The organism is Nocardia sp. NPDC056564 (assembly GCF_042793755.1).
Lineage (GTDB): Bacteria > Actinomycetota > Actinomycetes > Mycobacteriales > Mycobacteriaceae > Nocardia.
Genome location: NZ_JBHTUR010000013.1, coordinates 1 through 230,686, shown reverse-complemented (window position 1 = coordinate 230,686; position 230,686 = coordinate 1). Strand labels below are relative to the sequence as shown.

Sequence of the window (230,686 nt, the reverse complement as noted above, 5' to 3'; positions counted from 1 at the left end):
ACGTCCACCGCGGCGTGCGCCAGCGTCTCGTCCATCGGGATGTAGGCGTCACCGAACCGGCGGATGCCGGCCTTGTCCCCCAACGCCTTTCCCAGCGCCTGGCCGAACACGATCGCGGTGTCCTCCACCGTGTGGTGGGCCTCGATCTCGGTGTCGCCCTCGGCCCGCACGGTGAGGTCGAAGCTGGCGTGCGCGCCCAGCGCGGTCAGCATGTGGTCGTAGAACGGTACGCCCGTGGCGATTTCGGTCTTGCCGGAGCCGTCCAGGTCCAGCTCGACCACGATGCTGGACTCCTTGGTGACACGCTCGACCCGCGCGATTCGGTTCATGATTGGTTCCTCCACAGGCGGATTCATCGGGGCGTCACGTCGGTGTGCACCAGAATGCGGCTGACTCTCAGGAGTTCGTCGTTCTCCGCGGCCAGCCCGATGGTGGTGCGCAGGTAGCCGGGGATGCCGACATCGCGGATCAGCACGCCATGATCAAGATACCGCTGCCAGCTCGCGGATGCGTCGGTGAACCGGCCGAACAGCAGGAAGTTCGCGTCGCTCGGGATCACCTCGAAGCCGATCTCGGCCAACGCCGCCGCGACCCGATCCCGTTGCGCGGCAAGCTCCGCGACGCTGCCGAGGGTTTCGTCGGCATGCCGCAACGCCGCGCGCGCGGCCGCCTGGGTGACCACCGACAGGTGATACGGCAACCGCACCAGCAGCATCGCCTCGATCACCGCGGGCGCGGCGACGAGGTAACCGAGGCGCCCACCGGCGAAGGCGAACGCCTTGCTCATGGTCCTGGTCACCACCAGTTTCGCCGGGAACCGGTCGATCAACTCGATGGCGCTCGGCTGCGCGGAGAACTCCCCGTACGCCTCGTCGACCACCACGATGCCCGGCGCCGCCGCGAGGATCCGCGCGAGGTCATCCTGCGGAATGCTGTGCCCGGTCGGGTTGTTCGGGCTGGTCACGAACACCACGTTCGGCGAGCGCTCCGCGATGGCGGCCACCGCGTAGTCGATGTCGAGGGCGAAGTCCGCGTTGCGCTTGGCCTCGACCCACTCGGTGTCGATGCCCTCGGAGATGATCGGGTGCATCGAGTACGACGGCACGAAACCCAGTGCGCTGCGGCCCGGTCCGCCGAACGCCTGCAACAGCTGCTGCAGGATCTCGTTGGAACCGTTTGCCGCCCAGACATTGTCGGCGTCCACCGCGACACCCGTCTGCCTGGTCAGGTATTCGGCCAGGTCGCCGCGCAGCGCCACCGCGTCCCGGTCCGGGTAGCGGTGCAGGTCGGCGGCGGCGATCCGAATGGATTCGGCGACGTCGTCGACCAGCGCCCGGCTCGGCGGGTGCGGGTTCTCGTTGGTGTTCAGCTGCACCGGCACGGTCAATTGCGGTGCGCCGTAAGGCTTCTTGCCGCGCAGGTTGTCCCGCAGCGGTAGGTCGTCCAGGCTGATGTCCGCGCCCGGCACGGTGGCCTGGCGGGTCATGACAGCGCCTCGAAACGCGCCTGCACGGCCTGGCCGTGCGCGGGCAGGTCCTCGGCGTTGGCCAGCGCGACCACGTGCCCGGCGACGTCCTTCAACGCCGCCTCGGTGTAGTCGACGACGTGGATGCCGCGCAGGAACGTCTGCACGCTCAAACCCGAAGAGTGCCGGGCACATCCGGCCGTCGGCAGCACGTGGTTGGAGCCTGCGCAGTAGTCGCCGAGGCTCACCGGGGCGTACGCGCCGACGAAAATCGCACCGGCGCTGCGCACTCGGGCCGCCACCGCGGCGGCCTCGGCGGTCTGGATCTCCAGGTGTTCGGCCGCGTAGGCGTTCACCACCCGCAGGCCCTGCTCGATGTCGTCGACCAGCACCGTCCCGGACTGCTTGCCGTGCAGCGCCTCGGTCACCCGGTCGGCGTGCTTCACCACGGTCAGCTGCCGGGTCAGCGCCGCGTCCACCGCGTCGGCCAGCTCCGGGCTGTCGGTGACCAGCACGCTGGCCGCGAGCACGTCGTGCTCGGCCTGGCTGATCAGGTCCGCGGCGACGTGCACCGGGTCGGCGGTCGCGTCGGCCAGGATCGCGATCTCGGTCGGGCCCGCCTCGGCGTCGATGCCGACCAGCCCGCGGCACAGCCGCTTGGCCGCGGTGACGTAGATGTTGCCCGGCCCGGTGATCAGGTCCACCGGCTCCAGCTGCGCGCCGTCGGTGTCGACGCCGCCGTAGGACAGCAGCGCGACGCCCTGTGCCCCGCCGACCGCCCACACCTCGTCGACGCCGAGCAACTGCGCGGCAGCCAGGATGGTCGGGTGCGGCAGGCCGCCGAACTGCGCCTGCGGCGGCGAGGCCACCACCAGCGAGCCCACGCCCGCGGTCTGCGCGGGCACCACGTTCATCACCACGCTGGAGGGGTAGACGGCGTTGCCGCCGGGCACGTACAGCCCGACCCGCTCCACCGGCACCCACCGCTCGGTCACCGTGCCACCGGGCACCACCTCGGTGGTCTTGTCGGTGCGCCGCTGATCGGCGTGCACCTTCCTGGCCCTGGCGATGGACTCCACCAGCGCCGCGCGCACCGCGGGATCCAGCTCGTCGAGCGCCTTTTCCAGCTCGGCCGCGGGTACCCGCACCGTCGCCGGGCTGATCCCGTCGAACCGCTCGCTGTACTCCTGAGCCGCCGCGACGCCGCGCTCCCGGATCGCCTCGACCACCGGCCGCACATGATGCAGCACCGAGTCGACGTCGACTCCCCCGCGCGGCAGCGCGGCGCGCAGCTCGGCAACGGAGGGAGTGCGACCGCGCAGATCAACGCGGGCGAGCTCGATGCGGGTAGTCATGTGGTGTCGATCCTTGTCCTCAGCCGATTCCGCAACAGGAAAGTTGCAGCTACCAGCCTATCCGCCCACCGCCAACGGTTATCCGCACGGTCCGCCCGGCTGCGCCCCGCGGCTCACCGGCAGCGCACGGCACCGGCGCCGACCAGCTCAGTTACCGCGATAACCGGTGATCAGCGGACGTCGGCGCGCCGGCCGGCTGCCACCGAGATCAGGACAGGTTCGGGAAGCGCGTGTCGCTGTCGATGAGCAGCTTCCCACCGGAGCTGATCACCCGCAGGACCAGCGGCTTGTCCTGGCCGTCGATGATCAGGCTGTCCAGCTTGATATCCAACGATCCGTCCGCGCCGCTGTCGCCGTACTTCTTGATGCTGGTGAAGTTCTCGACCGTGTGCGCGTCCCAGTACTGGCGGAACCCGGTTTCGGTGCCGTAGACCTTCTGCGCCGCCGGCGTCAGGATGGACCACGATCCGGCTGCATCGTCGTAGAACCGCTTCACCAGCGCGGCCGCAGGGCCCTCGGCGACCTTCCCATCACTGGTGGTCTTCCCCGGCGTTCCGGTCGGCGGAGCCGAACTCGGCCCACCGCTGGCCGCACTCGTGGCCGGCGGGCCCGCATTCACCGTCGGCGAATTCGAGTCCTTCTGGCTCAACGCGCCGATCAGGATCGCGGCTACCGCCACAACCGCGCCGATCGCGGCGCCGATGATGATGGCCTTGCTCTTGCCACCGGACTTGCGCGGCACCGGGCGCGGCTGGGCCTGCGTACGTGGATGGGTGGCGGTGTTCGGCTGGGCGGGGCGGCGCGGCGGGTGCTGCGGGCGCGGCGCGGGCTGCTGCTGGCGCGGCTGCCGTTCGGCGGGCTGATGCGCAGGCGCGGAGACCGCCGACGGGCGCAGCGCACGCGTCGCCGATTCCGGTGCGCCGTTGCGGCGGCGCACGAAAGCCTCACTGGCGGGCACGAATCCGGCGGCCACCGGCGCGGGGCCGGAGTCGGCGAACGCGGCCAGGTGGTCGAGGGCGGCCCGCATGGTCGGCCGGTCCTGCGGTTCCGGGCTGAGCAGGTCGAGCAGGAAATCCGTTGCGGGACCGGCGTTTCGCGGCTCGCTGACCTGGCCGTTGGCCGCGGCGTACAGCACCGCGAGCGGGTTGGCGTTCGCGCCGTACGGCGGCTCGCCCTCCAGCGCGTGGAAAAGAGTTGCGCCCAAGGCGAATACGTCCGAGGCCGGCGTCGGGTCCGCGCCGCGCGCCATCTCCGGCGCGAGATAGGCGGCGGTGCCGCAGATCAGCCCGGTCTCGGTGAGCGTGACGTCACCGGCGGCGCGGGAGATGCCGAAGTCGGTGATCTTCACCGTGCCGTGGTCGTCGAGCAGGATGTTGCCCGGCTTCACATCCCGGTGCACGATGCCCGCGTCGTGCGCGGCGATCAGCGCCGAGGCGACCTGTTCGCCGATCCGCGCCACCTGGGTCAGCGGCAGCGGGCCCTGCGCGGACAGCACGCCGGCCAGGCTGTTGGATTTCAGGTACTCCATCACCAGGCAGGGATCACCCTGATGCTCGGTGATGTCGAACACCACGATGGCGTTCGGATGCTGGAAACGAGCGGCGTTGCGGGCCTCGCGAATGGCACGCTGGCGCACCACATCACGCTCGGCCTCGGGGAGGCTCGGCTTGATGTGGATCTGCTTGACGGCCACCGAGCGTTGCAGACGCTCGTCGATGGCACGCCAAACCACGCCTGTGCCGCCGCTACCAATCCGCTCGACCAGGCGGTAATGCTCCGCGATCAACTGACCGGTATCGATGGCGCCTACTCCGAACCTTCTCGAAATCGTGACATCCCGCATATTGCTTACAGACGCGGTCCGGGGACGAGTGTAGCGGGCCGCGCGACTTCGGTCCGCGCCAGCACGGGCATATTCTCCGCCCACATCGGCGCGCCGGAACTAATGCGCCGCTCGCAGCATCCGTCCGGCCGCGTCCACCGCGGGCCCAGAGCTGTTGGCATCGTTGATGAATACGGCAAATGCCAGGTCATCGACGATGCCGACGAACCAGCCGTGCGCGTGCTTGTCGTCGATGAATTCGGCGGTGCCGGTCTTGCCGAGCAAGCCCGGGATGTCGCGCAGCTGCGTGGCGGTTCCGGCGGTGACGGTTTCCCGCATCATGGCCTTGACCTGGTCGGCAACGGTCGCGGGCAGCGGGGCGGGCGTCTTGTCCGGTGTGCCGGGCAGACCCTTGACGATCGTCGGCGCGGGCACCGAGCCGCGCGCGATCGACGCGGCGACCAGCGCCATACCGAACGGCGTCGCGGTCACCTGGCCCTGCCCGATCGCGGATTCCACGCGCAGCGCCGGGGTGTCCGCGGGCGGCACCTTGCCGGTGACGGTGGTCAGCCCGGGTGTGACGTAGTCGATGCCGAGACCGAGTTGCGCGGCCGCGTTCGTCAGCGCGTCGGCGGGCAGTTTCACCCCGAGCTCGCCCATCGTGGTGTTGCACGAACGCGCGAACGCGGTATGTAGCGGGACTTGTCCGAGGTCGAAATTGTTGTCGTTGGGGATCTTGCGGCCCTCGATGTTCGCCACGCCCGGGCAGGGCAGCACCGTGTCCGGGGTGACCGTGCCCGCCTGCAGCGCGGCCGAGACGGTCACCGTCTTGAACGTCGAACCCGGCGGGTAGAGCCCGGTGAGCGCGATCGGGCCCTGCGCGTCGGCGGCGCCGTTCTGCGCGACCGCGACGACATTGCCGGTGGACGGCTGCAACGCGACGATCGCCGCGGGCTGCGGGATCGGCGCCAGCGCCGCCTCGGCCGCCTGTTGCAGGTCGATGTTCAGCGTGGTCGCGATGTCGGCGGTCGGCTTCGGATCCGCGCCGCCCACCCGCTGCGTGCCGTCGCCGGTCTGCGCGCGCACCGCCCAGCCGGCGTTGTCGTCGGCGTTCTTCTGCCACAGCTCGGCCAGCCCGGACAGGGTGGGCGAGGCGAGCGACTTGTCGTTGGTGAGCAGCCTGGTCTGCGGGGCGAGCGTGACGCCGGGCAGGCCGGACAGCTGCGCCTGGATCGGCGCCAGATCGGCGTCGCGCAGGCTGATCGCGGTGACCGGTTTGCCCTGCGCCGCAGCCAGTTCCGACTGCAACGAGGCCGCGGTGATGCCGGGTGAGATCGGGCCGAGCAGACCGGCGAGCGCGACGAGGTCGGCGCCGGGGCTCACGTTGACCAGGGTGACCACCTGCTGGGTCATCAACTCGCCGCCGGTCGAATCGAGGATGCGGGACGGCTGCGGGTAGACCGCGCTGTAACTCAGCGGGCCCGCGGCCAGGCCGGGAGCGACCGTGTCCGGGTTCCACTTGACCTTCCAGCCGTCGCTGTCGTTCGCGGTGCCGGTGGTCGTGTAGGTCCACTCGGCCTTGCCGTCCTTGCCCAGCTTCCAGGTGGCGGCCAGCGTGAAGGTGTTCTTGTCGATCGAGCGGACGTCGAAGCGGACCTCTTTGCCGAGACCGTCGTAGAGCTTGCCGAGGGCGTCGGCGGCCTTCGCCGGATCGTCGGTCAGCGCGGCCGCGGCCGCGACATCGTCGCGGTTCAGCGCGTCGGCGAACTGGCCTGCGACCGTGTCCGGCTGGTCCGGACCGGACGAGCAGGCGGCGAGCACGAGCGCGGGTGCGGCGAACAGGACGAGGTAATTCCGGTGGGTACGCACCCCGCCGACTGTATCTGGCGGTCTCGGCGGGGTGGGCGCGGCTATGCCGGGGCGGCCTGGTTCATGCGGTCCGCCACGAGCCCGTGACCAGGGCCGCGGCGTCGGTTTCGGTGAGGTCGATGGCGAACTCCTCGGACAGGATCTTCGGCAGTTCGCTCGCCTCGATGAGGCGGGTTTCGCCGGTGCCGTCCGGGCGTTCGGTGATCAGCGTGGTGCCGTCGACGGTCAGGTGCACGTCCGGGGCGAAGTGCTGCACGTAAGGGCGGGTGGTGAACGGCGAACGCGGCGAGGTGGAGACGAAGTGGCTGCCGACCGCGAAGTCGATGCGGTACTGCGGGGTGGTCGCGAAGGTGTAGCGGCTGATCCAGCCGTCCTTGCCGAACTGATGCAGCACCCACAGGTCGCTGTCCAGCTCGCCGCGGGTGTACTCGAGCCGGAACTTCCACGCGCCCGCGGTGAATTCGTTTGTCTCCGTAGACAGTTCGAAGGGCTCGAGCGGGCCGGAACCGAAACCGACGTCGCACAGCCATACTCGGTCGTCGTCCTCGGTGGTCACGCGCAGGAGGGCGTGCGTCGCGGGGCGCACGCCCTCGTCCGCGCCCATGGTGACCCGGGCGCTCAGCGCGGTGATGCCGAACCCGAGGCGTTCCAGCGCGGCCGCGAACAGGCCGACATGCTCGTAGCAGTAGCCGCCGCGGCGCTGCCGAATCAGCTTGTTCTGCAACGACTCCAGGTCGAGCAGGATGGGGCGGCCGAGCAGGATCTCCAGGTTCTCGAACGGGATCGAGGTGGTGTGCGCGCGTACCAGCTCGCGCAGCGTCGCCACCGTCGGCGCCCGCTCGCCCGCGAACCCGATGCGCGCGAAGTACCCGTCCAGGTCCAGTTCCGCGCCGTTCCAGTGATACGCCGGGTCCGTCGGCTTGCTCATCTCGTCCTCACTTCGTCGTCGATGTCGTCAACCACAACCGCAGGTGATCGCGATCCTGTTCCCGGCCGGGATCATCGGCGCCCGCCACCCGCTCAAGCGGCGCACTTGGCCTCGGGCGGGGCGGGCGGTGCGGTGGCGATGCCATGGGCGACGTCGACCAGGTAGTCGCGGTCCGGGCCGTCCGCGGGTTCGATGCCGAGCAGCAGCCGCTCCACCACGCAGCCGCCCTCGAAGTAGGCGGGTCCGATGCTGTGATCGCCGGGGACCACGGCGCCGTAGAGATCGCGGCCGGTGACGACGGTGTACATCGAGGTGGGTTTGCCCGCGGCGAGCAGCCCGGCGCGCATCTCCAGCGTGGCCGGATACGGCACCACGGTGTCGCCGGTGCCGTGGATCAGGAACGCCCGCCGCACGCTCATCCGACCGGCGAGCAGCGCGGGCGAGCGCTCGGCATAGTTCTGCGGGCAGACGACGGGCGTGCACCCGCCCGCGTCCCGTTCGATCTGCGCGGGCAGTGCCGGATCGATCGTCGCCGAGAGCGACCACATCGTGAAATCGTCTGCCGGACCGTAATTGTCGACCCAGTAGTCGAACAGCCCGGCGGGTCCGTGCGCCGCCGCCAGCCCGCTCATGATCCCGCCCTGGCTCCAGCCCCACAGCACCGTGCGCGCGATCGAACGATGCTCGCCCCGGTACCACTGGGTCGCCGCGACGATGTCGCGCCAACCGGCCCAGAGATTCCACTCCCCCGTCCGCCACACACTGCTCGCCGACCGCAGATCCATCGACAGCACCGGCGCCCCCGTCCGCCGCGAGATCGACGTCAGATACCCCTCGAAGTCGCTCGACGACCCGTCGTACCCGTGCACCGCGACCACCAGATCCGTCGGCCCGGCCGCACTCGCCCCGCACGGGCTCGGCTCGTACACCCGCCCGGTGGCGTCCTCGCCGTCGACGGTCAACGTCACCGGCCGCACCACCACCCCCGTCCCGCATCCAGGCTCAGCCGAACCCGAAGGCGCGGTCACACCTACCAGCGCAACCAACAGTGCACCCACTGCCACCAGGACATATCCGCGCCTCATCCCCGAATAATGACACGCCACCACCCCCAGCCAACCAACCCATGCCGAACCCAACCCGCAGCCGCACACGCCCCGCGTCATGTGCCGGACGAGCGGCGGATGACCAGCACGCCGCCTGCGGTGGCAGCTGCGCTCACCACGACGGCGAAGGTGGTTGCACCGGCGGTCAGACCGATTGCGTCGCTGAGGAATCCGGCGATCAACGGGAGGACGGCGGCGGGGAGGTAGCCGCCGACGTTCTGGGCGGCGTTGGCCTCGGCGAGGCGGGCGGCGGGGACGGTGGCGCTGATCGCGGTGAGCCCGCCGAATTGGCCGAGGCCCTGGCCGATTCCGGCGAGCACGGCGGCGGTCGCGAAGAGGGTGAGCGAGGAAAGCTGGAGCGACAGGACGAGGGTCGACATGCTCGCCGTGGTCGCGACCGCGCCGCCGAGCAGGATCGTGCGCACCCGTAGGCGGCGCGCGGCGAACTGAATGCCGGTGGCGCCCAGGAACATCGCGAACGCCAGACCGCCCGCGATCACCCGGTTGGTGGCGCCGAGCAGATGCGCGAGCAGCGACGGCCCCAGCGACAGCACGAACGAGGTCGAGGTGATCCCCGGCGCGAATACCGCGATGCCGAGCAGCACCGCCGTCCGCCCACCCGGCGCCACCGCGGGAATCCGAATCCACGGGCCCCGCCCGCCTGCGCCCTTCGGCAGATCCAGCCGGGCGATCACGACGAAAGCCGAGAGGAGCAGCACGATCTCGACCACGAAGATGGTCACCGTCGGACCGGGCACGGTCTCCGACAGCACGCCGGACAACAGCGGCCCGAGCCCGGCCCCCAGCACCATCGCCGACGAAGCGGCCAGCGCCGCCAGCCGTTTGCGCTCCGGCCCACCCACATCGGTCACCGCCGCCATTCCCGCGGACACCGCCGCACCCACCGCGATACCGGTGAGCAACCGCGCAACCGCAAGCACCGCAACCGAACTCGCGGTGGCGAACAGCACGCACGCCAGCACCGCCAGTGCGATCGCGGGCATCAGCACCGGCTTGCGCCCCACCCGATCCGACACCACACCCGCGACCAGCAGCGCACCCAGCAGCCCGACGATGTAACTGGCGAAGATCACCGTCAGCGTGCCCGCGGAGAACCCGAGCTCGCGCTGCCACACCACATAGAGCGGCGTGGCCGCGTTCGACAGCACGAACACCGCCATGACCGGCCATGCCGCCGGCCACACGAGCCCGCTCCGGTTCACCCGGTGCGCAGTGAGCGTCGCCATCCCCACCTCCATTAGTTCGACTTTTCTCGTACCGATACGAACGGAGTCGAACTTAGCATCTAGTACGATAAAACACGTACAGGGCGCCCACACCCTCAGGAGTCCAGCGATGTCATCGACTACCCGAGTCCCCGACACCCGGCTGCCCGAGCCGGACCGGGCCGACCTACGCCTCGATCACGTGCTCGCCGCGCTCAGCGATCCATTGCGGCTCACCATGATTCAGAAGCTGCTCAACGAATCCCCGGATACCGACCGCTCCTGCGGCTGGTTCGACATCGACCGCCCGAAATCGACGCTCACCCATCACTTCCGGGTGCTGCGCGAGGCCGGCGTCACCCGCCAGCAGCGCTACGGTCTGGAGCGTCGCAGCAAGGTCCGCATCGACGATCTCGAGGCCCGCTTCCCCGGCCTGCTCGACCTGGTCCGCGCCTGGGAACCGGGGCACTGACGACGGATCCTGTTGCCGCCGGGAACGATCGGCGCGGGTCTGCTAAATTCCCGCGCATGGCCTTCTTGAACCGCCTGCTGTCCAACGCGAACCTGATCAGCACGCTGGTGGACAACGCGCCGAAATGGCAGGCGCAACTGCTGGCCAAGAAGAACGACCTGCGCGGCGGCTCCTTCCGCGACGCGAGCATGGGCATCTGCGCCCTGGTCGCGGCCGCCGACGGCAGCGTCGACCCGGCCGAACGAATGAAGGTGGCCAACCTGATCGCCGCCGATCAGGTGTTGCGGAACTTCCCCATCGACGACCTGCGCGCCCGGTTCGAGGACAACTGCAACCGCCTGACCAGCGACCCCGCCTTCGGCCGCGCCTACGTGCTCCAGCAGATCGGCAAGGCCGCGGGCAAGCCCACCGAGGCCGACGCGGTGATCCGGATCGGCATCATGATCGGCAACGCGGACGGCGACTTCGACCGGACCGAGATCGCCGCCGTCCGCGAGGCCTGCCAGACCCTCAACCTGAACCCGCAAGACTTCGGCCTCTGAACCGCACCCGCGAACGCTAGGCTTCGCTGATGCGTTCGATTGATGTGGCCGAGCGGCGGGCCCGCCTCGCGGTGCGGCATCGGCTGGCCGCGGCGAACCGGTCCGATCAGGTGACCGAGATCGTCCGGTCGATGGTGGTGCTGCACGCGACCGATCCGGCCACGGTGGTCCTGTCCGTCGGGTCGCGCAGCAACACTCTCATCCCGGCGGACGTCGAGCAGGCGCTCTACGACGACCGGACGCTGCTGCGCATGCTCGCGATGCGGCGGACCATGTTCGTCGCGCCGCTCGACCTGGTCCCGGCCTTGCAGGCGTCGTGCGCGGATGCGTTGGCGCACAAGCAGCGTCGCGCCTACCGCAAGTTCATCGAGCAATCGGGGGCGGTCGAGGGCGACGTCGCGAGCTGGCTGGACGAGGTCGAGACCGAGACCCACGACGCGCTGCTGGCCAGGGGTGCCGCCACCGGCGCGCAGCTGAGCAAGGACGTGCCCCGGCTGCGCACCCAGGTGGATCCCGCTCCGGGGAAGCCGTATTCGCGCCCGACCAACATCACCACCTGGGTGCTGGTGACCCTCGGCTGTGAAGGCCGGATCGTGCGCGGCCGCCCGAACGGCAGCTGGGCCAGCAGCCAATACACCTGGGAGCCCATCGAATCCTGGCTGCCCCAAGGGGTTCCGTCGATGCCGGCCGAGCGGGCGCGTGCCGAACTGCTCCGGCGGTGGTTGCATGCCTTCGGCCCGGCCCCGATCACCGACCTCAAGTGGTGGACCGGCTGGGGTCTCGGCGAAGTGCGCAAGGCGCTCACCGATCTCGACGTGGTCGAGGTCGATCTGGACGGCGGCACCGGCCTGCTGCTCGCCGATGACGTGGAACCCGTTGCCGCACCGGAACCTTGGGCCGCGCTGCTGCCCTGCCTTGATCCGACCCCGATGGGCTGGCAGTCCCGCGAGTGGTACCTCGGCCCGCACGCGCCGGCCCTGTTCGACACCAACGGCAATATCGGACCGACGGTGTGGTGGAACGGCCGCATCGTCGGCGGCTGGGCGCAGCGCGGTGACGGCGAAATCGTCTATCGCCTACTGGAAGACGTGGGCGCCGATGCCGTCGCGTTGATCGAGGCCGAGGCGGCGCGAACCGCCGCGTGGTTCGGCGACGTGCGCGCGATCCCCCGTTTCCGCACCCCGCTGCAACGCGAACTCACCGCCTGATCACGCCGTGCAGGTCGCGCCCGGCGGTGGCGGCGGCGCGGTGTCGACGCCGCCCAGCACGTTGATGACGTAGTCCCGAGCCGACCCGTCCACCGGTTCCAGCCCCTCGGCCACCCGCTCGACGACGCAGATGCCCTGCTGCCAGGTCGCTCCGACGTCGTGCAGGCCGGGTTGGATACCGCCGTCCGGAGTCCGCTCGGTGATCACCGTGTACATCGAGTACGGCTTGCCCGCCGCCGCCAAGGCGTTCTTCAGATCGACCGAATGCTGGTACGGCACATCGACATCGAAGAGCCCGTGGATCAGGAAGGTGCGCTCGGCGTTCAGCTTCGGCGCGATGGCGACCAGTGAACGGTCGGCATAGGCCTGCGGGCACTGCCGCGGTGTGCAGCCGCCCGCGTCGTGCTCGATCTGCGCCCGCTGTGCCGGGAAGAACGCGCTGGTGAGGTTCCAGTAGTCGACGATGTTCGTCGGGGCGAAGGCGTCGACCCAGTAGTCGAACAGCCCGGCGGGTCCGTACGCCGACGCCAATCCGGCCGTCAGCCCGCCTTGGCTCCAACCCCACAAAACGGTCTTGCCGACGGAGGGATGCTCGCCCTTGTACTGCTGCGTGAGCGCCACCGTGTCCTGCCATCCGGCCCACGGGTTGAACTCGCCGGGTTTCCACACACTGCCCTCGGCCCGCTGATCCAGCGTCAGCAGCGCGTCCCCGGTGCGCCGGGCCATTCCGGCCATGACCTCGGGATAGGAAGCCGCCGTCTCGCTGTAACCGTGCACCGCCACGATAAGACCGCGCGGCGCCAGATCACCGGGACTACACCGATACGGCTCATAAACGCGCCCGGTCGCCTGCTCCCCGTCGACCGTCGCCGCGACCGTCCGCACCGCCACGTCCCCGGGACACCCCGGTTCAGCCGACACCGACGGCGCAACGAGCCCCGACGCAACCACCACGGTCACGCTCGCCAACAACCACGCAACCACGCGCCGGCCACCAATCATCGCCGCATGGTACCCAGCAATGGCAAATACTCGGCTAACAGCCAAAGTCCGCAACCCCTACCCGAAGTAGTCCACATCACTCCCCCGGGAATCCGCCCCGACTCGAGCACACCCCCCAACAGCACCTGGTCAAATGATCACAAGGAACTGGTGCAGGCAACGACCGAGAGCCGACCAGCACCGGTTCCCTGTCGATTCGGACAATTCTGGCGACGACCGGTCTACCGCGTAGCGCGGGCGCGGGGGATCGCACGAGGGCGGCACACGCGGAATGGGGTGCGCGCGGAATCAAGCGGCGCAGGTCGCACCTGGTGGCGGGGCGGGGGCGGTGTCCACTCCGGCCAGCACATCGGTGACGTACTCGCGGGCGGGCCCGTCCACCGGCTCGAGCTCGGTAAGCAGCCGCTCGACCACGCAGGCTCCTTGGAACCAGACCGGTCCGATCCAGTGCGTGCCGGGCAGCACGGCTCCGTCCGGACCGCGCCCCGTCACCACCGTGTACATCGAGTACGGCTCCCCCGCCGCCGCGAGCGCGTTCTTCAGGTCGAGCGAATGCTGGTACGGGACAATCGGATCCGCGGTGCCGTGGACCAGGAACACCCGCTGCGCGCGCAGCTTCGCCGCGAGCGCCACGGTGGACCGGTCCGCGTAGGCCTGCGGGCAGACCGCGGGCGTGCAGTCACCGGCGTCGCGCTCGATCTGCGCGACCTGCGGCAGTCCCAGCGTGGTGCCCGCGTTCCAGTAGTCGACGGTGTTCGACGGACCCGCCGTGTCGACCCAGTAGTCGAACAACCCCGCAGGGCCGTACGCCAAGGCCAGCCCGCTCGTCATGCCGCCTTGGCTCCACCCCCACAGCACAGTTCTGCCGACCGTCGGATGCTCGCCCTTGTACCACTGCGCGGTCGCGACCACGTCGTGCCAACCGGCCCAGGGATTCCACTCCCCGGTCTTCCACTCGCTGTCCCCGCCGCGCTGATCGAGCGTCAGCAGCGTCGCACCGCTGCGCCGAGCGATCGCGGACATGACGTCCGGATAGTCGGACGACTTCTCGTTGAACCCGTGTACCGCGAGGATCAGCCGCGCCGGCGGCAGGTCACCGGCAACGCACCGATAGGGCTCGTAGGCCCACCCGTTCGACTGCTCGCCGTCGACCGCGACGGCGATCGGCCGGGCCGCGACACCGCCGCCGCAGTCCGGCTCGGCCGAGGCCGGCGGCGCACCGGCCCACGACACCGTAAGAATTGTCATGATCGACAGCACCGAGGCAAGCAGGCGACACCCGCTGTTCATTACGGCATCGTGGCACGGGCCTACGCGAATGTATTGCGTAACAACGGTAATGCGATCAAGACGAGACAACACACTCGTTGATCGGCACCGGAGATCGTTCCGCTACATGTCCAAGCCCAGGTCCAGCACGCGCACCGAGTGGGTCAACGCGCCGACCGCGAAGTAGTCGACACCGGTGCCCGCGTACTCGGCGGCCACCTCCAGGCTGAGTCCGCCGGAGGATTCCAGTTTCGTCTGTGGCGCCACCGCGTTGCGGCGTTGCACCGCCGATTGGGTCTGCCACAGCGGGAAGTTGTCGAGCAGGACGAGTTCCACGTTTTCCGCGAGCACGGCATCGAGTTGTTCGAGACTGTCCACCTCGACCTCGCAGGCGATGTCCGGGGCCAGCGCGCGGACGGCACGCAGCGCCTCGACCACCGAACCCGCGGCGGCCACATGGTTGTCCTTGATCAGCGCGGCATCGCCGAGACCCATCCGGTGGTTGACCCCACCGCCGACCCGGACCGCGTACTTCTGCAACGCGCGCAGACCGGGCAGCGTCTTGCGGCTGTCCCGGATCTTGCAGTCCGTGCCCGCGACCGCGTCGACCCAGGCTGCGGTGGCGGTGGCGATGCCGGAGAGGTGGCAGACCAGGTTCAGCATGGTGCGTTCGGCGGTGAGCAGGCCGCGGGTGGGGGCGACCACGGTGAGCACGGATTGGCCAGGGGTGACCCGGGTTCCGTCCGCGACGCGGCCGGTGACCTCGTAGTTCCCCGCGCCGATCACCTCGTCCAGCACCAGCAGCCCGACGTCGAGTCCGGCCACCGTGCCCGGCTGCCGCGGGACCACGGACGCCTTCGCCACAGCGTCGGCGGACACCGTCGCGGCGGTCGTGATGTCCGGACCGTAGCGCAGGTCCTCGTCGAGCGCGGTGCGGATGAGGGCAACCACCTCATCCCTGTCCAATTCACTGTCCAGAGCCATCAACCACTCCTCTATCTACTCGTACGTGCGACCGGGTCGAGTGGCACACCGGGGCAGAAGCTTGCCGCCGCCATGTGCCACTCGCCGGGCTATCGGTCGAGCCGGGGACGACCGTCCTCGTCAAGCACGACCGGCATGCTGTGGCGGAGGCGAGCGTCGGGCTCGGGGTGATCGGAACGGGTATGGCAGCCGCGGCTTTCGGTGCGGGCGGAGGCGGCGAGCAACAAGGTGCGTGCCGCCAGGGTGAGCGCCGCATCCTCGATTCCCGCGAGGCGCCTGGCGAACTCGTCCGGAGCCGCCTGCGCGACCGGTGCAGCGGTCGCACCCTCGAACGAGCCGCCCGGGGGCGATCCGGCCAAGTCGCCCGGTGCCGCGTCGCGCAGTGTCTCGCGTTGCGTCACTGCGTCTTCCATGCGCTTGATCGCCTCGTCCAACCCCGCCTGATCCCGCACCACCGAGGCGTGGTCGGTCATCAGTCGCTGCACCACAGCACGATCCGCGCTGTCGACGATCCGGGTAGGCAGGTCGGTGACTCGACCTCGCTCACCGAGCCGTTCGGCAGCGGCCGCGCCGACACGTTCGCCGACGACCAAGCCTTCGAGCAAGCTGTTGGACGCCAGCCGGTTAGCGCCGTGCAGACCGGTGCGCGCGACCTCGCCCGCGGCGTAGAGACCGGGCACCGCGGTGCGACCGTGCGGGTCGGTCATCACTCCGCCGCATTGATAGTGCGCCGCCGGAGCGACCGGAATCAGGTCGGTACCCGGATCGATGCCCACGGCGCGGCACGAGGCGGTGATCGTCGGAAACCGTTGCGGGAAGCCGTCGATCGCGCGTGCGTCGAGGTAGACGTGGTCCGTACCGAGCGCGCGCATCCGAGCCGCGATGGCCCGCGACACCACATCCCGCGGCGCCAGGTCGCCCCGCGGATGCACCCCGGCGGTCACCGAATCTCCTTCGGAATCCACCAGAATCCCGCCCTCGCCGCGCACCGCCTCACTGATCAGCGGACGACGCCCGAGCCCACCCGGCGTGTACAGCACCGTCGGGTGGAACTGCAAGAATTCCAGATCGGCTACTGCCGCCCCGGCCCGCAGCGCCAGCCCCACACCGTCGGCGGTCGCACCCGGCGGGTTGGTGCTGAGCGCGTAGAGCTGCCCGAGCCCACCGGTGGCCAACAGCACCGCAGGCGCGTGCACGACACCGAATCCCCGGTCCGACACCGCGAGAACGCCCTGCACACCGGTGGGGCCGGTGAGGATCTCACCCGCCGCCGCGCCGAACAGCACCGGCAGGCCCGCCGCGTTCAACGCCCGCTGCACCTCCGCGCCGGTGGCGTCGCCGCCCGCGTGGATGATCCGCCGGGTGCTGTGCCCGCCTTCGCGGGTCCGCGAGATCTGCCCGTCCCGGCCGAGATCGAAGACCGCGCCGAGGTCGGTCAGCGCCGCGACCGCGGCCTGCCCGCCCTCGACGATGGAGCGCACGGCGTCCACATCGCACAGGCCCGCGCCGGCCTCGACCGTGTCGTGCACGTGCGATTCGACCGAATCACCGTCCGGCGCGACAACAGCGATCCCGCCCTGGGCGTACTGGGTGGAGGTGTCGGTCGCGCCGCCCTTGCTGAGCGTCAGCACCCGCAACCCGCGCAGCGAGGCGGTGCGCGCCGCGGTGAGTCCCGCGACGCCACCGCCGATCACCACCAGATCGGCCTCGGTCTCCCAGTCGATCGACACCGGAGTCATTCGCCCGTGCCTCTCCGTGCGTTCCGCAACCACCATCCGACCACCGCCGCGCGGGCAGGGGTCGGCGTCATTCACCGCCGCCCGGGGTACCGATCTCGATCATCCGCTGCACCGAATTACGGCCGCGCGCAGCGGTTTCCAGGTCGACATGCACCTCGTCGCGGCCCTCGACCAGGCAGCGCAGCAGGGCGGCGGGGGTGATCATCTTCATGTACTTGCACGAGGCCCGGTCGTTCACGGCCTGGAAGTCGATGCCGGGGGCGGCTTTTCGCAGCTGGTGCAGCATGCCGATCTCGGTGGCGACCAGCACCTGGGTCGCCTGACCGCGCTGCTCGCGCACCTGCTTGGCCGCGTCGATCATGCCGCCGGTGGACAGGATGTGCACCCGCTCGGCCGGGAACGCGCCCTCGCCCGCGAGGTACAACGCCGAAGTGGCGCAACCGCATTCGGGGTGCACGAACAGGTCCGCGTCCGGGTGGGTGCGCGCCTGTTCGGTCAGCTCGTCGCCGTTGATGCCCGCGTGCACGTGGCATTCGCCGGCCCAGATGTGCATGTTCTCCCGGCCGGTGACCCGCTTGACGTGCGCGCCGAGGAACTGGTCCGGCAGGAAGAGCACCTCGCGGTCCGGGTCGATCGAGGCGACCACGTCGACCGCGTTGGACGAGGTGCAGCAGATGTCGGTGAGCGCCTTCACCTCCGCGGTGGTGTTCACATAGGACACCACCACCGCGTTCGGGAATTCGGCCTTCCAGGAACGCAATTCGTCCGCGGTGATGGAATCCGCGAGCGAACAGCCTGCCCGCTGATCCGGGATCAGGACGGTCTTGGCGGGGCTGAGGATCTTCGCGGTCTCGGCCATGAAGTGCACGCCGCAGAACACGATGGTGTCCTCCGGCGCCTCGGCCGCGATCCGGGACAGCGCCAGCGAGTCGCCGACGTGATCGGCCACGTCCTGGATCTCCGGCAACTGATAGTTGTGCGCGAGGATTGTCGCGTTTCGTTCGCGGGCCAGTCGCTTGATCTCCTGCGCCCACTCGGGGGTTGCTTCGACACCACTGAACCCCGACGGCCCGTCGAACACCTGCCCCATCAGCGGAGGCGCCAGTTTCGCACCCATCGTCGCCATGATGGCTCCCTTCGTCGTGCGAGTGGCTACTCCGCCGATTCGCACCAAACCAGGTTTTCGACTTATAATCGAAAACGTGGCCCATAGTAGCACCATCCACGAATCGCTCACCGCGGTGTTCCAGGTTCGCCGGTTCCCCGCGAACATCGCCGCAGGTCCGAGCCCTGCCGATGCCGGAAACGAGGTAATCGGTCGGCGCCCACCCGGGCAGCGGACCGAATTGGCGGTGCTGCTGTGGGAGCGCGCGCTGGACCCGCAGAAGGGCACCTGGTCGCTTCCCGGCGGCCGTTTGCGCGACGACGAGGACCTCGACACCTCGGCCCGCCGCCAGCTCGCGGAGAAGGTCGACGTGCGTGAGCTCGCCCATCTGGAGCAGCTGTCGGTCTTCAGCGCGCCCGACCGCGTTCCCGCCCCGCGCCGCATCGCCTCGGCCTATCTCGGCCTGGTCCCGCTCACGGCAGACCCGCAGCTACCGGACGACACCGCCTGGCATCCGCTGTCCGCGCTGCCGGCCATGTCCTTCGATCACGGCACCGTCGTCGACCACGCCCGCACCCGCCTGGCCGCCAAACTCTCCTACACCAACATCGCGTTCGCGCTCGCCCCCGCCGACTTCACCATGTCCACGCTGCGCGAAATCTACTGTGCCGCACTCGGTTACGATGTGGACACGACGAACCTGCAACGAGTCCTCTCTCGCCGCAAGGTAATCACCCCCACCGGCAAGACTCGGGCTCCCGGCCGCGCCGGCGGCCGTCCCGCCGCCGTCTACCGCTACACCGACTCCGGCATCCGCGTCACCGACGAATTCGCCGCCCTGCGTCCGCCCACCTGAGCCGCGCGGGACTCACGAGTCGACGTTCGCGTTCCGATGCTTACTCCCCCGCCGATACCGCTTCTTGTTCAGCACCGGCTGCGCGGCACTACTGCGCCGCAACGCATCCCGCCGCCGCCAAGCCACCAGATCAGCTCGCTCCCGCACCTGCTCGACCGGCAGATCCGCCGCCGTCCTGTCCCCGTTCATCACCGGACCTCCCTTCCACCAGTCGCCAAGGCCAACCCGAAGAAACTACCCCCACCCCTAACGCCCCCTCCACCCATTTATTCCACGCAATGGCTGATCAGCCTGCGTGCGCAGCGGAAGGTTCGCAATGGTTCGCGCATCGTTCCAGTGCATGGCAAGGGCGGTGAGTTCGGCGGTTTCAGCGCTGACGTCGCCCGCGGTGGAGGGAAGTGTGAGCGTCTCGGCGGAGGCCTCGGCACCCGCGGACTTGGCTACGCAGGCGTGCGCGAGCTGGATCGCGTAGTCGCGGACGGTGTCCGTATCACCCGTCAGGGAAACCGTGCCCGGGATGTATCGAGACAGAATGCGCAGGCAATCGCGGATCTCGATCACGGTGCGGTGCAGAAGAAATCGGCTGCCGAGCTCGGGAGTCGGATCGTGATAGACGATCTCCGGGCAGGCAGCGGTCAGGTCGGACCACAGCGGCAGCAACCGTTTTCGGCTGCGCGACGCACTGTCCAGGCCGAGCGGCGCGGCGAGCCGAAACAGCATCGGCACGGTCATTCCGATCGCGAAGAGCGCGGTCTGATACAGCAGGATGTCCCGATCGGCGGCGGCCAGCATCGCGGTGAAAACGTTGTGCTCACCACGGATCAAGAAGATCGTCGCGACCGGCGCAGAACCGTATCCGACCAGGTGAACCAACGGAAACAGCGTAAACGCCGCGTACGCCAGCACCTCTCGTGGCTCGGACCGCCTGCGCAACTCGGCGACACTGACCTGGATGATCAAGTAGTCAAGGAAACCGACCATCGGCAGCATCGATAGCCAGAAACCCAGTGGCGCCCACCCTGTTTCCTCCTCGATCAGCACGCCGTGAGCTCGCGCTCCGGTGCCGAAATACAGCGCGGACAACGCACCGGCCACCGCTATACCGTGCACGATCACCGGCCGATAGGACCGCCCGGTAACGGTGGCGACGGCCATCACATTGAACCCGAGTGCCGCGCCCATGAGGATCATCGCGAATTGGAACAGGGACGCGCCGGAAACGCGCCCTGCGCACAGTTCGACGATCCACTGCTGCGTGGTGGGTTCACGCATGGTCGACGCGACCGTGAACGAGACGAACACCAGATTCGCGTGCCGATCGAGGAAGGTCGCACGAAAGCTGCTGAGGCGCAATATGACCAAGATCCAGGCGTAACCGATCAGCGGCAACGACCATGTGGTCGGCCAGGACGAGGTCACCATGTGGCGCGGCTCAGTCCAAGAACATGAGCCTGCGCAACGGCGAACTCGCGGTGGCCGTTCGAGACTCGGACATGACCAGCGAGGCGAACAGTTCCGCTTGCCGTTCCGCGACATCGGTATAGTCGCTGCGCTGCAGTACCCGCAGCACACTGTCGGGATCCATGCTGGGAAATAGGTTTTCGATGGTCGCCCGGGTGGTTCTATGGTCCGGAGTGCCGGCGTGATCGAGCAGCAGATGCCCGATCTCGTGCAGCACGATGTGATCGGCGTGATACCCGGAACTGTGTGCGTCGTAGGCGATCACGATGTCGTCGGCGCGTTCGAGCACCAGCCCGCAGGGCAGAGCCGCCGCTGTGTCGTTCGGCAGCGGCATGAGCCGAATTTCCTTGCCGAGCATGGCCGTCACCGGTTCCAGGAAGTCCGCGAGATTCCACGGCTGCGGCACCCGCAGTGTCGATACCCGCCGGCGCACCTGTTCCACCAGTTGATCCCGTCCGCGGCGGCCGATCACGGGCGCTCCAGCGATCCGGGAACCGGTGATACGAACACGCCTGAAACGCTACCTCGAGACCAGATCAGGCGGTCTTCATCTGGGGCTGCGGGGGTGGGGTCATGGTGCGGGTGAACAGACGCGCGATACCCCAGGAGAGCAACTCCACCAACCAGAACAGCACCAGGAATACCTGCACCACGATGGCCGGAATCGCCAGGAACACCACGGAGGGCACCGCGATCAGCACCCAGGTGAACACTGCGCCGGGCGTCGCGCCGCGCAGCCCACTGGTCAAACGTACGGCCGCCCACATCATCCAGCGGCGCGGCACGGTGACGCCCAGTTCCCGCAGGCAGCGCCGGAAGAGGCCGTCCGCGTCCGCGACACCCACGGCGCCCGAGCTACGCAGATAGTCGTGCAGGATGGCCGCGCGGGTATATGCCCCGTAGCGCGGCACCAGCCACACGAAAGCCCGCGGCACCGAGGCGAAGTCGGTCCGGAACCCGGCGGGGATCACGAATTCTTGGGAATCACCTTGATAGACGAGCGGTTCGACCACTCGCCAGAACTTGGCGTCGAGTTCCTCGACCACCAGCCCGCTACCGACGAACGCCACGACTCGTTCCTCTCTGAACGCACAGCGTGTTACCCAATTCTAGGCTGATTTGGTACGCCTGTGCCGTCCCGCGGGCAACGGTTCGGACAACGCGTCAGCGGTGGGGACGAGTCTCCGGCGACGAACCGGAACCGGCCTCCCTGGCCGGTTCGTAATCACCGTAAGGGAGCGGACCGGCGCTCGCCGGGTACGACGCGGCACGGTACGGATCGAACGCGCCTGCCGGATCGTAGCTTCCGGGCTCGACGGCGGTGCCGGTGCCGAGGTCTTCCGCCGAGTTCAGCGCCGCGAAGAACAGCACCAGCAGCGACGCGAGCAGCGGCTGCACGACCAACGCGAGCCAGGTGCCCACCTCGGTCGGCAGCTCCACGATCTGCCCGACCGGCGGATCGTGCGGCCGCGGGTGGTACCACTGGGCGACCTGCTCCCCCAGCCGCGCCATCACCACGGCGCCGATCAGCGAACCGACCAGCAGGCCGATCTGCAACAGCGGCCCGCGCTGACTGCGCCACCGCCACGTGGCGGCCGCGCTCAGCACGCCGACCACCGCGCCGAAGCACACGAACATCGCCACCGCGTCGAACTGGTGCACGCTCTCGCCGGTCAACACGGCGCCCCGCCCCGGCTCGACCACGAACAGCTGCTCGGTCGGCGCCAGCAGCCCCCACCCGATGCCGCCGAGCGCGCTCACCACGATCACCGCGACGGCCACGATCACCGCCGCCCGCAGCGCGCTCCTCGTCGCGCCCACTAGCGCAGTTCCAGACTGGCCGCGTCGATCACGCCGTGCCGCGAGCACTTGGCCCACCAGCCGTCGGGGCTCACCTGCACGATCATCCGGCGGCCGCACTGCGCGCAGAACCGCGGCGGCTCCAGGCCGAGCGCGGCCGCCGCGGGCACGGCATCCTCGAGGCCGGGCACGATCCGTTTGCCGGTGAACGGGTTGTAGCGCTCGTCCATGCCCATGACCTTACTCATGGGTCTGCGCCCGACCGCGCCTCGCCAGCGCTCGGATCCGGCGCGCGCAGGCGCGCTGTGCCTTCGGGTTCATTCGCCGGCGCTCCCTCACAGGGTTTCGTTGAGCGCCTTGATCGGCATCTTCAACTCGCCGAGCAGATCGAGATCCGCCTCGGCCGGCCGACCGAGCGTGGTGAGGTAGTTGCCGACGATGACGGCATTGATCCCGCCGAGGATGCCCTGCTTGGCGCCGAGGTCGCCGAGGGTGATCTCGCGACCGCCGGCGAAGCGAAGGATGGTGCGCGGCAACGCGAGCCGGAACGCGGCGACCGCGCGCAGCGCGTCGGCCGCGGGCAGCACCTCGAGGTCGCCGAACGGGGTGCCAGGACGCGGGTTGAGGAAGTTCAGCGGCACCTCGTCGGGCTCGAGCTCGGCCAGGTTCGCCGCGAATTCCGCACGCTGCTCCAGGGTTTCGCCCATGCCGAGGATGCCGCCGCAGCACACCTCCATGCCCGCCTCGCGGACCATGCGCAGCGTGTCCCAGCGTTCTTCCCAGGTGTGCGTGGTGACCACGTTCGGGAAGTGCGAGCGGGAGGTTTCCAGGTTGTGGTTGTAGCGGTGCACGCCCATCGCGGCGAGCTGGTCGACCTGGTCCTGGGTGAGCATGCCGAGCGAGCAGGCGACCTGGATGTCGACCTCGTTGCGGATCGCCTCGACGCCGGCCGCGACCTGCGCCATCAGTCGCTCGTCCGGGCCGCGCACCGCCGCGACGATGCAGAACTCGGTGGCACCGGTCTTCGCGGTCTGCTTGGCGGCCTCGACCAGGCTGGGAATGTCGAGCCAGGCCGCGCGCACCGGCGACTGGAACAGGCCGGACTGCGAGCAGAAGTGGCAGTCCTCCGGGCAGCCGCCGGTCTTGAGGCTGATGATGCCCTCGACCTCGACCTCGGGGCCGCACCACTTCATCCGCACGTCGTGCGCCAGGGCCAGCAGCTCCTCGAGGTGGTCGTCGCCGAGGCGGAGGACCTCGAGCGTCTGCTCCTGGGTGAGCCCTTCGCCGCGGTCGAGGACTTGCTCGCGGGCGACGGACAGAATGGAGGTGTCGACGGAAGCCTGGGTCACTGCACGAATCCCTTCGGTCGGCCGAGGTGGCCGGGCAACTTGAACGGTGTTCAGGCTAGGGTAGACAGGACAGTGAGTCAAAACACTGGGAGCCGGGTGCGCAGCCGCACATCGGCTCATCGGGGCGTGCGGCGAGCACCGCGGCGTGCGAGCGGCAGCGCCCGAACCGGTAGCCTGCGTAACCACGAAGGCGGCCACCAGCGCCGCCCTCGGACGGGAAGGAATTCGGGTGCAACTGCACAGAGCGGACGTGGTCGACGGCGCCATCGCGATCCTCGACCAGTACGGCCTCGCCGACCTCACCATGCGCAGGCTGGCCGGCTCGCTTCAGGTGCAACCCGGCGCGCTCTACTGGCACTTCCCGAACAAACAGGCCCTGCTCGGCGCGGTCGCGGACAAGATCCTGCTGCCCATGGACGACCCGATCGCCGCCACCGAATGGTCCGGCCAGCTCAGCGAACTGGCCCACCGCCTGCGCGACTGCCTGCTCGCCTACCGCGACGGCGCCGAACTGGTCTCCGCCACCTATGCGTCCAGGTTGACCACCAGCAAGGGCAGGGAGCGCATGTCCAGCGCCGCGATCCGCGCAGGCATGCCCCGCCCCGAAGCCGATCTGACCTCCTTCACGCTGCTGTACTACGTCCTCGGCCAGACCGTCGACGAGCAGTCCAGGATGCAAATGGACTCCGCCGGCGCCCTCCCCGCCGACGAAACCCCCCTCGACGAATCCCCCGACCCCACCGCCCGCTTCGACTTCGGCCTCCAGCTCTTCATAGCCGGCGTCCGCCAACTCCTCGGCTCCCGAGTCCGCTGAACGGCACCCCGCGCCTTCCGCCGCGGCCCACGTTCACCACCCAACACGCCCTTCCGACGCCCCGCGCACCCTCCGGCGCGCCGCACAGTTTCTGGCGTCCCGCACAGTTTCTGGCGTCCCGCACGGCTTCTGGCGTCCCGCACGGTTTCTGATGTGTCACACCTGAAATTGCATGCGATTTCAGGTGCGGGAAATCGGAAACCGTGCGGGAGTTCAGGTTTTCTCGGGTTGTGGAGGGTGGGGGAACCAGCGGTGGATGGCGACCGCTCCGGCGGTTGCCGCTGCGGCGAGGGCGAGGGACGAGATGCTCAGGAGGGCGATGGCGCTCACCGCGCCGGCCAGGATCGGGCCGGCGAACATACCGATGTCGTGGGTCAAGCGCCAGGCGCCCAGGAATTCGGCGCGGCGGCCGTCGGGGGCTACGTCGGCGCCGACGGTCATGATCAGACCGTTGCTCACGCCGTTGGCGAGGCCGAGTAGCACGGCGACCGCACCCATGCCGAGCATCGACGAGGTGAACGGCAGCGCGCCGAATCCGATGGCGAACAACATCATTGCCGGGATGCCGGTGGCTCGGCTGCCGCGCCGGTCCAACCAGAGGCCCGCCGGATAGGACATCAGCACGTCCACCGCGCCAGCGATGCCGAACACCAGGCTCGTGGTCGACGCGCTCAGGCCGATGTGCGCCGCCCACAGCGGGAGCACCGCGACCCTGGACGCGCGCACGGCGCCCATCAGCAACGCCGCAGAGCCAAGAGTGCCTAGCACTCCGATGTTTTCGACGACCACCGACCGCAAGGTGTGTCCGCGCTTACCCGCATCCACACCGTCCGGCGCCGGAATGGCGACCATCGCGGCACCGGAGAGCACCGTGGTGACCAACTGCAACCACAACGCACCACTCGGCCCCATGCCATGCACCAGCGCGGCACCGAGGAAGGGCCCGCAGAAATACCCGAGCCGATGCGCGCCCGCGAGCGTGGACATCGCCCGACCCCGCTCCGCCGCCGGCACGACCGCCACGATGTACGACTGACGAGCCAGCCCCCACACCGCGGCCGCAGCACCGTTGAGCAGCAGACCTACCGCCAGCAACCAAACAGTCGGCGCGGCAACCGCACACAGCACCCCGATCACGCCGAGCACCGAGCCGACCGCGATCGCACCCCGCTCCCCGATCCTGGCCACGATCCGCCCCGCAGGCAGATCCGCCACCACCATGCCGAGCCCGCTCAGCGCGACCAGCAACCCGGCCAACCCGATCGAGGCCCCGAGATCCAGCGCCCGCAACGCGTACATCGGCGACGCGGCCCCAGCTCCGGTGCCGTACAACGCCATCGGCACGAACACGGTCCAGGTGAGCGACCGCAACCGAACCGGCTGCGGGATATCGACTTCCGCGCTCACCGCGCCGCGGCCGGGCGATGAACCACTGCTGGACAGTCTGTTTCGACGTCTCCCCGGCTCACTGGGCCAGGGCCGGGTGGCTGGCGGCTCGGCCTGCGGGGCGGGGGAGGCCGAAGTGGTCGCGGAGGGTGGTGCCGGTGTATTCGGTGCGGAAGAGGTTGCGCTCCTGCAGGATCGGGACGACGGTCTCGGCGAAGACTTCCAGTCCGCCGGGGTAATACGGCGGCATCACGTTGAAACCGTCGGCGGCGCCGTTGCGGAACCACTCCTCGATCGTGTCGGCGACCTGCTCGGGCGTTCCGGCGAATACGCGGTGTCCGCGCGCGCCGGCCAGCTTGTGCAGCAACCCGCGCACCGTCGGCCGCTCCCGCTGCACGATGCCCGCGACAACCTGCAACCGGCTGCGGGCGTTGTCGGTGACATCGCCCGCGTCGTCGAACAGGTCGACCGGAACCGCCTCGTCGAGCGGCAGGTGACGCACACTCTTGCCGACGATGTTCTCCAGTTGGGTCAGACCGTATTCCGGCACGGTGAGTTCGTTGAACTCACGCTCCAGCCGCTTGGCCGCCGCCTCGGTATCGCCGATGAACGGGCTGATCCCGGGCAGGATCTTGACGTGCTCCTGGTTACGCCCGAAACCCGTTGCCTGCGCCTTGATATCGGCATAGAACCGCTGCGCGTCCTCGAGCCGCTGATGCGCGGTGAAGATCGCCTCGGCGTACTTGCCCGCGAACGAGCGCCCTTCGTTCGACGCACCCGCCTGCACGAGCACCGGGTACCCCTGTGGCGTGCGCGGCGCGTTGAACGGTCCACGCACCCGGAGATGTTCGCCGACGAAGTCGATCGGATGGATCTTCTCCGGGTCGGCGTACACCCCGCTCTCCTGGTCCAGCAGGATCGCGTCGTCCTCCCAGCTGTCCCACAGCGCGACCACGGCGTCCACGAATTCCCGTGCCCGCGCATAGCGTTCGGCATGGTCCGGATGCTTGTCGAGACCGAAGTTGGCGGCGGCCAGGTCGGTTCCGGTGGTGACGATGTTCCAGCCTGCCCGCCCGCGCGAGATGTGGTCCAGCGTGGAGAACAACCGGGCCAGGTTGTACGGCTCGTAGTAGGTGGTCGAGGCGGTCGCGATCAGCCCGAGATGCGTTGTCGCCGTGGCGATGGCGGTCAGCAGCGTGATCGGCTCCAATCCGGAGCCCGCGTTGTGCTTGACATTGGTACGCAGCGCCGGCCCGTCGGCGAAGAACACCGCGTCGAGTTTCGCGGCCTCGGCGGTGCGGCCGATCTGCTGGTAGTAGTCGACATCGTAGATGCGCCCCGGCTGGCTGTCGGGATGCCGCCAGGCCGCCTCGTGGTGACCGGACGGGTAGATGAACGCGTTGAGGCTGAGCTGACGCGGAGTACTCATGAGGCTTGCTTCTCTTCTTCCTGGCCCGGCCGGTCGCTGGGACCGACGCCGAGGCTGGCGAGCAACCGGGACCGATGCCGGATGAAGCCCGGATCACTGTGCCTGCGTGGACGTTCCAGATCGATGCGCTGGTCGACGGCGATGCGTCCCTCGTCGAGCACGAGGACGCGATCGGCGAGCAGCACCGCCTCGTCGACGTCGTGGGTGACCAGCAGGACGGCGGGCCGGTGCTTGGCGCACAGGTCCTGTAGCAGCGCGTGCATCTTGATCCGGGTGAGTGCGTCGAGCGCGCCGAACGGCTCGTCGGCCAGCAACAGCTCCGGCTCCCGCACCAGCGAACGCGCCAGCGCGACCCGCTGCTGCTCGCCCCCGGAAAGCTGCCTGGGCCAAGCTTTTTCCCGACCGGCCAGGCCGACCTCGGCCAGCGCGGCCCGACCGCGCTCGGCGGCGCCGCCGCCGTTCAGGCCGAGGATCACGTTGTCGAGCACCCGGGTCCATGGCAGCAGCCGCGGATCCTGGAACACCACGGCACGTTCGGCGGGCACGGTCAGCTCACCCGATCCCGGCACGTCGTAGTCCAGCTCCGCGAGCGCCCGCAGCAACGTGCTCTTACCCGAGCCGCTACGACCGAGCAGGGCAACGAACTCCCCGCGCGCGATGTCGAGATCTATGTCCTGCAACACGACTCGCTCGCCGAACCCGCGACGCAACTCGCGCGTCCGGACGACGTTCAGTCCCCCAATGTCTGTCGCCATGACAGCGCCTTCCTTTCCACCGCGCGCACGGCGAGATCACCGAAAAGTCCGAGCAGGCCGTAGATCACGAGCCCGACCACGATCACGTCGATCTGCCCGTAGGTGCGGGCCTGCGTCATCAGATAGCCGATGCCGCTGGTCGCGTTGACCTGTTCCACCACGACCAGGGCCAGCCAGGCGATGGTGACCGCGAGGCGAAGCCCGGTGAAGAAACCGGGCAGCGAGCCGGGCAGCGCGATCCGGCGGATGAAGCCCCAGCGCGAAAGACCGACGGTCTGCGCGAGTTCCACATACCTGGAGTCGACACTGCGCAGGTAGGCGTGGGTGTTCAGGTAGATCGGGATGGCCACGCTCGTCGTGATGACGAGCAGCTTCATCTCCTCGCCGATGCCGAACCAGACGATGAACAGGGGGATCAGCGCGAGCGTCGGAATCGCGCGCTTGATCTGAATCGGCCCGTCCACCAGCGCTTCACCGATCCGGCTCAGGCCGGCCACGAGCGCGAGCACCAGTCCGGCGAGCACGCCGATGGCCAGGCCGATGCCCGCCCGCTGCACCGAGGTGAGCAGGTTCGATTGCAGCCTGCCGTCGGAGATCAGCTCACCGGCGGTCGAGGCGACCGTCCACGGCGCGGGCAAGGTCTCCGGATCCAGTGTGCCGGAGGCGGATCCGATCACCCAGGCGAGGACCAGCAGCGTCGGTCCGATGGCGGCGCCGAACGGAATCGGCCGTCCCGGTCCGAGCCGCGGCCGGGCCGGCTTGCGCTTGGCCAGCGCCGGTGCGGTGCGGTTGCCGAACCGGTGCCATACCCCGGCATCCACCGTCGCCATCAGCGTGCCTTCGGTGCGAACGCGGCGCCGCTCTGGGTGACCGCCTCGGTGATCGCGGCGTCGTAGCGCAGGTCGAAGCCCTTGGCCGCCTGCACCTTCTTCGGCAGCTCACCGGCCTTGTCGATGGCGTCGATGGTGGCCTGCTGGCGGGCGACGAGATCCTGGTCCAGGTGCGGGAAGGTGAACAGGCCGAGCGAGTCGACGATGCGCTTGGCGTCCTCGGGGCTGACCTTCTGGTTGTCCACGTAGTACTTTCGCGCCCACTCGTCCTGATGGGTGTTGACCCACTGGTTGGCGCGCACGAAAGCGGCGGCGAGGGCCCGGGTCGCGGCCGCCTTGGCCGGATCCTGCGTCACCACGCGCCGCGCGTACAGATAGCCGAGGCCGCCGTAGATGCCTTCGGTCTGCGAATCCGGGATCAGCGAGGTGCCCGGTGTGCGCAGCAGCCGGGTGACATTCGGCTCGATCAGCGGGGCGACGTCGACCTGCGCGGTGCGCACGGCATCGAGGAACTCGGCCAGCTGCAACCGGACCAGTTGCACGTCACCGGTTTTCAGCCCGGCCTTGTCCAGCGCGCGCAGCACCGCGGCCTGCTGGGCGGTGCCCTCGGCGTAGGCGATCTTCTTGCCCTTCAGATCCGCGAGCGTGCTCACCGATTTGCCCGGCGCGACAGCGAGTTTCAGCGCGGCGGGGCTGGTCTGGTAGGCCGCGACGATCGGCACGTCCTGCCCGGCGATCAGCGCGTGGATCGGCGGGACGTCGCCCACCCAGGCCACGTCGGCGGCCTCGGCGCGGAACGCCTCGAGAATGGCCGGGCCGCCGACGAAATTGGCGAACTCGGCCTTGAACGGGAGCTTGTCCAGCTCGCCGGAAATCCGGAGCACCTGTTGCAGGCGCTCGGACTGGTCGGCGAGGACCAAACTGGTTCCAGCTGGAACTTCAACGGGCAGTGGCGTGTCCGCGGCGACGGGACCGGCCGGCTTGTCGCTGTTCGCGCAGCCGGTGAGTCCGAGGGTCGCAACGGCTGCCACGGCGAGCAATGCGGCGGTGGTGCGGCCTGGGCGGCCGAACAGAAACGTGCGTGGTCGGTACATAGACGGATTGAAACAAGACAAAACCGGCCCGAACACCGTTTGTCTCAGCCTGGTTCGAACTGGTCGGCGCGGCGCCCGATGCGGTATCAGCGCGGCGCGGCCGCCACCGCCGAGTCGCGCACCTGCGCCTGATAGCGCTGGATGAACGGCAGGATCTGCTGATCGATGAACGTGTTGTACTCCACCGGCCGCTGCATCGGATTGGCGTGCCCGGTGTTTCGCGCGAGCACCACCGACAGCGTGCCATCCACGCCGCCGGACTCCTCGATCAGCACCCGATGCGAGTACTCGACGTCGACCACCCGATCCCGGTCCGGATCGCGCGGCCGGATGAAAACGATGGCGGGGCGCGGCTTTCCGTCCGTCGGCGCGGCCAGCGCGCGCAGATCACCGGTCGCGCCGCCGGCCACGATCGCGGTGAACTGCGCCTCGATCAGGCCGTTGCTCGCCGCGTTACGAGAGAAGATCTTCTCCCGCAACACCTCCCGGAGAACCTCACCGAGCTCGGCGAAGCGGATGCCGGGCGGTATGCCGCCACCGCCGTGGGCGAGGAAGCGATCCCGGCGCGCATAGGTTTCCACCGCGAGCCGCAGCAGCCGGCTCTCGCGCGCACCGGGCAGCCAGCGCATCCAGCGCACCATGTCCTCGCCCGCGCCGCGGCTTTCCGGCCGGACCGCGTTCAGGTCCACCGGCGTGCAGTCCAGGATCACGCCGACCAGGCGGCGGTCGCTGTCGAGGTGGATGTGTTTGGCGACCTCCAGCGCGATCACGCCGCCCATGCTGTGCCCGACCAGCACCACGTTCTTCAGGCCGGACAGCTCGGCGGCGCGCACGATCAGGTCGGCGATCACCTTGGTGTCGATACCTTCGTTGTCGTAGCGGATCGCCCACACCACGCCCATCCCGCGCAACGCGGGCAGCGCGGCGGCGGTCGAGCTGGCGTCCAGGCCGCCGAGGCCGACCATGTCCACCACCACGGTGTCCCAGTTCTTCGGATCGGCCGGGGCGGCGACGGGCAGGATCGCGGGATCGGTGCGCGCCAGGCGCGCCTGCTCCGGTTCGACATCGAATTTCAGGTACTGGGCGAAAACGACGAGGACGGCAGCGAGAAATACCACCACGCGCAGGACTGCCGACCTGGTCCGGCGCAACGTCTTCCACTCGTGCCACAGGCTGGTGTCCCGTAGCCGGGCTTTGCGTCGCGCGTCGTCCCAGTCCGAGACAGTGGACGGGTGCCGGTCATCGAACGGCGACATCTATCCCACCGTACGTAAGGGTGTGGATGGTCGCCATTCCGCGCACAACCCTGGCGACAGGGTTAACCCGACCGACCGGTAGAGTTTCTCCGTCATCCCTGGCGGGTGCGAGAATCCGGTGCAATCCCGGAACGGTCGCGCCACTGTGATCGCCCTCCCCGGCGAGAGTCAGACCTCCCCCACCAGGACAACTCTGGAGAGGCCGCGACTTGCCTGTGGAGCATTACCGATGAGCCGTGTGCGCGCGGCGTTCATCTTTCCCCTGCTCGGGGCGCTACTGATCGGCGCGATGGTGCTGGCCACCGGGTTCGGCGCGGAGACGCTGCCGGTGTCCTCGGTGCTGGAGGTGCTGCGCCAGCGCGTCACCGGGCAGGCGCCCGCCGATTTCGGGCTCGACACCATCGTGTGGCAGCTGCGCGTGCCGCGGACGGTGCTGGCGGCGATCGTCGGGGCGGGGTTGGCGTTGGCTGGGGCGGCGATGCAGACGCTGGTGCGGAATCCGCTGGCCGATCCTTATCTGCTCGGGGTGTCCTCGGGCGCGGGTGTGGGTGCGGCCGCGGTCATTACCTCGGGGTTGTTCGCCGGTGCCGGGGTGTGGGCGTTGTCCGGCGGGGCGTTGGCCGGGGCGTTCGTCGCGGCGGGGTTGGTGTTCCTGATCGCGGTGGTACAGGGCGGGTTGACGCCGTTGCGGCTGGTGCTCACCGGGACGGTGCTCGGATCCGCGTTCGCGGCGTTGAGCAGCTATCTCATCTTCCGGCGTCCCGATCCGGCCGCGGCGCAGTCGGTGCTGTTCTGGTTGCTCGGCAGTCTCGCCGGGGCGGACTGGACGCGAATCGCGTTGCCGCTCAGCGTGGTCGTGCTCGCCGGGGTTGCGCTGCTCGCGGCGAGCGGGTGGCTCGACGCGCTGACCGTCGGCGCGGATACCGCGGCGTCACTGGGGGTTCCGGTCAAGCAACTGCGGATCGGATTGTTCCTGTTGCTCGCGGTGCTGGTCGGGGTGCTCGTCGCGGTCTCAGGGGGCATCGGCTTCGTCGGCCTGGTCGTCCCGCATGCCGCCCGCCTGCTCGTCGGGCCGCGCCACCGCGCTCTGCTGCCCGCCTGCGCCCTGTGCGGAGCGCTGTTCCTCGTCGTCGCCGACGCCGCCACCCGAATCCTGGTTCGCCCCACCGAAATCCCGGTCGGCGTGCTGACCGGGCTCATCGGCGCGCCCGCGTTCTTGATCCTGATGGGGCGTCGGCGCTATCGGTTCGGTGAATCATGAACCTTCGCAACGATCATCGAGCACGACTCGATCGCAGGTCAGACGCGGGACGCGGCGAGCTCCTCGGCAGTGGAGTCGAAACCCGAAGCGATGCCGGAGTACTGGAGGTGCGCGGACTCGCGTGCGCCGCCGGCCGGCGGACCGTGATCACCGAGGTGACCTTCGCGATTCGGGCCGGCGAGACGATCGGCATCGTCGGGCCGAACGGCACCGGGAAAACCACGCTGCTGCAGACGCTGGCCGGAGTGCGGCGGCCCGCGCGCGGTGAAGTGATCGCGGACGGCCGAGTGCTGCACCGGATGTCGCCGCGCCGTCGAGCCCGCACCGTCGCCATGGTGGCGCAGGACGAACGCCCACCCGCCGACCTGCGCGCGGGCGAGGTTGTCGCACTGGGCCGCACGCCGTACCTGCCCCCGTGGGGCGCGGGTTCCGCACGCGAACAACAGGTCGTCGAGGATGCCTTGGCCGCGGTCGACCTCGCCGGCTTCGCCGAGCGCCCGGTCCACCGCCTCTCCGGCGGCGAACGCCAACGTGTCCTGCTCGCCCGCGCCCTCGTCCAGAACACCCCCATCCTGCTGCTGGACGAACCCACCAACCACCTGGACATCACCCATCGCCTCGAACTCCTCGCCCTGACCCGCACGCTGAACCGCACCGTCGTCATGGCACTGCACGATCTGGCCTTGGCCGACCGTTACTGCGATCGAATCCTGGTGCTGGACAACGGCTCCGCCCGCCCCCTCGCACCCCCCGCGAGCGCGCTGGCCCCGGCGGTGATCGACGAGGTCTTCGGCGTCCGCGCGCTCCGCGTCCCTCACCCGGAAACCGGCGACCCCCACCTACTGATCACCCCCCGCGAGCTGACCCTATGACTCCCACCCCCAGCCGGCCCCACCCCCACCAACCAAGCCCACCCCTGTTCACGAACGAGACACCGCCACAGACCATCTCACGATCCAACACAGCCAAGTCCCAATCAAGATCGGCAGCAGCAGGGGCAGGGGCAGCGGCGACAGCAGGGGCAGCAGCAGCGACAGCAGCGACAGCAGCGACAGCAGCGACAGCAGCGACAGCAGCGACAGCAGCGACAGCAGCGGCAGCGGCAGCGGCAGCGGCAGCGGCAGCGGCAGCGGCAGCGAACGGGACCTCACACCGCCCCCACTCGCAATCCCACGCAACCAAGTCCCGTCCAGCGCGCACCCTGCCCGCGAGCGGGACACCACGGCAGCCATCCCTACGATTCAGCGCAGCCAAGCCCCGCTCGCGATCTGAAGCTTCGTCGAGCGGGACACCGCCGACGGCCTACTCACCACCCCGCCGCATCGACACCCTCCCGGCGCGCATTTCCCGCTCCGACTACTCACGAACAAGCCACCACGGCGGATTACTCGCCATCCCTGGCACCAGATCAAGTCGTCACACATACCCACCGACGCACACCCCACCCCCGAACGGGACACCACGGCCACCCCACCGCCATGTCCCACCCGACGCACACCCCAACGCCGAACGGGACACCATGGCGCTTTCACTCGCGATTCTGCGCGGCCATGTCCCGTTTGGCGCGTGCTCTGCTCGCGAAGGGGGCACTACCGGGGGCGCATTTGTCTGGTGGGGGCGTGTCCTGTTGGCAGGTCAGTATTTGAAACTTGTTGGTTATCTCGAGAGGCGAGTGAATGAAGCACGTGGTGCGAGTGTTGGTGGCGGTTGTGGTGGCTGCGGCGGTGGCCGGGTGTGGTGCGGAGAAGGGGGGCGCTGGGGATCTCACGGTTCGGAATTGCGATGTGGACGTGCGGTTTCCGGCGCCGGCCAAGCGGTTGTTCGTCAATGACGGGAACTTGATCTCGATGGCGCTGGCGCTCGGGGCGCAGGATCAGGTGGTGGCGGTGTCGAGTGTGCAGCGGGACGCGGATACGTTGCGCCGGCACTATGGACCGGTGGTCGATCAGTTGAAATCTGTTGCGCCGGAATATCCTTCGCGGGAGACCGTGTTGGCGCAGGGACCCGACGTGATGGTCGCGGGGTGGAGCTACGGGTATGACGAGGCGAAGAACCTGACGCCGGATTCGTTGAGCAAGGCGGGGATTGCCGCGTACACGCTCACCGAGAGCTGCCGTCAGCACAATGGCGAACGCCCGCGCGGGATCGTCGAGCCGTGGACGGCGCTGCGCGACGACCTGACCAACCTCGGCGCCATCACCGGCCGCTCCGACCGCGCAAAGGAGGTCACCGCCGACCTGGATCGGCGGCTCGCGGCGCTGTCCGGCGCACCGCATGCCGAGCGCAAGCCGACCATCTTCCTGTTCGACAGCGCCACCGACTCGCTCATGTCCAGCGGCAGTTTCGGTGCGCCGCAGGCGATCCTGGATGCCGCGGGCGGGCGCAACGCGCTCAGCGACGTTCCCGACACCTGGACCAGGGTCTCCTGGGAACGGCTCGCCGCCGCCGACCCCGACGCCATCATGTTCGTCGACTACCCGCCGCAGACCTTCGCGCAGAAGGTCGACGCGCTGCGCGCCAAGCCCGGCATCAACCAGCTCCGCGCCGTCACCGAGGGGCGCTTCCTCAACCTCCCCTACGCCATGTGGACCAGCGGCCCGCTCAACATCGACGCCGCCGAACAGATCCGCAAGCAACTCGAACGTTGGAACCTGGTCCCCGCCTCGACAATCGAGCCCAAAGCCGACGACACCATCCGCTGACCAACCGGCTGCGCGCCGAATCGCCTGCAGCGCAGCAACTTCGCTGTGATTCGGCGCGCGCCGAGCGAAATCGGTGCCGGCCCAGCGGGTGCGCGCCACACCCGAACACACTCACGCCGGCGATTTCGCTCGGCGGGCAGCCCGCTCGAGAACGACATCAGCGAATGGAGCCGCCCTCCGCGAGGGCGGCGAGCTTGCTGAGCGAGATACGCCAGCCGAGGTCGTTGTCTTCCGGCGCGACCCCGGCCGGCAGATTCTCGTGCACCGCATCGACATCGGTGCCACCGTCGGCCTCGATGAGCGTGTAGGTGATGGTCTGCTCACCGCGCACCGCCGGATCGTCGGTCTCGAATTCGACGAGCTGGACCACCTGCTGGTCCGGCACCAGCCGCGCGAAATGTCCGTGGAACGTATCGGTCTGCGCGCTGGTCTTGCCGGTGCCGGTCGGCTCGTCATAGCTCAGCGAAATCCGGAACACCCCGCCTTCCCGCGCGTCGAACTCATGCACCTCGCTGGTCATCCCCGTCGGCACCATCCACCGCCGCACCGCCTCCGCGTCCAGCAGCAGCCGATAGACGTTCGCCCGTGGCGCCCGCACATGCCATCGAATCCGAGTCGTGGTCACCCGACAACGATAGATCCCCCGCCGGCCCGGTCAGCCCATCCGCGGCCGGGCATCCAATGCCACTGCCTCAGCTCGATCCACGTTCCGGACCTCAGGCTGCGCACCGATTCATCGGTAATGCATGGGTAAGCGGGCTGTGCGCGACACACCAGGCAACAGCACGTGGGTCGGCCTCAGTTTGCTAGCGACGCGCCCCGGCACCGACGCATCCGCACGCGGTGCCTCACTGCCGCACCGGATTCGGAGTCCTGCGCCGAGTCGGGGCGCACCCAGCGGACGAAGCGAAGCCCTGTCCATTCGTGCCACACCACGGGGCGGCGGACTAAACCCGGACGCCGCCGAGCACGTATTACCGCATCGGCACGCCACACATGAATCAGCGACAAGAACGTCACCCGGACAGCACGGAAACCGAACGCAGAACCCGGCAACCGGCAATAGGCCGGGCGAACGGTGACCGTCCTGGCGCGAACCAGGTGGATGCGGCGGACTTACACCTAGACGCCAGGCCCGTGAGGCCGCAACGCCCGCGCATGAATCGGCGACGCGAACGTCACCCAGACAGCGCGGCGTTGCGGATGCGGTCCGGCAGGAGGTCAGGTGAACGGGGACCAGGTCGGCGCGAACCAGCTCGGTGCTGCTGTCGTGAAGCGGTCGCGGTCCCAGGCGCCGGCGCCGGCGGGGACGGCGCCTACCAGGTCTACCCCGGTGACGCGGGGGAGGTCGACGCGGTTGCATTCGGCGGCCAGGTCGGGTTCGGCGGGCCAGGAGCCGACGACCAGGCCCGCGCACCGTACGCGCGCCGATTGCAGTGCACGGGTGGTCAGTTCGGTGTGGTTCAGGGTGCCGAGACCGGCGGCGGTCACCAGAAGTACGGGTGCGTCGAGTTTTTGGGCGAGGTCGAGGAGGGTGAAGTCACCGAGTCGGACCAGGAGGCCGCCGGCGCCCTCCACCAGGGTGAGGTCCGCGTCGGCGAGTTCGGCTATCCCGGAGAGGGTTTCGGCCAAGGTCAGCTCGGGCAGTCCGGCGCGCCGGGCGGCGGTGTCGGGGGCCAGCGGGTCGGGGAAGCGGGCGAGCTCGACGGTGCGGGCGACGCCGCTGAGGCGCTCGATCTCGGCGAGATCGCCGGGTTCGGTCAGGGAGACCCCCGTTTGACCGGGTTTGCACACCGCCACCGATCTGCCCTCGGCCAGGGCCAGCGCGGCAACGGCCGCCGTGACCACGGTCTTGCCGACCTCCGTGGAAGTTCCGGTCACCAACAGAACGCTCATACCGCCACCTCTTGCACCCTGCGACCTCCTGAGATCGCCCTGTCATCGATAATCACCTGCACCGGAACCACACTCACGAGTCCGCTGCCCTTGCTACGACCGCCGCTCCACCGTCCATATCCTTACGCGCACCGCATCCGCAGGATGCTGCCGCGCCGCGCATTCCACCCTGCTGTCTCGGTATCACCGCCGCTGTTCACGCGCGCACCACTTCCGATTCACGCGCCGCTGCCAGCACCTGACCGAGAACCGTTGCAATGACGTCGAGTTCAGCCGGAGTCAGGTTGGCGCGGGCCGTCAGCCGCAGCCTCGAGGTGCCCTCCGGCACCGACGGCGGTCGGAAGCAACCGACCTCGAGCCCTTCCGCCCGGCATGCCTGGGCCGCGTCGTAAGCGATCTGCGCCTTGCCGAGCACCACGGACACCACCGCCGAATCCGGCACGGGCACAGCGGCGATCCGCGCGATGTCGGCGGCACGTTCCAGCACCCGGCCGGCCAGTTCCGGCTCGCGACGCAACACCCGCAGTGCCGCGCGCGCGGCACCGACGGCGGCAGGCGCGAGCCCGGTATCGAAGATGAAGGTCCGCGCGGAATCGACCAGATGCGCGCGTACCCGCTCGTCGGCCAGCACCACTCCGCCCTGTGCGGCAAGGGATTTGGACAACGTCGCGGTGATCACCAGATCAGGCGCGCCGGCCAGGCCGACCTCGTGCACCAGCCCGCGCCCGCCCGCGCCACGCACCCCGATCCCGTGCGCCTCGTCCACGATCAACACCGCACCCCGCGCCCGGGTAACCCGGTGCAACTCGACCAGCGGCGCGAGATCACCATCGGCACTGAACACCGAATCGGTGAGCACCAGCGCCCGCTCCTCGGTCCGCGCGGCGAGCAGCCGGTCGACCGCCTCGACGTCTCCGTGCGCGGCGACTTCCACCCGAGCCCGAGAAAGCCTGCACGCGTCCACCAGTGACGCGTGGCTGCCCGCGTCGGAGACCACCAACGCCCCGCGCCCGGCCAACGCCGTGACCACGCCGAGGTTGGCGGCGTATCCGGAGGCGAACACGAGACCCGCTTCGGCGCCGACGAATTCGGCCAGCTCGGCCTCCAACCGCGCGTGCTCGGTCGTGGTTCCGGTGACGAGCCGGGACCCGGTCGACCCGGCACCCCACCGTCGCACCGCCTCGATCGCGCCGTCGATCACCTCGGGATGCCGAACCAGCCCGAGGTAGTCATTGGAGGCGAGGTCGATCGACGACGACCGCGCGGCCCGGGGACGCAGTTCCCGGCGCAGCCCGGCGGCCACCCGCGCGGACGCACGTTCGTCCAACCAACTCAATGGATCGGTAGTCACAGCTCCGGAGCATACTTGAACACCGTTCAAGGCGCATACGCCCGGCCCCCGCCGAACCGGTTGGGCACCTGAGCTACACCGCGATTCGAGGCTGCGCGGCGACCGCGGCGCGCATCCCGGCGGTGATCGCCGCGACGTCCTCGGCGGTGCTGATGAACGGCGGCATGGTGTAGACGAGGTTCCGGAACGGCCGCAACCACACCCCGGCGCCGACGGCGGCGTCGGTCGCGGCGCGCATGTCCACCGGCCGGTCGAGTTCGATCACACCGATCGCGCCGAGCACCCGCACCTCGACCACGCCGGGCAGCCCGCGTAACGGCGCGAGCCCCGCTTCGAGCCCGGACTCGATTCGCGCCACATCGCCCCGCCAATCCCCCGCCGTCAGCAGTTCGAGCGAGGCCACCGCGACCGCGCAGGCCAGCGGGTTGCCCATGAAGGTCGGGCCGTGCATCAAACCGCCGTGCCCCGCGCTGATCGTCTCGGCGATCGACGCGGTGCACAGCGTGGCGGCCAGGGTGAGGTAACCACCGGTCAACGCCTTGCCCACACACATCACGTCCGGGCCGACCCCGACCTGATCGGCCGCGAAAAACGTTCCGGTGCGGCCGAATCCGGTCGCGATCTCATCGAAGACGAGCAGCACCCCGTGCTCGTCGCACAGCCTGCGCAGATCGGTCAGGTACCGCGGGTGATGCCAGCGCATCCCGCCCGCACCCTGCACGACCGGTTCCACGATGACCGCGGCGAGGTCGTCGGCATTGGCGCTGATCATGCGCTCCAGCTCGGCCACATATTCGGCCCGATAGTCGCGCGGCGGCATCGGCGCGAACACCTGGTCGACCAGCACATCGGTCCACAGCGAATGCATGCCGCCCGTCGGATCGCACACGCTCATCGGCGTGAACGTGTCGCCGTGATACCCGCCGCGCCAGGTCAGCAGCCGCCGCTTCCCCGGTCGGCCGAGCGCGCGCCAATATTGCAGGCACATCTTCACCGCGACCTCGACCGACACCGAGCCGGAGTCGCACAGGAACACCTTGTCCAGACCACCCGGGGTCAGCTCGACCAGCAGTTCGGCCAGCCGCGCCGCGGGTTCATGGGTGAGTCCGCCGAACATCACGTGGCTCATCCGCTGCGACTGCGCCACCAACGCCGCGTCCAGGACCGGGTGGCGATAGCCGTGAATCGCGGCCCACCACGAACTCATGCCGTCGATCACCTCGCGCCCGTCGGCGAGCGTCAGCCGGGTGCCCGAGGCCCCGGCGACGACCAGCGGCTCGGTCGTCGCGGGAAACCCGCCATAGGGATGCCAGACATGCTTCGCATCAAGGGCGGCGATCTCGTCACGGGTCAGTGCCACAGGAATCCTCGCGGTCGAACAACGGCAGGCTTGAACGCCGTTCAAGTTACCACCGGAGCTGCGCGCGAAAGATCTCCGCGCCGATTTCCGCCGCCCGGCGGCCATCCGAGCTATTCTTTGACTGAGTCAACGATCATCGCACGAATGGAGCCGTCGTGACCACCGTCGCCGCCACGGACATCGCCGCAGTCCGGGAATTCAACCGCCGCTACACCCGGGTCATCGGCGTGCTCAGCGAAGGCCTGCTGGACAGCGAGTATTCGCTCACCGAGGCGCGAATCCTGTTCGAACTGGCCAACTCAGGGACCGTCGAGGTGGTAACCCTGCGCCAGACACTGGATCTCGACGCCGGCTACCTGAGTCGCATCCTGGCCAGCTTCGAGGACGCGGGCCTGGTCCAGCGCAACCGGTCGAGCACCGACGGCCGCCGCCAAGAGGTGCGACTCACCGTCCGCGGCAAGGAGATCGCCGCGGTCCTCGACCGACGCTCCGACGCCGAGATCGGTTACCTGCTCAACGCCAAGCCGCAGGCCGTGCGCACCCGCCTGGTCACCGCCATGCAGACCATCCAGCAGATCCTGGACCACCCGGCCAACGCGGTGGCCGCGCCGCCCTTTCTGCTCAGGGAGCCGAAGGCAGGCGACTACGGCTGGGTGATCGAACGGCACGCCCGGCTCTACACCGACGAATACGGTTGGGACGGAACGTATGAGGAGCTGATCGTGCGCATCGTCGCCGACTACCTCGCGTCCCACGACGACGCGCGCGAGCGCGCCTGGATCGCCGAATCCGGCGGCGAACCGGTGGGCAGCGTCTTCTGCGTCGCCGAGAACGAGACCACCGCGCGCCTGCGCCTGCTGCTGGTCGAGCCCACCGCGCGCGGCCTCGGCATCGGCGCCGCGCTGGTCGAGGAGTGCCTGCGCTTCGCCACCGCCGCGGGCTACCGGGAGATGGTGCTGTGGACCAACGACGTCCTCACCTCGGCGCGGCACATCTACGAGCGCGCCGGATTCGAGCTGGCCGAGGAGAGCCCGCACCACAGCTGGGGCGCCGATCTGATCGGCCAGACGTGGCGCCGCTCACTCGGGCAGCCCGAATAGATCCACCTACCCGCTCCAGGGCGCCGTGCCGGGCGGACCGGCCCGATGGGGCGGCGCGCCGGGCCATCCGAGGCACTGGCTGGACACCTGACCAGGCCCGGTTGACCCGCCTGGTCGCAACCACCCGCTCCGGGTGAGGGGCCGCTGCCGCTAATGTCGTTGCTATGGCTCAGCCCGACGCAGCGTCCGGTGACGCGACACCACTCGGTGTATGGCCCGGCACCGCTTACCCGCTCGGCGCGACATACGACGGGGCTGGCACCAACTTCTCGGTGTTCTCCGAGGTTGCCGACGCCGTCGAGTTGTGCCTCATCGACCGGGACGGCACCGAATCCCGGGTGCCGCTCGACGAGGTCGACGGATACGTGTGGCATGCCTACCTGCCCGCGGTCGGACCCGGTCAGCGCTACGGATTCCGGGTGCACGGTCCCTACGACCCGGACCACGGATTACGTTGCGACCCGAGCAAACTGCTGCTCGATCCGTACGGCAAGGCGTTCGACGGCGAATTCGACAACGACCCGTCGCTGTACACGCACGGCCTGGACTCGCTCGGCCACACCATGGCCGGCGTGGTGATCAACCCCTACTTCGACTGGGGCACCGACCGCGCGCCGAACCGCCCGTACCACGAGACGGTGATCTACGAGGCGCACGTCAAGGGCATGACCGCGACCCACCCCGACGTCCCGGAAGAGTTGCGCGGCACCTATTCCGGCATCGCGCATCCGGCGATCATCGAACACCTGAAAGGCCTTGGCGTCACCGCGATCGAGCTGATGCCGGTGCACCAGTTCCTGCACGACAGCGTGCTGCTCGATCAGGGCCTGCGAAACTACTGGGGCTACAACAGCTTCGGCTACCTCGCCCCGCACAACGAGTACGCCGCGATCAAACGCGCCGACTCCGCGGTGACCGAGTTCAAGGCGATGGTGCGCGCATTGCACGCCGAGGACATCGAGGTGATCCTCGATGTGGTCTACAACCACACCGCCGAGGGCAACCATCTCGGGCCGACCATCGGCTTCCGCGGCATCGACAACGCCGCCTACTACCGCGTGCTCGACGAAGACCCGTCGCGCTACATGGATTACACCGGCACCGGCAACAGCCTGAACGTGCGGCACCCGCACACCCTGCAGCTGATCATGGACTCGCTGCGCTACTGGGTGCTGGACATGCACGTCGACGGCTTCCGCTTCGATCTGGCCGCCACGCTGGCCCGCGAGCTGCACGACGTGGACCGGCTGTCCACGTTCTTCGATCTGGTGCAACAGGATCCGGTGGTCAGCCAGGTCAAGCTGATCGCGGAGCCGTGGGACGTCGGCGAGGGCGGATACCAGGTCGGCAACTTCCCGGGCCTGTGGACCGAGTGGAACGGCAAGTACCGCGACACGGTGCGCGACTACTGGCGCGGCGAGCCGGCCACCCTCGGCGAGTTCGCTTCCCGGCTCACCGGCTCCTCGGACCTGTACGAGGCCACCGGCCGCAGGCCGAGCGCGAGCATCAACTTCATCACCGCGCACGACGGATTCACCCTGCGGGATCTGGTGTCCTACAACGAGAAACACAACGAGGCCAACGGCGAGGACAACCGCGACGGCGAAAGCTGGAACCGGTCCTGGAACTGCGGGGTCGAGGGCGACACCGACGATCCGCACATCCTCGCGCTGCGGGCCAGGCAGAGCCGCAACCTGCTGGCCACGCTGGTGCTCAGCCAGGGCGTGCCGATGCTCGCGCACGGCGACGAGATGGGCCGCACCCAGCACGGCAACAACAACGTCTACTGCCAGGACTCCCCGCTGGCCTGGATGGATTGGTCACTGATGCAGAAGAATTCGGACCTGCTCGAATTCACCCGCAACGTGATCGCGTTGCGCACCGAGCACCCGGTCTTCCGGCGCCGCCGATTCCTCGACGGCAGGCCGGTGCGCTCGAAGGACCGCGCGCGCGACATCGCCTGGCTCACCCCGGAGGGCGCGGAGATGACCACCGCGGACTGGGACAGCGGCTTCGGCAAGTCGCTCACGGTCTTCCTGAACGGCAAGGGCATCCACGAACCGGACCCGCGCGGCCAGCGGATCACCGACGACTCGTTCCTGCTGTGCTTCAACGCGCACGACGAGGCCATGGACTTCACCCTGCCCGACTCCGGCTACGGAACTCGGTGGGAGGTCGCGCTCGACTGCTCGACGCCGACCGGGCTGACCGACGCGAGCTACCCGGCGGCGGCCACCCTGCCGGTCGAATCCCGTTGTCTGCTGGTCCTCCGGCACGCCGGATGACCGGAACGTCCATGCCCACACCGGAACCCACCGAGACGCACGTGACCGATCCCCTCTCGATGCGCCGCATCCCGGCCAGGCCGACCACGGTCCGCAGCACCTACCGGCTCCAGCTGCGACCGGACGCGCTGACCTTCAGCGATGCCAGGACCATCGCGGAATACCTGCAGCAGCTGGGCATTTCGCACCTGTACCTGTCGCCGATCCTCACCGCGGCGCACGGTTCGACGCACGGCTACGACGTCACCGACCCCACCACGGTGTCGGCCGCGCTCGGCGGACCCGCGGGCCTCAAGGCGCTGTCCGACGAAGTGCGCAGCCGCGGCATGGGTTTGATCGTCGACCTGGTGCCCAACCACGTCGGCGTGGCCGATCCGCGGCAGAACGCGTGGTGGTGGGATGTGCTGCGCAACGGCCGCGAGTCCGCGTACGCGCACTACTTCGACATCGACTGGAGCTCGGCCAACGGCGCGGGCGGCCGCCTGGCCCTGCCGGTGTTGCAGAGCGAGAACGACCCGGCCGCGCTGACGGTCGACCGGTCCGGCTCCGAACCGATGCTGGCCCTGCACGATCTGCGCTTCCCCATCGCCCAGGGCACCGACGGCGACAACGCGCTGCGCATCCACGACAAGCAGCACTACCGCCTGGTCAGCTGGAAGGCAGGCGTGTGCACCTACCGCCGGTTCTTCGCCGTGAGCAGCCTCGCCGCGATCCGCCAGGAGGACAAGGAGGTCTTCGAGGCCACCCACCGCGAGCTCGCCGCCTGGTGCGAGCACGACCTGATCGACGGCGTGCGCATCGACCACCCGGACGGATTGTCCTATCCCGCCGCCTATCTCGCGCGGGTGCGCAGGCTGATCGGCCCGAACCGGCTGCTGCTGGTGGAGAAAATCCTGGCCAATCGGGAGCCCCTGGACTCGACCCTGCCGGTCGACGGCACCACCGGCTACGACGCGCTCGCCGACCTCGGCGGCGTGCTCATCGACCCGGACGGCGAACAGGCGCTGACCGAGCTGTCCAAGCAGATCGCCGGGCACGGCAGCGACCGCTCCTGGATCGGCGAGACCGAGCACCGGATCAAGCGCGCCGTCGCGGAAAGCATTCTGGCGCCGGAGGTTCGGCGGCTCGTCGCGGCGATCAAGCGGGACGCCGGTGCCGAGAGTTTCGACACCATGGCGATGACCAACGCCACCATCGAGGTGCTCGCCTTCATGCCGGTGTACCGGGCCGACTACGCGCCGCTGGCCGGCATGGTCGCCGCCGTCATCGCCGAGGTGGAGAAGCGCAACAGCGAGCTCACCGCGCCGCTGGCGGTGCTGGTGGCCGCGCTCGCCACGGACGGCGAGGCGGCGGTGCGGTTCAGCCAGGTCTGCGGCGCGGTCACCGCGAAGGCGGTGGAGGACACCATGTTCTACCAGGCCGCCCGGCTGGTCTCGCTGCAAGAGGTCGGCGGCAATCCGGCCCGGTTCGCCCACTCGCTCAACGAATTCCACCTGTCCAACAGCGAGCGCGCGCAGCGCTGGCCCGCCACCATGACCACGCTGTCCACCCACGACACCAAGCGCGGCGAGGACGTACGCGCCCGCATCGGCGTGCTCTCCCAGGCCGCCGACACCTGGGCGCAGAGCGTCGAGTCGTGGGAGGAGTCGACCCCGGGACCGGACGGCGCGACCACACTGTTCTTGTTGCAGAACATGTTCGGCGTCTGGCCCGCCGACGGCCGCCCGGCCGCCTCGGTGCCCGGCCTGCGCGAGCGGCTGCACAAGTTCGCGGAGAAGTCGATTCGCGAGGCGGGCACCAAATCCTCCTGGGAGGAGCCCGATGCCGAGTTCGAGACCGCCGTGCACACCTGGATCGACGCGGTGATCGACGGCCCGGTCGGCTCCGAACTCGGCGACCTGGTGCACGAGCTGGCCCCGCACGCGTGGTCGGACGCGTTGTCGCAGAAGCTGCTTCAGCTCTGCGGCCCCGGCATCCCGGACATCTACCAGGGCTGCGAGCTGTGGGAGGACTCGCTCGTCGACCCGGACAACCGGCGTCCGGTGGACTTCGCGTTCCGCACCGGCATGCTGCAATCCCTCACCGGCACACCGGCACTGGACACCACCGGGGCGGCGAAGATGTGGATCGTCGCGTACGCGCTGTGGTTGCGCCGGGAGCGCCCCGACTGCTTCGTCGGCGGCACCTACCTGCCGCTGTTCGCCATCGGCGAGCAGGCGAGCAGGCTGGTGTCCTACGCCAGGGGCCGCGTCGGTGCGGCGCCCGAGGTGATCGTCGCGGCCACCAGGCACAGCGTCGAGCTCGCTGAAACCGGGTGGGGCGACACGACTCTCGACCTGCCGCAGGGGACCTGGACGGACCGGTTAACCGGCCACACCTTCCAGGGCCGGGCGCGGCTGGAGAAGCTCTTCGGCCGGCTGCCCGTCGCACTGCTGGTGCGCTGAGACCGGGCTGACCTTCTCCAGCAGCTCCTCCGGGAACATCCCGCCGAACCGGGCGCGCCAGCGGCGCAGGTTCGGCGGGCAGTAGTCGCCGTTCTCGTTGACCACCGAGGCCAGCCGGACGCCCTGCTCGTGCCCGTTGGCCAGGCGCCGCCAGGAGTCGAGGTAGAACCGTGGACTGCGCGGATGCCGCAGGGTGCGTACCACATTCAGGATGCGGTAGCCCAGGCCGAGCGACGGATGCGGCCGCATGTGCCGATCCGCGTCCACGGCCCGGCAGCCCTTGGACAGCTCCTCGAGCCGGTCCCGATCGAAGGCGAGGCCGACCGATTCCGCCTCGCGCACCATCCAGCGCAGCGTGATGTCGGAGAGCCCGCATTCGGCATAGCCGCCGCCGATATCGCTGTGCACACCCTCGAACCACACCTGCTTGACCCGCTGGAATCCCCTGCGGTACTTCACATTCGGCTCGACCGGCACCTCCCAGAGGCACGGCTCGAAGTTGCGCCGCCGCTCGTCGATGGCCAGCGCCTGCCGCGCACAGTGCACGCTCGGGGCGAGCTTGACGTTGTGGAACCGGTAGCGCAGCGAGGTCAACCCCGGCACGCCGAGCGCGCCGACGGTGTCGAAGACGCCGAGGAAGTTGATGATCGGCGCCGTCCGGTGGCAGTTGTTCTTGCGGAAGTCCACCCACTCCTGCGGAGTCGTCCCGTTCTTCGGCGCCACCTGCTGGTGGATCTTCAGCGCCTCCGGGTACTTGCCGTTGATCATGGCCTCGGGGGTCAGGATCCCGATGCGGTCGATCAGGCCGGCGAGGCTGCGCGCGGTGAACGCGCCGCGGCTGAACCCGAAGATGTAGATCTCGTCGCCCGGCTGCCAATTCAGCGCCAGGTGCCAGTACGCGGAGGACAGGTTCGCCTCCAGGCCGAGCCCGAACGCGCCACCGAGCAGCCGATCGGACAGGAAGCCGCGGGCGCCGGGCCCCGATACGTAGGTGACCCACTGCGGGATCGTCTCACCCAGCGGACCCGCCGCGTCGTAGCGGATGGTCTGCGCGATTTTGATGATATTGGAGACCGTGGTGCTCGACTCCGCTTTCCACGTGCCGTCACAACATACGACCAGGCGTTTCATGGACCAAATCCTCCCGCCGGATTCCTGATGAAACCCGCGTACTCGACTACTCGAATCATCGAGCGCGCGGTGAACGGCGTTAATGAACAACGCCTGTTTCAATCAGGTAGGCCGTTTCCGGCCGGGCCGGGCGGGAGAGATTCCGCCGCTCAGAGCCAGGTGGGATCGCCGAAGACCGCCCCGGAATCGTCGACCTCGGGGGATTTGTAATCGACGTAAGCGTATTGCCGGAGAGTAACCGGGCCGGTGCACGAATTCACCTTGATGTGAAAATCGCGGAAGCTGAGCTGGATCAACTTGCCGGGGATCATGTCCTTCTCCGCAATGGCCACCTCGCCGACCTCGCCCGGGGCGAGATTCAGGGTGGCGACCGGGTTCGGATTGACGCTGGGCTGCTGACCGATAACCAGGTCGGGCGTCGCGCCGAGGGTACCCGCGCCGATCGTGACCGCGCAGCCGACGTGGTATCCGATCCGGAGCTTGCCCGCCGAGGCACCCTCGACCCAGCCGTAGCCGATCGAACTGACCAGCGCCTCCCTGGTGGTGCCCATGAAGTTCAACGGCGGGATCCGGTAGATGTACTCCTCCCGGCTGCCGATGACGAACTTCTTCGCGCCGTCCCCCGGCGGGACGAAGGACTTCTCGTGCGGGGGCATGCTGATCACCTCGGCGGTCGCCGTCGGCGCGAGGGCAGCAACGGACGCGCAGGTCACGGCGACGCCCGCCAATGCCTGGACGGTCCTTTTCACATTCGACCCCATAGCCCCAGACCTTAGTAGCCGATCGCTATATCATCCGCGTACGACACGGCATAACCGGCATGCGCTCACCGACCGCTGATCGGCCGTCCAGCTGACCGATACGGTGTGCACATGCTCCAGGGAAGACAAGCCGAACAAGCACACATCGATCGGCTTCTCGCTGCGGCACGCGACGGGCGCAGCAGCGCGCTGGTGCTGCGCGGCGAACCCGGGATCGGCAAGACGGCGCTGCTGGATTACGCGGCCGCCCAGGGCATTCCGACGGTGCGCAGCGCGGGCATCGAATCCGAGGCCGAATTGCCGTTCGCCGGCCTGCATCTGCTGGTTCGTCCGGGCATCGCGCTGCTGGACACCCTGCCCGACCGCCAGCGCGACGCGCTGCGCGGCGCTTTCGGTCTGGCGCAACCGGATCCGGGCGATCGGCTGCTGATCGGCCTGGCCGTGCTGTCCCTGCTGGCCGAGGAGGCGACCGACGGGCCGCTGCTCTGCCTCATCGATGACGCGCACTGGCTCGATCGCGCGACCGCGGAGGCGCTGTTGTTCGCGGCGCGCAGGCTGGACGCGGAGGGGGTCGTGATGCTCTTCGCGACCCGCCAGGGTGTGGACGTCTTCCCCGCGCCGGGCCTGCCCGAGCTGATCGTGACCGGGCTGCCACCGGAGGCGGCCGCCGCCCTGGTGGACAGTCGCGACCCCGACCTCTCGCCGGTGCTGCGTTATCGGCTGCTCAGCGAGGCGGGCGGCAATCCGCTGGCCTTGCGCGAGCTGCCCGCGGTGCTCGCGGCGGAATCGCCTGGGGCGGGGGCGAATCCGCTGCCGTTGACGCAGCGGCTCCAGGTCGCGTTCCACGGTCAGGCGAGCAGGCTGCCCGCGCCGACCCGGCTGCTGTTGCTGATCGCCGCCGCCGCGAGCAATGCCGAACTCGCCACGGTGCTGCGGGCGGGCGCCGCGCTGGGCGCGCGGCTGTCCGACCTGGCGCCGGCCGAGGACGCCGGTCTCGTGCACAGCGACGGCCGGACGCTGACCTTCCGTCATCCGCTGGTGCGTTCGGCGGTCTATCAGGGCGCGCCGCTGACGCAGCGCCTCACCGTCCACCGCGCGCTCGCCGAGGCGCTGACCGCGGACGAGGACGCCGACCTGCGCGCCTGGCATCTGGCCTCGGCGGCGACGGGTCCGGAGGAAACCACGGCCGCCGCGCTGGAGCACACCGCCGATCGCGCGCGCCGACGCAGCGGTCATCACGGTGCGGTCGCCGCCTACGAGCGCGCGGCCGGGCTGAGCACCGACCCTGCGGCCCGGGTGCGCAGGCTGGTGCTCGCCGCCGAGACCGCGGGCGAGACGGGATTGCCCGACCTGGCCGGGCAGCTCGCCGAACGCGCCGCCGCCCAGACGACCGATCAGCTGGTGCTGGCACGCCTGGACCTCGTCCGCGGCGTCGCGGAATTCGGTGCGGGCAAGCCACTTTCGGCGCACCGCCGGCTACTCGACGCGGCCGCGGCGGTGCGCGCGGCCGAGCCGCCGCGGGCCGCGCGCATCCTCGCCCAGGCGCTGCACACGGCGTGGTATCTCGGTGCGCCGGAGCTGGCGGAGGTGGTCGATTCGCTGGCCACGCTCGCCCTGCCGGACGGCGAACCGCTCGCGCCCATCGCGCGCTATCTGGTCGCGGCCGCCGACGGGCGGTTCACCGTAGACCTGCGCGCGGCGGCGACCGCGGCACGGAACGCGGGTGCGGACAGCCCGCGAGACCTGGTGCAGATGTGCGGCATGGGGCTGGTCGTCGGGCAGGACGACCAGGTCGCCGAGCTGGCCGGCCAGCTGATCGCCGAATGCCGCGAGCAGGGCCGGATCGCGCTGCTGCCGACGCTGCTGTTCTTCCGCGCCGAGGCCGAGGCGTTCCTCGGCAGGCCGGGTGAGGGCCGGGTCGCCGCGACCGAGGGGCTACGGATCGCGACCGACCTCGGGCACGGGCAGTGGATCAGTCAGCTGTCGGCCTACCTCGCGTATCTGGCCGCGCTGGAGGGCCGGGCCGACGACTGCCGGGAACTGGTCGGCCGCGCGCTCGCCGAGGAGTTCGGCGGGGAAACCGCGGCCGGCGCGCCGTGGACGCACCTCGCCCTCGGCCTGCTGGAGCTGGGCCTCGGCAAGGTGGACAGCGCGTTGGCCCGGTTGACCGCGCTCACCGTCGAACCCGCACGTCATCACGTGGCCGGGCGGCGTGCGCTCCCCGAGCTGATCGAGGCGGCGGTGCGGCTCGGCGATCCGGCCCGCGCGCACGACGCGCTGGACCGGCTGACCGAATGGGCCGAGGTCTCGCAGCAGGAATGGGTCGTGGCACTGGCCGCCCGCGGCCGAGCACTGATCGATGACGCTAACGCCGACCAGCACTATCGCGCGGCGCTACGCGCCGGCGGCCGACCGTTCGAACAGGCGAGAACCCAACTGCTGTACGGCGAATGGTTACGCCGCAGCCGGCGCAAGGCGGATGCGCGAACTCAGCTGCAGCCCGCGCTGGAAACCTTCGAACGACTCGACGCCGGCCCGTGGGCACACCGAACTCGCACCGAACTCGCGGCACTCGGCGTCGGCACCGCCGCCCGCCCGGCGCAGGGTGTGCTGGCGGCGTTGACCCCGCAGGAACTGCAGATCGTTCGATTGGCCGCGCAGGGCATGTCCAATCGGGACATCGCCGCGCAGTTGTTCCTCAGTCCACGCACGGTCGGCCACCACCTGTACAAGGCGTATCCGAAGCTGGGCGTGCTGTCGCGCGGTGAACTCGCGGATCTCCCGCTCGACCCGGACTAGGCGGCGCGGTCGGCCGAGCGCCGCGCGACGGCCACGCCGACCAGCCAGCGCGCCGCCCCGACAGCCGCGGCGATCAGCACCGCAGCCTGCGGCGATCCGGTGATCAGCGCGAGGATCAGGCAGGTCACCAGCGCGGCGGCCAGCGCCTCGAGCTTGTACAGCGGCCACGCGCTCCCGGCGATCTCAATGGTCGCGGAGCGGGCCGACGGGTGAACAACTGCCATCTAGTAAGGATATACGGACGAGGAAGTTCGGTCTACCGAACTTTGGTGTCGCCGGGAACACAGTCGAATGCCCAGGCGTTGCCTGGTTCATGCCATTGACAGGAGAATACGAACCGAGTACATCCGACTGGGCTCGCAAGCAGGCCGAGACGTACGAGCAGTCCGGCGGCGAGACCGGTACCACGCTGCAGGGAAAGCCGGTCATCCTGCTGACCACCAAGGGCGCGAAGTCGGGCAAGCTGCGCAAGACCCCGCTGATGCGGGTTGAGCACAACGGCGAATACGCGGTGGTCGCCTCGCTGGGCGGCGCACCGAAGCATCCCGTCTGGTACTACAACATCAAGGCCGAACCGCACGTCGAACTGCGCGACGGCACGGTGAACAAGGACTACACCGCCCGCGAGGTCACCGGCGAGGAGCGGCAGCTGTGGTGGGACCGGGCCGCCGAGGTCTGGCCGGATTACAACGAGTACACGAAGAAGACGGACCGGGTCATTCCCGTCTTCGTCCTGACTCCGCAGAACTGAGCCACGCGTCGGATCATCCGACGCACCGACAGCTAATTCTGTGCAGCACCGCCACCCGCCGCAGCGGCCCGACGCGGCGGGTGGCAGCATATTTCGGGTGTCCAATCCGCTTGATGTCCTCGACGCACTGTCCAATTCTCGTCCCGCGCTGAGCGCGGACGAGATCGACGCTGCTGCCAAGCGAATTGCCGAGATTATCGAGCCGACTCCGCTGCAGCGCAGCGAGCGGCTCTCGCGGCTCACCGGAGCGAACGTCTACTTGAAGCGGGAGGACCTGTCCGCGGTCCGCTCGTACAAGCTGCGCGGCGCCTACAACCTGGTGATGCAGCTGACCGCGAGCGAACGCGCCGCCGGCGTGGTCGCGGCCAGCGCGGGCAACCACGCGCAGGGCGTCGCGTTCGCCTGCCACGCGATGGGCATCAAGTGCCGCATCTACGTCCCGACCACCACGCCCAAGCAGAAGCGCGACCGGATCCGGGTGCACGGCGGCGAATACGTGCAGCTGATCGCGGTCGGCGAGACCTACGATGCCGCCGCGGCGGCCGCAGGCGACGACGTCGAACGCACCGGCGCGACCATGGTGCCGCCGTTCGACGACGTGCGCACCGCGGCCGGTCAGGGCACCATCGCGCCGGAGATCCTGGAGCAGCTCGGCACCTCGCCCGACCTGGTCGTGGTGCCGGTGGGCGGCGGCGGCTGCCTGGCCGGCGTCGGCACCTACCTGCGCGACCGGTCGCCGCACACCTCGATCCTCGGCGTGGAACCGGCCGGCGCGGCCTCGATGACCGCGGCACTGGTGGCCGGCGGACCGGTGACCCTGCCGGAGATCGACCCGTTCGTGGACGGTGCCGCGGTGCGCCGGATCGGTGTGGTGCCGTTCGCGGCGATCGCCGGATTCGGCGGCCGGGTGGTCTCGCACGCCTCGCTGCCGTTACTGACCACCACCGAATCCCCCACCGGGACAAGCTCTTTCCGGATGATGCAGGTCGACGAGGGCGCGATCTGCACGACCATGCTCGACCTGTACCAGAACGAGGGCATCATCGCCGAACCCGCGGGCGCGCTGGCGGTGACGGCGCTCAGCGAGCTGGCGGTGGAGCCGGGGTCGACGGTGGTGTGCCTGGTCTCCGGCGGCAACAACGATGTGTCGCGCTACGGCGAGATCATCGAACGCTCGCTGGTGCACCGGGGCCTGAAACACTATTTCCTGGTGGACTTTCCGCAGGAGCCGGGCGCGCTGCGGCGCTTCCTGGACGAGGTGCTCGGGCCGGACGACGACATCACCATGTTCGAGTACGTCAAGCGCAACAACCGCGAAACCGGTTCGGCGCTGGTCGGTATCGAGCTCGGCGCCCCGGATGGGTTGGGCGCGTTGCTGGAACGGATGGCCGAGTCGCCGATCCAGTGCGAACGCCTGGAGCCGGGCTCGCCGGCCTACCGCTATCTGACCTGATCTACGCGGCCGCCTCGCGCGTCTCCGCCATGGGGATGCGCCGGGTGGCGCGCAGGCAGTTCAGCAGCATCGGCAGCATCCAGAACGCCGCGGACATGTCGTAGGACATCTGGCCGACCGAGAGCCGGTTGTGCACGAAGCCGACCGAAAGGCCGAGGCGCGGTTCGGCCCAGCCGAAGGAACCGCCGAGACCGATGTGGCCGAATCCGGCGTGCGCGCCCGGCATCGGCAGCGAGTGGTAGCCGAGCCGCCAGAGCATGGGCGTGTAGAACAGGGCGTGGTCGAGGCGGTAGGTCTGAATCCGCCTGATCGCCTTGATGGTTCGCTGACTGAGATACTGACGGCCGTCGGCCGTGCCGTTATCGGCGAGCGCGCCGTACATGGTGGCGAGCGCGGGCGCGGTGCAGACACCGTTGCCCGCGCCGAGCTCGGTGTTCAGGATCGGTGGCTGCTCGCCGGCCAGGATGGATTCCAGTCCGGGCAGGAACAGGCAGCGGGTGGCCGCGCCCAACGCGCCGGGGATTCGATGGCTGCGGCCCAATATCATTGCGCTGACCGGCTTTCCGATCAGGCTCAGTTGGGAGCCTGCCAGCGGCGCGTAGCTGGTCGGGGCGTCCGGTGGCGGTGCGCCGAGGTGGATGCCGTCGATGCCGAGCGGGTCGGCGACCTCGGAGCGGAACAACTCGCCCATGCCGCGGCCGGTGACCGCGCGGGCCAGACCGGCCATCAGCCAGCCGAAGGTGAGCGCGTGATAGGCCGGAACGCCCAGCAGGCGATCGGGTTTCGCGGCGGCCAGGCGCTGTTCCATCAGCTCGTGGTCGAGCACGTCGTCCAGGCCGGTGGCCAGCGGCGCGAGGGCGGACAGGCCTGCGCTGTGCGTCATCGCTTGGCGCACGGTGATTTTCGCCTTGCCGTTGGCGGCGAACTCCGGCCAGTACTCCGCGACCGGTGCGCTGTAGTCGATCAGCCCGCGGTCGGCGAGGCGATGGATGACGGTGGCGGTGATGCCCTTCGTCGCGGAGAAGATGATCGACCCGGTATCCCGCGTCCACGGGGTGCTGCCGCCGGACCCGGTCCAGATGTCGAGCAGCGGCTCACCGTGCAGGTGCACCGAGAGCGCGCCGCCCGCGCCGCGGCGGTGTCCGAAGGTCCTGGCGAAAGCGCGCACCAGTGGGGCGAATTCGGCGGCGGCGTGGCCACCCATCCCGGTCGGGATCGCCGCTGGATCCCCGGAAGCGTCGTTGCTCATCTTTCTACGGTAATGGCGGCGGTGACACCGGGCAATGGATCTGTCTCGGACAGTATTGTCTCGTGACTTCCCCGCAACCGGGGCGTCCTCAGTGGTCGGCGAGGATCGCGAACGAGTACGCGGGCAGCGTCGTCGCCGACGGCCCCAGGGTCGGCGGCTCCCAGGACAGCAGCGAAATTCCGGTGACCGGCACGGTGACCTGGTCTTCGGACAGGTTGCACACCAGCTTCAGCGCGCCGCGGTGCACGACGATCCAACGCGCGCTCTCGTCGTAGTCGACCGAGATGTGACTCAGCCACGGGTCGGTGAGCTCGGGCCGCTCGCGGCGCAGCGCGAGCAGCTTCCGGTAGCAGGAATGTAGCCGGATGTGGCGGGATTGTTCGAGTTCGGCCCAGTTCAGCTTCGAGCGCAGGAACGTCCGCGGGTCCTGCGGGTTCGGCACCTCGTCGGTGCTCCAGCCGTGTTCGGCGAATTCGGCCTTGCGACCGTCCGCGGTGGCGGCCGCGATCACCGGGTCGGTGTGCGAGGTGAAGAACAGGAACGGCGTGTTCGCGCCCCACTCCTCCCCCATGAACAGCATCGGCGTGTACGGCGAGCACAGCACCAGTGCGGCCTTGATCGCCAGTTGGCCGTCGGTGAGATTGGCACTGGGTCGGTCGCCGATGGCGCGGTTGCCGATCTGATCGTGGTTGCAGGTGTAGGCGAGCAGGGAGCTGGCCGGGAGCACCGCGGTATCGATCGGACGGCCGTGGGTGCGCCCGCGGAAGCTGGAAAACGTTGCGGCGTGGAAGAATCCGTGCGTCAGGGTGTAGGCCAGGCAGCGCAGCGAGCCGAAATCGGCGTAGTAGCCCTGGCGTTCGCCGGAGACCGCGGTGTGGATCGCGTGGTGCACGTCGTCGTTCCACTGACCGGTCAGTCCGTAGCCGCCCGCGGCGCGCGGGGTGATCAACGTCGGGTCGTTGAGGTCGCTCTCCGCGATCAGGGTGAGCGGCCTGCGCACGTGCGCGGCGAGACGCGTTGTCTCGGTGGCGAGTTCGGCGAGTACATGGTTCGCGGTGCGGTCGACCAGCGCGTGCACGGCGTCGATCCGGAGGGCGTCGATGTGGAAATCGCGCAGCCAGCGCAGGGCGTTGCCGATGATGTGCCCGCGCACCTCGTCGGAGTCGGGGCCGTCCAGGTTCAGGCTCTGTCCCCAGGTGTTGCGCCCCTCGGTGAGATAGGGCGCGAAGCGCGGGAGATAGTTGCCGGAGGGGCCGAGGTGGTTGTAGACGACGTCCAACGCGACCGCCAGCCCGCGTGCGTGACAGGCGTCGACGAACCGCTGCAATCCGTCCGGGCCGCCGTACGGTTCGTGCACCGCGTACCAGAGCACCCCGTCGTAACCCCAGTTGTGCGTGCCGTCGAAGGCGTTCACCGGCATCAACTCGACGACGGTGACGCCGAGATCGACCAGATAGTCGAGTCGTTCGATCGCCGAGTCGAATGTCCCGTCCGGGGTGAAGGTGCCGACGTGCAGCTCGTAGAACACCGCGCCGGCCAACGGCCGCCCGGTCCACGCCGAGTCCGTCCACGCCGACCGGTCGAGGCTGTGCACCGCGGACCGCTCGTGGACGCCGTCCGGTTGCCGGGCGGACCGCGGATCCGGCAGCACCTTCGGATCGTCGTCGAGCAGGAACCCGTAGCGCGCCCCGTCGGCGGCGGCCACCTCGGCCTGCCACCACCCGCCCCCGGACCGCCCCATCGGATGGACGACACCGTCCACGTCCACTCGCACCTGCTCCACCCGCGGCGCCCACACCTCGAACAAGGTCACCTCGCCAGCATTCCACGGGTCGGGTCCCGCCGCCCCGCAACCCGTTCCCCCGTCGCCCGCCGAGGTGCCCGACCCGCGCGCGCCTACTTCCCACGGGACCACGCGTACCGCGATGATGTGTGCGACTCGATGTCACGAGGAGGTCTGACGATGCGGTCGGTGACCAGGCAGGCAATGACGGTGTCGCGGGCGGTGCTGGGGCTGTCGCTGGCCGTGGCGCTCAGCGGCTGTGGGGCCGACGGCTCGAACGGGGTCGAGTCGAGCAGCGCCGCGCAGCAGCGCCCGAGTGCCTCGGCGACCGCGACCGGCGGTGCCTCGACCCCGCCGATCACGAGCGCGGAATCGGCGGACCCGACCACGGTCCAGTCCGCCGGTTCCACCTACACGGTCCGGAAGGTGGAGGTGCCCAACGGCGTCGGCACCTCCGACGTCGCGGCGTCGCTGGAATTGTCCGGCGGCGATCCGCGGGTGGCCGAGGTGTTCAATCGCGGGGTGCGGACGTACATCCAGCGACAGCTGGACGCGGTCGGTCACAGCGACGACCCGCGACCTCACTCCGTCCACTCCACGGGCAGGATCTCCGTCACCGACAGCACGATCAGCGAGGTCATCTCCGGTCTGATCAGCTACCAGGGCGAGGCCCATCCGTTCAAGATCCTCGCCACCATCACCACCGACAGCCACGCCGCCGCGCCCGTCCTGCTCGGCGACCTGTTCACCGATCGCCAGGCAGGCATCGCCGAATTGTCCGTGGCCGCAATCGAAGCGACCAAGCAGGTCCATCCTCAGCTAGCCGACAGTCCCACCATCACCACCGCGCTACAGCCGACGGAAAAGAACTTCGCCAACTGGGTCCCCACCCGCACCGGCATTCAGATCTACATCGACACCGGCCTCTACGTCTACGGCTACCCCTGCGTGGAGGTGTCCTGGTCTCGGCTGCGCCCCGCGCTCGGCCCGATCATGCGGACGGTCGCGGAGAAGGCGCCCGACGCACCTCCGGCAGCCTGCGCCGGGCTATAGGGCGCAGTTCCCGATCGCACCGCCCGCCAGTGCGCCGGGCGCGACGAGAGCGGCAACTTCTGTGCCGGTCAGCGAACCGGGGTATCGCGTCGCCGCCGCGGTCGCGCGCATCCTGAATTCACCAGCGCTGGTTGGTAATTCGGCACACAGCGAGGAGGAGACGCGCAATGATCGCAAGCACCCGGACCATCATGGCGGCGACAGGCGGGGGGATGGCCGTACTCGCGGCCGGGGTGTTGTTGGCGCCCACCGCGGCGGCAACCTCGGTCACCACGGTGGAAGTGACCCGCGGAACCGTCGCGGTCGGCTGCCCCGTCACCCTGACCTCACACTCTGTCCCGGCTCCCACCACCGGCTGGGCGACCTACTTCTACGACAATGGCACCGAGATCGGCATCGGCCCCGCCCACGGCCCGGGTGGCGACCGGTCCGTGACGTGGACCCCGGCTACCGCCGGCACCCACGAGATCAAGGCCATCGCCTGGATGAGCCGCATAGACGGCGGAAAGTCGATCGGCACGACAACTGTGAAAGTAACGAACGACCCGTGTCCCGAGAAGGGGGCGCGATAGACCCGGTAGGCGGTGGAGCCGGACCCGTGTGCGGCCGTCCGACCCGGAGGCACCGTTTCGGCGTGCGATCCCGGTCGGCTCGTTCGGGGATGACCGCGCGGTGAGCCGCTGGTCAGCCACGACAGCATCGGACGCGGCCGGCGCAATCGGGCAATCGGGGCGAGGTGCCCGCGCTCGGTGGCGCCGCGCGGTCGGTGCTGGGAGAGTGGCCTGGTGGGCTTCTATGGAGATCGAATCGTGCCGCGGATCGTCGATGTGGCATGTGGGATGCGGTTCAACGAGCCGCTGCGGGAGCGGGTGTGCTCCGGGGTGCGCGGGCGGGTCGTGGAGATCGGTTTCGGGTCCGGGTTGAATGTGCCTTTCTATCCGGAGACGGTGGATTCGGTCAGCGCGGTCGAGCCTGCCGATCTCGGGTGGAGGCTGGCGGGCGAACGCGTGGCCGCGTCGAAGGTGCCGGTCGAGCGGGCCGGGCTGGACGGACAGTCCCTCCCCTTCGCGGACAACACCTTCGACTCCGCGATATCGACCTGGACCCTGTGCACCATCCCGGACGTGACCACCGCGCTTGCCGAGGTCCGCCGAGTGCTCGCCCCTGGCGGAACCCTGCACTTCGTCGAGCACGGCCTCGCCCCCGACCGCAAGGTCCAGGTGTGGCAGAACCGCCTGAACCCGATCCAGAAGACCCTCTGCGGCGGCTGCCACCTGAACCGCGATATTCGCGCCCTGCTGACCACCTCCGGCTTCGAAATCCAAGACATCGACGTCTTCTACGCCGAAGACGCCCCCCGCTTCCTCGCCGCCCAATCTCTCGGCATTGCCGTCTCCCCCTAGCCGCATCACGCGCTGCTGGACCGCGATCACCTCACACGTTGTTCCGCAGCATTGCTGTTCGCGCCACGACACCGACGAACTCCATGCATCGCCCGGAGACCAACACGCAACTAAGGGCATGTGCGCCTTGACATCAGATCACGGAATCGCAAGCGCAAGCTTCAAGGCAGCGTTCATGGCCATCACGGTGCCCGGACTGACCGTCCCCAGCAAAGCGCCGAGGTCGGCGCGATCGACCTGCTCGAGACAATCGGTGACAATGTGGCCGACAAGGGGGTCGGTCGGGGTGAGACCGACCCACGTCGGCAGCATCCCGTGTTTGTCGGTGGTAGTAATTCGCGCTACGAGCACGTCGGACAGCAGCCGATTGCGCCGATTGTTCGATACAACCACCCAGGGCTTCAAACCGTAACCGACGTCGACGCGGTAGATCTGCCCACGGACCGGCGCGGAATTCGTCATTCGCTATCACCACCGTTCGCCCGCCGCGCGTTTCGTCGGCGACGGAATTCACGGGCTTCGTCCTCGTCATGCACCTCGTGCCAGATTTCGGCGACCTGTGCGTAGCCCTGCTCCAGCGCCTCATCGATCAGTACCTGCGCGCCGATCGACATCAGGACTCGGATGACAGTCGCTTCGGAGGCATCGGCAGTCAGGGAGTACCCGAGGTGAGCGGCGAGGGTTTCGAACAGCACCCACTCGGCTCCCGTTCGATCACTGAGCGTCGCCAGGGTGCGTTCCTCCCGCTCAGTGAGGGTTAATGTGGTCCTTCTGGTCATGCATCAGATCTTACATCGATATAGATGCGCTATCAAGCATCAGGTAGTGATGCGGCTGATCGCATCACATTGTTTTGAAACGACCTGTTCAAAACTGTGTTACCGTCTTTCGCATGGCACGACCGAGGCAGTTCGACGAGGAGCGGGCAGTGGACGCCGCGATGCGCGCGTTCTGGGCCGCGGGCTACGAGGCGACCTCGACCCAGGATCTGTGCGATGCCACCGGACTGGGCCGCAGCAGCATCTACAACACCTTCGCCAGCAAGCACGACCTGTTCGAGCGCGCACTGCGCCGGTACATGACCACGAAGAACGCCACCACCTTCGCCCTGCTGGACGGCGACGAATCCGCGCCGGCCAAGATGCGCGCCCTCCTGCAACAGGTCGTCGACGCCCCGGACGACGACCCGCTCGGCTGCCTGGTCGTGAACTCGATCATCGAACTCGCACCCCGCGACCCGGAAGTCGCCGCGACACTGCGTGACGACCAGGAACTGCGACTCGCGGCCCTGACCGAAGTACTCGAAAGCGGCAGGCGCGCAGGCGAAATCGACAAGGCCAAGAATGCCCGCGAGCTGGCGCACTTCATCAACGCCACCATCGGCGGAATGCGCGTGGCCGCCCGCGGCGGCGCAGGCCGCGACGCGCTGCAAGCCATCGCCGCGACCGCACTGAACGCCCTCTGACCGAATCCCCCACGCCCACAGTCCCTCTGCACGCTCCAGTTTTGAACTGAATGATCTAAAACCAGAGAGGTACCCGATGCCGTTCGCCGTCTACATCCTGGGCCTATCCATCTTCGCCCAGGGCACCTCGGAGATGATGCTCTCCGGCCTGCTCACCGAGCTCGCCACCGATCTCGGCGTCACCATTCCCCGAGCCGGACTGCTGATCTCGGCCTTCGCCATCGGCATGCTGATCGGCGCGCCGATCCTCGCCGTCACCACCCTGCGCCTCCCCCGCCGCAGCGCCCTGCTCGCCTTCCTCGCGGTCTTCGTCGGCGCGCACGTCGTCGGCGCGCTGACCTCGGACTACTGGGTGCTGTTCGGGACGAGGGTGGTCGGCGCGTTCGTCTACGCCGGCTTCTGGTCGGTCGCGGCCACCACCGCCATCGGCCTGGTCCCTGCGAACGCGCGCGGCAAGGCGATGAGCATCGTCGCCGGCGGCCTCACCATCGCCACCGTCATCGGCCTGCCCGCGGGCACCGTGATCGGCCAGCACCTCGGCTGGCGCGCCGCGTTCTGGGCCGTCGCGATCATGTCCGTGCTGGCCATGATCGGCGTGCTCGCCAAGATCCCGGCCGACCGCGCGGAAATCCGGCCGGACCTCCGAAAAGAACTGCGCAGCATCGCCGATCCCCGCCTGTGGCTCGCCTACGGCACCACCGCGCTGTCCACCGCCGCGCTGATGGTCACCTTCGCCTACCTCGGCGCCCTGCTGTCGAAAACGACCGGCCTGGCCGACGGCTGGATCCCGATCGTGCTGGTGGTCTACGGGCTCGGCAGCTTCCTCGGCATCGTGGTCGGCGGCCGCACCGCCGACGCCCGCCCGATCCGCACCCTGTACGTCGGCTTCACCGGCGTGATCATCACGTCGATCCTGCTCGCGCTCACCGCCGAACATGCCGCACCGGTCGTCGCGCTCACCTTCCTGCTCGGCGCCTTCGGTTTCGGCACCAACCCCACCCTCAACAGCCGAGTCTTCAACCTGGCCGCCGACGGCCCCACCCTCGCCCCGGCGTTCAACGTCTCCTCGTTCAACATCGGCATCACCCTCGGGCCCTGGCTCGGCGGCCTGGCCATCGGCGCGGGCCTCGGCTACGCGTCGGTCGCCTGGATCGGCGCCGCCATCGGCCTGGCCGCCCTCGGCACGGTCACCTGGGAGCAACTCCTGAACCGCCGCCCCGCCACCACGTCGGAGCTCGGCAAACAGCCCGAACTCGTGCACTGAGCACAATCAGAAAATCTCCGGCGGGGCGACCCCGCCGGAGATTTTCGCGTCGAACGGCCCACCCGCAGGATGTTCCCGGAAGCACCGCCCGCCGGCCCACCGGCTCGCATACTGAAACCGGAAGCGTGCCTTGTGGAAAAGGGGTCAGCGCGAAGCTGGCTGGGCATTGCCCGTGCAGGTTCGAATCCTGTCGCTTCCGCCGACAGCGGACCCGGCGGCGATCAGACCGCCAGGCATCCGGGACCGAGCAGCGCCTTCAGGTCACCCATCAGCGCCGACGACGGCGTAACCCGCAGGCTGTCGTCGAGTTTCAGCAGCGTCGTCTTCTCCCTGGCGCCCACGTGCCGGATGTGCACGTCGGCGGTGCCGGGATGCCGGGACAGGATGCGCTTGAACTCGCCGATCTTGTCGGGCGTGCACATCCGGGTCGACATCACCACCGCGAGCGGCTTGGCCACACCGATGGACGAGAGGTCCGGCACCGCGAGGTCGTTGGCGATCAACGAGATCCGGTCGTCGCGTACCGAGACGCGCGCCTTGACCAGCACCACCGCGTCCTCGACCACGTCCATCCCGTACACCGAGTAGGCCTGCGGGAAGAACAGCACCTCGATGCCACCGGCCAGGTCCTCCAGCTGCGCCGACGCCCAGGCCAGGCCGTTCTTGTTGATCCGCCGGTTCACCGACGCGAGAATGCCGCCGACGGTCACCTGGGTGCCGTCCTTGATGTCGCCTTCGAGGATCGCCGGGATCTGCGTATCCGCCTGCGCCGCAAGCACATGCTCGACGCCGTTGAGCGGATGGCCGGACACGTACAGGCCGAGCATCTCCCGCTCGAGCGCCAGCTTGTGCTTGGACTCCCACTCGTCGTCGGGCACCTTCACGTTGAACACCGACGACACCGACTCGTCCGCGTCCACCCCGCCGAACAGGTCGAACTGCCCGATCGCCTCGGCCTTCTTGGTCGACATCACCGCGTCGATGGCGTCGGAGTGGATCAGCATCAGGCCCTTGCGCGGGTGCCCCAGCGAGTCGAATCCGCCTGCCTTGATGAGGGATTCGGTGACCTTCTTGGTGCAGGCGACCGCGTCGATCTTGTTCAGATAGTCGGAGAAGTCGGTGAACTTCGACTTCTCCTTGCGCGCGGCGATGATCGAGGACACCACGTTCGCGCCGACGTTGCGCACCGCGCCGAGCCCGAACCGGATGTCCTTGCCGACCGAGGCGAAGTTCAGCTCGGACTCGTTGACGTCCGGCGGCAGCACGGTGATGCCGAGGCGGCGGCAGTCCGACAGGTAGACCGCGGCCTTGTCCTTGTCGTCACCGACGGAGGTGAGCAGCCCGGCCATGTATTCGCCCGGGTAGTTGGCCTTGAGGTAGGCGGTCCAGAACGAGACCAGGCCGTAGCCCGCGGCGTGCGACTTGTTGAACGCGTAACCGGCGAACGGAAGGATGGTGTCCCACAGGGCTTTCACCGCGGCCTCGGAGAACCCGTTGGCGGTCATGCCCGCGTGGAAGCCCTTGTACTCGGCCTCCAGCACCTCGAGCTTCTTCTTACCCATGGCCTTGCGCAGCGCGTCGGCCTTACCCATGGAGTAGGAGGCGACCTTCTGCGCGATGAACATGATCTGCTCTTGGTAGACGATCAGGCCGTAGGTCTCCGAGAGGATGTCCTTGAGCGGTTCCTCGAGCTCGGGGTGGATCGGGCTGATCGGCTGCCGGTTGTTCTTGCGGTCGGCGTAGTCGTTGTGCGCGTTCATGCCCATCGGGCCGGGGCGGTACAGCGCGAGCACCGCGACGATGTCGTTGAAGCCGGTCGGCTGCATGCGGCGCAGCAGGTCGCGCATCGGACCACCGTCGAGCTGGAACACGCCGAGCGTGTCACCGCGGGACAGCAATTCGTAGGTGGCCTTGTCGTCCAGCGGCAGCGTGTCCAGGTCGAGATCGATGCCGCGGTTGGCCTTGATGTTCTCCATCGCGTCACCGATGACGGTGAGGTTGCGCAGGCCGAGGAAGTCCATCTTCAGCAGGCCGATGGCCTCGCACGACGGGTAGTCCCAGCCGGTGATGATGGCGCCGTCCTGGGCGCGCTTCCAGACCGGGATGGTGTCGGTGAGCGGCTCGGAGGACATGATCACCGCGCAGGCGTGCACGCCCGCGTTGCGGATCAGGCCCTCGAGGCCGCGGGCGGTCTCGTAGATCTTGGCGACATCGGGGTTGCTGCTGATGAGTTCGCGGACCTCGGCGGCCTCCTTGTACCGCTCGTGGTCCGGGTCGGTGATGCCAGCGACCGAGATGTCCTTGGCCATGATCGGCGGCGGCAGCGCCTTGGAGATCTGGTCGGCGATGGCGAAACCGGGCTGACCGAACAGCACGCGCGCCGAGTCCTTGATCGCGGCCTTGGTCTTGATGGTGCCGAAGGTGATCACCTGGGCGACCCGGTCGCTGCCCCACTTCTCGGTGGCGTAGCGGACCATCTCACCGCGGCGGCGATCGTCGAAGTCGATATCGATATCGGGGGCGGACGGGCGTTCCGGGTTCAGGAACCGCTCGAACAGCAGGCCGTGCGGAATCGGGTCGATGTTGGTGATGCCGAGCGCGTAGGCGACCAGCGAACCGGCCGCCGAACCACGGCCGGGGCCGACCCGGATGCCGACCTCCTTCGCGTGCGACACGAGGTCGCCGACGACGAGGAAGTAGGCCGGGAAGCCCTTCTGCTTGATGACGTCGAGCTCGAAGTAGGCGCGGGTGTAGTACTCCTCCGGCACCCCGTCCGGGAACCGGCGGGCCAGGCCGCGGTCGACCTCCTTGCGCAGGAAGGAGTTCTGGTCGTCGCCCTCGGGCACCGGGAACACCGGCATCCGGTCCTTGAAGGCCCACACGTCGTCGTAGGACTGCACGCGTTCGCCGATGAGCACGGTGTTGTCGCAGGCGCCGGGCACCTCGGCGTCCCAGAGCGCGCGCATCTCCTCGGCGGACTTGAGGTAGTAGCCGTCACCGTCGAACTTGAAGCGGGTCGGGTCGGACAGCGTCTTGCCGGTCTGAATGCACAGCAGCGCTTCGTGATTGGTCGACTGGTCCTTGGTGACGTAATGGCAGTCGTTGGTCGCGATCGGCGGAATGCCGAGCTTCTTGCCGATCTCGAGCAGGCCCTCGCGGACCCGGCGTTCGATGGACAGCCCGTGGTCCATGATCTCCAGGAAGAAGTTGTCCTTCCCGAAGATCTCCTGCCACTTGGCCGCGGCCTCCAGCGCCTCGCGGTCGTGGCCGAGGCGCAATCGCGTCTGCACCTCGCCCGATGGGCAGCCGGTGGTCGCGATGATGCCCTCGGCGTACTGCGCGATGATCTCTTCGTCCATGCGCGCCCATTTGCCGAGCTGGCCCTCCAGCGACGCCAGCGAGGACAGCTTGAACAGGTTGCGCAGCCCGGTCGCGTTCTCCGCGACCATCGTCATGTGGGTGTAGGCGCCGGAGCCGGAGACGTCGTCGCCCTTCTGGCTCGGATCGCCCCACTGCACACGCTTGGTGTCGAACCGGGACGCGGGCGCGATGTAGGCCTCGATGCCGATGATCGGTTTGATGCCGGCCTTCTTCGCCGAGTTGTAGAACTCGGAGGCGCCGTACATGTTGCCGTGGTCGGTCATCCCCACCGCGTCCATCCCCAAGCGTTTCGCCTCGGCGAACAGGGGCGAAATCTTAGCCGCACCGTCGAGCATGGAGTACTCGGTGTGGTTGTGCAGGTGAACGAACGATCCGGACGAGGCGGCCAAGACGGTCCTTCCTCCCAAGGTCTCGACGGGGGTTGGCCTAGCGATTCTAGGCACGTCGGTACGACATTTTTTCCGAGGCGCGCGGCGCGCAACGAGACGTCCCAGGAGGCCCCGGCGTGTCGGTGTCGAAGATCACCGGCGCGTCTGGCGAGTCGCCCTGGAGATGTCTGATTTCCGCGAGTGACGTCGGTCGCGGGACCGGTTGACCCTACTCTGGCGCGCTCGCGCCAGTTACGGCAGTCGGCCGCGACACACACGGCCGAATTTTCTTCCGCCAGACGACGTTCACACCGGGCCGATCGCGCGGGCGGCCTGCGGCGGTGCCCCCGGAATCGAGGGCATCGAATCGGGGACAGCACCGCGCGGAAGGGGCATAGTCGGGGCATACGACAGACCCGAGTACCGAAACCCGCCGAGGTGTTCGATGAATTCGCTCAAGGCACTGTTCGCGATTCCCGCAGTACCCGCCGTCGCCGTGGCCGCCATGGTCGCCACCTCGGCGCCCGCCGCGGCCCAGATCGTGGACCAGTTCGACAGTTTCTATTCACTCACCGATGGACTCTGCGTCGCGCAGGTCAGCTCCGCCGTGACCAGCAACGCCTATCCGGAGCACGCGGCGTTCAGCGTGGCGACCACCATGTTCGGCGTGGGTGGCTGCACCCTGGCACTCACGCTGAACTGGCGCAATATCGAGACCGGCGAGACCGGCGCGTTCACCGTGACCGCGCACGGACCCGGATACTGGGGCAACAGCGGCTATTCCGCGCTGTTCCACCCTGGCATCGGCAAATTCACCGGCACCATGACCGTCGGCGCGGCCCACATCCCCGAGCCGGGCACGGTCGAATTCCGGGTGGACCCCTATCAGGGATGAGCCGGACGCACCCGTGCGGTGCGTGGTGAATCCGCCGGCGATTCGGCCGCCGGCGCGATAATCGGCGGATGAATGCGCTGTCGCCCTACCGGTTTCCGGGACCACGATGACGACGACCGTGGTGGCCATCGTCGTCTCGGCGGCGCTGATCGCCGGTGCGCTGGTCATCTGGCCGCGAACCCGGCGCGTGGTGACCACGCCCGCCGAGCGGGCGGTGCATTCGGCGTTGCATACCGCGTCGCTGGCGGCGATTCCGTTGCGGCGCGGGCTCACCGCGCAGTCGGCGCAGGAGTCGGCCCCGCACCTGCGGGCGCTGACCGGGGCCGAGGCGCTCGGCGTGGCCGATCCGGACGGCGTGCTGCTCGCCTGGGATGGGCCGCACGCCGAACTCGCCGAGCACTTCACCGAGGCGGCCAAGCGGGCCGTCGCCGGCGAGCGGCCGGTGCTCGTGTCCGGACCGGGCAGCGGCGAGCACGCGGGCCGCGCGCTCATCGCGCAGCCGCTGCTGATCGACAGCACCGGGGTGGCCGGGGCGATCGGCGTGGTCACCACCGGTCAACCGGGGCCGGGCTGGCTCGGGGCGGTGGCCGAGGTGGCCAGGTATGCCTGCGGGCAGCTCGAATTGGCCGAGCTGGACGCCTCCAGGGCCAGGCTGGACCGCGCCGAGGTGCGGGCGTTGCGGGCGCAGATCAGCCCGCATTTCATCTACAACGCGCTCAACACGATCGCCTCGTTCGTGCGCACCGACCCCGACCGCGCCCGCGAACTCATCCTCGAATTCGCCGACTTCACCCGCTACTCCTTCCGTGCCGCAGGCGAATTCACCGTGCTGGCCGACGAATTGCGCAATATCGAGCGCTACCTCGCCCTCGAACGCGCCCGCTTCGGCGATGCCCTCGACGTCCGCCTGCAAATCGCACCGGAGGTGCTCGGCGTCGTCCTGCCCTTCCTGGCGCTGCAACCCCTCGTCGAGAACGCGGTCCGGCACGGCCTGGCCGGGGCCACCCGCGGCGGCACCGTCAGCATCACCGCCACCGACGCGGGCACCGACTGCCTGATCAGCGTCGAGGACGACGGCGTCGGCATGGACCCCGAACTGCTCCGCTCCGGCGCCCTCGATGCCGTCGAAACCGGCAGCGGCCGTGCGAGTTCCGGCGAATCGGCACACGTCGGCCTGGCCAACGTCGACGACCGGCTGCGCGCCGCCTTCGGCAACGACTACGGCCTGATCGTGGAGACCGCCCAGGGCGCGGGCACCAAGGTTTCCCTCCGCGTCCCGAAGTTCCGCGCCGGTATCCAGGCCTGAACCGTGGCTCGGCCCGGCACACCGCTCGCCCTGCGCCGCGAGCCGGATCTGGGCGCAGTGGCGAAAGGTCTCGCGGTGATGCGCCACCCGGTGGGATCCGGGGTCGGGCGGCCGGGCCGATTGCTTACGATGGAGCGGTTGTGACGCGGACCACCGATAGTGCGGGCGGCACCCTGCGGGTGCTGGCTGTCGACGATGAAAAGCCTGCTCTGGACGAGCTGGTGTATCTGTTGCGCGCACAGCCCGGGGTCGGCGAGATACACGACGCGGCCGATGCCACCACCGCCTTGCGGGTGCTGCGCGCGCATTCCATCGATGCGGTATTCCTGGATATCAACATGCCGGGGCTGGACGGGATGGAACTGGCGGGCATCCTGTCGGAGTTCGCGAACCCGCCCGCCGTGGTGTTCGTGACGGCACACGATGATCGCGCGGTGGCCGCCTACGATCTGGGCGCGGTCGACTATCTGCTCAAGCCGCTGCGCGAGGCCCGGCTGGCCGAGGCGGTGCGCCGGATCGCCTCGACCCGAGGCACGCCCGCCCCGGTGGTCGACGAACCGCGGGCTGATCCGAGCGAGGTCATTCCGGTCGAGCTCGGGGGCGTCACCACGCTGGTGCCCCGGTCGAGCGTCAGCTGGGTGGAGGCGGATGGCGACTACGCGCGCCTGCACACCAGCGACGGATCCCACCTGGTGCGGATTCCGTTGTCCGCGTTGGAGTCCCGCTGGCAGGATGCGGGATTCCTGCGCGTGCATCGTTCTTACCTGGTCGCGCTGCGACTGGTGACCGGGCTGCGCACGGTCGGCACCGGAACGGTGGTGTGCCTGCGCGCCGACGGCAATACCGCGGCGGTGGAACTGCCGGTCAGCCGCAGGCAGGTGCGCGAGCTGAAACAGCGTCTGGTGCACGGCCCGCGGCAGCAGTGGACCGGCCAGTGACCGGACCGCAGCATCGCCCGGCCAGACAGCGCGTCGTGCTGTCGGAACGGCGCGGCGCGCGCCGCGTCCGCACCCGCATGGAAGTGGCCGAGCAGACCGAGATCGGCGAGGCCCTGATCGGCGGCCTGATCCGCGCCCAGCTAGGTCTCGCGCTGCGCCTCGGCTCGATCATCGTCGTCGTATTGTGCTCGCTGCCGGTGCTTTTCGGCATCGGCACCGTCGGCTCGACGGTCGTCTTCGGCCTCCGCCTGCCGTGGCTCCTGCTGGGCGTCGCCGTCTACCCGCTCCTCTACCTGGTCGGACGCCTGTACGTCCGCCTGGCCGAGCACAACGAGCAGGACTTCCTCGACCTGGCCGAGGACTGACGTGAACCGCCGCGCCACAACCGATCCGACCACCATTCGCCGCATACCGTTCGGCCCGCCGCGCACGAAACTCCCGGCGGTCTCGCGCGCGGCACACCGAAACGGTGGCGGCACAAACGGATCCGTGCCCCAGCGTCCGCGACGGGGGTTGGCCATCAGCGGAAGGCGGCACGGTGCCCGATGCGCGGTCGCGCGCAGCGGGTCGACGGCGCGCCGAGGAGGAGTGCGATGACCGCGGGGTCGGTGCCGCTGCTGACCGTGTTCGCGCTGTTGTCCGCCGCGCTCGCGACCGTCGCGATCGGCGCCTACGGAGTTCGGTTGGCGCGCACCACCTCCGACTTCCTGGTGGCCTCGCGCAGTGTCCGGTCCGGATGGAACGCGGCCGCTATCTCCGGTGAGTACCTCTCGGCGGCTTCGTTTTTGGGCGTCGCGGGGTTGATCGCGAAGTACGGCGCGGACGCGCTGTGGTATCCGGTGGGGTTCACCGCCGGGTACCTGTCGCTGCTGCTGTTCGTCGCCGCGCCGCTGCGCCGATCCGGGGCCTACACAGTGCCGGACTTCGCCGAATTCCGGTTGGGCTCCGTGCGATTGCGCCGACTGGCGGCGACGGTGGTCGTGCTGGTGTGCGCGGTGTATTTGATTCCGCAGTTTCAAGGCGCGGGGCTGACGTTGCACACGCTGCTCGGCGTGCCCGACTGGGTGGGGGCGGCCGCGGTGGGCGCGATCGTGATCGCGAACGTGGCCGGCGGCGGAATGCGGTCGATCACGCTGGTGCAGGCGTTCCAATACTGGTTGAAGCTGACCGCGGTGACGATCCCGGCGTTGGTGCTGCTCGGGCACTTTCTGGCCGAGGATCAGCAGCTCGGCGCGCCGGCTCCGCCGGTGGTCACCGAGCGCACGGTGGTGGACGTGCGCACCGCGGTGGTGGTGCAGGTCGCTGCGGCGCAACAGGTTTCGATCAACGGAACGCTCGACGGCAGTCCGGTGGGCGGGCACGTGCTGCTGCCCCCGGGCAAGCACGAGCTGTCGCCGGGCACCGAGCTGGTGCTGGAGGCGGGTGCCACGGTGCCGGTGGTGGCCGGCGCACCCGCGAACGGCGCCGAATGGCTGGAGCCGGGCGTCGGCTTCGGCGGCGCGCACCCGACCTATCAGGTGTATTCGCTGATCATCGCGACCTTCCTGGGCACCATGGGGCTGCCGCACGTGCTGGTGCGCTTCTACACGAATCCGGACGGCCGGGCCGCGCGCGCGACGGCGGCGGCGGTCATCGGCCTCGTCGGGGTGTTCTACCTGTTCCCCATACTGCTGGGGGTTTTCGCGCGGCTCTACGTGCCGCAACTGTTGATCACCGGAACCTCCGACGCGGCGGTCGTGCTGCTGCCCGCCTCGGTGGTCCTCGGCCTGCCGGGCCAATTGCTGGCCGCCCTCGTCGCGGCGGGCGCGATCGCCGCGTTCCTGTCCACCTCGTCCGGCCTGCTGGTCAGCATCGCGGGCGTGCTCAGTACCGACATGCTGCGCGGGCGGATTCGCGACTTCCGGGCGGCGGCGGTGGTGGCAGGCGCGGTGCCGCTTACCCTTTCGCTCACGGTGGCCTCGCTCGACCTGTCCCGCACGGTCGGCCTCGCGTTCTCGGTGGCCGCCTCCACCCTGTGCCCGCTGCTCGTGCTCGGCATCTGGTGGCGCGGACTCACCGCGGCGGGGGCGGGCGCCGGGCTGATCGCCGGCGGGCTCGCGGCCGGCGGGGCGACCGTGGTGTCGGTGACCGGCGGGCTGTCCGGCGAGGTAGCCGACGGGTGGCCCGCCGCGCTGATCGGCTATCCGGCGGCAATCAGCGTCCCGCTGGCGTTCGCGGCAATGGTGCTGGTCAGCAAGGTGACTCAGGGCCCGGGCACCCGGCGGGTCGGCCGCATCTTCGTCCGCATGCACGCCCCCGAACGGCTCGGCATGGGCGCCGATCGCGAGGGCAGTCTGCGCTCGAACTGAGCCGTCCGGCCGCCGTCGACGCTCAACCGTTCGTCGCGTCACACCGACCGTTCACCGCACAATCGGCGTCCTTCCCGGAGTGACCCACGCCACATCATCGTTTCCTCATGCGGGGCTGGCTACGGTGCTGAACAAGTAAGCCATGTCACAAGCTAGGACGACCATGACCAGTACAGAACTCGACGGCACCGCCCCACGGCGCACGCCGAGTGCAGACGAATTCATCGAGGTACAGGGCAGCCCGGACTTCCGCGAGTTACGAACCAGGTTGCGCCGCTTCGTATTTCCGATGACCGCCCTGTTCCTGCTCTGGTACCTCAGCTACGTGCTGCTCGGCGCCTACGCGCACGACTTCATGGCGCACAAGGTCTTCGGCAACATCAACGTCGGATTGCTGCTCGGCCTCGGGCAATTCGTCTCCACCTTCGCCATCACCGCGCTCTACGTCCGGTTCGCCAACCGTGAACTGGATCCGCGCGCGGCGGCCATCCGCAACCAGCTCGAGGGAGGCCACGCGTGAGCGTCAGCACCTATGCCGCCGCCGCGACGGTCGGCAACCCGACGGCCAACATCGCCATCTTCGCGGTGTTCGTGGCGATCACCATGGTCGTGGTCGTGCGCGCCAGTCGCAACAACGCCACCGCCGCCGACTTCTTCACCGGCGGGCGCGGCTTCTCCGGTCCGCAGAACGGTATCGCCATCGCGGGCGACTATCTTTCCGCCGCAAGCTTTCTCGGCATCGCGGGGGCCATCGCGGTGTACGGCTACGACGGGTTCCTGTACTCCATCGGGTTCCTGGTCGCCTGGCTCGTGGCCCTGCTGCTGGTCGCCGAAATGCTCCGGAACACCGGCAAATTCACCATGGCCGACGTGCTGAGCTTCCGGCTCAAGCAGGGCCCGGTGCGCACCGCCGCGGCGCTGACCACGCTCGCGGTCTCGCTGTTCTACCTGCTCGCGCAGATGGCCGGCGCCGGCGGCCTGGTCGCACTGCTGCTCGACATCTCCGACAAGACCGGGCAATCCATCGTGATCGCCGTGGTCGGCGTGCTGATGATCGTGTACGTGCTGGTCGGCGGCATGAAGGGCACCACGTGGGTGCAGATCATCAAGGCGGTGCTGCTCATCGCGGGCGCCGCGCTGATGACGGTCATGGTTTTCGCCAAGTTCGGTTTCAACCTGTCCGACATCCTCGGCTCGGCCCAGGAGCAGGTCAGCGGGTCCAAGGCCAAGGGCGTGGCCGCCCGTGACGTGCTGGCGCCCGGCGCGCAATACGGCGCCACCGCCACCTCGAAATTGAACTTCCTGTCTCTCGGTCTGGCGCTGGTGCTCGGCACCGCGGGTCTCCCGCACGTGCTGATGCGCTTCTACACCGTGCCGACCGCGAAGGAGGCGCGCCGATCAGTCGTGTGGGCGATCGGGCTGATCGGCGCGTTCTACCTGTTCACCCTGGTGCTCGGCTACGGCGCCGCGGCCATCGTCGGACCGGACCGGATCCTGGCGGCGGCGGGCGGGCAGAACTCCGCGGCACCGCTGCTCGCGTTCGAACTCGGCGGCGTGGTCCTGCTCGGGATCATCTCCGCGGTCGCGTTCGCCACCATCCTCGCGGTGGTCGCCGGACTCACCATCACCGCGGCGACCTCGTTCGCGCACGACATCTACGCCGGAGTCATCAAGCGCGGCAAGGTCGACGACGCCAAGCAGGTGCGGGTGTCCCGGATCACCGCCGTGGTGATCGGCCTGATCGCGATCGGCCTCGGCATCCTGGCCAACGGGCAGAACATCGCCTTCCTGGTGGCGCTGGCGTTCGCGGTGGCGGCCGCGGCGAACCTGCCGACGATCCTGTACTCGCTGTTCTGGAAGCGGTTCAACACCACCGGCGCGCTGTTCAGCATGTACGGCGGCCTGATCTCGACCATCGTGCTGATCGTGTTCTCGCCGGCCGTGTCCGGCACGCCGAGCTCGATGCTGCCGGGCTCCGATTTCGACTGGTTCCCGCTGTCCAACCCCGGAATCGTGTCCATCCCACTGGCTTTCGCGCTCGGTGTGGTCGGCACGTTCCTCGGCAAGGCGGACGAGAACCCGGCCAAGGCCGCCGAGATGGAGGTCCGCTCGCTGACCGGCGTCGGCGCCGAGAAGGCGGTAGTGCACTGACCCGAGACCGATAGTCGTCGTCCCCCTTGTGCTCTCGTTAGGAGATATCGCGTGACCAGCGCAACCACCGATTCCCGCGACACCGCTGCGGTGTCCTACCCACCCGGCGATACCTTCGCCGCGACGGCGAATGCCGATGCGGGACTGTATGACCGGGCGGCGGCCGATCGGATGGAGTTCTGGGCCGAGCAGGCGCGGAGGCTGTACTGGGAACAGCCGTGGACGCAGGTTCTGGACTGGAGCGACGCGCCGGTCGCGCAGTGGTTCGTCGGCGGCAAGCTCAATGTCGCCTACAACTGCGTCGACCGGCACGTGCTCGCCGGGCACGGTGACCAGATCGCCATTCACTGGGAAGGCGAGCCCGGCGACTCACGCGATATCTCCTACGCGGAACTCCGCGACGAAGTCTCCAGGGCGGCAAACTATCTGACCGAGCTGGGGTTGCGGGCGGGTGACCGGGTCGCCATCTACCTGCCGATGGTGCCCGAGGCCATCGTGTCGATGCTCGCCTGCGCCCGGCTCGGGCTCACCCACTCGGTGGTGTTCGCCGGCTTCTCCCCGACCGCGCTGCGGCAGCGGGTGGACGACGCCGAGGCGCGATTGGTGATCACCGCCGACGGGCAGTGGCGGCGCGGGACGGCGGCACCGCTCAAGGCGGCGGTCGACGAGGCGCTCGGCGGCGCGCCGTCGACGGTCGAGCACGTGCTCGTGGTGCGCCGCACCAACATCGACGTGCCGTGGAGCGAGGGGCGCGACCTGTGGTGGCACGACACGGTCACCGATGCGTCGCCGGTGCACGAGGCGCAGGCGTTCGACGCCGAGCACCCGCTGTTCATCCTCTACACCTCCGGCACCACCGGGAAACCCAAGGGCATCCTGCACACCACCGGCGGCTACCTGACCCAGACGTCCTACACCCATCACAACGTCTTCGATCACAAAGCGGGACAGGACGTTTACTGGTGCACCGCCGACATCGGCTGGGTCACCGGACACAGCTACATCGTCTACGGACCGCTCGCCAATCGAGCGACTCAGGTGGTGTACGAGGGGACGCCGAACTCGCCCGACGAGCACCGGCACTTCCAGATCATCGAGAAGTACGGCGTCAGCATCTATTACACGGCGCCGACGCTGGTGCGCACCTTCATGAAGTGGGGCAGGGAGATCCCCGGCGCGCACGATCTGTCCTCGCTGCGGCTGCTCGGCAGCGTCGGCGAGCCGATCAACCCCGAGGCCTGGCGCTGGTACCGGGAGGTCATCGGCGGCAACCGCACGCCGATCGTGGACACCTGGTGGCAGACCGAGACCGGCGCCATCATGATCTCCCCGCTGCCCGGCGTCACCGCCACCAAGCCCGGCGCGGCGATGACCCCGCTGCCCGGCATCTCGGCGAAGGTGGTCGACGACGACGGCGCCGAACTCGGCCGTGGCGCAGCCGGATTGCTGGTGCTGGACCAGCCGTGGCCGTCGATGCTGCGCGGCATCTGGGGTGACATGGCGCGCTTCCGCGAGACGTACTGGGCCCGATTCGCCTCCGCCGGTTGGTATTTCGCCGGCGACGGCGCGAAGCTCGACGACGACGGCGATCTGTGGGTGCTCGGCCGGGTGGACGATGTGATGAACGTGTCCGGCCACCGGATCTCCACCGCCGAAGTCGAATCCGCGCTCGTCGGGCATCCGGCGGTCGCCGAGGCGGCGGTGGTCGGGGCCAGCGACGAGACCACCGGTCAGGCCATCGTCGCCTTCGTCATCCTCACCGCGGGCGCGACGAACAGCGGCGATCCGCTGATCACCGAGCTGAAAGCGGCGGTCTCGCAGGAGATCAGCCCGATCGCCCGCCCCAGGGAGATCCATCTGGTTCCGGAGCTGCCGAAGACGCGCAGCGGCAAGATCATGCGCCGGCTGCTGCGCGATGTCGCCGAAGGCCGCGAGCTGGGCGATACCTCTACCTTGGTCGACCCCAAGGTCTTCGAGGCTATCGCCCGCGGGTAACTCCCGCCCCGGAGACGGACCCGGCGACCAAAGTGGCGATGAGGGGTCGGGTCCGTCGCCCAGGGAGACCCGCGATACACGGCGGGTGGTTTAGGCTCCTGGTGTGCGAGTCACCGTGCTTCGCCTCTTCGCCGTCTGCTCGCTGCTGGCCGGCTGTCTACTGGCCGGTGCGCCGGGAGCCGGTGCCCAACTGGACAAGCGCTGCTTCACCAACGGCGCGGGCACCCGGTGCTACTACCTCCATGCGCCGCCCGGTGCGACCGCGGGCAAGCCGCTGATGGTGTACCTGCACGGCTGCGACGATCCGATCGCGCACCCGAAGCCGAGCGGCTTCTCGCTCACCCGGGTCGCCGACGAGCTGGATTTCGTGCTCGCGTATCCGATCCAGGATCGCGCGGCGAACAAGGGCCTGTGCTGGAACTGGGACAAGGCCGGGCACCAGCGGCGCGGCGAGGGCGAGCCGTCCATCATCGCGGGCCTCACCGCGGCGCTCATCGATGAGCTCCGGCTCGATCGTGCCCGGGTCTACCTGGGCGGTTACTCCGCCGGCGGCGCGATGACCACCAATCTCGGCGCCACCTACCCCGACCTGTACGCGGCGATCGCCCCGATGGCGGGCGCGCCGTACCTGACCACGCTCGCAGCCCAGCCGATCATCGAGGCGATGGGCCCGCGGGCCCGCCCGATGCCGGCCTTCTTCCTGCAAACCCTGTTCGACGAGATCAGCAACATCGTCATCGGCCGGACCAACCTGACCCAATGGCTCGCCGCCGACAACCTCGCCGACCCCGGCTCGGCCCCCGCTCTGCCCACCGACGTCCAGGTCCTCGCCGTCGGCCCGGGAATACCGATCCCCCTCACCGTCGAGCACTACGCTGGCTCCACCGGCTGCGAACTCGCCCAGTTCACCCTCCCCGTCCTCGCCGAACACGCCATCGGCGCCGGCTTCGTCCAGCAGGACCACGGCCTGGAAATCCAGCGCAACCTGATGCGCTTCCTCCTGGCCCACCGCATGCCACCCCAACCCTGCGGAAACCCCAGTAGCCCAACATCACCCGCGCCCAAGGTTTCCGAAACGATCACCCCGGGGTAACCCCACTGCGGCGGACCCGGCCACCGCAGTGTTGAGGGGGGCCGGGTCCGCCGCCAACACCCACACGGTGCCGCCGGCGGCCGATGCCCGCGCGGCGTTCACACCCGCAGGTCATCCGTTGTCTCGGACAGCGTTTCGCGCAGCTGCGCACGCGCCCCCGTCAGGTCGGGCCCGAGGTCGATCAGCTCCTGGATGATCTCCGCTGCGGGATCCACTATCGGCGGGAATCCGGTTCGTAGCCGGCCAGACGTTCCATGCCACGACGGTAGCCCGTGGACGGAGGGACGCGACACAGACGATGACACGCCGATGTTCGGCTGTCGTGAATGTCCGTTTGAACCGGGGGGTGGGCTGTGCCGTTGACAATGCGAAGAGCGGTGCCGGCGCGGGCTGGGCGGGGATCGCTTCGGCCGGTTTCGGCGGCCGGATATCGAGGAGATCTGATGAAACGTCTCGGGCCTTGGCTCACGTTGGCGGCGGTGGCCGTGCTGGGGATTGTCTTGCTCGTCGTCAATATGTCCAAGGAGACCGAACCGGCGGCGGTGCCGAAGTCGGCGGAGGTGACCACGGGTGTGGTGGCGACCAGTAGGGTTCCGGCGCCGACCACGGCCGCGCCGCCGCTACGGTTTCCGCCGAAAGCGGATTATGTCGGCACCATTCCGCCGGCGACGGGGGCGCCGATCACGGTGTCCATCACCGTCGCGGGCGACAAGGCGACGGCTTATGCCTGCGACGGCAGCAAGGTCGAGTCGTGGTTGCAGGGCAGTGCGGCCGGCGGCGCGCTCCAGTTGAGCGGGAAGAACGACGCCGAGCTGAATGGGCGCTACGACGGCAGGGTGGTCGCGGGGACGCTGTGGCTCGGCGAGAAGAAATGGGAATTCAGTGCCGCGCCGGTGCAGTCGCCCGCCGGGCTCTACGTCTACAACGAGGGTGGCAGCCGGCAGAGCTGGATCGTCGATGCCAACGGCACGGTCACCGGCGTCCAGCGCGCGCCCGACGGTTCGACCTCCCCCGCACCCGGCCTGTCCCCCGACGCGACGGCAATCGTCAACGGCAAGCAGATAACCGCGAACAAGGTAAGTGGTGGTGACAGTGTCGGCTGAGCGAGAGACGACGCCCATCGGGCGGCCGAAGGCAAAGGCGTTCGCGGCCATAGCGATCCCGCTGCTCGTCGGCGCCGCGGTATCGGTACTGCTCGGCGTCTACGCCACAACGCATGAGCCGTCGGCGTTCTCCGTCAATATCGCGGGCTTCTCCGGCCCGCAGGCGGTCAAGGCGTGGCTGGCGAGCGTCGCGTTCCTGCTCGCGCTGTGCCAATTCGCCTCGGCGCTGGCCATGTACGGCAAGCTGCCGGTCCGCGCGCCGTCCTGGATCGGCACCGCGCACGTCTGGTCGGGCAGGCTCGCCGTGCTGGTCAGCGTCCCGGTCGCGGTGCACTGCCTGTACGCCTTGGGCTTTCAGCAGTACGACACCCGCGTGCTGCTGCATTCACTGCTTGGCTGTTTCTTTTACGGCGCGTTCGTCGCGAAGATGCTGCTGCTCACCCGAAAAGGGTTGCCGGGCTGGGTGATCCCGGTCGCAGGCGGACTCGTCCTGGCCGGGTTGACCGGCCTCTGGCTCACCTCGTCGCTCTGGTTCTTCCAGCACAACGGCCTCACCTTCTGATCGGAGATCACCCATGACCAACGAATCGGTTTTCCCTCGCCGCAGTGTGGTCGCGGCGGGCGCGAGCGCCGTTGTCGCGGCCGCGGCGCTGTCCGCCTGCGCCACCTACGGCAAGGAAAACGCCGCGCCCGCACCGAATCCCGCACCGAGCGGCACCCCGGCGGGCGCCGATCAATCCGCCGGGAAGGCGCTCGCCAAGACCGCCGACGTCCCGGTGGGCGGCGGCGTGATCGTCGGCGACACCGTGGTGACTCAGCCGAGCGCGGGCACCTTCGTCGGCCTGTCCTCGACCTGCACGCATGCCGGCTGCACGGTCGCGTCGGTATCCGGTGGCACGATCAACTGCCCGTGCCACGGCAGCAAGTACAAGCTGGACGGCTCGGTCTCCAACGGTCCGGCGACCAAACCGCTGGCCGCGAAAGCCGTTCGCGTCGTGGGCGATTCGGTGGTGCCCGGCTAAGGCCCCGAGACACCCTGTAGCTTGCGCACCTGCGCGGCCGTCAGATCGCTCAGCACCCCGGCCTCGACCGGCTCCGGCGCGGTCACCGCCACCTGCGCCAGCGTGCTGCCGACCTGCACGATCGCGACCGAGGAGTGCAGCGTCAGCCCGTCACTGCTGGTGCGCACCTGGAAGGCGGTCGCCGCGTCGCCGGCCGGCGGCTGGGTCAGCCCGCCGACCCGGTACTCGACCGAGATATCGGTGGCGTCCGTACCGGAGTAACGGGCGCACCGGCGCAGGATCGCCTGCACCTCCGAAAACGCGGACGCCACGGCGTCGTTCGCGTAGCTCGCCGCGTCGATATCGATGCTGGAGAAGTTCGGCCCCGAATACCCGACCGACGCCCTGGCGAGCGAGCCCGGCCGCTGCGCGGCCAACGGGGTGAGCACCTTCGCGCATTCGGCCGGGTTGGTCGGCGAGGCCTGCCCGTCGGCGGCCACGTCAGCCCGCGTGGGCAGCGCGGTGAAGTTCGGCGGCAGATTCGCGCCGGTCAGCAGCTGGTCACGCAATCGGTCGGCATCCGTGATCGGCGGCGCGGTCACCGGCGCGGCGGCCGCGACCGGACCGAGCGACGGCAACGGCGACGACTCGGGAGCCGCCGATTTCGACGATCCGCACGCCGCGACCAGCGCGGCGGCAGCGGCGGTCAACAGCAGACCCAACCCGCGGCTCACTCCGTCCACGACACCTGCGTGTCGATCGTCTGCTCCAGCACGCTGGCACTGCGCGGATCGCGGTAACCCTGATGCCCGCCGACCGTGATCGACCCGGCGACCGGCAGCGGCAAGCCGAGATCGACGGTGATCGTGCCGTTGCCCTGCATGACGTAGTCCTGGATATCGAGCTTGCCCGCGTTGTTGGGCAGGTTCCACACCGCGGACTTGGGCTGCTGGATGACGTCGAGCTCGATGGTGAGCCGGTCGCCGTCGCGCTTGGTCAGCGTCGCCGTGGTGGTCTGTTCGAGGGTGACCCCGCCGCTGATCTCCTGCCGCACCGTCCACACCGCGCCCTCGCCGACCGGCTGATCGGGGAACGCGATCGAGCGGTAGACCGCCTGATAGAAGGCCTGCTCCAGCGCGGCCCGCGCGGGATTGGAGGTGTCCGGCGACGGCTCCAGCCGCAGCGCGGTGATCGCGCCGAGGTCGCTGAGGTCGAATCCGGCGTGCGAACCGCCGGTCTTGGTGAGCGCCTTGGCCAGTGACGGGTCCGGCGTGGTGACCGTGCCCAGCGTCAGGTCGATGCCCTCGGCGTCGGTCTGCGCGGTCATCGGGATGGACAGCGCGGGCGCGGAGAAGTCGCGCGCGGGCTGATCGTTGATCTGCTGCGCGATGCGGTGCGAGGTATTCAGCGTCACCTGCTGCACGGTGCCTGCCGGGTAGTCGCGGCGCAGCAGCGAGCGCGGCTCGGCGCCGGGATCGACGATGGTGGTGATCGCGGCGGGGATCGGCACGGTGACACCCTTGCCGATACCGAGCGGCTCGGTGCTGTCAGGTTCCGAGCGCGACTCGCCGCCACCGCTGCAACCGGTTCCGAACGCGGTCAGGCCGACCGCGAGCACTATCAGCAGCACACCCGAACGCGCGAACCGAGGGATGTGGGGGGAAGACAACACCGTCACGAGCATCAGGGTACGACCGGTTCCTGAGTGTCAGCTGGGTCTTGCGGGTGACCACCGCACAACGTGTCGGGTAGCTCGAGCGATGATGGTGCGTGTGAGTGAAGAGCCGCCGTCCGAGGAGAACCCCGCAAACCAGGCCGAGGAGGTGCAGGCAGCGACTCCGCCGCAGCGGCTGCGAACCCTGCTGATCATCGCGGCGGTCCTGCTCGCACTGGATCTGCTCACCAAATGTCTCGTGGTGGCGAACCTGACGCCGGGCGAGCCGGTATCGATCATCGGCGACTTCGCGCGGTTCAGCCTGGTGCGCAATCCCGGCGCGGCCTTCTCGATGGCAACCGGCATGACCTGGCTGTTGACCCTGGTCGCGGCGGCCGTGGTGATCGGGGTGGTGCGCATCGGGCGCACGCTGCGCTCGCTGTGGTGGGCGATCGGGCTCGGCATGGTGCTTGGCGGCGCGCTCGGCAACCTGGTCGACCGGCTGTTCCGGGCGCCGGGGCCGTTGCAGGGGCACGTGGTCGACTTCATCGCAATCGGCTGGTGGCCGGTGTTCAACGTGGCCGACTCGTCGATCGTCTGCGGCGCGATCCTGCTGGTCGTGCTGACCGTGTTCGGCTTCGAGCCGAACGGGACGCGTACCGGACGCGAGGAGCCGGACACCGACGACGACGTGCAGACCGAAACAACAGTGAACAAGACCACCGGCGAAGGGAACACCGCATGAGGGAAACACGAACCATGCCCGTTCCCGACGGGCTCGACGGCATGCGCGTGGACGCGGGGTTGTCCCGGCTGCTCGGCCTGTCCCGCACCGCGGTCGCCGCGCTCGCCGAGGAGGGCTCCGTGCAGCTCGACGGCATCGCCGCGGGCAAGTCCGATCGGCTCGCCGCGGGCGCCTGGCTCGAGGTGATCTTCCCGGAGCCGAAGCGGGAGCTCTCGATCGAGGTCGCGCCGGTCGAGGGGATGCGGATTCTGTACGCCGACGACGACATCGTCGCGGTGGACAAGCCGGTCGGCGTCGCCGCGCACACCGGCGTCGGCTGGTCCGGGCCGACGGTGATCGGCGGGCTGGCCGCGGCGGGCTACCGGATCTCCACCTCCGGCGCGCACGAGCGGCAGGGCATCGTGCACCGGCTCGACGTGGGCACCTCCGGGGTGATGGTGGTCGCGCAGTCCGAGCACGCGTACACGGTGCTCAAGCGCGCGTTCAAGCAGCGCACCGTGGCCAAGCGGTATCACGCACTGGTGCAGGGACATCCGGACCCGAGCAGCGGCACCATCGACGCCCCGATCGGGCGGGCCCGCGGCAACGACTGGAAGTTCGCGGTCACCGCCGACGGACGGCCCAGCGTCACGCATTACGACACCGTCGAGGCGTTCCAAGCGGCGAGCCTGCTCGACATCCACCTGGAAACCGGTCGCACGCACCAGATCCGGGTGCACTTCTCGGCAATCCGGCACCCGTGCTGCGGCGACCTCACCTACGGCGCGGACCCGCGGCTGGCCCAGCGACTCGGCCTGGAACGGCAATGGCTGCATGCCCGTTCGCTCGGCTTCAACCACCCCGCCGACGGTCGCTGGCTGGAGATCACCAGCGAGTACCCCGACGATCTGAAGCACGCGCTGGACGTCCTGCGCAATGCCTGACCGGCGGGCGCTGCCCCTCGGCCGGATCGTCCTCGGGACGGCGGCCGTCGCGCTGGTCGTGTTCATCGTGCTGCTCGGGGTGCTGAATCCGCCGCGTAAGGCCGGGGTGTTCACCGACCGGCTCGGGCCGGAACAGGGTGAGCGGGTCGCGGATTATCTTGCGCGAGCCCGGGATTCGCTGTCCGGTGCGGACAGCGCCGAGCATTGGGCGCTGGTGTCGTTCGCCGAACCGATGGTGCCGGAACAGATTCCGCCGAACAGCGGTGCACTGCGGATCGCACAAGTGCTGTACCAGGTTCCGGTGCCCAGGGTGCAGACCCCACTGGTCGCCGTGCCGGTACCGGCGGGCGACGAGGCTGCGGTCACCTCCGCGGCGGCCGCCGCCTGGCTGCTCCCCCGCAACCCGTCCGACGAGCGCGCCACCCGGGTCGCCGCGCTCTCCGCCGCCCGCCTGCGCTCCGGGTGCGCCTGCGCCGTCGGCCTGGTCGTCCGCGGGCCGCTCGACGGCCTCCGGAACATCGCCTCCCGGAACGGGATCCGCGCGGTCGAGGCGCTCCCCGCCGACGCGGTAGCCGGCCGTTTCGGCGTGGTACCGCTACTCCCCGACCAACTCGACGTCGTCCAGCCCGGCCCGAACGACGGGCCGATCCCCGAGCAGTAACGCCGCGCACCAATTCTCCTGCTGCACAGCGATTCGCCGGCGGATTCGGGCGCGCGAGGTCACGGGGTGAGCGCGGCCTGGCGGGCGAGCCATTCGGCGATGTCGGACACGACGGTGGGGTCCACGTGCTGCGGCGCTTCGTAGTCGGCGGGGGTCGACGGACCGGTGCCGGGGAAGAACAAGTGGTTGTCGGCGGGGTAGACACGGGTTGTCACGTCGGTGCGTAGTGCGAGGCCTGCCTGCCAGCGGGCGAGGTCGTCGTCGACCGTCACCTGGTAGTCACGCCCGCCCTGCACGATGAGCATCGGCTGCGGCAGCGCCGCGGCCGTGGCGACCTGGTCGTAGTCGCGAAGGTCCAGCCAGTAGGCGCCGCTCATGCCGAAAGGCAGTTCGGCGGAGGGTGTTTCGCGGGACAGCTCGGGGCCGTCCACCACCGCGGCACCGCGGGTCGCGGCGGCGAGCATCGCGTCCACCTCCGGGCCGGGGGTCACCGACGCCAGGTAGCGCAGCACGCGCACGGCGGCGTGGTGCATGGGTTCGGCATCCGCTGCCAGCAGGACCAGGCCGGCAACGGACGGTTCCGCCGCCGCTACCCGCGGCGCGACCTTGCCGCCCATGCTGTGGCCGAGGACGAAGACCAGGGCCGGGTCGACACCGGGGTGCCGCCGGAGCAGGTCCACGGCCGAAACGGCATGTGGCACATATTCGTCAGCCATGGTGAAGTCCGGCCGTTCGGCGACCCGCGGATGCGCGTAGGTCACCTTGTCGAAGCGGAGCACGGCGATGCCGCGCCCGGCCAGGCCCCAGGCCAGATCCTTCAACGGCTTGTTCGGGCCGCAGGTTTCGTCCCGATCGAACGGACCGCCGCCGTGGAGCAGCACGACGGCGGGCCACGGACCGGGGCCGTGCGGCACGCTCAACGTGCCGGGAACCGCGAGTTCGCCGGAGCCGACGGTGATCTCCCGCTCCGCGAAGAGACTCGGGTCGGCATAGTCCGGCGGCGCCCACGCGGCGGCCGGGTCCGCCAGCCGCAGTCCGTGCAGCAGGCCCGCCGCGTCGATGGACATGATCAAGGCGAATCCGCCGCGCTCGCCCGTCACCGGCACGTTCGCGCGGATCAGCTTGTCCCCGAACGGCTCCACCGCGGGCAGGCCGATCGCGCGCACCGGTCCGATCCTGCCGATCTCGGTCAGCCACGCGCCGCGCAGCGCATCCGGCGAGACCGCCGCCCGCAACGGCGCGCCGAACAGCTCGGCCACCCGCTCGAACTCCCCGTCCCGCAGCAATTCCGCCACCCGGACGGGGATCGTCCGGTCCGACTCCACTACCGTTCTCATGTTTGAGAACGGTATCAGCTGTGAGATCGTGGAGCAATGGATTCCCTGGAGCTGCTGGCGCATCCGGTGCGGTTGCGGATCGTGCACGCGATGCGCGGCGGGCGAATGCTCACCACCGCGCAGCTGTGCGAGCGACTTCCGGATACGTCGAAGGCGACCGTGTATCGACACGTCGAAATGCTCACGGCGGGCGGGATTCTCGAGGTGGCCGAAGAGGAGCGGGTGCGCGGCGCGGTGCAGCGCCGCTATCGGCTGCACCGGGAGCGGGCGACCGTCGATCCGGCGGCGGCGCGCGCGCTGACCTCCGACGATCACCGCCGGGTGTTCACCGCGGCCATGGCCACGCTGCTCGCCGAGTTCAACGCCTACCTCGATCGCCCGGAGGCCGACCTGACCCGCGACGCGGTCGGCTACCGCCAGCACGCGATCTGGCTCGGCGACGACGAGGTGCGCGCGCTGATCGAGGGCATGCGCGCGGCGATCCTGCCGATGCTGGGTAACGACGCTGCCCCTGGGCGCACGCAATACCTGTTGAGCCCCATCCTCTTTCCGCTGGAGGATCAGCCCCCGGCGCCACCCGAGGGCGTGACCAGCCCCGCCTCATAGGCGGCGATCACCAGCTGAACCCGGTCCCGGGCAAGGAGTTTGGCGAGGATGCGGCTGACGTGGGTCTTGACCGTCAGCGGGCTGACCGTCAACGCCTCCGCGATCTCGGCGTTCGTCATGCCGCGCGCGATCAGCACGAGAACGTCGAGCTCGCGGTCGGTCAGCATGGCGACCTCCGGGCGCGGGACCGGATCCGGAACCGCACGGACCCGGGCGATCACGGCGGCGGTCGCGCCCGGCGAGAGCAGCGCGTCGCCCGCGGCGACCGTGCGAATGGCGTCGAGCAGCAAGGCGGGTTTGGCATCCTTGATCAGGAAGCCGCTGGCGCCCGCCCGCAGCGCGGCGAGCACGTTGTCGTCGGTGTCGTAGGTGGTGAGCACCAGGACGCGGACGCCGGCCAGGTTCTCGTCGGCGGCGATCCGGGCGGTGGCGGCGATGCCGTCGAGATCCGGCATCCGGATGTCCATCACCACGACGTCGGCCCGCTCGGTGCGGGCCAGCGCGATCGCGGCGCGACCGGTGCTCGCCTCGCCGACGACCAGCATGTCCGGCGCCGAGGCGACCAGCATGGCGAAGGCGCTGCGGACCAGGGTCTGATCGTCGGCGAGCAGCACCCGAATCATGAGGCGGCACCGGCGAAATCGTCGCGGCCGGCGCCGGCGGGCGGAGCCGCGCCGAGCACGCCGGGTCCGGCCTCGCCCCGATCCGCGACCGGCAGGTCCGCGGTGACCGCGAATCCCCCGGCCGTCCCGGACGCGGTCAACGTCCCGCCGATCGCCTCGGCCCGCTCGGTCATCCCGACGATGCCGAACCCGGTTGTCGTGCCGCCGGTTCCGCGGTCCGACCCGAGACCCGCTGTCGCGCTCGCGGTTCCATGCCCATTGTCGGTGACCCGGATGCGCAGCCGGTCGTCCGCGTAGTCGAGATCCACCCGCGCCGCGGTCGCCCCGGCGTGCTTGGCCACATTGGTCAACGCCTCCTGGACGATCCGGTAACCGACCAGCTCGACCGCGGGCGCGAGCGCGCGCACCCGGCCGGTGCGCTGGATCCGCACCGGGACGCCGACCGCTTCGAGGGGTTCGGCCAGCGCGCAGAGCTGCGCGAGGGTCGGCAGCGGGGCGCGGGGCTCGGCCACCGCGGACCGCAGCACGCCGACGGTGGCGGCGAGTTCGGCCCTGGCGTCCACGCAGGCGTCGGAGATCGTGTCCAGGGCGGCGATCACCGTCGCGGGCTCGGCCTTGCGCTCTGCGAGCAGATGAGCGGCGACGCCGGCCTGCACCTGGATGACGGTGACGGTGTGCGCGAGCAGATCGTGCAGATCCCGCGCGATCCGCAACCGTTCCTCGGTGACCTGACGACGCGCCTCCTCGTCCCGGGACCGTTCCGCGCGCTCGGCCCGGTCCACGATCGCGGCGAGGTAGGCGTGCTGGAGCCGGGCGGCCTCGCCGGCCACGCAGGCGACCAGCACCCAGCCGACCGAGTCGATCGCCAGGAACACGGTGTTCTCCCCGGCCTCGGCGGAGTAGCAGATGCCGAGCTCCGTCAGCGCGATGACCACCAGCGACACCACCACCGTGCGCCGCCGGTCGCCGTACCGGGCCACCGCGAACAGGGCGACCATCGTGGCGGGGATCAGCGCCTCGTGCGGATAGTCGGACAGGTGGTAGACGGCGGCGACCGCGAAGTTCGCCACCAGCACCGCCAGCGGCGCGCGCCGACAGGCCAGCAGCGGCAGCACCCCCGCGACGAGCAGCAGCACGCCGAGCGGATCGAGAGCGGAATCCCCCGGCATCAGCAGGGCCCAGCCGAATCCCACGAACAGGACCACGCCGGTGATCGCGCCGTCGATCCACCATCGCCGCTCCATTCCAGCCATTGTGCGCGGTTTCGCGGCCGCGCAGGTACTCCGTGCGGAGTACTCGAACTGCCCTCCGCGGGCCGACGTAATCCCGCCGCGCGCGAGCGACGCTGCACTCGGGACTCGACGGAGGAGACATGATGGGAATGCGAACGCGGGCGCTGATCGTGCTCGGCCTGTGGCTGGTCGCGCTGCTCGCGCTGGTGCCGCCGGCCGGTCGGCTGGACGGCGTGAAAACCGATCGGATGGTGGAGTATCTGCCCGCCTCGGCACAGTCGACGGCGGCCGCCGAGCTGGCGGCGACGTTGCCGGGCGGTTCCGCGAACCTGTTCGTGCTGTCCTACTTCCGGCAGAGCGGACTGACCGATCTGGACCGGTCCGTTGCGGCGCGGCACTTTTCGGCGCTGTCGGCCGAATTGACCCCGGGCGCCGCCGCTTCGGCCACCCAGCCGACGTCGGCCGGGGACGGCACCACACTGCTGTATTCGCTGGCGGTCGACGAATCCCGTGGCGAGGCAGGCACGTACATCAAGGACCTGCGAAAGACGGTGGCCGACCACCCGGACGGGCTCACCGTGCACGTCACCGGCCCGGCGGCACTCCAGGCCGATTTCGAGGGCAGCTTCGACGGCGTCGATACCCAGCTGCTGCTGGTGACCGTGGCCGTGGTGGCCGTACTGCTGTTGCTCACCTATCGCAGCCCGCTGCTGTGGCTGGTGCCGCTGATCTCGGTGGCGGTGGCCGACGTGGTGTCGATGGCCGCGGTATACGGGCTGGTGCGGGCGTTCGGCATCACGGTGAGCGATCAGAGTTCGGCGATCCTCACCATTCTGGCGTTCGGCGTCGGCACCGATTACGCGCTGTTGATCGTCGCGCGATATCGCGAAGAGCTGCACCGTCATCCGGCGCCGGGGGCGGCGATGGGCGCGGCGCTGCGCCGGGCGGCACCGGCGATCGTCGCCTCGGCGGCGACGGTGACGGCCGGCCTGCTGTGCCTGCTGGTCGCCGACATGAACAGCACCGCGGGGCTCGGCCCGGTCGGCGCGGCGGCGATCGTCGGCACGCTCGCGGTCATGCTCACCTTCTTTCCCGCGGTGCTCGTGCTGTGCGGCCGGTGGGTGTTCTGGCCGCGGATTCCGCGCCCGCAGTCCGGTGCGGTGCAGCGGACCGGGCTGTGGGATCGGTTGGGACAGGCCATCTCTCGCCGCCCGGCCGCGGCGGCCGCGGTCTCGGTCGGCGTGCTCGCGGTGCTGGCCCTCGGGTTGTTCGGCGACACCGGCGCGCTCGGGCAGGCCGATCGTTTCGTCACCGCGCCGGACTCGGTGACCGGGCAGAAACTGATCGCCGAACACTTCCCCGAACGCGGCGGCCTGCCGTTGACCGTGCTGGCCCGCAACGAATTCCGGGCGGAGGTCCTGCGCGCGGTGCGCGCCGACCCCGGCATCGGGTTCGCCGAGGAGGGCCGGGTCGGCGCGGAATACGGCGCCATCACCGCGATCGCGGTGGACGCGCCGGATTCGGCGGCCGAGTACGCCACCATCGAACGACTGCGCGACACCCTGCCGAAGGTCGGCGCCGGCACCCTGGTCGGCGGCCCGAGCGCGATGAATCTCGACGTCGACACCGCCTCCGCGCGGGACAACTGGCGGGTGCTGGCCCTGGTGCTGCTCGTGGTGACCCTCATCCTCGGACTGCTGCTCCGCTCGGTCGTCGCCCCGATCGGACTGGTGCTGACCGTGTTGCTGTCGTTCGGATCGGCCTTCGGCGCAAGCGTTTTCGTGTTCGAGCGGGTCTTCGGCTTCCACGGGCTCGAACCATCGCTGCTGGTGATGACGTTCCTGTTCCTGGTCGCGCTCGGCGTCGACTACAACATCTTCCTGATGAGCCGCGCGCGCGAGGAGACGCCACGGCACGGCACCAGGGCCGCGATGCTGCGCAGCCTGTCGGTGACCGGCGGCGTGATCACCTCGGCGGGCGTGGTGCTCGCCGCGACGTTCGCGGTGTTGATGACGTTGCCGCTGGTGGCCATGGTCCAGGTCGGGTTCACGGTGGCGTTCGGCGTGCTGCTCGACACGCTGCTGGTGCGGTCGGTGCTGGTGCCCGCGCTGACCGTGCTGGCCGGCGATCGGGTCTGGTGGCCGTCGAAACCGGCCAGGGCGGAACTGGATTCGGTGCCGGTTCAGCGCAGGCAGGAACCGTCGCCGAGATAGGGAGGGGACAGACCTCCGCCGGGATGATTCATCCCCACTTCATCCCGGCGGAGGCCTGACATCACCACGCCGCATCATGACTCGCCGCGCCGCGGTGACAGCACGCGACTCGACGAGTCGCGGATGCTCGGTTCAGTCCGGCAGCTGCACAACCCCATCCAGGTAGCGGCGGCAGCGGCCGACGAGCAGCACGCGGTCGCCCGCGAGTTCGCAGCGCAGGCTCCCGCCGCGGCGGGAGAGCTGACGGGCGGTGAGTTCGGTGCGGCCGAATTCGCGGGCCCACAGCGGAACCAGTTGGGCGTGCGCCGATCCGGTGACCGGATCCTCGGGCACCCCGACACCGGGCGCGAAGAAGCGCGAGACGATATCGGCGGATTCGCCGCGCGCGGTGACGATCACACCGCGCGACAGCGGCGGAAACGCGGTGAAGATCGGCTCGGCGTCGCGGACCTCCTGTTCGGTGGCCACCACGATGACCTCGTCGGTGCCGGTGAAGGCGCGCACCGGGCGGACGCCGAGCGCGGCGACCAGCACCAGATCGGGTTCCACCTCGGTGGCGGGCACGGCGGGCAGATCGAGCACGAATTCGTCGTCGTCGGTACGGTCCACGTGCAGCCAGCCGCTGCGGGTGAAGAAGCTCACCCGATCGGCGCCGGGGTGCATGTCCGCCAAAATCTGTGCGGCACTGGCCACCGTGGCATGCCCGCACATGTCGACCTCGACGGCCGGGGTGAACCAGCGCAGGTGGAACGCGGGCCAGTCACCGGGAGGCGCACCCGCCTCCGGCGGTAATTCCGCGGTGTAGAAGGCGGTTTCGGCGAGGTTGTTCTCCTCGGCCAGGTGTTGCAGCAACGAATCCGGGAGCCACGACGAGAGCGGCATCACCGCGGCCGGGTTGCCCGAGAACGGTGCGTCGGCGAACGCGTCGATCTGGTGCAGCAGTACCTCCATATCCGGAGAAGGTACTCCAACACTGAATGGCCGCTTCGCACAAGGCTTCTCGCGGCGCGCCGGGTCAGATGTCCAGTTTGTCAGGAAACGCCGTTGTTCGGGGTCGGGAACAGTTTTCCTTTCTCGCCGAGCAGCCTCGCACTCACCCACCACGCGACCTCGACGAGCACGATTCCGACAGCGCCGCAAATGAATGCGGCGGTGGTGAGCCCGGCGTCGGACGGATCCAGCTTGAAGAAGTGCCGGGTGAACGGGACGGTGAACAGGAAGATGTACGCGGCCACCGAGGCCCCGATGAGCACCACCTTCCACCACACGTACGGCCTGGCCACGATCGCGAGCACCCACACCGCGATCATGATCAGGGTGATCAGCGCGGTGGTGCCCGCCTGTTCCTTCTGCTGTGCGGTCGCGTCCGGGCCCGCGTAGGCGATCAGGTAGGCGACGAAGGTCGCGACGCCGATCACCACGCCGGACGGGACGGCCAAACGCATGACGCGGCGGACGAATCCGCTGCGCGCGCGCTCGTTGTTCGGCGCGAGCGAGAGGATGAACGCCGGGATGCCGATGGTGAACCAGGCGGCGATGGTGACGTGCCTGGGCAGGAACGGATAGCCGATCGGGTCGTAGCCGAAGATCTGCGAGCCGACCCCGGCGATGCCGATCAGGAAGGCGAGCAGCACCGAGTAGACGGTCTTGGTGAGGAACAGATTCGATACCCGCTCGATGTTGCCGATCACCCGGCGGCCCTCGCCCACCACGTATGGCAGCGTCGCGAACTTGTTGTCCAGCAACACGATCTGCGCGACCGCGCGGGTCGCCGGGCTGCCCGCGCCCATCGCGACGCCGATGTCGGCGTCCTTGAGCGCGAGCACGTCGTTCACGCCGTCGCCGGTCATCGCGACGGTGTGGCCACGCGACTGCAAGGCGGCGACCATGGCACGCTTCTGATCCGGACGGACCCGGCCGAAGGTGGTCTCGTGATCGAGCACATCGGCGAGTTCGTCACGGTCCTCGGGCAATTGGCGCGCGTCGACCGCGTGATCACCGCCCTGGAGATCGAGCGAGGCGGCGACCGCGCCCACCGAGACGGCGTTGTCGCCGGAGATCACCTTGATCGAAACATTCTGGCCGGCAAAGTATTCGAGCGTCTCCTTGGCGTCGGGCCGGACCCGCTGCTCGAGCACGACCAGCGCGGCGGGGCGCACGGTGCCCGGCGCGTCCGCGGCGTCGACCGGGCGATCGCTGCGGGCCAGCAGCAGGATGCGCAGGCCGGAGGAGCCGAGTTCCTCTGCGACCCTGGCGTCTTCGGAGTCCGGGTCGAGCAGCACGTCCGGCGCGCCGAGCAGCCAGTCGCCGTGCTCGCCGTAGGAGCAGCCGCTCCACTTCTTGGCCGAGGAGAACGGCGCGACCGCGGTGCGCTGCCAGCCCGGGCCGTCCGGCAGGGCCTCGGCGATGGCCTGCACGCTCGCGTTCGGGCGCGGGTCGTCGGCCGCCAGCGCGGCCAGGGCCTGGCGAACGTCGTTGTCCTCGAACGAATCCAGGACCTTGATATCGGACAGGCGCATGCCGTTCTCGGTGAGCGTGCCGGTCTTGTCCGCGCAGACCACGTCCACCCTGGCCAGGCCCTCGATGGCGGGCAGCTCCTGCACCAGGCATTGCCGCCGCCCCAGCCGCACCACGCCGACCGCGAACGCGACCGAGGTCATCAGCACCAGGCCCTCGGGCACCATCGGCACCAGCGCGGCGACCATGCCGCTCACCGCGGGCCGCCAGGACTCCTTGCTGGAGAACAGCTGGTTGTAGATGCTCAGCAGGCCCGCCGGGATCAGCAGGTAGGTGATCACCTTCAGGATCGTGTCGATGCCGCTGCGCAGCTCCGACTTCACCAGGGTGAACTTGCTCGCCTCGTCGGCCAGCTTGGCCGCGTAGGCGTCCTTGCCCACCTTGGTCGCGCGGTAGCAGCCGCTGCCGGAGACCACGTAGCTGCCCGACATCACCTCCGCGCCGACCTGCTTGTCCATCGGGTCGGCCTCGCCGGTGAGCAGCGACTCGTCGATCTCCAGCAGCGAGGCCTCGGCGACCTCGCCGTCGACCACGATCTGGTCGCCGGGGCCGAGCTCGATCAGGTCGTCGAGGACCACCTCGCGCGGCGCCACCTCGACCGCCTTGCCGTCGCGGCGCACGGTCGGCTTGGTCTGGCTGACGATGGCCAGCTTGTCCAGGGTGCGTTTGGCCCGGACCTCCTGGATGATGCCGATCGCGCTGTTCGCGATGATCAGCAGGCCGAACATGCCGTCGATGATCGAACCGGTGGCCAGCACCAGGATGAAAAGCACGCCGAGCAGGGCGTTGATCCGGGTGAACACGTTCGCCCTGACGATGTCGCGGACCGAGCGGCTGGCTCGGTCCGGCACATCGTTGGTGAGCCCGTCGCGGCGACGTTGCTCGACCTCCGCCGCGGTGAGTCCGGTGGCGCGCGATGCCTGCACGGTTGTCGACATGACCGCAAGGCTACGGGAGAAGTAGCGTCGGAAGCGTGCAGCGGAGCAGGTCTATCCCGGGTGTTGCGTTCGGTACGAGCGCGTTCTTCCTCTGGGGTTTGTTCCCCGCGTTCTTCGGGTTGCTGGCGTTCGCCGGGGCGGCCGAGGTGGTCGCGCAGCGGATCCTGTGGACGTTGCTGGTGGTGCTCGCGGTGCTGCTGGTGTCAGGGCGGCTGCGCGAGCTGCGCGGGATCGGCCCGCGGACCTGGCGGTTGGCGGCGGTGGCCTCGGCGGCGATCGCGCTCAACTGGGGTGTGTACGTCTACGGCGTGATCTCGGGGCACGTGGTGGAGTGCGCGCTGGGGTACTTCATCAACCCGCTCGTCACGGTGGCGTTCGGGGTGTTGATCTTCCGGGAGCGACTGGCCAAGGCGCAGTGGGCGGCGTTGGGGCTCGGCGCCGCGGCGGTGACGGTGCTCACCGTCGACTACGGGCGACCGCCGGTCATCGCGCTGGTGCTGGCCTGCTCGTTCGCCACGTACGGTCTGGTGAAGAAGGTGGTTCCACTGGACGCGCTGCGCGGCATCGCCGCGGAGGGGGTGGTGGCGGCGCCGTTCGCGCTGATCTTCCTGATCGGGCTGGCGGTCACCGGACGTAGTGAATTCGGTTCCAGCGCGGGACATGCCGCGCTGATGCTGGCGACCGGACCGGTCACGCTGATTCCGCTGCTGCTGTTCTCGGTTGCCGCCCAACGGGTTCCACTGTCCACCATGGGGCTGTTGCAGTACCTCACGCCGGCCCTCCAGATGGCCTGGGGCGTCGCGATCGCCCACGAACCCATGCCCGCCTCCCGGTGGGCCGGTTTCGCGCTCATCTGGGCGGCGCTGGCCATCTTCACCGCGCACGCCCTGTTGCGTGCGCGGCGTACCCATCTCGACGCGCGCAGCGCCGAGCCGGCGGGGTCGGAACGCGGGTAGCTCCGCGCGCCGGCTACCAGGCGGTGTTGATGTGCCCCGGGGTCCAGGTGCCCCAGCGCTGGGTCTGATCGACGGTCACCTCGGCCGGTCGCGCGTTGGGGTCGAGGGGCAGGTACTGCTCGATCGAGCCCCAGTCGCGGTCCCAGTCCTTGTCCAGGTATGTGGGCAGAGTCCGTGCGGTGAACAGCATTTGGGTCCAGCCGAGCGGCCCGCCGCCGTCGTGCGCCTGCCACAGGTTGGTGATGGTGGCGCCGTTGCGGTCCGGCAGGATCCGGTAGACCGGCAGGTCGCCGACCCCCGCGTGGGTGGGCACCAGGTTCTGGCAGGGGAAGTGCAGCACGACCTCCCAGTCCAGCAGCACCGGCGTCTTCGAACCGACCACGGCGGTCAGGGTTTTCGTCTGCGGCACGCGCGGCGGCGTCACCGCGAGCCACTGGTCCTTGCCGAGATCCTTGTCGCTGGCCACGATCCGGACGACATTCGCGTCACCGGGCAGCTGGTCGAACGGAACGCGGACGTTGCGCCAGGACGGCGACGGCCCGATGTCGATCGGGTCGACGCTGCCGAGAGTGGTTGCGGTGCCGTCGGATCCGGCGCGGCCGTATTCGACGCGCAGGTCCTGACCGGGATGCACGATGCCGTCGCTGTCCACGTGCCGGATCCGGCCCGCCACCGCGATCGAGACGATCGGGCCGCGACTTCCGTTGCTGTCCTCGGGAAGTCGATACCAGCCGGAGGTCAGCTCGGCGGGCACCTGCGCGCCGTCGTGGTAGCTGCCGAGCACCGGGGTGGTGGCCGGGTCGAGGCCGAACGGCAGCGGGACATTGCTGCCGTTGATCCCGACCCCCGACGTACCCGCCTCGGACCCTGGCGATTTCGATCCGGCCTTCGGATCGGCGGTGTCGTCGGAATCGGCGCTGGCGACGGAATTCGCCTTGCCCGTAGTGGATTCGACCTCATCGGAGGTGAGATCGGTGGCCACGCCGTTCGGGGTGAAGCCGGTCGAGTCGGCACCGGCGAGCGCGGTCGCCGGGTCACCGGACAGCGGCTTCAGCACCGACGCGTTGGGATCGGTTTCGATCAGCACCTTGTCGGCGAGGCCGCAGCCACCGCCGGTGGCCGCGGACAGGTTCGACTGCGCGAGCGAGTACGACGGATACTGCGCCACTGCGGCTTTCGCGAACGACAGCACCTCGAACGCCACCATCGCGGCCGCGACGACGGCCAGCAGGGGCACCCGCGCGAACCGGCCGGGCACCGAGGCCGGCCGCGGCTGGGTCTGCGGCCGGATATGGAACCAGGCGGCGATCGCCAGCGCGAGCACCGAGAGCCCCGCGGCGAAGGTCGACAGGCCGAAGCCGACGAAGGTCGGCGGCTTGTCCCACCACGGGATGCCCCAGGCCGAGACGTACCAGTAGCCGTTGGCGCCGACGAAAGTCAGTGCCATGGCGAAGAATACGGCGGCGGCGAACAGCGCCCGGTTACGCAGCGGGCGCATGACCGCGGGGCTGATCGAGACCGCGGTGAGCGCCGCGACGCAGGCGGCCAGGCCGGCGAAGACGCCGAACTGATGGGTCCACTTGGTCGGCGAGAACATCATCAGCACCATCGCGGCGACGGTGATGCCGACCAGCCTGCGCCCCGGCCCGAGCGCCGTCCCCGGAATGCGCCCGCCCCGGCGCAGCATCGTGACCACGCAGACCGCCAGGCCGAGCAGCAGCATGAACATGCCGAACCGCCTGGTCAGCCAGCCGTCGGCGTTGATCTGCAACAGGTACTGATAGCGCAGGAACTCGAAGAACCAGGACTCGCCGGGGCCGATCCGGCCGTGCACATAGAACATTTCGCGGGCGCCCGCCAAGGTCCGATCCGCGAAGACGACGGTCAGCACCACGCCCCCGGCCGCGAGTCCGGGCAACAGCAGCGCGAGGTATCCGGAGTTCTTCGCCCGCTGCACCAGCACCGCGGTCATCGTGCGGGCGCCGGCCGCGAGCGCGCCGAGACAGATCAGGCCCGACGGCGCACAGGTCAGGGTCAGCGCGGCGATGATGATCGCGAACGCGTAGGGCAGCAGCCGCCGGGTGGCGATGGCCCGTTCGACCGAGGCCCAGGTGAGCACCACGCCGAGTGCCACAAAGGGTTCCGCGCGCAGGCCGTTGTCGTAGGGCATCCAGAACGCGAGGAACACCAGCGCACTGGTCCACACCACAATCCGGTTGTCCCGCAACACCACACCGAGCCGGGGCAGGATCTCGCGGCTGATCACCCACCAGGTGAAGACGCCGACCAGCAGGGTGGGCAACCGAACCCAGGGACTCGCCGAGGACACGTGAGTCAGCAACGAGATCATGTCGGTGTACGGGGTGTAGAACGGGCCCTCGTCGACACTGAACCAGCGGTAGTAGTTCGACATGAAGCCGGAACTCTGGGAGGCCCGTGCCATGCCGAGGATGTAGCCGTCGTCGGAGGTGTTGGCGCCGATGAAATGCCACACCAGCAGCGTCGCGAACACGACGTAGTCCGCCGGGCGCAACCGCCACCAGCTGGTCGGCAGGAATCTGCGGGTCCTGCGGCCGTCGAGACTGTCCAAGCGGTACAGCGCGACCAGCGCGACCGCGGTGGCCAGCCCGGCCAGCACCATCGCGGCCAGCTTCAGCAGCGTCGGCGAGGACGAAAACCGGGAATCCACTTGGACATTCACGTGCAGGCCGGACGGCGCGGCGCCGGTCAGCTCGCTGAACACGCCGACCACCTGCGGGCGGATGTCGGAGCCGAACTCCTTGGCCGAATCCGCGAGACCGGACGCGGACACCGTGGTCCGCTCGGTGTTCATCTCGATATCGACCGCACAGCCGGAATCGCGGACCGCGCTCAACGGCGCGGACCACAGCAGCATGTTGCGCGACACCACGTCGACCCGGCCGGCCCGATCCGGCGCGTCGGCGACCACCTTCACCACGAACCCGTAGCGCTCCAGATCGGGCGACTGGCGCGGAATCGTCGACACCACAACGCCGCCGGTGTCCGCGAGCGTGCCGAACGCGGCACACGGGATCTGCGCGGAGAGGCTCATCGGCGCGTAGGTGATCAGCGGCGAGGTCACCGACGTCACCGCGGCCGTCTGCGGCCACGCCACACTGGATTGGTCCTGCTCGACCGGCAGGAACGGGATCGATACCGCGGCGAGGAGCGCGAGCACCCCGCTGACGATGGCCAGCAATCGGAGTCGACCGGAGGCTACGCCACGCTTGCCCGAGTCCTGCTGGTCCGCCTGCTGCGCCGGCGGTTGAGCGGATTCACGCACGGCGTCACTGACAGTCACGACGGTGGATGCTAGCGCGAAATCATCGGATGACACAGAGTCCCAGCTATCAGCGCTCGAATCACTAACTCAGCCTGCGTATTCGGCACCGTGCGGTACCGGACAAATAGGTCGTTGCCGTGGCCGGCTCCCGGGGAGCCGGCCACGACGGACACGATCTAGCCGCAGGCCGTGGAGGTCTGGCCCAGGTTGGTCAGCATGGCGCAGGCCCAGGACTTCTGGATCTTCCACTTGCCGTTGTCCGCGACGAACGGCACGTCGACGATGTTCTCCTGGCCGTTCACGGTGAACTTGGCCTTGGCGTTGACGCTGTCACCGAAGCTGGAGACGTCGGTGACCTCGATCTTCACGTCCGCGCCCTTGGCCGCCTGGGACAGGCGATCCGGCAGCGTCGGGTCGGCCTCGGCACCCTGCACACCGTCGAGCTTCTCCGAGGCCGGAACCGTCGGGTCGAGCGCGCGGCTCAGGGCGGTGTTCAGCTCCGCGACGGTCGGGACCGGCGGCAGGTTCGCGGCGCTCGCCGACGCCGACGCCTTGGCGCTGGTCGTCGTCTTGGCGGCGGGCTTGTCCTTGTCGTCGCTGCCACACGCGGTCATCCCCAGCGCGGCAACCACGGCCAGGCCGGCGATCGCGATGCGTCCAGTCTTACGAAGCTTCAACTGCTCGTCCTTTGCGTTCGAGTAGGTCCGTGTCATGTCCACCAATGGCAGCCTCCACCCGACCGGCGGCGCTGCACGAGCTCCCAGGCTACCGGCACCGAGGACTACCGAGTGGACCCACACGGGACTGACTGATGTCGTCGGCAGCGAACGTAGCCGGTGCGCTCGGCGATGTCGAGCCGTTCGCCCGCGTGCTCACCGGAGACTGTTCAGCGGATCGGCTCTGGTCAGGCTCGGATCGTCGGCGGGGAAGGTGCGCGCGGGACCGGGGCCGGTCGAACGGGTCTCGAATCGCACGGTCACCACGCCGTAGCCGCCGCCCTGCACCCAGCCGTGGCCGAACTCGGCGTGTTCGACGTCCAGGCCGGGATGCCAGAGCGGTCCGGCCTGCGCGCTCGCGAGCGGCGCGGCCACCGGTGCCGCATCCGGCTCGGCCTCGGCCGCGCTCTCCCACTCCTCGGCGATCGGCGCCTGATCCAGTTCGGGAAACAGGGATTCCTGTCGCACCGTGGACAATCCGCCGTAGCCGACGCCGACCAGCCGGATCGGGCCGAGCTCGGTCGGGTCGATCGCCGAGCGCTGGGCGGCGGTGGTCAGCGTGATCAGATCCTCGGTGGCGTAGGGCAGGGTGAAGGAGCGGGTCACGATGCTCATGTCGGACTTGCGCAGCTTGAGCACGACGGTCCGGGCCGCGCGGCCGTCCTTGACCAGGCGGCGATGCGCGGCCGCGGCCATCTTCTCGATGGCGGGGCGCAGCTGGGCCAGGGTGACGATGTCGGTCTCGTAGGTGGTTTCGGCGCTGATCTGTTTGGCCTCGTTGCGTTCGGCGACCGGCCGGTCGTCGATGCCGCGGGCCAGCCGGTGCAGCGCGGCGCCGACGCTGCTGCCCAGGATCGACATGGCCTCGGATTCGGGCAGCGCGGCGAACGCGCCGACCGTCTCGATGCCGAGCGAGCGCAGCTTGTGCTCGGCCACCGGGCCGATCCCCCACAGCTTCCGGACCGGCAGCGCGGCCAGCATCTGCGGCTGCTCGACCGCCGAAACCACCCGTATCCCATCGGGTTTGGCGAGACCGGAGGCGATCTTGGCGAGCTGCTTGCCGGTGCCGGCGCCGACCGAGGCGGTCAGGCCGGTGCGTTCGCGCACGGCCGCGCGCAGGTCTTCGCAGAACTGCTGCACCTGTGCCACGGTCGCGCCGGCCAGTTCGGTGGGCTCGCCGAAGGCCTCGTCGAACGACAGCGTCTCCAGCACCGGGATCCGGCTGCGGAGCGTGTCGAACACCTGCCCGCTCAGCACCCCGTAGACGACACCGCGCGGCGGCACCACCACCGCGGTGACGCCGACCAGCCTGCGCGCCTGATGCATCGGCATGGCCGAACGCGCGCCGTACACCCGCGCCTCATAACTCGCCCCCGCGACCACGCCGCGCCCGCCGGTGCCGCCGACGAGCACCGGTCGCCCGCGCAGGGTGGGCCGGGTCAGCTGCTCGACCGAGGCGAAGAACGCGTCCATATCAATGTGCAGCACCCAGCGCCGGGCGGTGCTCTGCGCGTCGGCACGCACGAGCGCCGGTGCCCCGAGGGATGCGGCGGTCGCGGCGCCGGGCGCACCGGTGCGCACGGGGTCCGGCCCGTCCCCAGATGCGTCGCTCGGCGCGTCGACACTCGGCGGGTCGGCGCGCTCGGGATCCGGCCCGCCGGCGGTCACCGCGCGGCGCGGGTCCGTGCGCAGCGGCGGATGCTGCCCGCTCACCGGGGTTTCGCCGGGGATTTCCTGGGCTCGGATATCCGCGCCCGCCGCACCTCGGCGGTGCGCCGCACGTACTCGCCCAGCCAGGCCGTATCCGCCGGTCGCACCGCAGCCACCCGGTAGTAGTCCTCGGCGCCGGGATACGGTGCCGCCGGCCGGGATTCGTCGGCGCGGCGGGTGGCCACGGCGGTGGGTTCGACGAACAGCCGATCGTCGGCGACCAGCTTGTCGTCGCAGTACCGGCCCCCCTCGCCGAACATCGCCCCGGCCCGCACGTCCAGCGGCTGAAGCTGCTCTCGGATCCCGGCGACGGTGGCCTTGTCTGTACGCACGAACCGAAATCTACGCCCGGCCACCGACAGATCCCGGCAGGTCCCGACGCTGGGCGGTGCCTGCGCACTAGCTGTTGATTTCCTGTAGAGATCAACAGTCGGCGCCCGCCCGCCCTCGGCCCGGCCGCGAGCGGTCGACCGGCCTACGACCTGGGCAGATATCGCCCGCGCCGGCGCACTACACGGTGTCGGTAAACAGCTGACGAAGCACGGGGACCGGCCTTACCGCCCAGCTTCGTATGTGATGATCGGACCTATGAAGATCCGCAAGGCCGTGATCCCGGCCGCCGGTATCGGTTCCCGGCTCCTCCCGCTGACCAAGGCCATCCCGAAGGAGATGCTGCCGGTCGGCGACAAGCCGGTCATCGAACACACCGTCCGCGAACTGGTCGCGTCGGGCATCACCGACATCACCATCGTGGTCAGCAGCGGAAAATCGTTGATCCAGGACCACTTCCGGCCCAACCCGGCCCTGGTGGCGCAGCTACGCGCGGACGGGAAGACGGCCTACGCCGACGCGGTCGAGGAGGTCGGCGACCTGTCCCGGCTCGGCCACATCACCTACCTCGACCAGCACGGCCCGTACGGCAACGGCACCCCGGTGCTGAACGCGGCCCGCAATCTGGGCGACGAGCCGATGCTGGTGCTGTGGCCCGACGACGTGTTCGTCGCCGAGGTGCCGCGCGCGCAGCAGCTGATCGACGCCTACGAGGCGACCGGCGCCCCGGTGCTCGCGCTGATGCCGATGGACCCGGCCGAGTCGCAGCGCTACGGCGTGCCGGTGGTCGCCGACGACCAGGGCAACGGCCTGCTGCGGATCACCGGCCTGCGGGAGAAGCCCAAGCCCGAGGACGCGCCGTCGGACTTCGCCGCGATCGGCGGTTACGTGGTCACGCCCGGCATCATCGACGAGCTGCGCAGCCAGACCAGGGCCTGGTACGAGCACCGCTCCGGCGAGGTCTACCTGACCGACGCGATCAACGTGCACGCCGCCGAGAACCCGGTCTTCGGCCAGGTGATCCGCGGCAGCTGGTACGACACCGGCAACCCGGCCGACTACCTGGTCGCCCAGTTCGCCTCGGCGCTGGCCAATCCGACGTACGCCCCGCTGCTGCGCAGCCTGGTCGAGGAGACCCGCTAGAAGCGGCGGATGGCGTAGATGTCGAACTGGCGCAGCGGGCTGAGGCCGACCGGAACGCCCCAGTCGTAGGCGTTGAAGATCTGGCCGAAGCCGGCATAGATGCCGACGTGCGAGCCGTCGGTGTTCAGCACCACCACGTCGCCGGGTGAGAGGGCGAAGAACGGGACGGGTGCGCCTGCCCTGGCCTGTTCCCACGTCGTGCGCGGGATGTTGACCCCGACCTGCCGGAACGCCCACTGGACCAGGCCGGAGCAGTCCCAGGTGAACGGGCCGGTGCCGCCCCACTCGTAGGGCTTTCCGGTCTGCGACACCGCGGCGGCCAGCGCACCTACCCCGTGCGTGCTGGGCAGTGGAATCGCGGCGGAACCGGAGGCGGACAGGGATTCGGCGCTGCCGGTCCCGCTCCCGGTGTCCGACCAGCCGGGTCCGGCCAGGATGAGCGTCGCGGCGGTGGCTAGGAGGAATCCGAAAGCGATGCGACGCAAGGGTTTTCTGTTCACGTGCTCGTCCCTTCCGGCGGCCCGGCGAGCGGGTCGCCATCCGGCGGTCCCGGCGGACGCCCGGGTCGAGCGGCGTCATCCCGGCGGAGCCGCAGTTGCCGCGGCCGACGCGGCGACGCCGGACACAGCGCGTTTCAGGTAGGACAATCCACGAACTCACTGCCGCCCCAGAAGTACCTCTCTGCAACAGCAGCACCAGCTCCGATTCTGCCGCGAGCCTCGGACCTGCAACAATACTTCAGCAAATTTCTAGCATGTGATCTGACTCACATGCCTGACCGACACGCGAAAGGCCCCGCGTGACGCGCCGTCACGCCGCCGATTCGGCGATCGCGGCCCGAACCAGCGCGCGGGCCGCCCAGCACATCGTCTCGGTGGCCGCCTCCGGATCGAGCCCGCTGGTGTCGCGCGTGGACACCAGCGCCTCGACGCCGAACACCAGCACGACGGCATTCACCAGCCGCTCGAACCGCTCGGCCGAGAGCGTGTCCCGCAGCGGCGCCAGCGCGACCCGCGCCATTTCCAGCCGGGTCACCCCGCGCACCGGAACCCGTTCCGCCTCAGGGACATCCACCTGACCGAACCAGCGATCGAGGGTCGCCCGCAGCACGCCGCGCCAGACCACCTCGTCGGCGAACTGGAAGGCGCAGCACTCGCGCACCACCCGCTCGATGCGGTCCTCCACGTCCCCGGGCAGGTCGCTCAGCAGGTCGGGGAAGCCACCGGTGAACCCGGCCTGCCGGGTGGCCAGGTCCGACCACAGCGACTGCGGATTCGGGAAGTACCGATAGGCCGTGGCGGTGGAAACCTTCGCGGCCTCGGCGACCTCGGCGATCGACGGCGAGTGACCGTTGCGGGCGAGCTCGAGCGCGGCGTCGATCAAGGCCTCCCTGGTCCGCATCTTCTGATTCGCCGCTCGACCGCTATTGAGAATCTCGTCTCGCCGTGAGAAAGTCATCTCACCACGATAGCAGAATCTCACTATTCCGGAGGGCGTGCGATGACCAGAGAAGAAATGGACGAGCTGTTCGAGCGGCACTGTGCGGCCGAGGCGGCCAACGATGTCGACGCGATCATGGCGACGCTGGCCGACGAGGTCGAGCACGACGCGGTCGGCGATCCACAGGGGACCCTGCGCGAGCCGGACGCGATCGCCCAGCGCTACCGCGAGCTGTTCGACGCGATCAGCGAGGACAAGATGGAGAGCGTGCACCGGTACTACGGCGCGGACTTCTTCGTCGACGAATCCGTGTGGCATGGCCGGGCGCACGGCATGCTGCTCGGCATGCCCGGCAACAACCGGCAGATCAGCTTCCGCATCCTGCACGTGTGCGAGGTCAGGGACAACAAGATCAGCCGGGAGAACGTCTGGCTGGATACCGCCGCGATCATGCAGCAGCTGATGGCGCCGGCCTGATGGGCGCGTACAAAGCGGCCAAGCGCGGGGTCGCGGCGGAACGTTACGAACGGCGCGATCGGCGACAGGCCGGCGTCGACGCGTATTGGCAACCGTCGCTGGGGAGTTCGGCGACCGGCGGGCAGCCGCAGCCGGGCGCGGTGCGGGGCAGGGGATGACGGCGCGGGCGGGACCGGAACCGGTCCCGCCCGCGCGGTGTCGAACTATCCGGCCTTGGTGACCTCGGCGCGCACTCCCCCGACCAGGTCGGCGGCGTCCGCGCCCGCGGCGCCGAGGGTGAGGCTGGTGGCGAGCACCTCGCCCGCGATCAGGTCGCGGTGGGTCTCGGCCCACCCGGCCCGATCCGCGGGCACCTCGAGCACCACGGTGATCCGGTCGGATACGTCCAGCCCCAACGACTTCCGGGTCTCCTGGAGGTCACGGATGAGGTCGCGGGCCCAGCCCTCGGCCTCCAGTTCCTCGGTCACCACCGAGTTCAGCACCACCAGACCGGCATTGCCGGGCAGCGCAGCGGTGGACTCGGGTTCGGCGGCGACCAGGCGCTGGGTGTATTCCTCGGGGAGCAGGGCGATTCCGGCGGCGGTGACGACGCCGTCGGCGTCCTCGGACCATTCGCCGGCCTTGACCGCCTTGATCACCGTCTGCACCTGCTTGCCGAGGCGCGGACCGGCGGCACGGGCGTTCACCACCAGCTCGAAGCGGCCGTGCACGGCGACGTCGGTGGTCAGGTCCACCTTCTTGACGTTCACCTCGTCGGCGATGATGTCGGCGTACGGCGCCAACCGCTCGGCGTCGGCCGCGGCGATGGTGACCTCGGCCAGCGGCAGCCGCACCCGCAGGTTCTGCGCCTTGCGCAGGCTCAGCACCGTCGAGCAGACCACCCTGGCCTCGTCCATGGCGGCGACCAGCTCCGGATCGGCGGGCAGCTCACCGTCTTTCGGCCAGTCGGTCAGGTGCACCGACTGGCCGCCGGTGAGCCCGCGCCAGATCACCTCGGTGATCAGCGGAAGCAGCGGCGCGGCCAACCGGGTGACCACCTCGAGCACCGTGTGCAGCGTGTCCACCGCATCCGGCTCCTCGCTCCAGAACCGCGAACGCGACCGGCGCACATACCAATTGGTCAGCGCGTCGGCGAACCCGCGCAGCTCATCGCAGGCGCCGGCGATGTCGTAGGTCTCGAACGCCTCGGTCATGCTGTCCCTGGTCTGCGCGAGCTTGGCCAGGATGTAGCGATCGAGCACGTGCGGCGAATCCGTGCGCCAGGTACCGGGTTTCGAGGCGTACAGCTGCAAGAAGGTCCACGCGTTCCACAGCGGCCGCAGCGCATGGCTGACGCCCTCGCGGATGCCGCGCTCGGTGACGATGAGGTTGCCGCCGCGCAGGATCGGCGAGCTCATCAGGAACCAGCGCATCGCGTCCGAGCCGTCCCGGTCGAACACCTCGTTGACGTTCGGATAGTTGCCCTTGGACTTGCTCATCTTCAGCCCGTCGTCGCCGAGCACGATGCCGTGCGCGACAACGGTTTTGAACGCCGGACTGTCGAACAGCGCGGTCGAGAGCACGTGCAGGTTGTAGAACCAGCCGCGGGTCTGCCCGTTGTACTCGACGATGAAGTCGCCGGGGAAGTGACTGTCGAACCACTCGGTGTTCTCGAACGGATAGTGCACCTGGGCGAACGGCATCGAGCCCGACTCGAACCAGCAGTCGAGCACCTCGGGCACCCGGCGCATGGTCGAGTTACCCGTCGGGTCATCGGGATTCGGGCGGGTCAGCTGGTCGATCATCGGCCGGTGCAGATCGGTCGGGCGCACGCCGAAGTCGCGCTCCAGCTCGTCGAGCGAGCCGTAGACGTCGGTGCGCGGGTAGGCCGGATCGTCGGACACCCACACCGGGATCGGGCTGCCCCAGTAGCGGTTACGGCTGATGTTCCAGTCCCGCGCGCCCGCCAGCCACTTGCCGAACTGGCCGTCCTTCATGTGCTCGGGCACCCAGGAGATCTGCTGGTTCAGCTCGACCATCCGGTCGCGGAAGGTGGTGACCGCGACGAACCAGGACGGCACCGCCATGTAGATCAACGGCTGGCCGGAGCGCCAGCTGTGCGGGTAGGAGTGCTCGATCGTCTCGTGCCGCAACAGCTTTCCGGCGGCCTTGAGGTCCTTGATGATCACCGGATTGGCGTCGAACACCATCAGGCCCTCGTACGGCGGCACCATCGAGGTGAACTTGCCGCCCTGATCGAGCGGTTGCACGATCTCGATGCCGTTGGCCGTGGCGACATCCATGTCCTCCTCACCGAATGCCGGTGCGAGGTGCACGATTCCGGTGCCGGAGTCGGTGGTCACGTAGTCGGCGTTCAGCACGCGGTGCGCGCGCGGATGGCCGACGAAGAAGTCGAACGGCGGGTCGTAGGCCAGGTCGGTCAGCGCCGCGCCGTCGTACTCGCCGAGCACCTCCGGCTCTTCGCCGAATTCGCGGGTGTAGTGCGACACGCGTTCGGCGGCCAGCAGATAACGCTTGCCGTCGGCGCCGCGCAGGTGCACGTAGCGCACGTCGGGGTGCACGGCGATGGCCAGGTTGGACGGCAGGGTCCACGGGGTGGTGGTCCAGATCAACGCGTTGGCGCCGTCGAGCGCGTGCAGCGGATGGTCGGCGGGCACGCGCAGCGGCATGTCCACGGTGACCGCCGGATCCTGGCGCATCTTGTACGCGTCGTCGAGCCGGGTTTCCTGATTGGACAACGGCGTCTGCTCGTACCAGCTGTAGGGCAGCACCCGGAAACCCTGGTAGATCAAACCCTTCTCGTGCAGCGACTTGAACGCCCACATCACCGACTCCATGAAGTCGAGATCGAGCGTCTTGTAGTCGTTGTCGAAGTCGACCCAGCGGGCCTGACGCGTCACGTAATCGCGCCATTCACCGGTGTAGCGGAGCACGGAAGATTTAGTGGCCGCGTTGAATTCGGCGAGGCCCATTGCTTCGATCTGTGATTTGTCCGTGATACCGAGCTGTTTTTCCGCCTCGAGTTCCGCGGGCAATCCGTGACAATCCCAGCCGAAACGCCGGTCGACGCGCTTGCCGCGCATCGTCTGGAAACGCGGGACGAGATCTTTGACGTATCCGGTGAGCAAATGTCCGTAATGCGGCAGCCCGTTCGCAAACGGCGGTCCATCGTAGAAGACGAACTCCGCTGCCCCGGAACGGTTTTCGATGCTCGCGCGGAAGGTGTCGGCGGCCGCCCATGCGTCTAGCACGCGGCGTTCCATCTCGGGGAACGTCGCTCCGGCACCGAGGTCGACCCTCGGGTAGCCGCTGTTGCTGGAAGTTTGGTCCGCCATCGCGGATGCGTCTCCTCGTGCCGTTTCCGTTGGCACGGGGACGATGCCGGCGCCGGTGCGCCGAAACCGCGGTACCACCCCGCTTGCCCGGCCAGAGCAGCCGGACCTCTCGTTGAGAGCTGTGACGGGCTCACCCGTTCGGTTCTACTGGGCACCGCCGCACGGGCAGCGGGTGCTGTTCTTCCGAAGGCTCCCCGGTGATGGCCGGATCGACACCATGTTCATGTTTGATTCTAGCCAGTGCGGTCAAACCTGTTTACGGCCCGCCTAGCGTTTCGCGTGGCGGCCCGGCGGCGGCGGAGTCGAATCTTCGTCCGGCTTACCCATAGACAAGGCGCTGACCAGCAGGAGCACCGCACCGAGTACGCACACCAGGATGCAACCCCACGCCCAGATCACCGATCCGGTGGTGAGCGCGGCGACCAGTAGCGCGAAGCCGACGGCGGCAAGAACGAGCGTCAACACGAGCATGGAAACCCCCAACGCATGCCAGGCGGCTCGACGACAGTTCCTCTAATTGTACGAACTGCGGGTGTGTGCTCGGCGTGAGCCGCTTACTTGCCACCCTTGGCGAACGAGGCAGGCTGCAGGTTGTTGGCCGTGTTGGCATCGGCGAACGCCTCGCCACCGTCGACCGGGACCGCCGAGCCGCGGTTCTCCAGCTCCTCGAGCTGCGATTCCAGGTAGGACTTCAGCCGCACCCGGTACTCCCGCTCGAAGGTCTTGAGCTGCTCGATCCGGCTCTCCAGCACGCTGCGCTGCTGGGTGATGGTGGCCATGATCTCGGTGTGCTTGCGCTCGGCGTCGGCCTGCAGGGCGTCGGCCTTTTCCTTGGCCTGGCGCAGCTGGTTGTCCGAACGGGACTGCGCGTCCGAGAGCATCGCGTCGGCCTTCTGGCGCGCGTCGGCGATCATCGCCTCGGAGCGGGTGCGGGCATCGCCGACCAGACGCTCGGAGTTTGCCCGGGCGTTCGAGAGCAGGTTTTCCGCCTCGACCTTCGCGTCACTGGTCAGCCGGTCGGCCATTTCCTGGGCGAGGCTGAGCACCTTGGCGGCCTGCAGGTTCGCATCCGCGCTCGGCGCCTCCTTCGGGGCGGGCGGGGCGGGCATCGGGGCAGGCGGGGCCTGCTGCACCGGCGGCTTGATCGGCTCCGGCGGGGGCGGAGGGGCCTGCTGTACAGGCGGTTTCACGTTGTTCGGGCCGACAGGGCCGCGATTCTTCTTGGCATCGGCCAGTTCCGCGTCGAGCTCGGCGACCCGCTGACGCAGGTCGGCGTTCTCCTCGATCAGACGCGAGAGTTCCTGCTCGACGAGATCCAGGAAGGCGTCGACTTCATCCTCGTTGTAGCCGCGCTTCCCGATCGGCGGTTTGCTGAACGCGACGTTGTGCACATCGGCTGGAGTCAGCGGCATGGAAGGATCCCTTCACGCGTCTTTTGGAGATCTAGCAGATCTAGCAAGCTACTTCACGGCCCATTCTGTCACACCGGGGCTACCGGCTGCCCGAGCCTGCCCACGATCGACATCAAGATGAAGACGATGAAAAGCAGGACCATAATCGACAGATCCAGGCGAATTCCTCCCAGTGACACCGGTGGTATCAACCGCCTCAGGAGTTTCACCGGAGGGTCGGTGATCGTGAAGATCATCTCGAGGATGATGACCACGACACCGGTGGGACGCCAGTCACGAGCGAAGCTTCGGATGAACTCGACGATCACCCGGCTGATCAGCAACAGCCAGAAGATGAACAGTACGAAGTACAGCACCGCGAACAAGGCCACGAGCTCACTCTGCCGCAAAATCCGCTTTGCGCAAAATGACCGCGCCGCACCACCTGCGACCGGTCTGCAACACCCCCCAGATCACGACCTTATTTCTGGTTGTAGAAGCCGGTTTCGGCGATGCGACGGCGTTCTTCGGCTGATACGTCGACGTCGGCCGGTGAGAGGAGGAACACCTTCGTAGCAACCTTGTCGAACGAGCCACGCAGCGCGAACGCGAGTCCGGCGGCGAAGTCGACCAGGCGCTTGGCATCGGCGTTGCTGAGATCGACCAGGTCCATGATCACCGGGTTGCCCTCGCGGAACCGCTCGCCGATGATCCTGGCCTCGCTGTAGTCGCGCGGGCGCAGTGTCGTGATCTTGGACAAGGGGCCTCCGTCCTCGAAGATCCCCGGCCTGCGCGCGGGTGCCGGTTCGGGGCGCACGCGCTCCTCGAGCCGACGCTCCTCGGCGTCGGGATCGACGGCGAGCGCACCGCGGGTGGCACCCCGCAGCGGTGGCAGGCTGCCGCTGCCCCGGAACCGGCCGGAGGACGGCGCGGTCTCGATCCGGGTCGGCCTGCGCGGCGAGTCGTAGCGGTCCTCGCCGTAGGGCTCGTCCGCGTACTCCTCGCGGCGCGAGACCGGGTAGCCGGCCTTGTACGGCGACTTGTAGGCAGGTTCCGGGTAGTCGGCGTCCTCCCGGTCGAAGCCGTCGGCGGCGTAATGGCCGGCGCCGTAACGGTCTTCGGCGTACCGGTCGGCACCGTAGCCGTCCGGGTAGTCACGGGGCCGAGGCCGGCGTGCGACGCGATCGTCGCTCCCCCGCGGGGCGCGATCATCGACATAGTCGTCTTCGTAGTCTTCGAGAGGGACCATGCCGAAGTACGCCTTGAACTTATGCAGCGTGCTCATGACTTGGCCTCGCTGACGCTCGGCGCAGTCATGACCACGATGGTGGCTGCGTCGAGAACTCGCTCGCTGCGCTCGCTCATATTGGTCGACCTTCCTTCGGCCCCGGTGGCGGCCGGGTGTTGAAGTCTTGCTCAGCCCTCGTCTGTCTCAAGCATATGTGTCGAATGTGACTGATGAGGTTTCTTTGCTACGCCGAGGTTATCGGTCGAGCGCCCATCAAGGCGGTACCGACACGCACACAGGTGGAGCCGTGTTGGATGGCAGATTCCAGATCGCCCGACATTCCTGCGGAAAGTTCTGTCGCGCCGGGATGCTCGGCGAGCAGCATCGTGTGCAAAGTCGCAAGTCGCGCAAATGCCGCATCAGACTCAGCCCCCAGGGGCGGAATGGCCATCAGACCGGACAGTCGTAATGCCTTGGACCCCGCAACGTGTGCGGCGAGGCGGGCCAATTCGGCCGAAGCGACACCGCCGCGCGAGGGGTCGTCATCCAGGCTCACCTGCAACAGGACGCGCACCGGGTCGGTCCGCTCCCCCGCGTCCAGCGCGGTCTGCGCGCCCGTGGCCAGAGCCGTTGCCAGCCGTTCGCTGTCGACCGAGTGCACGGTGTGTGCCCAGCGCGCGACGACCCGAGCCTTGTTGCGTTGCAGACGGCCGATCATGTGCCACTGCACATCCGGGAGTCCTTCGTCACGTTCGGCGCCCCCGCCGACCAAAGTTGGCAGTTCTGCCACCTTTGCCGTGGCCTCCTGCTCGCGCGATTCGCCGAACTCGCGGCGGCCGAGCCGATACAGGATCGCCACATCGCTCGCCGGGAAGAATTTCGTCACCGGGAGCAGCCGCACCGAGTCCGGGGCGCGCCGCGCCGCGAGACAGGCCGCGTCGACCCGTTGCAGCAGCGCGGACAGGTTGGTGGCCAGCTCCGCGGTGCGCGCGTCGACCTGCGCCGCAACGGCTTCCGAGCCGCTCATCAGCGCACCTCCGACCAGATCACGCTGCCGAGCCGTCCGGTGGGCGCGCCGCGGCGATGGCTGAACAGGGTGCGGTCCTCGATGGTGCAGCGCGGGTCGATGGCGACGCCGTTGACGCCTGCCTCGATGAGCTGCCTGGCGATGCCGGCGCGCAGGTCGAGCGAGGGCGTCTTGCGCACGGTGGTCGAAGCGCTACCCGGCAGGTGCTTTTCGACGTCGGCGCGCATCGCGGCGGGCACCTCGTATTGCCGCCCCGAGGCGGCCGGGCCGAGGAACGCACCGATGCGGTCGACGCTCGCGCCGATGGACACCATCGCCTCGAGCACCTTCGGCACGATCCCGATCCGCGCGCCGATCCGTCCGGCGTGCACGGCGGCGATGACGCCGGCCTGGTCGTCGGACAGCAGGACCGGCACGCAGTCGGCGGTCAGCACCACCAACGCCAGGCCGGGCACCTTGGTCACGAGGGCGTCGGTGGCAGGCACCGGCGCATCCCGTGGGCCGTCGATGATTTCGACATTGCGTCCGTGGATCTGTTCCATCCAGACCAGCCGATCCGGCGTGAGCCCGATCCCCTCGGCCAGCCGATCCCGGTTGCGCCGCACCGTCGCCGGGTCGTCCCCCACGTGATCCCCAAGATTGAACGACTCATAAGGCGGCGCCGAAAACCCACCCGCCCTAGTCGTCGTCACTCGTCGAACGGTCAGCGTAGGGGCAGAAGTCATGCCACCGAGCCTAGTAGCGCTCAGCACCCCCGACGACCCGCCGCCAGCGGACTACAACGCACTCCCCCGCACCCCCGCCGGTCAGCACGTCAGCCGCACTACCTCTGATCTCCCGCACCTGGAGGCCGCGAAGGCCCTGATCCTCAGTGGATCAGGGCCTTCGCGGTTCAGCTTGTTCTGCACGCCGTCTGGGCGTCACCGTCGCATGAACGACGGGACATCGACGTCGTCGTCATCATCATCGTCCGGCGGCGCGATGTGTGTCCGTGCGTTGTTCGCCACGGTCGGGTCGGCCATCCGCGCCTTCTCGCTGTCCCGGTAGCTCGGGACGGCGCCGCGGGTCGACGAGGTCGAGCTCGCGGACGCGGCCGCGATGTCGGTGCTGCGGGCGGCCACCTCGGTGGGACGGCTCTGGCCGATCTCGCCGGCGCGGGCCGCTCCGATGGTGCTCCGGCTCGGGTTCTCGAAGGTCCGCCGGGCGGGACCTCCCCCGTCAAAACCCGCGGCGATCACGGTGACGCGCACTTCGTCGCCGAGCGAGTCGTCGATCACCGTGCCGAAGATGATGTTGGCCTCGATGTGCGCGGCCTCCTGGACCAGCGACGCGGCCTCGTTGATCTCGAATAGGCCGAGGTCGGATCCGCCCGCGATGGACAGCAGCACGCCGTGCGCGCCGTCCATCGATGCCTCGAGCAGCGGCGAATTGATCGCCGACTCGGCGGCTTTCACCGAACGGCCCTCGCCGCGCGCCGAGCCGATGCCCATCAGCGCGCTGCCCGCGCCGGACATCACGCTCTTGACGTCGGCGAAGTCGACATTGATCAGACCGGGGGTGGTGATCAGGTCGGTGATGCCCTGGACACCGTTGAGCAGCACCTCGTCCGCCGAGCGGAACGCGTCCATCAGGCTGACCGCCGCGTCGCCGAGCTGTAACAGCCGGTCGTTCGGGATCACGATGAGCGTGTCGCAGGACTCGCGCAGCTGACCGATGCCGGTCTCGGCCTGGCCGCCGCGCCGCTTGCCCTCGAAGGAGAACGGGCGGGTGACCACGCCGATGGTCAACGCGCCGAGCTTGCGCGCGATCTGGGCGACGACCGGGGCGCCACCGGTGCCGGTGCCACCGCCCTCGCCCGCGGTGACGAAGACCATGTCGGCGCCCTTGAGCACCTCTTCGATCTCGTCCTTGTGGTCCTCGGCGGCCCGTCGGCCGACCTCGGGGTCGGCGCCGGCGCCGAGGCCACGGGTGAGTTCACGGCCGACGTCGAGCTTGACGTCGGCATCGCTCATCAGCAGCGCCTGCGCGTCGGTGTTGACCGCGATGAACTCGACACCTTTGAGGCCCTGTTCGATCATCCGGTTGACGGCATTCACACCGCCGCCGCCGATACCGACGACCTTGATCACGGCAAGGTAGTTGTGCGGGGGCGTCATGGGCTCTCGCCTTCCTTCGATCTAAAGCCTGTCGTTTTCGGATTCGAGACACTCCGCCGTATTCGCCTGAGCGGCTTCACTCAGCGAACCGCCACTCGGGCAAACCCTAAACCTCAACCATAGGGTTAGCGTTATGTCAAGTATCCGACTGCTGCGGAACGCTATTCGTCGCCGCCGCAATACGCGCGCAGGCGCGCCGAAACAAGAGACAGAATCTTGTGTGATCCCTCTCGTCTCGCAGCGCCGCACGACGTATGGTGAACGGTTGCCCCTCGGCGCTCGGTTCCCGGCGCGAGGGCCGGTGCCGTGAGCGTCAGGCCCGGAAGCGGCAGCTCGCGCGACCCTTCCGGATCGGCGAACGCCACCCGCCGAACACTGCAATTCGACGCGGGCGCAATGGGTATCGCTCACTTTACCGTGACCAGGTTGGGACTCGACACATCGAACACCGTTCCGGGGCGGGTCAGCAGCGGGAGCACGACCGCCGACTTGCGTGCGGCGTCGTTCATGCCGCCCCAGAGTACCGTGCGCCCGTCCTTCAGATTCAGCGAAATATCCGAAATTGACCGTGCCGCAACCTCGTCCACCTGAACGGCGAGCGCGGGCGGCAGCGCGGTCAGCACCCCGACCGCGGCCCTGGTCACCGGCGCGTCACTGGCCGGATGATCGGTGATCAGCTTGGGCACGCCGATCGGCGCGTCCTCGATCGCGAATTCCACGCTCTCCGCGTCGAGAAGATGCGCGCCCTGCGGACTGTCGAAGAACAGCACCGGGGCTCGTTCGACGACGGTCACCCGCACGGTGGACGGGAACACCCGCTGCACCCGGGCCGTGCGCACCTTCGGGATACTCGCGACACGCCGGGCGATCGCGGTCGTGTCGATGCGCAACATCGACCGGCCGGAAGGGATTTCGAGGAGGTCGCGCACCTGCTGTTCGGGCACCGCGACCGCACCGTCGACGTCCACGGTACGCACCGAGAGCACCGGGGTGAACCAGGCGACCGCACCGAAGACCGCAAGGACGCACACGCCCAGCAATCCCCACAGCCGGACCCGCCGCCACCCGTTCGGGCTCAGCCGCGCACCGGCCGAGCGCGCCGCGCCGACGCCCTGCTCGCGCACCGACCCGGCACCGCGCCTCGATCGCTGGGTCACGGCCTCACCGCCCGTACTGTGGACGCGCCCGTAAACCGTCGAGGATCTGGCTGCCGAGCATGGTCACGTCGCCGGCGCCCATGGTGATCACCACGTCGCCGGGCAGCGCGAGCTTGGCCACCTGACGGCCGACCCGCGACATATCCGGCTGGTAGTGCACGGGTTTGGTGACCGACTGGGCGACCAGCGCGCCGTTCACGCCGGGCAGCGGCTTCTCCCGCGCGCCGTACACGTCGAGCACGACCACCTCGTCGGCCAGGCTCAGCGCGGCGCCGAAGTCCGCGGCGAACGTCGCGGTGCGGCTGTAGAGATGCGGTTGGAAGACCACGATCACCCGGCCCTGGCGCGAGCGGGCGCCGTCGCGCGCCTCCTGCTGCACCAGCTCGGCGGCGGCGCCGAGCACGGCGCGCACCTCGGTCGGATGGTGGGCGTAGTCGTCGAAGACGCGCACGCCGTTCTCCCGGCCGGCGAACTGGAACCGGCGGTGCACACCGCCGAAACCCGCCAGGCCCTGGATGATCTCGTCCACGTCGGCCCCGGTCGCCCGCGCGGCCAGCAGCGCGGCCAGCGCGTTCAACGCCATGTGCCGGCCCGGCACGGACAACCGCAGGGTGCGCGGCGCGGCCTCGTCGTCGAGCTGGAACTGGGCGATGCCGCCGACGTCGCGCGGCTCCCAGCTGTGCAGCCGCACGCCGACCGGCACCGGCGCGTCGGCCAGTTCACCGGAGCCGTAACCCAGCACCCGAATGTTCTTGGCGGCCAGCTTCTCCCCCACCCGCTCGGCCAGCGCGCGGGAACCAGGGTCGTCCAGGCAGACCACCAGCAGGCCGCCCTCGGCCAGCCGGTCGGCGAAGTCGTCGAAGACCTGGACGTAGGCCTCGTCGGTGCCGAAATAGTCCAGGTGATCGGACTCGATGTTGGTGACCACCGCGACGTCCGGGTCGTATTGCAGAAGGGAGCCGTCGCTCTCGTCGGCCTCGGCGACGAAGATGTCCCCGGTGCCGTGATGGGCGTTGGTGCCCGCCTCGTTCAGCTCGCCGCCGACCGCGAAGGACGGGTCGAAGCCGCAGTGCTGCAACGACACGATCAGCATCGAGGTGGTGGAGGTCTTGCCGTGCGTGCCCGACACCAGCAGCGTGCGGTGCCCCTGCATCAGCGAGGCGAGCACGGCCGGGCGCAGCAGCACCGGGATGTCGCGCCGTTTCGCCTCCACCAGTTCGGGATTGGTCTTCGGGATGGCCGCGTAGGTGGTGACCACCACGGTCGGGCCGCCGGGCAGCAGGTCGAGCGCGCTGGCGTCGTGGCCGATGCGCACCTGCGCGCCGCGGGCCCGCAGCGCGAGCACGCCGCGGCTCTCCTTGGCGTCCGAGCCGGACACGGCGCCGCCGCGGGACAGCAGGATCCGGGCGATGCCGGACATGCCTGCCCCGCCGATGCCGACCATGTGCACTCGCTCCAGCGAGGGCGGCAGAGCGGAGAGATCGTCGTCAGCCACCTACGACCTCCAGCACGATCCGCGCCACCGCGTCGGCGGCGTCGCGGTGCCCGGCGCCGGCCGCGGCGCGACCCATCTCGATCAGCCGTGCGGAGTCCATGAGCAGCGGAATCACCTCATCGATCACGTATTTCGGCGTCAGCTCCGAATCCGGGACAATCCTGCCGCCGCCCTGGCGGACGACGGGCCTGGCATTGAGTTCCTGTTCGCCGTTGCCGTGGGCCAGCGGCACGTAGAAGGCGGGCAGGCCGACCGCCGACACCTCGGCGACGGTCATCGCGCCCGACCGGCAGACCACCGCGTCGGCGGCGGCGTAGGCGAGATCCATCCGGGAAAGATACGGCACCGCGACATACGGTGCGCCCGCACCACTCTCGGTGACCTCGAGCGTGTTCTTCGGTCCGTGCGCGTGCAGCACCGAGATACCCGCCGCGGCGAGTTGCGGTGCGGCGCCGGACACCGCGTCGTTCAGGCTGCGCGCGCCCTGCGAGCCGCCGAACACCAGCAGCACCGGTCCCTCGGCGGGCAGGCCGAAGTGCGCGCGCGCCTCGGCGCGTAGCGCGGCCCGGTCCAGGGTGGTGATCGAGGCGCGCACCGGAATCCCGACCACCTGCGCCCCGGCCAAGCCCGAATCCGGTACCGCGGCAAGCACTCGCGCGGCGCGGCGGGCGCCGACCTTGTTCGCGATCCCGGCCTTGGCGTTGGCCTCGTGCACCACCACCGGCACGGTGCGCCTGCGGCGCAACAGCCCCCGGCCCGCGGCGAGATAGGCGGGCAGCGCGACGTATCCGCCGAAGCCGACGATCACGTCGGCCTCGACCGCGTCGATCACCGCCCTGGTCCGCGCGACCGAGGCCCGCACCCGGCCGGGCAGCCGCAGCAGGTCCGCGGTGGGCTTGCGCGGCAACGGAACCGGCGGGATGAGTTCGAGCGGATAGCCGCGCTCGGGAACCAGCCGGGTCTCCAATCCGCGTTCGGTGCCCAGCGCCGTCACCCGGATCGAATCGTCGAGCCGCCGCAGCGCATCCGCCACCGCGAGGGCGGGTTCGATATGGCCCGCCGTGCCGCCGCCTGCGACGATTACCGAGATCACCTAGATTTTCCTCGTTCTCTTGTGTGGTTGACCGGGTAGCTGGGCTCCCACGCTCTGGTGGCGCGCAGCGAGCTGGTGCCGCGGCTCTCCGGCGAGCGCCGTCGCCCCGGCTCCGGCTGCGGACGCCGCGCGGGCAGGGCTGGTCTGCCCGGCCGTTGCGCCTTGCGCTGCGCGGATTTCGCCCGTGCGGCACTGGCCCGCGCCGGCGAATACACCTCCGGCTTGGGCAGCCGCAGCAACCTACTGAACCTACCGTCTTGCCCGGCGTGCAGCGCGGAGACGGCCTCCGGTTCGTGCCTGGCCGCGTTGGCGATGATGCCGAACATGAACAGCGTGATGGCCAGCGACGAACCGCCCGCCGACACCAGCGGCAGCTGCAATCCGGTGACCGGCAGCAGGCCGACCACGTAACCGATGTTGATCAGCGCCTGCCCGGTGATCCAGGTGGTCGCGGTCGCGGTCAGCAACCGCAGGAACGGATCGACCGAGCGGCTGGCGATCCGGATGCCGGTGTAGACGAACAGCGCGAACAGTCCGAGCACCAGGGCGCAGCCGAGAAAGCCGAGTTCCTCGCCGATGATGGCGAAGATGAAGTCGTTGTGCGAGTTGGGCAGGTAGCTCCACTTGGCCCGGCTCTGCCCGAGGCCGCGGCCCCAGATCCCGCCGTCGGCCAGCGAGTAGAGCGCTTGGCGGGCTTGATAACCGATGCCCTGCGGGTCGTCGCCCGGGTTGAAGAACGCGCGCATGCGGTCGGACCGGTAACCGGCCGACAGGGCGAGCACCGCCGCCGCGATCATGCCGGACACCGAGACCGTGACGAACAACCGCAGCGGCAGCCCGCCGAACCAGAGCAGCGCGGCGAGCACGATGCCCAGCGCGATGGTGGTGGACAGGTTCGGCTCCACCACGACGAGCAGACACACCAGCAGACCGGCCGGAACCAGCGGCATCAGAATGTCTTTCAGCCCGGCGTGCTCCGAGCGGCGCGATGCCAGCAGGTGCGCGCCCCACACCACCAGGGTGACCTTGACGATCTCCGACGGCTGCACGTTGAACAGGCCGAGATCGATCCAGCGCCGCGCGCCCTGCACCTTGGAGCCGATGCCGGGAATCAACACCAGCACCAGCCCGAGCACGGACAGCACGAACAGCGGGAACGACCACTGCCGCAACCGGCGCAGCGGAATCCGCAGCGCCAGATAGAACAGCACGGTGCCGATCGCGGCGAACATCGCCTGCTGGATGAACAGCGAATACGCCGATCCCCCATCGGCATACGCCTCGACGCTGGACGCGGACAGCACCATCACCAGCCCCAGCACGGTGAGCAGGGTGGCGATGGTGACGACCAGGTGAAACGACGCGAGCGGCCGCGCCAGCCAGGCCACGAACCTGGCGCCGGCTCCGGGTAGTTCCTTACGCCGCCGCGTCGTTTCCGTCATAGCGTCCGCCCGACGTCACCGTCTTCCAGTGCGTGCACCGCGGCCGCGAAGCTGCGGCCCCGGTGCGTGTAATCGGCGAACATGTCCAGCGAGGCCGCCGCGGGGGCGAGCAGTACGGCGTCGCCGCGGCGGGCGTACCCGGCCGCGGCCTGTACGGCGCGCGCCATGACGACGTCGGCCTTGTCTTTCGACGCGTCACCCATCCCTGCATCGTCTCCCGCGATCAGCTCGATGACCGGGACCTCAGGCGCGTGTCGCGCCAACGCGGCCGCGAATACCGGTGCGTCGGCGCCGATCAGCACCACCGCGACCAGCCGCTCGGCGACCTCTTCGATCAGGTCGTCGATCTGCGCGCCCTTGAGCTGTCCGCCGGCCACCCAGACCACCTGCGGGTGCGCCAGGATCGCGGTGCGCGCGGCGTGCGGGTTGGTCGCCTTGGAGTCGTCGATGAAGTCGACGCCGCCGACCTCGCGCACGAACGCGGATCGGTGCGGGCCGACCTTGTGCTCGATCAGTCCCTCGCGGATGAACTGCGGCGCCACGTCGATGGCCCTGGTCAGCGCGGACGCGGCGAGGGCGTCCGCGACGCCCGCCGGTCCGGGCGGGCTGATGTCGCCGACCTCGGCCAGGATCGCGGCCTTGGTGAACGCGCGATCGAGCAGCTTGCCGTCCACCACGCCGAGCTCGCCGTCGGCGGGCACGCCGATCCGGAAGCCGACCGTGCGCCGGGCCTTCGACCGGCGGGCCAGCGAGGCCGCGACCGGATCGTCGAGCCCGACCACGCCGACCCGGCCGACCAGCGCCCGCGCCTTCGCGGCGGCGTACGCGTCCAGGCCGCCGTGCCAATCCAGATGATCCTCGGCCACATTGAGCACCACGCCCGCCTCCGGGCGCACCGACGGCGCCCAGTGCAGCTGGAACGAGGACAGCTCGACCGCGAGCACCTGCGGTCCCGGGTTGCGCCGCAACGCGTCCAGGATCGGCAGGCCGATGTTGCCGCACGCGACACTCGGGATGCCCGCGGCGCGCAGGATGGCGTGCGTCATCTGGGTGGTGGTGGTCTTGCCGTTGGTTCCGGTGATCACCAGCCACTTGCGCACGGGTCCGTAGATCCTGGCTTGATCGACCCACCAGGCGAATTCGACGTCACCCCACACCGGCGTGCCCTCGGCCACCGCCGCGGCGAGCACCGGCGAGTCCGGCCGCCAGCCCGGGCTGGTGATCACCAGCGCGAACCGGCTCCAGTCCGTGGTTTCCAGCTCCACGCAGGTGGCGATGTCCAAGCCGAGCCCGGCCGCCTCGGCCAGCGCCGCGGCACCGCCGTCGGTGACCACCGGGCGCGCGCCGATATCGCGCAGGGGCTCGATCAGCGAGCGCCCCGATATGCCCCAGCCCGCGACGAGAACGTCACGGCCACGCAGGAATTCGAGCATGGGCCCAGGTGATCGCAGGGCCCGCGGAGAATGTTCGACCATCGCTAGTTCACCCGACCGCAGAGAGATATTCGCTGTAGAACAAGCCGAGCCCGACGGCGGAAGCCATCGCGGCCAAGAGCCAGAACCTGATGATCACCGTAGTCTCGGCCCACTTGCTGAGTTCGAAGTGATGATGGAACGGCGCCATCTTGAACAGCCGGTTGCGCGTGGTGCGGTACACCGCCACCTGCAACACCACCGACAGGGTTTCGGCGACGAACAGCGCGCCGATGACGATCATCAGCAGCTCGGTTCGTGTGGTGATGGACAATCCGGCCAGCATGCCGCCGAGCGCCAGCGAGCCGGTGTCACCCATGAAGATCTTGGCGGGCGCGGCGTTCCACCACAGGAAGCCCACGCACGCCGCGGCGCCCGCGGCGCAGACCAGCGCCAGGTCCAGCGGGTCGCGCACGTTGTAGCAGCCGACCTCGGCCTTGATCTCGCAGGCGTGGTAGTACTGCCAGAACGTGATGACCACGTAGCCGCCGAGCACCAGGCTCATCGAGCCGGCCGCGAGCCCGTCCAGGCCGTCGGTGAGGTTCACCGCGTTGGACCAGGCGACCACGACCAGGCAGACGAAGACCAGGAACACGACGACGCCCATGGTCACCGTGCTGATGTCGCGCACGTAGGACAGATGCCTGCTGGCCGGGGTCAGCCCGCTCGCGCCGCGGAACTGCAACGCCAGCACGCCGAAAACGACTGCGGCGGTCAACTGTCCGAGGTATTTGCCCGCGGCGGTCAGGCCGAGGTTGCGCTGCTTGCGGATCTTGATGAAGTCGTCGACGAAGCCGACGCCGCCGAGCGCGGTGGCCAGGCCGAGTACCAGCAGGCCGGAGGCCGACGGGCCGTCCGCCCGGTAGCCGATGCCGATCAGGTGCGAGCCCAGATAACCGGCCCACATGCCGATGATGATGGCGACGCCGCCCATGGTGGGGGTGCCGCGCTTGGCCTGGTGACTGGCCGGGCCGTCGACCCGGATCTCCTGGCCGAAGCCCTGCTTGGCGAACATCTTGATCAGCAGCGGGGTCAGCAGAATCGATACGGCCAGCGCGATCGCGGCCGCGAATAGAATCTGTCTCACTCAACTGCCTCCGTGCTTCCCGTACGTCCGCTGGATGGCTCCGATTTGATCAAGTGTTCGGCGACCTCCCAGAGGCCTACCGACTTCGACGCCTTGACCAGCACCACATCACCCGCCTCGACTTCGTCGTCGAGCAACGCGATGGCCGCGCCGATGTCGGGCACGAGGATCGACTCCGCACCCCATGAGCCTTCCATCACCGCTCCCTGGTGCATCGCCCGGGACGGCCTTCCGGTGCCGACCACGATCAGCCGGTGCACGTCCAGCCGTACCGCCAGCCGGCCGATCCGGTCGTGTTCGATCACGGATTCTTCCCCCAGCTCACCCATTTCGCCGAGCACCGCCCAGCTGCGCCGCGGCGTTTCGCCCGCCCGCGACATGGTGACCAGGGCCTTGAGCGCGGCGCGCACCGAGTCCGGGTTGGCGTTGTAGGAGTCGTTGACCACGGTCACCCCGGCCGGGGTGGTCTGCACGTCCATCCGGCGGGCGGACGCGGCGCGCGCGCCGGACAGTGACCGCGCGATGGTGTCGAGGTCGGCGCCGCACTCCAGGGCGACCGCCGCCGCGGACAGCGCGTTGCCGACCTGGTGTTCGCCGTGCACCGCAAGCTGAATCGCGATGCTGCCCACCGGCGTATGCAGGGTGAAGCCCGCGCGCGCCGCGTCGTCGAGCCGGACGTCGGTCGCCCGCAGATCGGCGCCCTCGGAGTGGCCGACGGTCACCACCCGGGCGGTGGTGCGCGCCGCCATCGCGGCGACCTGCTGGTCGTCGGCGTTCAGCACGGCCAGCCCGGACGGCGGAAGGGCCTGCACCAGTTCACCTTTGGTCTTGGCGATCGCCTCCCGGCTGCCGAACTCGCCGAGATGCGCGGTGCCGACATTGAGCACCACGCCGATGGTCGGCGGGGTCACCTCGGCGGCCGCCGCGATATGGCCGGGGCCGCGCGCGGACATCTCCAGCACCAGGAAGCGGGTATCGGCGTTGGCGCGCAACGCGGTCCACGGATGGCCGAGCTCGCTGTTGAACGAGCCGGGCGGCGCGACCACGGTGCCGAGCGGCGCGAGCACCGCCGCGAGCAGGTCCTTGGTCGAGGTCTTGCCGGACGAGCCGGTCACCCCGATCACGGTGAGCGTGCCTGCCGCCGTGAGCCGTTGCACGCTGGCGCGGGCCAGGTCGGCGAGCGCGGCGAGCACCGCGGCCCCGGATCCGTCCGAATCACCGGCCAGCGCAACCGAACTCGACGGCACCGAGCCCGGGTTCGGTTCGACGACGATGGCGGGCACCCCCACCGGGCGGGCCGCGAGCACCGCGACCGCGCCGGCCGCGACCGCCGCCGCGGCCCAGTCGTGCCCGTCCGCCCTCGTGCCCGGCAGGGCCAGGAACAGATCGCCGGAACCGATTCGGCGCGAATCGAATTCGACCGAACCGGTGACCCGCGCCGCCGGGTCGGGGACGTCGTGCAGCGTGCCGCCGACTACGTCCGCGATCTCCCGCAGTGTCATCTCGATCATGAAACCGTCAAGTCCTCCGCGTCCGCGTGGTGCGGACTTCGCTTGTCCAGTGCCGCCGCGAGCACATCGCGGTCGTCGAAGGGGTGCTTCACACCCCGGATCTCCTGCCCGGCCTCGTGCCCCTTGCCCGCAACCAGTACCACGTCGCCGGGCTGAGCCCAATTCACCGCCGCCGCAATGGCTTCGGCGCGGTCGCCGAGTTCGCGCACCTCGCCGCGTTCGGCCTCGGCCAGCGCGCCGGTGCGCAGCGCGGCCCGGATGTCGGCCGGGTCCTCGCTGCGTGGATTGTCGTCGGTGATGATCACCAGGTCGGCGCCGCGGGCCGCCACCGCGCCCATCAGCGGGCGTTTACCCGCGTCCCGGTCGCCACCGGCCCCGACCACCACGGCGAGCCGTCCTGGCGATTCCGGCGCGTCCGCCGCGAGATGTCCACGCAGCGTGGCGATCACCGATTCCAGCGCGGCCGGCTTGTGTGCGTAGTCGACGATGGCGAGGAAGTTCTGTCCGCGCTCCACCCGCTGCATCCGGCCGGGCACGTCGACGGTGACCAGCGCGGGCGCGGCGACCGACGCCTCGACCCCGGCGGCCGCGCACACCGCGACCGCGAGCAGCCCGTTGGCCACGTTGTAGCGCCCCGGAAGACGCAGTCGCACAGCGATATCGCCGTCCGGTCCGGCCGCGGTGAATTCCTGCTCGCCCCCGTGCGCGGTGATCGCGCCGTCCAGTGCCCAATCGCCGGTTCCGGTGGTGGACACCGTGATCGGCGCGTCCAGCCGGTCCGCGAGGCGCCTGCCCCACTCGTCGTCGACGCAGATCACCGCGGTCCGAGCGGCGATCGGCGAGGTCGGCTCGAACAGCTTGCGCTTGGCGGCGAAGTAGTCCTCGAAGTCGGCGTGGAAGTCCAGATGATCCTGTGACAGGTTGGTGAAGGCGCCGACCGCGAAGCGCACACCGTCCACCCGGCCGAGCGCCAACGCGTGACTGGACACCTCCATCACCACGGCGTCCACACCCTGCTCGACCATCAGCGCGAACATCGCGTGCAGCTGCGGCGCCTCCGGCGTGGTCAGCGCGCTCGGTACCCGCCTGCCGCCGATCCGGGTCTCGATCGTGCCGATCAGCGCGGTGGACAGCCCGGCGGCGGCCAGGCCCGCTTCCACCAGATAGGAGGTCGTCGTCTTGCCCGAGGTGCCGGTGATGCCGACGATGCGCAGCCGCTCACACGGATTGCCGTAGATCAGGGCCGACAACTCGCCGAGCACCGCGCGCGGATTCTCCCGGACCAGCACCGGCACCGGCAGCTCACCGGCCAGCTCGGCGCCCGCCGCGTCGGTGAACACCGCGACCGCGCCGCGTTCGACCGCGTCGCGCGCGAACCGGGCGCCGTGCGCCTGCGCGCCGGGTAAGGCGGCGAACAGATCTCCGGGCCGCACGGCCTGCGACCGCTGCTCGATGCCGGTGACCTGGATCTCCGCCCGGGCGGGACCGATCGCCTCGGCGCCGGTCGACGCCAGCACGGTGGTCAGCGCGGTGGCCGGCGGATGAGCGGGCCGGAGCGCGTGCTGGCTGGGCTGCGCAGGCACATTGCTCCTCTCTGATACGGGCGGGACTGGGACGACGAGTCAGGTTACCGACGACCGGTCACGGCCCGGCAACGCACCTACCGAACACCTCGCCCCGCACGCGCGGTATGTCCGACACCGCACGAGTTCAGTCGGCCTGGAGCACGAATCGCTTGGACGGTTCCGGCGACGGCGGGATGCGGTCGCGCTGCAACGCCCAGGAGGCGATGTTGTGGAACAGCGGCGCGGCCGACTGACCGCCGCTGCCGTCGGCGCTGCGGATGGGGTTGTCCAGCATCAGGCCGATGACGTAGCGCGGATTATCGGCCGGGGCGATGCCGGCGAAGGTGATGTAGAACGACGAGGTCGAGTAGCAACCGCAGTTGGGATCGACCTTCTGCGCGGTGCCGGTCTTGCCCGCGATCTGATAGCCCTCGATCGCGGCGGGCCCGCCGGTGCCGTTCTGGTTGGCGTTCATCGGGTCACGCTGGACCACCGACTGGAACATGGTGCGCAACGTCGCCGCGGTCTGCGGGCTCACCACCCGCACACCGTCCGGCTGCACCTCGTCGGTGCGGGCGCCGTCCGGCGCGATCTTGGCCTTGATGATCCGGGGCGGGATGCGCACGCCGTCGTTGGCGATGGCCTGGTACATGCCGGTCATCTGCAGCGTGGTCATCGAAAGGCCCTGACCGATGGGGAGATTGGCGAAGGTGCCGCCCGACCACTGATCCCGGGCGGGCACCACGCCGCCGCTCTCGCCGGGCAGGCCGACCCCGGTGCGCTGGCCGAGGCCGAAGCGGTTCACCATGTCGGCGAATCGATCCTCACCGACGCGCTGGGCCAGCATCAGCGTGCCCACGTTGGAGGACTTGCCGAAGATGCCGGTGGTGGTGTACGGCGCCACCCCGTGCGTCCACGCGTCGTGCACGGTCACCCCCGCCATCCGGATCTCGCCCGGAACCTGGTGCACCTCATCGGGATTGGTCAGTCCGTACTCGATCGCGGCGGCCGCGGTGATGATCTTGTTCACCGATCCCGGCTCGAACACGTTCGACACCGACGGGTTGCTCATCTCCGCGCTCGCCCACGTCTGCGGGCCCAGTTGCGGATTGAACGTGTTGTCGTTGGCCATCGACAGCACCTGCCCGGTCTTGGCGTCGAGCACGACCGCCGAGGCCGAGTTGGCGCCGGACATCTCCTTGGCCTGCTGCACCTGCTGCTGCACGTAATACTGCAGGTCCGAGTCCACGGTCAGCTCGACGCCGTGGCCGTTGACCGCGTCCTGCTTGTCCCGCGAGCTGCCGGGAATGACCGCGCCGTCCGAGCCGCGGTCGTAGGTGTGCGAACCGTCGGTGCCCGCCAGGACCGAGTCCAGCGAGGACTCGAGGCCGATCTGACCGTGCCCGTCCCAGCCGGTGGTGCCGAGGATGTTCGCGGCCAGCGATCCGCCCGGATGTTCCCTCGGGTACTGGGAATCCGCGCCGACCTCGGGATACTGGGTGCGGATATCCGCGGCGATCCGCGGATCGACGCCGCGAGCCAGATACACGAACGTCTCGTCGCCGCGCAGCTTGGCGAGCAGGTCCGCCTCCGCGGGGCCGGCCTTGCCGAGCTTGTCGTGCACGCTCTTGGCGATGGCCTTCAGCCGCTCGTCCGGGTCGGGTGCTTTGGGGTTCTTGGCCTTGGCGTCGGCAAGTTGCTTACGGACCACGATCGGCTGGAAAGTCAGCTGCTTCGCGGCGATGGTGTACGCGAGCGCCTTGCCGTTGCGATCGGTGATCGGCCCGCGCACCGCGTAGTCGGGCTCGTGCTGCGTGCGCTGCGTTGCCGCCTGCGCGGACAGGTTCGGCGCGCCGATGGTCTGAATCCACAGCAGCTGCAACGCGACGACGCCGAGCGCGATCAGCATGATGATCCGCCCGGCGCCGAGTCGCCTGCGTAGCGGCCGGTCCTTCTTCGGCGGCGCGGAACGCGGCCGGGCCGACTTGCTCGGACCAGGCTCGCGTCGCCGGCGCGGGGCGGGCCTGGTCTGAGTCACCGCTGGCCTCCGTCGGGAAGTGCTTGTGGCTGTGGGGTTTCCGGCTGCCCCTGGGCGAGTTCCGCAGGCGGGCGCGGGGTTTCGGCCTGCGGCGGGATGACCTCGGCCGGTGCGGCGGGCACCGGCGGGACCGGGCTGACCGGAACCGGGCTGGCCTGGGCCGCGTTCACCTGGGCGGCGGTCCCCGGCGCGGGCGGCAGGGCGGGCGGGGGCGGCGGCGTGGTCGTCACCGGCATGACGCGTTCGCCGCGGGCCTGCGCGTTGCCCGCCTGCGGGTTGGGCGGGGCGGTGGGCGAGATGTTCAGCGGCGGCACCGGGGGGCCGTCGGCCGGCGTCGGCTTGCCGATCACGGTGACGGTGCCGTCCGGGGCGACCACGATGCGGGCCGGGTCCTTGGCCGGAATCATGCCCAGTTCCCGTGCGCGAGCGGCCAGGTCGGGCGCGGAATCCGCGGACTCCACCTCACGTTGCAGCGCGGCCCGCTCATCGGCGAGCCGCTTGTTGGTCGCGCGGATGTCGCCGAGCTGGTAGCTGTCCTCCGCGGCGCGCGTGGTGAGCAGCAGCGTGAGCGCGAGACCGCAGCCGAGCAGCGCGATGATCGCCGCCACGAACGGAATCCGCGCGGCCATCACCGACCCCTGCCGGGGCAGCAGATCGGCTGTGTCCGAACGAGTTTCGGCGCGAGTCCGGCGCCGGGCGTAGGCCCGTTGCGCGGCGCCCGACTTCACCCGCTCGGATTCGTGGACCCGGCGGGCGATCCGTCCTGGCGCCTCGACGGTCCGCGTTCGAATGCTCATACTGCCGTCCCCTCGTGAGTCTGTGCGGGACATCCGGCCTCCCTTGTCCAGGCCCCGCACCCGGTCCGCCGGACGAGCTCATCTCTCATCCGACCTCCTGAATTCGCTCCGCGGCCCGCATCCTTACCGGTGCGGCCCGCGGGTTTTCCGCTATCTCCTCCTCGGTCGCCTTCTCCGCGCCACGGGTCAGCATCCGGAATTCCGGTCCCATGCCGGGCAATTCGACCGGTAGGTCGACGGGGGTGCGGGAGGCCGCGCGCGGCGCGAACTCCTGCTTGACCACCTTGTCCTCGAGTGACTGATACGACATGACGACGATCCGGCCGCCGATCCGCAGCGCGTCGAGCGCCGCGGGCAAGGCCGCGCGCAGCGAATCGAGCTCCCGGTTGACCTCCACCCGCAGCGCCTGGAACGTGCGCTTGGCCGGATGCCCGCCGGTCCGCCTGGTCGCCGCGGGTATCGCGGCATATAGCAGTTCCACCAGCTCGGCGCTGGTGGTGAACGGCTTCTGCTGGCGCCGGCGCAGCACCTCCGACGCGATCCGGCCCGCGAAGCGTTCCTCGCCATAGTTTTTCAGCACCCGGGCCAGGTCGCCGTGGCTGTAGGTATTGAGCACGTCGGCGGCGGTGGGTCCGGTGGTCGGATCCATCCGCATGTCCAGCGGCGCGTCGACGGAGTAGGCGAAGCCGCGATCGGCCTCGTCGAGCTGCATCGAGGACACGCCGAGGTCCATCAGGATGCCGGAGACCGAGCCCTCGGCGGTCAACCCGGCTTGCGCGAGCGCCTCGGCGATCCCGTCGTATCGGGTGTGCACCAGGGTGATTCGATCCGCGAACGGCGCGAGCCGCTCGGTGGCCAGCTTCAGCGCGGCGGTGTCGCGATCGAGACCGACGAGCCGGAGGCCGGGATAGGTGCGCAGGAAATGTTCAGCGTGTCCGCCGAGACCGAGGGTCGCGTCGAGATAGACGGCGCCGGATTCGGTGAGCGCGGGTCCGAGCAACGCGTCGGCTCGCCCGAGCAGAACAGGAACATGGCGGGGGCCGTCCTGCTCACGGTTCACCTCGACCTCCCGGGATCTGCCTCGCTTCGTCGCGCACCGCGGACGGGTCGCCATATTCGGAGAGAATGCTGTACATAAGAAACCGTTGCCGGAGACGAATGCCCCGTGGTCTCTGACCGAACCTCGGCACCTGGCGTCGGGGAAGTACGTCAGGGTCCGCGTCCGGGCAGAGGCCGCGCGGCACTCGTTCGCTCGGGGCTAGAAGATTCCGCCCAGCGACTCGTCTCTCGCTTGCGAGAAGTCCTCCTCGTGCTCGGCGAGGTAGGAGTCCCACGCCTGCTTGTCCCATATTTCGAGGAAGTCGACCGAGCCGGTGACCACGCAATCCCGTTGCAGGTTTGCGTAGCGCCGATGTTCGGCAGACAACACGATCCGGCCCTGTGCGTCCGGACGTTGTTCATCCGTACCGGCCGCTAGAGCCCGGACGAACGCGCGAGCCTGCGGGTTACTTCGAGATGCCGCCGCGGCTCGCCGGGCGAGCGCGGTGAACTCTTCCTTGGGATACACGGCAAGGCTGTGGTCCTGACCCTTCGTGACCATCAACCCTCCCGCCAGATCGTCTCGAAATTTCGCAGGCAACGTGAGTCGCCCCTTGTCGTCCAGCCGAGGTGTGTAGGTACCGAGAAACAACTCGATACCTCCCTAGTCGATCACCTCGATGGTCGGCCTTTCCGGTAGTGCGCGCTCCACATTACCCCACTTTCCCCCACTTTCAATCGAAACTGCCGGTGATCTGGCTCCCGGCTCAGACGATTCCGCAGGTCATCCCAGCTATCACCATGGTGGAGAACTTTTTGCGTGTTCTGCCGACACGCACAGTCCGCATGGACAAAGGCCCGGAAACACCCAGCAAACGCCCAGGTGCGAGGTTGCCCGCCCGTGGATTGGGGGGAAGTGGGGGATCTTGTGGGGAGATGTGGAGCAAGTGCCGCGCGACCCGCGCGGAGATCATCGACGGTCCGCGGTCATCCGCACGCGAGACGGCGACGCCGCACCGGATCGGTGCGGCGTCGCCGTCTGTCTGTAGATATCAGGCTACGAGCGGGCTAATCCTGCTCGAACCGTCGCCGGAATCGGTCCTCCATACGTTCGGAGAAACCACCGGACTTACGTTGGCGCCCACGTTGTCCGGCCGTTCCACCGCTCGGACCGCCGGGCGTGGCGTCGCCGCCGGCCCGGTCACCCTTCGCCATGCCCTTGGACGTGCCGACCAGCAGCAGTACGCCGGCCGCGAACATGACGATGAATCCGACCAGACTGATGATCGGGAAGCCGCCGGGCTTCACCGGAGCGGCGATGCCGGCGACGAGTAGGAACAGACCAAGGACGAACAAGGCCGCGGCCTGGAGTCTGCGACGACTCGAGGTCGAGCGAAGGCGCCCGCCGCGGACGGACGACGCGAACTTCGGATCCTCAGCATAGAGCGCGCTCTCGATCTGTTCGAGCATGCGCTGCTCGTGCTCGGAGAGTGGCACGGTACCTCCCCCGGCACTAGGCGTGGCTGTCGCCTCCGGGTAGGCGACCTGATAGCCGACCTTGGCGGCTATCTGACACCAATGATACGAGTTCGATCAGGGCCGTACCACCTAGTCGCCCATAACTATGTGGGCGTGCCGCCGGTCACTATCCGGTCATGCCGTTTGTCCACCCCGGTGCGGGGCGCAACCGAGCCGATGCGCTAAGGAGATCTTCGACGTCGTGCAGGAATGCTCCTACCCGCGAATAGAACTCGTCGGCCTCGTCATCGTCGATGTCGCGATCGAGCCCGGCCTCCAGCGCGGCCCTGGTCTCCGACCGCGCGCTGAAGTAATCGGACCACATGACGAACTCGGGCGCGGCGGACTGCATCAGCACCCACGCGTTGCGCGAACGCGCCCGCGGCGCGTTGTCCGCGCCGGTGAGCGCGATGACCGCGCCGGCCCCGCGCAGGGCGGCGATGTACGCGGCGCGGAAGCGCTCGCGCGGGTCCCGCTCCCCCGCCGCCTGCATGAGCAGGCCGTCGGCCCGTTGCAGCAGCTTGCCCGCCCGGCCCGGCTGTCCCGGATACTCGACTCGACCAGACATCTCGCCAGTCCCTCCGCCATCGCGTACCTGTGGTCAACACCGCCTTGGTGTGATCGAACAGGCATTCGAACGTTTGAATTGAGTTTGAATATAGAGACACCCACCGACAAACTTCCGCGCCCGCAGTGGACCCGACGAGAGCCATGACCGCCGTCAAGCCAAATCACACCCCCGCACCTGTCGTAGTCGACCTCTCCGTCGCGGCACTGCGCTCCCGGCTGCACGATGCGCTGGCAGTGTATGTCGCGGCGATGGACTATCCGCGCGGCACCGAACACCATCGCGCACCGATGTGGACCGAGCACACCACCCGCCCCGGCTGGCAGGCCGTCGCCGCGGTGGTGCCCGACGATTCGGGGCACGTCGACCTCCGCTCCGCGCCGATCGTGGCGATCGCCTACGGCTATCGCGGCGCCGCGCACCAGTGGTGGCATCAGCAGGTGCACAGCGGGATGCGCCGCTCCGGCTGGCCGGAACATTCGACGCGCGAACTGCTTTCGGACTATTTCGAGCTGACCGAGCTGCACGTGCACCCGTCGGCGCAGGGGCTCGGCATCGGCAGCACGCTGCTCGAACGACTGCTGCGCGACCGGCCGGAGCAGGCGGTGCTGCTGTCCACCCCGGAGGTGGCCGGCGAGGACAACCGGGCCTGGCGGCTGTACCGGCGGCAGGAATTCACCGACGTGGTACGGAATTTCGTGTTCACGGGCGACAATCGGCCGTTCGCCATCCTCGGACGGCGGCTGCCGCTGTGACGCCGAGCCTTCGGGGTACCGGCGTGAGGGTCACGTGACGGTCGTTGTCGTCGGCTCGGGGCACAACGCGCTGGTCGCCGCCTGTTATCTCGCGCGGGCCGGGCACGCGGTGGAGGTGCTCGAGCGCGACGAGGTGCTCGGCGGGGCGGTGTCGACGGTCGAGCGGTTTCCCGGGCATCTGGTCGACCGCGGGTCGTCGGCGCACATCATGGTGCGGCACACCGGGATCATCGAGGAGCTCGAACTCGACCGCTTCGGGCTGCGGTATATCGATTGCGACCCTTGGGGTTTCACGCCGGGCTCCGATGGCCGCGCAGCACTGGTGTTCCATCGCGACCTGGATGCGACCTGCGCGTCGATCGCGGCCGCCTGTGGCGAGCGGGATGCCGACGCGTACCGGCGGTTCGTCGAGGTGTGGGGCCCGCGCAGCGCCAGGGTGATGCGCGCGTTCGGCGGCGGGCCGACGCCGGGACGGCTGCTGCGCTCGTTCTGGGGGCTGGACGCGAAGGACGGCGGGAGCGCGCTGTCGCGGGAGTTCTTGCAGTCCGGGGACGCGTTGCTGGACACGCACTTTCAGGACGAACGACTCAAGGCGTCGCTGGCCTGGTTCGGCGCGCAGTCCGGTCCCCCGATGTCCGAGCCGGGCACCGCGCCGATGGTGGGGTTCGCCGCGTTGATGCACACGCTGCCACCCGGCCGCGCGGTCGGCGGGAGCGGCGCGCTGTCCGCGGCGCTGGTGCGGCGGCTGCGTTCCGACGGCGGGGTCGTGACGGCGGGCGACGCGGTGACCGAACTGCGGCGCGCCGGGGACGGCTGGCGGGTGCGCACCGCGTCGGGGCGAAACCTGCACGCCGACACCGTTATCGCGGGCGCGCACGTGCTGACCACGCTGGATCTGTTGGGCGCGGGCGGATTCGACGCCGCCGTGCTGGACGACTGGCGGCGGCGGATCCGGGTCGGGCCCGGGATCGGCATGGTGGTGCGGGTGGCGACTCGCTCGCTGCCGAGTTATCCCGGCAGCTCGCTCGGCGAATCCGCGCGCGGCCTCCAGTTTCTCGTGTCCGACCGGCGGCAGCTCCGGCTCGCGCACGGGGCCGCGTCGGCCGGCGACCTGCCGCCGCGGCCGGTCGTGCTGGCCATGAGTTTCAGCGCGCTGGACCCGAGCATCGCGCCGCCGGGTGAGCATCAGCTCTCGCTGTGGGCGCAGTGGCATCCGTATCGGCTGGCCGACGGCAGCGAGTGGGCCGCGCACGCCGAACCGGAGGCCGATCGCATCATCGCCGAAGTCGACTCCTACGCACCGGGTTTCGCCGATTCGGTGCTGCGCCGGTTCGTGCAGACACCGGTCGATCTGGAGCGCGAGCTGGGGCTGCTGGGCGGCAATGTGATGCACGTGGACATGTCGCTGGACCAGATGATGCTGTGGCGGCCGCTGCCGGAGCTGTCCGGCCAGCGCGTGCCCGGCGCCCCCGGGCTCTACCTGACCGGCGCGTCCACCCATCCCGGCGGCGGCGTCTCCGGTGCCAGCGGCCGCAGCGCCGCCACCCTGGCCCTCCGCGACCTCCGCCGCCGACTCCCGTTGCTGCGCAGGCGATGACCCCGCCCCCGCACCACTTTCGATTTCCCGCACCGAAATTCGCATGCGATTTTCGGTGCGGGAAATCAGGAGGCGTGCGGCGGTGAGTGGCGCACATGCGACAGTGCGTCAGGGTGTGCCGGTCGGGTTGGCGGTGGCGCTGGTGCTGGTGCAGATCGCCTATCCGCTGACGTCCGGTGCTGCGCGGGACCGGGTCACGGTGGCGGTCGTGCTGCTGTCGGCGGGCACGGCGCTGGCGCATGCGACCGCGACCCGCGGGATTCGTTATGCGGCGGGGTTTTCGGTAATCGTGTCGGGGCTCGGGTTGGCCGCCGAGGTCGCCGGGACCGCGACGGGCATTCCGTTCGGGTGTTACGCGTACGCGGTCGATCGGCTCGGGCCCGCGCTCAGCGGGGTGCCGCTGGTGGTTCCGCTGGCCTGGACCGGTGGGTTGTATCCGATCTGGGTCGTCGCGGGGCTCCTGTCCCGCCGCGCGCTGTCCCGGATCGGGCTGGCGGCGCTGGGCGCGGTCGGCTGGGACCTCTTCCTCGACCCGCAGATGGTCGCCGACGGGCAATGGGCCTGGTGCGACACCGGCTCGGGGCTGCCCGGCCTGGCGGAGATCCCGGTCACCAACTATCTCGGCTGGTTCGCGGTGGCGCTGCTCATGGGTGCGCCGCTGACCGTCCTGGATCGGGCGCTGCCCGCGTCAGCGGGGCTGGACACCGGTTCCGCGATATCCGTGCCGGTGGCGGTTTTCCTGTGGACCTGGCTCGGTTCCGCGCTCGCGCACGCGGTCTTTCTCGGCCTGCCGATCTCGGCGGGCTACGGCGGTGCGGCACTGGCCGTACTGGGCCTTCCGCTGCTGCGCCACCTGCGCCTTTCCCGCCCGCGACCGGAACCCACGGACTAGCCGCGACACATCGCGCGCCTCGTTCCGCCCGTCGCGTGGGCATCTGGACGGACGGCCTGGCACGATGTCTCCGTGCAGCCGAGTCCCGTCACCACGATGCCCGATGCCCCGGTACTACCGTCGCCGCGGACGCGCCGCCTTGGCGTGCGTGTCGCCGCGGCCGTTCTGCTCGCGGCATTGCTGGTGCCCGTCCTCGCGGGCTGCCTGCGGGTGCAGGTGTCGATGGGTGTTTCGTCCAACGACCGCGTCTCCGGGCGGATCGTCGCCGCGGTGGTGCCCGCCGAGCCCAATGACAAGGGCCCGCAGCTGAAGGCGCCGGACTCGCTCGCCGCGAAGGTGCGGGTGGAGTCCTACTCGCAGGATGGTTACGTCGGTAGTCAGGTGTTCTTCGAGGACATGTCGTTCGGCGAGGTCGGCCAGCTCGGGCAGCTGTCCGAGCAGACCCAGGGCATGTTCCAGCTCCAGTTCCAGCGGGCCGGCGACCTGGTCAGCCTGACCGGCCGGGTCGACCTGAAATCCGTGCCGCCGCACGGCTCCGACGTGCAGTTCACCATCGCGTTCCCGGCCCGCGTGGCCAAGACCAACGGCAACCGCGAGGGCGACAACATCGTGTCCTGGAAGCTGCCCGCCGGCGACGTCTCCACGCTGCGCGCCGAGGTCAGCTACGCCGACCCGAACACCCGCTCGTTCGCGGGCTGGGCCGGCATCGTCGGCGGCATCACCCTCGCCGTCGCCGCCATCATCGCGGCCATGGCCTATATGGACCGCAACCCGCCCGCGCCGGGCGCGCCCACCGGTCTCTCCTGGAGTCGGTGGTGGAAATCGGTCAAGCAGAACCGCTGAGTTCCGTTCGGCGGGGCGCGGTTCGGGCCGGCGCCGCGCTCTCGCTGGCCGGCGCGGGGATCGCGCTCTACAACCGGATCACGGTGCGCCCGTTGACGAATCACGCGACCAGCGTGATCGAGCCGGTCGCGGTCTGTGTACCGGCCCGGAACGAAGCCACCCGGCTGCCCGCGCTGATCGCGGATCTGCGGGCGCAGCGCGGGGTCGCGCGGATGAGCGTCGTGATTCTCGACGACGCGTCGGGCGACGAAACCTTCGCGGCCGCCGTGGACGCGGCCGCCGGCGATCCACGAATCACGGTGTTGCGCAACGACACCGAACCGCCACCGGGGTGGACCGGCAAAGCCGCCGCCTGTGCGCGATTGGCCGACGCGGCGGCCGCGCCGGTCCTGATCTTCGTCGACGCGGATGTGCGCCTGGCGCCCGGTGCGATAGCGGCGGCAGTCACCGAATTGCGGAAGCGCCGGGTCGCGTTGATATCCCCGTGGCCGATGCAGCGGGCGGAGTCGCTCGCCGAGGCCCTGGTGCAGCCGTTGCTGGCTTGGTCGTGGGCGGCGACGCTCCCGATCCGGCCGGCCAACCGGAGCCTGCGCCCCTCGACTTCCGTTGCGTGCGGCCAATTTCTGGTGTTCGACACCGCCGCCTATCGCGCCGTCGGCGGACACGCGGCGGTGGCCGCCAGCGTCACCGAAGACCTCGATATCGCCCGGACCCTGCGCCGCGCAGGGCAGCCCACCGCGCTGGTCGCCGCAGGACTCCTGGCGAGCACTCGAATGTACGAGAGCGCAGCCGAGCTCTATGCCGGGTACACCCGCTGGCTGTGGTCCGCGTACGGCGGCACCAGCACGGGCGGTGCGACCGTGGGAACGCTTGCCGCCCTGGCTTATTGGGTGCCGCCGCTGGCGGCTCTAGGGGGCCGTGGCGCGGTGCGCCGCGCGGGTGCGCTCGGCTATGCGGCCGCCGTCACCGGCCGGCTGCTGGCGCGGTCGCTCGAAACTCGCAGGCTTCGCGCCGCCGATGTCCTTGCGGCCGTGGCTCACCCGTTCTCGGTGGCTGCGTATCTGCTGCTGTGGGCACGATCCCGACGCGCTCGGCGACGCGGCGCATTGCGCTGGAAGGACCGCGCACTCGACTCCGACGTCGGGCACCCCTGCGGGCGCGCTGCCGCGTACCCTCCGACCAGCGCGCAGCGCTGAGCAGCGCACGCGCACAACGGAGTCGGTCTCGCGCCGCCTCACGGAACCTCGGTGATCCCCACCGTCGGCAGGAAGAAACAGGATTTGCCGCCGTTCTCGACCGTGCCGAAGACCGCCGCGAGCACGGTCCCCTGCCCCGTGTCGACCGGCACGGCGCGCACGCCGCCCATCGGCAGGGCCGCGAAGAAGAAGTCCTGGATGGCCCGTTCGGCGATGGGGCGCAGGGCGATCGGCACCTCGGCCGGGATCATCGCGCGCAGGATGGTGGACAGCGGGCCCATCGACGCGACCCCGCCGCGGCCGCTGGTCACGTTCAGCCAGGCGACCTGCATGCCGGTGGTGTCCGGTCCGTCCTGGTTCAGGCCGTAGGGAACGAAGGTGAACATGGTCTGCCCGGCCTTGACGGCGGACAGGTCGAGTCCTGGGATGGTGACCGAGGTCTTGGGCCACGGCCCCGGCACCGCACCGGCCACGGCCGGGGCCAGGCCGAGGGAGTTGCCGTTGAGGCAGTACGCGGCCGCGGTCGGATAGAGGAACGGCTGCATGCCGAACGCGCGCAGGCCGTCGATCGCGGCGTTGTAGACGCCGAACAGGTCGCCGGGCGCGACGGCGCCGGTCTGCCCGGAACGGTCGGTGACCACCGGCGGAACCGGCGCGACGGGCGGATTGGGGGCCGCGCCCGCGGACGTGGCCGCGAGCGCCAGCGCGACCGAGCAGGTCGCGACAGCGGACAATACGGTCAGACGGCGCGTTACGGCCACGGAGACCTCTTCTCATCGTCGACGCGATCGAAGGCTGACGGTACTCCGGCAAACGCGCTGAACTGGCCGTATTACCCACGGCAAGCCATCGGCGTGTCTTCGGGACAGCGGCGGCGGTGCTCCGTTCGCGGGGTCCGCCCCCCGAGACTCGCGGTAGGCCGTATGCTGCTTCGCGGCGGCGCCGCCCGAGTCCGTGAGCGCCCGCCCCGCACCAGTCGACCGATCCCGAACCGACTGCGCCAGCGTATATCCGGCTATCCGATCTACCCGGCGAACCGGCCCGCGGCAAGATCTACGCTCACCCTGATTACTTCCCTTGCCTAAGGGTTCCCCTGCTGGGCATGATAATTCGGCTCGACCCTGACATCGTCCGATGTCCGGATCGACGACAACCATCCAGAGCGACCGAGAGACCTGGCTCGTCGACGTCGCAGCAACCCCCCGGTTCACCGGGTGCGGGTGCTTCCGCCGGGACCGATGGAGGAGAACCGAAGTGCGAATCGCCGCTGCCCGAGGCACCCGTTGGGGCCGCCGACACATCGACCAATGCAAGGTGACCTCCGCGAGCTGTCGGGGCTGACCCGCAGCCAGTTCGTTGCACCCGTCGCTGGCCGGGTGGTGTGACCGCGGCCCGATGTGGCGCGGTCTCGTTCGTTCTTCCGAAGGACCACGACATGAGTGAGCGCAGCGAGCGGCCGATAGGCACAGCTGCCAATGCAGTCATGACGGAGCCGAGCGCCAGCGAGGCGGAGTCATGAGTGCATCCGTTGCACCCGATGCCGTCGATAAAGCCGCTGGCCGATCCGAACCGATACTCGACCCGGTGCCGGGCGAATCCGCGGCGACAACGGCGGGCTCCGCGCCGAAGGTGGCCAAGCAATGGCATCCATGGCGCTGGGTGATCAGCGCCGTCGCGCTCATCCTGCTGGCCCAGTTCGTCCACGGGTTGGTCACCAATCCCGGGTGGGACTGGCCGACATTCGCCAAGTACATCACCGCGAAGTCGGTGCTGGCCTCGCTGAAGGTGACTTTGGAGCTCACCGCCTGGGGCACCGCGCTCGGCTTCCTGCTCGGCACCGCGCTGGCTATCGCGCGGCTGTCGAACAATCCGGTGCTGCGGGTGATCTCGTGGTGCTACATCTGGGCGTTCCGGTCGATTCCGCTCATCGTGCAGTTGCTGTTCTGGTTCAACATCGCCTACCTGTACCACACGCTCTCGGTCGGAATCCCGTTCGGCCCGGCGTTTTTCACCTTCGAGGTGAACGGCGTGATCAGCGGGTTCACCGCGGCGGTGATCGGGCTCGCGCTGCATCAGGCCGCGTACTCGGCCGAGATCATCCGCGCGGGCATCATCTCCGTGGATGCCGGTCAGCTGGAAGCGGCTGCCGCGCTCGGCATTCCGAAGGTGCGCCAGTTCCGCTCGATCGTGGTCCCGCAGGCCATGCGCTCGATCCTGCCGAACGCGACCAACGAGGTGATCAGCCTGTTCAAGGGCACCTCGATCGTCTCGGTGATGGCGATCGCCGAGCTGTTCTACCAGGTCCAGGTGATCTACGGCCGCAACGGCCGGGTGGTGCCGCTGCTGCTGGTCGCCACCGCCTGGTACATCGTGCTCACCACCATTCTGTCGGTGGCGCAGTACTACATCGAGCGCCACTACGCCAAGGGCACGCAGCGCACACCCCCGCCGTCGCCCGCCCAGCGGGCCTGGCAGAAGCTGCGCGAGATCGCCGATTCCGGTTCCACCGCACCGCGAGGAGCGACCCGATGAGCACCGCACGCGCCGTCGAGGTCCGCGGCGTCCGCAAATCCTATGGCGCGCACGAGGTCTTGCGCGGCGTCGACCTGACCGTGCGCTCCGGCGAGGTGGTCACGGTGATCGGCCCGTCCGGGTCGGGCAAGTCCACGTTGCTGCGGGTGGTCAACCATCTGGAGTCGCTGGACGCGGGCACCGTGCACATCGACGGTGAGCTGATCGGATATCGGCTGCGCCGCAACACCTTGCACGCGCTGCCCGACCGCGAGGTGCGCAGGCAACGCTCCCGCATCGGGTTCGTCTTCCAGCAGTTCAACCTGTTCCCGCATCTGACCGTGCTCGACAACGTCACCATCGCACCGCTTTCCGCGCAAGGCCGGGATCGCAAGGAGGTCGAGGCCGAGGCGCGGGTGCTGCTGGACCGGGTCGGCATCGGCGAACTGGCCGACGCCTACCCGCGCAGGCTCTCCGGCGGGCAGCAGCAACGCGTGGCGATCGCCCGGGCACTCGCCCTGCGCCCCAGGGTGATCCTGTTCGACGAACCCACCTCCGCGCTGGACCCCGAACTGGTCGGCGAGGTCCTGGATGTGATCCGCGACCTCGCGCACGGCGGCACCGCGCTGGTGATCGTCACCCACGAGATCGGCTTCGCCCGCGAAATCGCCGACACCGTGGTGTTTCTCGATGCCGGCGCGATCGTCGAGCAGGGACCGCCCGAGGCCGTCCTCGACCATCCCGAACACCCGCGCACCCGCGCCTTCCTTTCCCGAGTCCGTTGATGAACAGGTATCCGATGAAGCTCTCCGCCCTGGCCACCGCCGCCGCGACCGCGGTCGTACTGCTGGCCACCGGCTGCACCGATCCCGAAGCGGAGACCGCGGCCCAGCCCGCCGGTGCGATCACCTTCGATCTCTCCGCCGCCCAGACCGGCCGGGTGCGCGCCGCCAAGGTGGACAGCATCGCCGCCGAAGTGCCGCAGGCCATCCGCGACCGCGGCACCCTCGTGGTGACCGGCGCGTCCGGCACCGCGCCGCCGCTGCGTTTCTACGCCAACGACGACAAGACCGTGGTCGGCTCGGAGGTCGATTTCGCCTCGCTGGTCGCCGACATTCTCGGCCTGAAACTCGATGCGCAGGTGGCGGATTGGTCGCAGAACTTCGTGCGCATCGATTCCGGTGAGGTGGACGCGTTCATCTCCAACGTGACGGTGACCGAGGAGCGCAAGGAGAAGTACGACTTCGCCACCTACCGCAACGACACCGTCGCGCTCGAGGTGCCCAACCAGAGCACCCTCGACTACAAGGACCGGAAAAGCCTGGCGGGCAAGCGGATCGGCGTCGGCACCGGCACCAACCAGGAGCAGTTGCTGGTGAAGTGGAACGAGCAGAACACCGCGGAGAAGCTGCCGCCGATCGATATCGCCTACTTCGACAAGACCAGCGATTACTACCTGGCACTGGCCTCGCAACGGCTCGACGCCTACATCGGCCCGAACCCGACCGCGATCTACCACTCCGCCACCGCGAACCAGACCAAGATCCTGGCCACCTTCTCCGGCGCGGGCGACGCGCTGCAGGGCGAGATCGCGGTGCTCACCAAGAAGAACAACGGGCTGATCACCGCGGTCCAGCACGCGCTGAACTACGCCATCGAACACGGCACCTACCAGCAGGTGATCGATCGGTGGGGGCTGAAGACCGAGCAGGTCACCCAGTCGCGCATCAACCCGCCCGGCCTACCGAAACAGCGGTGAGACATGAAATTCCTCCTCTTCACCCTCGTCACCCGGGTGCCGGATCCGACCACCGGCCGGCTGCCCGGCACCAGGGAGCGCCTGCGCAACGTCGTCGAACAGGCGAAGCTCGCCGAGGATCTCGGTTACGACGGCTTCGCCGTCGGTGAGCGGCACGAGGATCCGTTCCTGTCCGCCGCTCCCCCGGTGATCCTCAGCCACATCGCCGCCGTCACCTCCCGCATCACGCTGTTCACCGCGGTCACCACGCTGAGCCTGCTCGATCCGGTGCGCGCCTTCGAGGACTACTCGACGCTGGACAATCTGTCCGGCGGGCGGCTGGAGCTGATCATCGGCAAGGGCAACGGAGCCGCGCAGGCCGAGCTGTTCCACGTCACCACCGACGACCAGTGGGACCGCAATCGCGAAGGCTACGACCTGTTCCGGGCGCTGTGGGACAGCGACAGCGTCACCTGGTCGGGCCGGTTCCGGCCCGAGCTGAACAACGCCAAGGCGCTGCCCCGGCCGTGGCAGCCGAAGATCCGGATCTGGCACGGCAGCGCGACCAGCCGCGATTCGGTCGAACTGGCCGCGCGCCACGGTGATCCGCTGTTCTCGGCGAACGTCACCAACCCGATCGAACCGTATGCCGAACTGGTCCGCCACTACCGGGAGCGCTGGGAGTTCTACGGGCACAACCCCGCCGACGCGCTGGTCGGCGCGGGGACGGCGGGCTTCCACGTCGCTCGCAGTTCCCAGCAGGCAGTGCAGACCTACCGCCCGATCTTCGAGGCGCGACTCGGGTTGGCGCGCAAGCTCGGCCTGCCGGTGGTGTTCGAGACCCTGGACGACTTCGTCACGCGCAGTTCGGCTCTGGTCGGCAGCCCGGAGCAGGTGATCGACAAGGTCGGCAGGCAGCACGAGCAGTTCGGCCACGAGGTGATCCACCTGTCCGCCGAGCGCGACGGCCGCCCCGAGATCGACTACCTGGACAGCCTGGCGCTGTTCCAGACCGAGGTGGCGCCGGAACTGCGCCGCCGAATTCCCAGCCGGCCGTTGGCCATCGGCGCCGATGCCGCCGAGCTCGACCCGCGCGCCGAACCCGTCCGCGCCGAAACTTCTGGAGTTACCTCGTGATTCGCACCCGCCATCGAATCGTCGCGCTGGCCGGCGCCCTCGCCGCGGCCACCGCCGTGACCGCCTGCGGCACCGATTCGGCCGCGCCCGGCGGCGATGCCGGACCACCCAAGCCGGGCGGCACCCTGCGCTACGGCCTGTCCCAGGCGCCGACCTGCTCGGATCCCGCGCAGTCCGGCACCAACCAAACGCTCTACGTCACCCGGCAGATCGTCGATTCGCTGACCGACCAGGACCCGAAGACCGGCGAGCTGAAGCCGTGGCTCGCGCAGAGCTGGGAGGTCACCCCCGACGCGAAGGTGTTCACCTTCCACCTCACCGACGGCGTCACGTTCAGCGACGGCACCGCGTTCACCGCGGATTCGGTCCGGCAGACGTTCGATTCGGTGCTCAGGCTCGGCGCGGCCAAGGCGGCACTGGCCGCCAGCTACCTGACCAACTATGTCGGCACCACAGCGGTGGACCGGCTGACCGCGCGGGTCGAGTTCAGCAAGCCCAACGCGCAGTTCCTCCAGGCGACCTCGACCACCCAGCTCGGGATCCAGGCCGAGGCCACCACCGCCAAGCCGGCCGAGCAGCGCTGCCTCGGCGACAACATCGCCAGCGGTCCGTTCACCTACGCGAGCTACCGCCAGGACGCGTCGGCGACGCTGGCCAAACGCCCCGGCTACCAGTGGGGTTCGGCGGTGTTCGCGCATCGCGGCGAGGCCTACCTGGACAAGATCGAGTTCACCGTGGTGCCCGAATCCGGCGTGCGCACCGGCAGTCTCGCGTCGAGCCAGCTCGACGCGATCAGCGATGCGCTGCCCCAGGACGCGCCGCAGATCGAGGCGGCCGGCGGCCGGGTACTGAGCACCGCGAATCCCGGTGTGCCGTTCGGTTTCCAGACCAACGTGACCCGCGGGCCGCTGCGCGACCCGGCGGTGCGCCAGGCGCTGCTGCCCGCGATCGACCGGAAGCAGTTGGTGGACACCGTGCTCGGGCCGCAGTTCAAGCCCGCGACCAGTCCCCTGGCCAGCAGCACGCCCGGCTACACGGATCTGTCCGCCCGACTGGCCTACGACCCGGCCAAGGCCCGCGGCATTCTCGACCAGGCGGGCTGGGTGCCCGGCGGGGACGGCATCCGGGCGAAGAACGGTGAGCGCCTGTCCTTCTCGGTGGTGTTCAGTCAGGTGTTCGGCGGCAATCAGGCGATCATCGAGCTGGTGCAGCAGCAACTGCGCCAGGTCGGGGTCGAGCTGAAGCTGGATCTGGTGTCGATCGCCGAGCAGACCGCCCGGCAGAACACGAAGGACTTCGACAGCTCCTATGGCAACACCACCCGCGCCGACGGGGACATCCTGCGCACCTCGTTCGGCCTGGAGGGGCGCAATCTCAATGCGCGCGGACCCATTCCGGCACTCGACGATGCGCTGAACGGACAGTTGAGCACCGTCGACACCGGGGTGCGCAACAGCCTCGTGCAGACCGCGCAGCAGCAGGTGCTCGACGCCGGGCTGCTGATTCCGACGGTGGAGCTGTCCCAGGCCATCGGTGCGGCCGGTACCACCCAGGACCTGAAGTTCGAGGCGTCGGCGCGACTACAGTTCTTCGACACCTGGCTGAGCGGGCGGTAGTCATGGCGCGCTATCTGGCTCTGCGGGTCCTGCAGGCGATCTGGGTGCTGTGGGCCGCGTTCACCATCTCGTTCATCGTGCTCTACCTGCTGCCCGCCGACCCGATCTCGATCGCGGCCGACGGCGCCGGTGCGGGCACGCCGGTGGACAAGGCCGCCATCGCCGAGTTGCAGGCCCGCTACGGGCTGGATCGTCCGCTGTGGGAACAGTATTGGACCGCGCTCGGGCACGCGGTGCGCGGCGACCTCGGACATTCGATCGTCACCGGGCAGCCGGTGACCGACGCCATCGGCAGCGCGCTGCCCGGGACGCTCGGATTGGCCGGGCTGGCCGTGGTTTTCGCGACGATCGGCGGGGTGGCACTGGCCTTCGCCTCGACCTATACCCGGCGGCCGTGGCTGCGGACCGCGCTGACCGCGCTCCCCTCGCTCGCGGTGTCGGTGCCCACCTTCTGGACCGGATTGCTGCTGCTGCAACTGTTCTCGTTCAAGTTGCGGTTGACGCCCGCGTTCGGCGGGCACGGGTTCGCCGGCACCGTCCTGCCCGCGCTGACCCTCGCGCTGCCCATCGGCGCGGTGATCGCCCAGGTGCTGATCTCGGGACTGGTCTCGACCTGGCGGCAGCCCTATGTCGATGTGGCGCTGGCGAAGGGTGGTTCGCGCTGGTGGGTGCAGCGCAAGCACGTCCTGCGCCCGGCCAGCGTGCCCACCTTCACCATCGCCGGGGTGCTGGTCGGCAACCTGCTGGCCGGGTCGGTCGTGGTGGAGACCGTGTTCGCCAGGCAGGGGGTCGGCCGCCTCACCCAGACCGCCGTACTGGCCCAGGACATTCCGGTGGTGCAGGGCATCGTCCTGCTCACCTCGGTCGTCTTCGTCTCCGTGAATCTCGCCGTGGACCTGCTGTATCCGCTGCTCGACCCGCGCATCGCGACGCGGTCGCGGCGGGCGGCGAAGGACGAGGAGACCGGCGAGCGGATCGGCGGCACTGCCGAAGGGGTGGCAATTCATGGTTGACGTCATCGACGAGCGGCGCGGCGCGGTGCCCCGCCTGCGCACACCGGCGCTGCGGTGGAAGTGGTTGCGCGACAACGCGGTTCTGGTGCTGTCCGGCGTGGTGGTGCTGATCGCGGTCGGCTGGGCACTGTTCCCGTCCGTGTTCGCGAGCGGCGATCCGTTGATCGGGGTGCCCGCGCAGAAGTTCCAGAGCCCCAGTGCCCAGCACTGGTTCGGCACCGACAACCTCGGCCGCGACCTGTACACGCGCATGGTGCACGGCGCCGGTCTCTCGCTGACCGCCACGCTCGCCGCGGTGGGCATCGCACTGATCACCGGGTCGGTGCTCGGCCTGCTGTCGGGGGCGGCCGGCGGCATCGTCGACGCCGCGGTGATGCGCGTCGTCGATGTGCTGCTGTCGATTCCGGCCCTGCTGCTGTCGCTGGCCCTGGTCACCGCGCTCGGCTTCGGCACCCGCAATGTGGCGATCGCGGTGGGGGTTTCGCTCGTGGCCAACTTCGCGCGGGTGATGCGATCGGAGGTACTGCGCGTTCGCCACGAGGCATTCGTCGAGGCGGCGCACGCCTCGGGGGTCCGCTGGTACACGGTGCTGCTGCGGCACGTGCTGCCCAACTCCTACCAGCCGGTGCTCGCGCTGGCCGCGGTCGAGTTCGGCATGGCCGTGCTGTCCATCTCGGCGCTGAGCTTCCTCGGCTACGGCGCGAAACCGCCCACCCCCGAGTGGGGTTCGCTCATTTCCGAGGGGCGCAACTATCTCGCCACCGCCTGGTGGATGACCACCCTCCCCGGCCTGGTCATCGTCGCGGTCGTCGTGGCCGCCCAGCGCCTCGGGCGCGCCGTAGGAAGGAACGAACAGCCATGACCACCACCTCCGCACCGCGCGCGGAACCGATCGACGCGCAGGCCGAAGCCGGGCAGCCGCCAGCAGGACCGCTGCTGCGGATCGACAACCTGCGCGTGCGCTACCGGTCGGACTCCGGCGACGTCACCGCGCTGGACGGCGTCACGCTCAGTGTGTCGCGCGGTGAAGTGGTGGCCCTGGTCGGTGAATCCGGTTCCGGCAAATCCACACTCGCGCAGGCGGTGATCGGGCTGCTCGGGCCGAACGCCGAGATCACCGGCGGGACGGTCGCCTTCGACGGGCACCTCGTCGACACCCGCTCGGAGCGGGCGTTGCAGCGGTTGCGCGGCGCGCGGATCGGGTTCGTGCCCCAGGATCCCGGCCTGTCGCTGAATCCGGTGCGGCGCATCGGCGATCAGGTGGCCGAGGCGCTGCTGGTGCACCGGCTCGCGGACAGGCGCTCGGCGCGCGAGCGCGCGATCGAACTGCTCGCCGACGCGGGCATCGATCGACCGGAACTGCGGGAAGTGCAGTACCCCCACGAACTCTCCGGCGGGCAACGACAGCGGGTGCTCATCGCGTCCGCGCTGGCCTGCCGGCCCGAGCTGGTGATCGCGGACGAGCCGACCAGCGCGCTGGACGCCACGGTGGCGCGGCGGGTGCTGGACCAGCTCGCGGCCCAGATCGCGGCCAGGGGCACCGCGGTGCTGCTGATCACCCACGACCTCGCGGTGGCCGCCGAGCGCGCCGACCGGATCGCGGTGCTGCACAACGGCGAGATCGTGGAGAGCGGGCCGACCGCGACCGTACTCGCCCAGCCACGGCATCCCTACACCAGGCGGCTGCTGGCCGCGTCGCCGAGCCTGGCGCCCGCGGGCGCCTACCGGACACCGAAGCCGCGCGCGGGTGCGCCGCTGCTGACGCTGCGCGAGGTGCGCAAGCGTTTCCGCGCGCAGGCGGGCGGGTCGGTGACGGCGGTCGCGGGCGTCGGTTTCGAGCTCGGCCGCGGCGAAACACTCTCGCTGGTCGGCGAATCCGGGTCGGGCAAGTCGACGACGGCGCGCATCGCGTTGCGGCTCACCGAGCCCGACAGCGGCCGGGTCACCTTCGACGGACACGAGCTGACCAGGGTCCGCGGCACCCGGCTGCGCCTGCTGCGCAAGCGTTTCCAGGTGGTCTATCAAAACCCCTACTCCTCACTGGATCCCCGGTGGCGGGTCGGCACGATCATCGAGGAACCGTTGCGCGCGTATGGCGTCGGCGATCGCGCGGCCAGGCAGGCGCGGGTCGCCGAACTGCTGTCGCAGGTGGCGTTGCCGGAGCACTTCGCGCTGCGCAGGCCCGCGGAACTGTCCGGCGGGCAACGCCAGCGCGTCGCCATCGCCCGCGCGCTCGCCCTGCACCCGGACCTGCTGGTGCTCGACGAACCGGTCTCCGCCCTCGACGCCTCGGTGCAGGCGCAGATCCTGGAGCTGCTGGACCGGCTGCAAACCGAGCTGGCACTGAGCTACCTGTTCATCTCGCACGATCTCGCGGTGGTCCGCCGGATCAGCGATCACGTCGCCGTCATGCGGCACGGCCGCATCGTCGAATCCGGGCCGACCGCGGCGATTTTCGACAACCCGCAGCACGAATACACCCGCGAGCTGCTCTCGGCCATCCCCACCCCCGCCGTCGCGAAAGGACCATCCTGATGTCGGACCCGACCTACCGGATACTCGTCCGTGCTGACCGGCCCGCGCACTGCCGCAGCAGGCCGGAGCGCCCCGGCTCGCTGCCCGCGCGAGCCAAGCGCTGGTGGCGCACCCAGCTGCGCAGGCCCGAGCGCGGCGCCGCCACCGACCTGTGGCAGCACGCGTTCTTCTTCGCGCCGGACGCCGCGGGTGTGCACCCGGCGGCACGGCAGTGCCTCGAGTGGAAGGAAACCTACTGATGGCCGAATCCGACTTCTTCCTGGCGGTGGAGCTCGCCGGGACGGGGATTCACCCGGCATCGTGGCGGCGGGACGACTCGCGGGCGGAGGATCTGTTCACCGGCGGGTACTGGGTCGATGCCGTCGCCGCGGCCGAAAAGGCCGGTGTGGACGCGGTATTCGTGCCCGACTCGTTCGGGTTGCAGCCGGGCGGGCCCGGTGTCGCCCGGGGCAGGCTCGACGCGGTGGCGATCGCCGCGCACGTGGCGGCGGCCACCCGGCACATCGGCCTGTTGCCGCAGGGCGCGGTGACCCACACCGAGCCGTTCCATCTGGCCAAGGCGATCCAGAGCCTCGATTTCGCCTCGGTCGGGCGCGCGGGCTGGGAGGTCGTCGTCTCCGAAGGTGTGGAGCAGGCACGGGCGTTCGGGCGCAAGGGCGAGCAGGACGCGGCGTCGCTGTGGCACGAGGCGGACGAGGCGATCGAGGTGGTCACCCGGCTGTGGGACAGCTGGGAGGACGACGCGGAGATCCGCGACGTGCCCACCGGGCGGTTCATCGATCGAGACAAGCTGCACTACATCGACTTCACCGGGGACAACTTCTCGGTGAAGGGGCCGTCGATCACGCCGCGCTCGCCGCAGGGCCAGTCGATCGTCGCGGTCCGGGCGCACGACGACGCGAGCACGGGTGTCGCGGTGCGGCGGGCCGATCTGATCCGTGCCGCCGCAAGCGATCTCGACTCGGCACGGGTGCTGCGGACAGCGCTGCGCACGGCCGTACGAGCCGCCGATCGCGACCCGGACGCGGTCCGGGTGCTGCTGGATGTCGACGTGCACCTGGCCGATTCGGCCGAGGCCGCGCGCGACGAGGTGGCTCAGCTGGATCGGTGGACCGCCGACCCCCCGGCCGGGCTGCGCCACCTCGGGACTCCGGCGACCCTGCGCGAATTGCTCGGCGCCATCGACGCTTCCGGCGCGGCCGACGGCGTCGTGCTGCGTCCCCTCGCCGTGTCCGCGGCCGTCCGGCGGCTCGGCGCGCTGGCGCAGAAGCCACGGTCCGCAGGCACCTTGCGCGAACGCCTCGGGCTGCCGCGCCCGGCCAGCCGCTATGCGGGCACCACGATCCAGGAGGGCACGCCGTCGTGACCGGCACACCACGCAAGCAGATCCATCTCGCCGCGCACTTCCCCGGCGTCAACAACACCACCGTGTGGGCCGACCCGGCATCCAAGAGCCAGGTCGACTTCGAGTCGTTCGTGCACCTGGCGAAGACCGCCGAACGCGGCCTGTTCGACTTCTTCTTCCTGGCCGAGGGCCTGCGGCTGCGCGAACACCTCGGGCGCATCCACGATCTCGACGTGGTCGGCAGGCCGGACACCTTCACCGTGCTCAACGCACTCGCCGGGGTCACCGGCAAGCTGGGCCTGGCGGGCACCATCAACAGCACCTACAACGAGCCGTTCGAACTGGCCAAGCAGTTCGCCTCGCTGGACCATCTGTCCGGCGGGCGGGCCGCCTGGAATGTGGTCACCTCATCGGACGCGTTCACCGGTGAGAACTTCCGGCGCGGTGGGTATCTCGAACATGCCCAGCGCTACCAGCGGGCCGCCGAGGTGGTCGAGGTGACCCGCAAGCTGTGGGACAGCTGGGCCGCCGACACCCTGGTGGTCGATCGGGCCGCGGGGGTGTTCGCCCGCGAGATCCCCGAAACCCGGCATCGCGGTGCGCAATTCGATATCGCCGGACGGTTCGTGCTGCCGCCCAGCCCGCAGGGGCACCCGGTGCTGTTGCAGGCGGGCGATTCCGACGACGGGCGCGAGTTCGGTGCGGCCGCCGCCGACGCGATCTTCACCGTGCACGGCACGCTCGAGGCAGGCCAACGGTTCTACGCGGACGTGAAGGGCCGGTTGGCGAAATACGGCCGGACACCGGACCAGCTGAAGATCCTGCCCGCGGCCACCTTCGTGCTCGGGGACACCGCCGAGGACGCCCAGGATCGTGCTCGTCACATCCGGCGCCAGCAGGTCGGCCCGCAGACCGCCATCGCCTTCCTCGAACAGGTGTGGGGCCGTGACCTTTCCGGCTACGACCCGGACGGCCCGCTGCCCGACGTCGAGCCGGCCGACAACGTCAGCATCACCCGCGGCCGGGTCCGCCACGCCAAGGACCCGCGCGTGGTCGCCGAGGCCTGGCGGGCCAAGGCCGAGGCCGAAAAGCTCAGCATCCGAGAGCTGATCATCGAGGTCACCGCGCGCCAGCAGTTCGTCGGCACGCCCGCCGCGGTCGCCGAGCAGATCGATACCTATGTCCAGGAAGACGCCAGCGACGGATTCATCCTCGTGCCGCACCTCACCCCGGGCGGACTGGACGAATTCGTCGACCGGGTCGTCCCGGAACTCCAGGAGCGCGGCAGTTTCCGCACCGAGTACACCGGCAGCACGCTGCGCGACCACCTCGGTCTGCGCCATCCACACCAGCACACCACCGCCCACGAAGGAGCCCGAGCGTCATGACGACCAGCATCAGCACCGTTTTCGAAACCGAATGGGCGCACTGGCACGACAGCAGAGAGGACCAGCTGCGCGACCCGCTCGGCTTCCTCAGCCTCACCGGATTGCATTGGCTCACCGACGAACCCGAGCGGCTGCCCGAGGTGCCCGGCACCTGGTGGGTCACCGACGACAAGGTGTTCATCACCGCCCAGCCCGCCGACCGGCTGGAGTACGACGGCACCCGCATCGCGGGCGTGCAGATCATCAAGCCGGCCGAGGGCGCGCCGGGACTCAGTGTGCTGCAAGAACATCGGGTGCTCGAGGTGATCCGGCGCACCGGACGGTACGCGGTGCGGGTGCACGATCCGGCCGCGCCGACGCTGTCCAGCTTCGACGGCATTCCCAGTTACGCGCCGGACCCGCGCTGGGTGGTGCAGGGGCGGTTCACGCCGTTCGACGAGCAGCGCACGGTGACCACCGGCGCCGTGGTGGACGGCCTCGAGCACCACCACACCGCCTCCGGCACCATCGAATTCACCATCGGCGAGGCGACCGAGCGGGTCATCGCGTTCGGCGATCCGAGCGACCTCCGGTTGCTGTTCACCGACGCGACCAGCGGCATCACCACCTACCCTGCGGCCCGCGCGCTCGCGGTGGGCGCGCCGGATGCGGACGGCACGGTGCGCCTCGACTTCAACCGCGCGGCCAATCTGCCGTGCGCCTTCACCGATTTCGCGACCTGCCCGCTCGCGCCCGCGGAGAACCGGCTGCGCGTGGCGATCGAGGCGGGCGAGCAGCATCCACGGCTAGGGAGGAATGCATGACCGTCCCACTCTCCATCCTCGATCTGTCCCCGATCAGCGCCGGATCGACTGCGCAGCAGGCGCTGCGCAACACCGTCGATCTGGCGCAGCACGCGGAACAGTGGGGCTACCACCGTTATTGGCTCGCCGAGCACCATTTCGTGTCGGTCGCGAGTTCGTCGTCGATCACCCTGATCGGCCTGGTCGCGGCGGCCACCTCGCGAATTCGCGTGGGGTCGGCGGCCGTTCAGGTCGGGCATCACACGTCGGCGTCGATCGTGGAGGCGTTCGGCACGATCGACGCGCTCTACCCCGGCCGGCTCGATCTCGGTCTCGGGCGCTCCGGTCACCGGCGTAGCCAGTACGGATCCGAGCCGGCGCATCCGAAAGGCAGCCACCCCAAGCTGGATACGGCGACCGGGCGGACCCAGATCAGAGACGGCGTGGTCGTTCCGCCGCCGTTCGATCCCGGCCGGATCACCGACCGGACGAAGTTCCTCGCCTCGGCCGCCGCACTCCAGCAGGAGGGCGCGCAGCCGCAGGACTTCGCCGAACAGGTGGACGAGATCCGCGCGCTGCTCGGCGGGCACTTCGTGAGCAAGGACGGCGTTGCGCTGCACGCGGTTCCGGGTGAGGGCGCACAGGTCGAACTGTGGCTGTTCGGCAGCTCCGGGGGCGAAAGCGCGGTGCTGGCAGGCCAACTCGGTTTGCCGTTCGCCGCCGCGTACCACGTGTCGCCCGGCACCGCCCTGGACGCCGTCGAGGCCTACCGCGCCGCGTTCCGCCCGTCCGCCCTCCTGGCCGAGCCCTACGTGGTGGTCTCCGCGGACGTGGTCGTCGCCGGCGACGACGCCACCGCCCAGCATCACGCCTCCACCTACGGCCACTGGGTGCACAGCATCCGCAGCGGCGCCGGCGCGGCCGACTACCTCGATCCCGACACCGCAACTCCGCTCACCCCGGAGCAGCACCGCCTGGTCGCCGACCGCCTGTCCACCCAGTTCGTCGGCTCCCCGAGCACGGTCACCGAACGCCTGGCGGCCCTGCAACGCGTCACCGGCGCCGACGAACTGCTCGTCACCAGCATCACCCACCACCACGCCGACCGCCTGGAGTCCCACCGCCTCCTCGCCGACGCCTGGGGCCTGCGCGCCGCCCGCGCCGCCTGACCGCGCACACCAATCTGCCTGGCGCGCGCGGAACTGCTCACAGTTTCGTGCGCGCCAGGCAGATACGCGCGCAGCGACCTATCCCGGCCGACACCACTCGAATATCGAGTCGAGTCATATGGTCGCTATTTGATCTTCAACAGCAACCATTTGACTCGACTCAACGCACGTGAATGGCCCTTCGACTCGACCGCACAGGACCGCCACCGAACTCCTCGTTTCCATGCCTCTTTGAACCGGACCACAGCCAAGTAACCACGCCGGGACTCCCACGTTGCCCATACCCACTGCGGGAGGTAGGCCGGGTACCCCACTCGACGCGCTCAGCACTATCGATCATCCCTGGGAGCAGGCGCACCTGACTGCTAGGTATCGCTAAGGACTTCCCAACAGGACCTGGCCATCGAAAACTGAAGACCTACCCAGGTTTTCACTGAAGCAGTGCTGGGCACGTCGTGTGCCGTACCCGACTTACCTCCGCGGTCAGGTGCGCGACCTCTAGTTCCAGCGTGGTCATCTGGCTGTGGTTGCGTCACAAACGCTGTGGACACGAGTGGGGCGGTCAGCGGCGGTTTTCATGGTGGCTCGCGCTGCCGCCGCCGGTGGACCTGCACGTGAAGGGGGCTCTTCGAGCCGGTCGACCGAAGACCCGCACTCTGCCTCGGGATCTGCACCGAGAACAGTGCCCTACAGCCAGGCGGATTCCGAGTGGGGGTGCGGGTCTTGCTGCTGGAGTGGCGGGTCGGCAGATTGACCAGGTTGGGGGTGGGTTTCTTGGGCATCTCGACATGATTCCTTCGATCAGGGCAAAACATACAGGCGTGCATGTATATTTCTGGCCGATCAGGAGAGGGAGATGTCAATGTTGATTGCTCCACGCCGTCGGTGGACCAGGGGTGTTGTCGGAGTTCTTGCGCTGCTTGTGGTTTCGCAGGTGGTGGTGGCGCCGGGGGCGCCCGCCGCGCCTGCGGGTGTTGCGGCGTGGACGTCGGTGCACGATGGGCCGCAGCGGTATCCGGGGATGCACATCGATTGGGATGTGCCGATCACCATGAGCGACGGAACCGTGCTGAAGGCCAATGTGTATCGTCCGGCGGACGCCAACGGGGCGGTCGGCACGCCGCTGCCGACGATTGTGAACCTGACGCCCTACACCAAGTTGTTGTCGATGATCGCGCAGACCGCGCTGTCGGTGCCGGTGCTGTCCGACGCGATCGTCGGGTTCCTGCGGGACTTCGAGTTGCCGGGAACCCCGCTGGAGGCGTTGACCGACGCGACGCGGGTGGCCGGCGGCGGGTTCGGGCGGGCTTTCGCAGTGGACCCCGAGCTGATTCGCAGCGGCTACACCCAGGTCGTGGTGGATGTGCGCGGAACCGGCTTCTCCCAAGGGATCTGGGAGCCGTGGGGGCCGAAGGACCAACAGGACACCCCGGAGGTGATCGCCTGGGCGGCCGCGCAGCCGTGGTCGGACGGGAAGGTCGGGATGACCGGCGCCTCGTACTCCGCGATCAATCAGGTGCAGGCGGCCGAAAAGCAGCCGCCCGCACTGAAAGCCATCGTTCCGGTGGTACCGGGCAACGATCTGGTGCGCGACATGATCGCACCGGGCGGAGCAGCCATCGGCATCCTGCTCCCCTACCTGCTCGCGGTGAACGTGGCCAAGTTCGTGCCGGATCTGGCGTCGTTGATCCAGGGCAGGTTCGACATGCAGTGGCTCGCCGACCGGCTGGCCAGCCCGATGTCGTTCATGGACGTCGGCATCCAGACGCTGAGCACGGATTCGTTCGATGCCGTGCAGCCGCAACTCCAGCGGGTTCTCGACCCGGACAGTCCGATTCGCCAGGCCTGGCTGGGACATCCCGAACGCATCACCGTGCCGACGATGGTGATCGGCGGCTGGCACGACAACTTCGCCAACGGCGAACCCCGGATCTACCAGGACATTCCGCTGCCGCCCGGGCAGAAGCAGCTGATCATGGGCAACAGCTATCACGTGAACGCGGGCTTCGACATGCGCGGCAAGCCCGGCGAACCGCCGCGCATCGACGTGTTGCAGCGCGCGTGGTTCGACAAGTGGCTCAAGGGAATCGACAACGGCATCGACGGGTACGGACCGGTGACGCTGTGGCAGCAGGGCGCGGGGTGGACCAGCACCGACCAGTTCCCGCGGGCGGAGGCGAGCCATCGTCGCCTGTACCTGTCGGCCGCACCGAGCGGTACCACGACCACCAGCGCGCACGACGGAACCCTCACGGCCGCACCGACGTCCGAAACCGACCGGCTGACCGTCGCGCCGGGTTTGGCCGGCCTCTGCTCCACCGACGCCGTCCAGGGCACCGCGGGCATCCTGGTCTTCTCCGGCTGCGGCAAGGACGCCAGGGTGCAGGAACTCGGCGGGCTGACCTTCACCAGCCCGCCGGTGGCCGAGCCGACGACGATCTCCGGGCCGATCGCGGTGCACCTGAACACGGTGCACGACGCCGCCGACGGCTACTGGACCGCGACGCTGAACGATGTTGCCCCGGACGGCCGTTCGGTGACGCTCACTACCGGCCAGCTGATGTCCTCGATGCGGGCCATCGATGACGCCAAGAGCCGCCGCTCGGCCGACGGCGCGTACACCGATCCGTTCCCGGTGATGTCCCTCGCCGCGCGACAGCCCACCGTCCCCGGTCAGCCCACCCAACTCGACCTGGGCCTCGCCCCCACCGACGCGATACTGCAACCGGGACACCGGCTTCGGATCGACATCTTCGCGGGCAACTACCCCAAAGGCCTGCCCATCCGCCCCCTACTGGACGCAACCGAACTCAAACCCCAACACCTCCAACTGGATCCCTCCGAACCCAGCTACGTCAACGTCCCGCTCGCCGGCACCCCCGGCTGGTGACCCCACAGCCGGTGGGGTTACGCGCTGATCGGGGCCGCGGTGACGCCGTAACCGAGATTGGTGAGGACCTCGGTGGTCGCCTTGGCGAAGTTCAGCGTGATGAAGTGCAGGCAGGGTGCGCCCTCATCGATGAGCCGCTGGGCCATTTCGGTGGCGATCTCGATGCCGACCTCGCGCACCGCGGCGTGGTTGGCGTCCGGATCGTCGCCCGCGGCGTTGTTCAGCCGTTCCAAGACCGCGGCGGGCAGCGAGCGCCCGCAGAGTTCCTCTGCCCGCGCGACCGTGCGCAGCGAGGTGATCGGCATCAGCTCGGGGATGATCGGCTTGGCGCCCTCGATCGGATCGAACTTCGCGATCCGATCGCGCAGCCGCAGATAGTGTTCGACGTCGAAGAACATCTGGGTGATCGAATACTCCGCGCCCGCACGCAGTTTCGCGGCCAGGTAGGCGGTGTCGGAGTCCAGATCGGGTGAGCGGTGATGGCCCTGCGGAAACGACGCGACGCCGACGTGGAAGTCGCCGAGGTCGCGCACGATGCGCACCAGTTCCTCGGCGTAGGCGACGCCCTCTGGATGCTGCTGCCATTCGCCCAGCGGGTCGCCGGGCGGGTCGCCGCGCAGCACCAGGATGTTGCGGATGCCCGAATCGGCGTACGAGCCGACCAGCGAACGCAATTCGGACAGGCTGTGCTCCACGGCGGTGAGATGCGCCACCGGAAGCAGGGTGGTCTGCTGGGCCAGTTCGCCGGTGACCCGCACGGTGCGGTCGCGGGTGGACCCGCCCGCGCCGTAGGTCATCGAGACGAACGCCGGATGCATCCGTTCGAATTGGCGCACGGCCCGCCACAGCCTGGCCTCGTTGGCGGCGTCGCGCGGCGGGTTGAACTCCACCGAGAACGGCACCGACGTGCCGGAATGGGTCCGCAGACTCTGGACAACCGAAGGGGTGGCCGAGACGTCCGGCTGCGCCCGGGGCGGACCACCTGGGGTCGAGCGTCCCCGCGCATCGTCGAAAGTCACCGGTTCAGTCTAGTGGTGACCGGCGGCAGGCCCGACGGGTCGTACCGACGAGTACGCGTATTCTTCGCAACAAAACCCGTGGCGCCCACGCGCCCGTCGCCCGCACCACCTTGGAGGCTGCCCTGTCCGCCGGATCCGGTATCCAGACGCCTCACCGCACGTCGGCCGCCGAGCTCATCGCGCCGCAGCCGGGCACACCGGCCTTCGTCGCCGCCGTGGAAGACGCGCTGACCACGTTCTTCGCCACCCGCCGCGCGCTGGTCGAGCAGCTGGGCCCGGTCTTCGTGGAGGCCGCGGACGCGCTGGAACTGTTCGTGCTGCGCGGCGGCAAGCGCACCCGGCCCGCGTTCGCCTGGACCGGCTGGCTCGGTGCGGGCGGCGACGCCGACGGACCGGACGCCGCGGCCGTGCTGACCGCGTGCTCGGCGTTGGAGCTGGTGCAGGCCTGCGCGCTGATCCACGACGACATCATCGACTCCTCGCGCACCCGCCGCCGGTTCCCGACCGTGCACGTCGACTTCGAGCAGCGCCACCGCGACCGCGGCTGGGCAGGCGACTCCGCACACTTCGGCGCCAGCGTCGCGATCCTGGTCGGCGATCTGGCGCTGGCCTGGGCCGATGACATGGTGCACGCCTCCGGCCTCGACCCAGCGGCGATCGCCCGGTTCGCGCCGGTGTGGGCGGGCATGCGCACCGAGGTGCTCGGCGGGCAGCTGCTCGACATCCACGGCGAGGCGGGAGCCGACGAGTCGGTCGAGGCCGCGCTGCGGATCAACCGATACAAGACCGCCGCGTACACCGTCGAACGCCCGCTGCACCTGGGCGCGGCCATCGCCGACGCCGACCAGGGTCTGGTCGACGCCTTTCGCCTGTTCGGCACCGATATCGGCATCGCCTTCCAGCTGCGCGACGATCTGCTCGGCGTGTTCGGCGACCCGGCGGTCACCGGCAAGCCGTCCGGTGACGATCTGCGCGAGGGCAAGCGCACCGTGCTGCTGGCCGAGGCGCTGGCCAGGGCCGACGAGGCCGATCCGGCCGCGGCGAAGCTACTGCGCACCAGCATCGGCACCGATCTGGACGCGGACGAGGTGGAGAAGCTGCGCGCCGTGATCACCGAACTCGGCGCGGTCGACGAGGTGGAACGGCGGATCAGCGAGCTCACCGAGGCCGGACTGGCCGCGATCGAAACCAGCACGGCGACAGCGGCTTCGAAAGAGCGGTTGCGCGCCATGGCGTTGGCGGCGACCAAGCGCGCTGCGTGAGCGCGAGATCGGCGACGTCGCCCGGGAAAAGGGGAACCTGAATGAAAGACGTTGCCGCATCGGCTGATCGCGTGCCTACGCGGAACAGGTCGGTCAGCCGCGCGTTGAAAACCGTTGCCGGGCCGACGGACCGGGTGGTTGTCGTCGGCGCCGGACTGGCCGGGCTGTCCGCCGCGCTCCATCTCACCGGCGCGGGGCGCGCCGTCACCCTGCTCGAACGCGCCGATCATCCCGGCGGACGAGTCGGGCGCTACCAGGGGGCGGACTACGAGATCGACTCCGGCGCAACCGTATTGACGCTGCCCGAGCTGATCACCGACGCGCTGGCCGCGGTCGGGCGGACACCGGAGACCGGCAAACCCGCGCTGCGTATCCATCAACTCGCCCCTGGCTATCACGCCAGGTTCGCCGACGGCGCGTCCCTGCGGGTGTTCGCCGACGCCGACGCGATGGCCGAGGAGGTCGCGCTGGTCTGCGGTCCGGCCGAGGCGCGGCGCTACCGGCGGCTGCGGGACTGGCTGGCCCGGATCTACGCCGCCGAGTACGGCGAGTTCATGGACACCAACTTCGATTCGCCCCTGGACATGCTGCGCATTCCCGAAAAGCGCCGCGCCCTGCTGGATTTGGTGTGGCTTGGCGGGTTCGGCCGGCTCGGACCTCGGGTACACCGGATCCTGCGGGACCAGCGGCTGGCCCGGTTGTTCACCTTCCAGTCGCTGTACGCGGGCCTGCCGCCCGCCGAGGCGCTGGCGGTGTACGGCGCGATCCCGCACATGGACACCGCACTCGGCGTCTACTTCCCCGAAGGCGGGATGCGGGCCATCGCGGCGGCGCTGGCCGAGGCGTTCACCGCGGCGGGCGGGACCCTGGAACTGGGCACCGAGGTTACCGGCGTGGACTACGCGGGACGCCGGGCCGAGCGAGTGCGCACGGCGGACGGTCGCACGTTCGACTGCGACGCCCTGGTGCTGACCGCCGATCTCGGGTCCATCGAACGGTTCGGCGTGCGGCGCCGGCGCGGGCTGCGGGCCGCGCCCTCGGCGGTCGTCGCCCACGGCACCGTGCCCGCCGACGTCGCCCGCACCTGGCCCGTCCAGGCGCATCACACGATCGAATTCGGCGACGCGTGGGACCAGACGTTCGCGGAGATCGCGGGCCGCCGCGGGCGCTTGATGAGCGACCCGTCGCTGCTGCTCACCCGGCCCGCCCTCACCGACCCCGGCCTCTTCATCACCCGCGCCGACGGAGCGCACGAACCATTCTCGCTGCTGGCCCCCTGCCCGAACCTGGACTCCGCTCCCCTGGATTGGCCCCGGCTCGCCCCCGCATACCTGCGCGAACTGCTCGACGTGCTGGAGGGCCGCGGTTACACCGGGATTGCCGAGCATTTCACCGTCGACCATCTGGACACGCCACAAACCTGGCGGGATCAAGGGATGCTGGCCGGTACGCCGTTCTCCGCGGCGCACCTCTTCCGGCAAACCGGACCATTTCGCTCGCGCAATTTTCCGCGCTCCAGCGACAATGTAGTTATCGCTGGTTGCGGCACCACGCCGGGCGTAGGAGTGCCGACCACCCTGCTGTCCGGAAAACTGGCGGCAACCCGCATTACCGGCTAGCCGCAGCCGCTCGAGATGAAACCGCGCGTACCAGCAAGATAGTGTTCCGGACGACGCCGTAAACTAGGCGCCGACCTATTCACTCGCGGTTGCGACCGCTGACCATTCGGGGGGACCGACACCAGATGGCATCCCCCGAAACGCGCGCCGCAGAGGCCACCTTGACCGAAATCACCGGCCACGCACCGAACACCGCGGCGAAGCGCGAATCGGCCGCCGCCGCGCAACCTGGCGTGCGGTCCTGGATGCGCACCGTCGCGATCTTCCTGCGCAGCCCGGAAGGGCACTCCGCGCTGCTCGGTTTCTACGGCGCGATCATGATCACCTTCGGCGGCTTCGGCGCGGGCAGCACGCGCAAGCGCGACCCGATCCTGGAGGCGCTGCACCTGTCCTGGCTACGGTTCGGCCACGGCTACGCGCTGTCCACGATCGTGATCTGGATCGGCGTACTGCTGATGATCACCGCGTGGGTGCGACTCGGCCGCACCACCATCGGCCGCGGCGATCGCCTCGACGCCGGCGTGACGCTGAACGAGCTGCGGGCCATCGTCGTCATCTGGATCACGCCGCTGCTGTTCGCCGTGCCCATGTTCAGCCAGGACGTCTACTCGTACCTGGCGCAGGGCGCGCTGCTGCGCGACGGTTTCGATCCCTACGTCGTCGGACCGATCGCGAACCCCGGCGTGCTGCTCGACAACGTGAGCCCGGTGTGGAAGACCACCACCGCGCCGTACGGACCGATCTTCCTGCTGCTCGGCCGCGGGATCACCAGCATCACCGGGGACAACGTGGTCGCGGGCACCATCGCGATGCGCCTGGTCATGCTGCCCGGCCTCGCGCTGATGATGTGGGCGGTGCCCTACCTGACCAAGCACCTCGGCGGCAAGCCGACCGTGGCGCTCTGGCTGGCCGTGCTCAACCCGCTGGTGCTGATCCACCTCTGGGGCGGCGTGCACAACGAGATGCTGATGGTCGGGCTGATGTGCGCCGGCATCGCGCTGGTGCTGGAACGTCACCACGTCGCGGGCATCGTGGTGGTCGCCATCGGTGTGGCGATCAAGGCGACCGCGGGGATCGCGCTGCCGTTCCTGGTGTGGATCTGGATGCTGCACGAACGCGAGAAGCGCGCCGCCCAGCGGGCCGGACGCGACCCGGCGAACCTACCGGAGAGCGAACGGCCGCACGATGCCGCCGAACCCACCGAGGACATGCCGCACCCGGCGCTGATGTTCGCCAAGATCGCCGGGCTCGGGCTGAGCGTGTTCGCGGCGGTGTTCGTCGCCGCCTCGGCCATCGCCGGCGTCGGCATCGGCTGGCTGACCGCGCTGTCCGGGTCGAAGAAGATCATCAACTGGCTCTCGCTGCCGACCATCATGATGCACGCGGTCGGCTGGTTCACCTCGTTCGATTCCGGCAAGGTGCTCACCGTGACCAGGGCGATGTGCGCGCTGGCGCTGGTCGCCGTGCTGGTGTGGGCCTGGTGGCGGTTCCGGCACAGCGAGCGTGAAGCGGTGTTCGGCATCCTGATCGCGTTCGTCGGGATCGTCATCCTGTCGCCGGCCGCGCTGCCCTGGTACTACTCGTGGCCGCTGGCGCTGGCCGCCGGGTTCGCGCTCTCGACCACGACATTGATGGTGCTGGTCGGGTTGTGTACCTGGTTGATGCTGGTGTTCCAACCGGACGGATCGATCGGGCTCTACAGCTTCTGGCACGTGGCCCTGGCGACGTTTGCCGCCGTGGTGGCGGCGATGTCGCTGCGCAAGGTGGACCCGCTGCGATTGCGGGCCACGCCGCCGAACCTCGACGCGGCCACCGACGCTCGGCCATGATCGGCAATGCGCCGCGCGTCGCGGGGCAGACCGAGTTGAGCGTTGCCTACCGCGAATGCAAGCAGATCGCGGCGGCCCATGGGCGCACGTATTTCCTTGCGACCCGGTTGCTTTCGGCCGAGCGGCGACCGGCGGTGCATGCGCTGTACGCGTTCGCGCGGGTGGTCGACGACATCGTGGACCATGCGGAAACCGATGTGGTGCAGCGTTATCCGAGTCAGTTGCGGGAACGGTCGGACCATGGTCACCTCGACCCGCCCCAGCACGGCCTCGGCGATGAACTGGACCTGATCGAGAAGCGGCTGCGGATCGCCCTCGACGCACCGGAGACAGCCGACCCCGCCTGGTTACTCGATTCGCCGGACCGGCGAGACCTGGTCATGCTGGCGGTTGCCGACACCATTCGCCGCTATGACATTGCCGCCCAGCACTTCTGGACGTTCCTGGATTCGATGCGGATGGATGTGCCCGGCACGCCGCGGTTCCGCGATCGGTACGCGACGATGGCCGATCTGTACGAGTACATGAGCGGCTCGGCGGCCGCCATCGGTCTGCAAGTTCTCCCGGTGCTTGGCACCGTGGTGCCGATCGCCGAGGCCGAACCCGCTGCCGCCGCGCTCGGCGAGGCGTTCCAGCTGACCAACTTCCTGCGCGATGTCGCGGAGGACCTGGACCGCGGCCGGGTGTACCTACCCGCCGACGAACTGGCCGCCTTCGGCGTCGACCACGAGCTGCTCGTCCACTGCCATCGCACCCGCCGCACCGATCCGCGCGTCCGCCGAGCCCTCGCACACCTGATCGCGATCAACCGCGACGTCTACCGCCGCGCCGAACCAGGCATCGACCTGCTCGAACCACGGGTCCGCCCCGCGATCCGCACCGCGGCCGTGCTCTACGCGAGCATCCTCGACCGCATCGAGGCCACCGACTACGCCATCTTCAGCCAACGCGCGGTCGTCCCCCGCCACCAGCGCCTAGGCACGGCGGCGATGTACTTCACCACCGCCGCGCTGCGCCGCTGACCTGGTGGCGCGGTGTTCACCCGCCCACCGCGCGCGAGATCGCTGGAGATAGGCGTTCGGCCATCGCGGCGATGCCGCGCGCCGCGAGCGCCGTTCGCGGCCCGTCGCACGTCCGAGCGGTCCAAGCACACGCGCCGAAAACGCGAGGCTCGACCGCTCGGACGCGCGGTACCCGGGCTACGAACCCGCCGCAGCTACGCGCCCGGATGTTTCAGAAGGGGTCGGCGGCGGCGCGGCGGATGACCTCGCGGGCCAGCGGGCCGTGCAGGGCGTCGACCGGCATGCCGGGGAGGCTGTCGTCCTCGGTGAAGACCCATTCCAGGATCTCCTCGTCGGTGTACTTGGCGTCCTTCATCACGGTGATCAGGCCGGGCAGGAACCGGACCACGCCCTCCTGATCGAAGAACCGTTCGGGAACGCCGACCACGCCGTCGCGGCGGACGGCGATCAGTTGGTGGTCACGCAGCATCTGATGGACGCGGGTCACCACGAGCCCGAGCCGGTCTGCCACCTCGGGCAGCGGCAGCAGCGCCACGGACTCCGGAAGGACATCATCACTGCAGGGAAATGCACTCACGCGGATAACGGTAGACGGTTACCCGCAGCAAGTCGTGAGACACCCGGGTGCGTTTGGTCGATACCATCGTGAGGGCCGCACGGGGCGGTCGATCGCTTGTGGGACCAAACCGCGAGGGGTGAGAACTTTGTGAAAGCCGGAGGACATCAATTGATCGGCCAGATGCTGGAAGGGCGCTATCGCATCGATGCGCCGATCGCCCGCGGCGGCATGTCGATGGTCTTCCGGGGTGTCGACACCCGCCTGGACCGTCCCGTGGCGATCAAGGTGATGGACCCGAAATTCGCCGGTGACCCGCAGTTTCTCTCCCGGTTCGAGTTCGAGGCGCGCGCGGTCGCCAAGCTCAAGCACTCGTCGCTGGTCGCGGTCTACGACCAGGGCGTGGACGGTGAGTATCCGTTCCTGATCATGGAGTTGGTCGAGGGCGGCACGCTGCGCGAACTGCTGCGCGAGCGCGGCCCGATGCCGCCGCACGCGGTGCGCGCGGTGGCCGAACCGGTGCTCGCGGCGATCGGTGTCGCGCACGCGGCCGGCCTGGTGCACCGCGACATCAAGCCGGAGAACGTGCTGATCTCCGACAACGGCGAGGTGAAGATCGCCGACTTCGGCCTGGTCCGCGCGGTCGCGGCGGCCAACACCACCTCGGCGAGCGTGATTCTCGGCACGGCCGCGTACCTGTCCCCCGAACAGGTGACCACCGGCACGGCCGACGCGCGCAGTGACGTGTATTCGTTCGGCGTGCTGATCTTCGAGCTGCTGACCGGGAAGGTGCCGTTCACCGGCGACACCTCGCTGTCGGTGGCGTATCAGCGGATCGAGAACGACGTGCCGAGCCCGAGCCGGTTCATCTCGGGGGTGCCGCCGGAGTTCGACGAGCTGGTCGCCAAGGCGACCGCACGCGAACCCGCGCACCGGTTCTCCGACGCGAACGAGATGGCGGCGGCGCTGCGGCAGATCGGCGCGAAGCTGAACCTGCCGCCGTACCGGGTGCCCGCGCCGCAGGAGTCGGCGGAGCATCTGAGCGCGAGCTATCGGATAGCGACGCCGGCCACGCAGCAGGCTGCGGCGGTGCCGGAGCCGTACACCCCGCCGACCGTGCAGCACACGAAGGTGGTGACCGCTCCGCGCCCCCGGGTCGACTACGGTCCGCCCGACGGCTACGAGCCGCAGCAGCAACCGGTGCGGCAGCAGCACGCGTCGTCGCCGTATCAGGCCTACGCGCCGGATCGGACCAAGTCGCGCCGCACGACGTGGGTGTGGGTGGCGATTGTGGCGATTCTCACGCTGGTCGTCGGCGTCGGCGGGTGGTGGCTCGGGGTCGGCCGGTATTCGCCGGTTCCGGCGATCGCCGGGATGGATTCCGATCGCGCGGTCGCGGCGCTGCGCGATGCCGGGTTCGAGACCGAGATCCGGCAGAAGGCGTCGGACATCATTCCGGTCGGCGGGGTGGTCGGCAGCGATCCGTCCGCGGGGTCGCGGGTCACCAAGGGATCGACGGTCGCGGTCCTGGTGTCCAGCGGCAAGCCGAAGGTGCCCGATGTGCAGCCCGGCGACCCGATCACGAAGGTCAATCAGCTGATTCGCGACGCCGGGTTGCAGCCGGTGGATTCCGGCGAGATCGGCAACGCCGCGCCGAAAGGCACACTGGCCAAGGTCGATCCGGGCCCCGGCGTCGTCCTGCCGATGGGCGGCCAGGTGAAGGTCTACCGCAGCAAGGGTTCTCAGCCGGTGAAGGTGCCCGACGTGCGCGGGAAGACGACCGACGAGGCAACCAAGATCCTCACCGCCGCGGGTATCACCGTGCGCGAGACCAGGTCTCAGTTCGACCGCAGCATCGAGGCGGACAAGGCGATCGGCACCGATCCGGCCGCAGGCGCGACCGTCCAATCCGGCGACGGCGTCGCGCTGATCGTCTCCAACGCCTTGAAGATGCCCGACGTGCGCGGCTGGACCGTGGCCAACGCCAGGGCCAAACTGCAATCCCTCGGCGTGCAGGTCGAGGTGAAACAGCTTGTCGCGAGCGACAGTTCACTCATCGTCTCGCAGACCCCGGCCGTCGGCGCCAACATCGAAGCGGGCAACACGGTATCCCTGGTCGCGCTGCCCTAGGCGGTCGCGCCTACGCACCCCCAAGCGCCCGCCACGAAGGGTGACCCGATCCGAGTTCGGGTCCCACCGCCGCACCACTCTTGATTTCCCGCACCGAGAATCGCATGCGATTTTCGGTGCGGGAAATCAGAAGTGGTGCGGGGGCGTGATGCCGCCGTCGGAACCCTTGGTCAGCGGAGCATTTCGGCGACCAGGAACGCCAGCTCCAGCGACTGCTGGGTGTTGAGGCGCGGGTCGCAGGCGGTTTCGTAGCGGCCGGAGAGGTCCAGGTCGGAGATGTCCTGGGCGCCGCCGAGGCATTCGGTGACGTCTTCGCCGGTGAGTTCGATGTGCAGGCCGCCGGGGTGGGTGCCGAGGGCGTGGTGCACCTCGAAGAAGCCCTGGACCTCGTCGACGATGCGGTCGAAGTGGCGGGTCTTGAAACCGGTGGAGGCCTCGTGGGTGTTGCCGTGCATCGGGTCGCACTGCCAGATCACCTGGTGACCGGTGGCCTGCACCTTCTCGATGATGGGCGGCAGCACGTCGCGGACCTTGCCGTTGCCCATGCGCGAGACGATGGTGAGCCGGCCGGGCTCGTTGTTCGGGTCGAGCCGCTCGACGTACTCCACCGCCATGTCGGGCGTGGTGGTCGGGCCGATCTTCAGGCCGATCGGGTTGGCCAGCAGTTCGGCGAGCGCGATGTGCGCGCCGTCGAGCTGCCTGGTCCGTTCGCCGATCCAGAGGAAGTGCGCGGACAGGTCGTAGAGCACCGGCTCGCCCGCGGCGTTCTCGCTCAGCCGCAGCATGGCGCGCTCGTAATCGAGCACGAGCGCCTCGTGGCTGGCGTAGATGCGGGCCGACTTCAGGCTAGGGTCGTTCACCCGGCAGGCGGTCATGAACGCGAGGCCGCGGTCGATCTCCTCGGCCAGCGCCTCGTAGCGGGCGCCGGCGGGCGACTTGGCGACGAAGTCGCGGTTCCAGTCGTGCACCTTGTGCAGGTCGGCCATGCCCGCGCCGGTCAGCGCGCGCACCAGGTTCATCGCGGCGCTGGCGTTGGCGTAGGCGCGGACCAGGCGCGACGGATCGTGCTCGCGCTGCGCGGCGTCGGCGACCAGCGCGTTCACCATGTCGCCGCGGTAGGACTTGAGGCCGAGCGAATCGGTGTCGGAGGAACGCGGTTTCGCGTACTGGCCGGCGATACGCGCGACCTTGACCACCGGCAGGCTGGCGCCGTAGGTGAGCACCACGGCCATCTGCAGCAGGGTGCGGATGTTGCCGCGGATGTGCGGCTCGGTGTTGTCGGCGAACGTCTCGGCGCAGTCACCGCCCTGCATGAGGAACGCCTCGCCGCGAGCCACCTCGGCGAGCTGCTCGCGCAGGTCCTCCACCTCGGCGGGCACGCAGATCGGCGGCACGCTCTCCAGCACGGTGCGCATCTGCGCGGCCTGTTCTGGATCCCACGACGGCTGCTGTAGCGCGGGGCGGGCCAGCGCTTCGTCCAACCGCCTGCGCAACTCAGTAGGCAGCGGTGGCAGTTCCGGCAGGCGATCGATCGGTACGTCGACGGTCCAGTTCACTCGTTCAGAATACGGATGAGTCGGACGAGCGTGGTACCCACCATAGGGGTGTCTCCGGCCACCACCCCGCGGATCCGAGCCCGCCTGCGAATCCGGCCCCTCCCCCGCTTAGGGTGATTGTTCGGAAACGTACGCCCGGCCGAACCGGCGCCACACCGAATTGCTGAGGAGTAGACCGATCTCGCTTCGATACTTTTACGACTGCGAATTCATCGAGGACGGGGTCGTCATCGACCTGGTCTCCATCGGTGTCGTGTGCGAGGACGGGCGCGAATACTACGCGGTGTCCACGGAATTCGATCCGGACAAGGCGGGCCCGTGGGTACGCAGGCACGTGCTGCCGCAGCTGCCCTCGCCGTCCTCGCCGCTGTGGCGCAGCCGCAAGCAGATCCGCGACGACCTGTACAAGTTCCTGGTGCCGCGTTCGTCGGTGGTGCCGGAGCTGTGGGCCTGGGTCGGCGCCTACGACCACGTGGCCCTGTGCCAGCTGTGGGGCTCCATGGTGGACCTGCCCACCAGCTTCCCCCGCTACACCAACGAGCTGCGCCAGCACTGGGACGCGCACGGCCGCCCCGAACTGCCCCCGGTCCCCCCGGACGCGCACGACGCGCTCGCCGACGCCAGGCACAACCTGGCCAAGTTCGAGGCCATCGAGGCGTCTCGGCGCAGCGCGCCCCGGCTGTAAGCACAACGCGAAGGCCCCGAGTCGGTTTCGACTCGGGGCCTTCGGTTTTCAGCTGTCAGTGGCTGTGCTTGCCACCGAGTTCCTTCTCCTGACGCGCCTGCAACACCTTGAGCTGCTTGTGCTCCTCGGCGTGCTCGGTCTCGAAGTGCTGCTCGCTCTCCTGCCACGGGTCCGCCCGCAGGAAGCTGCCGGTACCGGGCTTGCCGGCCGAGCCGAGCTTGCTCATCTTCTTCGGGACGGTCGCGCCCTGGTACTCCAGCGGGATCGGGTGGCCGTGGTCGTCGACCGGGCCGAGCGGCTGGTGCACCTCGATGTACTCACCGTGCGGCAGCCGCTTGATCACGCCGGTCTCGATGCCGTGCTCGAGCACCGCCCGGTCGCTGCGCTGCAGGCCGATGCAGAACCGGTAGGCGACGAAGTACGCCAGCGGCGGCACGACCAGGATGCCGATGCGGCCCATCCAGGTGGTCGCGTTCAACGAGATGTCGAACTTCAGCGCGACGATGTCGTTGACGCAGGACAGGGTCAGCACGACGTAGAAGCCGATCGACATCGCGCCGATCGCGGTGCGCACCGGCACGTCGCGCGGACGCTGCAGCAGGTTGTGCCCGGCGGTGTCGCCGGTCAGCCGCTTCTCGATCCACGGGTACATGATCAGCACGGTGAACACCAGGCCCATGATCAGCGCCACCCAGAACACGGCCGGAACCGTGTAGCGACCCAGGTAGAGCTCCCACGGCGGCATCAGACGCGCCAGGCCGTCGGTCCACATCATGTAGAAGTCCGGCTGCGAACCCGCGGACACCTGAGACGGGTTGTACGGACCCAGGTTCCAGATCGGGTTGATCTGGAACAGGCCGCCCATGATGCCGACGATGCCGAGGGTGAAGGCGAAGAACGCGCCCTGGTCCGCGGCGAACACCGGGATGATGCGGGCGCCGACCACGTTGTTCTCGGTGCGGCCCGGCCCGGGGAATTGGGTGTGCTTCTGGTACCAGACCAGCGCCACGTGCGCGGCGATGAGGGCCAGGATGATGCCGGGCAGCAGCAGCACGTGCGCGATGTAGAGGCGCGGGATGATGATCGTGCCGGGGAAGTCCCCGCCGAAGATCAGCCAGTGCATCCAGGTGCCGGCGATCGGGATACTCATCGTGATACCGCCGAACGCGGCCCGCAGGCCGGTGCCGGACAGCAGGTCGTCGGGCAGCGAGTAACCGAAGAAGCCCTCGAACATCGCCAGGATCAGCAGCAGCGAGCCGATCACCCAGTTCGCCTCACGCGGCTTGCGGAACGCGCCGGTGAAGAAGATGCGGAACAGGTGCACGATGATCGACGCCGCGAACAGCAGCGCGGCCCAGTGGTGCACCTGGCGGACGAACAGACCGCCACGCACCTCGAAGGTGATGTCCAGCGACGTCTCGTAGGCCCGCGACATGGTGACACCACGCAGCGGCTGGTACGAGCCGTTGTAGACGACCTCGGTCATCGACGGATCGAAGAACAGGGTCAGGTAGACACCCGAGAGCAGCAGGATGATGAACGCGTACAGCGCGATTTCACCGAGCAGGAACGACCAGTGGGTCGGGAAGACCTTGTTGATCGAGCGCTTCACGAACGCGGCGGCTTGGTACCGCTCGTCCATCTCGTTAGCCTGTGCGGCGGCAGAAGGGCTCATGCCTGCACCTCGCTAGCGCTCGGTTCCGGCATGTGCCCTGCACGCTGACACATGATTCGCTCACTCCGTTCGCTCATGAACGACGCTCCCAGTAGGCCGGGCCGAGCGGCTCGATGAAGTCGCCGTTGGCGACCAGGTAGCCCTCGGAATTGACGGTGATCGGCAGCTGCGGCAGTGCGCGAGCGGCGGGACCGAAGACCGGCTTACCCCATTCGGTCGCCAGGAACTGCGACTGATGGCAGGGGCAGAGGATCTTGTTGGTCTGCGACTCGAACAGCGACGTCGGGCAACCGAGGTGGGTGCAGATCTTCGAGTAGGCGAAGTAGTCGCCGTAGTTGAAGCTCTCCTGGCCCTTGCGCTTGATCGCCTTCTGCGCGTCTTCGGTGCGCAGGCGGATCAGCATGACCGCGTTGCGGATACCGCGCAGCGACTGGAGCGTGGCGTGCTCGTCGCCGCGCCACTTCTCCTTCCAGGGGAACACCGTCTCCATGCCGCCCGCGTCCATGTCCTCGGGCCGGACCAGCACGATGTCCTCCGGGCGACCGGTGTCGCGGCGGATGTAGATGGTCTCGCCCTCGAAGTCCGGGGTCCAGCCGGAGACCCACAGCGGCGACTTCTCCCGCTTGGCCCACGGGTTCTTCACCATGCCGCCGACGAACACCAGCAGCGCGCCGATGCCGAGCACACCGACGCCGGCGCCGGCCGTGCGGGTGATCAGCTTGCGGCGGGCCAGCGTGGAGGTCTCCAGCGCGTCGGAGAGCTCGGCGACCAGGGTGCGGCGCTCGACCTCGGGCGACGGGCCGTCGTGGCGGTCCTGGATGGACAGCTCGGCGGGGATGAACATCTTGCGGATCAGCACCACCGCGACACCGATGACCAGCACCGAGACGCCGAAGGTGACACCGACCAGCGGGGTGAACAGCGAGTAGGCGGTGTGGCCTTCCTCGTCGGACGGCTTGAACTTCCACGGCCAGAACAGGTACACGCCGATCAGCGCCGCCGCGGCGATGCCGGACACGGCGAACCAGAACGCGACCGCGCGCTCGGCGCGCTTCTCCGCGCGGGTGCCCGGAACCGGGAACCGCTCGCGCCGGTAGGCGACGTCGACGCCGTCCCGCTCGGTGCCGAGCTTGACCAGTTCGTCGCGGGTCATCGCGTCGAGTTCGGCCTCGGTGTAGTCGCGCTTCACCGCGTGGCTGTCGGACTCCGCCACCGCGTGGCCATCGGACTCCGCCACCGCGTGGCCGTCGGAATCGGCGACCACCTCGTGGGAACCGTGGCCCGTGGATTCCTTCGACGGCTCGCCGCCGTCGTGGCCCTCATCCGGCCGACCCATGTCGTTTGGCTCCTTCTCGTTCTCGCTCATGACCGTGACCCGATCCAAATCGCGGCACCGACGACCGTCGTGATACCGATCACCCACATGACCAGGCCCTCGGTCGCGGGACCGAAGCCGCCGAGGTCCCAGCCGCCGGGGGCCTTCTCCTCTTTCGCGTTCATGACGTAGGCGACGATGTCGCGCTTCTCCTCCGGCGACAGCTGCCGGTCGGAGAACTTCGGCATGTTCTGCGGGCCGGTCATCATCGCGTCGTAGATCTGCTGCTCGGAGGCGGGCTCCAGCGGCGGGGCGAACTTACCGGAGGACAGCGCGCCGCCGCGGCCGGTGAAGTTGTGGCAGGACGCGCAGTTCATCCGGAACAGTTCCGAACCGCGGGCGATGTCGTCGCCGCGCAGCGACTCCTGCGCGATCTCGCCGTTCGCGTCGCGGACCACGGTCGGGCCGCCGCCGTTGGCCGCCACGTACGCCATCAGCGCGTCGGTCTGGTGCTCGTCGAACTTCGGTGGCTTGCGCTGCGCCTGGGCCTCGTTGCGGGCCATCGGCATGCGGCCGGAGGACACCTGGAAGTAGACGGCGGCCTCGCCGACGCCGATCAGGCTGGGACCACGGTCCTGAACGCCCTGCAGGTTGGCACCGTGACAGGTGATGCAGGAGGTGTCGTAGAGCTGGTTACCCTCGCGGATCAGCGCCGAGGAATCCTCGTTCGCGGTCGCCCGCTGCGGGTCCGGCGTCAAGGCCGCGGCCAGGAAGCCCGCACCGACGAGGCCCACCAACAGCGCGAGCCCGCCCGCGATGCGACGGCGAACGCGGCGCTGCCTGCGTGTCTTGCTGGCCTCGCCGTTCCCGTTGCTGGCGGGCTCTGGCGCTGACGGGGGAGATGAACTCATCTGTGTCCCTTTGGAGTAGACGGAACCGACGTGTGCAAAAGACTGGGTAGCCCGACTCAGCGGACGAAGTAGATCGTGGCGAACAACCCGATCCAGACGATGTCGACGAAGTGCCAGTAGTACGAGACGACGATCGCGGCGGTGGCCTGCGCGGGGGTGAACTTACTGACCTTGGTGCGGATCAGCAGGAACACGAACGCGATCAGACCGCCGATGACGTGCAAACCGTGGAAACCGGTGGTGATGTAGAACACCGAGCCGTAGGCGCTGCTCGAGATCGAGGTGCCTTCCTTGACCAGGCTTGTGTACTCGTAACCCTGGCCCGCGACGAACATCGCGCCCATGATCAGCGTGATGACGTACCAGCGGCGCAGGCCGAACACGTCGCCACGCTCAGCGGCGAACACGCCCATCTGGCAGGTGAACGACGACGCGACCAGCACGGTCGTGACCGGCACGGCGAGCTTGAGGTTCAACTCGGTCGGTTCCGGCGGCCAGACGCCGTGCGCCTGTGCGCGCGCGACGAAATACATCGCGAAGAGGCCGGCGAAGAACATCAACTCGCTGGACAGCCAGATGATGGTACCGACGCTGACCATGTTGGGCCGATTCAGCGAGTGCACACGCTGGGTAATGGCCGATCCGGGGGTCCCTACTGCGGTCGTCACGGGGGTAAGTATGACTCGTCGTAGTACGACACAAGTACCCGGGTGCGAAACTTGTGCCTCCGTGTCGGAAAACCCACGGACAGACAGCCTCTCGACCAGGGCTCGGCGTGTTGAGGTCGAGCCGCCCGCGGCGCGGCGGCATCGGTCGGAACGTGTTTACGTGCCGGGTCCGCGTGCCCTCGGGTAGCTGGACCCAGCATGACAGGTGTGCGTAAGTAAAAGCTGAGATGGAGGCGATGTGGCAGGGCGTTTGTGGGGTCGGCTGTTCGGGCGCGGCGGGCAGGCGCCGCTGGATCCGAGCCGGGCCGATCTGGTGGTGGTCGCGTCGAGTTTCGATGACGCGGAAGCGTGTTCGGCGGCGTTGGCGCGGGCGAGCGAGCTGGTGCCGGACGCGGACGCGGTGCTGCGGCATCATCTGCGGATTCCGCCGGAGCAGGTCGAGGCGGTGTGTGCGATCGCGGCGCAGGACGGGTACGCGCCCGCCCCTCGGGTCGGAGGGCCGGGGACCGACGCGTGGGAAACCGTGATTCTGCAACGGGTGCAGGTGCTCGACGCGCTGCACTGTTCGCAGGAGCGTTCGCGGATGGCCGGGCTCGCGCAGCGGCACGACGGGACCGCGGATGGGTGGGATGCGCTGCAACCGCGGCCGGCGGCCGGACAATCCGGGTCCGGGGTTTAACCACAGGCTTTGGCCTGAACGGGGGCAGTAAGCTGCTTCGCGACAAACTGGTGTGCAACCAGTGTGACGGGAGAAAGTTACTTCATGAGCGTGCGCAGCTGGCCCCAGGTACTCGGAACCCTCGCCGACGGTGGCGACCTGGCCGCGGACGACACGGCATGGGCGATGGACGAGATCATGTCGGACAACGCCACCCCCGCGCAGATCGCGGCGTTCGGGGTCGCCATGAAGATCAAGGGACCGACGCCCGAGGAACTGACCGGGCTCGCCGCGGGCATGCTCGAGCACGCGCGTCTGGTGCACATCGACGGTGACGCCGTCGACATCGTCGGGACCGGTGGTGACCGGTCCGGGTCGGTGAACATCTCCACCATGTCCTCGATCGTGGTGGCCGCGGCGGGGGTGCCGGTGGTCAAGCACGGGAACCGCGCGGCCTCGTCCAAGAGCGGCGGCGCGGACGTGCTCGAATCGCTCGGGGTGCGGCTGGCGCTCGGGCCGGAGGCGGTGGCGCGGTGCGTGCGCGAGGTGGGGATCGGGTTCTGTTTCGCGCCGGTGTTCCATCCCGCGCTGCGGTTCGCCGGGGCGGCGCGTAAGGAAATCGGGATTCCGACGGTGTTCAATGTGCTTGGGCCGCTGACGAATCCGGCGCAACCGCGGGCCGGGCTGGTGGGGTGCGCGTTCGCGGATCTGCTGCCGGTGATCGCCGGGGTGTTCGCCGCGCGCGGCGGGAGTGCGTTGGTGGTCCGGGGGGACGACGGGCTCGACGAGATCACCACGTCCGACACGACCACCGCGTGGGTGGTGTCCCGGGGGCAGATGCGGGAGACGACCATCGATCCGAGTCGTCTCGGCATCGCGCGCGTCGATCTGGAGGCACTGCGGGGCGGCGACGCCGAGGTCAACGCGGGTGTGGCGCGGAGCGTGTTCGCCGGAACGGGCGGCGCGGTGCGGGACGCGGTGCTGGTGAACTCGGCGGCGGCCATCGTGGCCTACGACATGTCCCAGGGGACGGTCGATTTCGCGGCCGACGTGCACGACGCGCTGGCCGGCGGGCTCGAGCGGGCCGCCGAGGCGATCGACTCGGGCAAGGCCGCGGCGCTGCTCGAACGGTGGACGAAGTTGACGGTCACGCTCGGGGACCGCTAGCCAGGGGCGGACCCGGTTCTCCGTGCGGACGGGGTCACGCCGGCGCCCTCGGTCGGTCACTGTGCATGTGGCTGGCTGGTGTGCCGTGCCCGTTTCCAGCTCGGCGGGCACACACTTGTCGGGTCGGCGGGCACGACTTCGCCGCTGGACAGCGGGCACGACTTGACCGCTCGGCAGGCACGACTTAGCCGTTGGGCAGGCACGCACATGGCCGTTAGGCAGGCACGATTTAGCCGTTGAGCAGGCACGACTTGACCGCTCAGCGGGCATGCACTCGGCACCTCAACAAACACGACTTCGCCGTTGGGCAGGCACGGCTTGACCGCTCAGCGGGCACGACTTCGCCGTTGAGCAGGCACGGCTTGACCGCTCGGCAGGCACGACTTCGCCGTTGAGCGGGCACGACTTGGCCGCTCAACGGGCGCGCGCTTGGCCCGCAGCCGGCACGACTCTGCCGTTCAGCAGGCATGGCACTCGGCCCCTCGGCGGGCACGCATGCGCGGGCGATGTCGTGCGCGGCGGGCAGCTGCGCCAGATTGTCGAGTCCGGCGGATGCCGCCATCCAGGTGTCGCGGGCGGCCGAGTCGCACAGGTGCAGGTCGTCGAGCGTCGAATCGCACGCTGCGCGCAAACCGTGGACATAGAGATAGCTGAAGTGCATAAGATGAGGTCAGCTTGATAGCTGGACAGACGCATCTACGTAGAGCCGACTCGGCGCGGCAGCGGCGAACGGCTTCGACCGGCGAGGAGCACAGCATGCGGCGCAGCGTTCGTGCAGGACTCGGGAGTCTTTCGGTGGCCGCCCTCTGCGCCGCCGCTCCACTGGCCGTGGCCGACGGATGCGGATTGTTCGTCGGCGGGGTGAATTACACCGACCGAAACGGGTGTGTCCTGCTCGGCGAGGACGCGCCACGGGATTTCCAGAACGACACCGACAGCGTGGTGACGATCTATGCCGACGCCACCTGCGGGGGCATATCCACCGGGGTCCTCTCGCCACACGACAGCGGCACCTACACCGGCAAGTCGATGATCATCGGCTGATCCGCACACTTCCCGGCGAGCACCCCGGCTCCTACCAACGAGGAGCAGCACATGAAGCACAGCATTCGGGTAGCACTCGGGGCACTTTCGATGGTGGCCGTTTGCGCCGTTCCGACGGCGGCTGCGGCCGAGGGCGAATTGATCGTCGACGGTACCGATTACGGCGGCACGTCCGGCTGCGTCGACCTCGGGCCGAACGCGCCGCGCAAGTTCAAGAACAACAGCGACCGGCTGGTGACCATCTATATGAACACCCACTGCGTCGGTGCCGCCTCGGGAATCCTGCGCGGGCGCTCGAGCGGCACCTACACCGGCAGTTCGATGTTGCGCAGCTGAGGCTCACTCCCCCAGCGAGAAGCCGGCCTCGGTGTCCGCGCTGGCGTAGGACTTGAACGCGATGTGCGTGATGGTCCGCGCGACGCCGGGGACCTTGTCGAGGCGGTTGGTCACCACCTCGGCGATCTGCTCGTGGTCGCGCACCCGCACGATCGCGATCAGGTCCACGTCACCGGCACAGGAGTACACCTCGGTCACACCCTCGGTGTCCGCGACGGCCTGCGCGGTCTCCGGAATGCGGCCGTTGTCGGCGTCAATCATCACGATCGCGGTAATCATGCGCTCAGCCTAAGCGGTCCACGTACGCATCCTCAGCGGGTTGGGCGTGCGCCGCCGCATCCGCCACCTCAGCCCACCCGACCCACCGCCCCGCCCCATACATCGGCTCCCGATACCCCTCCGTACTCCGCACTATCCGCACCCCCGCCCGAGCCAGCCACCGCACAACCAACCCCACCTCCTCCGGCGAGGCCCCCCGCAACGGCGGCACCCCAACCGGCACCCAACCCTCCCCGGACACATCGCCCCCCGCGACCGACCCGGCCGCGACACCAGCGGCCGACTCACCACCTTCCGCAGAATGAGCCACCCCACCCTTACCGCCCGCCGAGACGCGGCCCATCGCCTCACCACGCCCCGCCGAATCATCGCTCGCCACAGCACGACCCGCCGCGAGAACACCCTCGGCCACTACCCCTCCACCACCACCCACCAGGTTGCGGCTCATCGCATCACTGCCTGCCCTGTCACCGCCTGCCGCATCCTGATCTGTCATTTCAGGTTTTGCCACGCTGCCACGAGCCATCGCGTCTATATCTACCGCGTCATCAACGACAGCTGCGCCGCGATCAGCCATCCGGACGCGGTCTTGCGTGGTGTCATCCGACATATCGCTGTCTGCCATGTCACGGCCTGCCGCGTCGTTGCGTCGCTCGGTGACATCGGCTGTGCGGTCAGTCATTCCCTCGATGCTCGTTGCGGCGCCGTTCGGCACGTGGAAGGTCAGAGCGCCGGCTCTCAGCGCTGCGGTCCTCGTCACGCGACGGCCGGTCGGACCTGCACCCGCCGCCCGGTGGGTCGCCGCATCGCCCTCTGCTGCGGTGTCATCGTTTTGGTTCGCTATGCCGCCGTCGGGCGCCGAACCTTCGAGCTTCCCGGCATGACCCGGCGGGATCGCCTGTGTGTGCTCAGCGGCGCGGGCCGGACTCGGCGCGAAGGCCGGGCTGGGTACGGGAATCGGGATGTCCGCGGCGATCTGGCCCTGGGCGGAGAAGCCGCCCTCCGGGATGACGGTTTCGGCGGCGGCCACGAGTTGCTCGACCACCGCCATCGGCGGGACTCCCCTGACCGCGTTGCCCGCGGCGGCCAGCCGTCCGTAGCGGATGACGGCGAACTCCCAGCCGCCCGCGCCGTCGGGGTGGGCGGCGATCAACTCCGCGATGCGGGCGACGGCGGCGAGGCGCTGGGTGCGGTGCAGGGCGCGAACCACGGCGGCGGTTCGGTCGCGCAGGCGGGCGGCGGCCTCGAAATGTTGTGCGCGGGAGTGGGTTTCGATGCGGTCGAGCATGGTGCGCAGCGGGGCGTCGGAGTAGCCGGCGAACAGGGCGCGGACGAGCGCGGGGGCGGGGGCGTATTCCTCTGTATTAATAGGAGCGCCGAGGGCGGCGGCGGGACAGCCGCCGACGAGCGCGGGCGGGCAGTCGTGCAGGGCGCGCCGGGGCAGGCGGGTAGTGCATGTGCGCAGGCCGGTGTATTCGGCGATGATCACCGCCAGTTCCGTGGCGTCGGCGCGAGAGTTGAACGGGCCCAAGGAATCCCGGTTCGGCGTGCGGACGACGGAGAAGCGCGGGAAGGGTTCGTCGGTGAGCGTGATCCACCAGGCGCGCTTGGGAAACTTCGACCGGCGGTTGTACGGCGGGGTGTGCGCGACGAGCAGGCGCAGTTCGCGGACCCCGGCCTCCAGCGCGTGCGCGCAGACCACATGATCGACCCGGGTGGCGAGGGAGACCATCTCCTTCATCCGCCCGCGGGTCTCCGAGCCGGTGAAGTAGTTACGTACGCGCCGGCGCAGATTCACCGCGGTGCCGATATAGAGGACCTCGTCGGCGGGCCCGCGGAACAGGTACACGCCGGGGCTGGCGGGCAGGTCGTTGGCGAGTACCCGCTTGGCGCGCTGACGCGGGGTGACATCGGGCAGATAGTCGACGAGCTCGGTGAGACTGTGCACGCCCTGATTGCCGACCCGCGCGATCAACGCGTGCAGCACGTCCACGGTCGCGCGCGCGTCATCCAGCGCGCGGTGCGTCGGTCGCGTGCTCGCGCCGAGCAACTGGGCCAGCGCACTCAACCGGACCGAGGGCGCCTCGTCCCGCCCGAGCACCCGCCGGGCCAGCTTCACGGTGCACAGCACGGTCGCCGCCGGCCAGGCCATGTCGTGCGCCGCCGCGGCCGCCCGCAGGAACGCCATGTCGAACCGCGCGTTGTGCGCGACCAGCACCGCGCCTGCCGCGAACTCGAGGAATCCGGGCAGCACCGAGGCGATGTCCGGGGCCGCGTAGACCATCGCCGTGGTGATCCCGGTGACCTGGACGATGGCCGGCGGCACCGCACGCCCCGGATTGACCAGGGTGGCGAACTCGCCGAGCACCTCACCGCCGCGCACCTTGACCGCGCCGATCTCGGTGATCGCGTCCCCACCCGGACTGGTCCCGGTGGTCTCCAGGTCGACGACCACGAAGGTGGTGTCGAACAGGGGCGTGTCGAGGTCGTCGAAGACCAGTTGCCGAGCGGCGGCCTTGCGCGGTGCGGGGTCGGACACGGGCTGGAGCGTAGGCGGTGGGTCCGACAAGAACGGGGCGCGCGCGGGCAGGGTTCGGCGCACGCGGAAACCCCAGGAAATGTCTGAATTACACCGTGCGTATTTATGGTTCGGTACCCACGAAATGATCTAGAACGCCAAAAAGTGACATAGGTCACACTGTCGCATAAAACGTATCAATCGGTCGGGCGTGTCGGCTGACGCGGACGGGCCGCTTCGGGCTCGCTGTGACGGATCACAGCGAGTTGTCCGACCGACCAGTGTTCAACGCGCAGATGTCCCCGAGATGAACGTAGCGACCTGGGGAAATGTCCAATCGGCTCACTTCCCGGGCCCGGTCGGGCATGGCATCGCTGACCGAGATAGCCGCCGCGAAGCTCGCCGACGATTACGCGTCGTTATCTTTTCGTGATTGCTGGGACATATCTCACACTGATTAAGCCCGAATTCAGACCCGCGCACGCATTCGGCAGTCGGCGGACTTTACAAACCCCCGTGATGTGTTCGTAACCTTTTCGAGACCTCACGGAGTCCGACGCACCAACCGGTGCGAACGACACGAAGTCCGCGGCACCAGTCAGGGTGCGGCGTCGTGGGGCAGATTGGGAGTACCGCATCATGACGACCAAATCCGTCAAGCGTTCGGCGCAGCGTGCCGTCGCCGCCGGGGCCGTCGGCGCTGCCACCATCGGCGCGTTCCTGCTTCCGGCCGCCCCCGCATCGGCGCAGCCGGTGAACATCCCCGGCGTCGGGACCTTCGAGGTGCCGAACGAGATCCAGATCCCGCAGGGCATCCCGGGCATCGAACTGCCGGGCCAGGCCCCGCTGCCGTTCGTGGCCCCGAAGCGGACCATCGGCGAGGAAGCCCTCGACGCCGCCATGAGCAAGCTCGGCGCACCGTACGTGTACGGCGCCGCGGGCCCGAACGCGTTCGACTGCTCCGGCCTGGTCAAGTGGTCCTACGAGCAGGCGGGCCTGGAGCTGCCGCGCACCAGCGGCGCCCAGCTGTCCGCAGGCACCCCGGTCTCGATGGACGACCTGCAGCCGGGCGACCTGGTGTCGTTCTACGGCGGCGGCCACTCCGGCCTGTACGCCGGCGACGGCAATGTCGTGCACGCGTCCACCGCGGGCACGCCCGTGCAGGTGGCCCCGATCTCCTCGATGCCGGTCGCCGGAGCCCGTCGCTTCTGACAAACCGCTGGTCGGGCCGTACGTTGCGGCCCGACCCCCGGGCGGCCGCTGTGATCATTTCGTTCTCTACTGGACATAGACGCAGGCCGTTCCGTAACCTAATCGAGACCTTCTGGAATTACCCGAGGCTCGCACAGCGCAAACCTCGTTTTCGATGAAGGTGCTCATCGGTTCGGATCGTCGGTTCCACCCAGATCGTTTCACGAGAGAGCGGGGCAAGGCAGGCTGTGGCAGCTCACCGGAGACATGGCACCCGACGTCTGGTCGGCGGCGCACTGGTGGCCGGAGTCCTGGCCACCACCGCCCTCTACGGTGGCAACCCGGCCGGAGCTGATCCGGTCGCCTTACCGACCACGGCCACCGAGGCCGTGCAGCGGATGATCGACCTCTCCCGCCAGTCCGAGCAGCTCAATCAGCAGGCCTTGGACGCGCAGTCCGATCTGGACGCCAAGCTCGTCATCCAGCACGACGCCGACGCCAAGCTGGCCGCCAGCACCGACATGGTGAACCGCGCCCGCGACGAGGTGCGCAAATACCAGCCGATCATCGACCGGACCGCGATCGCCGCCTATCAGGGCGCGCGCACCAACCGTTTGTTCGCGGTGCTGGTCAGCGATTCCCCGCAGCAACTGCTCGACCAGATGTCCACGCTGGACGTGCTCGCCGCGCAGACCTCCGCGCAGCTCGATCAGTACAAGGTCGCGACCGACGCCGCCGACAAGGCCGAGACCGTCGCGCGCCGGGCCGCGGACGAGGCCCGCGCGGCCGCCGAGAAGGCCGACACCGTGCGCGCCGACCTGGAACGCAAACGCAGCGACCTCGGCGGCGCCATCGCCCAGGTGGTGCAGGCGTGGGGCGCGCTGTCCACCAAGGACAAGTCCGCGCTCGCCGGTTCCCCGTTCCCGCCCGGCTTCGACCGCGACACCCTGCTGCAAGGACTGGTCCCCGGCAGCGGCACCAGCGCGTTGGCCGCCGGCCTCACCCGCATCGGCGACCCGTACGTCTGGGGCGCGACCGGCCCGAACCAGTTCGACTGCTCCGGGCTCGTGCAGTGGGCGTTCAAACAGGTCGGCAAGAACGTGCCAAGGACCAGTTCCGCGCAGGCGACCTACGGCACCCCCGTGTCGAAGGACGAACTACAACCCGGCGACGTCGTCTTCTTCTACTCCGATATCTCCCACGTAGGCATCTACGCCGGCAACGGACTCATGCTGCACGCCTCCACCTTCGGCGTTCCGGTAGCCGTCGCCCCCATGGGCTCCACGCCCTACAACTCCGCTCGGCGATACTGACCAACTATGAATGGACATAGCCTGTCCAACCCCAAGCCGCGGCGATGAGTGGCGTGCGTGGGTTGCGGGCGTGGTGGTCGGCTCGGCGGCGGTTCGAGTTCTGTCTGACGGTTGCGATAGTCGTCGCGTTCACGGGGTTCTGCGGGGCCCTGGTCATGCTGCCGAACTCGGCGCTGCCGAAACCGCATGCGGCCAAGGAGACCGCGGATGTCGCAGGTCAGGTTCCGGCCGGCGATCCGCGGCTGGCCGAGGTGCGGCGCAGCATCGAACCGTTCGGCTCGATCGTCGCCCGCCAGGTGCCGACCGGTGACGGGCAGCGATCCCTGGTCGTCGGCCATCCCGCCCAGCGCGTCGAAATCGACATCCTGGAACGCGAACTCGCCGCCGCCACTACTGCGGTCAGCGAGGTGTGGGGCAAGGACTGGGCGCAGGCGACCACAGTCGTAGTCGCCTCCTCCCCCTCCGAGTTCGCCGGCCTCGTGCACGCGGGCGGCATGTCCCCCGAGGTCGCCGCCGCCTCGGTCGCCGACCCGTTCGCGCCGGGCACCCAGCCGACCGGCCAGCGCATCGTGTTCAGCCCCGACGCCGGCCGCCGCCTCGACCCCGAGGGCCTGCGCACCCTGCTCCGCCACGAACTCACCCACATCGCCACCCGCGCCGAAACCCGCGACGGCGCCCCGCTGTGGATGCTCGAGGGTTTCGCCGACTACATCGCACACCACGGCCAAGGCCACCGCTTCGCCGACATCGCCCCCACCCTCACCGCGCAGGTCACCCTCCGCAACCTCCCCGGCGACCTGCCCGCCGACGCGGAATTCTCCGGCCGCAACGCCGCCGCCACCTACGAACAAGCCTGGTCCCTCTGCGCCTTCATCGCGGACAAATACGACCAGCCCCACCTCGTCGACCTCTACCGCCAAATCGCCGCATCCCCCCAAACCCCCGCCACCGAAGACCACATCCTCCAAACCGCCCTAGGCACCAACCGTGCCGACTTCATCGCCGCCTGGCGCACCTGGCTCTCCACCCAAACCACCTGACCCGCACACCTTCTGACATCCGCACCCGTGTCAGCCCGGCAAGTCGACATGCGAGAAATCAGCCGATGTGCGGCTGTGGTCGCGGTCGCGGTGGGCTGACCGCCGTGCGAGAACACGCCGCGCGAAGTAGCGAAACGGGCAACACAGTAGGTTGTCACCATGGCCCGAACTCTGCTGGTGACCAATGATTTCCCGCCGCGGCCGGGTGGTATTCAGTCCTATCTGCATGCCTTGGCCGGTCAGCTCCCGCCGGACGATCTCGTCGTGTACGCCCCGCGCTGGCGCGGCGACAGTCACCTGAAATTCGATGCCAAACAGAAGTTTCAGGTGGTCCGCCACCCCACCACGCTGATGCTGCCGACCCCGCTGGTCATGCGCCGAGCCGCGCGCCTGCTCCGCAGCGAGAAGTGCGACACCGTGTGGTTCGGCGCCGCCGCCCCGCTCGCGCTGATGTCGCCGGTGCTGCGCCGCGCGGGAGCCGAACGCATTCTGGCCAGCACGCACGGGCACGAGGTCGGCTGGTCCATGCTGCCCGGCGCGCGGCAGGCGCTGCGGCAGATCGGCGAGCACACCGACGTGATCACCTACGTCAGCAAGTACACGCGCGGGCGTTTCGCCTCGGCATTCGGCCGCAACGCCGCGCTGGAGTACCTGCCGCCGGGCGTGGACACCGACGCGTTCCGCCCGGATCCGGCCGCGCGCGCCGAACTGCGCGACCGGTACGGGCTCGGCGACCGCCCGACCATCCTGTGCCTGTCCCGCCTGGTCCCGCGCAAGGGCCAGGACGCGCTGATCGTCGCCATGCGCGAGATCCGCGACCGGGTCCCCGGCGCGGTCCTGGTCATCGCGGGCGGTGGACCGTACGAGGAGAAGCTGCGTCAGCTCGCGATCGCCGCCGGCATCTCCGACGACGTCATCTTCACCGGCCGCGTCCCCTCCGGCGAACTCGCCGCGCACCACACCCTCGCCGACGTCTTCGCCATGCCGTGCCGAACCCGCGGCGCGGGCCTCGACGTCGAGGGCCTCGGCATCGTCTACCTCGAAGCGTCCGCATCGGGCGTGCCGGTGGTCGCCGGCCGCTCCGGCGGCGCGCCGGAAACGGTCATCGAGGGCGAAACCGGGCGCGTCGTCGACGGACGCTCGGTCCAGCAGATCACCGATGCCCTGGTAGACATCCTCTCCGACCCCGACGCGGCCGCCAGAATGGGCGCCGCGGGCCGCGCGTTCGTCGAGGACCGCTGGCGCTGGGACACCCACGGCGTCCGCCTCCGGCAACTCCTGCGGTGATCACCACTGCTGCGTCCAGGCCCCGATCCGATACGCTCACCCTGTGAGCCAGCGAACCAGAGACGCAGCGCCCCTGCGTACGACGGAGCCGAGCGCTAGCGAGGCGCAGTCGTGAGCGAGCGCAGCGAGCGAACCAGAGACGCAGCGCCCTTGCGTACGACGGAGCCGAGCGCTAGCGAGGCGCAGTCGTGAGCAGCATCCAGGTCGCCGATCAGACCTTCGTCGCCGCGCCGGGCATCGCCGTCGCCGATGTCCTATCGGCACCGAACAACTGGCGCCGCTGGTGGCCGGACCTCACCCTCGTCGTCCGGGAAGACCGCGGCGACAAGGGAATCCGCTGGACCGTGTCCGGCGCGCTGGACGGCACCATGGAAGTCTGGCTGCAACCCATGCTGGACGGAGTGATCGTGCACTACTTCCTGCACGCCGAACCGCGGCCCGCACTGCCGCCGAACCGGTTGGCCGCCGCCAACCGCGCGCGCCGCGTCGCGGGCCGCAACGTGTCGTTCGAACTCAAATCCCGGCTGGAGGCAGGTCGCCCGGCCGGTGTCGCACCCGCGCACGCGTCCTGACTCAGTTTTCACCGGTCGCCGTCCCCACGTTTCACCGCTGAAAGGAACCGCTGTCCGCCATGGCCGACAGGACCCAGAGGTCGATCATCATCGAGGCCCCGTCGCAGCAGGTGATGTCCGTCATCGCCGACCTGGAGTCCTACCCGGAGTGGGTCTCGGCGGCGAAATCGGTCGAAGTACAGGAGAAGGGACCGGACGGCCGGGCGCGCATCGCGCGATTCGTGCTGGACGCGGGCGTGGTGAAGGACAGCTACGTCCTGTCCTATACCTGGAGCCCGGACAACAAGGCGGTCAGCTGGACGCTGGTCAGCGGTGAGCTGCAAAAGGCGCAGAACGGCACCTACGAGCTCATCGACCAGCCCGACGGCAACACCGAGGTCGTCTACACGCTGACCGTCGACCTGAACATCCCGATGATCGGCATGTTCAAACGCAAGGCCGAGAAGGTGATCACCGATACCGCGCTGAAAGAACTGAAGAAACGGGTCGAAGGCTGACGACGCACACGACCCGGGTCGAACTGTTCATCGGCAAAGGCGGGGTAGGCAAGACGACGCTGGCGTGCGCCACCGCCATGTCCTACGCCAGGGCGGGTGCGCGCGTGCTGGTGGCCTCGCTGGATCAGGCGCATTCGCTCGGCGACGCGCTCGGCTTCCGATTTCCGCACGATCCCGGCACCGTCACCGGGATCGCGAACGTGCTGCCCGGACTCGACGTGATCGAGGTGGATTCGCTTGCGCTGCTGGAGGATCGATTCCGCGACGTGGTGCGGGTGCTGTCCCCCGGCACCGGCCACGAGCACGGCATCGACCTGGCCGCGCTGGACCCGGCCGAGCTGACCGGCCTGCCCGGCGTCCAGGAACTGTTGATGCTGGTCGAGATCACCCAGTTCGCCAACGAGAACGACTGGGATGTGATCGTCGTCGACTGCCCGCCGTCGGCCGACATGCTGCGCATCGTCACCGCGCCGGACACGTTGCTCGGCTACCTCGAACGGATCTGGCCGCCGCACGCGCGGGCGATGAGCACCGTCGGCACCGATGTGCGCCAGGCCATCCTCGCCGCGACCGTCGAACGGATCGTCAACGCGGTGACCGAGGTCCGCGATCTGCTCGCCGACCATCGGCGCACCGGCGCGCGCCTGATCACCGTCGCCGAGCGGGTGACCCTCGCCGAATCCGAGCGGGTCCGTTCCGCGGCCGCGCTGCTCGGGCTGCGGCTGGACGCGGTGGTGGTCAACAAGGTGCTGCCGCCGACCTCCCCGCTCGACACCGAACACCCTGCCGTGCACTGGTATCTGAACCGGCGCGGCGAACAGCTCGCCGCCATCGCCGAACTGGAACGCTCGATGCCGGGTATCCCGCTGCTGATCGCCCAGCACACCGGACCCGAGCCGATCGGGCTCACCTCGCTCGCGGCCCTGTCGTACGCGGTGGACTCGGACAGGAACACCGGCGGCACAGGACCTATGCTGAGCGACAGTCCGGCGGAGGTTGACGCGAGTTCCGGCGAACCGGTGGTTCGATGTGAATCAGGCACCGGCCTGCGCGCGATATACACACTGCGGATGCCCCTGCCCGTTGTCGACGCGGCAACGCTGCGACTTGGCCGAGTGGAGGACGATTTGATCGTGGGAGCGGACGGTGTCCGGCGGCGAGTTCGTCTTGCGCCGGTATTGCGGCGGTGCACGGTCGACGGCGCCGAACTCGACGGAGGACAGCTCGTGGTGCGGTTCCGCCCCGATCCCGAGTTATGGCCCGAAGGCAGCGGCGATGAGCGGTGATCGGACGGGCGGGTTCTTCCGGCGGGGCGCCGGAAGCCGCGACGTAAGCGACTCGGAGGGGAGTACCCGGGGCTCGGGGTGGGGCTCCGACAGGTCGGATACCAGCGATGACCGAGCCGAGCCTGGATTCCCGCATCCGGCCGACGAGCAGCCCGCCGGTTCCGCGGACTCGGGAGTGGCCGATGATGAGCCGACCTTCGCTCGGGCGAAAGGTGCTGCGGGCGAGGATGTTCCGGAGGACGGGCTGGCCGAGTTCGCGGCGGAGCTGAAGTTGCTCGCCGAAGCCGTGCTGGAACGAGTCGAGCCGGTACTGCGCCAGGCCGCCGACGGGCAGGTGGAGTGGTCGAGTTGCAGTTGGTGCCCCGTCTGCGCGGCCGCCGCGTTGGTGCGCGGTCAGCACCACGAGGTGTTGCAGGCGGTCGCCGATCACGGCACCGCCCTGGTCACCGTGCTGCGCGAAGCGCTGGCCGGGGTGCCGGTCGACCCGGTCATGCCCGAACCGGATACACGTCAGCACAATCACGGTGTGCCACAAGACCATTCCACCAGTACCACGAAAGGCGCGGAATCCACTGCCGGACAACACACATCGCGGGCAGGCAAGCGCTCCCGCTATGTCAGCATCCCAGTGACGATCAAGGCATGACGCACCGCATAGCAGGTGCGCGACCGCTGACCGTCGGAATCGACGTCGGCGGCACCAACATTCGCGCATCGGTGATCGATACCAGCGGCGAGGTCCTCGACACCGTCCAGGCGCCGACCCCGCATTCGGCCAAGGCGCTCGAGGACGCCCTCGCCCGCTCCGTGCGCGAGCTGTGCCAACGACATCCGATCGGCGCGGTCGGCCTCGCCGTCGCCGGATTCATCAACGGCGACCGCTCCACCGTCCGGTTCGCGCCGCACCTGCCCTGGCAGAACACGCCGGTCGCGCAACGGCTCACCGAGCGGCTGGAGCTGCCCGTCATTCTGGAACACGACGCGAATGCCGCCATGTGGGCCGAATATCGGTTCGGCGCGGCCGCGGGCGGTCACAATGTGGTGCTCGTCGCGATCGGCACCGGCATCGGCGCGGCGCTGCTCATCGACGGCAAGTTGTATCGCGGAACCCACGGCGTCGCACCGGAACTCGGGCACCTGCAGGTCGTTCCGCAGGGTCGCGCCTGCCCGTGCGGCAAGCACGGTTGCTGGGAAAGGTATTGCAGCGGAACGGCACTCGCCGACACCGCGATCGAGATGCTGGCCACCGACCCGGTGCGGTCCGTGCTCGCCAAGGACGTCTTCCGTGATCCGGGTTCGCTGACCGGCCGCCGGGTCGCCAACGCCGCGCAGGACGGCGATCCGCTCGCGGTTCGCGTCATGGAGGACTTCGCGCGCTGGCTCGGCCTCGGTCTCGCCTTCGTCAGTGACATCTTCGACCCGGATCTGGTCGTCATCGCCGGCGGGGTCAGCAGTTCCGCTCCCCTGTTCCTCGATGAGGCGCGCGAGGAGTACGCGCGTTCCGTCACCGGGGCCGGACATCGCCCGCTCGCCCGCATCCGCACCACCCAACTCGGCGAGGCCGCAGGCATGATCGGCGCCGCCGACCTCGCCCGGGCGGCCCTGATCGAGAGCGAACACAAGTCCTCTCGCGTGGCCCGCAGCCGCTGAGCTCGCGTGGCCCGCAGCCGCCGAGCTCGCGTAGCCCGCAGCCGCTGAGCTCGCGTAGCCCGCAGCCGCCGAGTTACGGGCGCCGCGGCGTTCCGCTCCGCCGGGGCACGGGCATCGCGGGCGTCCAACTGTTCCGAGGCTTCGGTGGCGGGTTCAAGATCAAGGGGAGCCGGTGCCCGCTTGCACGATGCCGGCACCAGTTCCCGGTGAGCATGAACCTGCCGAGGGACCTGTTGGCATCATCGGTCGCGAGTCGTCCGCAGCGCCGGGGCACGAACTTGGTTACACGGCTTCGACGACCGAGCTGCTCGCGCCGACCGAGCCGCCCCGGTCGATGACGGTCCGAGTCGGCGCCGGGAACGCATCGATCGTCGCCTAGCCGCGGGCGGTGATCCGATCCGGATGCGTGCCTGCCCCGCGGTTGACGTTTCATCTGCTGCGGCAGTGGTATTCAATTCGTGAATGCTTGCTTCGGTCGCCGATGACCCATTCCGGTCGCCGAGGAATCTGCTTCCGGTCGTCGATTACGGCGTGCCCGCTCGCGCATGGCAGAGTGTGGTGAGATTCGCCGCTGCGGTTGGATGTGATCTAGCTCCAGCGGTAAAGTCGGCAACTGACGCAGGTGCCCGCCTCTATCCCGGTCCCGGGGGAAGGACGTCATGTTCTACTGGCTGCTGAAGTACGTGCTGCTGGGACCGTTCATGCATCTCTACAATCGGCCGACGGTCGAGGGTGTGGAGAACATTCCGGCGGACGGTCCGGCGATCATGGCGGGTAACCATTTGTCCTTCGCGGACTGGTTGTTCGCGCCGCTGCTGAGCCCGCGGCGGATCAACTATCTGGCCAAGGCCGAATACTTCAACACCCCCGGCATCAAGGGCGCTTTCCAGAAGTGGTTCTTCACCACCTCCGGCCAGTTCCCGATCGACCGCACCGGCGCCGACGCGGCCGAGGACGCACTCAACGCCGCGCGCAAGCTGCTCGACCAGGGCCGCCTCGTCGGCCTGTACCCCGAGGGCACCCGCTCCCCCGACGGCCGCCTGTACAAGGGCAAGACCGGCCTCGCCCGCCTCGCCCTGGAGACCGGCGTCCCGGTCATCCCGGTCGCCGTCATCGGCACCGACGACGTGAGCCCGCCCGGCCCCTTCCGCTGGCGCCGCCGCAAGGTCACCGTCAAGTTCGGCACCCCCATCGACTTCTCCCGCTACGAAGGCATGGGCGGCAACCGCTTCGTCGAGCGCGCCGTCACCGACGAGGTCATGTACGAACTCATGCAACTCGGCGGCCAAGAATACGTAGACGTCTACGCCGCCAGCCTCAAAAAGAACGTCCCCACCGGCGGCACCCCCCAGGAAGCCACCCGCATCCCCCACACCGCCGCCAGCTAACCCCTCCGACCACAAGGCCGCTCGCCCACCCGAACTCTCGGCCCGCGAGCGGCCTTCGTCGTCCCTGCCCCACCCAACGGGCCACCACCGAGCACCACCTCGCACTCCACCACACCCACGTCCCACTCAACTCCCCTACTACTCCCGAGCGGGACACCACGAAGCACTATCTCGCACCCCGCCACACCCACGTCCCACTCAACCCTCCCACCACCCCCGAGCGGGACACCGCCGAGCACCATCTCGGACCCCGCCACACCCACGTCCCACTCAACCCTCCTACCACCCCCGAGCGGGACACCACGGGAGCACCACCTCGCACCCCGCCACACCCACGTCCCACTCAACCCTCCCACCACCCCCGAGCGGGACACCACGGAGTGTGTACTCGTTGTTCCGCACAGCCATGTCCCCCACCTCGTCCATCTCACCCGATGTGCTCGTCCTGGAATGGCGCCGGACTGTCAGCTGATCACCAACCCGCGATTCCGCGCCGCCGCAACCTGATCCAACCCACAGCGGCCCGCATCCGACCCAAGCCACCACTCTGAATCGCCGACTTGTCATCGCCGACTTGTCACCAATCACCAAGTCCCGTCCGCTTCTCCGACGCACGGCACCTCCACCGAACGGGACACCACGGGTCGTGAGCAGCATCGCGTCGAGCCAGCTCACCTCCGATCAGCTCAGCTGGAGGCCCACCGCCCCCCGCACGGTGCCAAGCCACAGCGCCGCGCCTCACCTGACCGAACCGCCAACGGCATCCTCCGCAACTCCGCCGAGCGGGACATCACGGAGCATCCTCTCGAACTTCGACGCAGCGATGTCCCATAGGCACGCGCCCCATCCGCCGAACGGGACATCACAAAGCGTCCACTCACGATTCAGCTCAACCATGTCCCGCTCGGCGTCCATCTCACGCGGTACCGAACTGGCAGTCGATCACCGATTCCGTACTGCCGTAGGCTGATTCGGCCACGCCGCGGCGCTCCATTCGACCACGCCGCAGCAGATAGCCTTTCCGAGCCGGAGGCATGGTCGGGACGCTACGAAGCGTCCACCCGCGATTTCAGCACAGTCATGTCCCACTCGATGTTGCGAGCGGGGAACCTGGAGTTGCGAGCGGGACACCATCAAGCAGCCCTGCACACGCTGCCTTGTCCCACCTTGTTCGGAGCAGGATCGCGGAGATCGGGCTCGCCTCTGGCCAGCTCAGCTCGAGAGCCGCTGGCCGTGCAGGGGTGCCGAGGCACAGCCCCGCGTCCACCTGACCGGACCGCCGACGACATCTCCCGCAGCTCTGCCGAGTGGGACATCACGGAGCATCCTCTCGCACTTCGGCGCAGCGATGTCCCGTTGGCACGCGCCACAGCCGCCGAACGGGACACCATCGCGCGCCGTCTCGACATTCGCCGCTGTCATGTCCCGCCGGGGGGCTCTGCTCTTGCCGCCCGGGACACTGCTGAGCCTGGCCCCACAATTCGGCACAGGCACGTCCCGCTCGGGATCCATCTCATGGAGCACCGAACTGGAAGTCGATCACCAACCCCGATTTTGCGCCGCAGCAGACTCGTTCGTCCACGTCGCGGTGCTCCATCGAACGGCGACGGCAAGACGAATCTGGAGAAGATCGGCTACCTGGCTACCCTCGGCTCGTATCGGGGCACGGTCGGGGCCGGTTGGTCCGGCCGGGTGCGGACAAGGCCAGGATCCGCGCGTCCGTGGTCAACAGCCGCGAACTGCGTGTCGACGTGGGAGCTGAACCAGGCAGCGCGCCACCGCGCGCAGATCACTCGCTCGCCCCGACCGAGCGGGACACCAGGGAGCGTCTACTCGTGATTCGACGCGGCAATGTCCCATTAGGCGTCATGGATGGGTGTCCCGGGCGCCGAGCGGGAATCGGCAGAGCCGTTGTCGGACAGGGGTTTCCGGGATCAGAGGAGAAGGGCGCCGGCGCGTTTGACGGTCTTGATGATGGGGGCGGTTTCCATGGAGGTAATGCCTTGTAGCGGGACGATTCGTTCGGTGAGGTAGGTACTCAGGTCGGTGGTGTCGCGGCAGTTGATCGCTGCGAGGAGGTTGGTCGAGCCGGTGGTCAGGGCGGCGAAGGTGACTTCAGGGTGGCGGGACAGGGCTTCGGCGACCTCGACGACGTGGGTGGGTTGGGTGTTGATCCATAGGCGGGCCTCAGTGTGGAAGCCGAGGGCGGCGGGTGGGAAGTCCAGGTGGAACTGGAGGACGCCGGTGCGGCGCAACGCGGACAGGCGGCGCTGCACAGTGGACTCCGACCAGCCGGTCACCGCCGTCAACTCCGCATAGGACGTGCGGCCGTCTCGATTGAGGGCATGCAGCAATGCCCGATCTCCGTCGTCCAATTCGACTGGCGCGGTCGATGATTCGACCGGCAGAGGTTCGAGGCGCGCCGCCTGCTCCGGCGAAAGTGCCACCAAGCCTTGCCATCCCGACGGCAACGCGAATCCGCGCAACACGAGATGCGCCGACACCGAGACCACCCGACTGGTTCGCGGCAGCTTATGCAGCAACAACGCGTCTTGTTCCTGGCTGCTCGTGGCCTGCACGGTGCACGACACCTCGGTGCCGCCGGACAGCAAGTAAACGAACGAGGTGTCCGCCCGATCCGCCAGCGCCTTGGCCACCGACGCCGCGGCATCGGGCGTGCAACGCACCCGCACCGTCCACGACACATACCCGAGCCGTCGCCCATTTACCATCCCGACCACCCGCACGGTGCCCTCGCCACGCAGCTTGCGATACCGGCGAGCAACGGTGTTCTCCGAAACACCGAGCACCGTAGCGATGTCGCGAAATGCAGCCCGCCCATCAATATTCAGCGCATGCACCAGCCCACGATCGACGGTATCCATCGGGTCAGGATAAATCGGTGACAGTATTCGACGGTGCGATGATCGGCCGCGGCCCATCACCCGCCACATCCCGATCGCCCGCCGCGCGCCCCATCACCCACCGCACCCCGAACACCCGCCGCACCCCGAACACTCACCGCACCCTCCGCATCCTGATTGCCGGGCACGGTGACGGCCGCGGAGACCAAGGGCTTGTGGCCGGGCTCTACACCCGCGTCGGCGCAGTTCGCCGCCATGGTGAAGGGCCGCGACCGCTGCAGCGCCCGCACTCACCCCAACGATCACCTGGGTGTCGGGATCACGGCGGGTCCGTTGCTGGTAGGCACCAGGGCGCCGAGACATGGCAATCCATCCGTCAACCGCCGCACCCCGAACACCCGCCGCGCCCTTATCAATCACCACATCCTGGTCGCCCGCCGCACCCCCATCGACCGCCGTGCCCGTCGCCTACCGTTACCCCATCACCCACCGTTCCCTAAGCACCCACCGCAGCCCGATCACCCGCCGGTCTCTCATGACCCCCACCGCAACCCGACCGACCACCGCACCCCCATCAATCACCGCATCCCGATCACCCGCCGCACCCCATCGCCCACCGCACCCCGATCACCCGCCGTTCCCTCATCACCCACCGCACCCCCATCACCCACCGCACCCCCATCACCCACCGCACCCCGAACGCCCACCGTTCCCTCATCACCCACCGCAGCCCCATCACCCACCGCGCCCTCATCAATCACCACATCCTGACTACCCGCCGCGCCTTCATCACCCACCGCACCCATCACGGGTCACACCCCGATCACCGACTACGCCCCGATGGCGGCGGCAACCAACGGGCGATGGCACATCGAGCAGCAGACGCCCGGAGTACCACACACCGTGCGCAGCCCCGGGCCGAAAGAGACCCGGCCTACACGGACACTTTCCCCACCTCCCCCGGAAATTCCCCCCGACCGGCGCGAAACTGTCCACCCAGGCCGCCCCGTTACCCAATCGGACCGAACCCGTTCACATTGCGTTGAGATAGCTGGTCCAGGGTGATCCCATGACTGGTTCGATCTCCCGCCGCACCCTGCTGCGCACCTCCGCCCTCGGCCTGGTGGCTGCCCCCGCCCTGGCCGCGTGCTCGTCGAACGACGGGCCCGGGCTGGTCCGGCCACGGCCGGTGCTGACACATGGTGTCGCGGTGGGTGACCCGCGCAGTGACGGCGCGCTGATCTGGGCACGCGCGGACCGCCCGGCGAAGTTGATCGTGGAGACGGCGTCCACCGAATCGTTCAGCAATGCCAAGCGATTCACCGGACCGTTGCTCACTCCGGATTCCGACGGTACCGGCCGGGTGCGGATCAACGGTTTGCCTGCGGGCGAACAGGTGCACTACCGGGTAACTCTGGAGGGTGACGACGGCGGCAAGTCCGAACCGATCACCGGCGTGTTCCGCACGGTCCCCACCGGCGCGTCCGATATCCGGTTGCAGTGGTCCGGCGACGTGGTCGGCCAAGGTTACGGCATCAATCCGGACCTCGGCGGCATGAAGATCTTCTCCACCATGGCCGCCCGCGACCCGCATTTGTTCCTGCATTCGGGCGATTCCATCTACGCGGACAACCCGGTGAAGGAATCGGTGACGCTCCCCGACGGGCGAATCTGGCGCAACATCGTCTCCGAGGCGAAAAGCGCTCCAGCGCAGACCCTCCAGCAGTACCGCGGCGCCTACGCCTACAACCTGACCGACCAGAACTATCTCCGTTTCAATTCCTCGGTCGCACAGGTCGTGCAGTGGGACGACCACGAGACGGTCAACAACTGGTACCCCGGCGGCCTGGTCCCCGAGTCCAAGGGTTACACCGAGCGCAACATGGATGTCCTGGCCACCCGCGCCTGGCAGGCGTTCCACGAGTGGATGCCGGTGGAGCCCAAGGAAGCCGTCGACGGCCGCCTCTACCGCAAGATCTCCTACGGTCCGCTGCTGGACATCTTCGTGCTCGACATGCGGACCTACAAGGACACCAACGACGCGAACAACGGACCCGAGGGTCGCATTTTCGGTCCGGCGCAGACGAAGTGGCTGATCGAGGGCCTGCGCGACTCGCAGGCCACCTGGAAGATCGTCGCCAACGATTTGCCGCTCGGCGTGGTGGTCAAGGACGGCGAGCAGCCGAACACCATCGCGTTCGAGGGGCCGGCCAATGCCGATCCCGGCGCGCCGTCCGGTCGGGAAACCGAGATCGCCCAGGTGCTTTCGTCGATCAAGGCGAACAAGGTCACCGACGTGGTGTGGCTGACCGCCGACGTGCACTACACCGCCGCCCACCACTACGCCCCAGAGCGCGCGGCGTTCACCGACTTCGACGGCTTCTGGGAGTTCGTCTCCGGACCGCTCAACGCCGGCGCGTTCGGTCCCAACCCGCTGGACGCGACCTTCGGGCCGGAGGCGGTCTTCGTGCACGCGCCGACCGTGCAGAACAGCTCACCGCTGGATGCCTTCCAGCATTTCGGCGAGGTGCTGATCGACGGCAAGTCAAGGGAACTGACAGTCAATCTGTGCGATGCGAGCGGATCGGTGCTGTTCAGCCAGCGACTCGAACCGACCGTCCGGTAGCTCTCGAGATCGGGGAGGCGGCGCGGGCCGCGCTGTAGTAGCTTTCGTGCCATGAGCACGCCGCAGTTTGTCTCCGCCGAGGAATACCTACCCCGCGATACGGCGGATGTCGTTCGCACGGTTCGGGATTCACGCGGCCGCGCGGAACCGCTGACCGTCCGCGGCGGCGAGCAACTCGACGACGGACTGACGCTGCCCGCCCAGCCGACGGTGGTGTCGCTGCGCCGGATGAATCAGGTGCTCGACATCAATCTGGGGCGGCGGACGGTGCGCGTGCAGGCCGGCGCCAAGCTGTCCGACATCGATCGGCGGCTCGGCGCGCACGGGCTCGGCCTGCCGATCGTCGGCGACCATCGCGACATCACCGCGGGCGGATTCGCGTCGGTGGGCGGCGTGAGCGCGGCGTCGCACAAGTACGGCATGTTCATCGATCAGGTCGTCGATCTCGAGTACGTCGACAACGACGGACGCATCGGCACCTGCGGGCGCACCCACCATGCCGAGCGGTTCCATCGCATCCTTGGTGCGGGCGGGCGCGCGGGCATCATCACCGCGCTCACCCTCGACGTGATCGACATCGACAAGGACCGCACCTGGCTGACCACCAATGCCGACCGGTTCCTCGACTTCGACTCCTTCGTCGAACACGCCTATGCCGAGATCATGCGGCCGGGCAACGCGGCGTTGCAGGTGGGTCGCTGGGTCGACACCGCACCGTTGAAGGTGTCGCGCCCCGGCGGTGTCGGGCATGTGCAGCTGGGCACCGTGCGTTTCGGCCAGTGGTCGACCCTGCACCCCACCGCACCGACCCGCTCCGTGCGGGCCCGGCGTGAGGTCGGTTCACGCGCCCGGAAATCGCTGGGCGTCATCGCCTCCGCCGCCAGCGGACCCGCCGGCATGCCGCTGCGCAACGCCGCCGCGGGCGCGGTGCTGTTCGCGCCGAAGGTGCAAACCCTGCGCGACGCCGAGTACCTCGCAGACACCGCCCTCAGCTCGTCCGAGCGCGGCCCCGCCTACCGCGTCGGCATCTTCGCGCCTCTGTCCAGTTACACGTCGGTCTTCTACCGCCTGCACGACCTGTTCGCCGGCCACCGCGAGCGCACCGGCTGCTTCACCGTCATCTCCGCCATGACCTACGGTGTCCGCTCCCGCTACCTCCGCTCCGAGTCCGCCGCCCGCGGCCTCTCCCCCGAAGACCACGGCCTCATCACCTTCACCAGCCGCCTCCGCCCCGCCGCCCTCCCCTCAGAACTGTTGCGCGACATAGTCTCCGGCATCGACGAAATCTGCCGCTCGGAAAACGCCCTACGCTACGAGTCGGAGGAGTAGACACTCCGCCTCTCTGACGCGCTGCCTGCTCCCGCCAGCGCCCCAGAACCGCCCCTCGATATGGCCGTCCCGCCGCCCCCGCAGAACGGACACCCAACACACTCTTCCCCTCGATACAACCGACCTCCACCGTCCCCGTCGAACGGGACATCACCGCACCACCCGCTCACAATCCACGCCGATGTCCCGACCGACAACGGCTCTCCCGTCGAGCGGGACATCACCACGCCGAATCCCAAGATCCGCCACCGCCATGTCCCGTTCGGCAACGACACTCCCGTCGAGCGGGACATCACCACGCCGAATCCCAAGATCCGCCACCACAATGTCCCGCTCGACAACGACACTCCCGCCCAACGGGACATCACCACGCCGAACCACAAGATCCGCCACCACAATGCCCCGCTCGACAAGACCCTTCGCGCCCAACGGGGCGTAGCTACGCCGAATCCTCGGATGGAACACGCTGAGGCTCACCCGATAACGAGACTCACGCCGGACGGGACATGGCATCACCAAATGCCGAGCAAGGGCACACTGATGCCCCGCTCGACAACGACTCTCCCGTCGAGCGGGACATCACCGCGCCGAATCCCAAGATCCGCCAACGCAATGCCCCGCTCGGCAAGACCCTTCGCGCCGAACGGGGCGTAGCTACGCCGAATCCTCGGACGGAACACGCTGAAGCTGACCCGATAACGAGACTCACGCCGGACGGGACATGGCATCACCAAATGCCGAGCAAGGGCACACTGATGCCCCGCTCGACAACGACACTCCCGCCCAACGGGACATCACCGCGCCGAACCACGAGATCCGCCACCCCCGTGTCCCGTTCGACAACCGCCCTTCGCACCGAACCGAGCGTAGTGACGCCGACGGAACACGCTAACCCCCGCCCGATCCTGAGACTCCGAACGGGACCTGACGACACTAAATCGCAGGACAGAGCACAATGACGCCCCGCTCGGCAACGACACTCCTGCCAAAGGGGACATCACCGCGCCGAATCACGAGATCCGCCACCACAATGTCCCACTCGCAACGCCCTGCGCGCCGAGCGGCAGCATTTCCGCCGAACGGGACATCACCGCGTTGACCGAGACACGCGCCGTGATGTCCTGCTCGGCAGAAAGTTTCGACTGTCAGGCGTTGGTTTCGGCCGCGACTGCACCCAAATATTGGACAACACCCTGGAATCTCGCCCGACAACGGCTCACACCGAGCGGGACCACACCGCGCTGAATCGCGGGCAGCCACGTGAGCCCCGCCCGACAACCACACTCACGCCGAGCGGGACATCACCGCGCCAAGTCGCGAGATCCTCCACCTCAGCGTCCCGTCGAGACGCCCGCTACACCGTGATGTGCCGCTGGGCAGGAAGTCCCGACTATAAGGCGTTGGTCAGTAACGCGAGCGCGCCCAATCACTGGGCAGCACCGCGAAGTCCCGCTCGGCAACAGCGCTCACACCGAGCGGGACCCACAGCGCTGAATCACGAGTCACGCCGCCATGAAGTCCCGTCTGACAACTACACCCACCCCGAACGGGACACCACGAACCGAAACACGAGACAGAACGCCGTCACGGCCCGCACGACAACCAGACTCACGGCGAGAGGGACCCCACAGCGCTGAATCGCGGGGCAGGCCACCATGAAGCCCCACCCCACAACCACGCCCACCACGAGCGGGACACCACAACACCAAACACGTGACAACGCACCGCCATGCCCCGCTCCACAACCAGACTCACGGCCAGCGGGACCACACCACACTGAATCGCGGGCAGGCCACCGTGAAGTCCCACCCGACAACCACACCCACCACGAACGGGACACCACAGCACCGAAACACCAGACAGAACACCGTCATGCCCCGCACGACAACCAGACTCACGGCGAGGGGGACCACACAGCGCTGAATCGCGGGCAGGCCACCGTGAAGTCCCACCCGACAACCACACCCACCACGAACGGGACGCCACAGCACCGAAACACGAGGCAAAGCACCGTGATACCCCGCTCGACAACCAGACTCACGGCGAGCGGGGTATCGCTGCACTGAATCGCAGGGCGGGGTGCAGTGGTGTCCCGTTTGGCGGCCATCGATACGAGCCGGACGTTGGTGGTGCGCTGCGCCGGCGTTGCGACCTGATGTCGGCGGGCGCCCATTGAGGCGGGGGCCAACCAGTGCCCGCGGTCAGATCAGCACGGGCTGCTGGGCGACCATGTTGTGGGTGCCCCTGTGCGAGTGAAGTTAAGCGGAGGCTGCTGCTGCGGCGCTCAACGGGGTGAGGATGGCGGCGAGGGGGCCGAGGATGGAGCTGCCGGCTCCGGCGATCGAGCTGCCACCGTCCAGGATTGAACTTCCGGCTCCGGCGATCGAGCTGCCGCCATCCAGGATTGAACTCCCGAACCCCGCGATCGAGCTGCCACCGTCGAGGCTTGAGCTGCCAGCTCCGGCGATTGAGCTGCCGCTGTCGAGGGCGGTGCTGCCGGAGTTGAGGGCGGTGAGGCCTGGGTCGAGGATTGAGCTGCCGGATTCCAGGCCTTGCGCCAGGGCTGCTCCTACTTTCAGTGCGGCGGTGACGGTGGCCAGGAGTGACGTGAGATCTGGTGCCGGCGCTGCTGTTTGAGCGGCCGGGGCGGGCACGGCCTTCGCGGTGTCGGCTTCGGTGCTGCTCGGCGCGGCCGGCTTGCTTGACGCGGGGGTCGAAGCGGCGCTGCCGGACTCCAAACCCTCGGCGAATGCCGCTCCTGCGTTGAGGGCGGCGGTGATGTTGGTCAGGAGCGCGGTGAGATCGATTGGTGGAAGCGCGATTTGGGCATTGGCGCGGGGGGTGGTGTCGGACTGATGGTGCGGGCGGGGTGTGTTCGTCCGGCCGGGCAGCGGCGTCGGCTCGGCGGGGGTGAGTGGCAGTCCGAGCCCGGTCGGCCCCACCTTCTCGCTGGATGGCTGGTCAGGTAGTTCGTCCGCGTCGATCGTCGGCCGGATCGGCCACGCGTGCCTGCCGACCGCGACGGGCTGCTGCGTATCGGCGGGTTCGGCGGCCGGTGCCTGAGGAGGCAGATCGGTCATGGTGGCGGTCAGGATCGCCGCTTGATTATCGGGGGACGGACCGTGTTCGGTGGCGATACCGGTTGCGATCAGTGCGGTCATCGAGAGCATGGCCAACCGCATCGAACCGAGAGGGTTCCGTCTTGCGTTGTGTTTGCCCATCAGTTGTCGTCCTTAGTAACGAATCGATCGATTCAGTTGTGCCCGCACATCGGTGTCACCGGATGCGACGAATCGGGCGCGACTACTCGCGCACGTTCGCCCATGGTGGAGCATGGATAGGGGTGAAGATCGAAAACGTCCGGTGTCCTGAGATGCGGCCATTTCGGATGCCACGCATCGTATCGGACGGTTCGCCTTCTCCGCTACGTTATTCGGTCGAATCCCACCCTTTCGCAGCCCGATTGCCGCCAGGCCGCTGGACAGCACTTAGATCTTGCCTCCGCTCGCACTGAGATGTTAATGTTATTCAAACGTAATACGAACCGTGGAGTCTGAATTATGCGTCTTTCTCCCGCTCTGACCCGTTCCTTACTTACTTGTCTTGTCATACCGACTGCCGCCGCCTGCCTGGTCACGCTGGGCCCGGCAGCACTGGCCGCGCCGCAAGCTCAGCCCGTCGCCGGAGAGGTGATCAGCCGCACCAACGCCGAACGCGCGAAGGCCGGATGCCCCGCGCTCAAGGCTGAAAGTCGCCTTACCAGGGCCGCTCAGGCCCACACGGAAGGCATGGCCGCCCGCGGCGTCCTGGACCACAACTCGCCGGAAGGCAGTCCGGGTGACCGGATCAAGGCGGCCGGCTACCGCGCGAGCGCCTGGGCGGAGAATATCGCCTCGGGTCAATCGAGCGCTTCCGCCGTGGTCGATGGATGGATGCGCAGCGCAGGCCACCGCGCCAACATTCTCAAGTGCGATCTTCGTGATATCGGCGTCGGATTTGCCACAGCCAGAAATGGCACTCCTTATTGGACGCAGGACTTCGGCACGTCCAGCGCGCAGAACTCAAATCAATCACCTGGCAGGGCGCGCAGGTAAAGCTTCAATTAGTCGCAGTTGTATTCAACGGAAATTAGGGCGGGGAAGCCGAATTTCCAGCATGCCAATTGCGACTATCTGTCACTGACAACCCAAGACCTGCGCACAGAGCCGCGACCCGCTGATAGCGATAGGTCGACCAGTTGCCGACCCGTCGCTATCCAACGTGCCGCACGCCGGGCCCAGTTGTGACCTGCAGGCAGATCGGGTGGCCACTCGGCGGTCGGTCATGGCGTGTCGGTCGTCCAGTGCACCCGGCACCGGCAGACCCCACACCTAGGCGTTGTGGACGCGAACCGCCACGTCTATTCGACAACCCAGACCAGCCATCAATCCATCGTTCCGCCCCGGGAAAACCGCTTGCAGCAATCCAAGAGGCTTGCCCACAAGGTCGAAACCGCAGCCGATATGCGAACTTCCAGAACGCAATTGCGGCACCCCGCAACGCCCTCGCAGCAGCCCGATCGCCAATACCGGACGCGGATGATGGAACGAAACCATTTGCCGAACACTCGCATCAAACCGGCGGCAAACTTTATACTGTGACCGGCCGTAGACAGTCGCCAGGTGGTAGCGGCGGCGGGCGGTCCGGCGCAGTTGGTGGGTGCCGTGCGTGTGTTCAGCCGTTCACGTGTGAAGGTTGCTGTGCCGATGCCCGAATTTCGTGCTGCCCCGGTGAGATCCGCTGATCGTAAACGCCATCGTCCGCCGGAGGGATCGCTGATCGGGCAGCGCGTGCTGATCACCGACGCGGGTTCCGACATCGGCCGGGCCACCGCGAATCTGCTTGCCGCCCAAGGCGCTCAACTTCTGCTGGTCGCGCGCGGCACTGACGAGCTCATCGCCGCCTGCGAGGACATCCGCTCGGATGGCGGTGTGGCGGACTGGAATCGCTGCGACATCTCGGCCCTCGGCGACGTCGATCAGCTGGTCACCTGGGTGCTCGGCGAGTTCGGCACGGTCGACGTGCTGATCAACACCGCCGGCCGCCCCGTGCGCAGGCCGGTAACCCAGTCGCTGCACCGATTCCGCGACTACCAGCGCATGATGGCGACCAACTACTTCGGCCCGCTACGCCTCACCCTCGGCCTCCTTCCCGCGATGCTGCGCTCCGGCACGGGCCACGTGATCAACGTCGGCCCCTGGAACGCGAACACCGGCGCCGCACCGAATTTCGCCTCCTACGCCAGCGCCCAAGCCGCCTGGACCACCTTCGGCCAATGCGCAGACGCCGAACTCTCCCCCCACGGCATCCAGGTCACCGCCGTCCACTACCCAGCCTTCGACACCGACTCCCACCGCGAAGAGTCCACCCTCGAAGCCGACCAAACCGCCCACCGCATCGAAGCCGCCATCCACACCCGCTCCCCCCGCCTCGAACCCCGCTTCACCCGCACCCTCTACGCCCTGGCCGGCGTAGCCCCCCGTTCCACCGCCCGCCTCATGCACGCCTTCGGCATCTAACCGACCCCCTCGTGCCGCACCCAACACCTCATGGAACAAGCCGCACCCTGAGCCGAGAGCATGCAACCGCGTCATGTCAGGCGCGTACGAGGAGTGCCCGGCCCGACTCCACACCTCAACACCCTCGAGCGCCCTCACGACACAGCCCCACCCCGAGCACACAACCGCGTCATATCAACCCCACACGACAAGCACCCAGCCCGACTTCACACCTCAACACCCTCGAACGCCCTCACGACGCACGCTGCAACCTGAGCCAAGAGCACCCGAGCTCCGACGAGTCAGACCTTGTGCGACGAACCCCTCACACCTCTGTGCAAGCTCCATCTTGGTGATGAACGATGACCTGCCCCAGATCAGCAGCCCACGCGCGGTAGTGGACCCGTGGTTCTGCGACACCAACCTGGCCGACTAATGCGAGAGACAGCAGGCGTTCTGGGCCTCGCCGCCGGCACGCAGCAACTCGCCTCGGAAGCTCCGATCTCGCCTGACCGCAGAACACAAAACCTGGAACATGCTCAGACCCAAGAAGCCGACCGCATGAACACTTCTTCCTTCTCGCTGAACAGGGCAGGCAACCCCCGGCGCAGCTCCTGCGCACGCCGCGTCTCGAGATCGGCGGCCACAGCGGCCTGCACCCGCTCGTAGGCTTCGCGGTCGTCGTACTCCCAGACCGCGACGACACGCCCATCGTCGGTTTCCCACCGCCCCACCAGCCGCGCCCCATGACGCAACTGAGTCGGCAACAGATGGGACCGGAAGAAGTCGTGGAAGAGCGCCAGGTTCTCCGGCACCGCCCGGTAGATGCGCATCCGATAGATCACGCCCGCCACCCCGTCGCCTCGATGGAACCTCGACCGGCCACCATCCTGCCACGGAGCGAGCCATCGACCGGTTGAAATCCATAGCGCCCCAGGGGGACCAGATAGTGCGTTGCTCCGGCCGGAACCGCCGATGCGACAAGAACTCCCTGCCACAAGCAGCGCCCCCGGACGGAGCCTCGCAAACTCACCTAACGCCGCCACGCGTCGAGAGCACGCAACCTGCGTCGAGTAGGCCACGGAAAACGTGGCCACACATCTCCCGAGCCTTTCCGGCGGCACCTTCCGCGCCAGAGATCCGAACCGGGACCGGCCATCAGGTAAGGCGAAACGGCAACGAATCCACGGGTGTCGCATCCAGCCTCGGCGCACCTCGGGCCCAAAACTTCAGTTGACGCACTCAGCACCCACCTGCACGCCGCAACCCAGGTCAGGACACCAACCCACCCCAGAAACGACGAAAGTCCCCTCCACACAGCGGAGGGGACTTTCACCAAATAACTCAGTGCTTTTCCGGCCCCAGGTAGTACTCGAAAACCAGACCCGCAGCCGCGATCAGGATGCAGACCACACCGAGACCGATCAACCAGAACTGGAAGAACGCCAGTCCGAGGGCGGTGATGGCGCCGGCTCCGGCCAAGGTGATGGGCCAGAAGCTGCCGGGCGAGAAGAAGCCCAGATCGCCTGCGCCGTCGACGATCTCGGCGTCCTCGTAGTCTTCCGGACGCAGGTCGAGGCGACGCGCGACGAAGCGGAAGTAGGTGCCGATGATCAGCGACAGGCCTGCGGTCAGGACGGTCGCGGTGGTACCCGCCCATTCCACGCCGGTGCGGGACACACCGGTGAAGTAGCCGTAGACAATCGCGACGATGATGAAGAACACCGTCAGCAGTTCGAAAATCCGCGCTTCGATCTTCATATCAGATCAGTCCCTTACTTTGCCTCGGCCGCGGTTTTGGTCGTGCGATCGGTGTTGAACGGCCGGGTCGACGTGGCGACCGGCGATTCACCGATGGAGTCGAGCGCTTCGGCGTTGGTCTTGCCCGCCTTGCGCGCGTCCAGGTACTTGGTGAACTTGTCCGGCGAGACCGCGCGCACCTCGAAGTTCATCATCGAGTGGAAGGTGCCACACATTTCCGCGCAACGGCCGACGAACGCACCTTCCTTCTCGATCTTGGTGATCTGGAAGATGTTGTCCGAGTGGTTTTCCTTGGGGTTCGGCATCACGTCGCGCTTGAACAGGAACTCCGGCACCCAGAAGGCGTGCACCACGTCGGCGGCGGCGAGCTGGAACTCGATCACCTTGTTGGTCGGGAGCACCAGGACCGGCACCTCGGTGCTGGAGCCGTAGGTCTCGACGGTGTCGTAGTGCAGGTAGGACAGGATGTCGTTCTCCGGCTTGCCGTGCACCGGGCCCGGCTGCGGGTGACCGTCCTTGGTCCGTTCCTTGTACTCCTCGAGCTGCTCCTGGTTCGACGCCTCACGCGTGGTGTCGATGCCCTTGAACGAGTAGCCGTCCTTGAAGTCCACGTTGCGGTAACCGAACTTCCAGTTCCACTGGAAGGCGGTCACGTCGACCGTGACGTCGGGGTTGTCCACCTTCTCGTGCACGTAGTTCTGCACGACGACGGTGAAGTAGAACAGCACCGCGATGATGACGAACGGCACCGCCGTGTAGGTCAGCTCCAGCGGCACGTTGTAGCCGGTCTGCCGGGGGAACTCCGGGGAGTCGGCCTTCTTGCGGTGGAAGGCGACGGTCCAGAAGGTCAGACCCCACACCAGCACGCCCATCAGCAGAGCGGCGACGACCGACCAGGTCCACAGCTCCCGCATCCGGGTGGCCTGCGGCGTGACGCCCGAGGGCCAGCCGAACCGCAGCCAAACATTGTCGATCGAGCAGCCCGAGACGAGCACCGCGGTGATCCCGAGGGACACCGCCAGCCCGGCCCGCCGAAGGATCCGTCCCCGGGCGGGACGTGCCCCGATCTCTTCGCTCGCCTTGTGCGCCACGCTCACGCCTTCCTGGTCGCCACACATTCCGACATTTGCACCGCCTGGGCTGCGACCGCCCGGCGATACGTTCTAAGCACATGTCAGGCCGGTCCCGGGTCGGGCGCGTACGCCGCCTGAGAATGGCCTGAGTACTACGCAGCGTAGACCAAACGGGGGCCGTCATTGTCGTCGGGTCGCATTCGACACTCCGCCGATCGCGGTCACCAGCGCATCCGTGCTCAAAAGCCCTGCACAGGGTGCGCGCGACGCGCGAAGGGGGCGTGTGCGGCATACTCGGACACAACATTTCGGCCGCTGTGCTCACCGCGAGGGCAGGCTCCGGCACGTCCCGGATCGACCACTCGCGGCAGACACCGCGCACCGCCCCCGCAAGACATTCGGACGCGCCGGTTTTCGGCCGCGTCCCGACCGGAGAAACGAGGTTGCCGACGCCGTGTGTGGACTGCTCGGGTTTCTGACATCTGACGAGGCAGCGCCTGGCGTGGTGGAGCAGGTGTACGACGCATTGCACTGTGTGCGCCACCGCGGCCCCGACGAACGAGGGACGTGGCACGACGGCGGCGATGGTCACTCCGCAGGCTCCGCTCCTGTCCACATGATCTTCGGCTTCAACCGCCTGTCGATCATCGACATCGAACACTCGCACCAGCCGCTGCGCTGGGGCCCGCCGGAGAACCGGGAGCGCTACGCGCTGACGTTCAACGGCGAGATCTACAACTACATCGAGCTGCGCGAAGAGCTGGCCGAGGCGCACGCCGCGGAGTTCGGCGAGGATTCGATCTTCCTGACCGAGGGTGACGGCGAGGCCGTCGTCGCGGCGTTCCACTACTGGGGCCCCGAGGCGGTGCGCAGGCTGCGCGGCATGTTCGCGTTCGCGATCTGGGACACCGAGACCGAGGAACTGTTCCTGGCGCGGGACCCGTTCGGCATCAAGCCGCTGTTCCTGGCCACCGGGCCCGGCGGGACCGCGTTCGGCAGCGAGAAGAAGAGCCTGCTGGAGCTGCTGCCCGCGCTCGGCCTGACCGACGCGCTGGATCCGCGTGCGCTGGAGCACTACACCGTGTTGCAGTACGTGCCCGAGGCCGAGACGCTGCACAAGGACATCCGGCGGCTGGAATCCGGCAGCTACGCGACGGTCGCCCCCGGCCGGGATCCGAAGATCACGCGATACTTCAACCCGCAGTTCAGGGTTCGCCCCTTCGCCCCGGGTTCGGCGGCGGCCCGCTACCGCGAGATCGCCGAGGCGATGGAGGATTCGGTCGCCAAGCACATGCGGGCGGACGTGACCGTCGGCTCGTTCCTGTCCGGCGGCATCGACTCCACCGCGGTCGCGGCGCTGGCCATGCGGCACAACCCGAAGCTGATCACCTTCACCAGCTGCTTCGAACGCGAGGGCTACTCGGAGGCCGACGTCGCCGCCGAGACCGCCGCGGCGATCGGCGCCAAGCACGTGATCAAGACCGTCTCCCCCGCCGAGTTCGCCGCCGCGATTCCCGAAATCGTCTGGTACCTCGACGATCCCGTGGCCGACCCGGCGCTGGTGCCGCTGTACTTCGTGGCCAAGGAAGCGCGTAAGCACGTCAAGGTGGTGCTCTCCGGCGAGGGCGCCGACGAGCTGTTCGGCGGCTACACGATCTACCGGGAGCCGTTGTCGCTCAAGCCCTTCGAGTACCTGCCCGGCGGGCTGCGCAGGCTGGCGGGCAAGCTCTCCGAGCGCATTCCGGACGGCACCAGGGGCAAGAGCCTGCTGCATCGCGGCTCGCTCGGCCTGGAGGAGCGCTACTACGGCAACGCGCGCAGCTTCAGCGACGCCCAGTTGCGTTCCGTACTGCGCGAATTCCGCCCCGAGTGGACCCATCAGGACGTGACCGCGCCGATCTACGCGCAGTCGCGCGGCTGGGACCCGGTGGCGCGCATGCAGCACCTGGACCTGTTCACCTGGTTGCGCGGCGACATCCTGGTCAAGGCCGACAAGATGACCATGGCCAACTCGCTCGAATTGCGGGTGCCGTTCCTGGATTCCGAGGTGCTGAAGGTCGCCGAGGGGCTGCCGTTCGAGCAGAAGATCACCAAGGAAACCACGAAATACGCGCTGCGCCAGGCATTGGAGGGCATCGTGCCGCCGCACGTGCTGCACCGCGCCAAGCTCGGTTTCCCGGTCCCGCTGCGACACTGGTTGCGCGGCACCGAACTCTACGACTGGGCCCACCAGCAGATCCTCGAGTCGCAGACCGGTCACCTGCTGAACAAGGCCGCGATCACCGACATGCTCGTCGCGCACCGCGCGGGCACCTCCGACCACAGCCGCCGGTTGTGGACGCTGCTGGTGTTCATGGTGTGGCACGGGATCTTCGTCGAGGACCGGATCAAGCCGGAGATCCAGGAGCCGGTCTACCCGGTCTCGCTCTAAGCCGACGCGGAAGTGCCCCTCACCGAAAGGCCGAGGGGCACTTCACGTTCGTTGGCTCGTGGCCCGAGCCGCCGCCGGTCGGCAGCGGACCGGCTCAGAGCAGCGGCTTGATCTCCGCGGCGGCCTCGGCACCGTAGGCGCCGGCCAGACGCTCGAGCGCGGTCTCCTTGTTGAGCGTCCACTCCTGGGTACCCATGGTCTCCAGGACCAGCACCGCGATGAGCGAACCGAGCTGCGCCGAACGCTCCAGGCTCAGCCCGGCGGTGTGGCCGGTGAGGAAGCCGGCGCGGAACGCGTCACCGACGCCGGTGGGCTCGACCTTCGTGGTCTCCGGGACCACGCCGACGGTGAGCTCGGTGCCGTCCTTGTCGACGATCTGCACGCCGTCCGCGCCGAGCGTGGTCACCCGGATGCCGACGCGCTGCGCGACCTCCGCCTCGCTGAGTCCGGTCTTCTGCAGCAGCAGCGCCCACTCGTACTTGTTCGTGAAAAGGTATGCGGCGCCGTCGATCAGCTGCACGGCCTGTTCGCCGTCGAGGCGGGCCAACTGCTGGGACGGGTCGGCGGCGAACGGGATGCCGAGCTCGCGGCACTGCGTGGTGTGGGCCACCATCGCGTCGGGGTCGTTGGCGCCGACCAGCACCAGGTCCAGCGGGTGCGCCTTGGCGAGCTCGCCGATGGAGATGTCGCGGGCCTCGCTCATCGCGCCCGGGTAGAACGACGCGATCTGCGCCATGTCGTCGTCGGTGGTGCAGACGAAGCGGGCGGTGTGCGCGCGCTCGGAGATCAGCACGCCGGAGCAGTCGACGCCGTGCGATTCGAGCCACTGGCGGTACTCGGCGAAGTCGGCGCCCACGGCACCGACGAGCAGGGGTGTGCGGTTCAAAAGCCCCATGGCGTAGGCGATGTTGCCTGCGACGCCACCGCGGCGGATCTGCAGATCGTCGACGAGGAAGCTGAGTGACACGTGGTCGAGCTGATCGGCCAGCAGTGCGTCACGGAACCGTCCGGAAAAACGCATGAGGTGGTCGGTGGCAATGGACGCGGAAACGGCGATGGACACGAGGCTGGCCCTTCAACGGTAGGCGGCAGGCGGTGCAGACCGGGAACGAAGTCCCTGCATCACCGTACCAATGTCGGAGGGTCGCTCGGATCCCTCGACAGGGGGGACCCGGTCGGCGAGTCGCCCGGCCGCGCGCGATCGGAAAACGCGCAAACCCCACGTGAGAACGTCTCACGTGGGGTCGGGCTGTTACGCGGTGAACCCGCTGACGACGAGTCGGACGGGTTCGGTCAGTTGAACGAATCGCCGCAGGCGCAGGAGCCGGTGGCGTTCGGGTTGTCGATGGTGAAGCCCTGCTTCTCGATGGTGTCGACGAAGTCGATGGAGGCACCCTGGATGTACGGGGCGCTCATCCGGTCGACGGCCAGCTTGACGCCGCTGAATTCGACAACGATGTCGCCGTCGAGCGAGCGATCGTCGAAGAAGAGCTGGTATCGCAGGCCGGCACAGCCGCCGGGCTGCACGGCGATGCGCAACGCCAGGTCGTCGCGACCTTCCTGGTCCAGCAGCGCCTTCGCCTTGCTTGCGGCAGCATCGGTCAGCACGGCACCGTGGGTTTCGGTGGCGGTCTCGTTCTGCACAGTCATGAACTCTCCTCGAGGAACCTGTCGTCGACCCGTGAACAGCGCACGGGTCGTGTCGGTCAACACCACTCGGCGGGCTGCTATTCCCCATCTTGCCACCACCGCGCGCGCAGGAACACGCAACCTACGTGACCCGGCGCACCTGCGCGAATCGGACCGCATTTCCCGCCGCGTATTCCATCGAATAGCCTGGTCGATGTGAAATTGTTCCGTCGCGGCGAGTCCAGCACCACCGACGCGGCCGCCGATCAGACGGCGGCCGTGGACGGCGGCTCGACCGCGGGCACCACTCGCACGGCGGTCACCGCCACCGCGGGCAAGGGCCGTCCCACTCCGAAACGCCGTGACGCGCAAGGCAAGCGACGCGGCCCGATCGCTCCGGCACCGCTCACCGCGAAGGAGGCCCGCGCCCGGCGCAAGGCCACTCGCGGCAGCAGGGAGGAGCGCAAACAGGCCTCGGCCGAGCGCAAGGCCGCGGTCCAGGATCGGCGCACGCGCATGCTCGCCGGCGAGGACAAGTACCTGCTGCCGCGCGATCAGGGGCCGGTGCGGGCGTTCGTCCGCGACATCGTCGACGGCAGGCGCAACCTGGTCGGGCTGTTCATGCCGATGGCGCTCGTGCTGATCCTGTCGATGTTCGTGGCTCCCGCGCTGCAGACGATCGTCACGCTGGCCATGCTGGTGATGATGTTCTTCATGATCGCCGAGGGATTCCTGCTCGGCCGGATCGTGAACGGGCGGGTCAGGGAGCGGTTCCCGGATTCCGAGGACACCGGGTACAAGCTCGGCTGGTACGCGTTCGTGCGGGCCTCGCAGATCCGCAAGATGCGGGCGCCGAAGCCGCGGGTCAGTCCGGGAGACGCCATCTAGGTTGTCCGTTGCGGCAGGCCGGTGCCGGAGGCGCGCGTTAATCGCCCTTGACGGCCCGACCCACCCCGAACATGATTGCGGCCCGGCTCGGGTACTCGAGCCGGGCCGCGGTCGGTCGCGGACACATGGGGATCAGATGTTGGTGGTTCGGCCGTGCATCGCCGACAGATCGGCCTGCATGCGCTGCATATCGCGGTCGGTGACGTTGGACGAACCCGCCGGAGCCGAGTAGTGGGCGACTGCGGCGGCGAAGGTGACGATGACTGCCATGGCGATCAGAAAAGTAAGCATGGCAGTAATTTTGCGCTCGGTCAGTTCCCGCCGAAAGTGGCTGAACTGACATAGTTCGTAAATATCCAGCCATTAGACTGGAGGCATGCTGTCGAAGGTTGCGGTCGTGCTGTCCGAGCGCATGGCCATGTTCGAGTTCGGGGTCGTCTGCGAGGTTTTCGGTCTCGACCGCTCCGCCGACGGGTTGCCCGCGTTCGACTTCAAGGTCTGCGGTGCGGAGCCGGGGAAGCCGCTGCACTCCAGCACGCCCGGCATCACGCTCACGCCGGAGTTCGGGCTCGAGCAGCTGGCGAAGGCCGATCTGGTCGCCATACCCGCCTTCTCGTCCAGGAACGGGATCGATCCGCGCCTGGTCGACGCCGTCCGGGACGCCGCCGCGGCGGGCGCGATCGTGCTGACCGTCTGCTCGGGCGCCTTCCTCGCCGGCGCGGCCGGACTGCTCGACGGGCGCAAATGCACCACGCACTGGACGCACGTCGACGCGCTGGCCGAGTTGTATCCGGAGGCGACCGTCGATCCCGACGTGCTGTTCGTCGACGCGGGCAACCTGATCACCAGCGCGGGCACCGCCGCGGGCATCGACGCCTGCCTGCATCTGGTCCGCCGCGAACTCGGCAGTGCGGTGGCCAACGCGATCGCCCGCCGCATGGTCGTGCCGCCGCAGCGCGACGGTGGGCAGCGTCAGTTCATCGAACGCCCCGTCGCCACCTGCACCTCCGACAGCCTGATGTCGACGCTGGAATGGATGAACGAGAACCTCGACCTCCCGCACACCATCGAAGACCTGGCCGCCCGCGCGACCATGTCCACCCGCACCTTCGCCCGCCGCTTCGCCGCCGAAACCGGGACCACTCCGGTGAAGTGGCTGACCAATCAGCGCGTCCTGCTGACCAAGCAGCTGCTCGAGGAAACCGACCTCGGTCTCGAACAGATCGCCACCCGCGCCGGATTCGGTTCGGGAGCGCTGCTGCGACACCACTTCCAACGGCTGGTCGGCATCGCGCCGACGGAGTATCGCCGTCGCTTCGGCGCGAACCTGGAAGCCGTCGAGACGCCTGCCTGATACTTCGCGCGGCGAAGCCACCCTTCTCGGCCACCGGTACCCCACGGTTTCGACACCGCGCTCGAAGCGTCGAGACACACGACTGTCCGCACACCGCCAGACCACGTTGGTTCGGCGGCACCCGCATACCGAGTATCTGGGCGTTTCTGCGCCGGTCTCGAAGCGGCTTACCGGCGCAGTCCTTCCGCCGCACGGGCCGCGCCGGTTCTCCGTCGCCGACGGTCGTACTCAACCGCGATCTCCGTTGCGAACCTGCGCGGAGGTGATTCGCATCCCCGACGCGCGCTCACGTCCGGGTCGACGCGGCGGGGATTGATACCGTGCTGACGTGTCGCACAGTGTCTCGTCCGAGCCGCGCCGGATTCTCGTCCTCGGCGGCGCTCGGTCGGGTAAGTCCGCCTATGCCGAACAGCTGGCCGCGGGGGCCGGGCCGGTTCGATACCTGGCGACCTCGATTCCCGATCCGGCCGACCTCGACTTCGCCGCACGGATCGCCACGCACCGCGACCGCAGGCCCGCAGACTGGGCGGTGATCGAAAGTGCCGATCCCGCAGTTGTTCTCGGTGAGCCGGCCCACGGCACCACGCTGATCGATGACATCGGCACCTGGCTCACCGCGCGCATCGACGCCCGGGCGGCCTGGGAATCCCCGCGCGGCACCGTCGCCCCCGACGCCGACGCCCTCGTCGCCGCGGTGACCGCCTACGCACAGCGCCTGGTCATCGTGAGTCCCGAGGTCGGCATGGGGATCATCCCCGCCACTCGCTCCGGCCGCCTGTTCCGGGACGAGATCGGCACCCTGAACCAACGCCTCGCCCAGGTCTGCGACGAAGCCTTCCTCGTCGTCGCCGGATTACCGCTGCGGCTCAAATGAAACGCTCGGGGGGTTGGCGGCGGGTGATGTGCGACGCACAGACCGCGGCGGGCAAGATTGAGCGGCGTAGCAGTGTTTGGACCGCGCTGACCGGAAGGGCTCGACAGTGACACACGGATTTGGACCGGTGACGCCTCCTGACGCACAGGTTCGGGCGGCGGCCGAGCAACGGCAGACGCAGCTGACCAAACCCGGCGGGTCGCTCGGGCGGCTGGAGGAGATCGGCAACTGGGTCGCGGCCTGTCAGGGCGTGTGCCCGCCCAAGCAGTTCGAGCGGGCCAGGGTGGTGGTGTTCGCCGGGGATCACGGCGTTGCGCGGCACGGGGTTTCGGCGTATCCGAGTGAGGTCACCGCGCAGATGGTGGCGAACTTCCTGGGTGGTGGCGCAGCGGTGAACGCGCTCGCCGTGGTTGCGGGCGCGACGGTTCGGGTGGCCGATATCTCGGTCGACGGTGAGACCGATTCGCTCGTCGCCAAGCACAAGGTGCGGCGTTCCAGCGGATCCATCGACCGCGAGGACGCGCTGACCGCCGAGGAGGTCGAGGCCGTCCTCGCCGCGGGCAAGGCGATCGCCGACGAGGAGATCGACGCCGGCGCCGACGTGCTCATCGCGGGTGACATGGGCATCGGCAACACCACCCCCGCCACCGCCCTCATCGCGACGCTCACCGACACCGAACCGGTAGCCGCCGTCGGGCGCGGCACCGGCGTCGACGACGCGGGCTGGGCGCGCAAGGTCGCCGCGATCCGGGACGCGATGCGCCGGGCCCGTCCGGTGGTCAAGGATCCGGTCGAACTGCTGCGCGTCGCCGCGGGCGCCGATTTCGCCGCGATGGCCGCGTTTCTCGCGCAGGCCGCCGCCCGGCGCACGCCGGTCATTCTCGACGGAGTGGTCGTCACGGCGGCCGCGCTGGTCGCCGAGGAGCTGGCCGCGGGCTCGTCGGCGTGGTGGCTGGCCGGCCACCGCTCCACCGAACCGGCCCACAACCTCGCCCTGCAACGCCTGCGCCTGGAACCCCTCCTCGACCTGAACATGCGCCTCGGCGAGGCCTCCGGCGCCCTCACCGCCCTCCCCCTCGTCCGCGCCGCGGTCGCCACCCTCGCGGAGATGTCCACCTTCGCCGAGGCGGGCGTGAGCACCGCCGACACCGACACCGCCGAGAACACGGACCTCACCGTGCCCGCCGAAACCGCCACGCCCGCAGAGGTTCCCCCGGCCACCCCGGACTTGCGGAAATGAGCGACCGGCCGTCGAGGCTCGGAGCCCGCGCCCTCGAGTTTGGTGAGGTAATCGACGGTCACGGCAATTCGCTTGCAGCACGGTGTCTTCCAAGTGCAGCAGGGCTATCGACGAGTAATCGATCGGTGGCCGCTATGCCTGACCGGTCGATGTCGAGCGTTTGCCGAACCTGGGCAACGCCGACGATGACCGGTCGGCGCGAGTCGTTTGATCATTCAGCTGCCGCACAACGCATTCCGAGCCAAGTGTGGTGGGGTACTGCCCCAGGGCTGGTCGAATGAACGGGTTGCGGCTGGCGGTTTCCTGGCTCACCGTTCTGCCGGTGCGAGCGCCGGACAGTGCCGACTGGGCTGCGACGGGGCAGGCAATCGCGTCGACGCCGTCTGCCGGTGAGGTACTCGGAGCGGGAGCAGCCGGATGAACGGGATTGCGGCGCACGATCTCCCGACTCACCCTCTTGCCGGTACTCGGACCGGCCAACGTCGACTGGGCTGCGGCGGAGGAGGCAATTACGTTGACGCCGTCGGCTGGTGGGGTTCTCGGAGCGGGAGCAGTCGGACGAACGGATCGCAGCGCACGATTCCCCACCCCACCGCATTGCCGGTACAGAGACCGGACAATGTCGACCGGGTTGCGGCGGCGCAGGAAATCGCGTCGACGCCGTCGGCCGGTGGACTGCTCGGCTCGGGAGCAGCCGGATGAACGGGATTGCGGCGCACGATCTCCCGACTCATCCTCTTGCCGGCACGCGGATCCGCCGACGTCGACTGGGCTGCGGCGGGGGAGGCAATTACGTTGACACCCTCGGCCGATCGACTGCTCAGCGCGGGAGCAGCCGAATGAACGGATCGCAGCGCACGATCTCCCGGCCCACCGCATTGCCGGTACAGAGACCGGACAATGTCGACCGGGTGGCAGCGGCGCAGGCAATCGCGTCGACGCCACCGGCCAGTCGACTGCTCGGCTCGAAAGCAGCCGAATGAACGGATTGCGGCTCGCGGTTTCCTGGCTCACCGTTCTGCCGGTGCGAGGGCCGGACAATGTCGACCGGGTTGCGGCGGGGCGGGCAATTGCGTTGGCGCCGTTGGTTGGTGGGGTGCTCGGGGCGGGAGCGGCCGGGCTGCTGGGGGTGTTGGTGTGGGCGGGGGCCAGTTCGATGCTGGCCGGGTTGCTGGTGGTCGGGGCGTTGGCGTTGATCACGCGGGGCATGCATCTGGACGGGCTCGCCGACACCATGGACGGGCTCGGCAGTTACGGTCCGCCCGAGCGAGCCAGGCAGATCATGAAGAGCGGCGGCGCGGGTCCGTTCGGTGTCGCCGCCCTCGTGTTCTCCATTGGCGTTCAAGCGTTTTCGTTCGCCGCACTGGCCGAGGCGGACCGCTGGTTCGCCGTGGCCCTCGCCGTAACCGTCGGCCGCGTCGCGGTAGTTCTCGCCTGCCGCAAAGGAATCGACGCCGCCCCCGGCGCCGGCTTCGGCGCCCTCGTCGCCGGCACCCAGTCTCCCCTCACCGCCGCGGCATGGTCCGTCATCGCCCTCGCCGCCGCCACCCTCGCCACCCCCACCCCCTGGCAAGGCCCGCTCGCCATACTCATCGCCCTCGCCGCCGCAACCATCCTCATCCACCACACCGTCCGCCGCTTCGCCGGCCTCTCCGGCGACCCCCTCGGCGCCACCATCGAACTGACGGTCTCCCTAACCGCCGCCACCCTCTCCCTCCACCTCTGACCGCAGCTTCCGCCCAACGGGACCTAGCGAAGCCGCCCCATTGCCGCAACCACATCCCAGCTCGAACAACGGGACATGACAGCACGCAATACATCGCCACGGTGATGTCCCGTAGACCCCGATTCGCGCCGGCACCTGGCCGGGGACCTCGCGCCACCGCAGCGGCCCTCCGAGCCCTGCCTACGATCAGAGCCGAGCTGAAGGCACGCGGACTTTCGCGACGTAAGGGCCCACACCCCCTTAGTTTGCGGCAACCGGGACCCCGCTCTCCGCGCCCCCCACTCGGCTTACCCCGAGCGAGGCACATACCCAAGAGCAACTCAACACCCAAACACCCAACTAAACCCCAGGTTTCACGCTCAACGGGACATGCCGGAGCCCCCACTCGCACAATGCCGCAACCACGTCCCGTTGATCACGGGTTGGCCCCACCAACGGGTCATGACGGTGGGCCATGCCGCACTTCGCCACGACCGTGCCCCATCAAACACGACGTGACTCGACCAACGGGACATAGCAGCAGACCTTCTCGCACTTCGCCGCAGCGGTGTCCCGCTGAGCACGGTCCGGCCCGCCAACGGGACACAGCAGCGCACCCTCTCGCACTTCGCCACAAGCGCTACCCATTGAGCACAACCCGGCTCGAGGCACGGGACATGACAGCACATGCTTTCGCACTTAGCCGTCGCCATGTCCAGCTGGTCATAATTCCGGCCCTGAACTTGTCCGAAAGCGGAGCTTCTAACCTCGGCTTGCAGTCCAAGCTCTGCCCGGGGCCAAGTTGACGGCGGCATTTGCCTGCGCGATGCAATCAGCGCTGGAATCTATTCCAGCCGCTCAGCCTTCATATGCGGCGGGACATGACGTACCCGCAACCCACACGTCGCTGCAACCCTGGCCCGGCTGATCATGATCCAGCTCGACCAACGGGACACAACAGCGGACTCTCTCGCACTTCACCGCAGCCGTGTCCCGCTGAGCACCATCCGACCCCGCCAACGGGACACAGCAGCGCACCTTCTCGCACTTCACCGCAGCCATGTCCCGCTGAGCACCATCCAACCCCGCCAACGGGACACAGCAGCGGCCCCATCTCACTTCGCCGCAGTTGCCGTCCCGTCGAATACGTCCGGGCTCGACCAACGGGACATAGCAGCGGACTCTCTCGCACATCGCCGCAGCCATGTCCCACAGAGCACCATCCGAACCGGCCAACGGGACACAGCAGCGCACCTTCTCGCACATCGCCGCAGCCATGTCCCGCTGTGCACGGCGCGACCACGCCAACGGGACATGACGCTGGAAGCTCTCGTACTTCACTGCTGCTGCGGGCTCGTTGATCATGGGGTTGGCTCGATGGTCCGGCGGGCAATGCCGATACTCGGTACTCGAACCCCTTCTGCGCCTATGGATTCGTGATTCACGGGACATAGGGGTGACGTCGGTGGAGTGAGGTCCGCCACGTTATGGCGTTGATCTTGGTTCGGGGATCGGGGGCGGATGTCCGGGTTTTCGAGGGGCTGGGGGTACGGCGCAGCAAACTATTTGCGGCTGCGGCGCGCGGATCGTCTGGGTCGGGCAATAAGGTGTGCGGTATGTCTTCTGAGCGCCTGTATTTTCGCCAGCTGTTGTCGGGGAGGGACTACGCCGTCGGCGATCCGATTGCGACGCAGATGCGGAATTTCGCGTATCTGATCGGGGATCAGGAGACCGGCGAGTGTGTGGTGGTCGATCCGGCCTACGCGGCGGGCGATCTGGTCGATATCGCCGAGGCGGACGGGCTACGGCTGACGGGGGTGCTGGCGACCCATCACCATCCCGACCACGTGGGCGGGACGATGCTCGGGTTCACCCTGGGCGGGGTGCGCGAGCTGCTCGAAAAGACAAGTGTCCCAGTGCATATCAACGCGCAGGAGCTTTCCTGGGTGGCCAACGTCACCGGCATCGCGCCGAGCGAACTCACCGGCCACGAGCACGGCGACAAGGTCAGCGTCGGCGCCTTCGACATCGAACTGCTGCACACGCCAGGGCACACGCCGGGCAGCCAGTGCTTCCTGTTCGACGACCGGCTCATCGCGGGCGACACCCTGTTCGTCGACGGCTGCGGCCGCACCGATTTCCCCGGCGGCGACTCCGACGAAATGTTCCGCAGCCTCCGCTATTTGGCCGAGTTATCCGGCGACCCGGTCGTCTACCCCGGGCACTGGTATTCGCAGGAGCCCTACGCCCCGCTCTCCACTGTCCGGGACAAGAACTACGTGCTGCGCCCCAAGACCCTCGAAGAATGGCACATGTTCATGCCCAGCTGAATGGGGTCGGTCTGATGGCCCGGCAGCCACCCAGGCGGCGGGCCATTGGACCGCACTCGATGACGATCGGCGAAGTTACTCCGGTTGCTCAGGCGGACCAAGGGTCGCCTCGAGGACTTAACCGCTCGAGCATCTCACCGGCAGGTTCATCGAAAACACCGACCGCCGGTCGAGTCGCACACCAGGGCGGCCTCGCGAGAAACCGCCCTGGTGCAGCACTCACGAACTACATTCCGCGCATCCACCCGTGGATGTCGGCGAACGTACCGCGCTGGATTCCGGTGAGAGTGTCCCGCAACGCCATGGTCACCTCGCCGGGCTCACCGCCGCCGATGGTGAACTCGCCGTCGGCGGAGCGGACCCAGCCGACGGGGGTGATCACCGCGGCCGTACCGCACGCGAAAACCTCGGTGATTTCACCGGATTCGGCACCCTTACGCCATTCCTCGACCGAGACCTTGCGCTCCTCGACCTTGAAACCGGAGTCGGCGGCGAGGGTGAGCAGCGAGTCGCGGGTGATGCCGGGCAGCAGCGAACCGGACAGTTCCGGAGTCACCAGCCGCGCGTCCGAGCCGGTGCCGAAGACGAAGAACAGGTTGTTGGTGCCCATCTCCTCGACGTAGCGACGCTCGCACGCGTCCAGCCAGACCACCTGGTCACAACCCTTTTCGGTTGCCTCGGCCTGGGCGAGCAAGGACGCGGCGTAGTTGCCCGCGACCTTCGCCTCGCCGGTGCCGCCGGGCGCGGCGCGCACGTACTCGGTCGACAGCCACACCCGCACCGGCTTCACGCCGCGCGGGAAGTAGGCGCCGGCCGGCGAGGCCATGAGCAGGTACTTGTAGCCGGCGGCGGGCTTCACGCCGAGCCCGGCCTCGGTGGCGAACATGAAGGGGCGCAAGTAGAGCGAATCCTCGCCGCCGGCGGCGGGCACCCAGTCGCGGTCCACCTCGAGCAGCTGACGCACGGATTCGATGAACAGTTCCTCGGGCAGCTCGGCCATCGCCATCCGGCGGGCGGACCTGCGGAACCGCGCGGCGTTGGCGTCGATGCGGAAACAGGCGACGCTGCCGTCGCTGTGCCGGTAGGCCTTGAGTCCCTCGAAGATCGCCTGGCCGTAGTGGAAGACCATGGTCGCGGGGTCGAGGGCGAGCGGCCCGTACGGCTCGACGCGCGCGTTGGTCCACTCGCCGTCGATGTAGTCGATCGAGACCATGTGATCGGTGAAGAACCGCCCGAACCCGGGCGCCGCCAGTACCTCTTGTACCCGCTGCGCCGGGGCGGGCGCGGGATGCGGGACACGGGCAAACTGTGCAGCAACGGTCATGGCCATGATCCTAGCCAAGCGGCTTTCAAGCTTTGCGGCCGATTGCCCCTCGGACCGCAGAACTTCCCGCCACCCCAGCCACTCGCGCACCAATGTGCACCCCGCGCCCCAATTCGCCCCAGGAAATCACACCGGGCAGTACGCACCCTGCGCACCGGGGAGCGCGCCACGCCGCGACTTGCCGTACGACACGCCGTGTCGCGCCACGCCGAGATCGGCCGAGGCCCGCGCGCCGGATCTCGCGCGGGCGACCACCACTTACTTCGTGTTCGTCTCCACGAACGGCGGGCGGATGACCTCGCAGCGGAGGCGACGGCCGCGGACGTCCACCTCGACCTCGGTGCCGGGCTCGATGCCAGCCTCGGTGTCGAGCAGGGCGAGGGCGATGCCGATCTTGAGGCTGGGCGAGAAGGTGCCGGAGGTGGTTTCGCCGACCGGTTCGCCGTCGCGCAGGACGCTCTGGCCTTGGCGAAGCACGCCCCGGTCGAGGGCCTTGAGGCCGAGCAGGGTGCGGCGCGGGCCGGCCGACTTCTCCTGCTCCAGTGCGGCTTTGCCCCAGAACTCGGGCTTCTTCCAGCCGACCGCCCAGCCGGTGCGGGCCTGGACCGGGGAGATCTCCAGCGACAGTTCGTGGCCGTGCAGCGGGTAACCCATCTCGGTGCGCAGGGTGTCGCGGGCGCCGAGCCCGGCGGCCTGGCCACCGGCCGCCTCCACCTGCGTGACGAGCGCGCGGAACAGCGGCTCGGCGTCGGCCCAGCGGGGCAGCAGTTCGTAACCGTGCTCGCCGGTGTAGCCGGTGCGGCAGACGCGCACGGGACGGCCGTCCCATTCGGCGTCGGCGTAGGCCATGTACTCCATGTCGGTCGGCAGGCCGATCGCGGCGAGCACCTCGGTCGAGCGCGGACCCTGCACGGCGAAGACGCCGTACTCACGGTGCTCGTCGGTCACCGTGATGCCCTCGGGCGCCACCTTCTGCAACTCCGCGACCACTGACGCGGTATTGGCCGCATTGGGGACCAGGAAGATCTCGTCATCGCTCACGTAGTAGGCGATCAGGTCGTCGATCACGCCGCCATCGGGCGCACAGCACAGCGTGTACTGCGCCTTGCCCGGGCGGATCCGGCCGAGGTCGTTGGTGAGCGCCGAGTTCACGAATGCCGCCGCGCCCGCACCACGCACCGTCGCCTTGCCCAGATGGCTCACATCGAACAGCCCGACCGTGGTGCGGACCGACTGATGTTCGGCCACCGTCCCCGCGTAGGAGACGGGCATTTCCCACCCGCCGAACGGTGCGAAAGTCGCCCCCAGCTCGACGTGTACACCATGGATAGGACCTTGCAGCAGGTTCGAGTCGGTCACCCGGCGAGCTTATCCGCCACACCCCCACTCCGGACCCGCTCCCTCACCCCCACCGTCTGATCCCCCAGACGACAGCCCCGCCACCACGTCTCCGCCACCAGCCACCCACCACCATCAGAACCACCACCGAACCCATCAAGTCCGGTCGGCCAGACACTGCCAACCGAACGGGACACAACGCCACTGCCACCGCTCCGCCATCACGTCCCGCTCAACACCACCGCCGCCTGCGATCACGTCCCGCTCAACACCACCGCCGCCGCCCGCGATCACGTCCCGCTCGACACCCCCACCGCCGCCGCCAGCCATCACGTCCCGTTCGACACCAACAACCGGCATACGAACATCACGCCGGAATCACCAAAACTTCGCCCCGACCACGTCCCACTCGCCAGTTCACGATCCGACAAACGGGACATGAGGAAGGTGATACTCACACTTCGCCTCAACCACGTCCCGATCGACAGCTCTCAACCCTGGCGCGGATACCACGGCGATTCCAATCCGACTTCCCCCGCCACCATGTCCCACCCAGCGAATCGCACTTCGTCGAATGGGACATCACGGCACCAGCACTCACACTTTGCCGCTGTCATGTCCCGTTCGGGTGGCAAAACGATCACGCGCCCACCCGGTAGGCCGATCCTCCGCGCTTGAACTTCCGGGCCGCTACCTCGCTACCACTCTCGGCTAGTCCCGAGCGAATCGCACTTCATCGAACGGGACATCACAGCGCCAGCACTCACACTTTGCCGCTGTCATGTCCCGTTCGGGTGGCAAAACGATCACGCGCCCACCCGATGGGCCCGTCCTCCGCGCTTGAACTTCCGGGCCGCTACCTCGCTACCACTCTCGGCTAGTCCCGGACGATCACCCCCACCGAACTGAACCTGACAACGCTGTCCCTGACATTTCGCTACGGCTATGTCCCGCAAGGCAATCCACGGACGACGGATGGGACATCAGGGTGCCGTTACTCGCGCTTCGCTACCACCATGTCCCGATCAGCGACTCCCCACCCAGCCAACGGGACACGAAAGCGGCACCACTCGCCCTTAACCACTGCCATGCCCCCACCAACGACCCACTAACCAGCCGACGGGACACGACGCGCCTCACCCACTGCCGTGGCCCGAGCAGCAACTCACCACCCAGCCAACGGGACGCCAGGGTGGCACCACCCGCGCTTCACCACTCCCATGTCCCGATCAGCGACTCACTACCCAGCCAACGGGACGTGAGAGAACCACCACCGGCGCTTCACTCCTGCCATGTCCCGATCAACGACCCACCACCCAGCCAACGGGACACGAAAGCGGCACCACCCGCCCTTCACCACTGCCATGTCCCGATCTGCGACTCACCATCCAGCCAACGGGACACGACGCGTCTCACCACTGCCGTGGCCCGATCAGCGAACTCCCCGCCCAGCCAATGGGACGCGAAAGTGACACCACCCGCCCTTCACCACTGCCATGTCCCCACCAACGGGACACCCAGCCAACGGGACACAAGCGCGACACCACTCGCCCTTCACCACTGCCATGCCCCCACAACGACTCACCACCCAGCCAACGGGACACGACGCGCCCCACCACTGCCGTGGCCCGTTTAGCGACTCACCATCCAGCCAACGGGACGCCAGGGTGGCACCACCCGCGCTTCACCCCTGCCATGTCCCGATCAGCGACTCACCACCCAGCCAACGGGACACAAGAGAGGCACCACCCGCCCTTCACCACCGCCATGTCCCCACCACCGACTCACCACCCAGCCAACGGGACACAAGAGAGGCACCACCCGCGCTCCACCACCGCCATGTCCCGGCCAGCGCCGCACGGTCCGGCGAGCGGGACGTGGTGGAGGCGCTTCTCGTGCTTTGCCTCGACCATGTCCCGTTCGACGGGTTCTATCCGCGGAACCACATGGGGCGCAGGGTTGGGCCGTTGTCGGGGAGGTCGTGGGGGGTGCCGGTTTGGGTGAAGCCCATGCGGGTGTAGAGGCGGGCGGAGCGGTCGGTGCTGGCTTCGAGGTAGGCGGGGACCGATGCCGAGGAGGCGGCTTTGGTTCGGTTGGCGAGGATGGCGGCGCCCGCGCCTTTGCCTCGGTGTTCGGGGACGGTGACGATCACCTGCAAATACCGGTGCGGGAATTCGCGGGGGTGGGAGCGCTCGAGCAGGTCGCTGACTATCGCGGCGCGCTGGAGTGCGCGGACGCCGGGGACGGATTCGGCGAGTGCGCGGGCTTCGGCGGCTTCGCGCTCGAGCCGGTCGGCGGACGTGACGTGCTGCCAGATCGAGATCGCCCAGATGTCCGATCCGGCGCCGGCGATCCAGATTTCGTCGTCGCTCAGCGCGCGGTCGATGAGCGCGGGCACGTACTGGTCGATGAACTGCTCGATCGGGTGTCCGTCGAGGATCCAGGCCGTCACCACCTCATCGGGGCTGGCGATCGCGAAGGCCTTGATCACCGCATCGCGATCCTGCTTGCTCGCCTGTCTAACCGTGATCTCCATCCGCTGACCCTTTCGTCGTGAACGCTGTGTGCTCTCGCCAAGGTAGGCAGGTCACAGCGACACAGCTACCATTTCGTCACAAGTGTTCGTGTGTCGAAATGGAGGCCGCCGTGGCCTGTGGAATCTGCGGGAACACCCTCGCGCAGCCCTCGCGCGGCCGCAAACGCCGGTACTGCTCCCGCGCCTGCCAGGCCCGCGCCTACCGCGCCCGCCGCGATGACGTGACCCCGGCACCCCGCACCGCGCGACCGGCGAAACTGACCACGATCGCCATCCTGCGCACCGCCGTCGACCTCGCCGATCGCCACGGCATCGACGCCCTCTCCATGCGCCGCCTGGCCAGCGAACTCGGCGCGGCCACCGCGGGCCTCTACCGGTACTTCCCCGACCGCGAGGCGCTCCTGGACGGCATGGCCGAACTGGTCCTCGCCGAAATCGGGCCGCCCGCAACCGATCTCACCGACTGGCGAGCCAAACTCAGCTACGAGGCGGAGCAGGAATGGCAGCTCTACCAGCGCCACCCGTGGATGCTGCCGATCCTCGCGCGCACCCGCCCGCCGATCGGCCCCGCCCTGCTGGACATCCTCGAACGCTCCTTCACCGCCCTCGACCACCACGGCCTGACCCGCGAGCAGATGCTCGCCATCTACCTGTCCTTCTCCGGTCTGGTCCAGGGCCTCGCCCTGCTGACCGGTTCGGAACGCGCCGACCGGCAGCGCGGCAAGCACCCGGAGCGGCCCGCCGACCTTCCCGAACTGCTCGACCCCGCCGTCCGCCCGGTCATGCACCGCCTCTTCTCCGGCGGCGAGCCGGGCCCCGACCTGGACTTGGACCGAATCCTCGACACCGGACTCGCCTTACTCCTCGACGGAATCGCAATCCGACTGCCCAGTAGCCTGAGCCCATGACCGCTGTTGCAGATCGCTCCCTCGGACCGGAGCTCGCCCGTACGCAGACCATCGCCGCGGATACCGATGTCCTCGTCGTCGGCCTCACCTCGTCCGAGAACGGCCCGGCCATCGTGCCCGAGGACCTGTTCGGCGACGTGCTCCCCGCCGACCTCCGCGCGGAACTGCTGGACCAGCTCGGCGCGGTCGGCGCGAAGGGCAAGGCCGAGGAGCTGACCCGGGTGCCCGCCCCGGCCGGACTGGACGGGGTGACCAGCGTGCTCGCCGTCGGCCTCGGCGCCGCGGAGAAGATCGACGCCGAGCAGATCCGCCGCTCGGCCGGTGTCGCCGCGCGCACGCTGTCCGGCACCGAGCTGGTGGTGACCACGCTGTCCGGCCTCGACATCGGCGCCGCCGCAGAGGGTTTCTACCTCGGCGCCTACACGTTCACGCCGTTCAAGTCGGGCAAATCCGCGCCGAAGCCGGATGAGCGCCCGGTGGCCAGGGTCGAATTCCTGGTCCCCGAACCGGAATTCGGCGAGGAGGCGCTGTTCCGCGCCCAGCTGGTCGCCGAAGCCATCGCCACCGCAAGGGATTTCGTCAACACGCCGCCCAGCCACCTCTACCCCGCCGAATTCGCGTCCCGCGCACAGGAATTGGCGGAGGCGGCCGGCCTGGAGGTCGAGGTACTCGACGAAACCGCCCTGGACGCAGGCGGTTACGGCGGCGTGCTCGGCGTGGGCAAGGGTTCCTCGCGCCCGCCGCGGCTGGTCCGGATCACCTACGCGGGCGGCCCGAAGAAGGTCGCGCTGGTCGGCAAGGGCATCACCTTCGACACCGGCGGCATCTCGATCAAGCCCGCGCAGAACATGGAGAACATGACCTCGGACATGGCCGGCGCCGCCGCGGTCGTGGCCACCGCGCTGCTCGCCGCCCGGCTGAGCCTGCCGGTCACCGTCACCGCGACCGTGCCGATGGCGGAGAACATGCCCTCGGCCACCGCGCAACGCCCCGGCGACGTGCTCACCCAGTACGGCGGCACCACCGTCGAGGTGATCAACACCGACGCCGAGGGCAGGCTGATCCTGGCCGACGCGATCGTGCGGGCGAGCGAGGACGAGCCCGACTACCTGATCGACGTGGCCACCCTGACCGGCGCGCAGATGGTGGCGCTCGGCACCCGCACCCCCGGCATCATGGGTACCGAGGAGTTCCGCGACCGGGTCGCCGAGATCTCCCGGGCGAACGGCGAGAACGGCTGGGCCATGCCGCTGCCCACCGAACTGCGCGCGGACCTGAACTCGAAGATCGCCGACCTGGCCAACGTCGCACCGCACCGCTGGGGCGGCATGCTCTCGGCCGGACTGTTCCTGAAGGAGTTCGTCCCGGAGGGCGTGCAGTGGGCGCACCTGGACGTCGCGGGTCCGGCGTACAACACCGGCGGCCCGTTCGGCTACATCGGCAAGGGCGGCACCGGCGTCCCGGTCCGCACGCTGATCGCGGTCATCGAGGACATCGCCGCGGAGTGAGTTCGATGTGCCGCCCGGAGCGATCCGGGCGGCACATTTCGCACGCCGATTCACCCTTGATTTCCGGTCCGGAAAAACAGGACATCTCCGGCCCGAAATCGGGTCGCCCGACGGTAGCCAGCGGCTATAGCTCGCGCAGATCTTCCTCGAACGCGCGCTGCCGCTCGATCCGTTTGCGCGCATCGTAGTCGCGCATCCGCTGCGGATATCCGGTCTTAGCGACCTCGTAAACGGGAATCCGCAAATCCTTGGCAAGCCGCTGCGCCCCGCGCTCGCCGACGATCCGGCGGGTCCACTCACCGTCGGCCGCGATCAACACGACGGTGACATCCGTCACGGTCGTTTTCGGCTCCAAATAGCCTTCCACGCCGACGTGCGCACGCACCCACTCGGCCAGATATCGGGCATCCTCGCTACCCCCGGAACCCGCACGTAATGCGCTGCCACCCCGGGTCGCGCCGCCTCGGAAACGATCCAGCAAACCCAACGACGCGCACCTCCTTTCACACCCCGATACCTCGAACGCATCGGTACCTCTATCTTGCCAGCACTGTGGAGTTCGCCGCCCTTGTGCTACGCGCCGAGCGGACGAGTGCAAGGATGGATCGCGGTACAAGAACCACACAGATCTCCGGTGCCACGCACAATGATCGGTGGCTTCCGGACTCGCGCCGCAACCCGCGTCGGGGGTCCGCAGAGAGATCAACTGTTGTAGAAACCCGTCGAGCAGTCAGAGGAGTCAGAGGACATGGCCTTCTCCGTCCAGATGCCAGCTCTTGGTGAGAGCGTCACCGAGGGAACGGTCACCCGGTGGCTGAAGCAGGAAGGAGACACGGTCGAGGTCGACGAGCCGCTGCTCGAGGTCTCCACCGACAAGGTCGACACGGAGATCCCGTCCCCGCAGGCGGGCGTGTTGTCGAAGATCGTCGCCCAGGAAGATGATGTGGTCGAGGTCGGTGGTGAGCTCGGCGTGATCAGCGAGGCCGGCGAGGCGCCCGAGCCGAGTTCGGCTCCCGCCCCCGAGGCCGCCGCGCCCGCGCAGGAGGCTCCCGCCGAGGAGGTTCCCGCCGCCGAGCCCGAGCCCGCCGCCGAGGAAGCACCGGCGCCCGCCGCCGAGGCCGCGCCCGCGTCGTCCGGCGACGGCACCCCGGTCAAGATGCCCGAGCTGGGCGAGTCGGTCACCGAGGGCACCGTGACCCGGTGGCTCAAGGCCGTCGGCGACGACGTAGCCGTGGACGAGCCGTTGCTCGAGGTCTCCACCGACAAGGTCGACACCGAAATCCCCTCGCCGGTCGCGGGCAAGCTGCTCGAGATCACCGCGCAGGAAGACGATGTCGTCGCTGTGGGTGGACAGCTCGGCGTGATCGGCAGCGGTTCCCCCGCCAAGGCGGCACCGGCCCCCGCGCCGAAGCCCGAGCCGAAGCCGGAACCCAAGCCCGAGCCGAAGCCCGAGCCCAAGCAGGAAGCGGCCCCCGCGCCGAAGCCGGAGCCCAAGCCCGCTGCGCCGGCCCCCAAGGCACCGGCGCCCGCCGCGGCCAAAGCACCGGCCGAGTCGGACTCCAGCGGCAACGGCGCGACCCCGTACGTCACCCCGCTGGTTCGTAAGCTGGCCGACGAGAACGGTGTCGACCTGTCCGCGCTCACCGGTTCCGGTGTCGGCGGACGCATCCGCAAGCAGGACGTGCTCGCCGCCGCGGAAGCCAAGAAGGCACCGGCTCCGGCCGCCGCCGCACCGGCCGCGGCTCCCGCGGCCAAGGCGCCGGCCGCCCCCGCGGCCGCCAGCGCGAAGCTGGCCCATCTGCGCGGCACCGTGCAGAAGGCGAACCGCATCCGCCAGATCACCGCGACCAAGACCCTGGAATCGCTGCGCACCACCGCGCAGCTGACCCAGGTGCACGAGGCCGACGTCAGCAAGATCGCGGCGCTGCGGGCCCAGGCCAAGGCGGCGTTCAAGGAGCGCGAGGGCGTCAACCTGACGTTCCTGCCGTTCTTCGCCAAGGCCGTCGTCGAGGCGCTCGGCGTGCACCCGAACGTCAATGCCAGCTACAACGACTCGACCAAGGAAGTCACCTACCACGCGGCGGTGCACCTCGGCATCGCCGTCGACACCGAGCAGGGCCTGCTCTCCCCGGTGATCCACAACGCGAGCGACCTGTCGCTGGCCGGCCTGGCCCGCGCCATCGCCGACATCGCCAACCGCGCGCGCAACGGTGGCCTCAAGCCGGACGAGCTGGCCGGTGGCACGTTCACCATCACCAACATCGGCAGCCAGGGCGCCCTGTTCGACACCCCGATCCTGCTTCCGCCGCAGGCGGGCATGCTCGGCACGGGTGCGATCGTCAAGCGCCCGGTGGTGGTCAAGGACGACACCGGCAGCGAGTCCATCGGCGTGCGTTCGATGTGCTACCTGCCGCTGACCTACGACCACCGTCTGATCGACGGCGCGGACGCGGGTCGCTTCCTCACCACGATCCGGCACCGGCTCGAGGAGGCGGCGTTCGAGGCCGACCTCGGTCTCTAGCCGTCGTGTTCGCATGAAGGTCGTGATCGCCGGCTCGTCCGGGCTGATCGGGACAGCGCTCGTCGCGGCCCTGCGCCGCGACGGGCACGAGGTCGCCCGCCTGGTTCGCCGGCGGGCGGCCGGACCGGACGAGTTCACCTGGGATCCGGTCCGGGCGGACGTGGACGAGCGGGCGTTGCGCGGCGCGGACGCCGTGGTCAACCTGTGCGGCGCGAGCATCGGGCGCCGCCGCTGGAACGGCAGTTTCAAGCAGGAACTGCGGGACAGCCGGATCACCCCGACCGACGTGCTGGCCGCGGCGGTCGTCAAGGCGAACGTGCCGACGCTGCTGAACGCCAGCGGCGTGCACTTCTACGGCGGCGACACCGGCGACCGGGTGGTCGACGAAACCTCCCCCGCCGGTTCGGGTTTCCTCGCCACCCTGTGTCGCGACTGGGAGGCCGCCACCCGGCCCGCCGTCGACGCGGGCGTGCGCACGGTGCTGTTGCGCAGCGCCGTCGTCCTGTCCGGCCACGGTGGCCTGCTGAGCATGTTGCACCCGCTGTACTCGCTCGGCCTCGGCGGACGACTCGGCAGCGGGCGGCAGTACACGCCGTGGATCTCCCTGGCCGACGAGATCGGCGCGATCATCTTCGCCCTCGGCACCGACACACTCGCCGGGCCGCTCAACGTCGTCGGCCCGGCACCGGTCACCAACGCCGAATTCAGCCGCGCCCTCGGCCGATCCGTGCACCGGCCGACCCCGCTGGTGGTGCCCGCGTTCGCGCTGCGGGCGCTGATCGGCGAGTTCGCGCAGGAGGCGATCCTGCGCGGCCCCAGAGCAATACCCACGGCCCTCGAGGAGGCGGGCTACGAGTTCCAGCACCCGACCATCGGCGCCGCACTGGCCGCTACGGCGGGCCGACCCGGAGACGATCGATGACCGACCAGCTCGACACCCGCCCCGCCACCCGCATCCGGGACGCGCACCGCGACGACCTGCCCGCGATCCTGACGATCCACAACGCGAACATCGCCACCTCGACCGCGATCTGGGATCTGGAGCAGGTCGGTCTCGACGAGCGGGTCGCCTGGTTCGAGACGCGCACGGCCGCGCAGCTGCCGATCCTGGTCGCCGAGGTCGCCGGCGAGGTCGCCGGCTACGCCAGCTACGGCCCGTGGCGACCGAAGGCGGGTTACCGCTTCACCGTGGAGAATTCGGTGTACGTCGACGAACGGTTCCAGCGCCGCGGCATCGCGACCGCCCTGCTCACCGAGCTGCTCGACCGCGCACGCCGGTCCGGCCACGTGCACGCCGTCATCGCGGGCATCGAATCCGGCAACACCGGCTCGATCCAACTGCACGAACGCTTCGGCTTCCGCGTCATCGGCGAGTTCCCCGAGGTGGGCCACAAGTTCGGCCGCTGGATGGACCTCACCCTCATGCAGCTCACCCTGCCGGTCCACGCGCACTGACCACCCACGCACGCTTCCTGATTTCCCGCACCGAGAATTGCCTGCGATTCCTGGTGCGGGAAATCAGAAGGCGTGCGGCGGCGCGCCCGCCGACCTGTGGCACGGTCCACAGAGCACAGCTGGAATAGAAGTGCCCGTCCGGCGTACCGTCGAGCTCGTGAACGACACGCGCACCACGTGGTCCGCCCGATTCGATACGACCCCGATCGTGGTCGAGGATCTCGGACTCATCGACTACCACAGCGCCTGGGACGTGCAGCGCACCATCGCCGCGGAACGGGCCGAGGGCATCGGAGCCGATCGCCTGCTGCTGCTCGAGCACCCCTCGGTCTACACCGCGGGCCGCCGCACCGAGGCCGAGGATCTGCCCATCGACGGCAGCCCGGTGGTCGAGGTGGATCGCGGCGGCAAGATCACCTGGCACGGCCCCGGCCAGCTGGTCGGCTACCCGATCGTGCGGCTCGCCGAACCGGTCGACGTCGTGCACTACGTGCGCAGGCTCGAGGAAGCCCTGATCACGGTCTGCACCGACCTCGGCCTGACCTGCGGCCGGATCGAGGGCCGCTCCGGGGTCTGGCTGCCCGCGACCGACGTGTTCGCCGAACGCAAGATCGCCGCGATCGGCGTGCGCGTGCAGCGCGGCGTCGCCCTGCACGGCATCTCGCTCAACTGCAATTCGGCCATGGACGGCTTCCAGGCGATCGTCCCGTGCGGTATCCGCGACGCCGGCGTCACCACGCTGTCGCGCGAGCTGGGCCGCGAGGTAACCGTCGGCGAAGTGAAGCCGCTCGTCGCCGACGCCATCGCCAGGGCGCTCAACGGCGAACTGCCGGTAACCGCGCACGATATTGCGCGCGTCACACCGGCAGGACGGGACGCGAGCGCCTGATCCGGTAGGCGTAATGTCGATCAAGTGACCTCAGCTTCAGCACCGGCAGGACGCAAACTGCTACGCATCGAGGCGCGCAACGCGGAGACCCCGATCGAGCGCAAACCTCAATGGATCCGTACCAAGGCCAAGATGGGCCCGGAGTATTCCGAGCTCAAGGGCCTGGTCAAACGCGAGGGCCTGCACACGGTGTGCGAGGAAGCGGGCTGTCCCAACATCTTCGAATGCTGGGAAGACCGGGAGGCCACCTTCCTGATCGGCGGCGAGCAGTGCACCCGCCGCTGCGACTTCTGCCAGATCGACACCGGCAAACCCGCCGCACTCGATCGGGACGAGCCGCGCCGGGTCGCCGAGAGCGTGCAGGCGATGGGCCTGCGCTACTCGACCATCACCGGCGTCGCCCGCGACGATCTGGCGGACGGCGGCGCCTGGCTCTACGCCGAAACCGTGCGCGCCATCAAGCAACTCAACCCGAGCACCGGCGTCGAGCTGCTGATCCCGGATTTCAACGCCGTCCCCGAGCAGCTGGCCGAGGTCTTCTCCTCGCGTCCGGAGGTGCTGGCGCACAACCTGGAGACGGTGCCGCGCATCTTCAAGCGCATCCGCCCCGCCTTCCGCTATGAGCGCTCCCTCTCGGTGCTCACCGCGGCGCGCGAGGCCGGCCTGGTCACCAAGTCCAACCTGATCCTCGGCATGGGCGAGACCCCGGAAGAGGTCACCCAGGCGATGCGCGACCTGCACGAGGCGGGCTGCGACATCCTCACCATCACCCAGTACCTGCGCCCCTCCCCCCGGCACCACCCGGTCGACCGCTGGGTCAAGCCGCAGGAGTTCGTCGACCACTCGAAGATGGCCGAGGAGATCGGTTTCGCCGGCGTGATGGCCGGCCCCCTGGTCCGCTCCTCCTACCGCGCCGGTCGCCTGTACAGCCAGGCCATGGCCCACCACGGCCGCGAAATCGCCCCCGCCATGGCCCATCTCGCCGAGGGCGGCGCCGCCTCCCAGGAAGCCTCGTCCGTTCTGGCGCGCTTCGGCAACTGAGCACGGTGCGTGCGCCGGATCTGCCCTCGGGTGATCCGGCGCACGCCACCATCGGCCCCGGCCCGGGTCGGCGAATCCGCACCCGATCCGGTCGCACCGTTACTCCCGCTTGTTCAGCGAGACCGAATCCTCCGGTGCGGCAACGGCGGTCCGTTTCCACAGGATCAGCGCGCCGATGGCGGAGCCGACCATGGCGAAGCCGACGACCCACAGGCCCGCGCGCTGGGTTCCGGTCCAATCCTTCAGCCCGCCGGTGATATACGGCGCGGCGAAACCGCTGATGTTGCCGATCGAGTTGATCAGGGCGATGCCGCCCGCGGCGGCGGCGCCGGTGAGGAAGGCGCTGGGCAGCGCCCAGAAGGTGGGCAGGGCGGCGAGAACGCCGACGGCACAGACGGTTACGGCGGTCATGGCGGCGATCGGATTGCCGAGGTAGAGGGCGACCGGGATGGCCAGGCCGCCGAGCAGCGCGGGCAGCGCTACGTGCCAGGGGCGTTCACCGGTGCGGTCGCCGTGCCTGCTCCACCAGACCATCACGACCGCGCCGATGACGTATGGCACCGCGTTGATCAGGCCGCGCTGCACCACCGAATAGTGCGTCCCGTACTGCTGTTGGAAGCCGTTGATGATCGTCGGCAGGAAGAAGCCCAAAGCGTAGAGCCCGTACACGATTCCGCCGTAGACCAGGGCCAGCCCGATGATCCGGGTATCGGTGAGCGCCTTGCGCAGCGTCCAGTGCTCCCCCTGCTCCGCCGCGGCCTGCTCGGCGGCGAGTTCGGTATTGAGCCACTGTCGTTCGGCGCTGGTCAGCCACTTCGCCTGGGCGGGACTGTCGGTGAGGAAGAACCAGGTCACCACCGCGAGCAGCAGCGCGGGCACGCCCTCGACGAGGAACATGAATCGCCAGCCGCTGAGCCCGAATACACCGTGCCCGTACTGAATGATCAAGCTGGACATGGTCGAACCGAGCGCGGTGGAGATCGGCACCGCGACCATGAACAGCGCGACGAACTTGGCCCGCTGCTTCTGCGGGAACCAGTACGTGAGATACAGCAGGATGCCGGGGAAGAACCCCGCCTCCGCCACACCGAGCGCGAATCGCAGGATGTACAGGACGGTTTCGTTGGGCACGAACGCCATGGCGGTCGCGATCACGCCCCAGCTCGCCAGGATCCTGGCGATCCAGCGCCGCGCCCCGAACTTGTGCAACGCCAGATTGCTCGGCACCTCGAGCACCAGATAGCCAAGGAAGAAGATCCCCGAGGCGAACCCGAACGCCGTCTCGGTGAGCCCTAAGTCGGCCTTCATCCCGCTGGGCCCGGCGAACCCGATGTTGACCCGGTCGAGGTAATTGACGAAATAGAGCAGCCCGAGAAACGGCACCAGGCGAAGCGTGACTTTGCGCAGCGTCGCGCGCGGCACGTCCTGTGTGACAACCATGCCGCACTCTCACCCCGCGAGCACCCGCCGGTCAAGCCCCCAACCGGGGGTCGGCATGTCTCGAACCAGCCGGCCCGCCTCCACGCGGTCGAGTCCCGGTGCCGCCCAGACGCACGTAAGTCATAGCCGGACTGCAAGATTCGGACTCCCACCGCCCTCGGATCGGGCCGTCTACGCTGTGCGCATGGCGAAGATCAACGAACGGCTCACCGACATCCCCGGCGTCGCTCCCGGCTTCGGTTACGCCCATGCGATCACCACCTCCAACGGCCTCGCCTACGTGTCCGGCCAGATCGCGGTGGACGCCGACGGCAACCTGGTCGGCGGGAACGACATGGCCGCGCAGACCAGGCAGGCGCTGACCAACCTGCAGCACATCCTGCACGCCCTCGGCACCGACTGGACCGGCCTGATCAAGTTCACCTGGTTCGTCACCGACACCGACAGGCTGCAAGAAATCCGGGACGTCCGCGACGAGTTCCTCCGCCCCGCCCTCGGCGACCTGCCCAACCCGGCCAGCTCGCTCATCCAGGTGGCCGGCCTGTTCCGCCCGGAGTTCCTGGTCGAGGTGGAGGCCGTGGTCGCGGTCGGCTGAGCCCGCCTCGCACTCCGGCGCCGCCCGTCCGACCAGGTACGGACCGGGCAGTCCGTCATATCGGATCTCCCGATCCGGGCACGCGCGGCGACCGCCGGTGGGAAGCTCGAAGGACCGCAGGTGTCGGGGCGCGAGGAAGCGAGACGCACAGTGGAGAAGACGAGTGGGACCGTAGGGGGCAACGGCAGAGTGTTTGCGGCCGAGCGGCCGGAACAGATTCGAAATGTGGTGCTGGTCGGGCACAGTGGGTCGGGGAAGACGACACTGGTCGAGGCGATGGCGCTGACCACGGGGACGGTGAATCGGGCGGGGCGGGTCGAGGACGGAACCTCACTCTCGGACTACGACGAGATCGAACATCGGCAGCACAGATCCGTGCAGTTGTCCGTGGTTCCCCTGGCCTGGTCGGGGATGAAGATCAATCTGCTGGACACACCCGGTTACGCGGACTTCGTCGGCGAACTGCGGGCCGGCCTGCGGGCGGCGGACGCGGCGCTGTTCGTCATCTCGGCGGCCGAGGGCGCGGAGGGCGTCAGCGGCGCGACCAGGGCGCTGTGGGAGGAGTGCGCGGCGGTCGGCATGCCGCGGGCGATCGTGCTCTCGCACCTGGACACCGCGCGGGCCGACTTCGAGGAGATGACCGAGACCTGCCGCACCGTGCTCGGCGGCGGCGCGTCGGAAAACATTCTGCCGCTGCATCTTCCGGTGTACGGGCCGAAGAGTGCGGACGGCCATCGCCCGGTCACCGGGCTGATCGAGCTGCTGCCGAACTGCGTGGTCGACTACTCCTCCGGGGAGCGGGTGGAGACTGCGCCGACCGCCGAGCAGCAACCGATGCTGGACGACGCGCGCAACCGGCTCATCGAGGGCATCATCGCCGAATCCGAAGACGAAACCCTGATGGAACGTTATCTGGGCGGCGAGGAGATCGACCTCGCCACCCTCGTCACCGACCTCGAACGGGCCGTGGCCAGGGGTAGTTTTCATCCGGTGCTGTTCGGCGCGCCCGCGCCGGAGGGCGCGAAGCAGGGCTTGGGCACCGTCGAGTTGCTCGATCTGATCACCGGCGGCTTCCCGACACCGTCGGAACACATCGTCTCCGCCGTCACCGCGGCGGGCGGCAACACCCGGCGCGATCTCGACTGCGATCCGGAGGGTGCGCTCGCCGCGGAGGTGATCCGCACCGCGTCCGATCCGTACGTCGGCCGGGTGTCGCTGGTCCGGGTGTTCTCCGGCACGCTGCGCCCCGACGACACCGTGCACGTCTGCGGACACGGCCTGGAGGAACGCGGCCACGAGAGTCACGATGTGGACGAGCGCGTCGGCGCGGTCTCCTCGCCGTTCGGCAAGGGGCAGCGCCCGCTCGGCCAGGCCATCGCCGGCGACATCGCCTACGTCACCAAGCTCAGTCGCGCGGAGACCGGCGACACCCTCTCCGGCACCGACAAGCCGCTGCTGATCGAGCCGTGGCAGATGCCGGATCCGTTGCTGCCCATCGCGATCACCGCGCACAGCAAGGCCGACGAGGACAAGCTCTCGCAGAGCCTGGCCCGGCTGGCGGCCGAGGATCCGGCCGTGCGGCTCGAGCACAACGCGCACACCCATCAGCTGGTGCTCTGGTGTCTCGGGGAGGCGCATCGCGATGTCGCGCTGGAACGGTTGCGGACCCGGTTCGGCGTGCAGGTGGACGTGGTCGAGCATCAGGTCGCGTTGCGCGAAACGTTCGCGGGCAAGGCGAACGGTCGCGGCAGGCATGTGAAGCAGTCCGGCGGGCACGGGCAGTACGCGGTGTGCGAGATCGAGGTCGAGCCGTTGCCCGGCGGGTCCGGGATCGAGTTCGTGGACCGGGTGGTCGGCGGAGTCGTTCCGCGCCAGTTCATTCCGTCGGTGGAGAAGGGGGTGCGCGCGCAGGCGACGCGCGGGGTCGCCGCCGGGTACCCGCTGGTGGACGTGCGGGTGACGCTGTTCGACGGCAAGGCGCATTCGGTCGACTCCTCCGATGCCGCGTTCCAGACCGCGGGTGCGCTCGCGTTGCGGGAAGCGGCGGCCAGCGCCGGTGTTTCGTTGCTGGAGCCGATCGCCGAGGTGTGGGTGGTGGTGTCCGACGACTACGTCGGACCGGTGCTGAGCGATCTCTCCAGTCGTCGCGGGCGCGTTCTCGGCACCGAGCCGCACGGGGTCGGGCGCACCCGAATCCACGCCGAGGTACCGGAACTCGAACTCAGCCGGTACGCCATCGATCTGCGTTCGCTCTCGCACGGGACCGGCGATTTCACCCGCGCCTACACCCGGCACGAATCGATGCCGGACCAGCTGGCCGCGGCACTGCGGGCGAAAAAGTAGTCCCGGCAACGACATCGGGCCCATCCACGGGTAACTGGATGGGCCCGAACATCTTTCATTCTAGGTGACCAGGTTCTTCCGCAGCTTCAGGATGGTGCCCGCGTCCAGGCCGAGGCCCTTGGTCAGGAATTTGCCGAGGTCGCCGTAGTCCTGTTCCATCTTGTTCACCGCGGCGTCCAGGTACTCGGGCCGGACCTCCTGCAACGGGATCAGCAGATCCGGGTTCTGCATCAGGCCCGCCTGCTTCACCTGCTGGCGCAGCGCGGCGTCCGCGGCGGCACGGTACTGGTTGGACAGCAGATAGTCCTGCCGCGCAGTGCCTTCCGGCACGCCGACCGCGCGCAGCAGCACGTAGGTCAGCCAGCCGGTGCGGTCCTTGCCCGCGGTGCAGTGGTACAGCGTCGCCTTGTCGGTGTTCGCGAGATCCTTCAGCGTCTGCCCGAACGCGGTGCGCGACTCCGGGCGGCCGATGAACGTCGTGTACATGTTCAGCATGATCTGCTCGGCCTTGCCGTTGCCGAGCGCCGCCTCCTGCTTCTGCGGATCGCGGGTCTGGATCACCGCCAGCATCTGCTGGAACAGTCCCGTGTCGTCGATCGGCCGCGACACCGCCTGCGCCCCCGGGATCGGCTTGTCCGCGCCGGCGAACTGCACCTCCCCCGGCGTGCGCAGATCGATCACGGTCTGCACCTTCAGCCCCGCGAGCTTCTGCACGTCCGCGTCGGTCAGTTTCTCCAGCGAGTCCGACCGAATCGCCTTGCCCGGCTTCGTCTTTTCTCCGTCATAGGTCCGGTACCCGCCGATATCCCTGGTGTTCACCGCACCTTGCAGATCGATCTTCCCGCTCGCCACCGCCAACTCGGCCTCCGGCTGCGCCGTCGCGAGTGGTGGAGCGGCGGCCATCGTCACGGCGAATATCGCCAAAGCCGCAGTTATCAATGAAATTAACGAACTCTTCATGACGCCGGACACTAGAACCCGTTCCAGTCAGGTATGGGCGTTCTCCCCCATCCCGCCGCATCCGCCCCGCTGACCGAACCATACCCGGCAGTCAACGAGATTCCCCCTGGACACCGAGCCCAATCCACGTACTCTGCGCGACCGAAACGGGCAACGGCCCACCCGCGGGTGCGGGTGGGCCGTTGCCGAACGACTCGGTGTACGAACGACTTACACGTCGTAGTACAGCTCGGACTTCTACCTGGCCATTTGCCAGCGTTGACAGCGTTGGCGCGCCCGTCTGACCTGCGGAATCAGTGTTGATTCTGTTGGATAGAAGATGGTCGGGATCGAGGCTGCTGCGTACTCTCTGCGTACTCGTCCTGGCTACGGCCGGCGCGCAAGCCGCCGTTCGATCGGCTCAGAGTGCGGCTCGATCATCCGCCTTGCACCATCGTCAACCTCGCTCGATAGAACAGCGTCAAGCATGTCCGCAAAGGTGCTATCGCGGGATAGGCCGAGAAGTTCAAATCCCCAGCGCTGCTGTTTATCGAGGCCAGACGCGCCGATCGGCACCGACCAAATCGCGCCATCACCTTCGTGCTGGCACAGGACAGCGCATCCGTTGGGACCAAGCTGGTCAACAACCCAGCCAAGAGTGTCAGTCCGGAGGACGACTAGCAGAAGGCGCTCGCCAGTGACCGATTGAGGCTGGCGCTCTTTCTCATCCTGGTCGTATCCATCATGGACGGCAGCATGCAGACGACCAGCAGTCTGATACCGCTCGTCGACCGAATCATCATCACCTGACACAGACAATCTGACCAAGTACTCGTCGCCTGACGGGTCAACGAGCCAGTGTTGCTCGTGAGCGAAGATCTCATCAAAGCGCTGATCAGGATCTTTGGCGAACTGGATGATTTCAGTAGTGTCCTTAACCAGCTCCTGGATGGTGCTTCGTCCACCGATCAGCTCGGGGATCTGCGGCGACTCGATAGTCCAGCCGTACCCTTCGCCTGCTTCGGTGTAGATGATGTGCAAGTCAGTCGACACCGAGCACCTCCTTAGCTTCCTCCACGGTCAGCCCAGCCTGCTTCACGAGGATGTCTCGAACCACACGCGCCGGGATCTCGACCTTGTTATGGAAGGCCCATCGAATCCGCGGGCGACCGTCTGCCTCCAACCAAGTATGACTGCCTGGCCCACTTCGCGGTACAGCGCGATACCCGAGCTTCGCCTTGAGTATCTGAAGCATCTTCTTAGCCTTGTGCGAAGGCCAATCCTCTTTGCCCACCTACCCGCTCTCGTCAGCCAATACCTGACAGCACCACCCACTGAAGCCCGCAACCTTGGAGGGTGCACTCTAGCAACGATGCAGGTCTTTCCGCATACGTTCAGACTTTCCCGGGCGCCCCCGTCCTTGCCTCGTCCCTTAAGAGCGAATCCATGTCGTTACCGATCACCCTTTAAGCAACAACTCGCAAACACCACCCGCCGGCCGCCGACGTCCAATCTCCAGCACCAACCCATGCGCCACACAACCCCACACCCAAAACCCATCACAACATCTCTTCACTCATACCTTTTTGTCCCTCCGACCAGTACCCCAACTCTCAACTGTCTTGCCCGGTTTCCGAGCCACACTAAATGCGCCCGCAGGGTGTGTTTAGTGT

General features: G+C 68.9%; 199 protein-coding genes, 1 tRNA gene, 1 pseudogene and 2 riboswitches (1 of these 203 cut by a window edge). Of the genes and pseudogenes, 100 read left to right on the top strand and 101 right to left on the bottom strand.

Annotated features, from left to right (window positions below; genetic code table 11):
* The 8 genes from hisB to ACFQ9K_RS29235 all read right to left on the bottom strand — a co-directional run.
* Positions 1-332, bottom strand: the 5' portion of a protein-coding gene (gene hisB, locus ACFQ9K_RS29270; RefSeq protein ID WP_150406701.1) for an imidazoleglycerol-phosphate dehydratase HisB. 286 nt of this gene lie to the left of the window's left edge; only the first 332 of its 618 coding nucleotides appear in the window; the start codon lies at positions 330-332; its stop codon lies off the left edge, out of view.
* Between the two features lie 20 nt (positions 333-352).
* Positions 353-1,486: a histidinol-phosphate transaminase gene (locus ACFQ9K_RS29265; protein ID WP_378716163.1), complete on the bottom strand. Its 1,134-nt coding sequence runs from the start codon at positions 1,484-1,486 to the stop codon at positions 353-355.
* Positions 1,483-2,820, bottom strand: coding sequence for a histidinol dehydrogenase (gene hisD / locus ACFQ9K_RS29260; RefSeq protein ID WP_378716160.1), 1,338 nt, complete (start codon positions 2,818-2,820; stop codon positions 1,483-1,485). Before hisD ends, ACFQ9K_RS29265 begins: the two co-directional genes overlap by 4 nt.
* 208 nt (positions 2,821-3,028) lie before the next feature.
* Entirely contained in the window at positions 3,029-4,552 is a 1,524-nt protein-coding gene (locus tag ACFQ9K_RS29255; RefSeq protein ID WP_378716158.1) for a protein kinase, read from the bottom strand.
* A gap of 210 nt (positions 4,553-4,762) precedes the next feature.
* On the bottom strand, positions 4,763-6,511 hold the full coding sequence (locus ACFQ9K_RS29250) for a penicillin-binding transpeptidase domain-containing protein (RefSeq protein WP_378716155.1): 1,749 nt from the start codon (positions 6,509-6,511) through the stop codon (positions 4,763-4,765).
* A gap of 61 nt (positions 6,512-6,572) precedes the next feature.
* A complete protein-coding gene (locus tag ACFQ9K_RS29245) occupies positions 6,573-7,439 on the bottom strand; it encodes an arylamine N-acetyltransferase (RefSeq protein WP_378716153.1) in 867 nt (288 codons plus the stop codon).
* A 92-nt stretch (positions 7,440-7,531) separates the two neighbouring features.
* Entirely contained in the window at positions 7,532-8,407 is an 876-nt protein-coding gene (locus ACFQ9K_RS29240; protein ID WP_378716150.1) for an alpha/beta hydrolase family protein, read from the bottom strand.
* Between the two features lie 194 nt (positions 8,408-8,601).
* On the bottom strand, positions 8,602-9,792 hold the full coding sequence (locus ACFQ9K_RS29235; protein ID WP_378716148.1) for an MFS transporter: 1,191 nt from the start codon (positions 9,790-9,792) through the stop codon (positions 8,602-8,604).
* A 109-nt stretch (positions 9,793-9,901) separates the two neighbouring features.
* Here ACFQ9K_RS29235 and ACFQ9K_RS29230 point away from each other — a divergent pair, with 109 nt between their 5' ends.
* The 3 genes from ACFQ9K_RS29230 to ACFQ9K_RS29220 are packed head-to-tail and all read left to right on the top strand — an operon-like array spanning position 9,902 to position 11,993.
* Entirely contained in the window at positions 9,902-10,243 is a 342-nt protein-coding gene (locus ACFQ9K_RS29230) for an ArsR/SmtB family transcription factor (RefSeq protein WP_378716145.1), read from the top strand.
* Positions 10,244-10,299: 56 nt separating this feature from the next.
* Positions 10,300-10,785, top strand: coding sequence for a tellurite resistance TerB family protein (locus ACFQ9K_RS29225; RefSeq protein WP_378716142.1), 486 nt, complete (start codon positions 10,300-10,302; stop codon positions 10,783-10,785).
* A gap of 29 nt (positions 10,786-10,814) precedes the next feature.
* Positions 10,815-11,993, top strand: coding sequence for a winged helix DNA-binding domain-containing protein (locus ACFQ9K_RS29220; RefSeq protein ID WP_378716140.1), 1,179 nt, complete (start codon positions 10,815-10,817; stop codon positions 11,991-11,993).
* On the opposite strand, the gene ACFQ9K_RS29215 is transcribed toward ACFQ9K_RS29220, so the two are convergent.
* From ACFQ9K_RS29215 to nadA, 5 genes are all read right to left on the bottom strand, one after another.
* Entirely contained in the window at positions 11,994-12,884 is an 891-nt protein-coding gene (locus ACFQ9K_RS29215) for an alpha/beta hydrolase family protein (RefSeq protein ID WP_378716137.1), read from the bottom strand.
* Between the two features lie 399 nt (positions 12,885-13,283).
* Positions 13,284-14,243, bottom strand: a complete 960-nt coding sequence (locus ACFQ9K_RS29210; protein WP_378716136.1) for an alpha/beta hydrolase family protein — start codon at positions 14,241-14,243, stop codon at positions 13,284-13,286.
* A 144-nt stretch (positions 14,244-14,387) separates the two neighbouring features.
* The gene (gene nadC, locus ACFQ9K_RS29205) at positions 14,388-15,248 is read right to left on the bottom strand and encodes a carboxylating nicotinate-nucleotide diphosphorylase (protein ID WP_378716134.1); all 861 of its coding nucleotides are present in this window, start codon (positions 15,246-15,248) and stop codon (positions 14,388-14,390) included.
* A gap of 89 nt (positions 15,249-15,337) precedes the next feature.
* Positions 15,338-16,987: an L-aspartate oxidase gene (locus tag ACFQ9K_RS29200; RefSeq protein WP_378716131.1), complete on the bottom strand. Its 1,650-nt coding sequence runs from the start codon at positions 16,985-16,987 to the stop codon at positions 15,338-15,340.
* 67 nt (positions 16,988-17,054) lie between these two features.
* Positions 17,055-18,113 carry a quinolinate synthase NadA gene (gene nadA, locus ACFQ9K_RS29195; RefSeq protein WP_378716129.1) on the bottom strand — a complete coding sequence of 353 codons (1,059 nt, stop codon included), beginning with the start codon at positions 18,111-18,113 and terminating at the stop codon, positions 17,055-17,057.
* A 76-nt stretch (positions 18,114-18,189) separates the two neighbouring features.
* Here nadA and ACFQ9K_RS29190 point away from each other — a divergent pair, with 76 nt between their 5' ends.
* The gene (locus ACFQ9K_RS29190; protein ID WP_378716126.1) at positions 18,190-18,948 is read left to right on the top strand and encodes an NUDIX domain-containing protein; all 759 of its coding nucleotides are present in this window, start codon (positions 18,190-18,192) and stop codon (positions 18,946-18,948) included.
* Positions 18,949-18,960: 12 nt separating this feature from the next.
* Here the strand turns inward: ACFQ9K_RS29190 and ACFQ9K_RS29185 are convergent, their stop codons facing one another.
* From ACFQ9K_RS29185 to bioB, 7 genes are all read right to left on the bottom strand, one after another.
* Complete coding sequence (locus ACFQ9K_RS29185) at positions 18,961-19,137, bottom strand: hypothetical protein (protein WP_378716124.1); 177 nt, start codon at positions 19,135-19,137, stop codon at positions 18,961-18,963.
* Positions 19,138-19,194: 57 nt separating this feature from the next.
* The gene (locus tag ACFQ9K_RS29180) at positions 19,195-20,370 is read right to left on the bottom strand and encodes an MAB_1171c family putative transporter (RefSeq protein ID WP_378716121.1); all 1,176 of its coding nucleotides are present in this window, start codon (positions 20,368-20,370) and stop codon (positions 19,195-19,197) included.
* Between the two features lie 10 nt (positions 20,371-20,380).
* Positions 20,381-20,851, bottom strand: a complete 471-nt coding sequence (locus ACFQ9K_RS29175) for a hypothetical protein (RefSeq protein WP_378716119.1) — start codon at positions 20,849-20,851, stop codon at positions 20,381-20,383.
* Positions 20,852-20,945: 94 nt separating this feature from the next.
* Positions 20,946-21,479: a DUF1353 domain-containing protein gene (locus ACFQ9K_RS29170; protein ID WP_378716117.1), complete on the bottom strand. Its 534-nt coding sequence runs from the start codon at positions 21,477-21,479 to the stop codon at positions 20,946-20,948.
* A 94-nt stretch (positions 21,480-21,573) separates the two neighbouring features.
* Positions 21,574-22,230: a DUF2567 domain-containing protein gene (locus ACFQ9K_RS29165; protein ID WP_378716115.1), complete on the bottom strand. Its 657-nt coding sequence runs from the start codon at positions 22,228-22,230 to the stop codon at positions 21,574-21,576.
* Positions 22,230-22,457 (bottom strand): hypothetical protein, encoded by a 228-nt coding sequence (locus ACFQ9K_RS29160; RefSeq protein WP_378716112.1) that lies wholly within the window; start codon positions 22,455-22,457, stop codon positions 22,230-22,232. Before ACFQ9K_RS29160 ends, ACFQ9K_RS29165 begins: the two co-directional genes overlap by 1 nt.
* Positions 22,458-22,544: 87 nt before the next feature.
* Positions 22,545-23,558, bottom strand: a complete 1,014-nt coding sequence (bioB, locus tag ACFQ9K_RS29155; RefSeq protein ID WP_378716110.1) for a biotin synthase BioB — start codon at positions 23,556-23,558, stop codon at positions 22,545-22,547.
* A gap of 229 nt (positions 23,559-23,787) precedes the next feature.
* Between bioB and ACFQ9K_RS29150 the strand changes: the two genes are divergently transcribed.
* The gene (locus tag ACFQ9K_RS29150) at positions 23,788-24,372 is read left to right on the top strand and encodes a TetR/AcrR family transcriptional regulator C-terminal domain-containing protein (protein WP_378716107.1); all 585 of its coding nucleotides are present in this window, start codon (positions 23,788-23,790) and stop codon (positions 24,370-24,372) included.
* A 213-nt stretch (positions 24,373-24,585) separates the two neighbouring features.
* Here the strand turns inward: ACFQ9K_RS29150 and ACFQ9K_RS29145 are convergent, their stop codons facing one another.
* The 6 genes from ACFQ9K_RS29145 to ACFQ9K_RS29120 form a co-directional block, all read right to left on the bottom strand.
* Complete coding sequence (locus tag ACFQ9K_RS29145) at positions 24,586-25,779, bottom strand: MFS transporter (protein WP_378716105.1); 1,194 nt, start codon at positions 25,777-25,779, stop codon at positions 24,586-24,588.
* Between the two features lie 58 nt (positions 25,780-25,837).
* Positions 25,838-27,187 (bottom strand): LLM class flavin-dependent oxidoreductase, encoded by a 1,350-nt coding sequence (locus ACFQ9K_RS29140; RefSeq protein ID WP_378716103.1) that lies wholly within the window; start codon positions 27,185-27,187, stop codon positions 25,838-25,840.
* Positions 27,184-27,942: an ABC transporter ATP-binding protein gene (locus tag ACFQ9K_RS29135; RefSeq protein ID WP_378716100.1), complete on the bottom strand. Its 759-nt coding sequence runs from the start codon at positions 27,940-27,942 to the stop codon at positions 27,184-27,186. Before ACFQ9K_RS29135 ends, ACFQ9K_RS29140 begins: the two co-directional genes overlap by 4 nt.
* On the bottom strand, positions 27,918-28,772 hold the full coding sequence (locus ACFQ9K_RS29130) for an ABC transporter permease (protein WP_378716097.1): 855 nt from the start codon (positions 28,770-28,772) through the stop codon (positions 27,918-27,920). The genes ACFQ9K_RS29135 and ACFQ9K_RS29130 overlap by 25 nt, the downstream gene beginning before the upstream one ends.
* A complete protein-coding gene (locus tag ACFQ9K_RS29125; RefSeq protein ID WP_378716094.1) occupies positions 28,772-29,866 on the bottom strand; it encodes an ABC transporter substrate-binding protein in 1,095 nt (364 codons plus the stop codon). Before ACFQ9K_RS29125 ends, ACFQ9K_RS29130 begins: the two co-directional genes overlap by 1 nt.
* Positions 29,867-29,952: 86 nt before the next feature.
* Positions 29,953-31,122 carry an alpha/beta fold hydrolase gene (locus ACFQ9K_RS29120; protein ID WP_378716091.1) on the bottom strand — a complete coding sequence of 390 codons (1,170 nt, stop codon included), beginning with the start codon at positions 31,120-31,122 and terminating at the stop codon, positions 29,953-29,955.
* 62 nt (positions 31,123-31,184) lie between these two features.
* Positions 31,185-31,321, top strand: a riboswitch (cobalamin riboswitch).
* 30 nt (positions 31,322-31,351) lie between these two features.
* On the opposite strand from ACFQ9K_RS29120, the gene ACFQ9K_RS29115 reads away from it, so the two are divergent.
* Positions 31,352-32,383, top strand: coding sequence for a FecCD family ABC transporter permease (locus ACFQ9K_RS29115; RefSeq protein ID WP_378716088.1), 1,032 nt, complete (start codon positions 31,352-31,354; stop codon positions 32,381-32,383).
* A gap of 107 nt (positions 32,384-32,490) precedes the next feature.
* Complete coding sequence (locus ACFQ9K_RS29110; protein WP_378983838.1) at positions 32,491-33,255, top strand: ABC transporter ATP-binding protein; 765 nt, start codon at positions 32,491-32,493, stop codon at positions 33,253-33,255.
* 48 nt (positions 33,256-33,303) lie between these two features.
* On the opposite strand, the gene ACFQ9K_RS29105 is transcribed toward ACFQ9K_RS29110, so the two are convergent.
* The gene (locus tag ACFQ9K_RS29105) at positions 33,304-33,534 is read right to left on the bottom strand and encodes a hypothetical protein (protein ID WP_378716082.1); all 231 of its coding nucleotides are present in this window, start codon (positions 33,532-33,534) and stop codon (positions 33,304-33,306) included.
* A 525-nt stretch (positions 33,535-34,059) separates the two neighbouring features.
* On the opposite strand from ACFQ9K_RS29105, the gene ACFQ9K_RS29100 reads away from it, so the two are divergent.
* Positions 34,060-35,085, top strand: coding sequence for an ABC transporter substrate-binding protein (locus ACFQ9K_RS29100; RefSeq protein ID WP_378716079.1), 1,026 nt, complete (start codon positions 34,060-34,062; stop codon positions 35,083-35,085).
* A 157-nt stretch (positions 35,086-35,242) separates the two neighbouring features.
* On the opposite strand, the gene ACFQ9K_RS29095 is transcribed toward ACFQ9K_RS29100, so the two are convergent.
* The 4 genes from ACFQ9K_RS29095 to ACFQ9K_RS29080 form a co-directional block, all read right to left on the bottom strand.
* On the bottom strand, positions 35,243-35,710 hold the full coding sequence (locus ACFQ9K_RS29095) for an SRPBCC family protein (RefSeq protein WP_378716078.1): 468 nt from the start codon (positions 35,708-35,710) through the stop codon (positions 35,243-35,245).
* 596 nt (positions 35,711-36,306) lie between these two features.
* The gene (gene bioD / locus ACFQ9K_RS29090) at positions 36,307-36,981 is read right to left on the bottom strand and encodes a dethiobiotin synthase (protein WP_378716075.1); all 675 of its coding nucleotides are present in this window, start codon (positions 36,979-36,981) and stop codon (positions 36,307-36,309) included.
* 196 nt (positions 36,982-37,177) lie between these two features.
* Entirely contained in the window at positions 37,178-38,332 is a 1,155-nt protein-coding gene (locus ACFQ9K_RS29085; protein ID WP_378716072.1) for an 8-amino-7-oxononanoate synthase, read from the bottom strand.
* Between the two features lie 73 nt (positions 38,333-38,405).
* Positions 38,406-39,692: an adenosylmethionine--8-amino-7-oxononanoate transaminase gene (locus ACFQ9K_RS29080; RefSeq protein ID WP_378716069.1), complete on the bottom strand. Its 1,287-nt coding sequence runs from the start codon at positions 39,690-39,692 to the stop codon at positions 38,406-38,408.
* 155 nt (positions 39,693-39,847) lie between these two features.
* Here ACFQ9K_RS29080 and ACFQ9K_RS29075 point away from each other — a divergent pair, with 155 nt between their 5' ends.
* From ACFQ9K_RS29075 to treY, 3 genes are all read left to right on the top strand, one after another.
* A complete protein-coding gene (locus tag ACFQ9K_RS29075; RefSeq protein ID WP_378716068.1) occupies positions 39,848-40,792 on the top strand; it encodes a GNAT family N-acetyltransferase in 945 nt (314 codons plus the stop codon).
* Positions 40,793-40,956: 164 nt separating this feature from the next.
* A complete protein-coding gene (gene glgX / locus ACFQ9K_RS29070) occupies positions 40,957-43,077 on the top strand; it encodes a glycogen debranching protein GlgX (RefSeq protein WP_378716065.1) in 2,121 nt (706 codons plus the stop codon).
* Positions 43,078-43,136: 59 nt separating this feature from the next.
* Positions 43,137-45,521 carry a malto-oligosyltrehalose synthase gene (gene treY / locus ACFQ9K_RS29065; RefSeq protein WP_378716233.1) on the top strand — a complete coding sequence of 795 codons (2,385 nt, stop codon included), beginning with the start codon at positions 43,137-43,139 and terminating at the stop codon, positions 45,519-45,521.
* Here the strand turns inward: treY and ACFQ9K_RS29060 are convergent.
* Positions 45,441-46,652 (bottom strand): DUF2235 domain-containing protein, encoded by a 1,212-nt coding sequence (locus ACFQ9K_RS29060; RefSeq protein WP_378716064.1) that lies wholly within the window; start codon positions 46,650-46,652, stop codon positions 45,441-45,443. The genes treY and ACFQ9K_RS29060 overlap by 81 nt on opposite strands.
* Before the next feature lie 149 nt (positions 46,653-46,801).
* Positions 46,802-47,401, bottom strand: a complete 600-nt coding sequence (locus tag ACFQ9K_RS29055; RefSeq protein ID WP_378716061.1) for an MspA family porin — start codon at positions 47,399-47,401, stop codon at positions 46,802-46,804.
* A gap of 123 nt (positions 47,402-47,524) precedes the next feature.
* Between ACFQ9K_RS29055 and ACFQ9K_RS29050 the strand changes: the two genes are divergently transcribed.
* Entirely contained in the window at positions 47,525-50,212 is a 2,688-nt protein-coding gene (locus ACFQ9K_RS29050; RefSeq protein WP_378716059.1) for an AAA family ATPase, read from the top strand.
* Here the strand turns inward: ACFQ9K_RS29050 and ACFQ9K_RS29045 are convergent.
* Positions 50,209-50,436 (bottom strand): hypothetical protein, encoded by a 228-nt coding sequence (locus ACFQ9K_RS29045; RefSeq protein ID WP_378716057.1) that lies wholly within the window; start codon positions 50,434-50,436, stop codon positions 50,209-50,211. The two genes, ACFQ9K_RS29050 and ACFQ9K_RS29045, sit on opposite strands and share 4 nt — an antisense overlap.
* Positions 50,437-50,525: 89 nt before the next feature.
* On the opposite strand from ACFQ9K_RS29045, the gene ACFQ9K_RS29040 reads away from it, so the two are divergent.
* Both ACFQ9K_RS29040 and ilvA read left to right on the top strand, forming a co-directional pair.
* Complete coding sequence (locus tag ACFQ9K_RS29040) at positions 50,526-50,963, top strand: nitroreductase family deazaflavin-dependent oxidoreductase (protein WP_378716056.1); 438 nt, start codon at positions 50,526-50,528, stop codon at positions 50,961-50,963.
* A 97-nt stretch (positions 50,964-51,060) separates the two neighbouring features.
* Complete coding sequence (ilvA, locus tag ACFQ9K_RS29035) at positions 51,061-52,416, top strand: threonine ammonia-lyase IlvA (RefSeq protein WP_378716053.1); 1,356 nt, start codon at positions 51,061-51,063, stop codon at positions 52,414-52,416.
* 1 nt (position 52,417) lies between these two features.
* On the opposite strand, the gene ACFQ9K_RS29030 is transcribed toward ilvA, so the two are convergent.
* Together ACFQ9K_RS29030 and treZ are read right to left on the bottom strand one after the other, a co-directional pair.
* Positions 52,418-53,665 carry a serine hydrolase domain-containing protein gene (locus tag ACFQ9K_RS29030; protein WP_378716051.1) on the bottom strand — a complete coding sequence of 416 codons (1,248 nt, stop codon included), beginning with the start codon at positions 53,663-53,665 and terminating at the stop codon, positions 52,418-52,420.
* An 88-nt stretch (positions 53,666-53,753) separates the two neighbouring features.
* Positions 53,754-55,478, bottom strand: a complete 1,725-nt coding sequence (gene treZ, locus ACFQ9K_RS29025) for a malto-oligosyltrehalose trehalohydrolase (protein WP_378716048.1) — start codon at positions 55,476-55,478, stop codon at positions 53,754-53,756.
* A gap of 159 nt (positions 55,479-55,637) precedes the next feature.
* Here treZ and ACFQ9K_RS29020 point away from each other — a divergent pair, with 159 nt between their 5' ends.
* The 3 genes from ACFQ9K_RS29020 (at position 55,638) to ACFQ9K_RS29010 (ending at position 57,904) form a co-directional block, all read left to right on the top strand.
* Positions 55,638-56,501, top strand: a complete 864-nt coding sequence (locus tag ACFQ9K_RS29020) for a hypothetical protein (protein WP_378716046.1) — start codon at positions 55,638-55,640, stop codon at positions 56,499-56,501.
* A 167-nt stretch (positions 56,502-56,668) separates the two neighbouring features.
* Entirely contained in the window at positions 56,669-57,073 is a 405-nt protein-coding gene (locus tag ACFQ9K_RS29015) for a hypothetical protein (protein ID WP_378716045.1), read from the top strand.
* Positions 57,074-57,286: 213 nt separating this feature from the next.
* Positions 57,287-57,904, top strand: coding sequence for a class I SAM-dependent methyltransferase (locus ACFQ9K_RS29010; RefSeq protein ID WP_378716043.1), 618 nt, complete (start codon positions 57,287-57,289; stop codon positions 57,902-57,904).
* Positions 57,905-58,042: 138 nt separating this feature from the next.
* Here ACFQ9K_RS29010 and ACFQ9K_RS29005 read toward each other — a convergent pair whose 3' ends face one another.
* Positions 58,043-58,366 (bottom strand): type II toxin-antitoxin system PemK/MazF family toxin, encoded by a 324-nt coding sequence (locus tag ACFQ9K_RS29005; RefSeq protein ID WP_378716041.1) that lies wholly within the window; start codon positions 58,364-58,366, stop codon positions 58,043-58,045.
* Positions 58,363-58,683 carry a hypothetical protein gene (locus tag ACFQ9K_RS29000; protein WP_378716039.1) on the bottom strand — a complete coding sequence of 107 codons (321 nt, stop codon included), beginning with the start codon at positions 58,681-58,683 and terminating at the stop codon, positions 58,363-58,365. The genes ACFQ9K_RS29005 and ACFQ9K_RS29000 overlap by 4 nt, the downstream gene beginning before the upstream one ends.
* Positions 58,684-58,796: 113 nt before the next feature.
* Between ACFQ9K_RS29000 and ACFQ9K_RS28995 the strand changes: the two genes are divergently transcribed.
* The 3 genes from ACFQ9K_RS28995 (at position 58,797) to ACFQ9K_RS28985 (ending at position 60,832) form a co-directional block, all read left to right on the top strand.
* Complete coding sequence (locus ACFQ9K_RS28995; protein WP_378716038.1) at positions 58,797-59,369, top strand: TetR/AcrR family transcriptional regulator; 573 nt, start codon at positions 58,797-58,799, stop codon at positions 59,367-59,369.
* 76 nt (positions 59,370-59,445) lie between these two features.
* Positions 59,446-60,633, top strand: a complete 1,188-nt coding sequence (locus ACFQ9K_RS28990; RefSeq protein WP_378716036.1) for a Cmx/CmrA family chloramphenicol efflux MFS transporter — start codon at positions 59,446-59,448, stop codon at positions 60,631-60,633.
* 119 nt (positions 60,634-60,752) lie between these two features.
* Positions 60,753-60,832: transfer RNA gene (locus ACFQ9K_RS28985), tRNA-Ser, on the top strand.
* Positions 60,833-60,854: 22 nt separating this feature from the next.
* On the opposite strand, the gene dnaE is transcribed toward ACFQ9K_RS28985, so the two are convergent.
* Positions 60,855-64,403 carry a DNA polymerase III subunit alpha gene (gene dnaE / locus ACFQ9K_RS28980; RefSeq protein WP_378724707.1) on the bottom strand — a complete coding sequence of 1,183 codons (3,549 nt, stop codon included), beginning with the start codon at positions 64,401-64,403 and terminating at the stop codon, positions 60,855-60,857.
* Between the two features lie 424 nt (positions 64,404-64,827).
* Here dnaE and ACFQ9K_RS28975 point away from each other — a divergent pair, with 424 nt between their 5' ends.
* The 12 genes from ACFQ9K_RS28975 to ACFQ9K_RS28920 all read left to right on the top strand — a co-directional run bounded on the left by ACFQ9K_RS28975 (position 64,828) and on the right by ACFQ9K_RS28920 (position 77,233).
* The gene (locus ACFQ9K_RS28975) at positions 64,828-65,277 is read left to right on the top strand and encodes a hypothetical protein (RefSeq protein ID WP_378724709.1); all 450 of its coding nucleotides are present in this window, start codon (positions 64,828-64,830) and stop codon (positions 65,275-65,277) included.
* Between the two features lie 106 nt (positions 65,278-65,383).
* Positions 65,384-66,583: a sensor histidine kinase gene (locus tag ACFQ9K_RS28970; protein WP_378724711.1), complete on the top strand. Its 1,200-nt coding sequence runs from the start codon at positions 65,384-65,386 to the stop codon at positions 66,581-66,583.
* A 140-nt stretch (positions 66,584-66,723) separates the two neighbouring features.
* On the top strand, positions 66,724-67,521 hold the full coding sequence (locus tag ACFQ9K_RS28965) for a LytR/AlgR family response regulator transcription factor (RefSeq protein WP_378724713.1): 798 nt from the start codon (positions 66,724-66,726) through the stop codon (positions 67,519-67,521).
* Positions 67,518-67,886, top strand: coding sequence for a hypothetical protein (locus ACFQ9K_RS28960; RefSeq protein WP_378724715.1), 369 nt, complete (start codon positions 67,518-67,520; stop codon positions 67,884-67,886). The genes ACFQ9K_RS28965 and ACFQ9K_RS28960 overlap by 4 nt, the downstream gene beginning before the upstream one ends.
* 228 nt (positions 67,887-68,114) lie before the next feature.
* On the top strand, positions 68,115-69,869 hold the full coding sequence (locus ACFQ9K_RS28955; protein ID WP_378724717.1) for a cation acetate symporter: 1,755 nt from the start codon (positions 68,115-68,117) through the stop codon (positions 69,867-69,869).
* 163 nt (positions 69,870-70,032) lie between these two features.
* Positions 70,033-70,389, top strand: a complete 357-nt coding sequence (locus ACFQ9K_RS28950) for a DUF485 domain-containing protein (protein WP_378724719.1) — start codon at positions 70,033-70,035, stop codon at positions 70,387-70,389.
* Positions 70,386-72,020, top strand: coding sequence for a cation acetate symporter (locus ACFQ9K_RS28945; RefSeq protein WP_378724721.1), 1,635 nt, complete (start codon positions 70,386-70,388; stop codon positions 72,018-72,020). The genes ACFQ9K_RS28950 and ACFQ9K_RS28945 overlap by 4 nt, the downstream gene beginning before the upstream one ends.
* A gap of 51 nt (positions 72,021-72,071) precedes the next feature.
* Positions 72,072-74,015, top strand: coding sequence for an acetate--CoA ligase (gene acs, locus ACFQ9K_RS28940; RefSeq protein ID WP_378724723.1), 1,944 nt, complete (start codon positions 72,072-72,074; stop codon positions 74,013-74,015).
* A 103-nt stretch (positions 74,016-74,118) separates the two neighbouring features.
* Entirely contained in the window at positions 74,119-75,108 is a 990-nt protein-coding gene (locus ACFQ9K_RS28935) for an alpha/beta hydrolase family esterase (RefSeq protein ID WP_378724725.1), read from the top strand.
* Between the two features lie 443 nt (positions 75,109-75,551).
* Complete coding sequence (locus tag ACFQ9K_RS28930; protein WP_378722094.1) at positions 75,552-76,211, top strand: hypothetical protein; 660 nt, start codon at positions 75,552-75,554, stop codon at positions 76,209-76,211.
* Complete coding sequence (locus tag ACFQ9K_RS28925) at positions 76,201-76,773, top strand: DUF6529 family protein (protein ID WP_378722096.1); 573 nt, start codon at positions 76,201-76,203, stop codon at positions 76,771-76,773. Before ACFQ9K_RS28930 ends, ACFQ9K_RS28925 begins: the two co-directional genes overlap by 11 nt.
* Positions 76,774-76,786: 13 nt before the next feature.
* Positions 76,787-77,233: a ubiquinol-cytochrome c reductase iron-sulfur subunit gene (locus ACFQ9K_RS28920; protein ID WP_378722093.1), complete on the top strand. Its 447-nt coding sequence runs from the start codon at positions 76,787-76,789 to the stop codon at positions 77,231-77,233.
* On the opposite strand, the gene ACFQ9K_RS28915 is transcribed toward ACFQ9K_RS28920, so the two are convergent.
* The gene (locus ACFQ9K_RS28915) at positions 77,230-77,955 is read right to left on the bottom strand and encodes a hypothetical protein (RefSeq protein WP_378722092.1); all 726 of its coding nucleotides are present in this window, start codon (positions 77,953-77,955) and stop codon (positions 77,230-77,232) included. The two genes, ACFQ9K_RS28920 and ACFQ9K_RS28915, sit on opposite strands and share 4 nt — an antisense overlap.
* On the bottom strand, positions 77,943-78,896 hold the full coding sequence (locus ACFQ9K_RS28910; RefSeq protein ID WP_378722091.1) for a hypothetical protein: 954 nt from the start codon (positions 78,894-78,896) through the stop codon (positions 77,943-77,945). The genes ACFQ9K_RS28915 and ACFQ9K_RS28910 overlap by 13 nt, the downstream gene beginning before the upstream one ends.
* A 76-nt stretch (positions 78,897-78,972) precedes the next feature.
* Here ACFQ9K_RS28910 and lspA point away from each other — a divergent pair, with 76 nt between their 5' ends.
* The 3 genes from lspA to ACFQ9K_RS28895 are packed head-to-tail and all read left to right on the top strand — an operon-like array spanning position 78,973 to position 81,195.
* Positions 78,973-79,611 carry a signal peptidase II gene (lspA, locus tag ACFQ9K_RS28905; protein ID WP_378722090.1) on the top strand — a complete coding sequence of 213 codons (639 nt, stop codon included), beginning with the start codon at positions 78,973-78,975 and terminating at the stop codon, positions 79,609-79,611.
* Positions 79,608-80,534, top strand: a complete 927-nt coding sequence (locus ACFQ9K_RS28900) for an RluA family pseudouridine synthase (protein ID WP_364738886.1) — start codon at positions 79,608-79,610, stop codon at positions 80,532-80,534. The genes lspA and ACFQ9K_RS28900 overlap by 4 nt, the downstream gene beginning before the upstream one ends.
* Positions 80,527-81,195: a hypothetical protein gene (locus tag ACFQ9K_RS28895; RefSeq protein WP_378722089.1), complete on the top strand. Its 669-nt coding sequence runs from the start codon at positions 80,527-80,529 to the stop codon at positions 81,193-81,195. Before ACFQ9K_RS28900 ends, ACFQ9K_RS28895 begins: the two co-directional genes overlap by 8 nt.
* A 59-nt stretch (positions 81,196-81,254) precedes the next feature.
* Here ACFQ9K_RS28895 and ACFQ9K_RS28890 read toward each other — a convergent pair whose 3' ends face one another.
* Positions 81,255-82,532 carry a serine aminopeptidase domain-containing protein gene (locus ACFQ9K_RS28890; RefSeq protein WP_378722088.1) on the bottom strand — a complete coding sequence of 426 codons (1,278 nt, stop codon included), beginning with the start codon at positions 82,530-82,532 and terminating at the stop codon, positions 81,255-81,257.
* 36 nt (positions 82,533-82,568) lie between these two features.
* Between ACFQ9K_RS28890 and ACFQ9K_RS28885 the strand changes: the two genes are divergently transcribed.
* Positions 82,569-83,138, top strand: coding sequence for a helix-turn-helix domain-containing protein (locus tag ACFQ9K_RS28885; RefSeq protein ID WP_378722087.1), 570 nt, complete (start codon positions 82,569-82,571; stop codon positions 83,136-83,138).
* On the opposite strand, the gene ACFQ9K_RS28880 is transcribed toward ACFQ9K_RS28885, so the two are convergent.
* Together ACFQ9K_RS28880 and ACFQ9K_RS28875 are read right to left on the bottom strand one after the other, a co-directional pair.
* Positions 83,093-83,761 carry a response regulator gene (locus ACFQ9K_RS28880; protein ID WP_378722086.1) on the bottom strand — a complete coding sequence of 223 codons (669 nt, stop codon included), beginning with the start codon at positions 83,759-83,761 and terminating at the stop codon, positions 83,093-83,095. The genes ACFQ9K_RS28885 and ACFQ9K_RS28880 overlap by 46 nt on opposite strands.
* Positions 83,758-85,005 carry a sensor histidine kinase gene (locus tag ACFQ9K_RS28875; protein WP_378722085.1) on the bottom strand — a complete coding sequence of 416 codons (1,248 nt, stop codon included), beginning with the start codon at positions 85,003-85,005 and terminating at the stop codon, positions 83,758-83,760. The genes ACFQ9K_RS28880 and ACFQ9K_RS28875 overlap by 4 nt, the downstream gene beginning before the upstream one ends.
* 131 nt (positions 85,006-85,136) lie before the next feature.
* On the opposite strand from ACFQ9K_RS28875, the gene ACFQ9K_RS28870 reads away from it, so the two are divergent.
* Positions 85,137-87,206 carry an MMPL family transporter gene (locus ACFQ9K_RS28870; protein WP_378983831.1) on the top strand — a complete coding sequence of 690 codons (2,070 nt, stop codon included), beginning with the start codon at positions 85,137-85,139 and terminating at the stop codon, positions 87,204-87,206.
* A gap of 132 nt (positions 87,207-87,338) precedes the next feature.
* On the opposite strand, the gene ACFQ9K_RS28865 is transcribed toward ACFQ9K_RS28870, so the two are convergent.
* On the bottom strand, positions 87,339-88,157 hold the full coding sequence (locus tag ACFQ9K_RS28865; RefSeq protein ID WP_378722083.1) for a PhzF family phenazine biosynthesis protein: 819 nt from the start codon (positions 88,155-88,157) through the stop codon (positions 87,339-87,341).
* Positions 88,158-88,237: 80 nt separating this feature from the next.
* Entirely contained in the window at positions 88,238-90,661 is a 2,424-nt protein-coding gene (locus tag ACFQ9K_RS28860) for an HAD-IC family P-type ATPase (RefSeq protein ID WP_378722082.1), read from the bottom strand.
* A gap of 35 nt (positions 90,662-90,696) precedes the next feature.
* On the opposite strand from ACFQ9K_RS28860, the gene rarD reads away from it, so the two are divergent.
* Entirely contained in the window at positions 90,697-91,617 is a 921-nt protein-coding gene (gene rarD / locus ACFQ9K_RS28855; protein WP_378722081.1) for an EamA family transporter RarD, read from the top strand.
* Between the two features lie 13 nt (positions 91,618-91,630).
* Here rarD and ACFQ9K_RS28850 read toward each other — a convergent pair whose 3' ends face one another.
* The 4 genes from ACFQ9K_RS28850 to ACFQ9K_RS28835 all read right to left on the bottom strand — a co-directional run bounded on the left by ACFQ9K_RS28850 (position 91,631) and on the right by ACFQ9K_RS28835 (position 97,679).
* The gene (locus ACFQ9K_RS28850; RefSeq protein WP_378983828.1) at positions 91,631-94,939 is read right to left on the bottom strand and encodes an arabinosyltransferase domain-containing protein; all 3,309 of its coding nucleotides are present in this window, start codon (positions 94,937-94,939) and stop codon (positions 91,631-91,633) included.
* A 158-nt stretch (positions 94,940-95,097) separates the two neighbouring features.
* Positions 95,098-95,598: a hypothetical protein gene (locus ACFQ9K_RS28845; RefSeq protein WP_378722079.1), complete on the bottom strand. Its 501-nt coding sequence runs from the start codon at positions 95,596-95,598 to the stop codon at positions 95,098-95,100.
* Positions 95,599-95,793: 195 nt separating this feature from the next.
* On the bottom strand, positions 95,794-97,110 hold the full coding sequence (locus tag ACFQ9K_RS28840) for a DNA polymerase IV (RefSeq protein ID WP_378722095.1): 1,317 nt from the start codon (positions 97,108-97,110) through the stop codon (positions 95,794-95,796).
* Between the two features lie 236 nt (positions 97,111-97,346).
* Positions 97,347-97,679, bottom strand: a complete 333-nt coding sequence (locus ACFQ9K_RS28835; protein ID WP_378722078.1) for a transcriptional regulator — start codon at positions 97,677-97,679, stop codon at positions 97,347-97,349.
* Between the two features lie 256 nt (positions 97,680-97,935).
* On the opposite strand from ACFQ9K_RS28835, the gene ACFQ9K_RS28830 reads away from it, so the two are divergent.
* On the top strand, positions 97,936-98,820 hold the full coding sequence (locus tag ACFQ9K_RS28830; protein WP_378722077.1) for a UTP--glucose-1-phosphate uridylyltransferase: 885 nt from the start codon (positions 97,936-97,938) through the stop codon (positions 98,818-98,820).
* Here the strand turns inward: ACFQ9K_RS28830 and ACFQ9K_RS28825 are convergent.
* Together ACFQ9K_RS28825 and ACFQ9K_RS28820 are read right to left on the bottom strand one after the other, a co-directional pair.
* Positions 98,817-99,320, bottom strand: coding sequence for an NlpC/P60 family protein (locus ACFQ9K_RS28825; protein ID WP_378722076.1), 504 nt, complete (start codon positions 99,318-99,320; stop codon positions 98,817-98,819). The genes ACFQ9K_RS28830 and ACFQ9K_RS28825 overlap by 4 nt on opposite strands.
* Positions 99,321-99,630: 310 nt before the next feature.
* The gene (locus ACFQ9K_RS28820; protein ID WP_378722075.1) at positions 99,631-100,278 is read right to left on the bottom strand and encodes a TetR/AcrR family transcriptional regulator; all 648 of its coding nucleotides are present in this window, start codon (positions 100,276-100,278) and stop codon (positions 99,631-99,633) included.
* A gap of 42 nt (positions 100,279-100,320) precedes the next feature.
* Here ACFQ9K_RS28820 and ACFQ9K_RS28815 point away from each other — a divergent pair, with 42 nt between their 5' ends.
* Both ACFQ9K_RS28815 and ACFQ9K_RS28810 read left to right on the top strand, forming a co-directional pair.
* Positions 100,321-100,737, top strand: a complete 417-nt coding sequence (locus ACFQ9K_RS28815; RefSeq protein WP_378722074.1) for an ester cyclase — start codon at positions 100,321-100,323, stop codon at positions 100,735-100,737.
* A complete protein-coding gene (locus tag ACFQ9K_RS28810) occupies positions 100,737-100,895 on the top strand; it encodes a hypothetical protein (RefSeq protein WP_378722073.1) in 159 nt (52 codons plus the stop codon). Before ACFQ9K_RS28815 ends, ACFQ9K_RS28810 begins: the two co-directional genes overlap by 1 nt.
* A 45-nt stretch (positions 100,896-100,940) precedes the next feature.
* Here the strand turns inward: ACFQ9K_RS28810 and ileS are convergent, their stop codons facing one another.
* The 22 genes from ileS to ACFQ9K_RS28700 form a co-directional block, all read right to left on the bottom strand.
* Positions 100,941-104,072: an isoleucine--tRNA ligase gene (ileS, locus tag ACFQ9K_RS28805; RefSeq protein WP_378726402.1), complete on the bottom strand. Its 3,132-nt coding sequence runs from the start codon at positions 104,070-104,072 to the stop codon at positions 100,941-100,943.
* Positions 104,073-104,339: 267 nt separating this feature from the next.
* Positions 104,340-104,543, bottom strand: a complete 204-nt coding sequence (locus tag ACFQ9K_RS28800) for a hypothetical protein (protein ID WP_150406569.1) — start codon at positions 104,541-104,543, stop codon at positions 104,340-104,342.
* Positions 104,544-104,626: 83 nt separating this feature from the next.
* Positions 104,627-105,484, bottom strand: a complete 858-nt coding sequence (locus ACFQ9K_RS28795) for a DivIVA domain-containing protein (RefSeq protein WP_150406568.1) — start codon at positions 105,482-105,484, stop codon at positions 104,627-104,629.
* Positions 105,485-105,552: 68 nt separating this feature from the next.
* On the bottom strand, positions 105,553-105,855 hold the full coding sequence (locus tag ACFQ9K_RS28790; protein WP_150406567.1) for a YggT family protein: 303 nt from the start codon (positions 105,853-105,855) through the stop codon (positions 105,553-105,555).
* Positions 105,856-105,944: 89 nt separating this feature from the next.
* Positions 105,945-106,748, bottom strand: coding sequence for a cell division protein SepF (locus ACFQ9K_RS28785; RefSeq protein ID WP_378726399.1), 804 nt, complete (start codon positions 106,746-106,748; stop codon positions 105,945-105,947).
* Between the two features lie 187 nt (positions 106,749-106,935).
* Positions 106,936-107,718, bottom strand: coding sequence for a YggS family pyridoxal phosphate-dependent enzyme (locus tag ACFQ9K_RS28780; RefSeq protein ID WP_378726397.1), 783 nt, complete (start codon positions 107,716-107,718; stop codon positions 106,936-106,938).
* Entirely contained in the window at positions 107,718-108,443 is a 726-nt protein-coding gene (gene pgeF, locus ACFQ9K_RS28775; protein WP_378726395.1) for a peptidoglycan editing factor PgeF, read from the bottom strand. Before pgeF ends, ACFQ9K_RS28780 begins: the two co-directional genes overlap by 1 nt.
* A 195-nt stretch (positions 108,444-108,638) precedes the next feature.
* A complete protein-coding gene (gene ftsZ, locus ACFQ9K_RS28770; protein WP_378723677.1) occupies positions 108,639-109,874 on the bottom strand; it encodes a cell division protein FtsZ in 1,236 nt (411 codons plus the stop codon).
* Between the two features lie 407 nt (positions 109,875-110,281).
* Positions 110,282-111,031, bottom strand: coding sequence for a cell division protein FtsQ/DivIB (locus tag ACFQ9K_RS28765; RefSeq protein ID WP_378723678.1), 750 nt, complete (start codon positions 111,029-111,031; stop codon positions 110,282-110,284).
* Positions 111,032-111,035: 4 nt separating this feature from the next.
* Positions 111,036-112,475 (bottom strand): UDP-N-acetylmuramate--L-alanine ligase, encoded by a 1,440-nt coding sequence (gene murC, locus ACFQ9K_RS28760; RefSeq protein ID WP_378723691.1) that lies wholly within the window; start codon positions 112,473-112,475, stop codon positions 111,036-111,038.
* Positions 112,476-112,518: 43 nt separating this feature from the next.
* Positions 112,519-113,619, bottom strand: coding sequence for an undecaprenyldiphospho-muramoylpentapeptide beta-N-acetylglucosaminyltransferase (murG, locus tag ACFQ9K_RS28755; RefSeq protein WP_378723680.1), 1,101 nt, complete (start codon positions 113,617-113,619; stop codon positions 112,519-112,521).
* Positions 113,616-115,061: a putative lipid II flippase FtsW gene (gene ftsW, locus ACFQ9K_RS28750; RefSeq protein WP_378723681.1), complete on the bottom strand. Its 1,446-nt coding sequence runs from the start codon at positions 115,059-115,061 to the stop codon at positions 113,616-113,618. The genes murG and ftsW overlap by 4 nt, the downstream gene beginning before the upstream one ends.
* A complete protein-coding gene (gene murD / locus ACFQ9K_RS28745) occupies positions 115,058-116,494 on the bottom strand; it encodes a UDP-N-acetylmuramoyl-L-alanine--D-glutamate ligase (RefSeq protein WP_378723682.1) in 1,437 nt (478 codons plus the stop codon). The genes ftsW and murD overlap by 4 nt, the downstream gene beginning before the upstream one ends.
* A gap of 49 nt (positions 116,495-116,543) precedes the next feature.
* Positions 116,544-117,620 (bottom strand): phospho-N-acetylmuramoyl-pentapeptide-transferase, encoded by a 1,077-nt coding sequence (gene mraY / locus ACFQ9K_RS28740; RefSeq protein ID WP_150406558.1) that lies wholly within the window; start codon positions 117,618-117,620, stop codon positions 116,544-116,546.
* Positions 117,617-119,131: a UDP-N-acetylmuramoyl-tripeptide--D-alanyl-D-alanine ligase gene (murF, locus tag ACFQ9K_RS28735; protein WP_378723684.1), complete on the bottom strand. Its 1,515-nt coding sequence runs from the start codon at positions 119,129-119,131 to the stop codon at positions 117,617-117,619. Before murF ends, mraY begins: the two co-directional genes overlap by 4 nt.
* Positions 119,128-120,714: a UDP-N-acetylmuramoyl-L-alanyl-D-glutamate--2,6-diaminopimelate ligase gene (locus ACFQ9K_RS28730; RefSeq protein ID WP_378723685.1), complete on the bottom strand. Its 1,587-nt coding sequence runs from the start codon at positions 120,712-120,714 to the stop codon at positions 119,128-119,130. The genes murF and ACFQ9K_RS28730 overlap by 4 nt, the downstream gene beginning before the upstream one ends.
* Before the next feature lie 127 nt (positions 120,715-120,841).
* Positions 120,842-122,734 (bottom strand): peptidoglycan D,D-transpeptidase FtsI family protein, encoded by a 1,893-nt coding sequence (locus tag ACFQ9K_RS28725; RefSeq protein ID WP_378723686.1) that lies wholly within the window; start codon positions 122,732-122,734, stop codon positions 120,842-120,844.
* Positions 122,731-123,531 (bottom strand): hypothetical protein, encoded by an 801-nt coding sequence (locus tag ACFQ9K_RS28720; protein WP_378723687.1) that lies wholly within the window; start codon positions 123,529-123,531, stop codon positions 122,731-122,733. The genes ACFQ9K_RS28725 and ACFQ9K_RS28720 overlap by 4 nt, the downstream gene beginning before the upstream one ends.
* An 85-nt stretch (positions 123,532-123,616) precedes the next feature.
* The gene (rsmH, locus tag ACFQ9K_RS28715) at positions 123,617-124,645 is read right to left on the bottom strand and encodes a 16S rRNA (cytosine(1402)-N(4))-methyltransferase RsmH (RefSeq protein ID WP_378723689.1); all 1,029 of its coding nucleotides are present in this window, start codon (positions 124,643-124,645) and stop codon (positions 123,617-123,619) included.
* Between the two features lie 144 nt (positions 124,646-124,789).
* Positions 124,790-125,221 (bottom strand): division/cell wall cluster transcriptional repressor MraZ, encoded by a 432-nt coding sequence (mraZ, locus tag ACFQ9K_RS28710; RefSeq protein WP_040733463.1) that lies wholly within the window; start codon positions 125,219-125,221, stop codon positions 124,790-124,792.
* Positions 125,222-125,637: 416 nt separating this feature from the next.
* Positions 125,638-126,066 carry a DUF3040 domain-containing protein gene (locus ACFQ9K_RS28705; protein WP_378726366.1) on the bottom strand — a complete coding sequence of 143 codons (429 nt, stop codon included), beginning with the start codon at positions 126,064-126,066 and terminating at the stop codon, positions 125,638-125,640.
* Positions 126,067-126,214: 148 nt separating this feature from the next.
* Positions 126,215-126,655: an SAV_6107 family HEPN domain-containing protein gene (locus tag ACFQ9K_RS28700; protein ID WP_378726364.1), complete on the bottom strand. Its 441-nt coding sequence runs from the start codon at positions 126,653-126,655 to the stop codon at positions 126,215-126,217.
* 143 nt (positions 126,656-126,798) lie between these two features.
* Between ACFQ9K_RS28700 and ACFQ9K_RS28695 the strand changes: the two genes are divergently transcribed.
* The 5 genes from ACFQ9K_RS28695 to ACFQ9K_RS28675 all read left to right on the top strand — a co-directional run bounded on the left by ACFQ9K_RS28695 (position 126,799) and on the right by ACFQ9K_RS28675 (position 131,938).
* Positions 126,799-127,410, top strand: a complete 612-nt coding sequence (locus ACFQ9K_RS28695) for a GNAT family N-acetyltransferase (protein ID WP_378726362.1) — start codon at positions 126,799-126,801, stop codon at positions 127,408-127,410.
* Positions 127,411-127,444: 34 nt separating this feature from the next.
* A complete protein-coding gene (locus ACFQ9K_RS28690) occupies positions 127,445-129,007 on the top strand; it encodes a phytoene desaturase family protein (protein WP_378726360.1) in 1,563 nt (520 codons plus the stop codon).
* 103 nt (positions 129,008-129,110) lie between these two features.
* Entirely contained in the window at positions 129,111-129,899 is a 789-nt protein-coding gene (locus ACFQ9K_RS28685) for a carotenoid biosynthesis protein (protein ID WP_378726370.1), read from the top strand.
* Positions 129,900-129,995: 96 nt separating this feature from the next.
* The gene (locus ACFQ9K_RS28680) at positions 129,996-130,742 is read left to right on the top strand and encodes an LppM family (lipo)protein (RefSeq protein ID WP_378726368.1); all 747 of its coding nucleotides are present in this window, start codon (positions 129,996-129,998) and stop codon (positions 130,740-130,742) included.
* Entirely contained in the window at positions 130,715-131,938 is a 1,224-nt protein-coding gene (locus tag ACFQ9K_RS28675) for a glycosyltransferase (RefSeq protein WP_378983823.1), read from the top strand. Before ACFQ9K_RS28680 ends, ACFQ9K_RS28675 begins: the two co-directional genes overlap by 28 nt.
* 38 nt (positions 131,939-131,976) lie before the next feature.
* On the opposite strand, the gene ACFQ9K_RS28670 is transcribed toward ACFQ9K_RS28675, so the two are convergent.
* A complete protein-coding gene (locus ACFQ9K_RS28670) occupies positions 131,977-132,699 on the bottom strand; it encodes a hypothetical protein (protein WP_378726356.1) in 723 nt (240 codons plus the stop codon).
* A gap of 389 nt (positions 132,700-133,088) precedes the next feature.
* A riboswitch (SAM riboswitch) is annotated at positions 133,089-133,183 on the top strand.
* A 270-nt stretch (positions 133,184-133,453) separates the two neighbouring features.
* Between ACFQ9K_RS28670 and ACFQ9K_RS28665 the strand changes: the two genes are divergently transcribed.
* The 14 genes from ACFQ9K_RS28665 to ACFQ9K_RS28600 all read left to right on the top strand — a co-directional run bounded on the left by ACFQ9K_RS28665 (position 133,454) and on the right by ACFQ9K_RS28600 (position 150,062).
* A complete protein-coding gene (locus ACFQ9K_RS28665) occupies positions 133,454-134,470 on the top strand; it encodes an amino acid ABC transporter permease (protein WP_378721812.1) in 1,017 nt (338 codons plus the stop codon).
* Positions 134,467-135,234, top strand: coding sequence for an amino acid ABC transporter ATP-binding protein (locus ACFQ9K_RS28660; RefSeq protein ID WP_378721809.1), 768 nt, complete (start codon positions 134,467-134,469; stop codon positions 135,232-135,234). Before ACFQ9K_RS28665 ends, ACFQ9K_RS28660 begins: the two co-directional genes overlap by 4 nt.
* Before the next feature lie 14 nt (positions 135,235-135,248).
* Positions 135,249-136,208, top strand: coding sequence for an ABC transporter substrate-binding protein (locus ACFQ9K_RS28655; protein WP_378721808.1), 960 nt, complete (start codon positions 135,249-135,251; stop codon positions 136,206-136,208).
* A 3-nt stretch (positions 136,209-136,211) separates the two neighbouring features.
* Positions 136,212-137,324 carry an LLM class flavin-dependent oxidoreductase gene (locus tag ACFQ9K_RS28650; RefSeq protein ID WP_378721807.1) on the top strand — a complete coding sequence of 371 codons (1,113 nt, stop codon included), beginning with the start codon at positions 136,212-136,214 and terminating at the stop codon, positions 137,322-137,324.
* The gene (locus tag ACFQ9K_RS28645; protein WP_378721806.1) at positions 137,321-138,940 is read left to right on the top strand and encodes an ABC transporter substrate-binding protein; all 1,620 of its coding nucleotides are present in this window, start codon (positions 137,321-137,323) and stop codon (positions 138,938-138,940) included. The genes ACFQ9K_RS28650 and ACFQ9K_RS28645 overlap by 4 nt, the downstream gene beginning before the upstream one ends.
* Before the next feature lie 2 nt (positions 138,941-138,942).
* The gene (locus ACFQ9K_RS28640) at positions 138,943-139,953 is read left to right on the top strand and encodes an ABC transporter permease (RefSeq protein ID WP_378721805.1); all 1,011 of its coding nucleotides are present in this window, start codon (positions 138,943-138,945) and stop codon (positions 139,951-139,953) included.
* On the top strand, positions 139,946-140,815 hold the full coding sequence (locus ACFQ9K_RS28635; RefSeq protein ID WP_378721804.1) for an ABC transporter permease: 870 nt from the start codon (positions 139,946-139,948) through the stop codon (positions 140,813-140,815). The genes ACFQ9K_RS28640 and ACFQ9K_RS28635 overlap by 8 nt, the downstream gene beginning before the upstream one ends.
* A complete protein-coding gene (locus ACFQ9K_RS28630; protein WP_378721803.1) occupies positions 140,812-142,488 on the top strand; it encodes a dipeptide ABC transporter ATP-binding protein in 1,677 nt (558 codons plus the stop codon). The genes ACFQ9K_RS28635 and ACFQ9K_RS28630 overlap by 4 nt, the downstream gene beginning before the upstream one ends.
* Entirely contained in the window at positions 142,488-142,727 is a 240-nt protein-coding gene (locus tag ACFQ9K_RS28625) for a hypothetical protein (RefSeq protein ID WP_378721802.1), read from the top strand. The genes ACFQ9K_RS28630 and ACFQ9K_RS28625 overlap by 1 nt, the downstream gene beginning before the upstream one ends.
* The gene (locus ACFQ9K_RS28620; RefSeq protein ID WP_378721801.1) at positions 142,727-143,854 is read left to right on the top strand and encodes an LLM class flavin-dependent oxidoreductase; all 1,128 of its coding nucleotides are present in this window, start codon (positions 142,727-142,729) and stop codon (positions 143,852-143,854) included. The genes ACFQ9K_RS28625 and ACFQ9K_RS28620 overlap by 1 nt, the downstream gene beginning before the upstream one ends.
* A complete protein-coding gene (locus tag ACFQ9K_RS28615) occupies positions 143,851-145,221 on the top strand; it encodes an NtaA/DmoA family FMN-dependent monooxygenase (RefSeq protein WP_378721799.1) in 1,371 nt (456 codons plus the stop codon). The genes ACFQ9K_RS28620 and ACFQ9K_RS28615 overlap by 4 nt, the downstream gene beginning before the upstream one ends.
* The gene (locus tag ACFQ9K_RS28610) at positions 145,218-146,024 is read left to right on the top strand and encodes a DUF1684 domain-containing protein (protein WP_378721798.1); all 807 of its coding nucleotides are present in this window, start codon (positions 145,218-145,220) and stop codon (positions 146,022-146,024) included. Before ACFQ9K_RS28615 ends, ACFQ9K_RS28610 begins: the two co-directional genes overlap by 4 nt.
* Positions 146,021-147,172: an LLM class flavin-dependent oxidoreductase gene (locus ACFQ9K_RS28605; RefSeq protein ID WP_378721797.1), complete on the top strand. Its 1,152-nt coding sequence runs from the start codon at positions 146,021-146,023 to the stop codon at positions 147,170-147,172. The genes ACFQ9K_RS28610 and ACFQ9K_RS28605 overlap by 4 nt, the downstream gene beginning before the upstream one ends.
* Before the next feature lie 862 nt (positions 147,173-148,034).
* Positions 148,035-150,062 carry a CocE/NonD family hydrolase gene (locus tag ACFQ9K_RS28600; protein WP_378721811.1) on the top strand — a complete coding sequence of 676 codons (2,028 nt, stop codon included), beginning with the start codon at positions 148,035-148,037 and terminating at the stop codon, positions 150,060-150,062.
* A 17-nt stretch (positions 150,063-150,079) separates the two neighbouring features.
* On the opposite strand, the gene ACFQ9K_RS28595 is transcribed toward ACFQ9K_RS28600, so the two are convergent.
* Positions 150,080-151,081 (bottom strand): methylenetetrahydrofolate reductase, encoded by a 1,002-nt coding sequence (locus ACFQ9K_RS28595; protein WP_378721796.1) that lies wholly within the window; start codon positions 151,079-151,081, stop codon positions 150,080-150,082.
* 110 nt (positions 151,082-151,191) lie between these two features.
* Between ACFQ9K_RS28595 and ACFQ9K_RS28590 the strand changes: the two genes are divergently transcribed.
* From ACFQ9K_RS28590 to ACFQ9K_RS28575, 4 genes are all read left to right on the top strand, one after another.
* Complete coding sequence (locus ACFQ9K_RS28590; RefSeq protein WP_378721795.1) at positions 151,192-152,343, top strand: polyprenyl synthetase family protein; 1,152 nt, start codon at positions 151,192-151,194, stop codon at positions 152,341-152,343.
* Between the two features lie 71 nt (positions 152,344-152,414).
* Entirely contained in the window at positions 152,415-153,962 is a 1,548-nt protein-coding gene (gene crtI / locus ACFQ9K_RS28585) for a phytoene desaturase family protein (protein ID WP_378721793.1), read from the top strand.
* A gap of 125 nt (positions 153,963-154,087) precedes the next feature.
* The gene (locus ACFQ9K_RS28580) at positions 154,088-155,791 is read left to right on the top strand and encodes an alpha-(1->6)-mannopyranosyltransferase A (protein WP_378721791.1); all 1,704 of its coding nucleotides are present in this window, start codon (positions 154,088-154,090) and stop codon (positions 155,789-155,791) included.
* Positions 155,788-156,813: a phytoene/squalene synthase family protein gene (locus tag ACFQ9K_RS28575; RefSeq protein WP_378721790.1), complete on the top strand. Its 1,026-nt coding sequence runs from the start codon at positions 155,788-155,790 to the stop codon at positions 156,811-156,813. Before ACFQ9K_RS28580 ends, ACFQ9K_RS28575 begins: the two co-directional genes overlap by 4 nt.
* Before the next feature lie 211 nt (positions 156,814-157,024).
* Here ACFQ9K_RS28575 and ACFQ9K_RS28570 read toward each other — a convergent pair whose 3' ends face one another.
* Complete coding sequence (locus tag ACFQ9K_RS28570) at positions 157,025-157,390, bottom strand: Rv2175c family DNA-binding protein (protein WP_378721789.1); 366 nt, start codon at positions 157,388-157,390, stop codon at positions 157,025-157,027.
* A gap of 162 nt (positions 157,391-157,552) precedes the next feature.
* Here ACFQ9K_RS28570 and pknB point away from each other — a divergent pair, with 162 nt between their 5' ends.
* Complete coding sequence (gene pknB, locus ACFQ9K_RS28565) at positions 157,553-159,499, top strand: Stk1 family PASTA domain-containing Ser/Thr kinase (RefSeq protein ID WP_378721810.1); 1,947 nt, start codon at positions 157,553-157,555, stop codon at positions 159,497-159,499.
* Positions 159,500-159,669: 170 nt separating this feature from the next.
* Here pknB and ACFQ9K_RS28560 read toward each other — a convergent pair whose 3' ends face one another.
* Complete coding sequence (locus ACFQ9K_RS28560) at positions 159,670-161,055, bottom strand: class II 3-deoxy-7-phosphoheptulonate synthase (protein WP_375917688.1); 1,386 nt, start codon at positions 161,053-161,055, stop codon at positions 159,670-159,672.
* A gap of 163 nt (positions 161,056-161,218) precedes the next feature.
* Between ACFQ9K_RS28560 and ACFQ9K_RS28555 the strand changes: the two genes are divergently transcribed.
* Positions 161,219-161,740 (top strand): polyadenylate-specific 3'-exoribonuclease AS, encoded by a 522-nt coding sequence (locus ACFQ9K_RS28555; RefSeq protein WP_378983851.1) that lies wholly within the window; start codon positions 161,219-161,221, stop codon positions 161,738-161,740.
* 55 nt (positions 161,741-161,795) lie between these two features.
* Here ACFQ9K_RS28555 and ACFQ9K_RS28550 read toward each other — a convergent pair whose 3' ends face one another.
* The 4 genes from ACFQ9K_RS28550 to ACFQ9K_RS28535 form a co-directional block, all read right to left on the bottom strand.
* Entirely contained in the window at positions 161,796-163,415 is a 1,620-nt protein-coding gene (locus tag ACFQ9K_RS28550) for a cytochrome bc complex cytochrome b subunit (protein WP_378724402.1), read from the bottom strand.
* A 73-nt stretch (positions 163,416-163,488) separates the two neighbouring features.
* A complete protein-coding gene (locus ACFQ9K_RS28545) occupies positions 163,489-164,751 on the bottom strand; it encodes a ubiquinol-cytochrome c reductase iron-sulfur subunit (protein WP_378724400.1) in 1,263 nt (420 codons plus the stop codon).
* Between the two features lie 26 nt (positions 164,752-164,777).
* Positions 164,778-165,641 (bottom strand): c-type cytochrome, encoded by an 864-nt coding sequence (locus ACFQ9K_RS28540; RefSeq protein ID WP_191094313.1) that lies wholly within the window; start codon positions 165,639-165,641, stop codon positions 164,778-164,780.
* Positions 165,642-165,697: 56 nt separating this feature from the next.
* Positions 165,698-166,309, bottom strand: a complete 612-nt coding sequence (locus ACFQ9K_RS28535) for a heme-copper oxidase subunit III (RefSeq protein ID WP_375917698.1) — start codon at positions 166,307-166,309, stop codon at positions 165,698-165,700.
* Positions 166,310-166,547: 238 nt separating this feature from the next.
* On the opposite strand from ACFQ9K_RS28535, the gene ACFQ9K_RS28530 reads away from it, so the two are divergent.
* The 4 genes from ACFQ9K_RS28530 to ACFQ9K_RS28515 all read left to right on the top strand — a co-directional run bounded on the left by ACFQ9K_RS28530 (position 166,548) and on the right by ACFQ9K_RS28515 (position 169,514).
* The gene (locus ACFQ9K_RS28530) at positions 166,548-166,988 is read left to right on the top strand and encodes a hypothetical protein (RefSeq protein ID WP_378724397.1); all 441 of its coding nucleotides are present in this window, start codon (positions 166,548-166,550) and stop codon (positions 166,986-166,988) included.
* An 84-nt stretch (positions 166,989-167,072) separates the two neighbouring features.
* Positions 167,073-168,134: an anthranilate phosphoribosyltransferase gene (gene trpD / locus ACFQ9K_RS28525; protein WP_378724395.1), complete on the top strand. Its 1,062-nt coding sequence runs from the start codon at positions 167,073-167,075 to the stop codon at positions 168,132-168,134.
* Between the two features lie 756 nt (positions 168,135-168,890).
* On the top strand, positions 168,891-169,178 hold the full coding sequence (locus ACFQ9K_RS28520) for a hypothetical protein (protein ID WP_378724393.1): 288 nt from the start codon (positions 168,891-168,893) through the stop codon (positions 169,176-169,178).
* A gap of 51 nt (positions 169,179-169,229) precedes the next feature.
* Complete coding sequence (locus tag ACFQ9K_RS28515) at positions 169,230-169,514, top strand: hypothetical protein (RefSeq protein WP_378724391.1); 285 nt, start codon at positions 169,230-169,232, stop codon at positions 169,512-169,514.
* Positions 169,515-169,517: 3 nt separating this feature from the next.
* Here the strand turns inward: ACFQ9K_RS28515 and ACFQ9K_RS28510 are convergent, their stop codons facing one another.
* On the bottom strand, positions 169,518-169,793 hold the full coding sequence (locus tag ACFQ9K_RS28510) for an Lrp/AsnC family transcriptional regulator (protein ID WP_378724389.1): 276 nt from the start codon (positions 169,791-169,793) through the stop codon (positions 169,518-169,520).
* A gap of 1,003 nt (positions 169,794-170,796) precedes the next feature.
* Positions 170,797-172,332: pseudogene (locus tag ACFQ9K_RS28505) on the bottom strand (DEDD exonuclease domain-containing protein); the annotation flags it as partial.
* 618 nt (positions 172,333-172,950) lie between these two features.
* Here ACFQ9K_RS28505 and ACFQ9K_RS28500 point away from each other — a divergent pair.
* From ACFQ9K_RS28500 to ACFQ9K_RS28455, 10 genes are all read left to right on the top strand, one after another.
* Positions 172,951-173,523 (top strand): C40 family peptidase, encoded by a 573-nt coding sequence (locus ACFQ9K_RS28500; RefSeq protein WP_378724386.1) that lies wholly within the window; start codon positions 172,951-172,953, stop codon positions 173,521-173,523.
* Between the two features lie 227 nt (positions 173,524-173,750).
* A complete protein-coding gene (locus ACFQ9K_RS28495) occupies positions 173,751-174,815 on the top strand; it encodes an NlpC/P60 family protein (RefSeq protein ID WP_378724384.1) in 1,065 nt (354 codons plus the stop codon).
* 44 nt (positions 174,816-174,859) lie between these two features.
* Positions 174,860-175,855: a hypothetical protein gene (locus ACFQ9K_RS28490; RefSeq protein WP_378724382.1), complete on the top strand. Its 996-nt coding sequence runs from the start codon at positions 174,860-174,862 to the stop codon at positions 175,853-175,855.
* A 159-nt stretch (positions 175,856-176,014) separates the two neighbouring features.
* Positions 176,015-177,142 (top strand): glycosyltransferase family 4 protein, encoded by a 1,128-nt coding sequence (locus ACFQ9K_RS28485; RefSeq protein WP_378724380.1) that lies wholly within the window; start codon positions 176,015-176,017, stop codon positions 177,140-177,142.
* 188 nt (positions 177,143-177,330) lie between these two features.
* Entirely contained in the window at positions 177,331-177,714 is a 384-nt protein-coding gene (locus ACFQ9K_RS28480) for a polyketide cyclase / dehydrase and lipid transport (RefSeq protein ID WP_378722163.1), read from the top strand.
* Between the two features lie 59 nt (positions 177,715-177,773).
* On the top strand, positions 177,774-178,211 hold the full coding sequence (locus ACFQ9K_RS28475) for an SRPBCC family protein (protein ID WP_378722162.1): 438 nt from the start codon (positions 177,774-177,776) through the stop codon (positions 178,209-178,211).
* Positions 178,208-179,497 carry an ArsA family ATPase gene (locus ACFQ9K_RS28470; protein WP_378722165.1) on the top strand — a complete coding sequence of 430 codons (1,290 nt, stop codon included), beginning with the start codon at positions 178,208-178,210 and terminating at the stop codon, positions 179,495-179,497. Before ACFQ9K_RS28475 ends, ACFQ9K_RS28470 begins: the two co-directional genes overlap by 4 nt.
* Before the next feature lie 175 nt (positions 179,498-179,672).
* Positions 179,673-180,143: a hypothetical protein gene (locus ACFQ9K_RS28465; RefSeq protein ID WP_378722161.1), complete on the top strand. Its 471-nt coding sequence runs from the start codon at positions 179,673-179,675 to the stop codon at positions 180,141-180,143.
* Positions 180,140-181,147 carry an ROK family glucokinase gene (locus tag ACFQ9K_RS28460; protein ID WP_378722160.1) on the top strand — a complete coding sequence of 336 codons (1,008 nt, stop codon included), beginning with the start codon at positions 180,140-180,142 and terminating at the stop codon, positions 181,145-181,147. Before ACFQ9K_RS28465 ends, ACFQ9K_RS28460 begins: the two co-directional genes overlap by 4 nt.
* Positions 181,148-181,806: 659 nt before the next feature.
* On the top strand, positions 181,807-182,535 hold the full coding sequence (locus tag ACFQ9K_RS28455) for a lysophospholipid acyltransferase family protein (protein WP_378722159.1): 729 nt from the start codon (positions 181,807-181,809) through the stop codon (positions 182,533-182,535).
* Positions 182,536-184,469: 1,934 nt separating this feature from the next.
* On the opposite strand, the gene ACFQ9K_RS28450 is transcribed toward ACFQ9K_RS28455, so the two are convergent.
* Positions 184,470-185,420, bottom strand: coding sequence for an Lrp/AsnC family transcriptional regulator (locus ACFQ9K_RS28450; protein WP_378722158.1), 951 nt, complete (start codon positions 185,418-185,420; stop codon positions 184,470-184,472).
* Positions 185,421-186,468: 1,048 nt separating this feature from the next.
* Here ACFQ9K_RS28450 and ACFQ9K_RS28445 point away from each other — a divergent pair.
* Together ACFQ9K_RS28445 and ACFQ9K_RS28440 are read left to right on the top strand one after the other, a co-directional pair.
* Positions 186,469-188,025 (top strand): alkaline phosphatase D family protein, encoded by a 1,557-nt coding sequence (locus ACFQ9K_RS28445; RefSeq protein WP_378722157.1) that lies wholly within the window; start codon positions 186,469-186,471, stop codon positions 188,023-188,025.
* A gap of 51 nt (positions 188,026-188,076) precedes the next feature.
* Positions 188,077-189,354, top strand: a complete 1,278-nt coding sequence (locus ACFQ9K_RS28440) for an FAD-binding oxidoreductase (protein WP_378722156.1) — start codon at positions 188,077-188,079, stop codon at positions 189,352-189,354.
* A gap of 150 nt (positions 189,355-189,504) precedes the next feature.
* Here ACFQ9K_RS28440 and ACFQ9K_RS28435 read toward each other — a convergent pair whose 3' ends face one another.
* Positions 189,505-189,831: a hypothetical protein gene (locus ACFQ9K_RS28435; protein ID WP_378722155.1), complete on the bottom strand. Its 327-nt coding sequence runs from the start codon at positions 189,829-189,831 to the stop codon at positions 189,505-189,507.
* Positions 189,832-191,612: 1,781 nt separating this feature from the next.
* Positions 191,613-192,515, bottom strand: a complete 903-nt coding sequence (locus ACFQ9K_RS28430; RefSeq protein WP_378722154.1) for a hypothetical protein — start codon at positions 192,513-192,515, stop codon at positions 191,613-191,615.
* 399 nt (positions 192,516-192,914) lie between these two features.
* Between ACFQ9K_RS28430 and ACFQ9K_RS28425 the strand changes: the two genes are divergently transcribed.
* On the top strand, positions 192,915-193,448 hold the full coding sequence (locus tag ACFQ9K_RS28425) for a CAP domain-containing protein (RefSeq protein WP_378722153.1): 534 nt from the start codon (positions 192,915-192,917) through the stop codon (positions 193,446-193,448).
* 675 nt (positions 193,449-194,123) lie between these two features.
* The gene (locus tag ACFQ9K_RS28420; protein WP_378722152.1) at positions 194,124-194,912 is read left to right on the top strand and encodes an SDR family NAD(P)-dependent oxidoreductase; all 789 of its coding nucleotides are present in this window, start codon (positions 194,124-194,126) and stop codon (positions 194,910-194,912) included.
* 518 nt (positions 194,913-195,430) lie between these two features.
* Here ACFQ9K_RS28420 and ACFQ9K_RS28415 read toward each other — a convergent pair.
* The 3 genes from ACFQ9K_RS28415 to ACFQ9K_RS28405 form a co-directional block, all read right to left on the bottom strand.
* Entirely contained in the window at positions 195,431-195,745 is a 315-nt protein-coding gene (locus ACFQ9K_RS28415) for an NIPSNAP family protein (protein ID WP_378722151.1), read from the bottom strand.
* Between the two features lie 490 nt (positions 195,746-196,235).
* Complete coding sequence (locus tag ACFQ9K_RS28410) at positions 196,236-196,652, bottom strand: cytochrome c oxidase subunit 4 (RefSeq protein WP_378722150.1); 417 nt, start codon at positions 196,650-196,652, stop codon at positions 196,236-196,238.
* Positions 196,653-196,666: 14 nt separating this feature from the next.
* Entirely contained in the window at positions 196,667-197,770 is a 1,104-nt protein-coding gene (locus tag ACFQ9K_RS28405; RefSeq protein WP_378722149.1) for a cytochrome c oxidase subunit II, read from the bottom strand.
* 409 nt (positions 197,771-198,179) lie between these two features.
* Between ACFQ9K_RS28405 and asnB the strand changes: the two genes are divergently transcribed.
* Entirely contained in the window at positions 198,180-200,156 is a 1,977-nt protein-coding gene (gene asnB, locus ACFQ9K_RS28400; protein WP_378722148.1) for an asparagine synthase (glutamine-hydrolyzing), read from the top strand.
* A gap of 94 nt (positions 200,157-200,250) precedes the next feature.
* Here asnB and ACFQ9K_RS28395 read toward each other — a convergent pair whose 3' ends face one another.
* Both ACFQ9K_RS28395 and ACFQ9K_RS28390 read right to left on the bottom strand, forming a co-directional pair.
* Entirely contained in the window at positions 200,251-201,219 is a 969-nt protein-coding gene (locus ACFQ9K_RS28395) for a carbohydrate kinase family protein (protein WP_378722147.1), read from the bottom strand.
* Positions 201,220-201,449: 230 nt separating this feature from the next.
* Positions 201,450-201,806, bottom strand: coding sequence for an iron-sulfur cluster assembly accessory protein (locus tag ACFQ9K_RS28390; RefSeq protein WP_069165132.1), 357 nt, complete (start codon positions 201,804-201,806; stop codon positions 201,450-201,452).
* Positions 201,807-202,064: 258 nt separating this feature from the next.
* On the opposite strand from ACFQ9K_RS28390, the gene ACFQ9K_RS28385 reads away from it, so the two are divergent.
* Complete coding sequence (locus tag ACFQ9K_RS28385; protein WP_378722164.1) at positions 202,065-202,673, top strand: DUF3043 domain-containing protein; 609 nt, start codon at positions 202,065-202,067, stop codon at positions 202,671-202,673.
* 132 nt (positions 202,674-202,805) lie between these two features.
* Here the strand turns inward: ACFQ9K_RS28385 and ACFQ9K_RS28380 are convergent, their stop codons facing one another.
* Positions 202,806-202,964, bottom strand: coding sequence for a hypothetical protein (locus ACFQ9K_RS28380; protein ID WP_378723719.1), 159 nt, complete (start codon positions 202,962-202,964; stop codon positions 202,806-202,808).
* 85 nt (positions 202,965-203,049) lie between these two features.
* Here ACFQ9K_RS28380 and ACFQ9K_RS28375 point away from each other — a divergent pair, with 85 nt between their 5' ends.
* The 5 genes from ACFQ9K_RS28375 to ACFQ9K_RS28355 all read left to right on the top strand — a co-directional run bounded on the left by ACFQ9K_RS28375 (position 203,050) and on the right by ACFQ9K_RS28355 (position 210,176).
* Positions 203,050-204,027, top strand: coding sequence for a helix-turn-helix domain-containing protein (locus ACFQ9K_RS28375; protein WP_378723721.1), 978 nt, complete (start codon positions 203,050-203,052; stop codon positions 204,025-204,027).
* Positions 204,028-204,355: 328 nt separating this feature from the next.
* Complete coding sequence (locus ACFQ9K_RS28370; RefSeq protein ID WP_378723725.1) at positions 204,356-204,901, top strand: bifunctional adenosylcobinamide kinase/adenosylcobinamide-phosphate guanylyltransferase; 546 nt, start codon at positions 204,356-204,358, stop codon at positions 204,899-204,901.
* A gap of 106 nt (positions 204,902-205,007) precedes the next feature.
* Positions 205,008-206,141 (top strand): nicotinate-nucleotide--dimethylbenzimidazole phosphoribosyltransferase, encoded by a 1,134-nt coding sequence (gene cobT / locus ACFQ9K_RS28365; protein ID WP_378723728.1) that lies wholly within the window; start codon positions 205,008-205,010, stop codon positions 206,139-206,141.
* Positions 206,142-207,120: 979 nt separating this feature from the next.
* Positions 207,121-207,867, top strand: a complete 747-nt coding sequence (locus tag ACFQ9K_RS28360) for an adenosylcobinamide-GDP ribazoletransferase (RefSeq protein ID WP_378723731.1) — start codon at positions 207,121-207,123, stop codon at positions 207,865-207,867.
* A 1,595-nt stretch (positions 207,868-209,462) separates the two neighbouring features.
* On the top strand, positions 209,463-210,176 hold the full coding sequence (locus tag ACFQ9K_RS28355) for an MBL fold metallo-hydrolase (RefSeq protein ID WP_378723733.1): 714 nt from the start codon (positions 209,463-209,465) through the stop codon (positions 210,174-210,176).
* A gap of 226 nt (positions 210,177-210,402) precedes the next feature.
* Here the strand turns inward: ACFQ9K_RS28355 and ACFQ9K_RS28350 are convergent, their stop codons facing one another.
* From ACFQ9K_RS28350 to ACFQ9K_RS28340, 3 genes are all read right to left on the bottom strand, one after another.
* Complete coding sequence (locus ACFQ9K_RS28350; RefSeq protein WP_378723735.1) at positions 210,403-211,500, bottom strand: branched-chain amino acid aminotransferase; 1,098 nt, start codon at positions 211,498-211,500, stop codon at positions 210,403-210,405.
* A 258-nt stretch (positions 211,501-211,758) separates the two neighbouring features.
* Positions 211,759-212,859, bottom strand: coding sequence for a glycine cleavage system aminomethyltransferase GcvT (gcvT, locus tag ACFQ9K_RS28345; protein ID WP_378723738.1), 1,101 nt, complete (start codon positions 212,857-212,859; stop codon positions 211,759-211,761).
* A 1,909-nt stretch (positions 212,860-214,768) separates the two neighbouring features.
* Complete coding sequence (locus tag ACFQ9K_RS28340) at positions 214,769-215,374, bottom strand: GNAT family N-acetyltransferase (protein ID WP_378723742.1); 606 nt, start codon at positions 215,372-215,374, stop codon at positions 214,769-214,771.
* Between the two features lie 98 nt (positions 215,375-215,472).
* Here ACFQ9K_RS28340 and ACFQ9K_RS28335 point away from each other — a divergent pair, with 98 nt between their 5' ends.
* Together ACFQ9K_RS28335 and ACFQ9K_RS28330 are read left to right on the top strand one after the other, a co-directional pair.
* Positions 215,473-216,282 (top strand): TetR family transcriptional regulator, encoded by an 810-nt coding sequence (locus ACFQ9K_RS28335; RefSeq protein WP_378723745.1) that lies wholly within the window; start codon positions 215,473-215,475, stop codon positions 216,280-216,282.
* Entirely contained in the window at positions 216,279-217,790 is a 1,512-nt protein-coding gene (locus ACFQ9K_RS28330) for a leucyl aminopeptidase (RefSeq protein ID WP_378723748.1), read from the top strand. The genes ACFQ9K_RS28335 and ACFQ9K_RS28330 overlap by 4 nt, the downstream gene beginning before the upstream one ends.
* Before the next feature lie 124 nt (positions 217,791-217,914).
* Here the strand turns inward: ACFQ9K_RS28330 and ACFQ9K_RS28325 are convergent, their stop codons facing one another.
* A complete protein-coding gene (locus tag ACFQ9K_RS28325; protein ID WP_378723750.1) occupies positions 217,915-218,277 on the bottom strand; it encodes an oxidoreductase in 363 nt (120 codons plus the stop codon).
* Between the two features lie 261 nt (positions 218,278-218,538).
* Between ACFQ9K_RS28325 and sucB the strand changes: the two genes are divergently transcribed.
* From sucB to lipA, 5 genes are all read left to right on the top strand, one after another.
* Positions 218,539-220,311 carry a 2-oxoglutarate dehydrogenase, E2 component, dihydrolipoamide succinyltransferase gene (gene sucB, locus ACFQ9K_RS28320; RefSeq protein WP_378983817.1) on the top strand — a complete coding sequence of 591 codons (1,773 nt, stop codon included), beginning with the start codon at positions 218,539-218,541 and terminating at the stop codon, positions 220,309-220,311.
* Positions 220,312-220,324: 13 nt separating this feature from the next.
* On the top strand, positions 220,325-221,233 hold the full coding sequence (locus ACFQ9K_RS28315; RefSeq protein ID WP_378725901.1) for a TIGR01777 family oxidoreductase: 909 nt from the start codon (positions 220,325-220,327) through the stop codon (positions 221,231-221,233).
* Positions 221,230-221,766 carry a GNAT family N-acetyltransferase gene (locus ACFQ9K_RS28310; protein ID WP_378725903.1) on the top strand — a complete coding sequence of 179 codons (537 nt, stop codon included), beginning with the start codon at positions 221,230-221,232 and terminating at the stop codon, positions 221,764-221,766. Before ACFQ9K_RS28315 ends, ACFQ9K_RS28310 begins: the two co-directional genes overlap by 4 nt.
* 157 nt (positions 221,767-221,923) lie before the next feature.
* Positions 221,924-222,655, top strand: coding sequence for a lipoyl(octanoyl) transferase LipB (lipB, locus tag ACFQ9K_RS28305; protein WP_378725905.1), 732 nt, complete (start codon positions 221,924-221,926; stop codon positions 222,653-222,655).
* Between the two features lie 24 nt (positions 222,656-222,679).
* Complete coding sequence (gene lipA, locus ACFQ9K_RS28300) at positions 222,680-223,696, top strand: lipoyl synthase (RefSeq protein ID WP_378725907.1); 1,017 nt, start codon at positions 222,680-222,682, stop codon at positions 223,694-223,696.
* Positions 223,697-223,795: 99 nt separating this feature from the next.
* On the opposite strand, the gene ACFQ9K_RS28295 is transcribed toward lipA, so the two are convergent.
* Positions 223,796-225,136 (bottom strand): MFS transporter, encoded by a 1,341-nt coding sequence (locus ACFQ9K_RS28295; protein ID WP_378725910.1) that lies wholly within the window; start codon positions 225,134-225,136, stop codon positions 223,796-223,798.
* 184 nt (positions 225,137-225,320) lie between these two features.
* On the opposite strand from ACFQ9K_RS28295, the gene ACFQ9K_RS28290 reads away from it, so the two are divergent.
* Both ACFQ9K_RS28290 and ACFQ9K_RS28285 read left to right on the top strand, forming a co-directional pair.
* Positions 225,321-225,731 (top strand): RidA family protein, encoded by a 411-nt coding sequence (locus ACFQ9K_RS28290; protein ID WP_378725912.1) that lies wholly within the window; start codon positions 225,321-225,323, stop codon positions 225,729-225,731.
* A 150-nt stretch (positions 225,732-225,881) separates the two neighbouring features.
* Positions 225,882-228,074: an elongation factor G-like protein EF-G2 gene (locus ACFQ9K_RS28285; protein WP_378725914.1), complete on the top strand. Its 2,193-nt coding sequence runs from the start codon at positions 225,882-225,884 to the stop codon at positions 228,072-228,074.
* 60 nt (positions 228,075-228,134) lie between these two features.
* On the opposite strand, the gene ACFQ9K_RS28280 is transcribed toward ACFQ9K_RS28285, so the two are convergent.
* From ACFQ9K_RS28280 to ACFQ9K_RS28270, 3 genes are all read right to left on the bottom strand, one after another.
* The gene (locus tag ACFQ9K_RS28280) at positions 228,135-228,998 is read right to left on the bottom strand and encodes a tyrosine-protein phosphatase (protein ID WP_378725916.1); all 864 of its coding nucleotides are present in this window, start codon (positions 228,996-228,998) and stop codon (positions 228,135-228,137) included.
* 402 nt (positions 228,999-229,400) lie between these two features.
* A complete protein-coding gene (locus ACFQ9K_RS28275; protein WP_378727258.1) occupies positions 229,401-230,066 on the bottom strand; it encodes a hypothetical protein in 666 nt (221 codons plus the stop codon).
* On the bottom strand, positions 230,056-230,268 hold the full coding sequence (locus ACFQ9K_RS28270) for a type II toxin-antitoxin system HicA family toxin (protein WP_378727260.1): 213 nt from the start codon (positions 230,266-230,268) through the stop codon (positions 230,056-230,058). Before ACFQ9K_RS28270 ends, ACFQ9K_RS28275 begins: the two co-directional genes overlap by 11 nt.
* Positions 230,269-230,686: the final 418 nt, after the last annotated feature.

Excerpts from the sequence above, each read along its gene's own strand:
- ACFQ9K_RS28380 (WP_378723719.1), bottom strand. The coding sequence starts at position 202,964 with ATGCTTACTTTTCTGATCGCCATGGCAGTCATCGTCACCTTCGCCGCC.
- ACFQ9K_RS28405 (WP_378722149.1), bottom strand. The coding sequence starts at position 197,770 with ATGTGTGGCGACCAGGAAGGCGTGAGCGTGGCGCACAAGGCGAGCGAA.
- ACFQ9K_RS28665 (WP_378721812.1), top strand. The coding sequence starts at position 133,454 with ATGAGTGCATCCGTTGCACCCGATGCCGTCGATAAAGCCGCTGGCCGA.
- ACFQ9K_RS28360 (WP_378723731.1), top strand. The coding sequence starts at position 207,121 with ATGAACGGATTGCGGCTCGCGGTTTCCTGGCTCACCGTTCTGCCGGTG.
- bioD (WP_378716075.1), bottom strand. The coding sequence starts at position 36,981 with ATGAGCGTTCTGTTGGTGACCGGAACTTCCACGGAGGTCGGCAAGACC.
- ACFQ9K_RS28630 (WP_378721803.1), top strand. The coding sequence starts at position 140,812 with ATGACCACCACCTCCGCACCGCGCGCGGAACCGATCGACGCGCAGGCC.
- sucB (WP_378983817.1), top strand. The coding sequence starts at position 218,539 with ATGGCCTTCTCCGTCCAGATGCCAGCTCTTGGTGAGAGCGTCACCGAG.
- ACFQ9K_RS28355 (WP_378723733.1), top strand. The coding sequence starts at position 209,463 with ATGTCTTCTGAGCGCCTGTATTTTCGCCAGCTGTTGTCGGGGAGGGAC.
- ACFQ9K_RS29265 (WP_378716163.1), bottom strand. The coding sequence starts at position 1,486 with ATGACCCGCCAGGCCACCGTGCCGGGCGCGGACATCAGCCTGGACGAC.
- ACFQ9K_RS29005 (WP_378716041.1), bottom strand. The coding sequence starts at position 58,366 with ATGACGAATTCCGCGCCGGTCCGTGGGCAGATCTACCGCGTCGACGTC.
- ACFQ9K_RS28390 (WP_069165132.1), bottom strand. The coding sequence starts at position 201,806 with ATGACTGTGCAGAACGAGACCGCCACCGAAACCCACGGTGCCGTGCTG.
- ACFQ9K_RS29045 (WP_378716057.1), bottom strand. The coding sequence starts at position 50,436 with ATGGCAGTTGTTCACCCGTCGGCCCGCTCCGCGACCATTGAGATCGCC.
- ACFQ9K_RS28975 (WP_378724709.1), top strand. The coding sequence starts at position 64,828 with ATGAATTCGCTCAAGGCACTGTTCGCGATTCCCGCAGTACCCGCCGTC.
- ACFQ9K_RS28450 (WP_378722158.1), bottom strand. The coding sequence starts at position 185,420 with ATGGATACCGTCGATCGTGGGCTGGTGCATGCGCTGAATATTGATGGG.
- ACFQ9K_RS29245 (WP_378716153.1), bottom strand. The coding sequence starts at position 7,439 with ATGAGCAAGCCGACGGACCCGGCGTATCACTGGAACGGCGCGGAACTG.
- ACFQ9K_RS29040 (WP_378716056.1), top strand. The coding sequence starts at position 50,526 with ATGCCATTGACAGGAGAATACGAACCGAGTACATCCGACTGGGCTCGC.
- ACFQ9K_RS29120 (WP_378716091.1), bottom strand. The coding sequence starts at position 31,122 with ATGTCGCCGTTCGATGACCGGCACCCGTCCACTGTCTCGGACTGGGAC.
- ACFQ9K_RS28485 (WP_378724380.1), top strand. The coding sequence starts at position 176,015 with ATGGCCCGAACTCTGCTGGTGACCAATGATTTCCCGCCGCGGCCGGGT.
- ACFQ9K_RS29235 (WP_378716148.1), bottom strand. The coding sequence starts at position 9,792 with ATGGCGACGCTCACTGCGCACCGGGTGAACCGGAGCGGGCTCGTGTGG.
- ACFQ9K_RS29060 (WP_378716064.1), bottom strand. The coding sequence starts at position 46,652 with ATGAAACGCCTGGTCGTATGTTGTGACGGCACGTGGAAAGCGGAGTCG.
- ACFQ9K_RS28890 (WP_378722088.1), bottom strand. The coding sequence starts at position 82,532 with ATGAGAACGGTAGTGGAGTCGGACCGGACGATCCCCGTCCGGGTGGCG.
- ACFQ9K_RS28830 (WP_378722077.1), top strand. The coding sequence starts at position 97,936 with ATGAAGATCCGCAAGGCCGTGATCCCGGCCGCCGGTATCGGTTCCCGG.
- ACFQ9K_RS28510 (WP_378724389.1), bottom strand. The coding sequence starts at position 169,793 with ATGATTACCGCGATCGTGATGATTGACGCCGACAACGGCCGCATTCCG.
- ACFQ9K_RS29225 (WP_378716142.1), top strand. The coding sequence starts at position 10,300 with ATGGCCTTCTTGAACCGCCTGCTGTCCAACGCGAACCTGATCAGCACG.
- ACFQ9K_RS28620 (WP_378721801.1), top strand. The coding sequence starts at position 142,727 with ATGGCCGAATCCGACTTCTTCCTGGCGGTGGAGCTCGCCGGGACGGGG.
- ACFQ9K_RS28695 (WP_378726362.1), top strand. The coding sequence starts at position 126,799 with ATGACCGCCGTCAAGCCAAATCACACCCCCGCACCTGTCGTAGTCGAC.
- glgX (WP_378716065.1), top strand. The coding sequence starts at position 40,957 with ATGGCTCAGCCCGACGCAGCGTCCGGTGACGCGACACCACTCGGTGTA.
- ACFQ9K_RS28475 (WP_378722162.1), top strand. The coding sequence starts at position 177,774 with ATGGCCGACAGGACCCAGAGGTCGATCATCATCGAGGCCCCGTCGCAG.
- ACFQ9K_RS28270 (WP_378727260.1), bottom strand. The coding sequence starts at position 230,268 with ATGCTTCAGATACTCAAGGCGAAGCTCGGGTATCGCGCTGTACCGCGA.
- ACFQ9K_RS28550 (WP_378724402.1), bottom strand. The coding sequence starts at position 163,415 with ATGAGCCCTTCTGCCGCCGCACAGGCTAACGAGATGGACGAGCGGTAC.
- ACFQ9K_RS29230 (WP_378716145.1), top strand. The coding sequence starts at position 9,902 with ATGTCATCGACTACCCGAGTCCCCGACACCCGGCTGCCCGAGCCGGAC.
- ACFQ9K_RS29210 (WP_378716136.1), bottom strand. The coding sequence starts at position 14,243 with ATGACAATTCTTACGGTGTCGTGGGCCGGTGCGCCGCCGGCCTCGGCC.
- ACFQ9K_RS28330 (WP_378723748.1), top strand. The coding sequence starts at position 216,279 with ATGACCGCTGTTGCAGATCGCTCCCTCGGACCGGAGCTCGCCCGTACG.
- ACFQ9K_RS29000 (WP_378716039.1), bottom strand. The coding sequence starts at position 58,683 with ATGACCAGAAGGACCACATTAACCCTCACTGAGCGGGAGGAACGCACC.
- ACFQ9K_RS28460 (WP_378722160.1), top strand. The coding sequence starts at position 180,140 with ATGACGCACCGCATAGCAGGTGCGCGACCGCTGACCGTCGGAATCGAC.
- ACFQ9K_RS28425 (WP_378722153.1), top strand. The coding sequence starts at position 192,915 with ATGCGTCTTTCTCCCGCTCTGACCCGTTCCTTACTTACTTGTCTTGTC.
- ACFQ9K_RS28515 (WP_378724391.1), top strand. The coding sequence starts at position 169,230 with ATGAAGCACAGCATTCGGGTAGCACTCGGGGCACTTTCGATGGTGGCC.
- ACFQ9K_RS29030 (WP_378716051.1), bottom strand. The coding sequence starts at position 53,665 with ATGAGCAACGACGCTTCCGGGGATCCAGCGGCGATCCCGACCGGGATG.
- ACFQ9K_RS29185 (WP_378716124.1), bottom strand. The coding sequence starts at position 19,137 with ATGAACGGGGACAGGACGGCGGCGGATCTGCCGGTCGAGCAGGTGCGG.
- ACFQ9K_RS28545 (WP_378724400.1), bottom strand. The coding sequence starts at position 164,751 with ATGGGTCGGCCGGATGAGGGCCACGACGGCGGCGAGCCGTCGAAGGAA.
- pknB (WP_378721810.1), top strand. The coding sequence starts at position 157,553 with ATGCTGGAAGGGCGCTATCGCATCGATGCGCCGATCGCCCGCGGCGGC.
- ACFQ9K_RS28900 (WP_364738886.1), top strand. The coding sequence starts at position 79,608 with ATGAGGGAAACACGAACCATGCCCGTTCCCGACGGGCTCGACGGCATG.
- ACFQ9K_RS28785 (WP_378726399.1), bottom strand. The coding sequence starts at position 106,748 with ATGAGCACGCTGCATAAGTTCAAGGCGTACTTCGGCATGGTCCCTCTC.
- ACFQ9K_RS29100 (WP_378716079.1), top strand. The coding sequence starts at position 34,060 with ATGAAGCACGTGGTGCGAGTGTTGGTGGCGGTTGTGGTGGCTGCGGCG.
- ACFQ9K_RS29200 (WP_378716131.1), bottom strand. The coding sequence starts at position 16,987 with ATGACTCCGGTGTCGATCGACTGGGAGACCGAGGCCGATCTGGTGGTG.
- ACFQ9K_RS28310 (WP_378725903.1), top strand. The coding sequence starts at position 221,230 with ATGACCGACCAGCTCGACACCCGCCCCGCCACCCGCATCCGGGACGCG.
- ACFQ9K_RS28290 (WP_378725912.1), top strand. The coding sequence starts at position 225,321 with ATGGCGAAGATCAACGAACGGCTCACCGACATCCCCGGCGTCGCTCCC.
- ACFQ9K_RS28815 (WP_378722074.1), top strand. The coding sequence starts at position 100,321 with ATGACCAGAGAAGAAATGGACGAGCTGTTCGAGCGGCACTGTGCGGCC.
- ACFQ9K_RS28840 (WP_378722095.1), bottom strand. The coding sequence starts at position 97,110 with ATGGACGCGTTCTTCGCCTCGGTCGAGCAGCTGACCCGGCCCACCCTG.
- ACFQ9K_RS28650 (WP_378721807.1), top strand. The coding sequence starts at position 136,212 with ATGAAATTCCTCCTCTTCACCCTCGTCACCCGGGTGCCGGATCCGACC.
- ACFQ9K_RS28800 (WP_150406569.1), bottom strand. The coding sequence starts at position 104,543 with ATGCTCGTGTTGACGCTCGTTCTTGCCGCCGTCGGCTTCGCGCTACTG.
- hisD (WP_378716160.1), bottom strand. The coding sequence starts at position 2,820 with ATGACTACCCGCATCGAGCTCGCCCGCGTTGATCTGCGCGGTCGCACT.
- ACFQ9K_RS28580 (WP_378721791.1), top strand. The coding sequence starts at position 154,088 with ATGGCATCCCCCGAAACGCGCGCCGCAGAGGCCACCTTGACCGAAATC.
- ACFQ9K_RS28955 (WP_378724717.1), top strand. The coding sequence starts at position 68,115 with ATGACCGCGGGGTCGGTGCCGCTGCTGACCGTGTTCGCGCTGTTGTCC.
- ACFQ9K_RS28490 (WP_378724382.1), top strand. The coding sequence starts at position 174,860 with ATGAGTGGCGTGCGTGGGTTGCGGGCGTGGTGGTCGGCTCGGCGGCGG.
- rsmH (WP_378723689.1), bottom strand. The coding sequence starts at position 124,645 with ATGGCGACCCGTCCGCGGTGCGCGACGAAGCGAGGCAGATCCCGGGAG.
- ACFQ9K_RS28820 (WP_378722075.1), bottom strand. The coding sequence starts at position 100,278 with ATGACTTTCTCACGGCGAGACGAGATTCTCAATAGCGGTCGAGCGGCG.
- ACFQ9K_RS28635 (WP_378721804.1), top strand. The coding sequence starts at position 139,946 with ATGGTTGACGTCATCGACGAGCGGCGCGGCGCGGTGCCCCGCCTGCGC.
- ACFQ9K_RS28600 (WP_378721811.1), top strand. The coding sequence starts at position 148,035 with ATGTTGATTGCTCCACGCCGTCGGTGGACCAGGGGTGTTGTCGGAGTT.
- ileS (WP_378726402.1), bottom strand. The coding sequence starts at position 104,072 with ATGGCGGACCAAACTTCCAGCAACAGCGGCTACCCGAGGGTCGACCTC.
- nadA (WP_378716129.1), bottom strand. The coding sequence starts at position 18,113 with ATGGCGACGATGGGTGCGAAACTGGCGCCTCCGCTGATGGGGCAGGTG.
- ACFQ9K_RS29140 (WP_378716103.1), bottom strand. The coding sequence starts at position 27,187 with ATGAGTACTCCGCGTCAGCTCAGCCTCAACGCGTTCATCTACCCGTCC.
- ACFQ9K_RS28445 (WP_378722157.1), top strand. The coding sequence starts at position 186,469 with ATGACTGGTTCGATCTCCCGCCGCACCCTGCTGCGCACCTCCGCCCTC.
- ACFQ9K_RS28375 (WP_378723721.1), top strand. The coding sequence starts at position 203,050 with ATGCTGTCGAAGGTTGCGGTCGTGCTGTCCGAGCGCATGGCCATGTTC.
- ACFQ9K_RS28315 (WP_378725901.1), top strand. The coding sequence starts at position 220,325 with ATGAAGGTCGTGATCGCCGGCTCGTCCGGGCTGATCGGGACAGCGCTC.
- ACFQ9K_RS28795 (WP_150406568.1), bottom strand. The coding sequence starts at position 105,484 with ATGCCGCTGACTCCAGCCGATGTGCACAACGTCGCGTTCAGCAAACCG.
- ACFQ9K_RS29180 (WP_378716121.1), bottom strand. The coding sequence starts at position 20,370 with ATGGTGACCTCGTCCTGGCCGACCACATGGTCGTTGCCGCTGATCGGT.
- murC (WP_378723691.1), bottom strand. The coding sequence starts at position 112,475 with ATGGTCGGCATCGGCGGGGCAGGCATGTCCGGCATCGCCCGGATCCTG.
- ACFQ9K_RS29220 (WP_378716140.1), top strand. The coding sequence starts at position 10,815 with ATGCGTTCGATTGATGTGGCCGAGCGGCGGGCCCGCCTCGCGGTGCGG.
- ACFQ9K_RS28930 (WP_378722094.1), top strand. The coding sequence starts at position 75,552 with ATGAAACGTCTCGGGCCTTGGCTCACGTTGGCGGCGGTGGCCGTGCTG.
- ACFQ9K_RS28575 (WP_378721790.1), top strand. The coding sequence starts at position 155,788 with ATGATCGGCAATGCGCCGCGCGTCGCGGGGCAGACCGAGTTGAGCGTT.
- ACFQ9K_RS28920 (WP_378722093.1), top strand. The coding sequence starts at position 76,787 with ATGACCAACGAATCGGTTTTCCCTCGCCGCAGTGTGGTCGCGGCGGGC.
- ACFQ9K_RS28335 (WP_378723745.1), top strand. The coding sequence starts at position 215,473 with ATGGAGGCCGCCGTGGCCTGTGGAATCTGCGGGAACACCCTCGCGCAG.
- ACFQ9K_RS28500 (WP_378724386.1), top strand. The coding sequence starts at position 172,951 with ATGACGACCAAATCCGTCAAGCGTTCGGCGCAGCGTGCCGTCGCCGCC.
- ftsZ (WP_378723677.1), bottom strand. The coding sequence starts at position 109,874 with ATGACGCCCCCGCACAACTACCTTGCCGTGATCAAGGTCGTCGGTATC.
- ACFQ9K_RS28885 (WP_378722087.1), top strand. The coding sequence starts at position 82,569 with ATGGATTCCCTGGAGCTGCTGGCGCATCCGGTGCGGTTGCGGATCGTG.
- ACFQ9K_RS28680 (WP_378726368.1), top strand. The coding sequence starts at position 129,996 with ATGCCCGATGCCCCGGTACTACCGTCGCCGCGGACGCGCCGCCTTGGC.
- ACFQ9K_RS28340 (WP_378723742.1), bottom strand. The coding sequence starts at position 215,374 with ATGGAGATCACGGTTAGACAGGCGAGCAAGCAGGATCGCGATGCGGTG.
- ACFQ9K_RS28410 (WP_378722150.1), bottom strand. The coding sequence starts at position 196,652 with ATGAAGATCGAAGCGCGGATTTTCGAACTGCTGACGGTGTTCTTCATC.
- ACFQ9K_RS28810 (WP_378722073.1), top strand. The coding sequence starts at position 100,737 with ATGGGCGCGTACAAAGCGGCCAAGCGCGGGGTCGCGGCGGAACGTTAC.
- murF (WP_378723684.1), bottom strand. The coding sequence starts at position 119,131 with ATGATCGAGATGACACTGCGGGAGATCGCGGACGTAGTCGGCGGCACG.
- ACFQ9K_RS28910 (WP_378722091.1), bottom strand. The coding sequence starts at position 78,896 with ATGCTCGTGACGGTGTTGTCTTCCCCCCACATCCCTCGGTTCGCGCGT.
- ACFQ9K_RS28605 (WP_378721797.1), top strand. The coding sequence starts at position 146,021 with ATGACCGTCCCACTCTCCATCCTCGATCTGTCCCCGATCAGCGCCGGA.
- ACFQ9K_RS29160 (WP_378716112.1), bottom strand. The coding sequence starts at position 22,457 with ATGAGTAAGGTCATGGGCATGGACGAGCGCTACAACCCGTTCACCGGC.
- ACFQ9K_RS28865 (WP_378722083.1), bottom strand. The coding sequence starts at position 88,157 with ATGGAGGTACTGCTGCACCAGATCGACGCGTTCGCCGACGCACCGTTC.
- ACFQ9K_RS29115 (WP_378716088.1), top strand. The coding sequence starts at position 31,352 with ATGAGCCGTGTGCGCGCGGCGTTCATCTTTCCCCTGCTCGGGGCGCTA.
- ACFQ9K_RS28990 (WP_378716036.1), top strand. The coding sequence starts at position 59,446 with ATGCCGTTCGCCGTCTACATCCTGGGCCTATCCATCTTCGCCCAGGGC.
- ACFQ9K_RS28950 (WP_378724719.1), top strand. The coding sequence starts at position 70,033 with ATGACCAGTACAGAACTCGACGGCACCGCCCCACGGCGCACGCCGAGT.
- ACFQ9K_RS28870 (WP_378983831.1), top strand. The coding sequence starts at position 85,137 with ATGGGAATGCGAACGCGGGCGCTGATCGTGCTCGGCCTGTGGCTGGTC.
- ACFQ9K_RS28520 (WP_378724393.1), top strand. The coding sequence starts at position 168,891 with ATGCGGCGCAGCGTTCGTGCAGGACTCGGGAGTCTTTCGGTGGCCGCC.
- ACFQ9K_RS28995 (WP_378716038.1), top strand. The coding sequence starts at position 58,797 with ATGGCACGACCGAGGCAGTTCGACGAGGAGCGGGCAGTGGACGCCGCG.
- ACFQ9K_RS28295 (WP_378725910.1), bottom strand. The coding sequence starts at position 225,136 with ATGGTTGTCACACAGGACGTGCCGCGCGCGACGCTGCGCAAAGTCACG.
- ACFQ9K_RS28875 (WP_378722085.1), bottom strand. The coding sequence starts at position 85,005 with ATGGAGCGGCGATGGTGGATCGACGGCGCGATCACCGGCGTGGTCCTG.
- ACFQ9K_RS28655 (WP_378721808.1), top strand. The coding sequence starts at position 135,249 with ATGAAGCTCTCCGCCCTGGCCACCGCCGCCGCGACCGCGGTCGTACTG.
- ACFQ9K_RS29125 (WP_378716094.1), bottom strand. The coding sequence starts at position 29,866 with ATGTACCGACCACGCACGTTTCTGTTCGGCCGCCCAGGCCGCACCACC.
- ACFQ9K_RS28860 (WP_378722082.1), bottom strand. The coding sequence starts at position 90,661 with ATGTCGACAACCGTGCAGGCATCGCGCGCCACCGGACTCACCGCGGCG.
- ACFQ9K_RS28780 (WP_378726397.1), bottom strand. The coding sequence starts at position 107,718 with ATGAGCGGCTCGGAAGCCGTTGCGGCGCAGGTCGACGCGCGCACCGCG.
- treY (WP_378716233.1), top strand. The coding sequence starts at position 43,137 with ATGCGCCGCATCCCGGCCAGGCCGACCACGGTCCGCAGCACCTACCGG.
- ACFQ9K_RS28455 (WP_378722159.1), top strand. The coding sequence starts at position 181,807 with ATGTTCTACTGGCTGCTGAAGTACGTGCTGCTGGGACCGTTCATGCAT.
- ACFQ9K_RS28610 (WP_378721798.1), top strand. The coding sequence starts at position 145,218 with ATGACGACCAGCATCAGCACCGTTTTCGAAACCGAATGGGCGCACTGG.
- ACFQ9K_RS28625 (WP_378721802.1), top strand. The coding sequence starts at position 142,488 with ATGTCGGACCCGACCTACCGGATACTCGTCCGTGCTGACCGGCCCGCG.
- ACFQ9K_RS29015 (WP_378716045.1), top strand. The coding sequence starts at position 56,669 with ATGATCGCAAGCACCCGGACCATCATGGCGGCGACAGGCGGGGGGATG.
- lspA (WP_378722090.1), top strand. The coding sequence starts at position 78,973 with ATGATGGTGCGTGTGAGTGAAGAGCCGCCGTCCGAGGAGAACCCCGCA.
- pgeF (WP_378726395.1), bottom strand. The coding sequence starts at position 108,443 with ATGACTTCTGCCCCTACGCTGACCGTTCGACGAGTGACGACGACTAGG.
- ACFQ9K_RS28440 (WP_378722156.1), top strand. The coding sequence starts at position 188,077 with ATGAGCACGCCGCAGTTTGTCTCCGCCGAGGAATACCTACCCCGCGAT.
- trpD (WP_378724395.1), top strand. The coding sequence starts at position 167,073 with ATGAGCGTGCGCAGCTGGCCCCAGGTACTCGGAACCCTCGCCGACGGT.
- ACFQ9K_RS28880 (WP_378722086.1), bottom strand. The coding sequence starts at position 83,761 with ATGATTCGGGTGCTGCTCGCCGACGATCAGACCCTGGTCCGCAGCGCC.
- ACFQ9K_RS29050 (WP_378716059.1), top strand. The coding sequence starts at position 47,525 with ATGCTCCAGGGAAGACAAGCCGAACAAGCACACATCGATCGGCTTCTC.
- ftsW (WP_378723681.1), bottom strand. The coding sequence starts at position 115,061 with ATGACGGAAACGACGCGGCGGCGTAAGGAACTACCCGGAGCCGGCGCC.
- ACFQ9K_RS28895 (WP_378722089.1), top strand. The coding sequence starts at position 80,527 with ATGCCTGACCGGCGGGCGCTGCCCCTCGGCCGGATCGTCCTCGGGACG.
- ACFQ9K_RS28430 (WP_378722154.1), bottom strand. The coding sequence starts at position 192,515 with ATGACCGCACTGATCGCAACCGGTATCGCCACCGAACACGGTCCGTCC.
- murD (WP_378723682.1), bottom strand. The coding sequence starts at position 116,494 with ATGCTCGAATTCCTGCGTGGCCGTGACGTTCTCGTCGCGGGCTGGGGC.
- ACFQ9K_RS29135 (WP_378716100.1), bottom strand. The coding sequence starts at position 27,942 with ATGGCGACAGACATTGGGGGACTGAACGTCGTCCGGACGCGCGAGTTG.
- ACFQ9K_RS29130 (WP_378716097.1), bottom strand. The coding sequence starts at position 28,772 with ATGGCGACGGTGGATGCCGGGGTATGGCACCGGTTCGGCAACCGCACC.
- ACFQ9K_RS28720 (WP_378723687.1), bottom strand. The coding sequence starts at position 123,531 with ATGAGCATTCGAACGCGGACCGTCGAGGCGCCAGGACGGATCGCCCGC.
- ACFQ9K_RS28700 (WP_378726364.1), bottom strand. The coding sequence starts at position 126,655 with ATGTCTGGTCGAGTCGAGTATCCGGGACAGCCGGGCCGGGCGGGCAAG.
- ACFQ9K_RS28350 (WP_378723735.1), bottom strand. The coding sequence starts at position 211,500 with ATGACCGTTGCTGCACAGTTTGCCCGTGTCCCGCATCCCGCGCCCGCC.
- nadC (WP_378716134.1), bottom strand. The coding sequence starts at position 15,248 with ATGGCTCTGGACAGTGAATTGGACAGGGATGAGGTGGTTGCCCTCATC.
- ACFQ9K_RS28970 (WP_378724711.1), top strand. The coding sequence starts at position 65,384 with ATGACGACGACCGTGGTGGCCATCGTCGTCTCGGCGGCGCTGATCGCC.
- ACFQ9K_RS28540 (WP_191094313.1), bottom strand. The coding sequence starts at position 165,641 with ATGAGTTCATCTCCCCCGTCAGCGCCAGAGCCCGCCAGCAACGGGAAC.
- ACFQ9K_RS28660 (WP_378721809.1), top strand. The coding sequence starts at position 134,467 with ATGAGCACCGCACGCGCCGTCGAGGTCCGCGGCGTCCGCAAATCCTAT.
- ACFQ9K_RS28640 (WP_378721805.1), top strand. The coding sequence starts at position 138,943 with ATGGCGCGCTATCTGGCTCTGCGGGTCCTGCAGGCGATCTGGGTGCTG.